The 230,686-nt window shown below is 38.3% G+C and carries 232 protein-coding genes, 2 tRNA genes, 1 other RNA gene, 2 pseudogenes, 1 riboswitch and 6 other annotated features; of the genes and pseudogenes, 208 read left to right on the top strand and 29 right to left on the bottom strand.

Annotated features, from left to right (window positions below; genetic code table 11):
- Positions 1–56 precede the first annotated feature (56 nt).
- From trxA to BKO01S_RS05970, 3 genes are all read left to right on the top strand, one after another.
- Positions 57–371, top strand: coding sequence for a thioredoxin (gene trxA, locus BKO01S_RS05980; protein ID WP_066050262.1), 315 nt, complete (start codon positions 57–59; stop codon positions 369–371).
- Positions 372–493: 122 nt separating this feature from the next.
- The gene (gene uvrC, locus BKO01S_RS05975; protein ID WP_066050259.1) at positions 494–2,266 is read left to right on the top strand and encodes an excinuclease ABC subunit UvrC; all 1,773 of its coding nucleotides are present in this window, start codon (positions 494–496) and stop codon (positions 2,264–2,266) included.
- Between the two features lie 64 nt (positions 2,267–2,330).
- Positions 2,331–2,512: riboswitch (Lysine riboswitch) on the top strand.
- Positions 2,513–2,627: 115 nt separating this feature from the next.
- Positions 2,628–3,857: an aspartate kinase gene (locus BKO01S_RS05970; RefSeq protein ID WP_066050253.1), complete on the top strand. Its 1,230-nt coding sequence runs from the start codon at positions 2,628–2,630 to the stop codon at positions 3,855–3,857.
- An 84-nt stretch (positions 3,858–3,941) separates the two neighbouring features.
- Here the strand turns inward: BKO01S_RS05970 and BKO01S_RS05965 are convergent, their stop codons facing one another.
- Positions 3,942–4,391 (bottom strand): YslB family protein, encoded by a 450-nt coding sequence (locus BKO01S_RS05965; RefSeq protein ID WP_066050250.1) that lies wholly within the window; start codon positions 4,389–4,391, stop codon positions 3,942–3,944.
- A gap of 326 nt (positions 4,392–4,717) precedes the next feature.
- Here BKO01S_RS05965 and BKO01S_RS05960 point away from each other — a divergent pair, with 326 nt between their 5' ends.
- From BKO01S_RS05960 to yihA, 31 genes are all read left to right on the top strand, one after another.
- Complete coding sequence (locus BKO01S_RS05960; RefSeq protein WP_066050245.1) at positions 4,718–5,326, top strand: succinate dehydrogenase cytochrome b558 subunit; 609 nt, start codon at positions 4,718–4,720, stop codon at positions 5,324–5,326.
- Positions 5,327–5,390: 64 nt separating this feature from the next.
- A complete protein-coding gene (sdhA, locus tag BKO01S_RS05955; RefSeq protein WP_066050242.1) occupies positions 5,391–7,151 on the top strand; it encodes a succinate dehydrogenase flavoprotein subunit in 1,761 nt (586 codons plus the stop codon).
- Positions 7,152–7,153: 2 nt separating this feature from the next.
- A complete protein-coding gene (gene sdhB / locus BKO01S_RS05950) occupies positions 7,154–7,915 on the top strand; it encodes a succinate dehydrogenase iron-sulfur subunit (protein WP_066050241.1) in 762 nt (253 codons plus the stop codon).
- A 120-nt stretch (positions 7,916–8,035) separates the two neighbouring features.
- On the top strand, positions 8,036–8,500 hold the full coding sequence (locus BKO01S_RS05945) for an acyl-CoA thioesterase (protein WP_066050238.1): 465 nt from the start codon (positions 8,036–8,038) through the stop codon (positions 8,498–8,500).
- Positions 8,501–8,635: 135 nt separating this feature from the next.
- On the top strand, positions 8,636–8,860 hold the full coding sequence (gene gerE, locus BKO01S_RS05940; protein ID WP_009796032.1) for a spore germination transcription factor GerE: 225 nt from the start codon (positions 8,636–8,638) through the stop codon (positions 8,858–8,860).
- A 178-nt stretch (positions 8,861–9,038) separates the two neighbouring features.
- Complete coding sequence (locus BKO01S_RS05935; RefSeq protein ID WP_066050235.1) at positions 9,039–9,488, top strand: MarR family winged helix-turn-helix transcriptional regulator; 450 nt, start codon at positions 9,039–9,041, stop codon at positions 9,486–9,488.
- 10 nt (positions 9,489–9,498) lie between these two features.
- Positions 9,499–10,296 (top strand): glutamate racemase, encoded by a 798-nt coding sequence (gene racE, locus BKO01S_RS05930; RefSeq protein WP_066050230.1) that lies wholly within the window; start codon positions 9,499–9,501, stop codon positions 10,294–10,296.
- 107 nt (positions 10,297–10,403) lie between these two features.
- Positions 10,404–11,474 (top strand): GerMN domain-containing protein, encoded by a 1,071-nt coding sequence (locus BKO01S_RS05925; RefSeq protein ID WP_066050228.1) that lies wholly within the window; start codon positions 10,404–10,406, stop codon positions 11,472–11,474.
- Positions 11,475–11,588: 114 nt separating this feature from the next.
- Positions 11,589–12,356, top strand: a complete 768-nt coding sequence (rph, locus tag BKO01S_RS05920; protein WP_066050224.1) for a ribonuclease PH — start codon at positions 11,589–11,591, stop codon at positions 12,354–12,356.
- Entirely contained in the window at positions 12,356–12,958 is a 603-nt protein-coding gene (locus tag BKO01S_RS05915) for an XTP/dITP diphosphatase (RefSeq protein WP_066050221.1), read from the top strand. Before rph ends, BKO01S_RS05915 begins: the two co-directional genes overlap by 1 nt.
- A gap of 6 nt (positions 12,959–12,964) precedes the next feature.
- Positions 12,965–13,480, top strand: coding sequence for a metallophosphoesterase (locus BKO01S_RS05910; RefSeq protein WP_066050218.1), 516 nt, complete (start codon positions 12,965–12,967; stop codon positions 13,478–13,480).
- Between the two features lie 125 nt (positions 13,481–13,605).
- Positions 13,606–13,682, top strand: a tRNA-Arg gene (locus BKO01S_RS05905).
- Positions 13,683–14,001: 319 nt separating this feature from the next.
- The gene (locus tag BKO01S_RS05900) at positions 14,002–14,979 is read left to right on the top strand and encodes an ABC transporter ATP-binding protein (protein WP_066050215.1); all 978 of its coding nucleotides are present in this window, start codon (positions 14,002–14,004) and stop codon (positions 14,977–14,979) included.
- Positions 14,980–14,992: 13 nt separating this feature from the next.
- Positions 14,993–16,003, top strand: coding sequence for an ABC transporter ATP-binding protein (locus BKO01S_RS05895; RefSeq protein ID WP_269748497.1), 1,011 nt, complete (start codon positions 14,993–14,995; stop codon positions 16,001–16,003).
- Between the two features lie 94 nt (positions 16,004–16,097).
- Positions 16,098–17,858 carry a peptide-binding protein gene (locus BKO01S_RS05890; protein ID WP_066050210.1) on the top strand — a complete coding sequence of 587 codons (1,761 nt, stop codon included), beginning with the start codon at positions 16,098–16,100 and terminating at the stop codon, positions 17,856–17,858.
- 79 nt (positions 17,859–17,937) lie between these two features.
- Positions 17,938–18,903 carry an ABC transporter permease gene (locus BKO01S_RS05885; RefSeq protein WP_066050207.1) on the top strand — a complete coding sequence of 322 codons (966 nt, stop codon included), beginning with the start codon at positions 17,938–17,940 and terminating at the stop codon, positions 18,901–18,903.
- A 10-nt stretch (positions 18,904–18,913) separates the two neighbouring features.
- On the top strand, positions 18,914–19,831 hold the full coding sequence (gene opp4C, locus BKO01S_RS05880; RefSeq protein WP_066050204.1) for an oligopeptide ABC transporter permease: 918 nt from the start codon (positions 18,914–18,916) through the stop codon (positions 19,829–19,831).
- A gap of 345 nt (positions 19,832–20,176) precedes the next feature.
- Positions 20,177–21,082 (top strand): branched-chain-amino-acid transaminase, encoded by a 906-nt coding sequence (gene ilvE, locus BKO01S_RS05875; protein ID WP_066050201.1) that lies wholly within the window; start codon positions 20,177–20,179, stop codon positions 21,080–21,082.
- Between the two features lie 8 nt (positions 21,083–21,090).
- Positions 21,091–21,336, top strand: a binding site (T-box leader).
- A gap of 98 nt (positions 21,337–21,434) precedes the next feature.
- Complete coding sequence (gene ilvB / locus BKO01S_RS05870) at positions 21,435–23,150, top strand: acetolactate synthase large subunit (RefSeq protein ID WP_066050198.1); 1,716 nt, start codon at positions 21,435–21,437, stop codon at positions 23,148–23,150.
- Complete coding sequence (gene ilvN, locus BKO01S_RS05865) at positions 23,147–23,665, top strand: acetolactate synthase small subunit (RefSeq protein WP_066050195.1); 519 nt, start codon at positions 23,147–23,149, stop codon at positions 23,663–23,665. Before ilvB ends, ilvN begins: the two co-directional genes overlap by 4 nt.
- Before the next feature lie 37 nt (positions 23,666–23,702).
- Complete coding sequence (ilvC, locus tag BKO01S_RS05860) at positions 23,703–24,725, top strand: ketol-acid reductoisomerase (RefSeq protein ID WP_066050194.1); 1,023 nt, start codon at positions 23,703–23,705, stop codon at positions 24,723–24,725.
- The gene (locus BKO01S_RS05855; protein WP_066050193.1) at positions 24,712–26,235 is read left to right on the top strand and encodes a 2-isopropylmalate synthase; all 1,524 of its coding nucleotides are present in this window, start codon (positions 24,712–24,714) and stop codon (positions 26,233–26,235) included. Before ilvC ends, BKO01S_RS05855 begins: the two co-directional genes overlap by 14 nt.
- A 31-nt stretch (positions 26,236–26,266) precedes the next feature.
- Positions 26,267–27,379, top strand: coding sequence for a 3-isopropylmalate dehydrogenase (leuB, locus tag BKO01S_RS05850; RefSeq protein ID WP_066050191.1), 1,113 nt, complete (start codon positions 26,267–26,269; stop codon positions 27,377–27,379).
- Between the two features lie 74 nt (positions 27,380–27,453).
- On the top strand, positions 27,454–28,866 hold the full coding sequence (gene leuC, locus BKO01S_RS05845; RefSeq protein ID WP_066050188.1) for a 3-isopropylmalate dehydratase large subunit: 1,413 nt from the start codon (positions 27,454–27,456) through the stop codon (positions 28,864–28,866).
- Between the two features lie 15 nt (positions 28,867–28,881).
- Positions 28,882–29,472 carry a 3-isopropylmalate dehydratase small subunit gene (gene leuD, locus BKO01S_RS05840; RefSeq protein ID WP_066050185.1) on the top strand — a complete coding sequence of 197 codons (591 nt, stop codon included), beginning with the start codon at positions 28,882–28,884 and terminating at the stop codon, positions 29,470–29,472.
- 94 nt (positions 29,473–29,566) lie between these two features.
- On the top strand, positions 29,567–30,604 hold the full coding sequence (locus tag BKO01S_RS05835; protein WP_066050183.1) for a tetratricopeptide repeat protein: 1,038 nt from the start codon (positions 29,567–29,569) through the stop codon (positions 30,602–30,604).
- A gap of 135 nt (positions 30,605–30,739) precedes the next feature.
- Positions 30,740–32,023, top strand: a complete 1,284-nt coding sequence (gene tig, locus BKO01S_RS05830; RefSeq protein ID WP_066050182.1) for a trigger factor — start codon at positions 30,740–30,742, stop codon at positions 32,021–32,023.
- A gap of 375 nt (positions 32,024–32,398) precedes the next feature.
- Positions 32,399–33,664, top strand: a complete 1,266-nt coding sequence (gene clpX / locus BKO01S_RS05825; protein ID WP_066050179.1) for an ATP-dependent protease ATP-binding subunit ClpX — start codon at positions 32,399–32,401, stop codon at positions 33,662–33,664.
- Positions 33,665–33,798: 134 nt separating this feature from the next.
- A complete protein-coding gene (gene lonB, locus BKO01S_RS05820) occupies positions 33,799–35,466 on the top strand; it encodes an ATP-dependent protease LonB (RefSeq protein WP_066050176.1) in 1,668 nt (555 codons plus the stop codon).
- Positions 35,467–35,649: 183 nt separating this feature from the next.
- Positions 35,650–37,977: an endopeptidase La gene (gene lon, locus BKO01S_RS05815; protein ID WP_066050173.1), complete on the top strand. Its 2,328-nt coding sequence runs from the start codon at positions 35,650–35,652 to the stop codon at positions 37,975–37,977.
- Positions 37,974–38,555, top strand: coding sequence for a ribosome biogenesis GTP-binding protein YihA/YsxC (yihA, locus tag BKO01S_RS05810; protein WP_066050167.1), 582 nt, complete (start codon positions 37,974–37,976; stop codon positions 38,553–38,555). The genes lon and yihA overlap by 4 nt, the downstream gene beginning before the upstream one ends.
- A gap of 48 nt (positions 38,556–38,603) precedes the next feature.
- Here yihA and BKO01S_RS05805 read toward each other — a convergent pair whose 3' ends face one another.
- On the bottom strand, positions 38,604–39,089 hold the full coding sequence (locus tag BKO01S_RS05805; protein WP_066050164.1) for a LiaI-LiaF-like domain-containing protein: 486 nt from the start codon (positions 39,087–39,089) through the stop codon (positions 38,604–38,606).
- Positions 39,090–39,338: 249 nt separating this feature from the next.
- Between BKO01S_RS05805 and hemA the strand changes: the two genes are divergently transcribed.
- The 8 genes from hemA to ysxE all read left to right on the top strand — a co-directional run bounded on the left by hemA (position 39,339) and on the right by ysxE (position 47,990).
- A complete protein-coding gene (gene hemA, locus BKO01S_RS05800) occupies positions 39,339–40,685 on the top strand; it encodes a glutamyl-tRNA reductase (protein ID WP_066050160.1) in 1,347 nt (448 codons plus the stop codon).
- Positions 40,686–40,700: 15 nt separating this feature from the next.
- On the top strand, positions 40,701–41,534 hold the full coding sequence (locus BKO01S_RS05795; protein ID WP_066050157.1) for a cytochrome C assembly family protein: 834 nt from the start codon (positions 40,701–40,703) through the stop codon (positions 41,532–41,534).
- 23 nt (positions 41,535–41,557) lie between these two features.
- Positions 41,558–42,493 carry a hydroxymethylbilane synthase gene (gene hemC / locus BKO01S_RS05790; RefSeq protein WP_066050154.1) on the top strand — a complete coding sequence of 312 codons (936 nt, stop codon included), beginning with the start codon at positions 41,558–41,560 and terminating at the stop codon, positions 42,491–42,493.
- Positions 42,490–43,275: a uroporphyrinogen-III synthase gene (locus tag BKO01S_RS05785; RefSeq protein ID WP_066050151.1), complete on the top strand. Its 786-nt coding sequence runs from the start codon at positions 42,490–42,492 to the stop codon at positions 43,273–43,275. Before hemC ends, BKO01S_RS05785 begins: the two co-directional genes overlap by 4 nt.
- The gene (hemB, locus tag BKO01S_RS05780; RefSeq protein WP_066050148.1) at positions 43,272–44,249 is read left to right on the top strand and encodes a porphobilinogen synthase; all 978 of its coding nucleotides are present in this window, start codon (positions 43,272–43,274) and stop codon (positions 44,247–44,249) included. The genes BKO01S_RS05785 and hemB overlap by 4 nt, the downstream gene beginning before the upstream one ends.
- A gap of 24 nt (positions 44,250–44,273) precedes the next feature.
- Positions 44,274–45,560 carry a glutamate-1-semialdehyde 2,1-aminomutase gene (gene hemL, locus BKO01S_RS05775; protein WP_066050145.1) on the top strand — a complete coding sequence of 429 codons (1,287 nt, stop codon included), beginning with the start codon at positions 44,274–44,276 and terminating at the stop codon, positions 45,558–45,560.
- A 144-nt stretch (positions 45,561–45,704) separates the two neighbouring features.
- On the top strand, positions 45,705–46,868 hold the full coding sequence (spoVID, locus tag BKO01S_RS05770; RefSeq protein WP_066050142.1) for a stage VI sporulation protein D: 1,164 nt from the start codon (positions 45,705–45,707) through the stop codon (positions 46,866–46,868).
- Between the two features lie 66 nt (positions 46,869–46,934).
- Entirely contained in the window at positions 46,935–47,990 is a 1,056-nt protein-coding gene (gene ysxE / locus BKO01S_RS05765) for a spore coat protein YsxE (RefSeq protein WP_157077306.1), read from the top strand.
- Positions 47,991–47,998: 8 nt separating this feature from the next.
- On the opposite strand, the gene BKO01S_RS23835 is transcribed toward ysxE, so the two are convergent.
- Positions 47,999–48,190, bottom strand: coding sequence for a YszA family small membrane protein (locus BKO01S_RS23835; protein WP_501193736.1), 192 nt, complete (start codon positions 48,188–48,190; stop codon positions 47,999–48,001).
- A gap of 189 nt (positions 48,191–48,379) precedes the next feature.
- Positions 48,380–48,614: a binding site (T-box leader), on the top strand.
- Positions 48,615–48,655: 41 nt separating this feature from the next.
- On the opposite strand from BKO01S_RS23835, the gene BKO01S_RS05760 reads away from it, so the two are divergent.
- From BKO01S_RS05760 to pheA, 23 genes and pseudogenes are all read left to right on the top strand, one after another.
- The gene (locus BKO01S_RS05760; protein WP_066050139.1) at positions 48,656–51,301 is read left to right on the top strand and encodes a valine--tRNA ligase; all 2,646 of its coding nucleotides are present in this window, start codon (positions 48,656–48,658) and stop codon (positions 51,299–51,301) included.
- A 60-nt stretch (positions 51,302–51,361) separates the two neighbouring features.
- Positions 51,362–52,672 carry a bifunctional folylpolyglutamate synthase/dihydrofolate synthase gene (locus BKO01S_RS05755; protein ID WP_066050136.1) on the top strand — a complete coding sequence of 437 codons (1,311 nt, stop codon included), beginning with the start codon at positions 51,362–51,364 and terminating at the stop codon, positions 52,670–52,672.
- Positions 52,673–52,758: 86 nt separating this feature from the next.
- Positions 52,759–54,474: a sensor domain-containing diguanylate cyclase gene (locus tag BKO01S_RS05750; RefSeq protein ID WP_084361977.1), complete on the top strand. Its 1,716-nt coding sequence runs from the start codon at positions 52,759–52,761 to the stop codon at positions 54,472–54,474.
- Positions 54,475–54,604: 130 nt separating this feature from the next.
- Positions 54,605–55,693, top strand: coding sequence for a hypothetical protein (locus tag BKO01S_RS05745; RefSeq protein ID WP_066050133.1), 1,089 nt, complete (start codon positions 54,605–54,607; stop codon positions 55,691–55,693).
- A gap of 193 nt (positions 55,694–55,886) precedes the next feature.
- Positions 55,887–56,444, top strand: coding sequence for a Maf family protein (locus BKO01S_RS05740; RefSeq protein ID WP_066050131.1), 558 nt, complete (start codon positions 55,887–55,889; stop codon positions 56,442–56,444).
- 42 nt (positions 56,445–56,486) lie between these two features.
- Positions 56,487–57,035 (top strand): annotated as a pseudogene (gene radC, locus BKO01S_RS05735) (RadC family protein); the annotation flags it as partial.
- A 780-nt stretch (positions 57,036–57,815) separates the two neighbouring features.
- Positions 57,816–58,790, top strand: a complete 975-nt coding sequence (locus BKO01S_RS05730; RefSeq protein ID WP_198158771.1) for a group II intron reverse transcriptase/maturase — start codon at positions 57,816–57,818, stop codon at positions 58,788–58,790.
- Positions 58,791–58,894: 104 nt separating this feature from the next.
- A pseudogene (locus tag BKO01S_RS23830) lies at positions 58,895–59,035 on the top strand (JAB domain-containing protein); the annotation flags it as partial.
- Between the two features lie 178 nt (positions 59,036–59,213).
- Positions 59,214–60,236, top strand: a complete 1,023-nt coding sequence (locus tag BKO01S_RS05725; protein WP_066050125.1) for a rod shape-determining protein — start codon at positions 59,214–59,216, stop codon at positions 60,234–60,236.
- 80 nt (positions 60,237–60,316) lie between these two features.
- On the top strand, positions 60,317–61,198 hold the full coding sequence (gene mreC / locus BKO01S_RS05720; RefSeq protein WP_066050122.1) for a rod shape-determining protein MreC: 882 nt from the start codon (positions 60,317–60,319) through the stop codon (positions 61,196–61,198).
- The gene (gene mreD, locus BKO01S_RS05715; RefSeq protein ID WP_066050121.1) at positions 61,195–61,713 is read left to right on the top strand and encodes a rod shape-determining protein MreD; all 519 of its coding nucleotides are present in this window, start codon (positions 61,195–61,197) and stop codon (positions 61,711–61,713) included. The genes mreC and mreD overlap by 4 nt, the downstream gene beginning before the upstream one ends.
- Before the next feature lie 143 nt (positions 61,714–61,856).
- Complete coding sequence (minC, locus tag BKO01S_RS05710) at positions 61,857–62,537, top strand: septum site-determining protein MinC (RefSeq protein WP_066050119.1); 681 nt, start codon at positions 61,857–61,859, stop codon at positions 62,535–62,537.
- A gap of 1 nt (position 62,538) precedes the next feature.
- Complete coding sequence (minD, locus tag BKO01S_RS05705; RefSeq protein WP_066050116.1) at positions 62,539–63,342, top strand: septum site-determining protein MinD; 804 nt, start codon at positions 62,539–62,541, stop codon at positions 63,340–63,342.
- Positions 63,343–63,463: 121 nt separating this feature from the next.
- Positions 63,464–64,240 carry a M23 family metallopeptidase gene (locus tag BKO01S_RS05700; RefSeq protein WP_066050113.1) on the top strand — a complete coding sequence of 259 codons (777 nt, stop codon included), beginning with the start codon at positions 63,464–63,466 and terminating at the stop codon, positions 64,238–64,240.
- Complete coding sequence (locus tag BKO01S_RS05695; RefSeq protein WP_066050110.1) at positions 64,233–65,099, top strand: M50 family metallopeptidase; 867 nt, start codon at positions 64,233–64,235, stop codon at positions 65,097–65,099. The genes BKO01S_RS05700 and BKO01S_RS05695 overlap by 8 nt, the downstream gene beginning before the upstream one ends.
- Positions 65,100–65,144: 45 nt before the next feature.
- Positions 65,145–66,590 (top strand): Rne/Rng family ribonuclease, encoded by a 1,446-nt coding sequence (locus BKO01S_RS05690; RefSeq protein ID WP_198158770.1) that lies wholly within the window; start codon positions 65,145–65,147, stop codon positions 66,588–66,590.
- A 69-nt stretch (positions 66,591–66,659) separates the two neighbouring features.
- Positions 66,660–66,736: a sequence feature (ribosomal protein L21 leader region), on the top strand.
- A gap of 13 nt (positions 66,737–66,749) precedes the next feature.
- Positions 66,750–67,058 (top strand): 50S ribosomal protein L21, encoded by a 309-nt coding sequence (gene rplU, locus BKO01S_RS05685; protein WP_066050104.1) that lies wholly within the window; start codon positions 66,750–66,752, stop codon positions 67,056–67,058.
- 11 nt (positions 67,059–67,069) lie between these two features.
- On the top strand, positions 67,070–67,402 hold the full coding sequence (locus tag BKO01S_RS05680; protein ID WP_066050097.1) for a ribosomal-processing cysteine protease Prp: 333 nt from the start codon (positions 67,070–67,072) through the stop codon (positions 67,400–67,402).
- A 13-nt stretch (positions 67,403–67,415) separates the two neighbouring features.
- Complete coding sequence (rpmA, locus tag BKO01S_RS05675; RefSeq protein WP_066050094.1) at positions 67,416–67,706, top strand: 50S ribosomal protein L27; 291 nt, start codon at positions 67,416–67,418, stop codon at positions 67,704–67,706.
- A gap of 150 nt (positions 67,707–67,856) precedes the next feature.
- On the top strand, positions 67,857–68,402 hold the full coding sequence (locus tag BKO01S_RS05670) for a Spo0B C-terminal domain-containing protein (protein WP_066050091.1): 546 nt from the start codon (positions 67,857–67,859) through the stop codon (positions 68,400–68,402).
- Between the two features lie 92 nt (positions 68,403–68,494).
- Positions 68,495–69,787: a GTPase ObgE gene (obgE, locus tag BKO01S_RS05665; RefSeq protein WP_066050088.1), complete on the top strand. Its 1,293-nt coding sequence runs from the start codon at positions 68,495–68,497 to the stop codon at positions 69,785–69,787.
- Positions 69,788–69,820: 33 nt separating this feature from the next.
- The gene (gene thrR / locus BKO01S_RS05660; RefSeq protein WP_066050085.1) at positions 69,821–70,279 is read left to right on the top strand and encodes a transcriptional regulator ThrR; all 459 of its coding nucleotides are present in this window, start codon (positions 69,821–69,823) and stop codon (positions 70,277–70,279) included.
- Between the two features lie 98 nt (positions 70,280–70,377).
- Positions 70,378–71,232 carry a prephenate dehydratase gene (gene pheA, locus BKO01S_RS05655; protein WP_066050082.1) on the top strand — a complete coding sequence of 285 codons (855 nt, stop codon included), beginning with the start codon at positions 70,378–70,380 and terminating at the stop codon, positions 71,230–71,232.
- 36 nt (positions 71,233–71,268) lie between these two features.
- Here the strand turns inward: pheA and BKO01S_RS05650 are convergent, their stop codons facing one another.
- The gene (locus tag BKO01S_RS05650) at positions 71,269–71,808 is read right to left on the bottom strand and encodes a transcription repressor NadR (protein WP_066050079.1); all 540 of its coding nucleotides are present in this window, start codon (positions 71,806–71,808) and stop codon (positions 71,269–71,271) included.
- 32 nt (positions 71,809–71,840) lie between these two features.
- Complete coding sequence (locus tag BKO01S_RS05645) at positions 71,841–72,998, bottom strand: IscS subfamily cysteine desulfurase (protein WP_066050075.1); 1,158 nt, start codon at positions 72,996–72,998, stop codon at positions 71,841–71,843.
- Positions 72,999–73,104: 106 nt separating this feature from the next.
- On the opposite strand from BKO01S_RS05645, the gene nadB reads away from it, so the two are divergent.
- The 13 genes from nadB to yajC all read left to right on the top strand — a co-directional run bounded on the left by nadB (position 73,105) and on the right by yajC (position 85,337).
- Positions 73,105–74,679, top strand: a complete 1,575-nt coding sequence (gene nadB / locus BKO01S_RS05640) for an L-aspartate oxidase (protein WP_066050072.1) — start codon at positions 73,105–73,107, stop codon at positions 74,677–74,679.
- The gene (gene nadC, locus BKO01S_RS05635) at positions 74,648–75,484 is read left to right on the top strand and encodes a carboxylating nicotinate-nucleotide diphosphorylase (protein ID WP_066050066.1); all 837 of its coding nucleotides are present in this window, start codon (positions 74,648–74,650) and stop codon (positions 75,482–75,484) included. Before nadB ends, nadC begins: the two co-directional genes overlap by 32 nt.
- A 14-nt stretch (positions 75,485–75,498) precedes the next feature.
- The gene (nadA, locus tag BKO01S_RS05630) at positions 75,499–76,602 is read left to right on the top strand and encodes a quinolinate synthase NadA (RefSeq protein WP_066050063.1); all 1,104 of its coding nucleotides are present in this window, start codon (positions 75,499–75,501) and stop codon (positions 76,600–76,602) included.
- 157 nt (positions 76,603–76,759) lie between these two features.
- Entirely contained in the window at positions 76,760–78,367 is a 1,608-nt protein-coding gene (gene safA, locus BKO01S_RS05625) for a SafA/ExsA family spore coat assembly protein (RefSeq protein WP_066050058.1), read from the top strand.
- Positions 78,360–79,337, top strand: coding sequence for a phosphotransferase (locus tag BKO01S_RS05620; RefSeq protein ID WP_066050580.1), 978 nt, complete (start codon positions 78,360–78,362; stop codon positions 79,335–79,337). The genes safA and BKO01S_RS05620 overlap by 8 nt, the downstream gene beginning before the upstream one ends.
- A gap of 93 nt (positions 79,338–79,430) precedes the next feature.
- Entirely contained in the window at positions 79,431–80,183 is a 753-nt protein-coding gene (locus BKO01S_RS05615; protein WP_066050057.1) for a YhcN/YlaJ family sporulation lipoprotein, read from the top strand.
- A 133-nt stretch (positions 80,184–80,316) separates the two neighbouring features.
- Positions 80,317–80,838: an intercompartmental signaling factor BofC gene (locus BKO01S_RS05610; RefSeq protein WP_066050053.1), complete on the top strand. Its 522-nt coding sequence runs from the start codon at positions 80,317–80,319 to the stop codon at positions 80,836–80,838.
- Between the two features lie 121 nt (positions 80,839–80,959).
- The gene (gene ruvA, locus BKO01S_RS05605; protein ID WP_066050050.1) at positions 80,960–81,571 is read left to right on the top strand and encodes a Holliday junction branch migration protein RuvA; all 612 of its coding nucleotides are present in this window, start codon (positions 80,960–80,962) and stop codon (positions 81,569–81,571) included.
- 25 nt (positions 81,572–81,596) lie between these two features.
- On the top strand, positions 81,597–82,598 hold the full coding sequence (gene ruvB, locus BKO01S_RS05600; protein WP_066050047.1) for a Holliday junction branch migration DNA helicase RuvB: 1,002 nt from the start codon (positions 81,597–81,599) through the stop codon (positions 82,596–82,598).
- Positions 82,595–82,801, top strand: a complete 207-nt coding sequence (locus BKO01S_RS05595) for a DUF2905 domain-containing protein (protein WP_066050044.1) — start codon at positions 82,595–82,597, stop codon at positions 82,799–82,801. Before ruvB ends, BKO01S_RS05595 begins: the two co-directional genes overlap by 4 nt.
- Positions 82,802–82,832: 31 nt before the next feature.
- On the top strand, positions 82,833–83,861 hold the full coding sequence (queA, locus tag BKO01S_RS05590; protein ID WP_066050041.1) for a tRNA preQ1(34) S-adenosylmethionine ribosyltransferase-isomerase QueA: 1,029 nt from the start codon (positions 82,833–82,835) through the stop codon (positions 83,859–83,861).
- 23 nt (positions 83,862–83,884) lie between these two features.
- On the top strand, positions 83,885–85,024 hold the full coding sequence (tgt, locus tag BKO01S_RS05585; protein ID WP_066050039.1) for a tRNA guanosine(34) transglycosylase Tgt: 1,140 nt from the start codon (positions 83,885–83,887) through the stop codon (positions 85,022–85,024).
- Between the two features lie 31 nt (positions 85,025–85,055).
- Complete coding sequence (yajC, locus tag BKO01S_RS05580) at positions 85,056–85,337, top strand: preprotein translocase subunit YajC (protein WP_066050035.1); 282 nt, start codon at positions 85,056–85,058, stop codon at positions 85,335–85,337.
- Positions 85,338–85,389: 52 nt separating this feature from the next.
- Here yajC and BKO01S_RS05575 read toward each other — a convergent pair whose 3' ends face one another.
- On the bottom strand, positions 85,390–85,860 hold the full coding sequence (locus BKO01S_RS05575) for a TIGR04086 family membrane protein (protein WP_369690986.1): 471 nt from the start codon (positions 85,858–85,860) through the stop codon (positions 85,390–85,392).
- 67 nt (positions 85,861–85,927) lie between these two features.
- Here BKO01S_RS05575 and BKO01S_RS05570 point away from each other — a divergent pair, with 67 nt between their 5' ends.
- Entirely contained in the window at positions 85,928–86,578 is a 651-nt protein-coding gene (locus tag BKO01S_RS05570) for a DUF421 domain-containing protein (RefSeq protein WP_066050032.1), read from the top strand.
- Between the two features lie 22 nt (positions 86,579–86,600).
- Here the strand turns inward: BKO01S_RS05570 and spoVB are convergent, their stop codons facing one another.
- Positions 86,601–88,163, bottom strand: coding sequence for a stage V sporulation protein B (gene spoVB, locus BKO01S_RS05565; RefSeq protein ID WP_066050029.1), 1,563 nt, complete (start codon positions 88,161–88,163; stop codon positions 86,601–86,603).
- Between the two features lie 130 nt (positions 88,164–88,293).
- Between spoVB and BKO01S_RS05560 the strand changes: the two genes are divergently transcribed.
- The 8 genes from BKO01S_RS05560 (at position 88,294) to dtd (ending at position 98,154) form a co-directional block, all read left to right on the top strand.
- On the top strand, positions 88,294–88,590 hold the full coding sequence (locus BKO01S_RS05560) for a post-transcriptional regulator (RefSeq protein WP_066050025.1): 297 nt from the start codon (positions 88,294–88,296) through the stop codon (positions 88,588–88,590).
- Positions 88,591–88,712: 122 nt separating this feature from the next.
- A complete protein-coding gene (gene secDF / locus BKO01S_RS05555; protein ID WP_066050024.1) occupies positions 88,713–90,977 on the top strand; it encodes a protein translocase subunit SecDF in 2,265 nt (754 codons plus the stop codon).
- A 98-nt stretch (positions 90,978–91,075) separates the two neighbouring features.
- Positions 91,076–91,990: a cation diffusion facilitator family transporter gene (locus BKO01S_RS05550; RefSeq protein WP_066050022.1), complete on the top strand. Its 915-nt coding sequence runs from the start codon at positions 91,076–91,078 to the stop codon at positions 91,988–91,990.
- A 24-nt stretch (positions 91,991–92,014) separates the two neighbouring features.
- A complete protein-coding gene (locus BKO01S_RS05545) occupies positions 92,015–92,305 on the top strand; it encodes a LapA family protein (RefSeq protein WP_066050571.1) in 291 nt (96 codons plus the stop codon).
- A gap of 104 nt (positions 92,306–92,409) precedes the next feature.
- Positions 92,410–94,773 carry a single-stranded-DNA-specific exonuclease RecJ gene (recJ, locus tag BKO01S_RS05540; protein WP_066050019.1) on the top strand — a complete coding sequence of 788 codons (2,364 nt, stop codon included), beginning with the start codon at positions 92,410–92,412 and terminating at the stop codon, positions 94,771–94,773.
- A complete protein-coding gene (locus BKO01S_RS05535; RefSeq protein ID WP_066050016.1) occupies positions 94,764–95,276 on the top strand; it encodes an adenine phosphoribosyltransferase in 513 nt (170 codons plus the stop codon). Before recJ ends, BKO01S_RS05535 begins: the two co-directional genes overlap by 10 nt.
- A gap of 221 nt (positions 95,277–95,497) precedes the next feature.
- Positions 95,498–97,693, top strand: a complete 2,196-nt coding sequence (locus tag BKO01S_RS05530; protein ID WP_066050013.1) for a RelA/SpoT family protein — start codon at positions 95,498–95,500, stop codon at positions 97,691–97,693.
- Positions 97,694–97,713: 20 nt separating this feature from the next.
- On the top strand, positions 97,714–98,154 hold the full coding sequence (gene dtd, locus BKO01S_RS05525; RefSeq protein WP_066050010.1) for a D-aminoacyl-tRNA deacylase: 441 nt from the start codon (positions 97,714–97,716) through the stop codon (positions 98,152–98,154).
- A gap of 26 nt (positions 98,155–98,180) precedes the next feature.
- Here the strand turns inward: dtd and BKO01S_RS05520 are convergent, their stop codons facing one another.
- The gene (locus BKO01S_RS05520) at positions 98,181–99,935 is read right to left on the bottom strand and encodes an N-acetylmuramoyl-L-alanine amidase family protein (protein ID WP_066050007.1); all 1,755 of its coding nucleotides are present in this window, start codon (positions 99,933–99,935) and stop codon (positions 98,181–98,183) included.
- Between the two features lie 207 nt (positions 99,936–100,142).
- Between BKO01S_RS05520 and BKO01S_RS24585 the strand changes: the two genes are divergently transcribed.
- From BKO01S_RS24585 to BKO01S_RS05500, 5 genes are all read left to right on the top strand, one after another.
- Entirely contained in the window at positions 100,143–100,319 is a 177-nt protein-coding gene (locus BKO01S_RS24585; protein ID WP_162927792.1) for a hypothetical protein, read from the top strand.
- A gap of 64 nt (positions 100,320–100,383) precedes the next feature.
- Positions 100,384–100,625, top strand: a binding site (T-box leader).
- Positions 100,626–100,709: 84 nt separating this feature from the next.
- Positions 100,710–101,990 (top strand): histidine--tRNA ligase, encoded by a 1,281-nt coding sequence (hisS, locus tag BKO01S_RS05515; protein ID WP_066050004.1) that lies wholly within the window; start codon positions 100,710–100,712, stop codon positions 101,988–101,990.
- Positions 101,991–101,994: 4 nt separating this feature from the next.
- Positions 101,995–103,773, top strand: coding sequence for an aspartate--tRNA ligase (gene aspS / locus BKO01S_RS05510; protein WP_066050003.1), 1,779 nt, complete (start codon positions 101,995–101,997; stop codon positions 103,771–103,773).
- Positions 103,774–103,822: 49 nt separating this feature from the next.
- A non-coding RNA gene (gene ssrS, locus BKO01S_RS05505) (6S RNA) lies at positions 103,823–104,005 on the top strand.
- Between the two features lie 171 nt (positions 104,006–104,176).
- Positions 104,177–104,941, top strand: a complete 765-nt coding sequence (locus BKO01S_RS05500) for a tRNA threonylcarbamoyladenosine dehydratase (protein WP_066050000.1) — start codon at positions 104,177–104,179, stop codon at positions 104,939–104,941.
- Positions 104,942–104,979: 38 nt separating this feature from the next.
- Here the strand turns inward: BKO01S_RS05500 and BKO01S_RS05495 are convergent, their stop codons facing one another.
- On the bottom strand, positions 104,980–106,248 hold the full coding sequence (locus BKO01S_RS05495) for a replication-associated recombination protein A (RefSeq protein WP_066049995.1): 1,269 nt from the start codon (positions 106,246–106,248) through the stop codon (positions 104,980–104,982).
- Positions 106,249–106,399: 151 nt separating this feature from the next.
- Between BKO01S_RS05495 and BKO01S_RS05490 the strand changes: the two genes are divergently transcribed.
- The 28 genes from BKO01S_RS05490 (at position 106,400) to BKO01S_RS05365 (ending at position 132,509) form a co-directional block, all read left to right on the top strand.
- Positions 106,400–107,092: a YczE/YyaS/YitT family protein gene (locus BKO01S_RS05490; RefSeq protein WP_066050570.1), complete on the top strand. Its 693-nt coding sequence runs from the start codon at positions 106,400–106,402 to the stop codon at positions 107,090–107,092.
- Complete coding sequence (gene cymR, locus BKO01S_RS05485; protein WP_066049991.1) at positions 107,089–107,508, top strand: cysteine metabolism transcriptional regulator CymR; 420 nt, start codon at positions 107,089–107,091, stop codon at positions 107,506–107,508. The genes BKO01S_RS05490 and cymR overlap by 4 nt, the downstream gene beginning before the upstream one ends.
- 114 nt (positions 107,509–107,622) lie before the next feature.
- Positions 107,623–108,702, top strand: a complete 1,080-nt coding sequence (locus tag BKO01S_RS05480) for a cysteine desulfurase family protein (protein WP_439951032.1) — start codon at positions 107,623–107,625, stop codon at positions 108,700–108,702.
- A gap of 24 nt (positions 108,703–108,726) precedes the next feature.
- The gene (mnmA, locus tag BKO01S_RS05475; protein ID WP_066049980.1) at positions 108,727–109,842 is read left to right on the top strand and encodes a tRNA 2-thiouridine(34) synthase MnmA; all 1,116 of its coding nucleotides are present in this window, start codon (positions 108,727–108,729) and stop codon (positions 109,840–109,842) included.
- A gap of 108 nt (positions 109,843–109,950) precedes the next feature.
- Complete coding sequence (locus tag BKO01S_RS05470; protein ID WP_066049977.1) at positions 109,951–110,601, top strand: tetratricopeptide repeat protein; 651 nt, start codon at positions 109,951–109,953, stop codon at positions 110,599–110,601.
- A gap of 41 nt (positions 110,602–110,642) precedes the next feature.
- The gene (gene recD2, locus BKO01S_RS05465; RefSeq protein ID WP_066049974.1) at positions 110,643–113,054 is read left to right on the top strand and encodes an SF1B family DNA helicase RecD2; all 2,412 of its coding nucleotides are present in this window, start codon (positions 110,643–110,645) and stop codon (positions 113,052–113,054) included.
- A gap of 99 nt (positions 113,055–113,153) precedes the next feature.
- The gene (locus BKO01S_RS05460; protein WP_066049971.1) at positions 113,154–113,633 is read left to right on the top strand and encodes a PRC-barrel domain-containing protein; all 480 of its coding nucleotides are present in this window, start codon (positions 113,154–113,156) and stop codon (positions 113,631–113,633) included.
- Between the two features lie 44 nt (positions 113,634–113,677).
- Positions 113,678–113,869: a YrzR-like zinc ribbon domain gene (locus BKO01S_RS05455; protein WP_066049968.1), complete on the top strand. Its 192-nt coding sequence runs from the start codon at positions 113,678–113,680 to the stop codon at positions 113,867–113,869.
- Between the two features lie 21 nt (positions 113,870–113,890).
- Positions 113,891–114,022 carry a YrzQ family protein gene (locus tag BKO01S_RS23825; protein WP_084361975.1) on the top strand — a complete coding sequence of 44 codons (132 nt, stop codon included), beginning with the start codon at positions 113,891–113,893 and terminating at the stop codon, positions 114,020–114,022.
- Positions 114,023–114,113: 91 nt separating this feature from the next.
- Entirely contained in the window at positions 114,114–115,193 is a 1,080-nt protein-coding gene (locus tag BKO01S_RS05450) for an AI-2E family transporter (protein WP_066049967.1), read from the top strand.
- Positions 115,194–115,252: 59 nt separating this feature from the next.
- Positions 115,253–115,465, top strand: a binding site (T-box leader).
- A 48-nt stretch (positions 115,466–115,513) separates the two neighbouring features.
- Positions 115,514–118,147, top strand: coding sequence for an alanine--tRNA ligase (gene alaS, locus BKO01S_RS05445; protein WP_066049964.1), 2,634 nt, complete (start codon positions 115,514–115,516; stop codon positions 118,145–118,147).
- Positions 118,148–118,288: 141 nt separating this feature from the next.
- Positions 118,289–118,558, top strand: coding sequence for an IreB family regulatory phosphoprotein (locus tag BKO01S_RS05440; RefSeq protein ID WP_066049961.1), 270 nt, complete (start codon positions 118,289–118,291; stop codon positions 118,556–118,558).
- Positions 118,559–118,562: 4 nt separating this feature from the next.
- On the top strand, positions 118,563–118,979 hold the full coding sequence (gene ruvX / locus BKO01S_RS05435; RefSeq protein ID WP_066049959.1) for a Holliday junction resolvase RuvX: 417 nt from the start codon (positions 118,563–118,565) through the stop codon (positions 118,977–118,979).
- Between the two features lie 14 nt (positions 118,980–118,993).
- Positions 118,994–119,281 (top strand): DUF1292 domain-containing protein, encoded by a 288-nt coding sequence (locus BKO01S_RS05430; protein WP_066049956.1) that lies wholly within the window; start codon positions 118,994–118,996, stop codon positions 119,279–119,281.
- Between the two features lie 216 nt (positions 119,282–119,497).
- The gene (gene mltG / locus BKO01S_RS05425; protein WP_066050567.1) at positions 119,498–120,577 is read left to right on the top strand and encodes an endolytic transglycosylase MltG; all 1,080 of its coding nucleotides are present in this window, start codon (positions 119,498–119,500) and stop codon (positions 120,575–120,577) included.
- A gap of 163 nt (positions 120,578–120,740) precedes the next feature.
- Complete coding sequence (locus tag BKO01S_RS05420; RefSeq protein WP_066049953.1) at positions 120,741–121,379, top strand: O-methyltransferase; 639 nt, start codon at positions 120,741–120,743, stop codon at positions 121,377–121,379.
- A gap of 7 nt (positions 121,380–121,386) precedes the next feature.
- Positions 121,387–122,316, top strand: coding sequence for a peptidase U32 family protein (locus BKO01S_RS05415; RefSeq protein ID WP_066049950.1), 930 nt, complete (start codon positions 121,387–121,389; stop codon positions 122,314–122,316).
- Positions 122,317–122,342: 26 nt separating this feature from the next.
- Entirely contained in the window at positions 122,343–123,614 is a 1,272-nt protein-coding gene (locus BKO01S_RS05410) for a peptidase U32 family protein (protein WP_066049947.1), read from the top strand.
- Between the two features lie 6 nt (positions 123,615–123,620).
- Positions 123,621–124,256 (top strand): uridine kinase, encoded by a 636-nt coding sequence (gene udk, locus BKO01S_RS05405; RefSeq protein WP_066049944.1) that lies wholly within the window; start codon positions 123,621–123,623, stop codon positions 124,254–124,256.
- Between the two features lie 169 nt (positions 124,257–124,425).
- Complete coding sequence (greA, locus tag BKO01S_RS05400) at positions 124,426–124,902, top strand: transcription elongation factor GreA (RefSeq protein WP_066049941.1); 477 nt, start codon at positions 124,426–124,428, stop codon at positions 124,900–124,902.
- 51 nt (positions 124,903–124,953) lie between these two features.
- Positions 124,954–126,732 carry a peptidoglycan D,D-transpeptidase FtsI family protein gene (locus BKO01S_RS05395; RefSeq protein ID WP_066049938.1) on the top strand — a complete coding sequence of 593 codons (1,779 nt, stop codon included), beginning with the start codon at positions 124,954–124,956 and terminating at the stop codon, positions 126,730–126,732.
- Between the two features lie 103 nt (positions 126,733–126,835).
- Entirely contained in the window at positions 126,836–127,498 is a 663-nt protein-coding gene (locus BKO01S_RS05390) for a YrrS family protein (RefSeq protein ID WP_232311177.1), read from the top strand.
- 24 nt (positions 127,499–127,522) lie between these two features.
- Entirely contained in the window at positions 127,523–128,221 is a 699-nt protein-coding gene (gene mtnN, locus BKO01S_RS05385; protein WP_066049931.1) for a 5'-methylthioadenosine/S-adenosylhomocysteine nucleosidase, read from the top strand.
- 103 nt (positions 128,222–128,324) lie between these two features.
- Positions 128,325–128,567, top strand: coding sequence for a YrhC family protein (locus BKO01S_RS05380; RefSeq protein ID WP_232311176.1), 243 nt, complete (start codon positions 128,325–128,327; stop codon positions 128,565–128,567).
- Between the two features lie 337 nt (positions 128,568–128,904).
- Positions 128,905–129,045: a YrzI family small protein gene (locus tag BKO01S_RS23820; protein ID WP_084361974.1), complete on the top strand. Its 141-nt coding sequence runs from the start codon at positions 128,905–128,907 to the stop codon at positions 129,043–129,045.
- A 563-nt stretch (positions 129,046–129,608) separates the two neighbouring features.
- Positions 129,609–130,334 (top strand): RNA polymerase sporulation sigma factor SigK, encoded by a 726-nt coding sequence (gene sigK / locus BKO01S_RS05370; protein ID WP_066049924.1) that lies wholly within the window; start codon positions 129,609–129,611, stop codon positions 130,332–130,334.
- Positions 130,335–130,459: 125 nt separating this feature from the next.
- Positions 130,460–130,603 (top strand): hypothetical protein, encoded by a 144-nt coding sequence (locus tag BKO01S_RS24580; RefSeq protein WP_198158769.1) that lies wholly within the window; start codon positions 130,460–130,462, stop codon positions 130,601–130,603.
- Between the two features lie 109 nt (positions 130,604–130,712).
- Positions 130,713–132,509, top strand: coding sequence for a M3 family oligoendopeptidase (locus BKO01S_RS05365; protein ID WP_066049919.1), 1,797 nt, complete (start codon positions 130,713–130,715; stop codon positions 132,507–132,509).
- 32 nt (positions 132,510–132,541) lie between these two features.
- Here BKO01S_RS05365 and pssA read toward each other — a convergent pair whose 3' ends face one another.
- On the bottom strand, positions 132,542–133,081 hold the full coding sequence (pssA, locus tag BKO01S_RS05360) for a CDP-diacylglycerol--serine O-phosphatidyltransferase (RefSeq protein ID WP_066049915.1): 540 nt from the start codon (positions 133,079–133,081) through the stop codon (positions 132,542–132,544).
- 115 nt (positions 133,082–133,196) lie between these two features.
- Here pssA and BKO01S_RS05355 point away from each other — a divergent pair, with 115 nt between their 5' ends.
- Positions 133,197–133,982 (top strand): phosphatidylserine decarboxylase, encoded by a 786-nt coding sequence (locus tag BKO01S_RS05355; RefSeq protein ID WP_066049913.1) that lies wholly within the window; start codon positions 133,197–133,199, stop codon positions 133,980–133,982.
- A 44-nt stretch (positions 133,983–134,026) separates the two neighbouring features.
- On the opposite strand, the gene BKO01S_RS23815 is transcribed toward BKO01S_RS05355, so the two are convergent.
- Positions 134,027–134,161 carry a sporulation histidine kinase inhibitor Sda gene (locus BKO01S_RS23815; protein ID WP_084361973.1) on the bottom strand — a complete coding sequence of 45 codons (135 nt, stop codon included), beginning with the start codon at positions 134,159–134,161 and terminating at the stop codon, positions 134,027–134,029.
- Between the two features lie 280 nt (positions 134,162–134,441).
- Between BKO01S_RS23815 and BKO01S_RS05350 the strand changes: the two genes are divergently transcribed.
- The 8 genes from BKO01S_RS05350 to BKO01S_RS05315 all read left to right on the top strand — a co-directional run bounded on the left by BKO01S_RS05350 (position 134,442) and on the right by BKO01S_RS05315 (position 139,520).
- Complete coding sequence (locus BKO01S_RS05350) at positions 134,442–134,957, top strand: YqeG family HAD IIIA-type phosphatase (protein ID WP_066049910.1); 516 nt, start codon at positions 134,442–134,444, stop codon at positions 134,955–134,957.
- 3 nt (positions 134,958–134,960) lie between these two features.
- A complete protein-coding gene (yqeH, locus tag BKO01S_RS05345) occupies positions 134,961–136,064 on the top strand; it encodes a ribosome biogenesis GTPase YqeH (RefSeq protein ID WP_066049907.1) in 1,104 nt (367 codons plus the stop codon).
- Positions 136,065–136,138: 74 nt separating this feature from the next.
- Positions 136,139–136,978, top strand: coding sequence for a shikimate dehydrogenase (gene aroE, locus BKO01S_RS05340; protein WP_066049900.1), 840 nt, complete (start codon positions 136,139–136,141; stop codon positions 136,976–136,978).
- Positions 136,972–137,262 carry a ribosome assembly RNA-binding protein YhbY gene (gene yhbY / locus BKO01S_RS05335; protein WP_066049898.1) on the top strand — a complete coding sequence of 97 codons (291 nt, stop codon included), beginning with the start codon at positions 136,972–136,974 and terminating at the stop codon, positions 137,260–137,262. Before aroE ends, yhbY begins: the two co-directional genes overlap by 7 nt.
- Positions 137,263–137,275: 13 nt before the next feature.
- Positions 137,276–137,863: a nicotinate-nucleotide adenylyltransferase gene (locus BKO01S_RS05330; protein ID WP_066049895.1), complete on the top strand. Its 588-nt coding sequence runs from the start codon at positions 137,276–137,278 to the stop codon at positions 137,861–137,863.
- A complete protein-coding gene (yqeK, locus tag BKO01S_RS05325) occupies positions 137,832–138,398 on the top strand; it encodes a bis(5'-nucleosyl)-tetraphosphatase (symmetrical) YqeK (RefSeq protein WP_066049890.1) in 567 nt (188 codons plus the stop codon). Before BKO01S_RS05330 ends, yqeK begins: the two co-directional genes overlap by 32 nt.
- A 4-nt stretch (positions 138,399–138,402) precedes the next feature.
- Positions 138,403–138,759: a ribosome silencing factor gene (rsfS, locus tag BKO01S_RS05320; RefSeq protein WP_066049887.1), complete on the top strand. Its 357-nt coding sequence runs from the start codon at positions 138,403–138,405 to the stop codon at positions 138,757–138,759.
- Complete coding sequence (locus tag BKO01S_RS05315; RefSeq protein ID WP_066049882.1) at positions 138,756–139,520, top strand: class I SAM-dependent DNA methyltransferase; 765 nt, start codon at positions 138,756–138,758, stop codon at positions 139,518–139,520. Before rsfS ends, BKO01S_RS05315 begins: the two co-directional genes overlap by 4 nt.
- 39 nt (positions 139,521–139,559) lie before the next feature.
- Here the strand turns inward: BKO01S_RS05315 and comER are convergent, their stop codons facing one another.
- Positions 139,560–140,399 carry a late competence protein ComER gene (gene comER / locus BKO01S_RS05310; RefSeq protein WP_066049880.1) on the bottom strand — a complete coding sequence of 280 codons (840 nt, stop codon included), beginning with the start codon at positions 140,397–140,399 and terminating at the stop codon, positions 139,560–139,562.
- Positions 140,400–140,484: 85 nt separating this feature from the next.
- Here comER and BKO01S_RS05305 point away from each other — a divergent pair, with 85 nt between their 5' ends.
- The 3 genes from BKO01S_RS05305 (at position 140,485) to BKO01S_RS05295 (ending at position 144,038) form a co-directional block, all read left to right on the top strand.
- A complete protein-coding gene (locus BKO01S_RS05305; protein WP_066049876.1) occupies positions 140,485–141,111 on the top strand; it encodes a helix-hairpin-helix domain-containing protein in 627 nt (208 codons plus the stop codon).
- A gap of 65 nt (positions 141,112–141,176) precedes the next feature.
- Positions 141,177–141,674, top strand: a complete 498-nt coding sequence (locus tag BKO01S_RS05300; RefSeq protein WP_066049873.1) for a ComE operon protein 2 — start codon at positions 141,177–141,179, stop codon at positions 141,672–141,674.
- A 36-nt stretch (positions 141,675–141,710) separates the two neighbouring features.
- The gene (locus tag BKO01S_RS05295) at positions 141,711–144,038 is read left to right on the top strand and encodes a DNA internalization-related competence protein ComEC/Rec2 (protein ID WP_066049870.1); all 2,328 of its coding nucleotides are present in this window, start codon (positions 141,711–141,713) and stop codon (positions 144,036–144,038) included.
- 53 nt (positions 144,039–144,091) lie between these two features.
- Here BKO01S_RS05295 and BKO01S_RS23810 read toward each other — a convergent pair whose 3' ends face one another.
- The gene (locus BKO01S_RS23810) at positions 144,092–144,226 is read right to left on the bottom strand and encodes a YqzM family protein (RefSeq protein ID WP_084361972.1); all 135 of its coding nucleotides are present in this window, start codon (positions 144,224–144,226) and stop codon (positions 144,092–144,094) included.
- 297 nt (positions 144,227–144,523) lie between these two features.
- On the opposite strand from BKO01S_RS23810, the gene holA reads away from it, so the two are divergent.
- Complete coding sequence (holA, locus tag BKO01S_RS05290; RefSeq protein WP_066049867.1) at positions 144,524–145,546, top strand: DNA polymerase III subunit delta; 1,023 nt, start codon at positions 144,524–144,526, stop codon at positions 145,544–145,546.
- Positions 145,547–145,608: 62 nt separating this feature from the next.
- Here holA and rpsT read toward each other — a convergent pair whose 3' ends face one another.
- Positions 145,609–145,875: a 30S ribosomal protein S20 gene (rpsT, locus tag BKO01S_RS05285; RefSeq protein ID WP_066049862.1), complete on the bottom strand. Its 267-nt coding sequence runs from the start codon at positions 145,873–145,875 to the stop codon at positions 145,609–145,611.
- 225 nt (positions 145,876–146,100) lie between these two features.
- On the opposite strand from rpsT, the gene gpr reads away from it, so the two are divergent.
- From gpr to deoC, 13 genes are all read left to right on the top strand, one after another.
- Positions 146,101–147,225, top strand: coding sequence for a GPR endopeptidase (gene gpr / locus BKO01S_RS05280; RefSeq protein WP_066049857.1), 1,125 nt, complete (start codon positions 146,101–146,103; stop codon positions 147,223–147,225).
- Positions 147,226–147,301: 76 nt separating this feature from the next.
- Positions 147,302–148,501, top strand: coding sequence for a stage II sporulation protein P (gene spoIIP, locus BKO01S_RS05275; protein ID WP_066049854.1), 1,200 nt, complete (start codon positions 147,302–147,304; stop codon positions 148,499–148,501).
- A 19-nt stretch (positions 148,502–148,520) separates the two neighbouring features.
- Positions 148,521–148,850 carry a YqxA family protein gene (locus BKO01S_RS05270; RefSeq protein WP_066049848.1) on the top strand — a complete coding sequence of 110 codons (330 nt, stop codon included), beginning with the start codon at positions 148,521–148,523 and terminating at the stop codon, positions 148,848–148,850.
- Positions 148,851–148,979: 129 nt separating this feature from the next.
- Positions 148,980–150,815, top strand: coding sequence for a translation elongation factor 4 (gene lepA, locus BKO01S_RS05265; protein ID WP_066049846.1), 1,836 nt, complete (start codon positions 148,980–148,982; stop codon positions 150,813–150,815).
- Positions 150,816–150,913: 98 nt separating this feature from the next.
- On the top strand, positions 150,914–152,053 hold the full coding sequence (gene hemW, locus BKO01S_RS05260) for a radical SAM family heme chaperone HemW (protein ID WP_066049843.1): 1,140 nt from the start codon (positions 150,914–150,916) through the stop codon (positions 152,051–152,053).
- An 85-nt stretch (positions 152,054–152,138) separates the two neighbouring features.
- Complete coding sequence (gene hrcA / locus BKO01S_RS05255) at positions 152,139–153,170, top strand: heat-inducible transcriptional repressor HrcA (protein ID WP_066049840.1); 1,032 nt, start codon at positions 152,139–152,141, stop codon at positions 153,168–153,170.
- A gap of 93 nt (positions 153,171–153,263) precedes the next feature.
- Positions 153,264–153,848 carry a nucleotide exchange factor GrpE gene (gene grpE / locus BKO01S_RS05250; protein ID WP_066049837.1) on the top strand — a complete coding sequence of 195 codons (585 nt, stop codon included), beginning with the start codon at positions 153,264–153,266 and terminating at the stop codon, positions 153,846–153,848.
- A gap of 35 nt (positions 153,849–153,883) precedes the next feature.
- Positions 153,884–155,710 carry a molecular chaperone DnaK gene (dnaK, locus tag BKO01S_RS05245; RefSeq protein ID WP_066049835.1) on the top strand — a complete coding sequence of 609 codons (1,827 nt, stop codon included), beginning with the start codon at positions 153,884–153,886 and terminating at the stop codon, positions 155,708–155,710.
- A 132-nt stretch (positions 155,711–155,842) separates the two neighbouring features.
- Positions 155,843–156,964, top strand: coding sequence for a molecular chaperone DnaJ (gene dnaJ / locus BKO01S_RS05240; protein WP_066049832.1), 1,122 nt, complete (start codon positions 155,843–155,845; stop codon positions 156,962–156,964).
- A 20-nt stretch (positions 156,965–156,984) separates the two neighbouring features.
- Complete coding sequence (gene prmA / locus BKO01S_RS05235) at positions 156,985–157,923, top strand: 50S ribosomal protein L11 methyltransferase (RefSeq protein ID WP_066049831.1); 939 nt, start codon at positions 156,985–156,987, stop codon at positions 157,921–157,923.
- Between the two features lie 48 nt (positions 157,924–157,971).
- The gene (locus tag BKO01S_RS05230) at positions 157,972–158,718 is read left to right on the top strand and encodes a 16S rRNA (uracil(1498)-N(3))-methyltransferase (RefSeq protein ID WP_066049828.1); all 747 of its coding nucleotides are present in this window, start codon (positions 157,972–157,974) and stop codon (positions 158,716–158,718) included.
- 5 nt (positions 158,719–158,723) lie between these two features.
- Positions 158,724–160,073 carry a tRNA (N(6)-L-threonylcarbamoyladenosine(37)-C(2))-methylthiotransferase MtaB gene (mtaB, locus tag BKO01S_RS05225; protein WP_066049825.1) on the top strand — a complete coding sequence of 450 codons (1,350 nt, stop codon included), beginning with the start codon at positions 158,724–158,726 and terminating at the stop codon, positions 160,071–160,073.
- A gap of 19 nt (positions 160,074–160,092) precedes the next feature.
- The gene (gene deoC, locus BKO01S_RS05220) at positions 160,093–160,764 is read left to right on the top strand and encodes a deoxyribose-phosphate aldolase (protein ID WP_066049818.1); all 672 of its coding nucleotides are present in this window, start codon (positions 160,093–160,095) and stop codon (positions 160,762–160,764) included.
- Between the two features lie 26 nt (positions 160,765–160,790).
- Here the strand turns inward: deoC and BKO01S_RS05215 are convergent, their stop codons facing one another.
- Positions 160,791–161,714: a Na/Pi symporter gene (locus tag BKO01S_RS05215; protein WP_066049814.1), complete on the bottom strand. Its 924-nt coding sequence runs from the start codon at positions 161,712–161,714 to the stop codon at positions 160,791–160,793.
- Between the two features lie 211 nt (positions 161,715–161,925).
- Here BKO01S_RS05215 and rpsU point away from each other — a divergent pair, with 211 nt between their 5' ends.
- The 27 genes from rpsU to BKO01S_RS05085 all read left to right on the top strand — a co-directional run bounded on the left by rpsU (position 161,926) and on the right by BKO01S_RS05085 (position 186,820).
- On the top strand, positions 161,926–162,099 hold the full coding sequence (gene rpsU / locus BKO01S_RS05210) for a 30S ribosomal protein S21 (RefSeq protein ID WP_019154564.1): 174 nt from the start codon (positions 161,926–161,928) through the stop codon (positions 162,097–162,099).
- 14 nt (positions 162,100–162,113) lie between these two features.
- Positions 162,114–162,557, top strand: a complete 444-nt coding sequence (locus BKO01S_RS05205) for a GatB/YqeY domain-containing protein (RefSeq protein ID WP_066049810.1) — start codon at positions 162,114–162,116, stop codon at positions 162,555–162,557.
- A 160-nt stretch (positions 162,558–162,717) separates the two neighbouring features.
- Entirely contained in the window at positions 162,718–164,037 is a 1,320-nt protein-coding gene (locus BKO01S_RS05200) for an NfeD family protein (protein WP_066050561.1), read from the top strand.
- Entirely contained in the window at positions 164,034–165,023 is a 990-nt protein-coding gene (floA, locus tag BKO01S_RS05195) for a flotillin-like protein FloA (RefSeq protein WP_198158768.1), read from the top strand. The genes BKO01S_RS05200 and floA overlap by 4 nt, the downstream gene beginning before the upstream one ends.
- Before the next feature lie 36 nt (positions 165,024–165,059).
- The gene (locus tag BKO01S_RS05190) at positions 165,060–165,545 is read left to right on the top strand and encodes a YqfB family membrane protein (RefSeq protein WP_066049807.1); all 486 of its coding nucleotides are present in this window, start codon (positions 165,060–165,062) and stop codon (positions 165,543–165,545) included.
- Between the two features lie 80 nt (positions 165,546–165,625).
- Positions 165,626–165,910, top strand: a complete 285-nt coding sequence (gene yqfC, locus BKO01S_RS05185) for a sporulation protein YqfC (protein ID WP_066049803.1) — start codon at positions 165,626–165,628, stop codon at positions 165,908–165,910.
- A 43-nt stretch (positions 165,911–165,953) separates the two neighbouring features.
- On the top strand, positions 165,954–167,147 hold the full coding sequence (gene yqfD / locus BKO01S_RS05180; RefSeq protein WP_066049800.1) for a sporulation protein YqfD: 1,194 nt from the start codon (positions 165,954–165,956) through the stop codon (positions 167,145–167,147).
- Entirely contained in the window at positions 167,144–168,109 is a 966-nt protein-coding gene (locus tag BKO01S_RS05175; protein ID WP_066049797.1) for a PhoH family protein, read from the top strand. The genes yqfD and BKO01S_RS05175 overlap by 4 nt, the downstream gene beginning before the upstream one ends.
- Before the next feature lie 164 nt (positions 168,110–168,273).
- The gene (locus tag BKO01S_RS05170) at positions 168,274–170,460 is read left to right on the top strand and encodes an HD family phosphohydrolase (protein ID WP_066049794.1); all 2,187 of its coding nucleotides are present in this window, start codon (positions 168,274–168,276) and stop codon (positions 170,458–170,460) included.
- On the top strand, positions 170,457–170,927 hold the full coding sequence (gene ybeY, locus BKO01S_RS05165; RefSeq protein WP_066049791.1) for an rRNA maturation RNase YbeY: 471 nt from the start codon (positions 170,457–170,459) through the stop codon (positions 170,925–170,927). Before BKO01S_RS05170 ends, ybeY begins: the two co-directional genes overlap by 4 nt.
- Entirely contained in the window at positions 170,905–171,288 is a 384-nt protein-coding gene (locus tag BKO01S_RS05160) for a diacylglycerol kinase family protein (protein ID WP_066049788.1), read from the top strand. The genes ybeY and BKO01S_RS05160 overlap by 23 nt, the downstream gene beginning before the upstream one ends.
- Positions 171,289–171,486: 198 nt before the next feature.
- Complete coding sequence (locus tag BKO01S_RS05155; RefSeq protein WP_066050556.1) at positions 171,487–171,888, top strand: cytidine deaminase; 402 nt, start codon at positions 171,487–171,489, stop codon at positions 171,886–171,888.
- A complete protein-coding gene (gene era / locus BKO01S_RS05150) occupies positions 171,881–172,798 on the top strand; it encodes a GTPase Era (protein ID WP_066049784.1) in 918 nt (305 codons plus the stop codon). Before BKO01S_RS05155 ends, era begins: the two co-directional genes overlap by 8 nt.
- A 152-nt stretch (positions 172,799–172,950) precedes the next feature.
- A complete protein-coding gene (locus BKO01S_RS23805) occupies positions 172,951–173,094 on the top strand; it encodes a YqzL family protein (protein WP_084361971.1) in 144 nt (47 codons plus the stop codon).
- Positions 173,095–173,124: 30 nt separating this feature from the next.
- Entirely contained in the window at positions 173,125–173,886 is a 762-nt protein-coding gene (gene recO / locus BKO01S_RS05145) for a DNA repair protein RecO (protein WP_066049781.1), read from the top strand.
- Positions 173,887–173,925: 39 nt separating this feature from the next.
- Positions 173,926–174,103: a binding site (T-box leader), on the top strand.
- 83 nt (positions 174,104–174,186) lie between these two features.
- Entirely contained in the window at positions 174,187–175,077 is an 891-nt protein-coding gene (gene glyQ, locus BKO01S_RS05140) for a glycine--tRNA ligase subunit alpha (protein WP_066049780.1), read from the top strand.
- Positions 175,070–177,145: a glycine--tRNA ligase subunit beta gene (glyS, locus tag BKO01S_RS05135; RefSeq protein ID WP_066049778.1), complete on the top strand. Its 2,076-nt coding sequence runs from the start codon at positions 175,070–175,072 to the stop codon at positions 177,143–177,145. Before glyQ ends, glyS begins: the two co-directional genes overlap by 8 nt.
- A gap of 125 nt (positions 177,146–177,270) precedes the next feature.
- Entirely contained in the window at positions 177,271–177,906 is a 636-nt protein-coding gene (gene ccpN / locus BKO01S_RS05130) for a transcriptional regulator CcpN (RefSeq protein ID WP_066049775.1), read from the top strand.
- Between the two features lie 73 nt (positions 177,907–177,979).
- The gene (locus BKO01S_RS05125; RefSeq protein WP_066049769.1) at positions 177,980–178,789 is read left to right on the top strand and encodes a pyruvate, water dikinase regulatory protein; all 810 of its coding nucleotides are present in this window, start codon (positions 177,980–177,982) and stop codon (positions 178,787–178,789) included.
- Positions 178,790–179,078: 289 nt separating this feature from the next.
- Positions 179,079–179,522: a YaiI/YqxD family protein gene (locus tag BKO01S_RS05120; protein ID WP_232311173.1), complete on the top strand. Its 444-nt coding sequence runs from the start codon at positions 179,079–179,081 to the stop codon at positions 179,520–179,522.
- Between the two features lie 40 nt (positions 179,523–179,562).
- Positions 179,563–181,377, top strand: coding sequence for a DNA primase (gene dnaG / locus BKO01S_RS05115; protein ID WP_066049765.1), 1,815 nt, complete (start codon positions 179,563–179,565; stop codon positions 181,375–181,377).
- A 33-nt stretch (positions 181,378–181,410) separates the two neighbouring features.
- The gene (gene rpoD, locus BKO01S_RS05110) at positions 181,411–182,535 is read left to right on the top strand and encodes an RNA polymerase sigma factor RpoD (RefSeq protein ID WP_066049762.1); all 1,125 of its coding nucleotides are present in this window, start codon (positions 181,411–181,413) and stop codon (positions 182,533–182,535) included.
- A 78-nt stretch (positions 182,536–182,613) separates the two neighbouring features.
- Positions 182,614–183,141 carry a hypothetical protein gene (locus tag BKO01S_RS05105; protein ID WP_066049759.1) on the top strand — a complete coding sequence of 176 codons (528 nt, stop codon included), beginning with the start codon at positions 182,614–182,616 and terminating at the stop codon, positions 183,139–183,141.
- A 100-nt stretch (positions 183,142–183,241) separates the two neighbouring features.
- Complete coding sequence (locus BKO01S_RS05100) at positions 183,242–184,381, top strand: acyl-CoA dehydrogenase family protein (protein WP_066049756.1); 1,140 nt, start codon at positions 183,242–183,244, stop codon at positions 184,379–184,381.
- Positions 184,382–184,554: 173 nt separating this feature from the next.
- Complete coding sequence (gene cccA / locus BKO01S_RS05095; RefSeq protein WP_066049753.1) at positions 184,555–184,917, top strand: cytochrome c550; 363 nt, start codon at positions 184,555–184,557, stop codon at positions 184,915–184,917.
- Positions 184,918–184,997: 80 nt separating this feature from the next.
- Positions 184,998–185,708 carry a tRNA (adenine(22)-N(1))-methyltransferase gene (locus BKO01S_RS05090; protein WP_066049750.1) on the top strand — a complete coding sequence of 237 codons (711 nt, stop codon included), beginning with the start codon at positions 184,998–185,000 and terminating at the stop codon, positions 185,706–185,708.
- The gene (locus tag BKO01S_RS05085) at positions 185,705–186,820 is read left to right on the top strand and encodes a Nif3-like dinuclear metal center hexameric protein (protein WP_066049747.1); all 1,116 of its coding nucleotides are present in this window, start codon (positions 185,705–185,707) and stop codon (positions 186,818–186,820) included. Before BKO01S_RS05090 ends, BKO01S_RS05085 begins: the two co-directional genes overlap by 4 nt.
- A gap of 42 nt (positions 186,821–186,862) precedes the next feature.
- On the opposite strand, the gene BKO01S_RS05080 is transcribed toward BKO01S_RS05085, so the two are convergent.
- Positions 186,863–187,801: a 4-hydroxy-3-methylbut-2-enyl diphosphate reductase gene (locus BKO01S_RS05080; RefSeq protein ID WP_066049744.1), complete on the bottom strand. Its 939-nt coding sequence runs from the start codon at positions 187,799–187,801 to the stop codon at positions 186,863–186,865.
- A gap of 102 nt (positions 187,802–187,903) precedes the next feature.
- Positions 187,904–188,572, bottom strand: a complete 669-nt coding sequence (gene vrrA / locus BKO01S_RS05075) for a VrrA/YqfQ family protein (protein WP_066049740.1) — start codon at positions 188,570–188,572, stop codon at positions 187,904–187,906.
- A 223-nt stretch (positions 188,573–188,795) separates the two neighbouring features.
- Between vrrA and BKO01S_RS05070 the strand changes: the two genes are divergently transcribed.
- Positions 188,796–190,106 carry a DEAD/DEAH box helicase gene (locus BKO01S_RS05070; RefSeq protein WP_066050554.1) on the top strand — a complete coding sequence of 437 codons (1,311 nt, stop codon included), beginning with the start codon at positions 188,796–188,798 and terminating at the stop codon, positions 190,104–190,106.
- A 21-nt stretch (positions 190,107–190,127) separates the two neighbouring features.
- Positions 190,128–191,024: a deoxyribonuclease IV gene (locus BKO01S_RS05065; RefSeq protein WP_066049735.1), complete on the top strand. Its 897-nt coding sequence runs from the start codon at positions 190,128–190,130 to the stop codon at positions 191,022–191,024.
- Between the two features lie 41 nt (positions 191,025–191,065).
- On the opposite strand, the gene BKO01S_RS05060 is transcribed toward BKO01S_RS05065, so the two are convergent.
- Positions 191,066–191,320 carry a DUF2624 domain-containing protein gene (locus BKO01S_RS05060; RefSeq protein WP_066049732.1) on the bottom strand — a complete coding sequence of 85 codons (255 nt, stop codon included), beginning with the start codon at positions 191,318–191,320 and terminating at the stop codon, positions 191,066–191,068.
- 148 nt (positions 191,321–191,468) lie between these two features.
- On the opposite strand from BKO01S_RS05060, the gene BKO01S_RS05055 reads away from it, so the two are divergent.
- The 3 genes from BKO01S_RS05055 to zur are packed head-to-tail and all read left to right on the top strand — an operon-like array spanning position 191,469 to position 193,518.
- Complete coding sequence (locus BKO01S_RS05055; protein ID WP_198158766.1) at positions 191,469–192,257, top strand: metal ABC transporter ATP-binding protein; 789 nt, start codon at positions 191,469–191,471, stop codon at positions 192,255–192,257.
- The gene (locus BKO01S_RS05050) at positions 192,254–193,105 is read left to right on the top strand and encodes a metal ABC transporter permease (RefSeq protein ID WP_066049730.1); all 852 of its coding nucleotides are present in this window, start codon (positions 192,254–192,256) and stop codon (positions 193,103–193,105) included. The genes BKO01S_RS05055 and BKO01S_RS05050 overlap by 4 nt, the downstream gene beginning before the upstream one ends.
- On the top strand, positions 193,102–193,518 hold the full coding sequence (zur, locus tag BKO01S_RS05045) for a zinc uptake transcriptional repressor Zur (protein ID WP_066049728.1): 417 nt from the start codon (positions 193,102–193,104) through the stop codon (positions 193,516–193,518). Before BKO01S_RS05050 ends, zur begins: the two co-directional genes overlap by 4 nt.
- A gap of 9 nt (positions 193,519–193,527) precedes the next feature.
- On the opposite strand, the gene BKO01S_RS05040 is transcribed toward zur, so the two are convergent.
- Positions 193,528–194,097, bottom strand: a complete 570-nt coding sequence (locus BKO01S_RS05040) for a hypothetical protein (RefSeq protein WP_066049725.1) — start codon at positions 194,095–194,097, stop codon at positions 193,528–193,530.
- Between the two features lie 117 nt (positions 194,098–194,214).
- Here BKO01S_RS05040 and BKO01S_RS05035 point away from each other — a divergent pair, with 117 nt between their 5' ends.
- Positions 194,215–194,589 (top strand): DUF4190 domain-containing protein, encoded by a 375-nt coding sequence (locus tag BKO01S_RS05035; protein WP_066049720.1) that lies wholly within the window; start codon positions 194,215–194,217, stop codon positions 194,587–194,589.
- Positions 194,590–194,644: 55 nt separating this feature from the next.
- Here the strand turns inward: BKO01S_RS05035 and ispG are convergent, their stop codons facing one another.
- The 3 genes from ispG to BKO01S_RS05020 all read right to left on the bottom strand — a co-directional run bounded on the left by ispG (position 194,645) and on the right by BKO01S_RS05020 (position 197,084).
- Positions 194,645–195,742: a flavodoxin-dependent (E)-4-hydroxy-3-methylbut-2-enyl-diphosphate synthase gene (gene ispG / locus BKO01S_RS05030; protein WP_232311179.1), complete on the bottom strand. Its 1,098-nt coding sequence runs from the start codon at positions 195,740–195,742 to the stop codon at positions 194,645–194,647.
- A 124-nt stretch (positions 195,743–195,866) separates the two neighbouring features.
- Positions 195,867–196,217 (bottom strand): protein YqfZ, encoded by a 351-nt coding sequence (yqfZ, locus tag BKO01S_RS05025; RefSeq protein WP_066049714.1) that lies wholly within the window; start codon positions 196,215–196,217, stop codon positions 195,867–195,869.
- A 96-nt stretch (positions 196,218–196,313) separates the two neighbouring features.
- On the bottom strand, positions 196,314–197,084 hold the full coding sequence (locus BKO01S_RS05020) for a DUF1189 domain-containing protein (protein WP_066049711.1): 771 nt from the start codon (positions 197,082–197,084) through the stop codon (positions 196,314–196,316).
- 270 nt (positions 197,085–197,354) lie between these two features.
- Between BKO01S_RS05020 and BKO01S_RS05015 the strand changes: the two genes are divergently transcribed.
- A complete protein-coding gene (locus BKO01S_RS05015) occupies positions 197,355–198,968 on the top strand; it encodes a Na/Pi cotransporter family protein (RefSeq protein ID WP_066050548.1) in 1,614 nt (537 codons plus the stop codon).
- 44 nt (positions 198,969–199,012) lie between these two features.
- Positions 199,013–199,495, top strand: a complete 483-nt coding sequence (locus tag BKO01S_RS05010) for a DUF456 domain-containing protein (RefSeq protein ID WP_066049708.1) — start codon at positions 199,013–199,015, stop codon at positions 199,493–199,495.
- 27 nt (positions 199,496–199,522) lie between these two features.
- Here BKO01S_RS05010 and BKO01S_RS05005 read toward each other — a convergent pair whose 3' ends face one another.
- A complete protein-coding gene (locus tag BKO01S_RS05005) occupies positions 199,523–200,218 on the bottom strand; it encodes a Crp/Fnr family transcriptional regulator (protein WP_066049706.1) in 696 nt (231 codons plus the stop codon).
- Between the two features lie 374 nt (positions 200,219–200,592).
- Between BKO01S_RS05005 and BKO01S_RS05000 the strand changes: the two genes are divergently transcribed.
- The 8 genes from BKO01S_RS05000 (at position 200,593) to phoU (ending at position 209,357) form a co-directional block, all read left to right on the top strand.
- Entirely contained in the window at positions 200,593–201,201 is a 609-nt protein-coding gene (locus BKO01S_RS05000; protein ID WP_066049703.1) for a superoxide dismutase, read from the top strand.
- A 114-nt stretch (positions 201,202–201,315) separates the two neighbouring features.
- On the top strand, positions 201,316–202,527 hold the full coding sequence (locus BKO01S_RS04995) for an MFS transporter (RefSeq protein ID WP_066049701.1): 1,212 nt from the start codon (positions 201,316–201,318) through the stop codon (positions 202,525–202,527).
- Between the two features lie 58 nt (positions 202,528–202,585).
- Complete coding sequence (locus BKO01S_RS04990) at positions 202,586–204,670, top strand: peptidoglycan D,D-transpeptidase FtsI family protein (RefSeq protein ID WP_066049698.1); 2,085 nt, start codon at positions 202,586–202,588, stop codon at positions 204,668–204,670.
- Between the two features lie 151 nt (positions 204,671–204,821).
- Positions 204,822–205,799, top strand: coding sequence for a PstS family phosphate ABC transporter substrate-binding protein (locus tag BKO01S_RS04985; RefSeq protein WP_066049693.1), 978 nt, complete (start codon positions 204,822–204,824; stop codon positions 205,797–205,799).
- A gap of 193 nt (positions 205,800–205,992) precedes the next feature.
- Entirely contained in the window at positions 205,993–206,898 is a 906-nt protein-coding gene (gene pstC / locus BKO01S_RS04980) for a phosphate ABC transporter permease subunit PstC (RefSeq protein ID WP_439951031.1), read from the top strand.
- Between the two features lies 1 nt (position 206,899).
- Entirely contained in the window at positions 206,900–207,784 is an 885-nt protein-coding gene (pstA, locus tag BKO01S_RS04975; RefSeq protein WP_066049687.1) for a phosphate ABC transporter permease PstA, read from the top strand.
- 74 nt (positions 207,785–207,858) lie between these two features.
- Positions 207,859–208,638 carry a phosphate ABC transporter ATP-binding protein PstB gene (pstB, locus tag BKO01S_RS04970; protein ID WP_232311178.1) on the top strand — a complete coding sequence of 260 codons (780 nt, stop codon included), beginning with the start codon at positions 207,859–207,861 and terminating at the stop codon, positions 208,636–208,638.
- 59 nt (positions 208,639–208,697) lie between these two features.
- Positions 208,698–209,357, top strand: a complete 660-nt coding sequence (gene phoU / locus BKO01S_RS04965; RefSeq protein WP_066049680.1) for a phosphate signaling complex protein PhoU — start codon at positions 208,698–208,700, stop codon at positions 209,355–209,357.
- A 22-nt stretch (positions 209,358–209,379) separates the two neighbouring features.
- Here phoU and BKO01S_RS04960 read toward each other — a convergent pair whose 3' ends face one another.
- Together BKO01S_RS04960 and BKO01S_RS04955 are read right to left on the bottom strand one after the other, a co-directional pair.
- Positions 209,380–209,889 (bottom strand): MltG/YceG/YrrL family protein, encoded by a 510-nt coding sequence (locus tag BKO01S_RS04960; protein ID WP_066049677.1) that lies wholly within the window; start codon positions 209,887–209,889, stop codon positions 209,380–209,382.
- The gene (locus BKO01S_RS04955; protein WP_066049672.1) at positions 209,882–210,250 is read right to left on the bottom strand and encodes a hypothetical protein; all 369 of its coding nucleotides are present in this window, start codon (positions 210,248–210,250) and stop codon (positions 209,882–209,884) included. The genes BKO01S_RS04960 and BKO01S_RS04955 overlap by 8 nt, the downstream gene beginning before the upstream one ends.
- 312 nt (positions 210,251–210,562) lie before the next feature.
- Here BKO01S_RS04955 and BKO01S_RS04950 point away from each other — a divergent pair, with 312 nt between their 5' ends.
- The 16 genes from BKO01S_RS04950 to BKO01S_RS04875 all read left to right on the top strand — a co-directional run bounded on the left by BKO01S_RS04950 (position 210,563) and on the right by BKO01S_RS04875 (position 226,427).
- Complete coding sequence (locus BKO01S_RS04950; protein WP_066049669.1) at positions 210,563–211,051, top strand: DUF4912 domain-containing protein; 489 nt, start codon at positions 210,563–210,565, stop codon at positions 211,049–211,051.
- Positions 211,041–212,222, top strand: coding sequence for a glycosyltransferase family 4 protein (locus BKO01S_RS04945; protein WP_232311172.1), 1,182 nt, complete (start codon positions 211,041–211,043; stop codon positions 212,220–212,222). The genes BKO01S_RS04950 and BKO01S_RS04945 overlap by 11 nt, the downstream gene beginning before the upstream one ends.
- 37 nt (positions 212,223–212,259) lie before the next feature.
- Complete coding sequence (locus BKO01S_RS04940; RefSeq protein ID WP_066049663.1) at positions 212,260–213,702, top strand: nucleotidyltransferase family protein; 1,443 nt, start codon at positions 212,260–212,262, stop codon at positions 213,700–213,702.
- A 1-nt stretch (position 213,703) separates the two neighbouring features.
- Positions 213,704–214,333, top strand: a complete 630-nt coding sequence (locus tag BKO01S_RS04935; protein ID WP_066049661.1) for a hypothetical protein — start codon at positions 213,704–213,706, stop codon at positions 214,331–214,333.
- Positions 214,334–214,408: 75 nt separating this feature from the next.
- Positions 214,409–214,558, top strand: a complete 150-nt coding sequence (rpmG, locus tag BKO01S_RS04930; RefSeq protein WP_066049658.1) for a 50S ribosomal protein L33 — start codon at positions 214,409–214,411, stop codon at positions 214,556–214,558.
- A 74-nt stretch (positions 214,559–214,632) separates the two neighbouring features.
- The gene (locus BKO01S_RS04925) at positions 214,633–215,199 is read left to right on the top strand and encodes a 5-formyltetrahydrofolate cyclo-ligase (RefSeq protein WP_066049657.1); all 567 of its coding nucleotides are present in this window, start codon (positions 214,633–214,635) and stop codon (positions 215,197–215,199) included.
- Positions 215,192–215,968, top strand: a complete 777-nt coding sequence (locus BKO01S_RS04920; protein WP_066049655.1) for a DUF92 domain-containing protein — start codon at positions 215,192–215,194, stop codon at positions 215,966–215,968. The genes BKO01S_RS04925 and BKO01S_RS04920 overlap by 8 nt, the downstream gene beginning before the upstream one ends.
- 55 nt (positions 215,969–216,023) lie before the next feature.
- Entirely contained in the window at positions 216,024–216,980 is a 957-nt protein-coding gene (locus BKO01S_RS04915; RefSeq protein WP_066049651.1) for an L-lactate dehydrogenase, read from the top strand.
- A gap of 62 nt (positions 216,981–217,042) precedes the next feature.
- A complete protein-coding gene (yqgO, locus tag BKO01S_RS04910) occupies positions 217,043–217,234 on the top strand; it encodes a protein YqgO (protein ID WP_066049646.1) in 192 nt (63 codons plus the stop codon).
- A gap of 89 nt (positions 217,235–217,323) precedes the next feature.
- Positions 217,324–218,844, top strand: coding sequence for a rhomboid family intramembrane serine protease (locus BKO01S_RS04905; RefSeq protein ID WP_066049644.1), 1,521 nt, complete (start codon positions 217,324–217,326; stop codon positions 218,842–218,844).
- A 147-nt stretch (positions 218,845–218,991) separates the two neighbouring features.
- Entirely contained in the window at positions 218,992–220,449 is a 1,458-nt protein-coding gene (locus tag BKO01S_RS04900) for a spore germination protein (RefSeq protein WP_066049641.1), read from the top strand.
- Positions 220,450–220,573: 124 nt separating this feature from the next.
- Complete coding sequence (locus BKO01S_RS04895) at positions 220,574–220,777, top strand: YqgQ family protein (protein ID WP_066049638.1); 204 nt, start codon at positions 220,574–220,576, stop codon at positions 220,775–220,777.
- Between the two features lie 8 nt (positions 220,778–220,785).
- Positions 220,786–221,763: an ROK family glucokinase gene (locus BKO01S_RS04890; RefSeq protein WP_066050545.1), complete on the top strand. Its 978-nt coding sequence runs from the start codon at positions 220,786–220,788 to the stop codon at positions 221,761–221,763.
- 261 nt (positions 221,764–222,024) lie between these two features.
- Positions 222,025–223,905, top strand: coding sequence for an LTA synthase family protein (locus tag BKO01S_RS04885; protein ID WP_066049633.1), 1,881 nt, complete (start codon positions 222,025–222,027; stop codon positions 223,903–223,905).
- A 115-nt stretch (positions 223,906–224,020) separates the two neighbouring features.
- Positions 224,021–225,208, top strand: a complete 1,188-nt coding sequence (locus BKO01S_RS04880) for a M14 family metallopeptidase (protein WP_066049630.1) — start codon at positions 224,021–224,023, stop codon at positions 225,206–225,208.
- A gap of 73 nt (positions 225,209–225,281) precedes the next feature.
- Positions 225,282–226,427 carry a YqgU-like beta propeller domain-containing protein gene (locus BKO01S_RS04875; RefSeq protein WP_066049627.1) on the top strand — a complete coding sequence of 382 codons (1,146 nt, stop codon included), beginning with the start codon at positions 225,282–225,284 and terminating at the stop codon, positions 226,425–226,427.
- 53 nt (positions 226,428–226,480) lie between these two features.
- On the opposite strand, the gene BKO01S_RS23800 is transcribed toward BKO01S_RS04875, so the two are convergent.
- Entirely contained in the window at positions 226,481–226,654 is a 174-nt protein-coding gene (locus BKO01S_RS23800) for a DUF2759 domain-containing protein (RefSeq protein WP_084361969.1), read from the bottom strand.
- 237 nt (positions 226,655–226,891) lie between these two features.
- On the opposite strand from BKO01S_RS23800, the gene BKO01S_RS04870 reads away from it, so the two are divergent.
- Both BKO01S_RS04870 and BKO01S_RS04865 read left to right on the top strand, forming a co-directional pair.
- Positions 226,892–227,524 carry an MBL fold metallo-hydrolase gene (locus BKO01S_RS04870; RefSeq protein ID WP_066049624.1) on the top strand — a complete coding sequence of 211 codons (633 nt, stop codon included), beginning with the start codon at positions 226,892–226,894 and terminating at the stop codon, positions 227,522–227,524.
- Positions 227,525–227,660: 136 nt separating this feature from the next.
- A complete protein-coding gene (locus BKO01S_RS04865; protein ID WP_066049623.1) occupies positions 227,661–228,737 on the top strand; it encodes a class I SAM-dependent methyltransferase in 1,077 nt (358 codons plus the stop codon).
- A gap of 64 nt (positions 228,738–228,801) precedes the next feature.
- On the opposite strand, the gene BKO01S_RS04860 is transcribed toward BKO01S_RS04865, so the two are convergent.
- Together BKO01S_RS04860 and BKO01S_RS04855 are read right to left on the bottom strand one after the other, a co-directional pair.
- Positions 228,802–229,047: a DUF2626 domain-containing protein gene (locus BKO01S_RS04860; RefSeq protein ID WP_066049620.1), complete on the bottom strand. Its 246-nt coding sequence runs from the start codon at positions 229,045–229,047 to the stop codon at positions 228,802–228,804.
- An 86-nt stretch (positions 229,048–229,133) separates the two neighbouring features.
- Entirely contained in the window at positions 229,134–229,832 is a 699-nt protein-coding gene (locus BKO01S_RS04855; protein WP_066049617.1) for a helix-turn-helix transcriptional regulator, read from the bottom strand.
- Between the two features lie 202 nt (positions 229,833–230,034).
- On the opposite strand from BKO01S_RS04855, the gene mgsR reads away from it, so the two are divergent.
- On the top strand, positions 230,035–230,412 hold the full coding sequence (mgsR, locus tag BKO01S_RS04850; protein ID WP_066049614.1) for a transcriptional regulator MgsR: 378 nt from the start codon (positions 230,035–230,037) through the stop codon (positions 230,410–230,412).
- 202 nt (positions 230,413–230,614) lie between these two features.
- Here mgsR and BKO01S_RS04845 read toward each other — a convergent pair.
- Positions 230,615–230,686: transfer RNA gene (locus BKO01S_RS04845), tRNA-Gln, on the bottom strand.

Below are 230,686 nucleotides of genomic sequence, written 5' to 3'. Positions count from 1 at the left end.
ACTACTAAAAGCAATCGAGACATATTTCTCGAAGCAATACTTAAGGAGGCATGAAAATGGCTATTTCAAACGCTACAGATCAAAACTTTTCAACTGAAACTGGTACTGGCCTAGTGCTTGCAGATTTTTGGGCTCCATGGTGTGGTCCTTGTAAGATGATTGCTCCAGTTCTTCAAGAGCTTGATTCAGAAATGGGAGACAAAGTCAAAATCGTTAAAATCGATGTTGACGAAAACCAAGAAACTGCAGCGAAGTTTGGTGTGATGAGCATCCCAACACTTCTTATCATGAAAGATGGAGAAGTAATCGATAAAGTTGTCGGCTTCCAACCGAAAGAAGCTTTGGAAGAGCGTTTAAACTCTCATCTATAAAATGAATGAAGACCACTCGTCCTGAGTGGTTTTTTCTTTTCCAATTGGCTCCTACTATTTATCCCCTCAAAAAAACTTTATAATACAATCAGAGTGTTTTTTGCAGATTGGAGGTGTCCCTTTTGAATGAGATGATAAAAAATAAACTTGCCCTATTGCCAGATCAACCTGGCTGTTATTTAATGAAGGATCGGCAAGGTACAATTATATATGTTGGTAAAGCAAAAGTATTAAAGAATCGTGTTCGGTCTTACTTTACTGGGTCTCATGATGGAAAAACGCAAAGGCTTGTTTCAGAGATAGAGGACTTCGAATATATTGTTACATCTTCCAATATTGAAGCACTTATTCTAGAGTTGAATTTAATAAAGAAATATGATCCTAAGTACAATGTGATGTTAAAGGACGATAAAACATATCCTTTTATAAAATTAACTGCGGAAAGACATCCCCGCCTTATTACAACCCGAAAGGTAAAAAAGGACAAGGGGAAATATTTTGGTCCATACCCAAATGTGTCTGCTGCTAATGAAACAAAAAAACTTTTGGACAGGATTTATCCTTTAAGAAAATGCTCCACATTGCCTGATAGAGTATGTTTATATTACCATCTTGGGCAATGCTTAGCCCCGTGTGTAAAGGAAGTAAAGGAAGCAACCTACAAAGAACTTGTAGAGGAAATCACAAAGTTCTTAAATGGCGGTTACAAGGATATTAAGAAGGATCTCACACTGAAAATGCAAGCTGCTGCAGAAGAGCTTGACTTCGAAAGAGCAAAGGATTTTCGAGATAAAATAGCGCATATTGAAGCAACCATGGAAAAACAAAAAATGACAACAACTGATTTTACTGACCGTGATGTGTTTGGGTATTCGGTTGATAAGGGTTGGATGTGTGTTCAAGTATTTTTCGTCCGCCAAGGGAAGCTTATTGAAAGAGACATTTCCATGTTCCCTATTTATGGAGAAGCGGAAGAGGAGTTTTTAACGTTCTTAGGTCAATTTTATGATCAATCGAATCACTTTAAGCCAAAGGAGATTTTGTTACGTGATGAAGTTGACCTAGAATTGGCAGAACAACTCCTACAAACAAAGGTATTGCAGCCTAAACGTGGTCAGAAAAAGGACCTAGTGGAGTTAGCGATAAAAAATGCGAGCATTGCACTAAAAGAAAAATTTTCACTCGTTGAGCGGGATGAAGAAAGAACCATAAAAGCTGTGGAACAACTAGGTGAACAGCTAGGCATTTATACCCCTCATCGAATTGAAGCATTTGATAACTCCAATATCCAAGGAACAGATCCAGTTTCTGCAATGGTAGTTTTTATTGATGGCAAGCCATCAAAAAGAGAGTACCGAAAATACAAAATCAAATCTGTTGTTGGGCCTGATGATTATGAATCAATGAGAGAGGTCACGAGAAGGCGTTATTCTCGTGTGCTTAAAGAAGATCTTCCTCTACCTGATCTGATCATGATCGATGGTGGAAAAGGTCATGTGGAAGCGGTAAGAGATATTTTAGAAAACGAACTTGGTCTTAATATTCCGATTACTGGTCTGGTAAAAGACGATAAACATAGAACCTCGCAGCTATTATACGGGAAGCCACTAGAGGTTGTACCACTCGAAAGAAATAGTCAGGAATTTTATTTACTCCAGAGAATTCAAGATGAAGTACATCGTTTTGCGATTACATTTCATAGGCAGCTTCGAGGGAAATCGGTATTTCAGTCGATTTTGGATGACGTCCCTGGAATCGGTGAGAAAAGGAAGAAACAATTATTAAAAGCCTTTGGGTCAGTTAAAAAAATGAAGGAAGCAAGCAAAGAGGACTTTTTATCGATTGGACTTCCCCAAAATACAATTGAACTGCTTATGAAAAAATTACAAGAATAGCATTGTCGCCACTAAAAGGCTGTGCTATAATTAGGAAAATTTTATATAATCACTTAAATCGTTAAGTGAAGGTAGAGGTGCGAACACCAAAAGTACCAGCTTTGAGAATGCTGAGATTCAATGAGAAGCTGTGAAAGGGGATGTTCGCCGAAGTGGATAGGTCTCTGAATTACCATATCTGCTGGTCCTGTATTGAATAAATACTGGATTGTCAAGACAACTATGTCTTGGAGAGCTATCTCACTGTGTATAAGTCCGTATTTATTTACGTTCGTTCACGCAGCCATGAGATATCTCTCATGGCTTTTTTGTATTCACAAAATAGCCCATGATAGAGATGAAAAGAAAGTAGGGGAATAAAATGGGATTGGTTGTACAAAAGTTTGGTGGTACTTCGGTAGGAAATGTAGATCGTATTAAACACGTGGCCGAACGAGTAATTGAAGAAAAAATGCGAGGGAATGACGTGGTCGTCGTTGTGTCTGCAATGGGGAAAACAACAGACGAATTAGTGCGACTAGCAAATCAAATCTCAAGCCGTCCAAGTAAGCGTGAAATGGATGTGCTGCTTACGACTGGAGAGCAAGTTACAATAGCTTTATTGTCGATGGTGTTAATAGAAAAAGGATACGAAGCGATTTCCTTTACGGGGTGGCAAGCCGGAATTGAAACCGAGGCAGTTCATGGAAATGCAAGGATTTTACACATTAATACTAGTAAAATACAAACCGAGCTACATAAAGGGAAAATAGTAGTTGTTGCGGGCTTCCAAGGAATTGCCATAGATGGAGCTGTGTCAACTCTTGGTAGAGGTGGATCCGACACAACGGCAGTGGCATTAGCAGCTGCATTAAAAGCAGACAAATGCGATATTTATACCGATGTAACAGGGGTGTTTACAACTGATCCACGTTACGTAAGGGATGCAAGAAAACTGAAATCTGTTTCTTACGATGAAATGTTAGAGTTAGCGAACTTAGGTGCTGGAGTATTACATCCAAGGGCCGTTGAATATGCGAAAAATTACGCAGTGCCACTTGAAGTACGATCAAGTATGGAGCGAGAAAATGGAACGATAATTGAGGAGGAAGTATCAATGGAGCAAAGCTTAGTTGTGCGTGGTGTTGCCTTTGAAGATGAAATTACGAGAGTGAGTGTTTTAGGACTTCCAAATGGATTGACGAATCTGTCAACTATTTTTACTATTTTGGCTAAAAATCACTTGAATGTTGACATAATTATTCAGAGTATGACGAACGAATCAACGACGAATCTTTCTTTTTCTATAAAGAGTTCTGATCTTGACGAAACGATGGCTGTTCTAAAGGCTAATAAAGAATCCCTGAAGTTTGAAGGCATTGAGGCGGAGCCAAAACTTGCAAAAGTATCGATTGTAGGCTCTGGAATGATTTCTAATCCTGGAGTTGCGGCAGAAATGTTTGAAGTCCTTGCCGCCGAGGGCATTCAGGTAAAGATGGTGAGTACTTCTGAAATTAAGGTTTCAACAGTAATAGAGGAATCACAGATGCTTCGGGCAGTTGAAGCACTTCATGAGGCTTTTGAATTGGCCGGAAAATCTGTAAAAGCATAGACAAAACGTAAGTCGATGAAATGTGAGATAAAAAATAAAAAGCTTTCATAAAAATATGAAAGCTTTTTATTGTATACATACTACTTAGATAGAATCTTTTTTGTCCCAGCGTACAGTGAAGGAAACAATAGCGAGCTTTTTTTTCGGGTGTTCATATGTTTCTGTAATCACTTCTTTTTGGTTCTCGATTTGTTGAGCTAAGAATCCCGCTTCCAGTTGGAATTGACAGTCTGGATGCTCTTTAAAACGAGTTTTAATCAGGTCACTCGATAATTCAAATTCGAGTTCGTGCTTTTTTTCTGATTTAAGTTGTAGAGTGCCCCAACCTGCCTGTTGGAAAAAAGTAATCATATCTTCGACCGACTGCAATGGATATTTTCTGGCTAATACCTTACCTGCCCAATATAAAATAGATGCAGATTCTCTTCCAAGTAAATCTGGAAGAAGCACTTCTCTCAATAATTCATACCCAAAGGCTGGTACAAGTGCAGGATCGGTGGCCGAAATAGTTTTTTCTAATTTCAATTCACTCAAAAGATGTCCCCCACTTTCTATTATTCTATTATATACATTTTCCGGGGAAATACGCATGAAAACAAAAAAAAGAGATTTAAATAATATTTACAATAATTGTTATATCAATATAAAGGTATACGAAGTAAAATGGTTCTATATTAGGGTTTAGAGTAATATCAATATATTAAAAATATTTTGTATATATAGAGCATTTTATGTATCCGTTTTCTTGACGCTCTTTCATGTTGGGAGTAAAATGAACATGTCACATAATTGTAAAAATTATTGTATAAAAACGGAGATTCTTATGTTTGTCCGTTTAATTTTTAAGGGGGGTAAAGTTCATGGCAGGAAACCGAGAGTTTTTTTATCGAAGATTACACTCGCTGCTTGGAGTCATTCCAGTTGGTCTATTTCTTGTGCAGCATCTTGTAGTCAATCATTTTGCAACTGGGGGGGAAGAATCATTTAACAAGGCATCTCATTTTATGGAAAGTTTGCCGTTTCGTTATGTTTTAGAAACGTTTGTGATTTTTTTACCTTTATTATTCCACGCAATTTATGGTCTTTATATTGCATTCACAGCTAAAAATAATACGAGTAATTATGGGTTTTTCCGTAATTGGATGTTCATGCTTCAACGTATATCCGGAGTAGTCACACTGGTATTCGTAACATGGCATGTTTGGGAAACTAGAATTGCAGCAGCATTTGGTGCAGAGGTTAACTTCGATATGATGGAAAGCATTCTTTCCAATCCATTTATGCTATGGTTTTATATCATCGGTGTAATTTCAACCACTTTCCACTTTGCTAATGGACTATGGTCGTTCTTTGTAAGTTGGGGAATTACTGTTACACCACGGTCTCAACTTATTTCAACTTATGTTACATTAGGGGTTTTTATCGCCCTTTCAATTGTTGGTGTGCGCGCAATTATTGCATTTATTTAATAGGTTGTAATTTTCATAGAAATGAACGGGATATACTTTGATATTAGTTAGGGAGTGACTCACGATGGGAAAAGGAAAGGTGATCGTAGTCGGCGGCGGTCTAGCTGGCTTAATGGCAACAATTAAAGTTGCGGAAGCAGGGAGTCCGGTCGAATTATTTTCATTAGTTCCAGTAAAACGTTCGCACTCTGTTTGTGCCCAAGGCGGAATTAACGGAGCGGTAAATACAAAAGGTGAAGGTGACTCTCCATGGGAGCACTTTGATGATACAGTATACGGCGGTGACTTTTTAGCGAACCAACCACCGGTTAAAGCGATGACAGAAGCAGCCCCAGGAATTATCCACTTGCTTGACCGTATGGGCGTTATGTTCAACCGTACACCAGAAGGTCTTTTGGACTTCCGACGTTTTGGTGGAACACAGCATCACCGTACGGCTTTTGCTGGAGCAACAACAGGACAACAACTTTTATATGCTCTAGATGAGCAAGTACGCCGTCATGAAGTTGCTGGGTTAGTAACGAAATATGAAGGTTGGGAATTCCTAGGTTCTGTTATTGATGATGAGGGGATTTGCCGAGGGGTTGTTGCTCAGAATCTCACATCAATGGAAATAAAGTCATTTGCAGCAGACGCTGTTATTTTGGCTACTGGCGGTCCTGGAATTATCTTTGGTAAGTCAACAAATTCGGTGATTAACACAGGGTCAGCAGCGTCAATTGCATACCAACAGGGTGTGTATTATGCAAATGGTGAGTTTATTCAAATTCATCCAACCGCTATTCCTGGTGACGATAAATTGAGACTTATGAGTGAGTCTGCACGTGGGGAAGGTGGACGAGTCTGGACGTATAAGGATGGGAAGCCTTGGTATTTCTTAGAGGAGAAGTATCCTGCTTACGGAAATCTTGTACCACGTGATATCGCCACTCGTGAAATTTTTCACGTCTGTGTTGACTTGAAGCTTGGAATTAACGGAGAAAACATGGTTTATTTAGATCTTTCTCACAAGGATCCAAAGGAACTAGACATTAAGCTCGGTGGTATTATCGAAATCTATGAAAAATTCATGGGTGACGATCCTAGAAAAGTTCCTATGAAGATTTTCCCTGCTGTCCACTACTCAATGGGAGGTCTTTGGGTAGATTATGATCAAATGACAAATATTCCTGGATTATTTGCTGCTGGTGAGTGTGATTATTCTCAGCACGGAGCCAATCGCCTTGGTGCGAACTCCTTACTATCAGCTATCTATGGAGGAATGGTTGCTGGTCCGAAGGCGCTTGAATATATTAGTGGCTTAAGCAAAAATGTTGATTCTATTTCTTCTTCTGTATTTGATCGTTCTGTAAAAGAAGAAGAGCAAAAGTGGAATAAGATCATGTCACTAGATGGTAATGAAAATGCTTATGTTCTTCATAAAGAGCTTGGTGAGTGGATGACAGATAATGTAACCGTTGTTCGCCACAACGATAAACTATTAAAAACAGACGAGAAAATCGTAGAGTTATTGGAGCGCTATGAAAAAATTAATATTAACGATACGGCGAAGTGGAGCAATCAAGGCGCCATCTTCACACGTCAGCTTCAAAATATGCTTCAGCTAGCAAGAGTAATTACTATTGGTGCTTATAACCGAAATGAGAGCCGAGGCGCACATTATAAACCAGAATTCCCAGAGCGTAATGATGAGGAGTTCTTAAAGACTACAATGGCTCGATTTGTGGATGCAAAATCAGCACCACACTTCCATTATGAAGAGGTTGACACAGGCTTAATTGCTCCAAGAAAGAGAGACTATTCTAAGAAGAAAGGGGATAATTAAATATGTCTGAAAATAGAACAGTAGTTTTTAAGATTATGAGACAGGATAGTCCTGACACGGCCCCTTACGAAGAAGAATTCGAGTTAGACTATCGTCCGAATATGAATGTCATTTCCGCTTTAATGGAAATTCGTAGAAACCCTGTAAATAAGCAAGGAAAACAAACTACTCCAATCACTTGGGATATGAACTGCCTAGAGGAAGTTTGTGGTGCTTGTTCAATGGTGATAAATGGAAAACCTAGACAATCTTGTACAGCACTAATCGATCAGCTAGAACAACCGATACGTTTAGAGCCAATGAGAACCTTCCCTGTTGTTCGTGATCTACAGGTTGACCGCAGTCGTATGTTTGACTCTTTAAAGAAAGTAAAAGCTTGGATTCCAATTGACGGCACATATGATCTTGGACCTGGTCCACGTATGCCGGAAAGAAAACGTCAATGGGCATATGAGCTATCCAAATGTATGACATGTGGTGTTTGCTTAGAGGCTTGCCCGAATGTAAACAGCAAATCAAATTTTATCGGTCCTGCACCTCTTTCACAAGTTCGTTTATTCAATGCGCATCCAACGGGTGAGATGAATAAAGCAGAACGTTTAGATGCCATTATGGGTGATGGTGGACTGGCTAATTGTGGTAATTCACAAAACTGTGTCCAATCTTGTCCAAAGGGCATCCCTTTAACAACATCTATTGCTGCTTTAAATAGAGACACAACGTTCCAAGCATTTAAAAACTTCTTCGGAAGCGATCAAGTATAAGTAAATACCTCCAGAAACCCCTTTGTAAATCAAAGGGGTTTTCTAGTTTGTCAAAAGAGGGACCCACTTGTATAATTAAAGAATGAATATTCATTCATTTTTATATAAAGGGGGATTTTTATGAAAAAGGTCAGCTATATCCAAGATTTTGCAACTTGGGAACAAGGTTTCACTTATGCTAACAAAATAAAAGTTCGCTTTTCTGAAACTGATATGTTTGGACATATGAACAATACTGTTCCATTTGCATATTTTGAAGAATCCAGGATTGAATTTTTTAAGCATATTGGACTAATGCAAGATTGGGTGCGAAAAGAAAGTACAACAATTCCAATTGTTGCTGATCTACAGTGCGATTTTTTAAGTCAGGTATTTTTTGACGATATTCTTGATATCTTTGTAAAAATTGAATCGGTTGGAAAAACATCTATTGACCTTCATTACCTAGGAAAGAAGCAAAACGGGGCTGTCTGTTTTGTGGGTAGAGGAACGATGGTGCAAATGTGTAAACATACTGGAAAGGGAGTTCTTTGGACTGAAGAAACAAGGAGTAAGTTTACACAATCGATCAAAATATTATCATAAAAAGTTTATGAAAATAAAAATGCTTTCTTTCAAGAATATAGTCACTACAATCACCTGTAGCACATAAGATATGGTGACTAAATATATACCCATCCCGCTGTTCATAGCTGGCGAAGGCAAGGAGGGTTACAATACTTGAAAGAGAATGAATATACTCACAAGCCGTTACTCACCAAACGTGAAAGAGAAGTGTTCGAACTGTTGGTACAAGACAAAACAACAAAAGAGATCGCAGGAGAACTTTTCATAAGTGAAAAAACGGTTCGTAACCACATTTCGAATGCCATGCAAAAGCTTGGTGTTAAGGGGCGATCACAAGCTGTTGTAGAGCTCCTTCGAATGGGAGAGCTAGAACTATAATTCTAGACCGGCTTTCATCATGGAAGCCGGTTTACAATTTTTCCAAAATAAATTCATCAAATACATTTCTATACTTCCTTCTTGAATTTTAGCGAGAAAAAGGTGAAAATAGTTTAAAAGGTTAGATATGATTAAATAAAAGTCATAATCTGAACTCTCAAATAGGGGTTGTGTATTTATGAAAGTGGAAGAAACAAAAGAGATAGAGATTTTTGCAGATATTGAAAAAGACTTGCGTTATATTGCTGGTATTATCAAGCAAAAGGGTAGAGAAATTTTAAGTAATTATACAATTACTCCACCACAGTTTGTCGCTCTTCAATGGTTATTTGAAGAGGGAGATATGACGATTGGTGAGCTTTCAAATAAAATGTTTCTCGCATGTAGCACGACAACGGACCTTGTTGACAGAATGGAAAAAAACGAGCTTGTTATGCGTGTGAAGGACCCAAATGATCGCCGTGTGGTTCGTATTCACTTGCTAGAAGAAGGGGAGCGAATTATTGACGAAGTGATTAAAAAAAGACAGGTATACTTACAGGAAGTTCTAGTTAACTTTTCTAGCGAGGAAGTAATTCTCCTGAAAAACAACTTAATGAAATTACATCATGAAATGAAAGAAGAATGAGGCGAGAGGCTTGAATCAACCGATAGGAGTTATTGACTCTGGAGTTGGCGGATTAACTGTTGCGAAGGAAATTATGCGCCAACTGCCAAATGAGCAAATCCTCTATGTAGGAGACACCGCAAGATGCCCATATGGCCCGAGAAGCGGTGAAGAGGTAAAGAAATTCACATGGCAAATGACGAATTTCTTAGTAAATAAAGGGATAAAGATGTTAGTGATCGCATGTAACACTGCGACAGCCGTTGCCTTGGAGGAAATTCAAAATGAACTTTCAATCCCCGTTGTTGGTGTGATTTATCCAGGAGCTAGAACAGCAATTAAGGTAACAAAAAACCACCAAATTGGGGTCATAGGGACTGTCGGAACGATTAAGAGCAATGCATACGAGATGGCCTTGAAAACCATTAATAAGAAATGTAAGGTTACTAGTCTTGCTTGTCCCAAGTTTGTTCCACTCGTTGAAAGTGGAGAAGTTGATGGACCTCTTGTGAAAAAAGTGGTAGCGGAGACGCTAGCACCGATTAAAAATAAGGGTCTTGATACACTGATTTTAGGTTGTACACATTATCCATTGCTTGAAAAAATCATAAAGAAAACGATGGGAACTACTGTGTCTGTTATTAGCTCCGGTGAAGAAACGGCCCGTGAGGTAAGTACGATTCTTTTTTATAATGGTTGGCTTACGACAAATAGGGACGAGCCCAAGCATCAGTTTTATACGACTGGATCAAAGCCTATTTTTAAACGAATCGCTACTAGCTGGTTACACACAGGTGAACTGTCTGTAGAAACGATTAAACTATCTTAAGGAAAGTCTCCATATTGGGAGGCTTTTTTTATTTTTTTCTACTAATCGGTCTATTTTTTAAAAAGGCTCGTATACATGTAGTACAAACTGTCTTGGAGGGATTATGGATGTCAAAGCATAAAAGTACGACAATTGTATCAGCAGTCATTGTATCGTCCGTTTTATTATCAGGATGTGGTTTACTAGGAGGAGAGAAGAAGGAACAAATCGATCCTCCAAAAACAGTCACCTATACAGAAGATAATGGAACGGCAAAAGTAGTTGAAACGTCAGCTACAGAAAAGAATAGTGAAGAAGTGGCAGAAACTGGTGTCATGACCGAACTATATTTAGTAGATAAAAATGGCTATGTTGTACCACAAACAATCGATCTTCCGAAAACGGAGTCTGTGGCCAAGCAGGCGGTAGAGTATCTTGTACAGAATGGACCAGTAACAGAATTATTACCTAATGGTTTTGCTGCGGTAATCCCTGCCGATACCACATTATCTGTAGATATAAAGGATAAAGTGGCAACGGTAAACTTCTCAAAAGAATTTAAAAATTATAAGCCAGAAGACGAAATGAAAATCGTTCAATCAGTTACTTGGACGTTAACTCAATTTGACTCTATTGATAAAGTTAAATTAAAAATGAATGGTCATGAACTAACAGAGATGCCTGTGAATGGCCTAGCGCTATCTAAGAGTGGTTTGACAAGGGATAGTGGGATCAATATGGATACTTCAGAAGTTGTTGATATTACTAATACAAGAGCATTAACGGTGTATTATCTAGGTGGAGAAGAGGGCTCCTACTACTATGTACCAGTTACAAAGCGGATTAGTAATAAAGAAAGCGATAATATTAGTGCGGTAGTAGAAGAGCTTGCCAAAGGACCTACTTATTCATCTAATTTGTTAAGTGAGTTTGTTTCCGATGTGGCGCTCTTGGATAAGCCAGTTGTGGAAGATGGAAAAGTAACCTTAAACTTTAATGAATCAATTTTTAATAAAGCGGAAGATAAAATTGTTTCTGAACATATTTTAAACTCCCTCGTTCTATCTTTAACTGAACAAAAAGGCATTGAAAGCGTAGCTGTTACCGTAAATGGAAAGGCTGAGCTTGTAAATGATAAGGGAGAAAAGCTTTCCGAACCTGTGACTCGCCCAGAAAATGTGAATACAGGTAGTTTTTAATAAATTGTTTTTTGATATACTATATAATGACCAAGTTGAGGAGGCCGGTTATCCGCCTCTTCTTTATTTGGATTTCTACCAATATAAAGTGAGTCTTTTAAAGGAGGAAATATAGTGAGGACTGATGGTCGTCAGGCATCTGAGATACGCCCTATACATATTGATACTGAATATCTTATCCACCCAGAAGGCTCCGTACTAATTACTGTTGGTGATACAAAGGTAATATGTACGGCCAGTATAGAGGAGCGCGTCCCTCCCTTTATGAGAGGAGAAGGGAAAGGATGGATTACGGCTGAGTATTCCATGCTTCCAAGGGCTACACAAACTAGAAACATTCGTGAGTCATCAAAAGGTAAGGTATCAGGAAGAACAATGGAAATTCAGAGGTTGATTGGAAGAGCATTAAGATCAGTCGTTGACCTAGAAGCAATTGGCGAAAGAACGGTATGGATCGACTGTGATGTCATTCAAGCAGATGGTGGAACTAGGACTGCTTCCATAACAGGAGCGTTTGTTGCTATGGCCCATGCTCTGAATAAATTGCATAAAGATAGAAAGCTTTCAAGATATCCAGTCGTTGATTTCCTAGCGGCGACGAGTGTAGGAATACTTGAGAACAAGGAAGTTGTACTGGATCTCAACTATATCGAAGATTCTGCAGCACAAGTAGATATGAATGTTGTGATGACAGGTAATGGTGAATTTGTTGAACTCCAAGGAACCGGTGAAGAGTCTACATTCTCTTACAATGAACTTCAGGACCTGTTAAAAATAGCGCAAAGTGGAATAACTGAGCTATTCGAAGAGCAAAAGAGTGTATTAGGTGAAGCGGTTGTTCAGAAAATTGAAGAAGCAAGGGATAAAAAAGGTGTGAAATAATGAAAGAAGTCATAATAGCAACAAAGAATAGTGGCAAGGCGAAGGAATTCGTTAGGATGTTTGAGCCTCTCGGGTTTCAAGTAAAAACGCTCCTTGATTACGAGGAAATTGAGGATATAGAAGAGAGCGGTACGACCTTTGAAGAGAATGCGATCATAAAGGCAGAAACCGTTTCTAAGCAATTGAATCGTGCAGTTATAGCTGATGATTCGGGTCTAGTTATTGATGCGTTGGGCGGCAAACCAGGTGTGTACTCTGCACGTTATGCAGGGGAACAAAAAAGTGATGAAGACAATATGGAAAAAGTGTTGCGTGAGCTAAAAGGAATCGATCCTTCTAAACGAACGGCTCGTTTTTATTGTGCGTTAGCACTTGCTGTCCCTGGTCAGAAAACAATCACTGTAAATGGTACTTGTGAGGGTGTGATTCTTGATGAGAAGAGGGGAACGCATGGCTTTGGGTATGACCCTATCTTCTTTGTAAAGGAAAGAAATAAAGCGATGGCAGAGCTTTTACCTGAGGAAAAAAGCAAGATCAGCCATCGTGCTGTAGCCTTGAGTAATTTAGCAAAGCTACTACCAGAAGTGTTAAAGGGAGAGTAAAAGCATATGTCAAAGGTGCTTATTGTAAGTGATAGTCACGGGTTTACAGACGAATTGATTGAATTAAAAAATCGACATACAGATGTCGAAACATTTATTCATTGTGGGGATTCTGAGCTTTCAAGAAATGATGAGGCGATTGACCAATTCGTAGTTGTAAGGGGAAACTGTGATTTCGAGTCGCACTTCCATTATGATGAGATCATTGATGTTGGGGGAACGAAATTCTTAGTGACTCATGGCCATCTATATAATGTGAAATCAACTTTGATGAACTTAAAATTTAAAGCAGAAGAAATGAATGCTAATATCGTTTGCTTTGGTCATTCTCATCTTTTAGGAATTGAAAAGATTAATAATCGTTTGTTTATTAATCCTGGGAGTTTAAGACTTCCTAGAGGACGTAAGGAGCGGACATATGTTGTTCTAAACTTTAAAGAACAGGAAGTCTATTTTCATGTATATGATTTTGACGGAGGAGAATTAGAACAACTTAGACAAAGCTTTAGTCTTCACAAATAAACATTTTCATCATATACTATTCAAAGGAGAGCGCTCTCCTTTGAATAGAAAATAATAAATATTTATTTAAAGTGTTGACTTTTTGTTGTAAGCCTAATATAATAAAAAATGTCCTAAAAAAACATGTCCCAGTAGCTCAGCCGGATAGAGCATACGCCTTCTAAGCGTACGGTCGGGAGTTCGAATCTCTCCTGGGACGCCATATACACACCAATTATACATATTACGCTATAGAAGATGACCGTGTCATAACTATAGCGTTTTTTCTATTTCAATATAATTTCTGTTAACAAAGTATTTGATAAAAAAGACAGTTCCTGTGTAAGGAATTGTCTTTTTTTATGTAAAGCATTGGTGTGTTGAAGTGAATCTTTTGTCAGAAAATATCACAATATTTCTAACAATTGTAACTAATTTTAACATTCTATATATTGAAAAAATTTATACATAATAGTATACTTTCTTTCAAGAAGGACGGATACTCAGTCTATTTTTTTCTAAGGCGATCGGGGGGTGTGTTGATGTCAGGTATGAAGTTGTTAGAAGTTAGTGGATTAAAAACCTATTTTTACTTAGATAATAAAGCAGTTGCAAAAGCCGTTGATGGAGTAGATTTTTATATCAGGCCTGGGGAAACAGTTGCTCTCGTTGGGGAATCAGGGAGTGGAAAGAGTATCACATCCCTTTCTATAATGAAGCTAATTAATAAGCCAGGGAAAATTCAAGATGGTCAAATTTATTTTGGTGGCAAGGACCTCGTTGAGCTTACCGATAAACAAATGACGAACGTCCGTGGTAAGGATATCGGAATGATCTTTCAAGAGCCGATGACCGCGTTAAACCCAGTTTTTACAATTGGTAATCAAATTATAGAGACCCTCATTCGCCACAAAAAAATGACCAAAAATGAGGCTAAATTACGAGCAATTGAACTCCTGAAAGTAGTTGGTTTTCCACGTGCAGAGGAAACGATGAAGGAATACCCGCATCAACTTTCGGGTGGGATGCGTCAGCGTGCTATGATTGCGATTGCGATTTCCTGTGATCCGAAACTTTTGATTGCTGATGAACCGACAACAGCTCTTGACGTGACCATACAAGCCCAAATTTTAGATCTAATGGATGAAATGAAAAAGAAATTTAACATGGCTGTTTTGTTAATCACACATGATTTAGGTGTAGTGGCTGAATATGCAGACCGAATCATGGTTATGTATGGCGGACAAATTGTTGAAGAAACAACCATTGAAAAGCTATTTCTCACGCCAAAACATCCGTATACAATCGGTCTCCTTGAAAGTTTGCCGAGTTTAGAAAAGGAAGTTGATCGACTTGGTGCGATTAAAGGCACTGTTCCTCCTGCACATCGTTTTCCTGTTGGTTGCCGGTTCTCAGATCGCTGTCCAAAGGTGATGAGTAAATGCCGGGATGCTAATCCGTCTATAATTGAAACAGACCCAGAAGAAAGTCATCGCGTCCGATGTTACCTGTATGAATAGGGGGAGTGTGAAATTGTCAGTTATTGAAAAGGAAACGAGGATACATACAGACCAAGATTACATACTACAAGCAAATAATATTAAGAAGTACTTTCCAATAAAGGGTGGAATCCTAAAGCATACAATTGGACATGTCAAAGCGGTTGATGATGTTAGTCTAAGTGTGTTGAGGGGAGAAACACTAGGTATCGTTGGTGAGTCTGGCTCTGGGAAGTCCACACTTGGGAGGGTTTTGCTGCGTTTAATGGACCCTACTGCAGGACAAATCGTTTTTGAGGATCAAGATATAACAAAAATGAAATACCGGAAGCTTCGGCCCATTCGAAGAGATATGCAAATTGTTTTCCAAGACCCGTTTGCTTCACTAAATCCCAAAATGAGCGTGTCTGAATTGATTGAAGAACCATTAATTGTTCAAACAAGCTTAACAAAGGCAGAACGAAAAGAAAAGACAGTTAGTCTTTTAGAAAAGGTTGGTCTTCGGTCAGAAGATCGATTTAAGTATCCACACGAATTTTCTGGTGGACAAAGACAGCGTATTAGTATTGCAAGAGCATTAACGTTAAATCCAAAATTTGTTATTTGTGACGAACCAGTCTCTGCCTTGGATGTTTCCATTCAAGCACAGGTATTAAACCTGATGGCCGATTTACAGGACGAATTTAACTTAACTTATTTATTTATCGCTCATGACTTAAGCGTAGTAAAACACATAAGCGACAGGGTTGCAGTCATGTACTTAGGTCGCATTGCAGAAATTGCGCCAAAGAAGAACCTCTACGATACTCCATTACATCCATACACACAAGCACTTCTATCAGCAGTCCCATCCACAGACATACTACACAAAAAAGAAAAAATCATTTTAAAAGGAGATCTACCAAGTCCTTCAGATCCACCGTCAGGTTGTGCTTTTCGAACTCGTTGTCCCATGGTTCATGACAAGTGCTCTGAGGTACGTCCAGAGCTAACTGAGGTGGGGAGTGGCCATCTTGTAGCCTGCCACCTTTATACAAACAAATAAGTGTATTTTGTTTATGCACTTAAGGAGGTGGTGCGCGGATAAATATTGGTTATTTTATACAGAGATGGTAAAAATTATAAGAGGGGTGAATGAAATGAAGTCAAAGAAAAGTTGGTTGATCATGCTATTGCTTATGTTTGTTTTTGGTGTACTGGCAGCTTGTTCAGGAAACAAGGAACCTGCATCATCAAATGAAGAAGGATCAAGTGACAAGGAGCCGGTTAGTGGGGGAACGGTAGTAGGGGCAATGGATACGGCACCAACAGGTTTATTTAACCCTATTTTTTACACGGAAGCATATGAATCTAATATATTATCATTTACGCATGAAGGGCTACTTACGCAAGACAAGAACCTTGACTTTATTCCAAATCTAGCGAAAGAGTGGTCATTCAATGATGATCAAACAGAAGTAACCTTTACATTAGATGAAAATGCAAAGTGGCATGATGGGGAACCGTTCACTGCTAATGACGTTGTATTTACTTATAAAACCATTGCTAGCCCTGGCTATGTAGAAGCGGGTGGAGTTCGTACGCAATACGTTGAAAGATTGCTAGGTTATGAGGACTTTTCGACAGGAAAAACTACTGATTTCCAAGGGGTTGTTGCTGTTGACGATCATACTGTTACGTTTAAGTTTGCTCAACCAAACGTATTAGCGCTATCCGATGCTAGCTTTATGATTATTCCAGAACATATTTTCAAAGACATTCCTATTGCTGAAATCCCGGAGGCTGGTGCTTCACGTAATCCTGGTGAAGTAATTGGTACTGGACCATTCCAATTTAGTGAAATGGTACAAGGTGAGCAATACGTACTTAAGAAATTTGCTGATTATTGGCAGGGTGAGCCTAAGCTTGATAGTGTCATTTGGAAGGTTGTTGACCAAGCCGTTATTTTAGGATTGCTTGAAAACGGTGAAATTGATTTCGTTGCCGATCCAAACGGTTTCCAAGCTGCTGACTATGAGACTGTTGATGCGCTTGAAAATGTTGAAATTATTGAGCAACCTGACTTTGGATACCAGACGATGGGTATGATGCATAATCATCGTTCTAAGGAAGACTCAGAAGCAGGGACAATTAATCCAGAAAATTGGACAGTTAACGAAAAGCTTAAAGACCAAAAAGTGCGTCAAGCAATTGCTTATGCTATTAACCGTCAAGGTTTGGTAGATGGTCTATTGTATGGACGTGGGATTGTTCAAAACTCCCCAATTGCAACACAATTCTGGGCGTATGACGATACCACACCAAATCAATATGAGTTTGATCCTGAAAAGGCGAAATCTTTACTGGATGAAGCTGGTTACAAGGATGTAAACGGAGATGGTTTCCGTGAAGATCCAAATGGTAAGGAATGGGTTCTTAATTTGAACTATCCACTAGGTAACCAGATTCGTGAGCGATCAGCTCCAATTATTGAAGAGTTCTTAGAAGAGGTAGGAATTAGCATTGACCTTCGTCAACCTAAGGAAGCTGCAGCTTATTTCGAGGATTTAGAGAAGAACAGCCAAGACTGGGATTTATATTTAATCGGCTGGAGCTTGGATAGTACAGATCCAGACCCAAGTGGATTATGGTCATCTATGGCAGGTTACAACTACTCTCGCTGGAATAATCCAGAAGCAGATCAGTTGCTAAAGGATGCATTCTCTCCTCCAGATGCATTTGAACAGGATTTCCGTAAACAAAAGTACAGTGAGTGGCAAGTGGAGTTCGGTGAAGATCTACCAAGCTTAATTCTTTATGCTGCGAATAGCTTATGGGCTCATAACAAGCGTCTTCAAGGAATCGACGTACTTCCATATTCGTTCTTAAATGATACTCATCTTTGGTACGTTACGGAATAACAAAAGTTGAATAAGAGAGAAGAGTGATCGGTGAATCTGCCGCGCTCTTTTCTTATTCTGTAAGAATGGGGGGGGAACGATGTATAAATACTTAATAAGAAGAGTACTCATATTCATTCCGATGCTTTTAGCTTTAACGATCATTGTTTTTGCTTTAATTCAAGCTGCACCAGGGGATCCGATCTCGGGAAAGATTTTTGACCCAAATATTGATCCAGAAGTATTTGAAAAGCAGAAGGAGGCTCTAGGCCTAAATGATCCTATTCATGTTCAGTACTGGAATTGGTTGAAAGATGTCATGCAGGGAGATTTCGGAAAGTCATTTATTTTTAAGGGGAGAGACGTATCTGACCTTATTGCCGAGAGAATAGGGAACACCTTCTATTTAGGAATCTTTACGCTATTTATTACTATCATTGTTTCAATCCCAATCGGGATATATTCAGCAAGAAAGCCATATTCCATTCTTGATTATGGTGCAACAACGTTCGGTTTTTTTGGATTAGCTGTTCCAAATTTCTTTTTCGGCTTAGTAGCTATCTATGTATTTTCTATTCAGCTAGGCTGGTTGCCTTCTCAAGGATCTGTTTCGAGCCCAGGGTTAACAGGGATTGAGCTATTCTTTAATAAGCTTCAACATTTAATTTTGCCGGGATTAACTCTTGGATTAGCTGGTACAGCCTCCTACATGAGATTCATGCGTTCAGAAGTATTAGACGTTCTTGGAAGCGACTATATTCGTACGGCGCGCGCAAAAGGGATGACGGATCGTAGTGTGTTATACAAACATACCTTGCGAAATGCACTAATTCCAATTATTACTCTATTAGGCTTTGAAATTGGGGCTTTGTTGAGTGGAGCGGTCATAACTGAGGGTGTATTTCAGTATCCAGGGATTGGAACATTGTTTTTAAGTTCTATTGGAAATCGTGATTATCCTGTCATTATGGCAATTAACTTAATGTTAGGATTTTTCATTCTCCTCGGGAATTTATTAGCTGATATTTTCTACAGTATTGTTGACCCACGAATCCGCTACGATTGAGGTGAGGAAGATGGAATTAAAACCACAGGAAGCGATGGAAACAAATATAGAGGTACCTATTAAACCGGAAAAAGGAAATAGCCCGTTTCAAATTGCATTAAAAAGATTCTTAAAAAATAAACTAGCTGTCATAGGTGTGTTTGTTTTACTAGCAATTATTTTAGCTGTAACTTTTGCACCGCTGTTAACAGAACACAGTCCAACGAAGTCGAATCTTCTATTAATCGAAAGACCACCTAGCGAAGAACACCCATTAGGGAACGATAGTTCAGGCCGTGATAATCTCTCAAGACTTCTATACGGAGGAAGAATTTCTCTTATTGTTGGTTTTAGTGCTATGATTTTTACCCTCATTATCGGGGTGACACTCGGTTCTATTGCTGGATATTATGGTGGAAAGATTGATGCAATTATCATGCGTGCAGCAGATATGATGCTCGTTTTACCCTTCCTTGTTCTTTGTTTAACGATTGTAGCCATATTGGAGAGAGTGAATGTTGGAATATTTGTAGCTATCATTGCGATCACTTCATGGCCAAACCTAACAAGAATTATTAGAGGTACATATTTATCGCTTCGAGAACAGGAGTTTGTTTTAGGAGCGAAAGCAATTGGTGCAAGTGATTTTAGAATAATTTTTAAGCATTTTATTCCCAATGCAATCGGTCCTATTGTTGTAAATGCAACATTAATGATGGCAACATATATTATTATCGAATCTGGACTTAGCTTTATCGGATTTGGAATTCCTCAGCCAACACCAACATGGGGAAATATGATTTCTGAGGCTCAAAGTTTACGTATACTACGAAATAGTCCGGAAGCTTGGATACCTCCAGGGCTAGCAATCTTAACGACTGTTCTATGTATTAATTTTATAGGAGATGGTTTACGAGACGCATTCGATCCTAAAAGTAATAGAAGATGAAACAAAGAGCCTCCTGAATCATTCAGAAGGCTTCTTTTATTTTTTTGCTAGAGAAGGAAAGAAAGATAATGTATTTTTTTAAAAAATTTTTAAAATTAGAAATTGTTATTATATCAACATTGTAAGCGTATACAACTAGATTGACTAATCTAAATTATCAAACAATTCGAAATAATGGGGTTGACGAGGTAATAAAATCGGCGTAAGATAGTCCTCAAATATACAAATCATTTGTAATATTCAAAAGAAATACAAAGGCTAAAAAGAGTCATTCTTTGAAAAAATTTTTTGCAATTATTTTATTCGTTTAAAGCATTTTAACTTTAATGCAAAGAGGTGTATTTCGTGTCTGAACAATGGATTTTTTTAAATGGCGAATATGTAACGAAAGAGAACGCCAAGATTTCAGTATACGATCATGGATTTTTATACGGGGACGGTATTTTTGAAGGTATTCGAGTATATAGCGGTAACGTATTCCGAATGAAAGAACATATGGACCGACTGTATCGTTCAGCGAAGTCAATTATGCTGAATATGCCATACTCCCAAGATGAATTCACAGATATTATCGTCGCTACTGTTGAGAAAAATAAAATCGAAGATGCATATATTCGCGTCGTAGTTTCTAGAGGTGTTGGTGACCTCGGACTCGATCCATATAAATGTCCAAAAGCAAATGTGGTTATTATTGTGGAGCCACTCTCGATCTTCCCGAAAGAATTATATGAAACAGGATTAGAGATTGTGACTGTTGCGACTAGAAGAAATAGACCGGATGTACTGAGTCCAAAAGTAAAATCTTTAAACTATCTAAATAATGTACTAGTTAGAATTGAAGCACATCTTGCTGGCGTTAGTGAGGCTTTAATGCTAAATGACCAAGGGTATGTGGCTGAAGGTTCTGCAGATAATGTGTTTATTATCCGTGATGGCTGCTTCTATACACCTCCTGGCTATATTGGAGCACTAGAAGGGATCACAAGAAATGCAGTTATCGATATTGTAAAAGAATTAGGCTATGAACTTAAAGAAGAACCATTTACTAGACATGATGTTTACACTGCAGATGAAGTGTTTCTAACAGGTACAGCTGCTGAAGTTATTGCAGTAATTAAGGTAGATGGCAGAGTTATTGGTGATGGAACTCCTGGAGCAATTACGAAGGAGTTGTTAGTGAAATTTAGAGAGCGTGTTGTTACTGAAGGTGTGAAAGTATACTCAAAGGAAGCAACACCACATGTAAGCTAAGTAAATAGGGAAAAGCGTTGATAAGGATAAGTAGTTTCATGAAACATTCCTACAGAGAGCCGGGGTAGCTGGAAGCCGGTGGAAATGACATGAAGTGAACTCACCTTTGAGCACTGTCTTGAAAAATTACAGTAAAGGCAGTCGAGTGGTAGACACTCGTTATCAAAACGATCCAATAGTGATCATGAGCGCACGCATATGCGTGAACAAGGGTGGTACCGTGGATAGGTTTCTCAAGCCTTTCCATCCCTTTAGCCTAGGGTGTAGTAGGCAAAGTAGGGGATGGGGAGGCTTTTTATAATGTTAATTTGTTAGAAAATCTAACAAGATTTGAAATAGGGAGGGTCAACAAATGTTGCAAGAAACTGCCTTTACGAAAATGAAGGCTGAAAACGAACCGATTAGTGGTGCAGAATTAATGCTTGAAGCGCTAAAGAAGGAGCAGGTAGAGGTAATATTTGGATATCCTGGTGGAGCAGTTCTACCAATATACGATAAGCTCTATGATTCTAAGATTCTACACATACTCCCTCGCCATGAACAAGGTGGAATTCATGCAGCAGAAGGTTATTCTCGAGTAACAGGAAAACCGGGTGTTGTAATAGCGACATCAGGTCCAGGTGCAACAAACATTATAACTGGATTAGCTGATGCGATGATGGACTCCTTACCATTAATAGTCTTTACAGGTCAGGTGGCAACAGGGGTCATCGGTACAGATGCTTTCCAAGAGGCAGATATACTGGGAATTACGACTCCCATAACCAAATATAATTATCAGGTTCGTAGTATTGAAGATATTCCTAGAATTGTTAAAGAAGCATTCTACGTTGCGACAAGCGGACGCCCAGGGCCAGTATTAATCGATATACCTAAAGATATTGCAGCTGGTACGGCAAAAGTTCCTGAGGAGCAAGAAATTGTTCTTCCAGGCTACCAACCAACCGTTCAGCCAAATTATCTACAGATTAGAAAGCTAACAGAAGCGGTAAGTAGAGCAAAGAAGCCAGTCATCTTAGCAGGTGCAGGGATTCTTTTTGCAGAAGCTTACGAAGAGTTGAAGCAATATGCGGAGCAACAAAATCTTCCAGTTGTACACACGCTGCTAGGACTTGGAGGGTTCCCTGCTGAACATCCTTTATTTGTAGGACTCGCAGGTATGCATGGATGCTACACAGCCAATATGGCACTGTATGAAGCTGATTTACTTATCAATATTGGAGCAAGATTTGATGACCGCTTAACAGGAAACCTACAGCATTTTGCTCCAAATGCAACCGTTGCTCATATTGATATTGATCCAGCAGAAATTGGGAAAAATGTTCAAACTCATATCCCGGTTGTAGCAGATGCAAAAGAAGCATTAAAACAGCTTATCGCTCAAGAAGGCAAGCCTCCGGTTCATCAGGAATGGATGGACACGCTTAATGCTTGGAAGGCAGAATATCCATTCTTCTATAAAGAAGATGGTCGCTTAAAGCCTCAAAAAGTGATGGAAATGCTTTATGAAAAAACAAAAGGTGAAGCTGTAGTAGTAACAGATGTTGGCCAGCATCAGATGTGGGCAGCACAATATTATAAGTTTTCTAAGGCGAATCGTTGGGTAACTTCAGGTGGACTCGGCACAATGGGCTTTGGATTACCTGCAAGTATTGGCGCACAATTAGCCTCACCGGATTCAATTGTTTTGTCCATCTCTGGTGATGGAGGATTCCAAATGTGTACGCAGGAATTGGCTGTTATTAGAGAACAAAATCTTCCTATTAAGATTATTATTCTTAACAACTCGTCTTTAGGAATGGTAAGACAGTGGCAAGAAATATTCTATGAATCTCGTTTCTCCCACAGTAAATTCTCTAGTCAGCCTGATTTTGTAAAATTAGCGGATGCCTATGGAATTAAAGGATATGTAATTGAAGATGAGGCACAGGCTGAATCCATATTTAATGAAGTATTAACAAATAATGAGCCAGTGTTACTAGACATTCGCATTGATCCAGACGAAAATGTTTATCCAATGATTGCTCCTGGTAAAGGACATCACGAGATGGTAGGTGTGAAACCATGAAAAGAATAATTACTTTAACAGTTATGAACCGCCCAGGGGTACTAAATCGTATTACTAATCTCTTTTCAAAGAGGAATTATAACATCGAAAGCATTTCAGTAGGATATTCCGAGCAGGAAGGAATGTCACGCATCACTTGTGTTGTACACGTTGAGAATATCGGTGTACTAGAACAAATTACGAAGCAATTAAACAAGCAAATCGATGTTATAAAGGTAATGGATATCACTGAGCAATCCATCGTCGCAAGAGAACTAGCACTAATAAAAGTGGTATCAAACTCCTCGACAAGAAATGAGATTTATTCCTTAATTCAGCCGTTTCGAGCATCGGTCATAGATGTAAGTAAAGACAGCCTAGTGATTCAACTAACTGGCGAGTCAGATAAAATCGAAGCGTTTATCGAATTAATCAAACCATATGGCATCAAAGAATTAGCAAGAACAGGGACAACCGCTTTCCTAAGAGGGACTCAAAAGCCTTCTCAAGCGATAAAACCATATTCAATCGTCTAAAAACTAAAAAACTTACTAATGAGAGGAAGAAATAAAAATGGCAAAAATGTACTATAACGGAGACGCAAATCAATCATATCTAAACGGGAAAAAGGTAGCAGTTATCGGATACGGTTCACAAGGTCATGCTCATGCACAAAATATGAGAGAGAGCGGTGTGGATGTTGTTATTGGATTAAGACAAGGGAAGTCATGGGAAAAGGCTGAAAAAGATGGTTTCAATGTATATCCAGTAGGAGAAGCAACAGCACAAGCAGATGTAGTTATGATTCTTTTACCAGATGAAATGCAACCAAAAGTATATAAAGAAGAAATCGAACCAAATTTAACAAACCAAGCATTAATGTTTGCTCACGGTTTCAATGTTCACTTTAGCCAAATCGTGCCACCAGCTACAAACGATGTACTATTAGTAGCTCCTAAAGGTCCGGGACACCTAGTAAGAAGAACATACGAGCAAGAAGCTGGAGTTCCTGCATTATTTGCTATCTATCAAGATGTAACAGGTAAAGCGAAAGAGCTTGCTTTAGCATATGCATGGGCAATCGGATCACTAAGAGCTGGAGCTTTAGAAACAACATTCAAAGAAGAAACTGAAACAGATCTATTCGGAGAACAAGCGGTTCTTTGTGGAGGTTTAACTTCATTAGTTAAGGCTGGTTTTGAAACATTAGTTGAAGCAGGTTACCAACCTGAACTAGCATACTTTGAGTGCTTACATGAATTGAAGCTAATCGTTGACTTAATGTATGAAGGTGGAATGGAGAACATGCGTTATTCCATCTCAGATACAGCTCAATGGGGTGACTTCGTAAGTGGACCAAGAGTAGTTGACGCTCGCGTTAAAGAATCAATGAAGGAAGTTCTAAAAGACATTCAAGAAGGTAGATTTGCTAAAGGCTGGATCCTTGAAAACCAAGCAAATCGTCCAGAATTCAACGCAATCGTTCAAAAAGAAAATAGTCATTTAATCGAACAAGTTGGTCGCGAGTTACGTGCTATGATGCCTTTTGTCAATAAGGACAAAAAGAAAGAAGTGGTCGCTAGTGCGACGAATTAAAATATTTGATACAACATTAAGGGATGGGGAGCAATCTGCCGGAGTTAATTTAAACCAAACAGAAAAGCTCGAAATTGCAAGACAGCTGGAAAAACTTCAAGTCGATATTATCGAAGCAGGTTTTCCAGCTGCTTCTAAAGGTGATTTTACTTCAGTACAACAAATTGCAAATACGATTAAAGACTGTTCTGTGACGGGGTTAGCAAGAGCAGTTACTTCAGATATTGATGCAGCATGGGAGGCATTGAAGAATGGTGTAGAGCCAAGACTACACGTCTTCATTGCTACATCTCCTATTCATAGACAATATAAATTAAAGTTAAGTCAAGATGAAGTCGTTGAGAGAGCTGTTCAAATGGTGAAATATGCTGCACAGAGATTTCCTGTTATTCAGTGGTCAGCAGAGGACGCTTGTCGAACAGAATTACCTTTTTTAGCTCGTATAATTGAAGAGGTTATCCAAGCTGGTGCAAATGTTATTAACATTCCTGATACGGTTGGATATATAACTCCTAAAGAGTACGGAGAGATTTTTCAATATTTACACAACAATGTTCCATCTATCCATAAAGTTTCGTTATCGGCTCACTGCCATGATGATTTAGGAATGGCAATTGCTAATTCATTGGCAGCTGTAGAAAATGGAGCAACCCAGGTTGAGGGAACAATCAATGGAATTGGTGAAAGAGCAGGAAATGCAGCATTAGAAGAATTATCAGTAGCTCTTCATATCCGTAAAGATTATTATGATGCGGAGACTAGATTACAATTAAAAGAGATCAGCCGTACGAGTAGTTTAATTAGCAAGCTCACTGGTATGGTGGTCCCTGCTAATAAAGCGGTTGTTGGTAGAAATGCCTACGCTCATGAATCAGGAATACACCAAGATGGCGTTCTAAAGGAAAAGTCAACGTATGAGATTATTTCTCCAGAGCTTGTTGGCTTCCAATCTAACACATTAGTACTTGGTAAGCATTCTGGAAGACATGCTTTTAGAAATCGTTTGGATGAACTTGGATTAACGGTTGCGGATGAAGATGTTACACAATTATTTACCGTCTTTAAAGAGTTAGCTGATAGGAAAAAGGAAATGACCGATGAAGACCTTGCAGCTATTGTATTAGAGCAAAAGTTATCTAAGGATGAACGTTTTTACGAACTTTTAGCTATCCAAGTACAATATGGTACAAATCAAATTCCTACAGCTACTGTTACGTTATCTGGTAATCAAAATGAGATCATTCAAGAGGCGTGTACAGGAAGTGGAAGTATTGAAGCGTTGTATAACACATTGGAAACATGTGTGAATGGCAGTGTTCATTTACTAGACTACCGAATTCAGTCTGTTGGAGCTGGAAGAGATGCATTGGCGCAAGTATTTGTGAAACTTAAGTTTAATGGAGAAGAAACGAGCGGTCGAGGCTTAGCTCAGGATGTTCTAGAAGCATCTGCAAAAGCATACTTAAATGCGGTGAATCGTGTAATATACATGTCTGCTGTAACCGTTTAATAAATGGAAATTTTAATGGAGGGGAAACAAGATGAAGAAGCAGATTGCAGTGCTACCCGGAGACGGAATTGGCAAAGAAGTTACTAAAGGTGCGGTGGATGTACTGCAGGCTATTGGTGATAGATTTGGTCATCAGTTTGAATTTACGTATGGACATATTGGTGGAGTAGCGTATGAAGTAACAGGGAGCCCGCTTCCTGATGAGACCGTTGCACTTTGTAAGCAAAGTGATGCAGTACTTTTGGGTGCCGTCGGGGGACCTAAGTATGATGTATTACCGGTACATCTCCGTCCAGAGAGAGGATTACTTAAAATTCGTAAAGAACTTGACCTTTATGCGAACTTGCGCCCGACTACTTTTTATGCGAGTCTAGCTGATTCATCACCCCTTCGTAAAGAAATTATTCAAGATGTGGATATGTTAATGGTTCGTGAATTAACGGGTGGATTGTATTTCGGTAAGCCGAGTGAGCGTCGCACAGTTGATGAAAAAGAGGCAGTGGTAGATACTCTTTTTTATAAACGTGAAGAAATGGTTAGGGTAATTGAATTAGCCTTCCAACTTGCTGACAAACGAGGAAAAAAAGTTACTTCTGTTGATAAAGCAAATGTATTAGAATCAAGCAGAATGTGGAGAGAAGTCGCAGAGGAAGTGTCAAAACGCTATCCAGAGGTCAATCTTGACCACATGCTTGTAGATAATGCAGCCATGCAGTTAATTAAAAATCCAAAAAGTTTTGATGTTGTTGTTACTGAGAATTTATTTGGGGATATTTTGAGCGATGAGGCTTCTGTATTAACGGGATCTTTAGGAATGCTTCCATCAGCTAGTTTATCTGAAAATGGTCCTTACTTATACGAACCAATTCACGGGTCTGCACCTGATATTGAAGGCAAAAACATTGCGAATCCTTTAGCGGCTATTTTATCAGCAGCAATGATGCTTCGAGTATCGTTTGGGTTAGAAGCAGAAGCAGCGGCTGTTGAAAAAGCGGTGGATGAAGTATTGAATGCTGGATTGCGTACAAAAGATATTTTATCAGAAGGAAAAAGAGCAGTGTCTACGTCTGAAATGGTTGCTGAAGTTAAGGCATGTATTTTAGGCCATGAAACGATCTCTAGCATTATGGGTGCCTACGCATAAATTCTGGCTAACAATGAATATCTAAACGACACGGCCTCTAGTGCCGTGTCTCTTTTAAAAAGGAGGGTAAAATGATGGGAAAATCAATTATTGAAAAAATTTGGGATTACCATGTTGTACAGAAAGAAGAAGGGAAACCAGATTTACTCTACATTGATTTACATTTAGTTCATGAAGTCACTTCTCCGCAAGCATTTTCAGGACTAAGAATGAAAGATAGAAAGGTTCGCAGACCGGATCGAACTTTTGCTACGATGGATCACAATGTTCCAACCATAAATAGAAAACAAATTAATGATGCGGTGGCAAAGAATCAAATGACGACACTTGAAAAAAATTGTCATGAATTTGGTGTTCCTTTAGCTGACTTAGATAGCCCTGACCAAGGGATCGTCCATGTTATCGGTCCAGAGCTAGGGTTAACTCAGCCTGGGATGACAATTGTTTGTGGAGATAGTCATACTTCCACACATGGTGCGTTTGGTGCATTAGCATTTGGAATTGGTACAAGCGAAGTGGAGCATGTTCTTGCTACACAAACTCTTTGGCAATCAAAGCCGAAAACTTTAAGGCTAGAAATTAACGGAAAACTTTCAAGCGGAGTTACAGCGAAGGATGTTATTCTTTATGTCCTTTCAAAATATGGAGTTCAGTTTGGAACAGGATACGTTATTGAGTATTGTGGAGAAGTAATTGAAAGTCTCTCAATGGAAGAAAGAATGACCATTTGTAATATGTCAATTGAAGGTGGAGCGAGAGCAGGGTTAGTAGCTCCGGATGAAACGACATTCTCTTATCTAAAAGGTAGAAAATTCGCTCCGTCAAAAGAAGAGTTTGATAGATACGTAGAGCATTGGAGTGCTTTTACATCTGATCACGATGCAAAATATGATCGAGAAATCGTAATAGATGGTTCTGATATTTCACCGATGGTTAGCTGGGGTACAAATCCAGCAATGACAGCTAAAATAGAAGATTCTATTCCAACAGTAGAGGATTACCAAACGGAAATTGAGAAGAGCTCACTTGAAAGAGCATTACAGTATATGGGACTAAATCAAGGGCAAAAAATCGAAGATATTAAAATTCAGCATGTCTTTATTGGATCTTGTACAAATTCAAGAATTGAAGATATTCGTAAGGCGGCAGAGGTTGTTAAAGGACAGAAGGTACACCCGAGTGTACGTGCACTAGTCGTTCCAGGATCTCAAGGAGTCAAGCAAAGAGCTGAAGAGGAAGGTTTACATCAAATCTTTATTGATGCAGGGTTTGAGTGGAGAGAATCTGGATGTAGTATGTGCTTAAGCATGAACGATGACGTTGTTCCTTCTGGAGAGCACTGCGCATCTACTTCTAATCGTAACTTTGAAGGTAGACAAGGGGCAGGAGCTCGAACTCACCTAGTTAGTCCAGCAATGGCTGCAGCAGCTGCGTTACACGGTCATTTTGTTGATATTAGAAAAGTAACTCCTGTAGAAGTACGATAAGGGGGAGGGAAAATAATGTTTACTATTTTTGAAGGCGAAGCGGTAGCACTAGATCGTGCACATGTAGATACGGATCAAATTATCCCAAAGCAATTTTTAAAAAGAATTGAAAAAACTGGATTTGGAAAATACTTATTTTTCGACTGGAGATATAACAGCGATGGCTCAGAAAATCCTGAGTTTGAATTAAACCATCCTGCAAAGAAGGGTGCCTCCATTCTAATTGCAAATGAAAACTTTGGATGTGGGTCATCAAGGGAGCATGCTCCTTGGGCTCTTTCAGATTATGGTTTTAAAGTAGTTATCGCTCCATCCTTTGCTGATATCTTTCATCAAAACTGTTTGAAAAACGGTATGCTTCCCATTGCATTAGAAGAAGAGAAAGTAAAGGTGTTATTAGAAAAAGGGAAAAAGCCAAACTATAAATTAAAGATTGATTTAGAAAACCAGACATTAAGTGATGAAGAGGGTCTATCAGAGACTTTCACTATTTCTTCTTACTGGAAGAAAATGTTAATAAATGGTTGGGATGAGATTGAAATCACCCTTCAATTAGATGAGCAAATCGGTACCTATGAAAAGAATAGAGCACTGTTAACAAGGTAACAAATGGCCACAGCATTCGCTGTGGCTGTTTTATTTTGTTTTTATATGAGATTCTGCTAAACTTACCTCAGGTTAAGAATAAGGGGTATGGTAGATGAAAAAAAGGGAACGGATGCGCAAGGACGGAAACGTAGTTTTTTTTCCCAACATAGAAAAAAGGCTTTTTGAAAAAGGGTTGGACTTTATTGAAAAAAAGCAATTTAGGGAAGCGATACCTTATTTTGAAGAAGCAAAAGAACTCGATTCAGAAAACAGTGATATTTGGTTTGCTTTAGTGTTGGCTTATTATGAATCGGGAGCATTAGAAAAAGCAAAGGAATATACAGAAGAAATGTTAAGAATAGGAATTGGTGAGTATTTTCAAACGGTTGATATGCTCATTATGGTTCTAGTTCAGCTACAAGAGTATAATCGTGTCGTACATACAATAGAAGTTCTATTAGAGGAACCTGAAGTTCCAGTGGAGAAATACGAACATTTCAGAAGATTGCTGGATTTTAGTAGAAGGATGGTTGATGCAGTAGAAGAACAGTTAAACGAAACTGAATATGAAAAGGAAAGCAAGCAGATGGCTCCACAATCACTAAATCTTTTCCATCCAAAGGACGAAAAGGAGCTGCTGTTACAAGTCGGAAACCTTGCTTATCAAAATATTCAACCTGTATTGGAGGAAATATTCAGTTATCTTCAGTCTAATCAAGGCCAACCTTTTATTAAAACCATGCTCTTACATGTACTTAAAGAACATCAATATCATGAACAAGTAACAGTAACGAAGCTAAACTCTTCTATGGCTGTAATCCCTAAAGATCTCTATGATTTAAGAGATCATCAACAAAAGCTTGAGATCTCAAAGATTTTAGCCGATCAACTAGAACAAGAGAATCCCACACTATTGGAGCAAGCGATCAGTTTAATAGACCGCCATCTGTTTATTTTGTATCCGTTTCATTACCCTACGGATGATACGAGAGCACTTGCTGCTGCCTATCATATATTGGTTCTGATGTTTTTTGCTCAGGACTATTCAATCGATCAAATGAGTAAGGTTTATCATACATCTGAACTAGATATTGAGACTTTATTACGGTATATTCAAGAAATTGAAGAATTTTCTTATCCTATTATTTAGTCTAGGATGTTGAAACGATTGCAACCTATGTTATAATGTAGTGGTTGTAATAACTGTATATTAAAAACAAGCTTACATATTCATCTAAATTAGTAACGAATGAAAATGTAAATAGATTTTGGAGGGAAAGTTTGTATGTCTGTGAAGTTTGAAAAACTAGAAGGGAACCAAGGGGTTCTTACAGTTGAAGTAGATGCAGCAAAGGTTAATGAAGGATTAGACGCTGCATTCAAAAAAGTAGTAACAAAGGTAAATGTACCTGGTTTCCGTAAAGGAAAAATGCCTCGTGCAATGTTTGAAAAACGCTTTGGAATTGAATCTTTATATCAAGATGCAATCGATATTCTTCTTCCTGAAGCATATGCAAACGCAATTGAAGAATCAGGTATTGATCCAGTTGATCGCCCTGAAATCGATGTAGAGCAAATCGAAAAAGGCAAGAGCTTTATCTTTAAGGCAACTGTTACAGTTAAGCCTGAAGTGAAGCTTGGCGAGTACAAGGGACTTGAAGTAGAAAAGGTTGAAACAGAAGTAACTGATGAAGATGTTGCTAACGAGTTAAAAACTCTTCAAGAGCGTCAAGCTGAGCTTGTTGTAAAAGAAGAAGGCAAAGCTGAAAATGGAGATACAGTTGTAATGGACTTCGAAGGTTTCGTTGATGGTGAAGCTTTTGAAGGTGGAAAAGCTGAAAATTACTCACTTGAGTTAGGTTCAGGTCAATTTATTCCTGGTTTTGAAGATCAATTAGTTGGTCTAGCTACTGGAGAAGAAAAAGAAGTTGAAGTTAATTTCCCAGAAGAGTACCATGCAACTGAATTAGCTGGAAAGCCTGCAGTATTCAAAGTGAAAATTCATGAAGTAAAAGGGAAAGAACTTCCTACACTTGATGACGAGTTCGCAAAAGATGTTGATGAAGAAGTTGAAACACTTGATGCGTTAAAAGAAAAGATTAAGAATCGTTTAGTAGATTCTAAAAAGCATGAAGCGGAGCATCACGTACGTGATTCAGTAGTTGATAAGGCAGCTGCAAATGCTGAGATTGATCTTCCTGCTGTAATGATCGATACAGAAGTTGATCGTATGATGCAAGAATTCGAACAACGTTTACAAATGCAAGGTATGAACCTTGAATTATACTTCCAGTTCTCTGGACAAGATGAGAATGCTTTACGTGAGCAAATGAAAGAAGAAGGCGAAAAGCGTGTACGTGTAAGCCTTACTCTTGAAGCGATTGCTGCTGCTGAAAATCTTGAAGTTTCTGAAGAAGATGTTGATGCAGAATTAAATAAAATGGCTGAAACGTATAATATGACTATTGATAACATTAAAGCTGCTTTAGGTAACCTTGATGGAATTAAGGGAGATCTTAAAGTAAGAAAAGCTGTTGAATTCTTAGTTGAAAACAGCAAAACGGTTTAAATCATAACATTTAAAATGAACAAGGCGCGAGTAAATCGTGCCTTGTTTTATACAATTTACATACTTATAAATTTAATTAGCATGACATATACATAACTAATACAGAAAAAGAGTTTTTATAGAATTAGTAAAAACTTCCGATTTAACTTTAGAAAATATGGTTAAGATTAACTAGTACATATTTATTTACTTTTGTAGATATGAAAATGTTTTCTTTTTCAAGAGTTATCATTTCCTGTCCACCTGGTAAATGTGATACAATGCAATACATAACTATTGATAACAATTGAATAAAGAGCCGTGTACGTAAAGATAAAAAACATTTATATCTGCAGCAATTAATGTGTTTTAGACGCTTTTCAAGGGGTGAAGAAATTGTTTAAATTTAATGATGAAAAAGGACAATTAAAGTGTTCCTTCTGTGGTAAAACACAAGACCAAGTTCGAAAACTGGTTGCTGGTCCAGGTGTGTATATATGTGACGAGTGTATCGAGTTATGTACTGAAATAGTAGAAGAAGAGCTTGGTACTGAAGAGGAAGTTGAATTTAAGGATGTTCCGAAGCCAAAGGAAATCCGCGATATTTTAGATGAGTATGTAATCGGTCAGGACCAAGCAAAGAAGAACTTATCGGTTGCTGTTTACAACCATTACAAGCGTATCAATTCGAACAGCAAAATTGATGAAGTCGAGCTTTCAAAAAGTAATATAGCAATGATTGGACCTACAGGTAGCGGGAAAACGCTTCTTGCACAAACATTAGCTAGAATTTTAAATGTTCCATTCGCTATCGCTGATGCAACATCACTTACTGAAGCTGGTTATGTAGGTGAAGATGTTGAAAATATCCTTTTAAAGCTAATTCAAGCTGCTGACTATGATGTTGAGAAGGCTGAAAAGGGAATTATTTATATCGACGAAATTGATAAAATTGCTCGTAAATCAGAAAATCCTTCCATCACTAGAGATGTATCTGGTGAAGGAGTTCAGCAAGCTCTATTAAAAATCCTTGAAGGAACCGTTGCGAGTGTACCTCCTCAAGGTGGTAGAAAGCATCCGCACCAAGAGTTCATTCAAATTGACACTACTAACATTTTATTTATCTGTGGTGGAGCATTTGATGGGATTGAACCAATTATTAAAAGACGTTTAGGTCAAAAGGTGATTGGATTCGGTTCAGATGTGAAGAAGAAAGAAGTTGAAGATAAAGATCTTCTTTCTAAGGTATTACCAGAGGATCTTTTACGCTTCGGATTAATTCCTGAATTTATTGGTCGTCTTCCAGTTATTGCAAGTCTAGCGCCATTAGATGAAGATGCATTAATCGAGATTTTAACAAAGCCGAAAAATGCTCTCGTGAAACAATATCAAAAAATGCTTGAACTAGACGATGTAGAGCTAGATTTTGAAGAAGATGCTCTTAAGGAAATCGCGAAAAAAGCAATTGAACGTAAAACGGGTGCTCGTGGACTTCGTTCCATCATTGAGGGAATTATGCTTGACGTAATGTTTGACCTTCCTTCTAGAGAAGATATTACGAAGTGCGTCATAACAAAAGAAACCGTTGTTGATAACGGTGTACCAAAATTAATGCTGAAAGATGGCAGTATTCTTGAAGAAGAACGCAAAACATCTGCATAAAATATAAAAGAGCCGTAGCTAAATGCTACGGTTCTTTTTGGCTATCATAGTAAAATACGTCAAACTTTGTTTATTCCCTATCAGTCACGGAGATACTAGCTATAACTACTACGAAAAGTGCAGGAGGGAATGCAATGAGTTGGACGGGTATTGCCTTGTTTATTCAGTTGTTTTTTGGCATCGTTATCGGACTCTATTTTTGGAACTTGTTAAGAAGTCAACGGACACAAAAAGTGTCTATTGATAGGGAATCTAAAAAAGAAATGGATCAATTAAGAAAGATGAGATCTATCTCATTAACTGAGCCACTTTCAGAACGAGTGAGACCGAGTACATTTGACGATATTGTTGGTCAAGAAGATGGGATTAAATCATTAAAAGCTGCATTATGTGGTCCAAATCCACAACATGTCATTATTTATGGACCACCAGGAGTAGGAAAAACTGCAGCGGCTCGCCTCGTTTTAGAGGAAGCAAAGAAAAATGCTAAATCTCCTTTCCAATCCTCTTCTGTGTTTATTGAGCTGGATGCAACGACAGCTAGGTTCGATGAGAGAGGGATTGCGGATCCACTTATTGGATCTGTACATGACCCTATTTATCAAGGTGCTGGTGCAATGGGGCAAGCAGGGATTCCACAGCCGAAACAAGGCGCCGTAACAAATGCGCACGGTGGGGTATTATTTATTGATGAAATCGGAGAACTTCATTCGATCCAAATGAACAAGCTTTTAAAAGTTCTAGAGGATCGTAAGGTGTTTTTAGAGAGTGCTTATTATAGTGAAGAGAATACACAGATACCTACACATATTCATGATATATTTAAGAATGGATTACCGGCAGATTTTCGTCTAATCGGAGCTACAACGAGAACACCAAGTGAGATTCCTCCAGCGATTCGCTCCAGATGTATGGAAGTATTCTTCAGGGAATTAACTAGAGAAGAAATCTCTTCTATTGCTGAAAAAGCAGCGGATAAGGTGAAACTGAAAATTGGTGAAAAAGGTATAGAAACGTTAGCATCATATGCTAGAAACGGTCGTGAAGCGGTTAATATGATTCAAATATCTGCGGGTCTTGCAATCACAGAAGATAGAGATTTTATCAAGGACGAAGACATTGAATGGGTTATTCAATCAAGTCAATTAACTCCAAGAATGGAACAAAAAATTATGTCTGCTTCTACAATTGGACTAGTAAATGGTTTAGCTGTTTATGGACCAAATTCTGGAGCATTGCTAGAAATTGAAGTAACAGTTATCCCGACAAAGGAAAAGGGATCCATAAACATTACGGGAATTGTTGAAGAAGAAAGCATTGGTGGTCAGGGAAAATCAATCAGAAGAAAAAGTATGGCAAAGGGTTCAATTGAGAATGTTATAACTGTACTTCGTTCGATGGGAGTCCCAGCTGATGAATTTGATATTCACGTGAACTTTCCGGGGGGCGTTCCGATTGATGGACCGTCAGCGGGGATTGCAATGGCAACAGGTATTTACTCAGCTATTTACAAGCACCCAATTGACCACACAGTTGCTATGACAGGTGAAATAAGCATTCATGGAAATGTAAAGCCAATAGGCGGTGTCTATCCAAAGGTAAAGGCAGCAAAAAAGGCTGGAGCTAGTAAAGTGATCATTCCTAAAGAGAATATCCAATCCATGCTCTATGAGATAAAGGATATAGAGATTATCCCAGTCAGTCACTTGTCAGAGGTTTTTGAACATGCATTATTGAAGGAATATGCAAATGAAGAAGCTATCACGGCATCAATAAAGATGTCTAAAAAAGAAAGTATTTAATTCAGAAAAAGAAAATAGAACTTCGGTTTGCAATATAGAGGAGCCGAAGTTTTTTTTGATTAAAATGCTGTTCTCCATTCAGATGGGTTGCTTGTAATTAGACACTTACTAACAAATACGATAGAATTGTACAAAGAATTCCTTTCCAAAGTGAAAGAAAGATGCATTTGGAGGTGCAAGGTAATGGCGAAAAAGACAGAAATCATTGTCCCCCTCCTGCCACTTCGAGGATTACTTGTCTATCCGACAATGGTTTTACACTTAGATGTCGGAAGAGAAAAATCAGTTCAAGCTCTCGAGAAGGCAATGGTAGATGACAGTTTAATCTTTTTAACAACACAGAAGGAGGTTTCAATTGATGAACCTCTTGAAGATGACTTGTATAAGATGGGTACACTTACGAAGGTTAAACAGATGCTCAAGCTTCCAAACGGTACCATCCGAGTACTAGTTGAAGGCTTAAAGCGTGCGGAAATTGTTACGTTTTTTGATGAAGACGATCACTATTCTGTTGAAATAAGAACATATGAGGACTCAGAAGAAAAGGATGCAGAATCAGAAGCATTAATGAGAACGATGCTTGATTATTTTGAGCAATACATAAAGATGTCCAAAAAAATCTCGGCAGAAACATACTCTACCGTAACTGATATTGAAGAACCAGGTAGAATGGCCGATATTATTTCCTCGCATCTTCCTTTAAAGCTAAAGGAAAAACAGGTCATCCTAGAGACAATCGATATAAAGGAAAGAATCCAGAAGATTGTTGACATCATTCATAATGAAAAAGAAGTATTAAATCTTGAGAAGAAAATTGGCCAGAGAGTTAAAAAGTCAATGGAGCGTACACAAAAAGAATATTATTTACGCGAACAAATGAAGGCCATTCAAAAAGAGCTTGGTGATAAAGAAGGTAAGACTGGAGAAGTAAGCGAACTTACTGAAAAAATCGAACAAGCTGGTATGCCAGATCATGTGAAAGCAACTGCTATGAAGGAGCTTGAAAGGTATGAAAAAGTCCCTACAAGCTCAGCAGAAAGTGCTGTTATACGTAACTACATTGAATGGCTTTTAGCGATTCCTTGGTCTAAGGCAACTGAGGATGACCTTGATATTCACAAGGCGGAGAAAGTATTAAACAATGACCACTATGGACTCGAGAAAGTAAAGGAAAGAGTTTTAGAGTACTTAGCTGTTCAGCAAATGACCAACTCATTAAAAGGTCCTATTCTTTGTTTGGCTGGACCTCCAGGGGTTGGGAAGACAAGCTTAGCACGTTCGATTGCTACTTCATTAAATAGAAATTTTGTAAGGATTTCTCTTGGTGGGGTAAGAGATGAATCTGAAATTAGAGGCCATAGACGTACGTATGTAGGAGCTATGCCTGGTAGAATCATTCAAGGGATGAAAAAAGCAGGAACAATTAACCCTGTGTTTCTTCTTGATGAAATAGATAAGATGTCAAGCGACTTCCGTGGCGATCCTTCAGCAGCTATGCTCGAGGTACTTGATCCGGAACAAAATCATAACTTTAGTGATCACTATATAGAGGAAACATATGATTTATCTAAGGTAATGTTTATTGCTACGGCAAATAATTTGGCGACGATACCGGGTCCGCTTAGAGACCGGATGGAAATAATTACGATCGCTGGTTATACTGAGCTTGAAAAGATTCATATCGCAAAGGATCACTTGCTCCCAAAACAAACCAAGGAGCATGGTCTAGGTAAAACGCAATTACAAATTAGAGATGATGGGATTCAAAAAATCGTCCGTTATTATACAAGAGAAGCCGGTGTACGAAGTCTAGAGCGTCAGTTAGCAACTATTTGCAGAAAGACTGCTAAAATCATCGTTTCTGGTGAAAAGAAAAAAATCATTGTATCTGACAAAAATGTAGATGAATTCTTAGGAAAACCAACTTACCGTTATGGTCAAGCAGAGCTGGAGGACCAAGTAGGCGTAGCAACCGGTCTTGCCTATACAACAGTTGGTGGAGACACGCTCCAAATCGAAGTGTCATTGTCCCCTGGAAAAGGAAAGCTCATTCTGACAGGGAAGCTTGGCGATGTTATGAAGGAATCTGCTCAAGCAGCATTTAGTTATATTCGTTCAAAAGCAGAGGAGCTTGGAATCGATTCAGACTTTCATGAGAAAAATGATATTCATATCCATGTACCTGAAGGTGCGGTACCGAAGGATGGGCCTTCTGCAGGAATCACGATGGCAACTGCATTAGTGTCAGCTCTCACCGGGCGTGCCATTCGTAAGGAAGTTGGAATGACTGGTGAAATCACCCTACGCGGTCGGGTGTTACCAATCGGGGGGTTAAAGGAAAAATCCTTAAGTGCTCATCGTGCAGGTTTAACCAAAATTATTTGTCCAAAGGATAATGAAAGAGATATTGATGATATACCAGAAAGTGTTCGTGAAGATTTACAGTTTGTTCTCGTGTCACATCTTGACCAAGTGTTAGAGCATGCTTTGACAGGCGGTGCCAATAGATGAAAGTAACAAGCTCTGAAATCGTCATTAGTGCAGTAAAGCCAGATCAATACCCGGTCGAACCGATGCCTGAATTTGCCCTGGCTGGTCGCTCAAACGTTGGGAAATCGTCATTTATTAACAAAATGCTGAATCGAAAAGGACTAGCAAGAATTTCTTCCAAACCTGGTAAAACACAAACTCTTAACTTTTATATCGTAAATGAAGTCCTTCATTTTGTTGATGTACCAGGATACGGCTATGCAAAGGTTTCAAAAAAGGAACGGGAAGCATGGGGGAAAATGCTTGAAACGTATTTAACGACGAGAGAGCAGCTAAAAGCAGTATTATTAATCGTAGATTTACGTCATCCTCCAACGGCAGATGATGTCATGATGTATGATTTCTTAAAGCATTATGAAATACCATGCATCGTCATTGCTACGAAGGCAGATAAAATTTCCAAAATGAAAAGAGCACAACATTTGAGAATTACAAAAGAAACACTCGATTTACACCCACATGATACGATTATTCAGTTTTCTTCCGAAACAGGTGAAGGAAAAGATAAGGCGTGGGAAACAATTCAAAGTTATATGTAGAAAAAACCGTCAGCACAAAGTAAAGTGTCTGACGGTTTTTTATAAGGATTATTTTTTTCGAATAAAGAGTAAGTAAAACCCAATTAGTACTAATACTACTGGCCAAGATTTCCAAGCAATTGAAACGGTGCTTTCAAGAAGACCTAGCCATGCGGTGACTCGATCGTAAAAAAGCAGCAATAATGCCAATACAAGAAATAATATTCCTTGAAAGAGCCCCGACCTCACCTTTTGGTAACGTAGTAAGAAACCAAGTGCTATGATCAGGATAAATGTTCCAATCTGATTTGGCCATAATTGAAAATGGTTAATAATATGGAAATGAAGACCAAATCCTGTAAGGATCACACCTGGTAAAATAGCTTCGTAATCTTTTGCTCCGTACCCTTGTGACAAAAAGGAAATTCCAACAATGACAAGTAATGTTGGCCATGTGTAAAACTCTTGAAAAAGTGTAATGTTTGATTGCTGTAAAAAGAAATAGGCTCCAAAGCCAATAAGGATGATTCCAGGAAAGATTCGTTGATTTTTCATAAGCACCACTTCCAGAAAGGATTACTTGATAATCATTCTAATTTTTGTTACTGTACATATGGAGGCTTGTCGCATTATGACGAGCAAGCAAGGTTTACCAATAAAATATAATAGCATATTTGCATCACAGATGATTAGTTTTTGTTCACATTTTTTTCAAATATGTTCATATTTCATTTTAATCTACAAAAATGAAACATGTTATAATTACTAGCAAACATGCAAATATTCTGGGGGGTGTATTTCTGTATGCATATATTAGTGATCGGTCTTAATTATAAAACTGCCCCTGTTGAAATTCGTGAGCGTTTGACGTTTAACCCTTCGCAGTTAGGCGCGGCAATGAGCGCTCTTAAAGAAAAAAAGAGTGTGTTAGAGAATGTAATTGTCTCTACTTGTAACCGTACAGAAATCTATGCGGTTGTCGATCAACTTCACACAGGCAGATATTATATAAAAGAATTTCTTTCAGAATGGTTTTCTATTGAACAAAATGAATTTTCTCCATATTTATTTATATATGAACATGATGGCGCAATGGAGCATTTATTTAGTGTGACATGTGGTTTGAATTCAATGGTCTTGGGTGAGACACAAATCCTTGGTCAAGTTCGTACAAGCTTTTTATTAGCTCAGGAAAATGCCGCTGTTGGTACGGTATTTAACCAGCTTTTCAAACAAGCAATCACTTTAGCTAAAAAAGCACATTCAGAGACAGATATTGGTGCGAATGCGGTGTCCGTAAGTTATGCAGCGGTAGAACTTGCGAAAAAAATCTTTGGTTCTTTAAATAAAAAGCATGTGTTAATTTTGGGTGCAGGTAAGATGGGGGAACTTGCCATACAGCATCTACATGCAAATGGAGCTAGTAAAGTAACCGTTATTAATCGCACGTATGAGAAGGCTCAGAATTTAGCTGAGCGCTTTGAAGGGCAGGCAAAGACACTTGAAGAGCTTCAGTGTTCTTTAATTGATGCGGATATTCTAATAAGCTCGACCGGTGCGAAAGAATTTGTTATCACTAAGGATATGATGGCTCAAGTTGAAAAGATGCGTAAAGGAAAGCCTTTATTCATGGTCGATATTGCGGTTCCTCGTGACTTGGACCCAGCATTAGCTGAGCTTGAGAGTATCTTCTTATATGATATAGATGATTTGGAAGGTATCGTTGAGGCGAATCTTCAAGAACGAAAGCGTGCAGCGGCACAGATCATGATGATGATAGAGGAAGAAATCGTTGACTTTAAGCAATGGTTAAATTTACTCGGTGTTGTCCCTATCATTTCTGCTTTACGTCAAAAAGCCCTTACCATTCAATCTGGAACAATGGAGAGCTTAGAACGAAAGCTTCCTCATTTATCTGAACGTGATTTCAAAGTTTTAAATAAACATACAAAAAGTATTATTAACCAAATGCTAAAGGATCCAATTCTTCAAGCAAAGGAAATAGCCGCTCGAAAAGATTCAGAACAGGCGTTAGATTTATTCGTGAAAATCTTTAATATTGATGAACTTGTAAAAGAGCAACAAGTTCTGAGAGAAGCGGAGCCTGAACGAGTGGTTATAACAAATCAACAGCCTTCCTTTCAATCATAAAAAGAGGAGAAGCGAATGTTTGACTACTATATGACGAGGCTACATGAGCTGACTGTTGTCCTTTATGCTTTAAGCGTGCTCTTATATTTCATTGATTTCTTACACCATAACCGGAAGGCAAATCGTGTTGCCTTCTGGTTACTTGCATTTGTATGGTTACTACAGACAATGTTTTTATTTTTGTATATGTTAAAAACTGGACGTTTCCCGGTCCTTACCATATTTGAAGGACTCTACTTTTATGCATGGGTGTTAATTACCTTATCATTAGGCATCAATCGGTTACTACGTGTTGATTTCATTGTGTTTTTTACAAATGTATTAGGCTTTATTATTCTAGCTATTCATACGTTTGCACCAGTACAATTTCAATCTCACGTAATGGCCGAACAACTCATTTCAGAGCTTTTGTTGATTCATATAACCCTAGCCATTCTATCTTATGGAGCTTTCTCTCTTTCTTTTGTTTTTTCTTTCCTTTATTTGATTCAGTACAATTTACTTAAGAAGAAGAAGTGGGGAGCCAGACTAGTTAGAATTACAGACCTATCTAGACTTGAGCATATGTCCTATGTTTTAAATGTAATTGGGGTGCCCATGCTTATGCTAGCAGTCATATTGGGAATACAATGGGCATATATAAAAATTCCTGAGATGTTTTGGTTAGACGCAAAGGTGATCGGTTCTTTCGGTGTGCTTATTGCATACAGTATTTATTTGTACTTACGAGTTAGTAAGGAGTTATACGGAAGGTCATTGGCGCTGTGGAATATCGCCTCATTTTTAATTGTTTTAATCAATTTCTTTTTAATTGGAAACTTATCATCCTTCCACATCTGGTATAAATAAGGATACATATATAGGAGGTTTACATGCGGAAAATTATAGTTGGATCCAGACGAAGTAAGCTTGCACTTACACAAACAAACTGGGTCATAGATCAGTTAAAGAAAATAGACCCTTCGTTTGAATTTGAGGTCAAAGAGATTGTAACTAAGGGTGATAAAATCCTTGATGTCACCTTATCCAAGGTTGGCGGGAAAGGGCTGTTTGTTAAGGAAATTGAACAGGCAATGCTTGATGAGGAAATTGACATGGCGGTACATAGTATGAAAGACATGCCAGCTGTCCTGCCAGAAGGTCTTGTGATTGGATGTATTCCATTCCGTGAGGATCATCGAGATGCGTTAATCTCTAAAGATCATACCCCGATTAACGATCTAAAGCCTGGTTCTGTTGTTGGAACGAGTAGTCTGCGTCGAAGTGCCCAACTGCTTGCCATTAGACCTGACCTTGAAATCAAATGGATACGAGGCAATATTGATACACGATTAGCTAAATTAGAAACGGAAGAGTACGACGCAATTATTTTAGCAGCTGCTGGCCTTTCAAGAATGGGCTGGGCAAGCGAGGTAGTATCAGAGTTTATTGATGATGAAGTATGCATCCCTGCTGTTGGCCAAGGTGCATTATCAATAGAATGTCGAGAAAGTGACGAACAACTTCTTGAATTGCTGTCCCGTTTTACTTGTTTAAAGACAAAACAAGCAGTCACGGCAGAGCGAGCGTTTCTTCAGAAAATGGAAGGTGGCTGTCAGGTTCCGATAGCGGGCTATGCAAGGGTGGAAGATAGCGGCGAAATCTCCCTTACAGGCCTTGTGGCTACTCCAGATGGAAAGACTATCTTAAAGGAATCAGCGAGTGGACCAGACCCTGAAAAGCTGGGAGTGCAGGTAGCAGATGCGCTAATTGCTAATGGAGGAAAGACATTAATTGACGCGGTGAAAGTGGAGCTTGATCATGAATGAGTGGTGACTACTCTCTCAACGGAATGAAGGTTCTTGTTCCTAGAGGAAAAAAACATGCTAAGCCATTTTCAGATTTAGTCAAGAAATATGGGGGGATTCCAGTGGAAATCCCTCTTATTTCCTTTCGACCTGTTCCTCCTACCACCATGACCATGGAGTTAGGGAATAAGCTACATACATATGATTGGATTATTTTTACTAGCAATGTGACTGTAGAAACATTTTTTGCTTTTGATATCCTTCCGACCGTCCTCGCTAATATAAAGATTGCTGTCATTGGTGAAAAAACAGAGGAAGCCCTGATGAGAAAGGGAATCACAGTTGATTTTAAACCCAAAACATACGTGGCTGAAGCGTTTGTTGAAGAGTTTTCGCCACATATTAGTGAAGGAGTGAATGTGTTAATTCCTAAGGGCAATTTGGCTAGAGAATTTATATCGACTTCACTTGAGGAAAAGGGAGCGAAAGTAGACGAATTAGTCATATATGAAACATTTTTTCCTGACAGTAGTCGGGACGCATTAGTGAAGGCGCTAACAGAAAAACAGTTAGATATAATTAGCTTTACTAGTCCCTCAACAGTGGATCATTTTATGGCTGTTGTAAAAGAAATGAATTTGTTATCGACAATTGATCATTGCCTAATCATGTGTATTGGACCTGTTACTTTCCAACGTGCTAATGCCCTAGGTTTGCGTGTTGATGCAATGCCAAATATATATACAATTGATCATATGTTACAAAGTGTTATGAAAAAAATAGAAAAGAGGGAGAACAAATGAATCAATCATTTTCTCGTCACCGCCGTTTACGATCAACAGCAACCTTACGTACTATGGTTCGTGAAAACCATTTACATCTTGAGGATTTAGTATATCCAATCTTTGTAGCTGAAGGTGAAAATGTAAAAAAAGCTATTCAATCTATGCCAGGAGTTTTTCAATTATCGTTGGACCAATTAAGGATTGAAATGGACGAAGTGGTATCACTTGGGATTAAGTCTGTCCTTTTATTTGGTATTCCGGAGGAAAAAGATGAATGTGGTACTGGGGCTTTTCATGATCATGGAATTGTTCAAAAAGCTACTCGTGTAATTAAAGAGCAGTATTCTGATATTGTTGTGATTGCAGATACATGTTTATGTGAATATACAAGCCATGGTCACTGTGGAGTGATTGAAGATGGACAAGTATTAAATGATCCATCATTGAAATTATTAGCTGACACAGCAGTCAGCCAAGCAAAAGCAGGTGCTGATATTATTGCTCCTTCAAATATGATGGACGGATTTGTAGCAGCCATTAGAGCAGGCTTAGATGAGGCTGGCTTTGAGAATATTCCGATTATGTCTTACGCTGTTAAATATGCTTCTGCCTTCTACGGACCATTTCGTGAAGCAGCTGAAAGTACACCACAATTTGGCGATCGTAAAACGTATCAAATGGACCCAGCCAATCGAATTGAAGGGCTACGAGAAGCTGATTCAGATGTTCAGGAAGGAGCAGACTTCCTAATTGTGAAGCCTGGAATGCCATACTTGGATATCGTACGTGATATTAAGAACCATTTCCATCTTCCAGTTGTTGTCTATAATGTTAGTGGGGAGTACTCCATGGTTAAAGCTGCCGCTCAAAACGGATGGATTGATGAAAGAAATATTGTGATGGAAATGCTAACAGGTATGAAAAGAGCAGGTGCAGACCTTATTATTACTTACCATGCCAAGGATGCAGCAAAATGGTTAAAACAAAACTAATACTTGATGAAACGGGGGATACATATGCGCTCTTACTCTAAATCAATTGAAGCTTTTGCAGAGGCGAAAACACTTATGCCTGGTGGAGTGAACAGTCCTGTTCGTGCCTTTAAATCGGTAAAAATGGATCCAATTTTTATGGAGCGAGGAAAAGGCTCAAAAATTTACGACATTGATGGAAATGAATACATTGATTATGTGTTGTCATGGGGACCGCTAATCCTTGGTCATGCAAATGATCGTGTGGTTGAAGCGATTAAAAAGGTAGCAGAACTAGGGACAAGCTTCGGTGCTCCAAGTCTTATTGAAACGAAGCTTGCCAAGCTTGTTCAGGAAAGAGTTCCGTCAATAGAAATCGTTCGTATGGTTTCTTCAGGAACGGAAGCTACCATGAGTGCCTTACGTCTAGCTCGTGGATATACAGGGAGAAATAAGATTCTTAAGTTTGAAGGCTGTTACCATGGTCACGGAGATTCACTTTTAATTAAAGCAGGCTCTGGAGTGGCAACACTAGGTCTTCCGGATAGCCCAGGTGTTCCAGAAGGGGTCGCAAAGAACACAATTACCGTACCATATAATGATTTAGAAAGTGTTCGCTATGCATTTGAGCAATTTGGTGAGGATATAGCAGGTATCATAGTAGAACCAGTAGCAGGAAACATGGGTGTCGTTCTACCTCAACCGGGGTTCTTGGAAGGCCTACGAGACATTACTACGCAATATGGGTCACTTTTAATTTTTGATGAAGTAATGACCGGATTTAGAGTTGGCTATAACTGTGCACAGGGATATTTTGGGATTACTCCAGATATAACTTGTCTTGGAAAAGTTATTGGTGGTGGACTCCCTGTTGGAGCCTATGGAGGAAGAGCGGAAATCATGGAGCAAATTGCGCCAAGTGGACCAATTTATCAGGCTGGAACACTTTCTGGTAATCCTCTTGCGATGACTGCAGGGATGGAAACACTTAGCCAGCTAACACCAGAACATTATGAGGAGTTTGCACGCATGGCAGCATTACTTGAAGAAGGAATAAGAAGAGCAGCACAAAAATACGATATTCCTCATACAATCAATCGTGTAGGCTCAATGGTCGGATTTTTCTTTACAAACGAAGAGGTAACAAACTACGAACAAGCTAAAACCTCTAATCTTGACTATTTTGCTACTTATTACCAAGAAATGGCGAATCAGGGTGTTTTCTTACCACCATCTCAGTTTGAGGGAATGTTCCTATCAACTGCTCATAGTAATGAAGATATTGAAAACACAATCCTGGCAATTGACGTTGCCTTTTCAAAGCTAAAATAATTCGTAGCAAAGAGACTCGTATGGGTCTCTTTTTTTATGTAAACCAGCTATTAGATAGTACTTTTAATCATAAAAATATTCACTAGTTCATAGAGTGATAATGACATAGTGATAAACGTATAGGAAATGAAGGGAGGAGTCGCTTTGTCTCAAGGTAACGAGTCGTGCTTGCGATTTTCATTAGAAGAATCGGTGTGGTTTCAAAAGGGACAGGAAGTAGAGGAGTTAGTTTCTATTTCGCTTGATCCGAATATTACCATTCATGAAAACGAACAATATGTCACCATTCAAGGTGCATTAGAATTAACAGGGGAATATCAACGTTACAATGATGGTTCTAACGAGGAGGAGGATTTGTTTACTGCTCCGAAGTTTGTTCATCATGTGGAGGAAAGGGAAGAGGGACTCTGTGAGTTTTCACACCGTTTTCCGGTAGATATCACCATTCCTAATAACCGTATCCAAAGCATCGATGACATCCATGTAGAAGTGGAAAGCTTTGATTATCTATTTCAAGAAAGAAGCTGTATGAAGCTTACTGCCGATTTAACGATCACTGGTCTTTATGGAGATCAGCAGCATAAGCCGGTATATGAGGAAGTTGAAGTGGAAGATGCGGAAGAAGTTCAACTGGAGGTTGCTTATCGCGAGGCCACAACTGACGAGGAAATAGAAGAGAATGTTGAAGTGTCTAACGAGCTTGAAACAAGAGAACAAGAAGATGTAACGGTTTCCGAGCAGGAATATGAACCATTCGCAGTGGAGGCGAGAAAATCCGCTGATGATGAAGAGGAAAAAGTGGTTCCTATAAACAAATCGGTCGAACTCTTTGACGCACCACAGCTTCCTGTAAACGAACCGAAGGAGCCTGAAATTACTTTTTCAGCAGCTCGAAGTGAAATAGCCCAAGAGGTACCAAAAGAAGAGGTAGTTGAGGAGACTCAGGAGGCCCCGCTTCAACCTATACTAGAAGTAGAACACCAAGAACTTCCGGAACTCCAGCCACAAGCAGAAATCCAAACGGAAGCAGAGGTTGAATCTTCCTCTTCACCTCAGCCAAAGTTTAAGAAAAAGAAATCCTCGAAAAAGGGGATGTCGTTAACTGAGTTTTTTGCACGAAAAGAGGAAACAGAAGATTTAACTAAGCTCCGTGTAGCCATTGTTCAAAGCGGAGAAACGGTGGAACAATTAGCTGCCCGTTATGAAGTACCCGTACAACAATTACTTAAGGTAAACCATCTTGAGTTAAATCAAGATATATACGAAGGGCAAGTTCTTTATATACCTATTCCTATTGCCCATAAATAGAAAAAACAACCGTTGGGCAGGTGAGAAATCCTGCCCTTGTTGTTTTTAATGGAAGGGTTGAGATCCTTGTCGAATGTGAATTTCTTACAACAGATGGAGCCAATTTTAAAATATTACGAGGTTAAGCCTCATTTTATTGAGAGATTCGGGAAAATCTACCGTGTTTATAGTGATAAAGGAGTATTTGCTTTAAAGAAGATCTCTCCTAAACATGGAACGGATTTTATCCGACATATTCAATATCTATATCAAAAAGGCTACAACCGTATTGTACCGGTTTATCCAACGGTTGATGGGCGCTATGCTGTTCTGCATAACCAGGCATTATATTACTTAATGCCATGGTTACCTAATGAGGAAAAAGAAAATCGCAATGAAAGAAATCAACAGCTTTTTCGTGAGCTAGCAAGACTCCATACCTTATCACTTCATGAAGTCAGTATTGATCCTAAAGAAAAAGAAGATCATTATAATAATCTTTCATCACTTTGGGAGAAAGAGATTGAATTTATTGAAGGATATATTGAGGCGTGTGAAGGGAAACAATATATGTCCCCTACGGAACTTCTGTTTTGCCTGTATTATAATGACATTCGTCAAGCATTAACGTATTCCCAAAACAAGCTTAAAGAATGGTTTGAACAAACAAAGGAAGAAACGAAGGCAAGAGCCGTCGTGGTTCACGGAAAAATCTCCTCCGAGCATTTTCTCTATGATGATAGAGGATACGGGTATTTTATTAATCTTGAAGGCAGTAAGGAAGGTGCAGCCATTCATGATATTTTGCCTTTTTTATCAAGACTGTTACACACTTTCCCGAAGCGTTGTGATGACTGTATAGATTGGTTATATGTATACCTGAAATACTTTCCATTAAAGGATGACGAAATGCTCTTATTATTAAGTTATTTTGCCCATCCCGGCCCCGTGTTAAGGGTAGTGGAGGAGTATTATAAATCAAAAGATAGAAATGAAATTAAGTTTGTTCAAAAGCTACAGAAGCAATATTGGTTATTAAAAAACTCGGAGTACATGGTTATGCGAATTGAGGAAATAGAAAGACAAAAAAAACAAGCCGCTGCCCAAGCAGCAGCTCAAAGTAACGAGGGAGCCCAAAGTTAATGGGCTCCCTAAATAAATTCAAAGTGAAAGGCAATAGCAAGACTAATGAGGATGGCAAGAAAAAGTACATCAAATGTTGTTGGAAGAAAGATGGTTCGAATTCCTTGAAAGATACAAAAAGGGATAACGAATTGTCTGCATACTCCTCTAACGGTCCTTAACCATGGTGGCAATGTATAAGGATTATACCTTCTTTTCACACCGATCCCTCCAAAATTCATAATGAAATATGCCATAGACGTAAAGTGAAAAAATCCTTCTTCCATTACTCTATGTATGGTTATAAAAAAATATGGGTATCCTTATTGACGTTGATGTACTTTTTTATGTAGTATATGGAGTATAAATTGAAGGTTTATATCTTTTAATCTTTACATAATTACATACAGCCATTTGCTATGAAAGGGAAGAGTAGGTTGGTTACTCGCTTTTAGAGAGGAAAACTCGTGTCTGAAAAGTTTTCTAAGCGTTCCAATTGAAGGTCGCCCTTGAGCATCTTTTACGAACAGTTTTTCTTAGTAGTGAAAGACGGGAAATCCGTTATCTAGTATAAGAGCCAATTAAGCGTTATTTGTTGATTGGAAAAAAGGTGGTACCGCGAAGCAAACTCCATTCGTCCTTTTAGACGAGTGGGGTTTTTTGTATTTACTTTAGGAGGGAACAGTATGGAAACAAATGAATTAACAATGCCAACCAAATACGATCCAAACACGATTGAACGAGGTCGTTATGAATGGTGGCTTAAGGGAAAATATTTTCAAGCACCTAATGACCAAGAGAAAGAGCCATATACAATCGTCATTCCACCACCAAATGTAACAGGAAAGCTACACTTAGGTCATGCTTGGGACACAACCTTACAGGATATTCTAACGAGAATGAAACGTATGCAGGGGTATGATGTGTTATGGTTACCAGGAATGGACCATGCGGGTATTGCCACGCAAGCAAAGGTGGAAGAAAAGCTTCGTGCGGAAGGAAAGAGCCGCTATGACCTAGGTCGTGAGGCATTTGTTGAAGAAACTTGGAAGTGGAAGGAAGAGTATGCAAGCCATATTCGTGAGCAGTGGTCTAAGTTAGGACTAGGTCTTGATTATACGAGAGAACGCTTTACGCTGGATGAAGGATTATCGAAAGCAGTGAGAGAGGTTTTTGTATCTTTATATAACAAGGGCCTTATCTATCGAGGGGAGTATATAATCAACTGGGATCCGGCAACAAAAACTGCTCTTTCCGATATTGAAGTTATTTATAAAGATGTACAAGGTGCTTTTTACCATATGAAGTATCCTTTAAGTGATGGTTCAGGGTTTATTGAAATCGCAACTACAAGACCAGAAACGATGTTAGGGGACACGGCAGTTGCTGTTCATCCTGAGGATGACAGATATAAGGACTTGATTGGGAAAACAGTGATCCTACCAATCGTTGGTCGTGAAATCCCAATCGTTGGTGACGATTACGTTGATATGGAATTTGGATCAGGTGCAGTGAAAATTACTCCGGCACATGACCCGAATGACTTTGAGATTGGAAATAGACATAATCTTGAACGTGTACTTGTAATGAACGAAGATGGTACGATGAATTCGAACGCTGGTAAGTACCAAGGAATGGATCGATTCGAATGTCGTAAGCAAATTGTTAAGGACCTTCAAGAAGACGGAGTATTGTTTAAAATTGAAGACCATATGCATTCGGTTGGCCATTCAGAAAGAAGTGGGGCGGTTGTTGAACCATATTTATCTACTCAGTGGTTTGTTAAAATGCAACCCTTAGCTGATGAGGCAATTGCTTTACAAAACAAAGAAGAAAAAGTTAATTTTGTACCTGAACGATTTGAGAACACATACCTGCGCTGGATGGAAAACATTCGTGACTGGTGTATTTCTCGCCAGCTTTGGTGGGGGCACCGCATTCCAGCTTGGTATCACAAGGAGACAGGGGAAGTATACGTCAATCAGGAACCTCCGACAGATATTGAAAACTGGGAACAGGACAAGGACGTCTTAGACACATGGTTTAGCTCTGCTCTTTGGCCATTTTCTACAATGGGTTGGCCAGATATTGAATCCGATGATTATAAACGCTACTATCCTACCGCTTGTCTTGTGACTGGTTATGATATTATCTTTTTCTGGGTATCGAGAATGATTTTCCAAGGCTTGGAGTTCACAGGAGAACGTCCATTTGAGGATGTCCTAATCCATGGACTTGTTCGAGATGCGGAAGGACGTAAAATGAGTAAGTCACTTGGAAACGGTGTTGATCCGATGGAAGTAATTGATAAGTATGGTGCAGATTCATTGCGTTATTTCCTATCAACCGGAAGCTCTCCAGGGCAGGATTTGCGTTATAGTACGGAAAAAGTAGAAGCTACTTGGAATTTTGCAAATAAGATCTGGAATGCCTCTCGTTTTGCCTTAATGAATATGGATGGATTAACGTATGATCAAATTGACTTAAGTGGTGAAAAGTCCGTAGCCGATCAATGGATTCTGACAAGACTAAATGAAACCATTGAAACGGTAACAAGACTTTCAGATCGATATGAATTTGGTGAAGTAGGACGTGTTTTATACAATTTCATTTGGGATGATTTCTGTGATTGGTATATTGAAATGGCAAAGCTTCCCCTGTACGGTGACAATGAAGCGGCTAAATTGACTACAAGATCGGTTTTAGCTTATGTCCTAGATCAAACGATGAGACTGCTTCATCCATTTATGCCGTTTATAACAGAGGAGATTTGGCAGAACCTTCCTCACAATGGAGAGTCAATTACAGTAGCTACTTGGCCTGTAGTGAATGAGGACTTAACCAATCATCAGGCTGCTTCTGATATGAAGCTATTGGTGGAAATCATTCGTTCTGTTAGAAATATCCGTGCAGAGGTAAATACTCCACTAAGCAAAAAGATTAACATGATCGTAAAAGGGAAAGACGAACAAATATCCGCTGTGTTAGAAAAGAATCGTGCCTATATTGAACGTTTCTGTAATCCTGAGGAATTAATAATCGGGACAGTAGTGAATGAGCCGGAAAAAGCGATGACGGCTGTTGTAACGGGTGCTGAAATTATCCTCCCACTAGCTGGATTACTTAACATAGAGGAAGAAATCGCTCGATTAGGAAAGGAACATGCAAAGCTTACACAAGAAGTTGAACGTGTTCAAAAGAAACTGAGCAATGAGGGCTTTGTGAAGAAGGCACCTGAAAAAGTAATTAATGAAGAGCGTGCAAAAGAAAAGGACTACGTGGAAAAACGAGCACTAGTAGAAGCACGTTTAAATGAATTAAAAGGACTATAATGAAATGAGGGACGAATCTACAATAGATTCGTCCTCACTATATTATGGAAGGTGAACATCATGTTTTTGACTTATGAAGAAGCAGTGGCGTGGATTCATGCTAGGTTAAGACTCGGTATAAAGCCGGGGCTTACAAGAATGGAATGGATGATGGACAGGCTGGGACATCCTGAAGAAAATATTCACTCCGTACATATTGGTGGGACAAATGGAAAAGGCTCGACCGTTACCTTTTTGAGATCCATCTTAGAAGAGCAAGGGTATTCGGTAGGCACCTTTACTTCACCATATTTCGAGCAGTTTAATGAACGAATTAGTGTAAATGGAAAACCGATATCTAATGACGATATCGTTCATTTAGTCAATGTTATCAAACCTTTAAGTGATGAACTTGAGCAAACAGAACTAGGCGGCCCAACTGAGTTTGAGGTCATAACCGCTATGTCCCTCTATTATTTTGGTCGGTGTAACCCTGTTGATGTTGTTTTATATGAGGTGGGCTTAGGTGGTAGGTTTGACTCCACAAATATTATATCTCCCCTTCTGTCAATTATTACTAGCATCGGCCTTGATCATACGGCCATTTTAGGCGATACCCATGAAAAAATCGCCTTTGAAAAAGCTGGAATTATTAAAAGAGATGTACCGATTGTTACAGCTGTTCACCAACCGGGTGCGTTACAAGTCATTAAAAAGAAAGCATGTGAAGAAAATGCAAGTTGTTTTGTATTAGGGGAACAGTTTCATGTAATGAATCATCAATCCTTAGCAAATGGTGAAAAGTTTGATTGGAAGATGGATGATAAGGAGTGGATATCTTTACAAACGACGATGATAGGTAAACATCAAATCGAAAATGCGTCCTTAGCGATTATGGCGTCTCTGCTTTTAAATGATACGATTCAATTTGTAATTGATCCTTCGTCTATTCAAAGGGGTGTAAAAAAAGCTTATTGGCCAGGGAGATTTGAAGTGATATCCAACGCTCCGACTGTTATTATTGACGGAGCTCATAACGAAGAGGGAGTTCACACCTTGGTCCGTGAGGCGAAAAAACGCTACCATGATAAAGAAATCCATATCGTTTTTGCGGCCTTGAGAGATAAAAAACTTGATGGGATGATTCAAGAGCTGGATGAAATCGCCTCCCAAATCACCTTTGTATCCTTTAACTTTCCACGTGCGGCAACGAGTAAGGAGCTTTACTCTATAAGCATGTCAAATAATAAGAAGGAAAACATGGATTGGGAGGAAAGTGTTCAAGATAAACTATTCCATTTAAGAGAAAATCAAGTGCTTATAATTACGGGTTCACTCTATTTCCTTGCAGAGGTAAAACCAAAATTACTAACGTTACTAGGAGCAATGTAAAAATAAAACTATGACAAATATCTGAATCTTTGATAAACTTATCGTGAGTAAGTCTTTTCGCCCATTAATAAAGGAGGAGAAAGGAAATGGATCCAATAGCAAAAAAATTCATTTGGATAACTTGGCTCTTATTTGTCCCAATCGGATTTTATTTAATCTATTTCTTTTTTCCGCCATTGATTAGTGGCGTAGATTTTGATGTTTTTGCATTTATTTTGTTAATTTCTTTTGTTGCATCTGTCCCAATGGTTGTAAACAATACGCCTATTTTTCTTATTCAATGGGTATCGTTGGCAGTGTTTTTAACATTTGGTTTGTTTATAGAAATGATTCTTGTGCAAATAGGAGTCATTGTGTTACTACTTAAGCTTCGTGTCACAAAACAGCAATTATATCGCTTTCCCCTAAATTCTCTCATGTTTTTTGTTTGTTCACTTCTCAGTGGTATGATTTATTATTCATTAGGTGGCGTTCATGGCTTAACTTTGGTAGAAAATCCGAAGTTGCTGCTGATTGCGATTACTTATGCAGTAGTAAATTATATTCTCAATCAATTGATTCTATCTGGAATTAGATATGCTTTGTTTAAACAAAAACAACAGTACTTTGGGAAGGATTTTATCTGGGAGACGATTACAGCGATCCTTACTTTGCCAATTGGGCTTGTTTTATACACGTTATATATAGAAGTAGGAGTGGTTGCTCTCCTGTTTGTTGGAATACCGTTTGCAAGTCTATCCATTATATTAAACCTCTATTACTCTACTGAAAAGGTAAATAATTATCTTCAGAAAGCAGCAGAAATTGGTCATGAGCTTGCTGAAAAGCTTGATGTGGACAGAGTAATGGGTCTATTTTTACAAAAAATAAAAACCTTGCTTCCAGTGGAGGAAGCGTTTGTTTTGAACAAAGAGAATAGCCAATTACACATGATTCGGATGGAGAGCAATAATAGAGAATTTCATTCCTTCGAGACAGTAAAACCTTTAAAAAAAGGAGAAGGAATTAGTGGTAAGGTTTGGGCGGATAAGAATGCCTTCATTTTCTCAAGTAGGAGAGAATGGAAAAGTATAACTAAAGAGCCGCTTTCCCCTCATATGGAGAGTGTGCTATGTGTTCCGATTGTAAAAAGCAATGAAGTGATTGGAATATTATTGCTAGCGTCTTCTGAAAAAAGGGCATACGAAAAATCACAGCTGATGATTCTTGAAATTTTATGTTCCTATTTAGCTGTCGCTGTAGAGAATGCGAGACATTATGAGAAGGCAAAAGATATAAGTGAGCGATGCGCACTTACAAATCTGTACAACTATCGTTATTTAGACAATGAACTACAACTAGAATACGAGAAATTAGTTGCTTCCGAACGGAATAAAATCTCTCTCATTCTGTTGGATATTGATCATTTTAAAACAGTAAACGACACATATGGACACCAAAGCGGAAATGAAATTCTAAGAGAAGTAGCTGGTCGATTAGTAAATTTAGTCGGAAATAAAGGGACTGTTGCGAGATATGGCGGAGAGGAATTTACGATTCTATTACCTGATGTCGATAAGCAAGAGGCTATCAAACTAGCTGAGCTTGTTCGATTAACAATTGCTAATTGGCCATTTACACTTGAACAACATATTTCGGAGAAAAATAAAAAGTTGTTAGTAAACATTACAGCATCCATAGGGGTAGCAACATCACCTGATGATGCAGAAGACCCTCAATCATTAATAAGGCATGCAGACAGAGCTTTATATGTGGGGGCCAAGCGTGCGGGAAGAAATAGAGTTGCTCAATACGTAAAATAAATAGAAATTACAAAAATAACCAAGAAATTTGGCGAAATCATTCCATGACAAGACGACAAAAGTCTTGTTATTTTTTTTGTTCTCTATGATAGGATGAAACAAGCACTCATCTTCGAAGGAGGCAAATGTAGTGGAAAACCAGAAAAAAAATACTATCACGATAAAAATTGATGGTAAATCAAGAACGTATCAAGAGAATAAGCAAAAATTAAAATCAGAAAAAGTGACTTCTAGTAAAACTTTTGTCGAAGATGACGGTCGAAAACTAGAATTCGATAAACGGCCAGTAGTAAAGCCAAACATAAAGGAACCGAATTATGAAGAAGTTGCAGCGGCTTCTGCTGAAAAAAATGAGGAAGACTTTGATTGGATTCTCCCTGAAGCTAGTGAGGAGCCGGAACTAGAAGAGTACAAGATTGCAAGCTATACAAGCAAACCAAATAAGGGAAAGAGCGTTATTTCAGCTCTTAAAAAAAGTAAAACCAATCTATCTCCTTCTATTTTCCTAGCCTTCTTTTTTGCTGTAATCATCGGTCTGAGCTTCGGATTTATTCTATTAAGACTTGTCATAAGTGACCAGACAATTGGGACACAAGAAGTCGTTACGACAATTACACCTACCGAACAACAACAAAGTGATCAGGAAAATGTAACAAGTTATACCTTACCGGTTGTATCTACTTTTGTGGTTCAGGAAAGTGCCTATACAACGATTGAAGCAGCAAATGATGGCAAAAAAGTACTTGATCAAAAAGGAATCCCCTCTGCAGTCGTCACAACTGATAAGTATTTACTACTTGTTGGCATTGGTGTAACAAAGGAAAATGGAAAAGCAATCGGAGCGCGCTTAGTTGAGAAAGGCATTGATGATATATATGCAAAAGAATTACAAGTGGGTGGAATTCAATTAAACGAAATCACCAGTACCGAACAAAAACTATTGGAGCTGGCCTCACAATTATATGCACCGCTCGTAACGATTAGTACAAGTCTCACACTCGGACAAACCATTCCTGAAGAAGCATCAAAGAATGTTACACAAATGAAAGCTGAATGGGATAAAATCAATAGTAAAGAAATTAAAACTGAGAGTCTAATACAGCTCAAAGAAGAAATGGACAAAGCAATTATTGTTGCTATGAATCCGACAAAAGAGAAGAGTACAGAGTTACAACAGCATTTATTAAGCTTTTTGTCCTTATACCAAACGAAAAAATAAAATTATCGACATTTTCGGATATTTTCCGGGAAATAGCGAGAAAATAGCAGAGTCTTGTCAATCAAATGACAAGCTCTGTTTTTTTATCATTTTATTAGTAAAAATGGCCATTTAAAAATGACTGATATGTTATTTTTTGTTACGATAAAATGGTATCTCCCCTATGATCCAAATAAAAAGGTAAGGTGATCTTATGCAAAACCTCATTTTAGCCTCGTCCTCTCCTCGGCGCAAGGAACTGCTATCCATTCTTCAAATCCCGTTTGAGGTAAAAGCAAGTGATGTGGATGAAAGCTTTCATTCTGAACTTGCTCCACATGAAGTAGTTATTGATTTAGCAGACAGGAAGGCGAAGCATGTGTCAAAAAGTTTTTCTTCCTCTATTGTCATTGGTGCCGATACGATTGTAGTTGCGGGTGGTGAAATATTAGGGAAACCGAATAACCCTATGGAAGCTTTTGAGACGTTGAGGAAATTATCTGGTACCACACATTCTGTTTACACAGGAGTAGCAATTGTCTCGACTGCTCGTACAACGACTTTTTATGAAAAAACGGACGTAACATTCTGGGAGTTAACTGACGAAGATATTCACTCCTATATAAGTACAGGTGAACCATACGATAAGGCGGGAAGCTACGGAATACAGGGGTTCGGTAGTACACTTGTGAAACAAATTAATGGTGATTATTTTACGGTCGTTGGATTACCAATAGCACGCCTTGTTCGCGAATTAAAACCTTTTAGGTGATGAAGATTCAACGTCGACCTCCCATAAATTAGGAGGTTCAATATGCGGACGGAAGCATTAATGATTAAGGATTATCCTCATGAAGAACGCCCCCGTGAGCGCTTTGTTCAAAGCGGTCCAGAAAGCCTTTCAAACCATGAACTACTTGCTCTTCTTTTGAGAACGGGAACAAAGGAAGAGTCTGTTCTTCAATTAGCTAACCGATTATTAAACCATTTTGAAGGACTTAGACTTTTAAAGGAAGCGACCTTAGATGAAATGACCCAGATTAAGGGGATTGGTATGGCAAAAGCAGTTCAAGTGCTAGCTGCCGTGGAAATAGGGAGGAGAATAACGAACTTGAATTACGATGATCGGTACGTCATTCGTTCACCTGAAGACGGTGCTAAGTATGTGATGCAGGATATGAGATTCCTCAGTCAAGAACATTTCGTTTGTCTTTACCTTAATACGAAAAATCAAGTCCTCCATAAGAAAACAGTCTTTATTGGGAGCTTAAATGCTTCTATCGTTCATCCTCGTGAAGTGTACAAGGAAGCTTTAAAACGTTCAGCAGCTTCTATTATTTGTGCACATAATCACCCATCAGGAGTGCGCCTGGAGGGTGCAGCATAATAGTATTCTAAAAGAATTGGAACTCCTTACATGGTTCTATGGTCAGCATCTTACCTGAAAGGGAAACCTATGCAGGGAAATTAGCATGATGTGCAAAGGGAAAGAGACGATTAGCTATCATATCGAGTCAGTTTCTCAGACCAAGTGATGTACGGTAAAGGCTAGACTGCTTGAATCCTAGACGAAGGAGCGACGGGTGCGCCGTTACTTATGATAGCTAGCAGGTAACGAGGACAATATCGGAAAAGCTCTCCTGACTTTTTCCGATTGTAAGGATTGTCCTTCTATACTCGAAATTAAGAGTAAACCGTCAAAAGGGGTACCTAACCATCACGTTCTATTATGTTGCATAATTCAGGGATTACCTAAGTACAAACAAGCGGTTTGTATATGGTAACGGAGTCACCATAGTACTCGACGTTTGCCTGTAATGGGTTTAGCAGGGGGAAGGGTGACAGGCTACTACTCGTCCAATTGAAAGGTGTCATGAACATGGCAATTCATCCATTTCAACAGTTAGACGTTTTGAAAAAGGCTTCTCAAAAAGGGAAACAAATTACTGACTGCTATCGTCTTATGTTTAGGAAAGAGTTATGGATAAGGGCACATACAAAATTATTTTATCCGAAAACTCCAAATGAATCTCAACTATTAGAAATAGATGAGCTGATTTTCCAATTGAAAAAGGGAAGGTTTCGATTTGAAAACCATCGAGAAACACTAGAACATACCACTTCTCCCTCTTATAGGGAGTTAATGGTCCTAGAAGTTATAAAAATGATTCTCAATGTAATCTCCAAAGATAATTACCTCAAAAAGGGGTACTTAACCCAGTCTCTCAAAGAGGTAAAATGGCATTCGAATAATCATAATTGGTGGGTTCTAGGAGAGATAAAATGTAATAAATCCTCTGCATGGCCCCAACAACTCCTGAAGAGTATGGAGAAAAAGATAAGGGATCGTCGATTTTTTCTTCTCATCCATCATGCGTTTTTCTCAGGAATAATTAATAGAGAGGATTGCAACAAAGGGGCTAGTCTTCTATCCCTCCTTTACGCTATTTATTTTCAAGAAATGAATGTAAGTATGAAACAGAAAATGAATAGGGAAAAAAGAGATAATAATAGCTTTGGAGAGATTAGATTTTTTCCGAATTATAACCATTTTTTAATTGGTATTAATGGTTCAAAAGATGAAGCAGTCGCTGTTTTAAATGAGTTTCAACTATATTTCAACTCATACCTTTTATATGTAAACAAAGATTATTTCTTGTGTCTATCCAATCTTAATAAGTCTGCTGGTTTGTGTGGTTATCAGCTAAAAAGGTGTAGACGTACGAACACGGTTCTTTTCAAAATACCTAAAGATACACTACAAAGACTATCGAAAAAATACGGAGACCTGAAATGTTTCAAACCGATTCCTCGGCCTCAATTAATTAACCTCTCAGATAGACAAATCATGAGGGTGTATCATTGTGAATTAAGAAAGGTAGTCTTTGATTATAGAGGAGCAAGCAATTGGGATGATCTTTCTAAACTTTTTTCCCTAGCTAGAGGAAGTTTTATCAAAACAATTGCAATGAAAAGAAAGTGTTCGGTTAGGAAAGTGAGTCTTGAAATGAAATCATATAAACAAGGAGAACTTTGCATAAAAGTAAGAGATAAAGGAGAAGTTGAAAGTTTATATTCGTTTACAAAATTAGCCCAGTTTTCCTTTTTGAGATACTAAGCCTACTAGCTGGCGAGCCGTATACGCTAAAAGGTGTACGTACGGTTCTGAGGGAGGGGAGAGGAAACCACTTATTATAGGATGGCGCTTCTCTCCTACCCTACGATCCTACCCCTAGTAAGGAGGATATTGAGGTTACGAAAAGACTAGCTGAATGTGGAAAAATACTAGGTATTGAAATTCTTGACCATTTGATTATTGGGGAAAATAAATTTGTCAGTTTAAAGGAAAAAGGCTATTTATGACACTATGAATTTAATTAACGATGCGATATAATAAGCTTTATGATTTTTTTACAAAATAAACACTAAGATGAATTCATAATAAATGGCTTTGACTAGAAAGAGTAAAATTTTTATGTGGGACAAACCATTAGACAGATGACTTTATTAGTACGATTTGGATTAGAAAGGGAGATACTTCATGTTTGGAATAGGAACAAGAGATCTTGGAATTGATTTAGGGACGGCAAATACGCTTGTGTATGTGAAAGGAAAAGGGATTGTTGTAAGAGAGCCTTCCGTTGTTGCGCTACAAACAGATACAAAACATATCGTAGCAGTAGGTAACGATGCAAAAAACATGATCGGTCGTACACCTGGTAATGTGGTCGCTCTTCGACCAATGAAAGATGGTGTCATTGCTGATTATGAGACGACTGCAACCATGATGAAATATTACATAAATCAGGCAAACAAAAGTAAAGGTTTCTTTTCAGGCAAACCGTATGTAATGGTTTGCGTACCATCAGGAATAACGGCTGTAGAACAAAGAGCTGTAATTGATGCAACTCGTCAAGCAGGTGCTAGGGATGCATACCCGATAGAAGAACCGTTTGCCGCTGCAATAGGTGCGAATCTTCCTGTTTGGGAGCCTACCGGAAGTATGGTTGTTGATATCGGAGGCGGGACAACGGAAGTTGCTATCATCTCATTAGGTGGGATTGTGACAAGTCAATCGATTCGCATTGCCGGTGATGAAATGGATGATGCGATTATTAATTATATTCGCAAAACATACAATCTTCTGATCGGTGATCGTACAGCAGAAACGATTAAGGTGGAAATAGGAAGTGCCGGAGATCCTGAAGGTATTGAAAATATGGAAATTCGTGGACGTGATTTGTTAACTGGACTTCCGAAAACGATTGAAATAAGAGCAGAAGAAATCTCGAAAGCTTTACATGATACAGTATATGCAATCGTTGATGCTGTTAAAGTTACATTGGAAAAAACACCGCCAGAACTAGCTGCAGATATTATGGATCGTGGTATCGTTCTTACGGGCGGCGGAGCGCTCCTTCGCAATTTAGACCGAGTAATTAGTGAAGAAACCAATATGCCAGTTCTAATTGCCGAAAATCCACTTGATTGTGTGGCAATTGGAACAGGAAAGGCTCTTGACCATATTCACCTTTTTAAAAATAAAGCTTCTGAAACAAGATAAGCAAACTTTGTTTCCCTCTCTCCATTAGGAGTGAGGGAATACCCCTGTGTGGGAAAATATTTTCACTTGAGGTGTAAGAAATGCCACAATTTTTATCAAATAAACGCCTTATCATTTTATTAGTTAGCATCATTATTCTCGTGGCATTAATCGGTTTTTCAATAAGAGAGCGAGAGAAGTTAACATGGCCAGAGCAATTTATTAAAGACACCACAGGATGGGTCCAATCTGCCTTATCTCGTCCTGCCAATTATGTAGCAGGTTTTTTTGAGAATGTAAAAGACTTGCAAAATACATATGAAGAGAACAAGGAACTGAAGGCTCGATTGGATGAGTTAGTTCAGCTTGAGGTGGATGTTCAAACATTAGCCAAAGAAAATAAAGAACTACGAGAAATCCTTGATAACAAGGAAGATTTAAGCGCATTTGATCCGGTTCAGGCAATTGTTGTTGGTAGGAATCCTGAACGATGGCATGAATTACTTGTTATTAATAAAGGAAAACAAGACGGTATCCAACAAAATATGGCCGTTATCACAGCGAATGGTCTAATAGGAAAGGTAAAAAGTATAAGCCAATTTACCTCGACCATACAGCTATTAAGTGCAAATGACCCAACGAATCGAATTTCAGCAAAAATTATTGGCGAAACCGAAACTTACGGGACCATTGAGGGATATGATGAGGAAAGGAAACTTCTTAAGCTAAAGAGGCTTCCATATGATGCGAAAATAGAGAAAGATCAAATTGTTACTACTTCAGGACTTGGTGGGGTTTTTCCAAAGGATTTACCTGTTGGAAAAGTGGTTGAAGTCGTTCCAGACGAGTTTGGATTAAATCAAACAGCTTATATAGAGCCAGGTGCTGATTTTTATGATATTCGCCACGTTATGGTCGTGACTGTTAAGACAAATACACCCGATTTAAGTGATATTTCTAGTGAAGAGGAGGAGGAATTGTGAAAAAACTCCTTCTTCCTGTTTTTATTTTGTTTTTTTTCATACTAGAAAGCTTGTTTGTCGAGCTTTTTTCTCCACAGCTTTTTAATAGTGACCGCATCATCGTTCCTCATTTTCTTTTAGTAGTTCTCTTGTTTTTAACGGTTTATGGAGGAAAGAAACAGGGGATCATTCATGCGGCTATTTTTGGACTGCTCTTTGATATCGTTTATACAGAAGTGATTGGAATCTATTTCTTTTTGTATCCACTCATTGCTTATTTTGTTTCGAAGACGATGCAGCTGATACATAATCATCTTGTCGTAGTTGCTTTGACTTCTATGGTTGGCATCATTTTGCTAGAGCTTGGTGTATATGAGTTAAACTTCTTATTGAAGGTAACAGAAATGGAGTTTCAAACTTTTTTACAGGAGAGGCTGTATCCAACGTTACTTTTAAATCTAGCATTTACTATTCTGGTTTCTTTTCCTTTAAAGCGTCAGTTTGAAAAATATGCAGAAGAACTGAGGAATGAATAAAAAATTCGTTCCTTTTTAAAAAGGATTTCTGGGGCTTTAGGTCGAATTAATATACAGATATACTACAGCTTATTTCGTAATGAGCTTTTCTTATTTTTGCTTATCATCGAGGGATGCATTTCTATTGAGGTGACCAACTTAACATGAAAAAGACACAAAACGTGCTAATAAAAGGAACAAAGGATGGTCTAACGCTACACTTAGACGATCTATGCTCCTATGAAGAATTAAAGAAGGAATTAGATTCCAAATTAACCGAAAATTCGTTAGCTAATAAAGATCGACCTTTAATATCAGTTAGAGTTCAAGTGGGGAACCGCTACTTAACAGAAGAACAGCAAGAAGAAATTAAAAATTTAATTCGCCAAAAAAAGAATTTAGTCGTGGAATTAATTCAATCAAATGTCATGACAAAGGAAGAAGCTGAGCTGGCAATATCAGCAAACGAGATTGTCCCAGTAGCTAGAGTCATCCGTTCGGGTCAGGTATTAGAAACCCCAGGTGATTTGCTCTTAGTGGGAGATGTGAATCCTGGCGGTACAGTTCGAGCGGGTGGTAATATCTTTATCATGGGAGCATTAAAGGGAATTGCTCACGCAGGATGTTATGGAAACTCAGAAGCAGTGGTTGTGGCTTCAGTAATGAATCCTTCACAAATTAGAATAAGTCATTGCATTAACCGTGCTCCAGATTATACAACTGACAAGGAGAAGCGGGAAATGGAATGTGCCTATATCGATGAAACCGATCATATTATTATTGATAGATTGCAAGTATTATCACAGCTAAGACCAAACTTAACCAAGCTGGAAGGGGGACGCTAAAATGGGACAAGCCATTGTTGTAACTTCAGGAAAAGGTGGAGTAGGCAAAACGACTACTTCTGCAAATATTGGAACAGCTCTAGCCTTACAAGGGAAGCGTGTCTGCCTTGTTGATACAGATATCGGACTGAGAAACTTAGACGTGGTGATGGGGCTAGAAAACCGTATCATTTACGATTTAGTGGACGTCGTGGAAGGACGCTGTAAGATTCATCAAGCGTTAGTGAAGGATAAGAGATTTGACGACCTACTGTACTTGCTTCCAGCGGCACAAACGAGTGATAAAACGGCTGTTCAACCTGAACAAATGAAAACGTTAATTAATAATTTAAAACAGGACTATGATTATATCATAATTGACTGTCCAGCAGGTATTGAGCAAGGTTACAAAAATGCAGTTGCGGGTGCGGATAAAGCTATTGTTGTGACTACACCTGAAGTATCGGCTGTAAGGGATGCTGACAGGATTATTGGTCTTCTAGAAAAGGAAGAAAATGTGGAAGCACCAAAGCTAGTTATTAATCGAATCCGCAGTCATATGATGAAAAATGGAGATATGCTTGATGTAGACGAAATCACAGCACATCTATCTATTGATCTAATTGGAATTGTGGCAGATGATGATGAAGTCATCAAGGCTTCTAATCATGGAGAGCCAATTGCTCTTAATCCTAATTCAAAAGCGTCGATTGCCTACCGAAATATCGCACGCCGAATATTGGGAGAATCCATACCACTTCAACAGCTTGATGATGGAGATAAAGGTGTATTTACAAAAATTAAAAAGTTTTTTGGAGTTAAGTAGAACCGAGATTATTCTCGGTTTTTTTATTTGGTTCATGGCTTGGATAAAAATTGTCTTGTCATAGGTTTGTCCTTTTGTACATAAACTTGTACAAAACGTTAAAAGGATTGGTGGGGAAACCATGAGGTCAAGACCGGATGATATTCGTAAACGTATTGCAAAGCGAAAAAGGGAGAGGGACAGGCTTACACAGACCGTTGCCCATTCGAGGCTATTGCTGCCGGAAACGGAAGAAATGCACGGATATGATCGGATTCCCACATATGAAAGTGGGAAAGAAGAAGAACTGCATCCTCTTTTTCGAAAGGAAGTATTCATTTTTAAAATATTAGCATCCACTATTCTAGTTTTCTTAGTAGCAATTATTTTTAGAAACAATGATGCTAGATTTGAAAGTGTTAGAGAATTTGTGTCAATAAACATGGAAAAGGATTTTCAGTTTACAACAGTAGCAAATTGGTATGAAGAACAGTTTGGGAAACCGATAGCACTATTGCCGTTCACTAATCAAGAAACGGATGAAGCTACAGAGGAGTCGCAGCCTTATGCCCTTCCTGCATCAGGGAAAATTTTAGAGGAGTTTGGTGAAGACGGGCAAAAAGTAACTATTGAAACACCTAAAGGCGCGGCCGTTACTGCGATGAGTGGTGGTATGGTTGAATTTGCGGGTATAAAAGAGGGATTTGGAAAAACGATTATTGTCCAGCATAGTGATAAAAGTGAAACCTGGTATGGAAATCTCGATAATATTTCAGTGAATTTATATGAGTATATCGAAAAAGGAAAGGAAATTGGAACGGCGATGAATAGTGATGATGGCACAAAAGGTTCCTTTTATTTTGCCTTAAAAGAAGGAAATGAATTTATTGATCCTTTTCAGGTGATTCAGGTTGAATAAAGTGATTGCGCTTTTGTCAAAAATTCATATTCATCCCCTTTTGTGGGTTGTTGTGGCTTTGTCTGTAGTGACAGGTCACTTTTATGAACTGCTTCTCCTCTTAATCATTATCTTTACACACGAACTAGGCCATGGGGCAGCCGCTTCCTATTTTTCATGGAGAATAAAGAAAATCACCTTACTCCCTTTTGGTGGGGTTGCGGAGATGGATGAACACGGGAACAGGCCATTAAGAGAAGAAGCAATCGTCGTACTTTCTGGACCTATTCAACATATATGGCTTGTTGGTGTTGCCTATTTACTTCATCAATTCGGACTAATGGATGACCATTTATTTTCCCTGTTTCTACAGTACAATGTAATGATATTTTTATTTAATTTGCTTCCTATTTGGCCATTAGATGGTGGGAAGTTCATTTTTTTATGGCTTTCTATTAAAAAGCCTTTTCCACTAGCGTTTAGGCAGATGCTTATTCTATCATTCTTTGCTTTATTATTATTTAGTGGCATTATTTTGGTGACAGAGCCATTAAATCTAAATGTCTGGATCATTATCTTGTTTCTTTTATTTTCATTGTATTATGAATGGAAGCAAAGAAGATATGTATTTGTTCGTTTTTTATTGGAGCGTTATTACGGGAAAAAGGATACGTTCGGAACCCTTATTCCATTAAAGGTTGAAGAAGATGAGCTAATCATTCATGTGCTCGAAAGATTTCAAAGAGGCTGTAAGCACCCTATTATTATCGAGAATGATGGACAGGAGAAGAGATTACTTGATGAAAATGAAGTGCTACATGCTTACTTTGCTGATAAACTTTTGATGGCAAGAATGAAGGATTTGCTTTATCAATATTGAACAATGATAATATAGGTGACGTATTGATAAAGTGAGGAATAGATGTTGGAAAAGATTATTGTGAATTATTTAGGTAGAGAAAAACGATATGCAATACTTAAGGAACAGAAAGTTGAGAAGCTGTATATTGAACAACCAAAGCAGCAGTCGCTCGTTGGTAATATATATATAGGAACGGTAACAAAGGTAATGCCAGGGTTACATGCTGCTTTCGTTGACATTGGAGAAGAAAAACAAGGGTTTTTACATAGAGATAAGCTTGTGTCGTTTTTATCATCAAAAGATGAGAAGAACGTAAAAGAAAGAAAAGGGATAGGGGCATTTGTGCATCAAGGAGAAAGATTATTTGTTCAGGTGGAAAAAGATGCAACCGGTGACAAAGGACCACGTCTGACAGGAATTATTGAGCTTAATGGAAAGAATATTGTTTACTTACCAAATGGTTATTATGTTGCTGTCTCGAGAAAAATTGAGGATGCCCAGCAAAGAGAAAGCTGGCGTCAAATGGGGCACGAGCTGAAGGAAGACCACGAAGGGCTCATCTTTCGTACATCATGTACCGATGCAAACAGAGAAGAAATTAGAGCAGAGCTTCACCAGTTACGAATTCAATATCATGAACTCACAAAATCTTTGAAGATGGTAAAGAAACCGATGATTGTTCACGAAAGTGAGCATTTTATTAAGGAGCTTAAAGAAGAACTAAAAAAGATGGACTCCGCCACCATTGTGATTGATGATTCCAGCCTGAAGGAAAAAATACTTGCAGGTTCAAACGGTCAAGCGTGTAACATTATTTATCATCATGATAAACAAAATATATTCTCTGCATACGGGATTGAAGAATCAGTTGAAAAAGCATTAAGACGAGTCGTTTGGCTGTCAAACGGTGCGTATGTAGTCATTGATGAAACGGAAGCACTTACGATCATAGATGTGAATACGGGGAAGTATTCAGGGAAAAATCATCTTCAAGATACGGTCGTGAAAACAAATGAGCTAGCAGCTGAAGAGATAGCACGTCAATTAAGAATAAGGGACATTGGTGGAATTATTCTTATTGATTTTATTGATATGAAGGATCCAAGTGATCAAGAAATGGTCCAAAAGAGGCTGGAAAGAGCATTGCAAAAGGATCATAAACGTACAAATATTGTTGGGTTTACTCAACTAGGCATCATGCAGCTCACCAGGAAAAAAACAAAAATAGCTTTATCGGAAGGTTTAACTGAAAAATGTAAAGTATGTGATGGGACAGGAAGCGTGTTAAGTGCAGAAACGGTTGCCTTTAAGCTTGAACGAGAGCTTTGGGAGCTAAGAGGAACCGATTACGTGGCTGTTACTATTGAAACAACGGATGAAGTGAAAAGTGTTTTTTGCGGTATGGAAGGAAAACATCTTCAAAGAATGGAAGAGTTAATCCATGTAACCCTTCAGTTTGTTATAAAAACTAATGACAAACCTTTCTATAAAATAACTAAGCTCATCTAGCGGTGAGCTTTTTTGTATTGACAATTACAAAGAAAATATGATAATATCGTTTATGTTATGTTTGTAGCACCCGTGCTACAACCGCGCAGATCAGGTTGTAAGTCTTTCATAGAAAAGCGCCTGTGATGGCGAGTCTTAGTTTATAAGGAGGTGCAGTTCATGTACGCAATTATTGAAACAGGCGGAAAGCAAGTGAAGGTAGAAGAAGGACAAACTATCTACATCGAAAAGCTAAACGCTGAAGCAGGCGAAACTGTTACATTTGACAAGGTTTTATTCGTTGGTGGAGAAAGCGTAAAGGTAGGAAGCCCAGTTGTTGAGGGTGTTACTGTTACAGCTAAAGTTGAAAAGCAAGGTCGCGCTAAGAAGATCATTGTTTTCAAGTACAAGGCGAAGAAAAACCAACGCAAAAAGCAAGGTCATCGTCAACCATACACAAAAGTTGTCATTGAAAAAATCAACGCTTAAGGCGGTCTAAGATGATTCAAACGACGATTTATCGTACTGAATCTGGGCACATAAAGTCGTTTACATTGAGCGGTCATGCTCTCTTTGCAAATCGAGGGGACGACATCGTATGCGCCGGTGTCTCTGCTGTTTCATTTGGTGCAATTAACGCAGTTATTGCGTTAACAGGTGTTGAACCTGAGATTGAGCAAGGAGAAGGTGGTTTTCTCCGCTGTGTGATTCCTACCAATCTCTCTACGGACATACAGGAGAAAGTACAGCTTTTGTTTGAAGGCATGGTTGTGTCATTGCAAACGATCGAGAGAGATTACGGGAAATTTGTCAAGATTACCTTCAAAAAGTAGGAGGTGGAACATAATGTTAAGATTAGATCTTCAGTTTTTTGCTTCTAAAAAGGGAGTAGGTTCTACAAAGAACGGTCGTGACTCACAAGCTAAGCGCCTTGGTGCTAAGCGTGCAGACGGTCAATTCGTATCTGGTGGTTCAATCCTTTACCGTCAACGTGGTACTAAGATTTACCCAGGTGTTAACGTTGGTAAGGGTGGAGACGACACTCTATTCGCGAAAGTGGACGGAGTTGTTAAATTCGAACGCCTAGGACGTGACCGTAAGCAAGTGAGCGTATACCCTGCAGCTCAAGAAGCTTAATTCTTTTAGAAAAAACTCTAACCCTTTGGTTAGAGTTTTTTTAATCGAAAGATATATTTTGAAGAAACCTATTACCAAGGTTTTCTTTTTTGCTATACTAAAAACAAGCAGTTTTCTGACTGATAATGAATTGGTACAGGAGTGCATGACATGAAAAAGGATTGGACGACGGTAGAGCTGCTTAGTCACTCCCGTCACGATTGGTTAAATAAAGTACAGCTTATAAAGGGCAATTTGTCTTTACATAAATACGATAGGGTAAATGAGATTATTCAGGACATTGTTATAGAAGCACAAAATGAGGCACGACTCTCTCAATTACATACACCACAGTTTGCTGCCCTCCTTCTTACCTGCAACTGGAACAACTTCTCTTTTCAGGTAGACTATGAAGTTCTCGAGGCGTCTACCGACAATCAATTTACGATCAATGACATGATTGCTTCAAACTGGACAAGTTCATTTTTCGAGTGTTTGCAGCAGACAGTACAGGAATTTGCAGATAATCATTTATCCATTACAATTGAAAGACAACAAAGTTCAACCTGTTTCTTTTTTGATTTTAGAGGAATAATAAAAAATAGGATTGAGCTTGAAACATTTTTCGCAAGCAAAGAAACATTAATAGAAGTAATCGTTCATGAAATTTCGGAAAAGGAATTTTCATTACAGGTACTCGTACCATATGAGAAATAATTGGATTCAATCAATTCTCGTCATGTGATGACAACTTCTATCAGGCTCTTTTGTGTAAGAGCAACTACATAGGACAGACGGGAGGAAAAAAGATGTTTGTAGATCAGGTTAAGATTTATGTAAAAGGCGGAGACGGTGGAAACGGAATGGTAGCTTTCCGCCGGGAAAAGTATGTACCAAAGGGTGGACCAGCTGGTGGTGACGGCGGTAAAGGCGCAGATGTAGTTTTTCAAGTAGAAGAAGGATTACGTACGTTAATGGATTTTAGATACCAGCGACATTTTAAAGCTCCTCGTGGAGAGCATGGGATGTCTAAAAATCAGCATGGAAAAAACTCAAAAGACATGGTAGTTAAAGTTCCACCGGGAACCGTTGTGACAGATGCAGAAACAAATGAAATCATTGCAGATTTGGTTGAGCATGGGCAACGTGCGGTTATCGCTCGAGGAGGCCGAGGAGGCCGAGGAAACTCACGATTTGCTACACCTGCAAATCCGGCACCTGAATTATCTGAGCATGGTGAACCAGGACAGGAAAAGGATGTTATTCTCGAACTTAAACTCCTAGCTGACGTTGGTTTAGTTGGATTCCCTAGTGTCGGTAAATCAACCTTGTTATCTGTCGTTTCATCCGCAAAGCCAAAGATTGCTGAGTATCATTTTACAACGATTGTTCCGAATCTGGGAATGGTAGAGACAGATGATGGAAGAAGCTTTGTCATGGCAGATCTGCCAGGATTAATTGAAGGAGCTCACTCGGGTGTAGGACTTGGTCATCAGTTTTTGCGTCATATTGAAAGAACAAGGGTCATTGTTCATGTGATTGATATGGCTGCAACAGAGGGAAGAGACCCTTATGATGATTACGTAACAATCAATAATGAGTTACAGGAATATAATTTACGATTAACTGAACGACCACAAATTATCGTTGCTAATAAGATGGATATGCCAGAGGCCGAGGATAACTTAAAATCCTTTAAAGAGAAATTAACAGATGAGTATCCAGTTTTTCCTATATCAGCGATTACACGCCAAGGGCTTAGAGATTTACTTTTCGCGGTTGCGGATAAAATCGAACAAACACCTGAATTTCCACTTCATGAAGAAGAACTTGAGAGTACAGGAGTTCACCGCGTACTTTACAAGCATGAAGCAGAGCAGACAGAGTTCCTTATTACGAGAGAACCTGATGGTACTTTTGTTGTTTCAGGACATGCAGTGGAACGATTGTTTAAGATGACAGACTTTTCTAGAGATGAGTCAATCAAACGATTTGCTCGTCAGCTTCGTGGCATGGGTGTCGATGAAGCGTTAAGGGAAAGAGGAGCAAAAAATGGTGATACAGTAAGACTTATGGATTACGAATTCGAGTTTTTAGATTAGTAAATCGTAGCGCTTTACCTGGGGGTGGGGAAAATGAAAGAAGAAGAAATATTAGATAAGAAATTTTACTTAGTGCGTGAAGATGTACTACCGGAGGCCATGAAAAAAACACTGGATGCGAAGGAAATGCTTGAACGTGGAAAGGTTGAGTCTGTGTGGGATGCGGTTCAAAAGGTTGACTTAAGCCGTAGTGCCTTTTACAAATATAGAGATACAGTCTTTCCTTTCCACACGATTGTCAAGGAACGTTTAATTACGTTGTTTTTTCATCTCGAAGATCGTTCGGGAACTCTTTCCCAGCTGCTTGGTGTAGTAGCATCCTCTGGTTGTAACGTATTAACTATCCATCAAACAATCCCACTTCAAGGTAGGGCCAACGTAACACTATCTTTAAATACAACCGATATGGCTATTGAAATCGAAGAACTGCTTGCACGTTTACGTAGAATGGAATTTGTAGAGAAGGTAGAAGTATTAGGGTCAGGGGCATAATGGCCCCGCCCTGTTTTTCATTTGTATACATATTTTGTTTAAAGTGATAAAGTGATAAAAAGAGAGAGATGGATTGTGGTAACAAAGGAGAGAGAATATTGAAAGTAGCATTTTTAGGACCAAGAGCCACGTTTACTGATTTAGTTACAAGAGAAATGTTTCCTTATGAGGAACGAATTCCTTATGCCACAATTCCGGATTGCTTAGATGCAGTAATGGAGGAAGAGGTCGACGTTACGGTTGTTCCGCTTGAAAATACGTTAGAAGGATCGGTAAATATTACGTTGGATTATCTAATCCATGAAATTAATTTACCAATTATCGGTGAGGTGACAACTCCTGTAAAGCAGCATTTACTTGTACATCCGTCTGTTAAAGAGAAATGGGAGAAGGTTACTAAAGTATTAAGCCATCCTCATGCAATTGCTCAATGTCATAAGTTCCTTCATGGTTCATTAAAAGGTGTGCCTTGTGAAAATGCAACAAGCACAGCTGCTGCAGCGAAGTACATTATTGAACATCCGGATGAAAACGTTGCGGCTATTGCTAATCAACTTGCTGCAAAAGAATATGGTCTAGCAATTGCAAGAGATAATATTCACGATTATGACTTTAATCATACAAGATTTATTGTGTTATCAAAAAAAGCCATCCAACTTCAACCACAAACCATTGATATTAAAGGATATAAAACGACAGTAATGGTCACATTACCTACGGATCGATCAGGTGCGTTACATCAAGTGTTATCTGCTTTTGCATGGAGAAAATTAAATTTATCTAAAATTGAGTCACGTCCTATGAAGACGGGACTTGGAAATTACTTTTTTATCATTGATATTGAAGAAAAGATGGACGAGGTACTTATTCCAGGTGCGATTGCCGAACTTGAAGCCCTTGGCTGTAGTGTAACGGTACTTGGAAGCTATCCTTATTACCATGAAATAAGTTAAAAGTAAAAAACTAGTTGCGCACTGGCAACTAGTTTTTTATTTTCTATCAATGAGAAATCCAGCTTTGTCTAGCACTTCTTCGACTTGATCTAAGATTTGCTCAGATGGTGCAGATATGGTGTGAATATGAATTCCTCCGGTAAGCTCTGATAGGTAGGAAGAATTGGTTGCTTGCATCTTTTCTAAAAATTGCTTTACCTCTCTACGATTGGACACCATGATTGAAGCTGTCAAATCACCGTAAATGGGATGCTCAATTCTTACATCCTTGACAGTGACTCCATGATCAACGAGCAAATTTAATTCTTCCTCTGTCTGCTCAGGCGGATGTGAACAGGCAATGGTTCGGTAAATAGGAGCATCGTTCACTTGATTGGATAGATATAAATAGCCCTGGCTCGTTGCCATAATTGGCTCACCCTTCGCTTTTAAAAGCGTAATATCCCCCACGATTACTTGTCTACTAACATTTGTTCTTATTGAAAGTTCTCCTCCAGTAATCGGTGCAGTACTTGATTTTAGCCAGTCAAGAATGAGCTCGCGCCTGTTTTCGCCTAATATCTTTTTGTCACTCATTTTAAACGTCTCCCTTACTGTCAACACTACGATTATTTTATCATACTTGTTGTTTGAATATCACGCTGTGGTGCTTCTTGGATAATCGCAACAACTGCTTGGGCCAATCCTTTCACATCGGCATCAGATGTGTGAATCCCAAATGAAATACGGATGAACTCCTTTGCTGACTTCCCATCTATTCCTAGTGCTAGCATCGTTTTAGAAGGAGTAGTCTGGCCTACCTGGCACGCACTTCCAGTTGAGATTGCATAGCCCTTACGGTTAGCCTCTAGCATCACCCATTGGCCTTCAAGTCCCTTTATTTGAAGACCTATAATGGATGGGAGCTGTGCATGATCGTTCCCATGTATAACGATCTCATTCTTAACTTCCATTAATTCAGAGAGAAACTGTTCCCGTAAAGATTTCATGTGTTCATAATTTCTAGTTAAATTACTTACCTGCTTATTGGCAGCTGTTGCCATGCTTACAATCGCAGGGATATTTACTGTTCCTGGCCGCATTCCACGCTCATGTGATGTATTGGGATAATAAGGATCAAATGTGATGGTTGGTGAAACATACATGGCTCCAATCCCTTTAGGACCATATATTTTATGACCGGAAATGGCCAGGCTATCTACGAATGGTGATATTGCTTTTATATCCAGCTTGCCAAAGGATTGTACACAATCACTATGAAGGAGAATTCCCTTTTCCCTACAAAGCATACCAATTTCATGTAGTGGCTGTATCGTTCCAATCTCAGAATTTACATGTTGCATACAAACAAGTACTGTATCATCACGTAGGGCGGACCTAAAATGCTGAACATCAATTATGCCATCTTTCCTTAAGGGCAATTTGGTTATTTCATACCCTTTTAACATCTGTAAGGACGTATGGATGGAAGAATGTTCAGAGATATTCGTGATGATATGCTTTCCTTTTTTTATTGATTTAGATAAAAGGGATTGAATGGCTAAGAAATTACTTTCTGAACCCCCGCTAGTAAAATAAACTCCTTCACTCTTTACACCTAGTAATCTTGCAATTTCCTCCCTACAGCCTTCTAGTAAGGTGGATGCACGTGTACCTATATCATGTAGACTTTGAGAGTTTCCATAATACTCTGTTGAAGCTTTAACAAATGCTGATGCCGCTTCTGGATCGAGTGGACAAGTAGCAGCATAATCAAAATATTTCATTGTCTTCCTCCCAACTACATGATTTCCTTAACAAAACACTTGTCATAATTTTAATTGTATGTAAATATAAGTGTCAAGACACCTGTAAAATACGGATGGTGATAAAATGATACACTCCGATGTGTTAATTATAGGAAGTGGAGTGGCTGCTTTGCAATTAGCAAAGAAGCTTAGCTGTGATATTAATGTGATTATTCTCACAAAGTCATGTGTGGCAGAGGGGAATTCTAATCTTGCTCAGGGGGGAATTGCTGCGGCATTAGCTTTAGAAGATCATCCAGACAAACATTATCTTGATACGTTGGAGGCAGGAAGGTACACCAATGATCGTAAGCTTGTAAAAGAAATGACAACAATGGCTCCTAGCCTGATTCATGAAATGGCTCATGAAGGCTGTATGTTTGACCGTTCGCAGGATGGTGGCTTACTTCTAGGGTTAGAAGGTGCACATAGTCATAATCGAATCGTCCATAGCGGTGGAGACGCAACTGGAAAAAACGTAATGAATTATTTAATAGAAGAGACCAAGGACTCACGAATAATCGAAGAAATGAGTGTTTTTGAGTTATTGGTTATAGATGGGAAATGTATAGGAGCCAAAGCAAAAAACAACCATGGAGAGACTCAAGTTTTTCTTGCAAACCATGTTGTCCTAGCTACCGGAGGACTTGGTCAACTATATAGTTTAACTTCAAATGGAGAAACCGTAGCCGGAGATGGAATTGCCTTAGCATACCGTGCAGGCGCAGAGGTTGCAGATTTGGAATTTATCCAGTTTCATCCAACTCTTTTGTTCATTAAAGGAACCTGTCATGGCCTAGTTTCCGAGGCGGTTCGTGGAGAAGGAGCTGTTCTTACATTAATGGATGGAACTAGAATTATGGAAACTGTACATCCAATGAAAGACCTTGCACCCCGACATGTGGTTTCACAGACGATTTTTGATTATTTACAAGCAGGAAAGCAAGTATATTTAGATATTAGGAAAATACAAGATTTCACTAAAAAATTTCCGACCATCACAAAAATGTGTGAGGAAAATCAAGTTGACCTCTTAAAAGGGCTTATACCAGTTGTTCCGGGCTGCCATTTTTTGATGGGTGGTGTAAAAACAGATCATTATGCACGTACAAGTGTACAGAATCTTTATGCCATTGGAGAGGTTGCCTATACAGGAATACACGGTGCCAATCGACTAGCTAGTAACTCTTTATTAGAAGGCCTTTTTTTTGGCAAAAGACTTGCCGATCTGATTAACCATACAGCAAAGAAGGATTTATCTGTATATCCACTAATCGAAACAAGTTCAAATAAAACGAGGAAATTATCTCTTCCCGAAAAGTCCGTCATACAAGCTAATATGATGAAATATGCCGGGATTGTTAGAAACAAGAAGGACCTTGAAGAGCATTTAACTTGGCTAGAGAGCTTCCAAATACAGGAGTTGGCTAGTTATTCACTAGACGGAGAATCAAAGGAAGAAATTCAAGTGATTTTTATGTTAATCACCGCTTGGTTAGTTACGAAATCAGCACTTCTTCGAGAGGAGAGCCGAGGTGGGCATTTCCGTGAGGATTTTCCATTTGAAGAATTCGGCTGGCTAGAAAAGAAAGTCATTCTAAAACATGGACAGGAGCAGGGAGATTCCTATGAACAAATTAAAGCTGCGTTTGCAACTTGAGCAATTTTTCCTTGAGGATATTGGAGAAAGAGATACAACAAGTGACGTGATTTTTAGCGATGAGGAGCAAGGAGAACTTGTATTTATCGCAAAAGAAGATGGTATTTTCTGCGGGGAAGAGGTTATACGGACAGGATTTTCCCTCCTTGACGATGGAGTGGTAATCGATCTGAATGTAAGAGATGGGGAACGGTTTGAAAAAGGACAGAGATTAGTAACGATAACTGGTCAAGTAATAACTTTATTAAAGGGAGAAAGAGTGGTACTTAACCTCATTCAACGAATGAGTGGAATTTCGACTCGAACCAACGAAGCAGTGATGATGCTAGATTCAACTTTTACTAGAATTGTAGATACACGAAAAACGACACCAGGTCTACGGATGCTTGAAAAGTATGCGGTTCGATGCGGTGGAGGTTATAACCACCGCTTTGGTCTATACGATGGGGTAATGATTAAAGATAATCATATTTCCTTTGCTGGCTCAATTACAAAAGCGGTGGAAAAAGTAAAAGCAAGTATAGGGCATATGGTGAAAATTGAAGTCGAAATTGAATCAAAGGAACAGCTACTAGAGGCAATTAATGCTGGTGCAGATGTGATCATGTTTGATAACCGCACACCTGATGAAATCAAGGAGTGGATGAAGCTTGTCCCAGATGGAATCGTGACAGAAGCTTCTGGTGGGATTACGTTAGAAAACCTATATCAGTACAAGCATACGGGAGTTCATGTTATTTCATTAGGATTTTTAACACATACGATCCAATCGATAGATATTAGTGCGAAAGTTCATGTGAAGTAGGGAGGACGAATGGAATGAATCTATTTGAAGTGGTTGAAAAAAATAAGCTTCTGCCGGATCAATACAAAGAGTTGACTAAAGAGGAAATGGAAAACAGGGTTCGAGCAATTAAAGAAAAATTAGGGAACAAGTTATACATCCCTGGACATCATTATCAAAAAGATGAAGTAATTCAATTTGCAGATGATACAGGAGATTCACTTAAGTTGGCCCAGCTTTCTGCAGAGAATCAAGAAGCGGAGTATATTGTTTTTTGTGGTGTTCACTTTATGGCAGAAACGGCAGATATTTTAACAAATGAATCACAAAAAGTGATATTGCCCGATATGAGAGCAGGGTGCTCAATGGCAGATATGGCAGATATTTACCAAACGGAAAGAGCATGGGCTGAGCTACAGGTTTTATTTGGGGATACAATTCTACCATTAACGTATGTAAATTCAACTGCTGCCATAAAGTCTTTTGTTGGGAAACATGGTGGAGCGACAGTTACTTCATCCAATGCCGAACATATGGTTACATGGGCATTTACTCAAAAGGATCGGATTTTATTCTTGCCTGATCAGCATTTAGGGAGAAATACAGCTTTTAACCTTGGAGTACCGTTAGAAAAAATGGCTGTTTGGGATCCTATCTCTAATACTTTACAATATGAAGGAAGCATAGAGGAAGTAAAAGTAATTTTATGGAAGGGACATTGCTCTGTCCATGAGAACTTTACTGTTCAGAATATAGCTGAAATACGTGCAAATTATCCTGAGATGAAAATTATCGTTCACCCAGAGTGTAAACGTGAGGTGGTGGAGCTATCCGATTTAGCAGGATCAACGAATTATATTATTCAGCAGATAGAGGCATCACCTTCTGGATCAAGTTGGGCAATAGGAACGGAAATGAATTTGGTTAATCGTATTATTCACGAACATCCCGATAAACATATTGTTTCTCTAAATCCACATATGTGTCCGTGCCTCACCATGAATCGTATTGATTTACCCCACTTATTATGGGCCTTGGAAGATATAGAACAAGGTGAGCTTCATAACGTAATTAAGGTCGACACTGAAATTGCAGGCTATGCAAAGCTTGCTCTTACAAGGATGCTTGAGCAGTCCTAAAAGGCGTAACCCTCCATTAAATGGAGGGTTTTTTTAAAAGAAAAAAGTGGACAATTCATATTCTTTTTGAAAACTTCATAAGTTTTTATGTGGATTGTTAGCAATTTGCCCACTCCGACATACAATATATGGACTTACGCATAGGAGGGAAATCAGAGTGAAAATCCATATCGTACAGAAAGGGGATACTCTTTGGAAAATCGCCAAGAAGTACGGCGTGAATTTTGAAGAGCTGAAAAAAATGAATACGCAGCTCAGTAACCCTGATATGATCATGCCCGGTATGAAAATCAAAGTACCAACCGGTGGAGGAATGGTAAAGAAAGAAGCACCTATCACTGGAAAACCGGAAGCGAAAATAAATATGGGTACAAAAAAAGAGATGCCAAAGGAACAGCCAATTGCTCTAGCACCAAAAGAAGCGCCTAAAAAAGAAATGCCGATTGAACAACCGCCAAAGATGGAGGAGCAAATCCAACCAATTGCTGAGGCTCCAAAGAAGCCGTTCACGCCTAAAATGCCACAGCCAATTCCTGAAATTGATATTAACAACTACTATATGATGAATATGGCGAATTTATCTGTGCAACCTCAACAACCAGCAAAGCCAGTGCCAAAACCACCGAAGCCGGTTAAAGAAGAGGTTAAGCCAAAACAAATGGCACCTACCGAGCTACAATCTAAAGCTTCACCGCAATTTCCAATGCAACCGAAACAACTTCCAGCGGAAATGAAGCCTTTACCAAAGGTAGAACCATTACAAGAAACGAAGCCAATTAAAGGTGTGAAACCACTGCCAGAGGACCATACTGACGTACCAAACTTTACTCAAGGAGGGGGTTATGAACCCATGAATCCAATGTACCCACAAAACTTTTATCCGTATCCACAAGCTACTCAAGGATTTGGTCAGCAGCCGGGATTTGGTCAGCAGCCAGGATTTGGTCAACAACCAGGATTTGGTCAACAGCCAGGTTTTTCTCCACAAGCACCATATCCACAGGTTCAAGGGGCAATGACAGGTGCACCTGCTATGCCAACTATGCCTTATGGTATGATGCCAGGAGTTCCAGGGATGGGAATGCAACCGTTTGATGATGAATCATCATCGTTTATGCCGCAAATGCCAATGATGCCAAATCAAGTAATGGGTGCACAAGATGCACAAATGCCAATGATGCCAAGTCAGGTGATGGGCGCACAAGATGCACAAATGCCAATGATGCCAAGCCAAGTAATGGGTGCACAGAATGCACAAATGCCGTTAATGCCAACAGAAGTAGCTGGAGTCCAAGATACTCCAATGTATCAGGCTCCAATGTATCCTTATCCACCATATCCTGCACCATTATATCCAGCAGGACCTGTAATGCCAGGACCAGGATATTGCCCACCAGGATATCCACCGATGGGGATGCCACAACAAATGCCATATAGCCCAATGCCACAGGTGCAGGGGGTAATGGATCAAATGGAATCACCTAATATGGGAAATTACCAAATGCCTTTAGCACCAAATCAGCCATTAGCAGCCAACTATCCAGCTCCTGCCGTCCAAGGAGTACAGGATGATTGTGGATGTGGTCCTACGATGCCACCTTATGGAGCGGGAACAGGGTTTGCTCCTGGTATGCCACCAGTGTATTCCCCTTCATACGGGCAACCTATGGCGCAGCAGCCTTATATGAATCCTTATGGTTATGGACCTTCAGCGTATGGGATGCCAAGAGGCCAAAATACAAACGAAGATGGTAATGATGAATAAAGTTAGTGGAGACGATTTATTTTTAAATCGTCTCTTCTCCTATCTACAGGAAGAGCTCGTCATACCTATTGAATCTATTCAACCGATAAGGAAAAACGTATATTTGCTACAAACTAGTAATCAACCCGTTGTAATAAAAGGATTTAATGAGTTAGGGAAACTACAGATTCAAAAGGCTTTTACTTCATCTTTAAGGCAAGAAGGATTTACGCAATCATACACTTTTCAGAACCTCGAAATGGAACCACCACTTTACTTAGACGGAACGTTTTACGGGTGTCTTGAGTACATTCCACAATCCTCCCGCAATCCATTTTCTTATGGGACAGAAGAAGAAAGAAAAGATGGGCTGAGTCTCCTTGGAGAATTTCATCAGACAACACGTAAGCTCTCAAGAAGATATCAAACGGTTTTAAAGGAATACAATCTTATGGTGAAATGGAGAGAACGTGCAGCTCGTTTTATTAATAATGTATCCATTATTAAATTTTTTGTGCAACAAGAAATTTTAAATGAAATTATGGAATGGGCCGATTTCTCCTTAAAGGGGCTCGAATTAGAAAATGCTTTCCTTAAAGCTAATGAACAAGCGATTCTTCATGGAGACCTAGCACACCATAATATGATACGTGGTCTTAATAATCAGCTATATATGATTGACTTCGACTTAATTTCAATCGGTAATCCAGTCTGTGATTACTTACAATATTGTAATCGAATATTACCGAACCTCGATTGGTCCTTAGATGAACTTTTTAAATACGAGCAGATAAGACCATATTTAGATAATCGTGGTTTTTTGTATGCTTTACTATTTCCGACAGATATCTTCCGAGAATGGAATCGCCTAATTAAGGATCGACAATATACTAGTACCTTTCAAGTAAGACAGGTTCTTGATTTAACTGTAAGGCAATTCTTTAGTCGTCAAAGCTTCGTTGAGCAAGTAAAGCTTTTGCTTAAAGGATAATTGGTCGTAACTGTCAGGATTAAAAAGCCGGAACCCTCACACCCTATAAATGAGCATAAACATGCTCTCAAATAAGCGGAGGGGGTTATTCGCTTGAGTAAAAAGCTTGTTTTACTTCCGATTACTGCTGCCTTAACCTTTGGTTTAACTGGGTGTAACCAGGATGAAGCAACCAATGATGATCAACCAAACATGAGCCAGCCATTTGGATACTACTCGAATGAAAATCATAACAGTGGTGGAAATGCGAGAATTTACAACGAAAATGATGGTCCGTTGGTAGAAATTATGGATCACTCTATGGGTGAGGAAGGAAAAAGAAGCAGAGAAAATCGAAGACAGCTTTTGATGCAAAAAGATGAAGCAGGAAATCCTGCGAATCCGACAGTCCCTCGTGCTAAACAAGATAAAAACTTTTTTGAGAAAGACAATCGTTTTAGTCATGCAGATGCCAATTATCATGGGCATTTAGATGATCAAACCCGTAAAGCAAGAAGCTCCTATTACACAGCGTATGAAGGAGATCTGGCAGAAAAAATAGGGGATGTTACGGCAAAAGTTCCAAATGTGGAAGATGTACGTTCCGTGGTATATGGAAGCAATGTATTAATTGCTGTTGATTTAACGAACTACGATCGTGATGTGGAAACAAAGACAGATATAGCTAAAGCAGTTCAACCTTATCTTCGAGGAAGATCCGTGCAGGTAGTAACGGATGAGGGAACATTTAGCAGGATAAGAAATTTAGATAATGATTTACGTGACGGAGGTCCACGTGAATCCATTGATGCAGATATAAAAGGGATGTTTAGAACATTAAAGTCTCGTATACAAGGGAAAGAATAAGATCCGAAAGAGTTGATCATTTTGATCAACTCTTTCGTGCGGTAGTAGGCATAAATTTGAAAAAAATGGTCATTATATGAATGGAATCATTAAATTGGCTCTTTATTGTAACTTTCAGGATGAGGTGATCATTATGAGAACCAACTGGCTCTTGTATGTAGGGATCGTGTTTCTCGTATTCGTATTTCATACCAATCATGTCCTAGCTGAGGATTTAAAATCCACCCCAAGATTAGATCCAATCGAGGTACAGGTGATTCTTGAGCGAGTGTATTTAGATGGTGAAATTAGTGAGGAACAAATGGAGGAAAAGATATGGTCAATGGAGCAATTTTGGTCAAAATATGACCAATGGCAGGTTGTGGACATGGATGAAAAATCTGTCGTGTTCCGTAAGCATGTGGACGACATTTCTCCACTCTTAAAAGCAAATGGATACTTCGGTATTACAGATGATGGCGTGCTAACCATCTATTATGGAAAACCACAAAAATATAATATTATTCAATCCTTCTTTCAATTAGATATAGGGAAATTAGAAAGTAGGAGACATGAAGAACTTAAGGAAGGAATACCTATAAAAAATAAAGATAGATATGTTGAAGTGCTTGAAACTTTTAAAAATTATACGATTCAGGAAAAACAAGCAAATTAAAGGAGCCGAATACGGTTCCTTTTTTGTATTTTCATCACTATTTTCATATGACAATTAGGGGCATGTACGAACATATTGTGATACAATGAGGTACAGCAAAATTAGAGGAGTTTTTAGCTACATGTATGATTATATTAAAGGAACAATTGAATTTATCGGACCTGAATATATTGTTGTAGAGGCAGGGGGGATTGGCTATCAAGTTTCAACTCCAAACCCTTTCAGTTTCTCAAAGCATATGCACGAAGCAAGGCAAATATTTACTTATCATTATGTAAGAGAAGACTTGATTGCATTATACGGTTTTTCTTCTCGAGAGGAAAAAATTCTTTTTACAAAGCTATTGAATGTTTCCGGAATTGGACCAAAAGGAGCGTTAGCCATATTAGCTTCAGGAGTACCAGAACAGGTGGTTCAAGCAATAGAAGAAGAGGATGAAGCTTTCTTAGTAAAATTCCCTGGTGTAGGAAAGAAGACAGCTAGACAAATGATCTTGGACCTAAAAGGGAAACTCCAACAAGCGCTTCCAGATTATTTTCCTAACTTATTTAATGAGGAAATACAGGTGGAACAATCGAAGAATCAAAATCCAGCGCTAGAGGAAGCTATGTTAGCATTGGTCTCTCTTGGATATTCTGAAAAAGAAATAAAGAAAATTACCCCGAAGCTTGAAGTGGAAACACTACAAACAGAGCAATATATTAAAAAGGCTCTACAGCTTCTTTTAAAATAGAGTGTAGAAAAAGGGTGAGCGAGTATTGGACGATCGAATTATTTCGGGTGAGGCGGATGTTCAAGATTTATCTTTCGAACAAAGCTTACGCCCGCTAACATTAAAACAATATATCGGTCAAACGAAAGTAAAAGAAAATCTGGAAATATTTATAGAGGCTGCCAAAATACGTCAAGAAACACTTGATCATGTTCTATTATATGGACCTCCGGGTTTAGGAAAAACGACACTGGCAACTATTATTGCTAATGAAATGGGAGTTAATATTCGTACAACTGCTGGTCCGGCAATTGAAAGACCAGGAGATTTAGCCGCCATTTTAACAGCACTTGAACCGGGTGATATATTATTTATTGATGAAATTCACAGACTTCCAAGAGCAATAGAAGAAGTTTTATACCCAGCTATGGAGGACTTCTGCCTAGATATCGTGATCGGAAAAGGGGCAACTGCTAGATCCGTACGACTTGATTTACCACCATTTACACTAGTTGGAGCAACAACTAGAGCAGGTTCACTTTCCGCACCACTTCGGGATCGATTTGGAGTTTTAAGCAGATTAGAATATTATAAAGAAGATCAGCTAATGGAAATCGTACTACGAACAGCCGATGTGTTCCAGGTAGAGATTACAAGAGATGCAGCACTAGAAATTGCAAAGCGTTCCAGAGGGACACCTCGTATTGCCAATCGACTGCTTAGACGAGTAAGAGACTTTGCTCAAGTAAGGGGGAATGGAACCATTGACCTTCCGTTAGCCAATCATGCCTTACAACTGCTACAGGTAGATCCATTAGGTTTGGATCACATCGATCATAAACTCCTTATAGGAATCATAGAGAAGTTTAGAGGTGGACCTGTCGGTTTAGATACGATTGCGGCAACGATTGGAGAAGAGGCACATACGATTGAAGATGTATATGAACCGTATTTACTTCAAATAGGATTTCTTCAAAGAACCCCTCGAGGTAGAATTGTTACCAATTTGGTCTATAAGCATTTTCAAATGGAGGTACCAAGAGAATGACTGGTGTTTCAAAGATTCTTATGACATTAGGTGCGATTATCTTTGTTGTTGGATTTCTTATGCAGTTTATACATATCGGTAGACTTCCAGGTGATATTATCTTTAAAAAGGGAAACACTACTGTTTATTTCCCTATTGTTACCTCAATTCTGGTTAGCATTATTTTATCTGCGATTTTTTACTTTTTAGGGAAATTTCGATAATATTTATAGTTGTTAAGAAGGGTGAAACAGCATGAAAGTAGACTTATTTGATTTTCATTTACCAGAGGAGTTGATTGCTCAAACTCCATTAGAGGAGAGAACAAGCAGTAAACTCATGGTACTAGACAAGGAAAATGGAAAAATAGAGCATACTATATTTAAAAATATAGTAGAGTTTATTAGGCCAGGAGATTGCCTGGTTTTAAATGACACGAGAGTGTTGCCGGCAAGGTTGTTCGGTGAAAAAACAGAAACCGGGGCCAAAATTGAAGTGTTACTTCTAAAACAGTTGGATGGAAATCAGTGGGAAACATTAGTGAAACCAGCTAAAAGGGTAAAAGAAGGGACCATCATTTCTTTTGGAAATGGACTCTTGACCGCTGTGTGTGTTGGGGAAACTGAGCATGGCGGAAGAACTCTTGAATTTAGCTATGAGGGGATCTTTTATGAGGTGTTAGAGCAGCTAGGTGAAATGCCACTGCCTCCTTATATAATGGAGCAATTAGAAGATCGCGAACGTTATCAAACGGTTTTTGCTAAAGAACGTGGCTCGGCTGCAGCTCCAACAGCAGGACTTCATTTCACAGAAGGACTTTTAGAAGAACTTCGCTCTCGTGGTGTTCATATCGCCTTTATTACACTACATGTTGGATTAGGAACGTTTCGACCTGTTAGTGTGGACGATATTTTAGAACATGATATGCATGCAGAGTTCTACCAAATGTCAGAAGGAACCGCTCGTTTACTAAACGAAGTGAAGCAACAAGGTGGAAGGATTATTTCTGTTGGAACAACCTCTACGAGAACATTAGAGACGATAGCGTCGAAACATAATGGAGAGTTTGTATCAGAAAGTGGCTGGACAGATATTTTTATTTTTCCGGGCTATAAATTTCAAGGGATTAATGGAATGATTACAAATTTCCATCTTCCAAAATCTACATTAATCATGCTTGTGAGTGCACTTGCAGGTAGAGAAAATGTCATACATGCGTATGAAACAGCAGTAACCGAGAAGTATCGCTTCTTTAGCTTCGGCGATGCGATGCTAATTATTTAATTAATACTAGGAGATGACTATTTTTGACCGCTATTCGTTACGAATTAATAAAGACATGTAAACAGACAGGGGCAAGGCTCGGACGAGTACATACACCACATGGATCGTTCGACACACCTGTCTTTATGCCGGTAGGGACGCTTGCAACGGTGAAAACTATGTCTCCAGAAGAGCTTGTTCAGATGGGGGCAGGAATTATTTTAAGTAATACATACCATCTTTGGCTTCGACCGGGCCATGAGATCATCAAAGAGGCTGGTGGGCTTCACAAGTTTATGAACTGGGACCGAGCTATTTTAACAGACTCTGGTGGATTTCAGGTTTTTTCACTAAGTAAGTTTCGCCAAATAGAGGAAGAGGGAGTTCACTTCAGAAATCATTTGAATGGGGATAAGCTCTTTTTATCACCCGAAAAAGCGATGGAAATTCAAAATGCATTAGGCTCGGATATTATGATGGCCTTTGATGAGTGTCCACCGTATCCAGCAACGTTCGAATACATGCAAAAATCTGTAGAACGTACCTCTCGCTGGGCGGAAAGATGTTTACGTTCCCATCAACGTCCGGAGGATCAAGGATTATTCGGAATTGTACAAGGAGGAGAATACGAGGAACTTCGGAAACAAAGTGCTCGTGATCTTGTTTCTCTCGACTTTCCTGGGTATGCAGTTGGAGGACTATCCGTTGGTGAACCAAAGGATGTTATGAACCGAGCTTTAGAGTTTACAACACCTCTATTACCAACGAATAAGCCTAGATATTTAATGGGAGTCGGTTCTCCGGATTCCTTAATTGATGGGGCGATTCGAGGGATTGATATGTTTGATTGTGTTCTTCCAACTAGAATAGCTCGAAACGGAACATTAATGACAAGTGAAGGCAGATTGGTTGTGAAAAATGCAAAGTATGCAAAAGACTTTGGGCCACTGGATCCAAATTGTGATTGCTATACATGTAAAAACTACTCTCGTGCCTACATTCGCCACTTAATTCGTTGTGATGAGACATTCGGAATAAGACTTACAACTTACCATAACTTATATTTTCTGTTAAAATTAATGGAGAATGTCAGACAAGCTATCAGAGAAGATCGCTTAGGGGACTTCAGAGAAGAATTTTTTGAACAATATGGCTTTAATCAGCCAAATGCAAAAAACTTCTAAATTTATAAAGATATTGAAAGGAGGTTAGACAATGGAAGGACTATTAGGTACATTAGGACCATTAATCCTTATGTTTGCATTATTTTACTTCTTGTTAATTCGTCCACAGCAAAAGCGCCAAAAGGCGGTTTCAAAAATGCAAAGCGACCTGAGTAAAGGGGATAAAATCGTGACGATTGGTGGCTTACACGGCACAGTCGATGCATTAGACGAAGGCAAGGTAGTTATTAAATGTGGTGATGGAAGTCGTCTTACATACGACCGCGCTGCGATCAGAGAAGTAATTGAATCAAGCTCTGTAGCAAATGCATAAAAACATAAAAAGAGGCTAACCTTAGGGTTTGCCTCTTTTTATATACTTTTTCTTACGCGGCTCTTTTAGAGGTGGTACTTATATTTACACCTAATATTCCACCCATCATGGCAGTTAAAATATAACAAACATGATAGACAATTTCCTCAAACGAAAACAAGCTATCCATACCCAAAAATTGAAATAAGAAAATGATTGTTGTATAAACAATACCGGTGAGGCCTCCAACTAACCAGCCTTTTTGTTTTCCTTTTCCCCCAGATACGAAGCCACCTAAAAATAATGTGATAAATGAAACTCCTGTAATAATAAATTGTAGTGAAGATTCGCCAGTTGGCGTAAAGCGGAGAATTAAGGAAAATATAACCGAACTTACAATTGCAAACAAAAATACAGCTATGACCCCGTATAGAACGGCGGTGCCAAAATTTTTCGATTCTTCGATTGGAATCCTCTCCCTTCCTACTGTTCTCAGTAATTGCTTAGTACAAGCATATTCATAAACTTTTCTAAATAGAATCACATTTTGTTCATGAATTCTGCAGAAAAAGCAAACACTAAGATGAATTTATATAAAGGGAGAGTTATTTTTGGAAGAATATTTATTAATTGCTTTTCGAACCATCATTTTGTACGGAGTAATATCTATCATCTTTCGATTAATGGGAAAACGTGAACTGGGCGAACTAAATGTGTTAGATTTGGTTGTTTATATTATGATTGCGGAAATAGCAGTAGTAGCGATTGAAAATCCTAAAGAAAGAATCATGAATAACATTCTTCCTATGGGGGTATTAATGGTTATTCAAATATTCTTATCTTACTTTTCTTTGAAAAATAAAAAGGTTAGGGACCTGCTAGATGGTAAGCCTTCGATTATTATCAACAATGGAAAAATAGATGAGCATGAAATGAGAAAGCAACGATACAATTTCGACGATTTACTTCTACAGCTAAGAGATAAAAATATTCGTAACATTTCTGATGTGGAATTTGCCATACTCGAAACATCCGGAAAGCTTTCTGTTTATGAAAAAAGTCCGAACCAAGGGGGAATTACCATCCCGTTAATATTAGATGGGGAGGTACAAGAGAGCAATTTAAAGCGAGTAGATAAAAATAAATTTTGGCTTCTACAGGAACTGAAGAAACTTGGATACACTCAAGTGAAAGAAATTTCGTTTTGTAGCTATCAAGATGGGAAGTTTTTTGTAGATATTATAGATACAAAAAAGAGGTGAACCCAGTCGGTCACCTCTTTTTTTATCTTAGAATTAGCTTCGATAATACATTTCCAATGATCGGGACACGAATCATTTCTTCTTTTTTAACTTGTCCAGCAATGATAATGAGTAGACAGTAGCTTAATGAAATGGCCAAACAGCTAATAATCACGTTAAAGGATAAAGGTAAGGCTCCTTTAAAATAATTATAGGTCGATAATCCAGTCCATCCGGCAACCCCCATACTGGCAAAGGTTAACAAATAATCCCAAATATAAAAAGTGAACGAAATCTTTTTTAGTACCGTTGCAAAATGGAGAAGTGTTACCACTAAAAAGCCGAATACGATCCCTAATGCTGCTCCTTTAATTCCAAAGCTTGGCTGACTTGCTAATAAGAAGATGACAGCTGTTTTCACAACGGAACCGAAGAGTGAGTTAATCATAGCGGCTCTTGCTAAATCAAGTGCTTGAAGGGTAGCTTGTAACGGCCCTTGGTAGTAATAAAAAAGGAAGAATGGTGCCATGATCTGAATGAAGTACGCTCCACTTGAAGATCCATACATAACCTCCATCAACGGTTCAGCTAATACATAGAGTATAACAACCGATAATCCACCTGTTAAAAAAGCAAAGCGTAATGCTTGTTGTAGTCGGTATTCAATCAGCTTTTTATTGTTCTGTGAATTTGCTTCACTGATTGCAGGGACAAGCGATGTGGAAAGTGATAGAGTAATAAACGATGGCAAAAGTAAAAGCGGCATAGCGAAGCCTGTTAGTGCTCCATATTGCTTCGTTGCAGTGATTGCTGCCACTCCAGCAATAGCTAGACTATGTGAGACAACAATAGGTTCAAAAAACCAAGCAATAGAACCGATCATACGACTACCTAACGTTGGTAAAGCAACGCCCATGAGCTCTTGAAATGTTGACTTACCTTCTTGGACATTCTTGAAAAACTTCTTTCTAATACGAAATTGCTTCTTCAGTTTAAATGAGGTAATTAAATAAATTAAGGAGATTAGCTCTCCAATAACGGATGCAAACATCGCTCCAGCAGCAGCGTATTCTACACCGTATGGCATAAACATGCTTGTAAGTACGGCAATTAATGTGATTCTTGCCGTTTGTTCAATCACCTGTGAAATAGCAGACGGTTTCATATTTTGTCTGCCTTGAAAATATCCTCTTAACACTGAAGAAAGTGCAACAATTGGAACAATTGGAGCAATCGCGAGCAGTGGTAAATGTGTGCGCGGATCTGTAAAAAGAGTTTGTGATAAATACGGTGCAAGTACAAATAGAGCAGGAGTAAAAATAAGGGATAAAGTAAACGTTGTTGCTAGAGAAACAACAAGTATTTGCTTTATTTTTTTTGTATCTCCTTTCGCCTCTGCCTCTGCAATATTTTTAGATATAGCCACCGGAAGACCTAGTTGTGTGACAGTGACAACTAGAATAAGGGTGGGAAAGGCCATCATATATAATCCAACGCCTTCTTCCCCAATAAACCTTGCAATCACAATCCTATTAATAAAACCAAGAACTCTTGTTACAAAGCCGGCAACTAACAAAATAATTGTTCCCTTTAAAAACTTTGACATCTCGCTACCTGCCTTCTCAAAAAAGGTATTATCATATACAATTAACTATATGCACCCATGTGGACAAAGCATGACAAGGTATTATAAATTTCTCTATATTTTAAACTCTAGTAGTAGGAGGCGGCTCGATATGGAAATGTACAATAGTTACGATCGTTTTCGTAAAGAGGTACACCCAGCATTAATTAGTAAGATGGAAGAGTTTTCCCTCCTTGGGTATGGGACAATCAGTGAAGATAGTCTTTGGGAGTTTTTAAGGAAGAAGAAGTGGAGAAAACCGAAGGAGGACATGAAGGTGTATGAGGTGGTCTCAGATATTCTATCAATAAATGTGGGGGAATATATGAATTATGCGACGGTCGAAGCATTCAAGTCTGAAGAGTTTTCGTTTGCGAATGATGAAGAGAGAAGGGAATTATTAAAGTAGGTAAAATAATGTCCATAAATTGACACTATTTACTAACTGTTTCATAATTATTAGTATAGAAATACACGCAGGTAACAGCTGTTACCTTGCTTGGGTTACTTATTAAGGAGGATTTATACATAATGGTCAAACGCAGTAGAATTGTGGCTTTTTTGTTATTGCTGCTTCTTTTTGCAAGTACAATTGGGACAACTACGAATAGTATTTTACAAAATATCAAATTAGGTTTAGACCTTCAAGGTGGATTTGAAGTCCTCTACGAGGTTGAGCCTGCTAAAAAAGGCCAAGAAATTGACCAAGAAGTATTAAATAGTACGGTACAGGCGTTAGATAATCGAATTAACGTACTAGGGGTAAGTGAACCGGTTATTCAAATTGAAGGTGATAACCGAATTCGTGTTCAACTCGCGGGAGTTTCTGACCAGAATAAAGCTCGTGAAATTCTCTCCACTGAAGCGAATTTAACGTTCCGAAATGCTAACGATGAAGTCATGATGGATGGTACGGATTTGGTTGAAGGCGGCGCAAAGCAAACCTTTGACGAAAACAACAAACCGAGCATTTCTTTACAGTTAAAGAGTGCTGATAAATTTCGAGAAGTGACACAGGAAATTGTTGGGATGGCCCCACAAAATCAGTTGATTATTTGGCTTGATTTTGAAGAAGGGAAAGATTCCTACCAAGCGGAGCTTGCGAAGGAAGAACCAAAATTTCTATCGAATCCAAATGTAAATCAAGTATTTAACCAAGATACAGTTTCCATAGTAGGGAATTTTGAATTAGAAGAAGCTAAGACTTTAGCTTCCCTTTTAAATGCAGGTGCGCTTCCGGTCAAGCTTACTGAAGTGTATTCAACTTCTGTTGGTGCTCAATTCGGGGAAGAAGCACTAAATGAAACGGTGTTCGCTGGTATTGTAGGAATTAGTATCATCTTCTTATTCATGCTTGCCTTTTACCGGTTCCCTGGATTTATTGCCGTTATTACACTTTCTCTTTATATTTATCTGATTCTCCTTATCTTCGATTGGATGAACGGTGTGTTAACCTTACCAGGAATTGCAGCTCTCATTCTTGGGGTGGGAATGGCAGTAGATGCCAACATCATTACCTATGAGAGAATTAAAGAAGAATTAAAGGTTGGTAGAACGGTGAAGTCCGCATTTGAAGTTGGAAGTAAAGGCGCATTTTGGACTATTTTCGACTCTAATATCACGACGATTATTGCAGCTGGTGTATTATTTTTCTATGGGACAAGCTCGGTAAAAGGGTTTGCGACGATGTTGATTATCTCTATTTTAGGTAGCTTCATTACAGCTGTTTTTGCCTCACGTCTATTACTTGGTCTGTGGGTAAAAAGTGGGTTCTTAGATAAACGTCCTACTTGGCTGGGTGTAAGAAAGAAAGATATGAAGGATATTTCTGAGGGGTATGATGCAATCGACTTACCTACTAGGTTTGATCGATTAGATTTTGTGAAAAACCATAAACTTATCTTCACTATTTCAGGAATTTTATTCTCGGTCGGAATTGTCGTTCTTATCATCTTTAAGCTAAACCTTGGAATTGACTTTGCAAGTGGTACGAGGGTGGAAGTTCCGTCCGATAAGCCAATTGAAACAGAGCAATTAAAGGAAGAGTTTGCAAAATTTGATCTCGATGCCGAAAATATTGTTATGTCTGGGGATAATAATGACGTAGCTGTTGTACGCTTTTTAGGAGTGTTACCAAAAGAAGAAATTGCTGAGCTTAAAGCACACTTTAAAGAGGTATATGGTTCAGAACCAAATATCAGCACAGTTTCCCCAATGGTTGGAAAAGAGTTAGCTAAAAATGCAATGATTGCTGTAGCAATTGCATCTATTGGTATTATTCTTTATGTAACGATTCGCTTTGAGTGGAGAATGGCGCTTGCTGCAATTGTTGCCCTAATACATGATGTGTTCTTCATCATTGTTTTGTTTAGTTTTACAAGATTAGAAGTAGATTTAACGTTTATTGCAGCCGTCTTAACGATTGTTGGTTATTCAATCAATGATACCATTGTAACATTTGACCGAATGAGAGAAAATTTGGCTAAGAAAAAGAGAATTAAAGCTTATGAAGAACTAGCTGATGTTGTTAATAGTAGCTTACGCCAAACATTAGGAAGATCAATTAATACGGTCTTAACTGTGGTGATTGCAGTTGTTGCCTTACTGATATTCGGAAGTCCATCGATTCTTAATTTCTCCTTAGCATTGCTAATTGGATTAGCTGTGGGTGCCTACTCTTCTATTTTTGTAGCTGCACAATTATGGCTTGTATGGAAGGCGAAGGAGCTTAAGCAAAAGGGAGTTCTCATTACGGAAAAAGTAAAAAGAGAGAGAACAGACGAACCACAGGTTTAAATCATGAGCCACAGGGAATAATTCTCTGTGGTTTCATTTTTTGAAAAGCATTTTTTGGTTACACTATTCGTAGTGAATGGTTTGAAGGAGAGTTTGTATTGGAAAATCAAGAGCGATTTAAAAAAGCAGAATTTGTAGCAATAATAGGGATTATCGGAAATTTAATTTTGGCAATCCTGAAGTGGGTAATTGGTGTGTATGCAAACAGTCGTGCATTAGTTGCTGACGCAGTTAATTCGGCCTCTGATGTGGCGGGGTCTTTAGCCGTTTTTATTGGACTCCGGGCGGCTAAGCAACCACCAGATGAAGATCATCCATATGGACATGGAAAGGCAGAGTCTATTGCTGCCATTATTGTAGCCGTTTTGTTGGTTTTAGTTGGATTCGAGATTGGAAAGTCTTCATTTCAAGCGTTTTTTCAACCGATTGAAGCTCCTAAACTAATTGCTCTTGTGGCCGTAATTGTATCTATCGTAATAAAAGAAACGATGTTTCGATATACTTTCTCGATGGGCAAAAAATTAAACAGTGATGCATTAATTGTAACTGCTTATGATCACCGTTCAGATGTTTATTCATCCTTAGCTGCGTTGGTGGGAATCGGTTGTGCGATTTTAGGGGAGAGACTTGGTATTGGCTGGCTGGTGTATGCAGACCCTGTAGCAGGGATATTCGTATCGATTCTTATTTTAAAATTAGCCTGGAAACTCGGAAGTGAATCCATTCACAATGCGCTTGACCATGTTTTACATGAAGAAGATACCCTAGAACTTCGAAAGATTGTTGAAAGCATACCAGAGGTTAAAAAGATTGATGAATTACATGCAAGGGAACACGGTCACTATGTAATTATTGATTTGAAAATCTCTGTAGATCCTTATATGACCGTCGAAGAAGGTCACCGGGTAGGGAAGAAAGTAAAGCAAAAACTTATGGAAGAAAGACATGTGGAAAATGTGTTTGTACATATCAATCCTTACAATCCAGATAATAGTGAGATTTCATATGAATAACAGAGACTTGGGGGGGGGATGTTTGTGAAGTTTCAATGGACCATGTTATTGGGGATTCTTTTTGCGCTTCTAGTAGCTATTTTTGCTGTCATTAATGTTGAACCTGTTTCTGTAAACTATGTTTTTGGTTCTAGTGAATGGCCTTTAGTTCTAGTTATCCTTGTATCGGTCCTAATGGGTGGCATTATTATAGGTTCCGTTGGATTAGTAAAAATTTATAGCCTGCAACGAAAAGTCAAACAACTAACAAAAGAAAAGGAAAAGCTGAACCAAATAAACGGGACAGAAATAGAAAAAGAAAGTGATTTGCCATAAAAGCCTGCTATCCAAGCAGGTTTTTTTAGTGTTTTCTAAAAAGTTCCCTTCCATTGAAACAGTAGACAGCCTCAAGTATAATAGAAAAGCTAAGGGGTGAAGGAATGTTAAAGCCAAAATCACGCTGGAATGTTCAGCAGCATAAAAGTGAAGACGATGTAAAAGAGCTTTGTAGCGAATTAAAGATATCTCCTCTTGTTGCTTCTTTGCTTGTACGAAGAGGATTAAATACAGCATCTCTAGCTAAGAATTTTTTGTATGAACATGAGAACCAATGCCATGACCCTTATCTACTTACGGGGATGGACATTGCCGTTAATAGAATTCAACAAGCCATCGAAGCCCAAGAACCGATTTTAATTTTCGGAGATTACGATGCTGATGGCGTAACGAGTACATCTGTCATGATGCTTACATTAAAGGAACTAGGTGCAATAGTCGATTTTTATATTCCGAATCGTTTTACAGAAGGGTACGGTCCAAATGAGCCGGCTTTTCGTCATGCTTATGAAAGTGGAGTGAAACTAATAATCACCGTTGATACCGGTATCTCTGCTGTACATGAGGCAAGTGTTTTAAAATATCTTGGTGTGGATTTGATTATTACAGACCATCATGAACCAGGCCCAATTCTTCCTGAAGCATTAGCAATCATTCATCCGAAGCTTCCGGATAGCTCATATCCTTTTAAGGAGTTAGCTGGAGTAGGGGTAGCGTTTAAGCTTTCTCAAGCTTTACTTGGAAAACTTCCTGAGCATTTGCTAGAGTTTGTTGCGATTGGAACGATTGCTGACCTTGTCCCGTTGGTTGATGAGAATCGTTATCTAGTAAAACGAGGGTTGAAAAAAATAAGAAGCAGTAGTAGACCAGGAATTAAGGGACTTTGTAAACAGGCTGGTATCGAACAACAGACAATCGATGAGGAAACGATTGGTTTTACGATCGGCCCTCGACTTAACGCTGTGGGTCGGTTAGACTCAGCGGACCCTGCTGTACATTTGCTTTTATCTGAGGACTTGGGTGAAGCGGAAATGCTTGCTGAAGAAATAGACTCGTACAATAAGGAACGACAGCGCATTGTAGCGAGCATAGCAGATGAAGCGATTCAACAAGTAAAAGACTTCTACCCTATTGAGGACAATTCTGTCATTGTTGTTGGTCAAGAGGGCTGGAATGCAGGGGTTGTTGGAATTGTTGCATCTAGATTAGTAGAAGCATTTTATCGTCCAACGATTGTTTTAAGCTTTGATCGAGAGAAAGGTATTGCTAAAGGGTCGGCTAGAAGCATAGAAGGATTTGATTTATTTAAGAATCTTTCCACCTGCAGAGAGATTTTGCCTCATTTCGGTGGACACCCTATGGCTGCAGGTATGACGCTAAAGCTTGAGGACGTAGATGAGTTAAGGGCGAGACTAAATGAACTCGCAGCAAGTCAGTTGTCCGAAGAAGATTTCGTTCCTATCACTTCGGTAGATCTAGAAATGTCGATTAAAGAGGTACAACTTAATGCCTTAGAAGAGCTGCAACTTCTTGCACCTTTTGGGACTAGCAATAAAAAACCTAAGATCTTGTTGAAGGATACAACTATATCCCAAATTAAGAAAATTGGTGCCAATCAAAGTCATTTAAAACTAACACTAGAACATGACGGGGCACTCTTAGATGGGATCGGTTTCCATCTAGGGGAAAAGGTAGATCATATTTCTCCACATTCGAAGCTATCCGTAGTAGGAGAATTGTCTATTAATGAATGGAATAATATAAGGAAGCCCCAAATCTTTCTACATGATTTGGCCATTAATGAATGGCAATTATTTGATTACCGTGGAATCAAGCAGGTTGGTAAGCTTAAGGAAATGATTCCTACAAGTAAATGGGTGAGCTTTAATAAGCAGACTTCAGAGAAAATAAAACTTACATTTTCGGATCAGTTACATCTAATTGAGAGCGTTGAGCAAGCTAGGAGTATTGAGGTTGATGACCAATATTTAGTTTTATATGACTTGCCACCGTCAAAGGAACTGTTGACGACATTACTAAATGGAAAAAAACCCGCTAGAATTTATGCGCATTTTTACAAAGAGGCAAGTGATTTCTTTAGTACCATCCCAACAAGGGATCATTTTAAATGGTATTACGCATTTTTATCAAAAAAAGCACCTTTTGATTTAAAAAAATACGGTGATGAGTTAGCTAAACACCGTGGCTGGTCAAGAGAAACGATAGATTTTATGTCACAGGTGTTTTTTGAACTAGATTTTGTTAAAATAAACAATGGATTTATAACACTTAACACTAGCAGTCATAAACGAGATCTAACGAGCTCTAAAACATATCAGAAAAAACAAGAAGATTTAGCGCTTGAACAAGAATTATTATATTCCTCCTATCAGGTACTTCACTCCTGGTTGGATGAATGTATTCGAGGCTCGGTGGAAATTGAGGAGGAAGTAGAAAGATGGATTTAAAGAAGTTTGTAACGATTGTAGAAGATTGGCCAAAGCCAGGGATTAAATTTAAAGATATTACAACATTAATGGATAACGGTGAAGCGTATCGTTACGCAACAGACCGTATTGTTGATTACGCAAAAGAAAGAAGCATAGATATTGTTGTTGGTCCAGAAGCACGTGGTTTTATTATCGGGTGCCCAGTGGCATATTCGCTAGGAGTTGGATTTGCTCCGGTTAGAAAAGAAGGGAAACTCCCGAGAGAAACAGTAAAAGTAAACTACGGTCTTGAGTATGGTAGTGATGTTTTAACCATCCATAAAGATGCGATTAAACCAGGTCAACGTATACTAATCACTGATGATCTGTTGGCAACAGGTGGAACAATCGATGCAACGATTAAACTTGTTGAGCAATTAGGTGGAGTGGTTGCAGGAATTGCCTTCTTAATTGAGTTAACATACTTAGATGGAAGAAGCAAATTAGATGGATACGATATTTTAACTTTAATGGAATACTAAAAAAGACAAAAAAGCGCAGCAATCGAGTTGCGTTTTTTTTCATATATTCGGACTGAAATGACATGATTCGACATTATTTTTAATTTTCCCAGAAAAATAACAGGCTTTCCCTTTACATATGGAGTTTTTTTTTCGATAATAGTAACAATATTAGTTTTATTTTTGAAAAAAAATATAATCCTCGTATTCAAGGGGTAACATAGAAAGTTAAAGGTGATTATATGGCGAATGATCAAGTGTTGACCGCCGAACAAGTCATCGACAGAACGAAGAAATATTTAAATGATGAAAATGCTGCATATGTACAAAAAGCATATGAATTCGCAAAGCATGCCCATCGTGAACAATATCGTAAATCTGGTGAACCGTACATTATTCATCCTATTCAAGTAGCAGGGATATTGGCTGACTTGGAAATGGACCCAGCTACGGTTGCTTCAGGTTTTCTTCATGACGTCGTTGAGGATACAGATGTAACGATTGAAGACATGGCAAAGGAATTTGGCGAAGAAGTTGCCATGCTAGTCGACGGTGTTACAAAGCTTGGGAAGATTAAGTATAAGTCTCATGAAGAGCAGCAGGCAGAAAATCATCGAAAAATGTTTGTTGCTATGGCTCAGGACATTCGGGTTATCTTAATTAAATTAGCTGATCGACTGCATAATATGCGAACGTTAAAGCATCTGCCCGTTGAAAAGCAAAGACGGATTTCAAATGAAACATTAGAAATCTTTGCTCCATTAGCTCACCGTCTAGGGATTTCAAAAATAAAATGGGAGCTTGAGGATACGGCTCTACGTTATTTAAATCCACAGCAGTATTACCGCATTGTTAACTTGATGAAGAAAAAACGTGCAGAACGTGAGCAGTACTTGGACGATGTTATTAAGGAAATGCGAGTTAGTCTAGATGAAGTTTCGATCAAAGCAGAAATATCAGGGCGCCCCAAGCATATTTATAGCATTTATCGAAAAATGGCGATTCAAAACAAGCAGTTTAACGAAATTTATGACCTGCTGGCGATAAGAATCGTTGTAAATTCGATAAAAGATTGTTATGCCGTATTAGGAATCATTCATACTTGCTGGAAGCCAATGCCTGGGCGATTCAAAGATTATATCGCCATGCCGAAGCCAAATATGTATCAATCTCTTCATACGACCGTTATTGGGCCGAAGGGTGATCCTTTAGAGGTTCAGATACGAACGTTTGATATGCATGAGATAGCCGAATTTGGGATTGCTGCACACTGGGCTTATAAAGAAGGGAAATCAGCAAATGAAGGCTCCTCACTTGAAGAGAAGTTAACATGGTTTAGAGAGATATTAGAATTTCAAGATGATACAGCAAATGCTGAAGAGTTTATGGAATCATTAAAAATCGATCTATTTTCTGATATGGTGTTTGTGTTTACACCAAAAGGTGACGTGTTTGAGCTACCATCTGGGTCTGTTCCAATTGATTTTGCTTACAGGATCCACTCTGAAATCGGTAATAAGACCATTGGTGCAAAGGTGAACGGTAAAATGGTTACCCTTGATTATAAATTAAAAACAGGGGATATCATCGAAATTTTAACCTCAAAGCATTCATATGGTCCTAGTCAAGATTGGTTAAAGTTGGCCCAAACGTCACAAGCCAAAAACAAGATTCGCCAGTTCTTTAAGAAGCAACGTAAGGATGAAAATGTTGAAAAGGGTCGAGAGCAGGTTGAGAAAGAAATCCGAAGCATGGATTTTGATGTGAAAGAAATCTTAACCCCTGAAAACGTAAAACGAGTAAGTGAAAAATTTAACTTTTTCCATGATGATGACTTGTATGCGGCCGTTGGATACAATGGGATCACTGCTCTTCAGGTAGCCAATCGCTTGACTGAGAAATGGAGAAAGAAGAGAGACCTTGAGCAAGTAAGCACCATTTCAAATGCTGTGTCAGAACTAAAGTCATTCCCATCGACTAAAAAGAGGGAATCAGGTGTGAGGGTTACAGGTATAGATAATCTTCTCATACGACTTTCTAGATGTTGCAGTCCTGTTCCTGGAGATGAGATTGTCGGCTTCATAACGAAAGGTCGTGGAGTCTCTGTCCATCGTGCGGATTGTTCAAACATTGATACGGAGGATGCAAAGGCTAGACTGATACCAGTTGAATGGGAAACAGGTTTAAATAACAAAAAGGAATACAACGTGGACATAGAAATCAGTGGATACGATCGCCGCGGTTTATTAAATGAAGTCCTTCAAGCTGTGAATGAAACGAAAACGAATATATCAGCGGTTTCTGGAAAATCAGATCGAAACAAAATGGCAACCATCAATATGTCTATTGCCATTAACAATGTGAGTCATTTACAAAAGGTAGTGGAACGAATTAAGCAAATTCCTGATATATATTCTGTTCGCAGAGTGATGAATTAGAGAACGAGGAGTTTAAGCTTATGAGAGTAGTTGTTCAAAGAAGCAAACAAGCCAGTGTTACAGTAGATGGTGAAATCATTGGCGAAATTACAAAGGGATTTGTTCTTCTAGTAGGTATTACTCACGGTGATACAGCGGAGGATGCAAAGTACGTTGCTGAGAAAATCGTCAATCTTCGTGTGTTTGAGGATCATGAAGGAAAAATGAATTTATCATTATCGCAAATAGAAGGAGAAATGCTATCTATTTCTCAGTTTACGTTATATGGTGATTGTCGCAAAGGGAGAAGGCCTAACTTCATGGAGGCAGCCCATCCAGATCATGCGAGTGTGATATACGACCAGTTTAATCAATTTTTACGTGATCAAGGTGTGAAGGTTGAAACAGGTCAATTCGGAGCGATGATGGACGTAGCCCTAATAAATGACGGTCCTGTAACACTGATCGTTGAGAGTAAGTAAAAAAGCGAGTTCAATTGAACTCGCTTTTATTTTTTAAAGTATTTGGCCAAACCTTGGTAAATACCGGTGGCTGCATTTGCTTGATAGCTCCCCGAGTTGACTAATGTCTCTTCTGCGGAATTACTTAAATAGCCTAATTCTAAAAGTACCGAAGCACGTTTATTTTCCCTTAAAACGTGATAATCTCCGTAACGAACCCCACGATCTTTCAGCTTTGTAAAACTAGCAATTTCTTTTCCCACAGTCGTTGCCAAGGTTTGCTGGTATTTATGATAGTAATAGGAGGTCATCCCTCGAACGGAGGAGTCCAGTATGCTATCAAAATGGATGGAAATGAACGCATCAGCTGCATGTGTATGTGACATTCCAACACGAGAGCTTAACGATAAGTACGAATCCGTATTTCGAGTCATAATTACGTTTGCACCAGCAGCTTTCAATTTATCATATAATAATTGAGCGGTTTTTAACGTCAAGGTTTTTTCGTAGGAGCCTTTAATACCAGTAGCTCCTGTATCTCGACCACCATGACCAGGGTCAATAACAATTACTTTATTTTTTAAATATTGTTCTGCACCAGGTCGCTCAATTTGTTGAGAAGTTCCACTAACTGATACAATCCATCCTGCTACAAATCCCTTTGAACCATTTGAGAGCTGAATTTCATACCAGTCATTTTGTACAGATAGTACGGTAAAAGTTGCGCCGGCATTTGCTCTGCTAATGACGGAACTGTTTGTTGTGGCAGATTTTCTGATGTTCGTTCCATTATAGAGGATCGTTACGGAACTGTTCTCTTGCACATCAACCTTTGTTGAAGTTGTTGACTCTTCCTTTGAAAGATACCAGCTGGCCACCCATCCTTGCTGACCATTTTTTAACTTAATTTTTGCCCAATTATTTTCTTCAGCTAAGATTTCAAAAGCTTGTCCCTTTGAAACGGTTCCTACGATTTTTCCATTTAAGGAACCAGTGCTTCGAACATTTAGAGTGGTAGCCGTAATGGTCCCAATTAACCCACTAGTAGATTCTGTATTAGTATTATTTGGAACGGAAGGTTTAGAAGAGGTAGACTTGATTTCTACAAACTCTTTGCTAATCCAGGCGGTTTGTCCCCCATATTGAATTTTTACCCAATTACCTTCAACACTTAGGATTGAAACTGTACTACCCTTTTGTAGTTTTCCAAGGATTTGACCCGATGTGGAAGCGGTAGATCTTACATTTAGATTGTTGGCAGTTATCGTACCATCCTGCTGACCACTGCTTGATCCTCCTGTGTCAGATTTTATATCTTGGATAAACTCGGCTGAAACCCAGCCTGTTATGTTTGAGGATTTAATCTGATGCCAGTTCGATTCTGTTTTTAGGATGGTAACAGTAGCCCCTTGAGACAAACTGGTTACTACCCCATAAGATGTACTAGGGCCTGACCGAACTCGTAGCTGATTCGCAGTTACAATCCCATTCTTCGTCGACGAAGTGGCCTCATTTGCTGAATGTTTTTTGACCAGCCAAGCAGCTACCCATCCTTTTTTTCCTGAGGAATTCAGGGATACTTGAATCCAATCACCTTTTTCCTCTACTACAGAAAAACGATCCCCTTTTTTTGCAACAGAAATTACTTTATAACTAAGACCAGATCCTTCTCTAATATTTAACGTGTCAGTTGTAATTTCAATGGTTGGTCCTTCAGCTTGGACTGAGTCCGGTCTGATAGGGAATGGACTACATAAGAGAAGAAACGCCAAGAAAAACAATATGTATTTATTTTTGTACAAGTGTGAATCTCCCTCCTGATAAGTGGTTAGTAAGGGTGCTGATGTATAGTTTTAAGTACCAACCTCTATAATAAAGGAAGAATTTACATATGTTAATACGAAGTGAGTAATTTTTCACTATAAATTATTGAACAATGATAATTAGTTGAAACTTTTATTGAAAAAAGGGACAAACTAAAAGGGATACAATAGACGGGGTGATAACATATGAGATATAGTGATAAGGCTTTTTCCACACATGATGGAGACAATCAGATTTTTGGTGTGGATTTCCATGATTTTATCCAAAAAGAAAAGAATTCAAATATGGTAGAATTAGCAAGTGAGTTCGGACTTTCGATACGAGATGTGAAAAAGCTGAAAAAAAGATTAGAGAGATCGTAAGTTTTGTAATATATCTTGACATTATGAATACACGACCGTAATATATAAACTAATATTAAAAGACGAATAACCGTTTGATGGAGCAAAGTAGTTAAACTCCACGTGAAAAGAGAGGAAATGTCGATAGGCTGAAAGCATTTCCGCATTGTGGCTTAATGAAAGAACACTCCGTAGGCTTCGCTTCGAACAATCATTAGATTTAGTAGGAGAGGAACGTTGACAGGCGTTAACTGTAAAAGTGGAAGTAGGCTTCTTAGGGCTGCTTCAATTAGGGTGGCACCACGGGATATAACTCTCGTCCCTTGTATGTAATAGTACAAGGGACGGGAGTTTTTTTGCATTCTTACGATTCTATTTACATAAAAAAATGATAGCAAGGAGGGGTTCCAAATGGCATTAAAGTTACCAAGAGGAACGCAAGACATTCTTCCAGGAGAAGTGGAAAAGTGGCAATTTATTGAAACGGTTGCAAGAGATTTGTGTGAAAAATTTCAATACAAAGAGATTCGTACACCGATCTTTGAACATACAGAAGTATTTACAAAGGGTGTAGGAGATACGACCGATATTGTTCAGAAGGAAATGTATACGTTTGAGGACCGTGGTGGAAGAAGCTTAACACTAAGACCAGAAGGTACAGCATCTGCGGTACGATCATTTGTCGAACATAAAATGTTTGGTTATCCTAACCAGCCTGTAAAGCTTTTTTACATGGGACCGATGTTCCGTTATGAAAGACCACAGGCAGGGAGATACCGTCAGTTTGTCCAGTTTGGTGTGGAAGCATTAGGCTCTAAAGATCCAGCGATTGACGCTGAGGTAATCGCTCTTGCTATGAGTATTTATCAATCCTTAGGTTTGAAAAAGCTAAAGCTAATTATCAATAGTCTAGGTGATAAGGATAGTAGAAACGCTCACAGAGAGGCGTTAATTAATCATTTTTCACCAAGAATAGAAGAGTTTTGTGGAGATTGTCAATCTAGACTAGAGAAAAATCCTCTTCGTATTCTTGATTGCAAGAAGGATCGTGATCATGAGCTTATGGCTACAGCACCTTCCATCCTACAATACTTAAATGAAGATTCTAAAAAATATTTTGATAAAGTCCAACAATATTTAACCAACCTAGGAATTGATTTTGAGGTGGATCCAAACCTTGTAAGGGGATTAGACTACTATAATCAAACAGCCTTTGAAATAATGAGTGATGCTGAAGGGTTTGGAGCCATTACAACTCTTTGTGGTGGGGGACGCTATAATGGGCTTGTAGAAGAAAGTGGCGGACCAGAAACACCAGGAATTGGTTTTGCACTTAGTATAGAGCGCTGCTTAGCAGCACTAAATGCAGAAGGAATTGAACTTCCTGTAACGCAAGGAATAGATTGTTTTCTAGCATCTTTAGGTGAAGCAGCCAAGGACTATACTGTAAAGCTTTTACACGAGCTTCGAAAGGGAGGCTTTTCGGCTGAAAGAGATTATCTTGATCGAAAAATCAAAGCTCAATTGAAGACAGCCGATCGCTTGCAAGCTAAATATGTAGCAGTCCTTGGAGACGATGAGCTTCAAGAAAATAAAATTAACTTGAAGGACATGGAAAGTGGAAATCAAATTGAGGTACCGCTAGATACATTTTTGGAAGAATTTTCAGCAATTTATAAAAAAGGGAGATAGGTAAATGTACGGTAGAACGTATTTTTGTGGAGAGGTAACAGAACAACAGATTGGAGAAAGTATTACGTTAAAAGGATGGGTACAAAGACGACGTGATTTAGGTGGTTTGATTTTTATCGACTTACGCGACCGCTCAGGTATTATCCAAGTGGTGTTTAATCCAGAGGTTTCACCAGAAGCACTAGCTATTGCAGAAAAGATTCGAAATGAATATGTTCTAGACGTAGTTGGGACTGTTATTGCTAGAGAGGCTGGTACCGTAAACGAAAACCTTCAAACAGGTCGAATTGAAATTCAAGCAAAGCAGGTTACCATTATTAATGAGGCCAAAACACCTCCATTCACAATTGCTGACCAGACAGATGTTTCTGAGGATGTTCGCTTGAAATATCGATATTTGGATTTAAGAAGACCTGCGATGTTTGAAACATTTAAAATGCGTCACCAAGTGACTCAAATTATTCGTAACTTCCTTGATCGTGAAGGGTTCTTGGATATAGAAACCCCAATGTTAACAAAAAGTACACCTGAGGGGGCACGTGATTACTTAGTACCTAGTCGTGTCCATCCAGGTGAGTTTTACGCCTTGCCTCAATCACCACAAATTTTTAAACAGCTTCTTATGGTGGGTGGTTTTGAAAGATATTATCAAATCGCAAGATGCTTCCGTGATGAAGACCTTCGTGCAGACAGACAGCCTGAATTTACGCAAATCGATATTGAAACGAGTTTTATGAGCCAAGATGATATTATTTCTCTTATGGAAGATATGATGAGTGAAATGATGTCTAAGGTAAAGGGATTGCAAGTTGAAATCCCATTTGCCCGTATGCCTTATCAAGAAGCGATGGCACGTTTCGGATCCGATAAGCCGGACACTCGTTTTAGTATGGAGCTTGTTGATCTGTCAGAAATCGTGAAGAATTCAAGCTTCAAGGTGTTTGCCGGTGCGGTCACTTCAGGAGGGCAAGTAAAGGCAATTAATGTGAAGCAGGCTGCCGCTAAATATTCTCGTAAAGATATCGATGCATTAACAGAATTTGCTGCTGTCTACGGGGCAAAAGGTCTCGCTTGGTTAAAAGCGGAAGAAGACGGACTTAAAGGCCCAATTTCTAAATTTATTACAGAAGAAGAACAGACGGCACTTTACTCTGCGTTGTCAATTGAAGCAGGAGACCTTCTTCTTTTTGTAGCTGATAAAAAGAACGTAGTGGCTGATGCACTCGGTGCACTCCGATTAAAACTTGGGAAAGAGCTTGAATTGATTGATCAAAGCAAGTTTAACTTCCTATGGATTACTGATTGGCCACTCCTTGAATATGATGAGGCAGATGGACGTTACTATGCGGCTCACCATCCATTTACAATGCCAGTGAGAGAAGACCTTCACCTATTAGAAGAGAACCCAGCACTTGTTCGTGCACAGGCGTATGATCTTGTACTGAATGGTTATGAACTTGGTGGTGGATCACTACGTATATTTGAAAGAGATGTTCAGGAAAAAATGTTCAGTATCTTAGGGTTTAGCCCGGAAGAAGCGAAAGCTCAGTTCGGGTTCTTGCTTGAAGCATTTGAGTATGGAACACCTCCACATGGTGGTATCGCGCTAGGACTTGACCGATTAATCATGCTTTTAGCTGGAAGAACAAATTTAAGAGATACAATTGCATTTCCAAAAACAGCAAGTGCAAGCTGTTTATTAACGGATGCTCCTGGTGAAGTTAGTGAGGCTCAACTTTCTGACCTTCATCTGTCATTAAAACGTAATAATTCTGTAGAATAAGGTCATCTTGAAACTTATAAAAAGGTGTGTTATAGTTTAATCAAACATAAGAATCCTGATGTGTTCGTGGTATTACCTAAAGTTTTGACCAACAGCTTTACTACGGGAGTTTGAGTTTTCGAGTGGCGTAAATGCCTTTGGCTTAGGACTTACAAAAGCTTGAAACAGAACACCCACCTGCTTATGCGGGATCAAAACGAAGGCATCGAGCGACGGCACGATTGGGATTCTTACCTTTTTTATATGCACTTACAAACCTATGCTATTTAGTATAGGTTTTTTGTTTTTCGTGGGCAAAATACGTCCTATACTTGTATTTGTTTGTGAGTATGTTATAGTCTTATCGAGAAAAATAAAGTTTACGAATTCCCTATTACATAATATAGATGCTGGAGTGATGAAGATGTTAAACCAATTTTCCCGCAATGAACTTGCGATAGGAAAGGAAGGAATCGATACATTAAAAGGAAGTACGGTCGCTGTATTAGGAATCGGTGGAGTGGGCTCATTTTCTGCTGAGGCGTTAGCACGATCCGGAGTAGGTCGACTCATTCTAATAGATAAGGATGACGTCGATATTACAAATGTAAATCGTCAAATCATTGCCTTACTCTCTACAGTGGGAAGGCCCAAAGCTGACCTAATGAAAGAGCGCATTATGGATATCAATCCTGAATGTGAAGTCATCTCATTAAAGATGTTTTACACAGAAGAGACGTATGAAGAAATCTTTCAATACGGACTTGATTTTGTAGTAGATGCGTCAGATACTATTTCGTATAAAATTCATCTAATGAAAGAGTGTTTAAATAGAAATATACCGATGATTTCTAGTATGGGAGCAGCGAATAAGATGGACCCAACACGTTTTCAAATTGCGGATATTTCAAAAACACATACGGATCCAATTGCAAAGGTCATTCGTACACGTCTACGTAAAGAAGGAATTAGAAAAGGAATACCAGTAGTTTTTTCAGATGAAAGTCCCATCGTCATTCGTGAGGATGTTCGAAAAGTAGTTGGGAAAGAGGATGCGGAGATAAGGAAGGCAAAAATGCCACCTTCATCAAATGCCTTCGTCCCATCGGTCGCGGGGCTTATTATGGCAAGCTATGTTATTCGTGAGCTATTAAAAGACATAAAAATATCGACAGTTAAAGATAGTTAATAGGTGATTAAAAACGGACAAAGCAAACGCCTTGTCCGTTAATTTTTCATGAGCTTTTCATAGATCAAGGCAAGTGCCTGCTCAAACTTTCCAGTCTTTTTCGGCTTATAATAAACCTTCTTTTTTATTTTATCTGGCAAATACTGCTGTTTTACCCATCCGTTTTCGTAGTCATGCGGATACAAATAATCAATGCCTCGTCCAAGAGAAGCGGCTCCTTTATAATGAGCATCCCTTAAGTGAAGGGGGACTTCACCGCTTAGCCCTGCCTCGATATCAGCGATTGCTAGATCCAATGCTTTATAAGCTGTATTTGACTTCGGCGATAGGCATAACTCAATGACTGCGTTAGCTAGCGGAATCCGTGCTTCTGGAAATCCTAGACGTTCAGCTGTTTCGACGGCAGCTAGGGTTCTAGCACCTGCTTGAGGATTGGCAAGGCCAATGTCTTCGTAGGCAATTACAATCAGTCTTCTACTTATACTAACCAAATCACCTGCCACTACGAGTCTCCCTAAGTAATGAAGCGCTGCATTTACATCACTGCCTCGTATTGATTTTTGAAAAGCAGAAAGAACATCGTAATGTGCATCCCCATTGCGGTCATGTGAAAAGCTCTTTTTTTGTAAACATTCCTCAGCTATTTCAAGATCAATCAAAATGCTGCCATTCTTATCAGGTTCTGTAGAAATAATGGCTAGTTCAAGTGCATTGAGGGAACTCCTAACATCACCATTTGAAGCACTGGCAAAGTGTTCTGTTGCTTCGTCTGATATGTGAACGTCGTAGGTTCCTAACCCCCGGTCCTTATCCTGCAGTGCAGAAATAAGTGCTCTTTTTATTTCATTTGATGTTAATGGCTTTAGCTCAAAGATTTGACAGCGACTACGGATCGCCGGGTTAATGGCATGATACGGATTGCTGGTTGTGGCCCCTATTAGAACAATGGCTCCATTTTCTAAATGAGGAAGGAGAAAATCCTGCTTCGCTTTATCCAGACGGTGAACCTCATCAAGTAAGAGAATAACCTTACCGGACATTTTTGCTTCTGCGGCTACTACTTCAAGATCCTTTTTGTTATTAGTCACTGCGTTTAAGGTCCGAAAGGCATACTTTGTACTGCCTGCAATCGCGCTAGCAATAGATGTTTTTCCAACGCCAGGTGGCCCATAAAGAATCATCGATGAAAGCTGTTTTGCTTTAACCATACGCTGAATAATCTTTCCTTCACCGACGAGGTGCTGTTGACCAATTATCTCATCGATCGTCCTAGGACGCATTCGGAAGGCAAGTGGCTTCCCGTTCATATTTATCGCTCCGTTTATCGTTTTACCTAAAGGTAACATACGTTCGTGTTATTTGCATACTATTATGCTATAATGTCAAATGTCTATTAAATAAGTCAGGATTTTGTTAAGATTTACAAGAAACCATTTTGTTTAGAGGATTTGATTGGTAATGGGTATTAAGAAGACGGGGCAAGTAGGTCCAAGATTTTTTATTTATTTTTTAGGTTTATTACTTATGTCCCTTGGAATTGTATTTTTAATAAAGGCAGATATCGGTGCTACTCCATGGGATGTTCTTCATGTTGGTCTTCATTACCAATTTGGGTTAACGATTGGTACTTGGTCGATTCTCGTCGGGGTAGCCATTTTAACATTAGCTTCCATTATATCTAAGGAATTTCCGCAAATCGGTGCGTTTTTAAATATGCTTTTAGTTGGTGTTTTTATTGATATGTATTTTTTGCTACCAATTATTCAAACACCAGGTGACTGGATTGGAAAATCTTTGATGTTTGTCGCTGGATTGTTATTAAATGGATATGGAATGGGTCTATATATATCAGCTTCCTTTGGTGCTGGACCAAGAGACAGTCTAATGATTGCTTTAACAGCTAGTACAGGATGGAAGCTTACATATGTCCGTGCTTGTATAGAAATAATCGTACTAATCATTGGGTGGCAGCTTGGTGGCCCTGTATTTATAGGAACTGTCGTGTTTAGCTTTGTAATAGGGCCAATCGTGGGTATTGCCTTACCTCAGTGCAAAATATTAACTGATTATTTCCTAAAAAAGTTACACTCCACAGATAGAATGGCTGAACATACAAAAGAAGATATTAGTAATCGAGGTGCTAGTTTATGAAAATATCAACAAAGGGTCGGTATGGTCTGACGATCATGATTGAGCTTGCCAAAAAACATGGTGAAGGACCAACATCGCTTAAAACGATCGCTCAAGCAAATGATTTATCTGAACATTATTTAGAGCAATTAATTGCTCCGCTTAGAAACGCTGGATTTGTTAAGAGTATTCGAGGTGCGTATGGCGGTTATGTATTAGCAAAGGGACCAAAGGAAATTAGTGCAGGCGATATAATCCGAGTGTTAGAAGGTCCAATCAGTCCAGTTGAGGGGATAGAGGATGAAGAGCCTGCGAAGCGTGCATTATGGATGAGAATCCGTGATGCGGTAAAAGGTGTTTTGGATAATACAACCTTAGAAGATTTAGCAAATCATACGGATGACGGAGAGACAGATTCCTATATGTTTTACATATAGGGGAAAAGGCAAAGCTAGTTTCAAGTGGATATTTTTAAGTAGGTGAAAAGATTGAATCATATATATTTGGATCATGCAGCAACGGCTCCTGTTCATACAGATGTCATTGAGGCGATGACTACTGTGATGAAAGAGCAATTTGGAAACCCGTCTAGTATACATTCCTATGGGAGAGCGGCTAGACATATTGTAGATGAATCTCGTACCATAATTGCGAAAAGCATAGGAGCAAAACCAGAAGAAATTGTTTTTACAAGTGGTGGCACAGAAAGTGATAATCTTGCTATCGTAGGAATTGCAAAATCTTATCATCACAAAGGCAACCATATTATTACGACCATGATTGAGCATCATGCGGTTTTGCATGCATGTAAGAGTCTTGAGAAGGAAGGCTTTGAAGTTACTTATTTACCTGTTGATGAAACGGGACAAATCTCGATGGAAGATTTTAAGAAAGCGCTCCGGGATGAAACCATTCTCGTAACAATTATGTACGGAAATAACGAAGTGGGTGCTATTCAGCCGATTAACGAAATTGCCAAGATATTAGAAAATCATCAAGCAAAACTTCACACGGATGCTGTACAGGCCTTTGGTCTAATGGATTTGGACGTAACGTTGCTTGGGGTCGACTTGTTATCAGTCTCCGCACATAAAATCAATGGACCAAAAGGGATTGGTTTTTTATATGTAAAGCAAAATATTGCTTTAACTCCACTTTCCTTCGGAGGAGAACAGGAACGAAAAAGACGTGCTGGGACAGAAAATGTGGCGTCTATTGCTGGCTTTGCTAAGGCGGTTGAAATTGCATCGATGGAGAGAACAAAGAAGGTCAACCAATTTATCGAGTTTAAAAAGCTAATACTTGAGGTCCTTCAATCAAAAAATATTACTTTCTCTGTAAACGGATTGCTTGAAAATTCACTCCCACATGTACTAAACTTAAGCTTTCCAGGCACAGATGTAGAATCGATGCTTGTGAATCTTGATATGGAAGGAGTGGCTGTATCAAGTGGTTCTGCTTGTACGGCAGGTTCCATTGATCCTTCCCATGTTTTAGTAGCAATGTTTGGTCAAAAATCAGAGCGAGTGAGAAATTCGATACGATTTAGCTTTGGCCTTTATAATACAAAAGAGCAGGTCGAAAATTCAGCTGAGATTACGGCAAAAATAGTAAGTAGGCTGACAAGATAAAGCCCTGCGAATGAGGTGAATGAAGTGAAAAAGGACAACAAGGATATACGTGTTGTCGTTGGTATGTCTGGGGGAGTAGATTCATCGGTAGCAGCGTTACTCTTAAAAGAACAAGGGTATGATGTCATCGGAATTTTTATGAAAAACTGGGACGATACCGACGAATTCGGTGTATGTACAGCTACCGAGGACTATGAGGATGTTATTCGGGTTTGCAATCAGATTGGTATCCCTTATTATGCAGTAAACTTTGAAAAGCAATATTGGGATAAGGTCTTTACGTACTTTCTTGAGGAATATAAAGCAGGTAGAACACCAAATCCAGATGTGATGTGTAACAAAGAAATAAAGTTTAAAGCTTTTTTAGAGCATGCAATGAAGCTAGGTGCGGACTACTTAGCAACGGGGCACTACGCTAGAGTTGAATACCGTGATGGTGAATATAAAATGCTGCGTGGAGTAGATGAAAACAAGGATCAAACGTATTTCTTAAACCAGCTTACTCAAAATCAGCTAGAAAAAGTCATGTTTCCAATTGGCAATATTGAAAAATCAAAGGTAAGAGAGATTGCTAAGGAAGCCAATTTAGCAACCGCAACAAAAAAGGACAGCACGGGAATATGCTTTATTGGCGAACGTAATTTCAAGGAGTTTTTAAGTAATTATTTACCTGCACAGCCTGGGAATATGGAAACACTTGAGGGAGAAGTTGTTGGTAAGCATGACGGGTTAATGTACTATACAATCGGTCAGAGACATGGATTAGGAATCGGTGGTGCTGGAGACCCTTGGTTTGTCATCGGGAAAGACCTTGCGAGGAATGTACTTTTTGTTGGACAAGCATTTCATAATGATAAACTTTACTCTGATTCCATTGTTGCAGTGGATGTTAGTTGGGTTACGGGCAAAGAAGTGGTGCAGACTTTTGAATGTACGGCGAAATTCCGTTACCGTCAGCCTGATAACAAAGTGACTGTTTACAGGTTAGAGGATGGCACAGTCAAGGTGATATTTGCTGAGCCAATCCGAGCAATTACTCCTGGTCAATCTGTTGTGTTTTATCATGATGATGAATGTCTAGGCGGAGGAACAATCGACAAAGTATTCCGTGATGGAAACCAGTTAACTTACGTAGGGTAAGATGAAAACCTCGATTAAATGGTCGAGGTTTTCGTATGTATGAAAAGAGACAAACTTAGATGAAAAGAAGTTATAATAATAAAAAACAATTAAAATGGAGCGTGTACTATGGATAATAATGAAAAAGGGATTCAATTGATGAAGGAGGGAAAGTGGGAAGAAGCAGCTGGACTGTTTATGAAGGCCATTGAGGAGAATCCTAGTGATGCGGTATCGTACATAAACTTTGGAAATGTATTATCGGCTGTTGGAGAAAATGAAAAGGCATTAAAATTCTTTCAAAAGGCAATTGAAATCGATGAAAATGCTGCCACAGCCTATTACAATGTAGGAAATCTATATTTTGAAAATGAGCAATTAGAAGAAGCAAAAAATATGTTTGAACTGGCGATGAGAAAAGGACTGCATTCGAGTGATAATTATTTTATGCTAGGATTTACGCTTATTCAGTTAGAACAGCCCAAGTTAGCCTTACCATATTTACAGAGAAGTGTGGAGCTAAATGGGGACGATGCAGAAGCTCGTTTTCAGTTTGGATTATGTCTAGCGAATCAAGAGTTGCTCGATCAGGCGATGGAGCAATTTACAGCCTGCATAGAGCTAGATCCTTCCCATGCAGATGCTTATTATAACCTAGGTGTTGCTTATGGTTTTAAGGAAGATGGAGAAAAAGCACTTGAAATGTTTGAAAAAGCGTTAGAATTACAACCTGATCACTTGTTGGCAGGCTATGGGAAGAAATTAATCGAAAAAGAGTAAGCTTCATTCGTAGCGAATTTTTATGTGAGGAGGAGAGTTCTTTGGAGGGACAAGAAACGCTCGATTTATTTAAGGATCAAGGCAGGTTTATAAAAGGTAAGCATCTTGTCACAATCTTTCATAATGAACAAAATTTGTACACCGTTCTAAGAATTCGCGTAGAAGAAACGAATGAGAATTATGAAGATAAAGAAGCTGTCATTACTGGTTATTTTCCAAAAGTCCATGAACAGGAAACGTACATATTTTATGGACAATTAAAGGACCATCCGAAATTTGGTCAACAATTTCAAGCTACACATTTTCGCAAGGATATGCCCCAAACGAAGCAAGGCGTAGTGAGCTATTTATCAAGTGAGCTATTTAAAGGTGTCGGGAAGAAAACAGCTGAAAAAATAGTTGAAGTATTAGGGGAAAATGCCATTTCGAAGATTATGCAACAGCCTTCTTTGCTTGATGAAATACCGAAGCTGCCCCCGGATAAGGCAAAGGAAATATACGATACCCTTATTGAACATCAAGGTCTAGAGCAGGCGATGGTTGCATTAAACCAATATGGCTTTGGTCCGCAAATCTCCATGCGAATTTACCAGGCATATAAAGATCAAACGGTAGAAATCATTCAATCCAATCCATATAAGCTTGTAGAGGATATTCAAGGGATTGGATTTACTAGAGCGGATGACCTTGGGTTTCAACTTGGAATATCCGGAAATCATCCTGACCGTATCAAGGCAGCATGCTTATATACACTTGAGGTTGAATGTATGCAAAATGGTCATGTGTATATGAAATCAGAGCTATTACTTGATAGGGTAAAGACGTTGTTAGAAGAAAGCAAACGTGATGAAATTGATTTTTCTCATATTGGTTCTGAAGTAATTCAGCTTGAAGAGGAAGGGAAAATTATCGTTGAAGAAATGAGGGTGTACCTTCCATCTTTATTTTTCTCTGAAAAGGGACTCGTTACAAGCATAAAAAAAATTGTCTCTCAAACACAATATGAAGATCAGTTCCCGGATTCTGAATTTTTACTGGCCCTTGGAAGTCTTGAGGACCGGTTAGGCGTGCAGTATGCGCCGACACAAAAGGATGCGATTCAAACCGCTTTAATGACACCGATGCTAATCTTAACAGGTGGCCCAGGTACTGGGAAAACGACAGTTATTAAAGGGATAGTTGAACTATATGCTGAGTTACATGGCTGCTCATTAGATCCGAATGATTATAAAGGAGATGAACCCTTTCCGTTTATTTTAGCGGCTCCAACTGGCCGTGCCGCCAAGCGAATGACGGAATCAACTGGGCTTCCGGCTGTTACGATTCATAGGCTCTTAGGATGGAATGGAGTAGAAGGATTTAGCAGGGATGAAGACAACCCGTTAGAGGGGAAAATTTTAATCGTAGATGAAACGTCTATGCTAGATATTTGGCTTGCTAATCAGCTGTTTAAAGCACTACCCGAGACGATACAGGTCATTTTGGTGGGAGATGAAGATCAACTACCTTCTGTGGGTCCGGGACAGGTATTAAAGGATCTTCTAGACTGTGGTGTTCTTTCTGTTGTTAGGCTAACAGATATTTACCGGCAAGCAGAAGGGTCGTCTATTATTGAGCTCGCTCATGAAATAAAATCGGGACGGCTGCCTGCAAATATTAATATGCAGCAAAAGGACCGCTCCTTTTTTAAATGTAATGCCACACAAATAGCGGATGTAGTAGAGAAGGTCGTGCGGAATGCGAAAAGTAAAGGATATACAGCAAAAGATATTCAAGTTCTTGCACCAATGTATAAAGGTCCTGCCGGTATCGATCGCTTAAACACTTTAATGCAAACAATCTTTAATCCTAACCCTGATGGATCAAGGAAGGAAATCAAGTTTGGTGATGTAACCTATCGTGTTGGGGACAAAGTGTTACAGCTCGTCAATCAGCCGGAAAATAATGTGTTTAATGGCGATATTGGTGAAATAGTATCCATTTTCTATGCAAAAGAAAATACGGAGAAAGAGGACATGCTTGTTGTTTCCTTTGAGGGTGCGGAAGCTACTTATACAAGAGGTGACCTACAACAAATTACTCATTCCTATTGCTGCTCGGTTCATAAATCTCAAGGGAGCGAATTTCCAATTGTTATCCTCCCTGTCGTGAAGAGCTATTATCGAATGCTTCGAAGAAATCTTTTATATACAGCTATCACAAGAAGTAAAAAGTTTTTAATACTTTGTGGAGAAGAAGAGGCGTTAAAGGTAGGTATTGCACGGGCAGATGAAAACGAAAGATTAACCACCTTACGGATGAAGTTGGAACAGGTGATTGGTGGCGCAGAAGAAACTCGCGAAAAAGAGAGTAATGGCATAGACACATCGCAAAATATAGAAGAGCACTTGTTATCCGTTGATCCAATGATAGGCATGGAAGGAATTACTCCATATAGCTTTATGGGAACTTGAGTTTAGTAAGTACCGAGGGATCATCTATTTGGAAATCCTTTCACGTAATGATTTTTTGCTTTATCGTGAACAATAGTAATGTTCGAAAGAGGTGATATCTTGCGGACATTTACTTTGCTAAAGGGAGTTTGTGTGTACGAGAAGAAAAGCGGATCAAAGGTTGGAGAAGTAAATGATCTAATTATTTCTGCGACAAGTGATTCGGTCCAATCTTTACTAGTGAAGCAAGGAATGCTAGTCAAAAGGACCGCTCTGCTTGATATTCAAGACGTCACTTCCTTTGGCTCGGATGGAGTAATGATTGAGGACCGAACTTTGCTTAGGCCAATTAAAAGGGGCACTAATTCTTCCGTTGCATTTGGTCGAGGTCTATCCGGACATATGCTTTTATCTAGCGAAGGAGAGCAACTCGGGTTGATTGAAGATGTATACTTTAAGGAAGAATTGGGCACAATCGTAGGGTATCAATGTTCGGATGGCTTTTTTTCAGACATCATAGAAGGAAAGCGTGTCATCAAAACCGATGAACCCCTCCAGTATGGAAAAGACGCCATCATCGTGAACGTAAAAAAATCTTAGGAGCGCAGGCCTTAAGATATACCCATACGTGAGGTGTCTTTAAAATGTTAAAATGCCCTAATTGCCAAAGCAAAGATATCGGGAAAATCGGAATTAACCAGTACTATTGCTGGAACTGCTTCATTGAACTAACTTTAGCAAAAGGAATCATTAATACTCACCAAGTTGAGGAAGACGGTACATTAAGCTCATTAGACGATCTTTTTGGAGAAGATGAACGCCGATATAGCTCATAAATCTACTAAGAGGTGAGATAAATGAATCGAATGGTTACTTCTGCAATTGCAATTGGAGCAGGTGTTGTTGCATATAATTACGCACGCAGAAACAATGTGATGTCAGGGCGTGGAATGAAAAAGATGCAGCGTAGAATCTCGAAAATGTTTTAGTAGTTAGAAAAGTCCCGATTGAATTTGGGGCTTTTCTTTTTTGTATATTTCTTACTGTTCCACTTTAAACTATAGACAAGGAGTGGATACAATGGACATTCGTTTAAAATGGTATTACCGGCTTGGTTTTATGCTGTTGTTATTCATTGTATTGTTTGTTTTTCTGAAACTGCAGCCAATCTGGTTACCTATTTTGAAAATCACTATTATCGTCGTACTCCCATTTATCATTGCAGCATTTATTTCCTACTTACTCCATCCTGTTGTGGAAACACTTCATGAGAATTACTTGCCAAGATGGTTGGCGGTTTTAATTATCTATACGTTGTTCTTTGGTAGTATAGGTGTCGCACTGTATAACGGAATTCCTGCTGTTATTCATCAGCTAAGGGATTTGACTGAAAATGCCCCTAGCTTTGCCAATCAGTATAGAGAGTGGATTAATGAAATCCAAGATAAAACCTCAACCTGGCCAGTAGCTTTCCAGGAAAGAGTAGATAGTAGCATTGTTGCCGTTGAAAACATGCTTGATCATGCTTTAACAAGAGCCGTTAATTTAGGGATGGGAATTATCAATTCGGCTATACTTTTTGCTATCATCCCTTTTATTGCTTTCTATATGTTAAAGGATTATGAAAAAATAAAGAAGGCCGTTTGGTATATTACACCGAAAAAATGGCGAGGAGAAGGTATACTCTTTATAAGAGATGTGGACAAATCACTGGGGAGTTATATTAGAGGACAGCTTTTAGTATGTGTGATTATTGGAACAATCTCAGCATTATCCTTTTGGTTTATTGGCTTACGGTACCCACTATTACTCGGATTAATTGTAGGAATTACAAATATTATCCCGTATTTTGGGCCTATAATCGGTGCTGTTCCAGCTGTGATCATTGGAGCTACGATGAGTGTGAAAATGATTTTATTCGTAGTCATTATCATTGCTGTACTTCAATTTTTAGAGGGGAATATTTTATCTCCCTTTATTGTTGGTAAGAGTTTACATATGCATCCTTTAGTGATTATGTTTGCTCTGTTAACAGGTGGAGAAATTGGCGGAATATTAGGATTGATTTTAGCTGTACCGATCCTGTCGATTCTAAAGGTGAGCCTCCTTCATGCAAAGCAGCACTTTTCAAAAAATGTTTCCGATAATCATTTGATGTGACAACGTTGACAAATACAAAAGCATATAAGTATAATTCGTACTATAAAGTTCAAATACAAGAAAACATGTTGAAGGAACGAGTATGTGATAGACCGTCTATAGAGAGGAATTTCCCTGGCTGAAAGAAATTCTAGACGAAGGATGACAGAAAGCTAGTCCGGAGTGCAGTTAATTCCTGCCGTTAACCTGCGTTAAAGGTCTTTGAGAGATGAGTGCTTATACTTAGCATTCATAATCAGGGTGGTACCGCGAGCAAGCTCCTCGTCCCTGTTTTGGGATGAAGGGCTTTTTTTGTTGAAAAAATGTTGGAGGGAAAATAAATGAAGAAGCTTACAGGCTCAGAAATTCGCAAAATGTATTTAGATTTTTTTAAAGAAAAAGGACATGCAGTGGAACCAAGTGCTCCTCTAGTTCCACATGATGACCCATCGTTGCTTTGGATTAACAGTGGAGTAGCGACATTAAAGAAATACTTTGATGGGCGAGTGATTCCTGATAATCCAAGAATCACAAATGCTCAAAAATCGATTCGTACGAACGATATTGAAAACGTTGGAAAAACAGCGCGACACCATACGTTTTTTGAGATGCTTGGGAACTTCTCTATTGGAGAATACTTTAAAGTAGAAGCCATTCATTGGGCATGGGAATTTCTAACGGATGAAAAATGGGTAGGATTTGATAAGGAGAAATTATCAGTTACGATTCATCCAGAAGATGACGAAGCATTTGAAATTTGGAGTAAAGAAATTGGTGTTCCAGAAGAGCGTATCATTCGTCTAGAAGGGAATTTCTGGGACATCGGAGAAGGTCCAAGTGGACCAAATACTGAAATTTTCTATGATCGTGGACCGGAATATGGCAGTGATGAAAGTGATCCGGAATTGTACCCTGGTGGAGAAAATGACAGATATTTAGAGGTTTGGAACTTAGTTTTTTCAGAATTCAACCATAATCCGGATGGAACTTATACTCCACTACCGAAGAAAAATATCGATACAGGAATGGGCCTTGAAAGAATGGCTTCTGTTGTTCAAGATGTTCCTACTAACTTTGATACGGATTTATTTATGCCAATCATCCGGGCAACAGAAGAAATCTCTGGGGCGCAATATGGAAAGAGCAAAGAGACTGATGTGGCATTTAAAGTAATTGCTGACCATATTCGTACCGTGGCATTTGCCATTGGGGATGGGGCACTTCCTTCAAATGAGGGAAGAGGGTACGTATTAAGAAGATTGCTTCGTAGAGCTGTTCGTTACGCTAAGCAAATCAATATCAACCGTCCGTTCATGTTTGAACTTGTACCTGTAGTAGGAGAAATCATGGTTGATTTTTACCCAGAAGTAAAGAATAAAACCGACTTTATTCAAAAGGTAATAAAGAACGAAGAAGAAAGATTTCATGAGACTCTTAACGAAGGACTTCAAATTCTCGCTGCTGTTATTAAAAAGGAAAAGGAATCTAGCAGTAATACGATTCAAGGAGCAGACGTTTTCCGTTTGTATGATACGTACGGATTTCCTGTTGAGTTAACAGAGGAGTATGGTGAGGAAGAAGGAATGAAGGTTGACCATGCTGGTTTTGAAAGCGAAATGGAGCTTCAGCGTGAGCGTGCACGTAAAGCACGACAAGATGTCGATTCGATGCAGGTTCAAGGTGGGGAACTTGGTGAGATAAAAGTCGAAAGTAAGTTTGTTGGGTACGATGAGTTACAGGTTGAATCCAAGGTAGTTGCGATCGTACAAAATGGAGTGAAAATTGACAAGGCAAGTGAGGGAGAAGAAGTTCATGTAATACTGAATGTTACTCCTTTCTACGCTGAGAGTGGTGGGCAAATTGCTGATTTGGGTACACTAACTAGCGATGGAGTTAAGGCATCGGTAAAGGATGTACAAAAGGCTCCAAATGGACAAAATCTTCACCGTGTACAAATTGAATCTGGTGAACTACACATAGATGACCAGGTGGTTGCACTTGTAGATGAGAACAATAGAGGGAAAATTATCAAAAACCATACGGCTACTCACATATTGCATCAAGCGTTAAAAGATGTTCTTGGAACACATGTTAACCAAGCTGGTTCACTAGTAGAACAAGATAGACTCCGCTTTGACTTCTCTCACTTTGGACAAGTAAAACCGGAGGAGTTAGAAGAGATTGAGAAGATTGTTAACGAAAAAATTTGGCAATCACTATCTGTTCAAACGGACTTTAAGGCAATTGATGAAGCAAAAGCCATGGGTGCAATGGCGCTATTTGGTGAAAAATATGGTGACATTGTTCGTGTTGTACAAGTCGGAGATTATAGCTTAGAGCTATGTGGTGGTTGTCATGTTCCGAATACTTCTGTTATTGGTCTCTTTAAAATTGTTTCAGAAAGTGGAATTGGAGCAGGAACTCGTCGTATTGAAGCGGTGACGGGGGAAGGTGCATTTAAGCAAATGCATAGCCAAATCCAGATTTTAAAAGATGCGGCGGGCAAGTTAAAAACCAATCTAAAAGATGTTCCTTCTAGAATCGATGCACTTTTAGCAGAACAAAAACAGCTTCAAAAGGAAAATGAGTCTCTAACAGCTAAGTTAGGGAATATTGAAGCAGGGAATTTAGTTAATCAAGTAAAAGAAGTGAATGGTGTTAAAGTACTTGCTGTTCGAATCCAAGGCGCTGATATGAATGGATTACGCAACATGGTTGATGATTTGAAGCAAAAGCTTGGTTCCGCGGTGATTGTACTAGGAAGTGGAAATGAAGAAAAGGTAAACTTAATTGCTGGTGTAACAAAAGATTTAATAGAAAAGGGCTATCATGCAGGTAAGGTGATTAAGGAAGTAGCTACCATTTGTGGAGGTAGCGGTGGTGGACGTCCAGATATGGCTCAAGCAGGAGGAAAAGATGCTGGAAAGCTTGACTCAGCACTAAGTTTTGTTGAAGAATGGGTCAAATCCGTTTGATATTCAAGAAAAGTAGTGTAAAATGAAGAGGATTAGTCTACTAAATATTTCTTCCATTGGATAGATTTGAATGAATAGATACTCTATTAAGATCGGAAGGTATAAGCTAGCGATTACTAGAGAAAAGCGAGGTGCAAGAGAATGAGTACATTTGATAAAACAATGAGGTTTAATTTTCCAGAAGAGCCAATCGAACATGACGTGAAGGAAGTCCTTTTTCAAGTACATGAAGCTCTTCAAGAAAAAGGATATCATCCGATTAATCAAATTGTAGGTTACCTGCTTTCTGGAGATCCTGCTTATATTCCTCGTCATCGAGATGCTCGTAATATTATTCGAAAGCTTGAACGAGATGAAATTATTGAGGAGCTTGTCAAAAGCTATTTAAAACAACAACGAGAGGGCTCTTAAACGTATGCGAATTCTCGGTCTTGATGTCGGCAGTAAAACCGTCGGCGTTGCGCTAAGCGATGAATTTGGCTGGACAGCGCAAGGATTAGAAACAATAAAAATTAATGAAGATGAAAGAATGTTTGGTTTTGACCAGATTGGTCAAATAATAGAAAAGTATGAAGTAGGGAAAATTGTAGTTGGACTGCCAAAAAACATGAATGGAACCATTGGACCTAGAGGAGAAGCATGTCAATTTTATGCTGATGAGCTTGAAAAGAGATTTTCCTTGCCTGTATTCCTTTGGGACGAGCGTTTAACAACGGTTGCCGCAGAACGTGTCCTGCTAGAAGCGGATGTTAGTAGGAAAAAACGTAAAAAAGTAATCGATAAAATGGCAGCAGCTATGATCTTACAAGGCTTTCTAGATAGTCAAAAATAACCCGAGGTGATATTATGCAACATGGAGAAAACAATATTACAGTAATTGATGAGAATGGAAACGAGCAACTTTGTGAGGTGCTTTTCACATTCGATTCTGATGAATTTGGTAAGTCTTATGTCCTTTATTATCCAATTGGTGCAGATGAAAATGATGATGAGGAAATTGAAATTCATGCGTCAGCATTCGTTCCAACCGAAGATAATAATGACGGCGAGTTAATGCCAATTGAGACAGATGAAGAGTGGGACCTAATCGAAGAAATGTTAAACACATTCCTTGAAGAGCAAGACGAAGAGTAGAAAGATAAAAGGTGGATAGCATAGGCTATCTGCCTTTTTTTTGCAGATTTCTACTTCTATTGTCGAAAAATATAGTATAATGATTCGAGAATAGTTATAAGGGAATAGTAATAATAAGCCCTGTGAATTGGAGGGGAAACTTTGTCAACGGTAGATAAGCAAAAGAAAGAAAATGCAGGCAACAAGCCTGATAAAAAAGCCATCATCCGTGAAAAAATGATTGAGCGAGAAGGGGAGGCACGAGTCGTAAGGAAAATTGTCTTTACCATCTCAATCATTTTATTCCTATTGGTAGGGATTACGGCAGGTGGAGGATATTTTTATATTAAATCAGCACTTAAGCCAGTAGACCCAGAGAATAAAAAAGAAATGACGGTTGAAATTCCGATTGGTTCTTCAGTTACTGGTATTGCTAACATATTAGAGGAACATGGGATTATAAAAGATGCACGAGTATTTAAATACTTTGTGAAGTTCAAGAATGAGTCAGGCTTTATGGCAGGTAACTATGAACTTTCGCCTTCTATGACCTTACCAAGTATTATTGAAAGCTTGAAGACGGGGAAGATTGAGCAAGAAGCCGTGTTTCAGATTACGATTCCTGAAGGGAAACAACTAAAAGAGATTGCAAAAATCATCGCCGAAAAAACAAACCATAAGGAAGAGGATGTATTTGCAAAATTAAATGACCGTGAATTCATTCAGGCACTTATGAATAAATACCCTGATATATTAACGGAGGAAATACTTGCGGAAAACATAAAATATCCACTAGAAGGTTATTTGTTCCCAGCAACGTATCCTTTCTATAAAGAAGACACAAAAATTGAAGAAATTATAATGTCCATGTTAGATCAGACGGAAAAGGTTATAAGTGAGTATGAGGGAGATATGTCTGAGAGACAGTATACTGCTCATCAACTATTAACGTTTGCTTCTTTGGTTGAAGAAGAAGCAACTGAGAAGCTTGAACGTAACCAAATTGCTAGTGTCTTCTACAACCGTCTAGATACGGGGATGCCACTACAAACAGATCCAACGGTTTTATATGCTCAAGGAGAGCACAAGGACAAGGTATTGTACAAAGATTTGGAAATTGATGATCCATACAATACTTATAAAAACCAAGGTTTAACTCCAGGACCAATAGCAAACGCAGGTACTGTATCAATTGAAGCTGTTCTGCATCCTGCTGAAACAGACTTCCTTTACTTTTTAGCGACGGCATCTGGGGATGTATTATTCTCAAAAACTCTTGAAGAGCATAATGCAAAAAAGGCCGAGCATATTAAATAATGCTTTAAGGAGAAATGTTCGCATTTCTCCTTCTATTATGATAGAATAGTTCAAGTGTTTTTAAATAGCGTCAACCACAGAAGCCCATATTTAGCTGTGCTGAATCCCTGTGAATTGCTGTGAACGCTATTTTTTCATGTCTAAACAAAAGAGGTGACGCAGCTTGGAAACGGAAAAGCTGCATTCTTATATAGAAGAGCTTATTCAAAATAGATCGGATCTCTTTGAAGAAATGGAGCAATATGCGAGAACTCATCAGGTTCCGATTATGGAACTGTCTGGAATTGAAACGATTCTTCAAATACTTAGAATTGCCCAGCCGAAGAAAATTCTAGAGGTGGGCACCGCTATTGGATACTCTGCCTTACGAATGGCTACGGCACTTCCCGATACAACCATCGTTACAATTGAACGGGACAGTGAGCGCTATACAGTTGCAGAGGAATATATTAAAAGAGCAAACAAAGATCATCAGATTTCCATCATCAAAGGTGATGCGCTAGAGATAGAGCCACTTGTAGAAACTTTTGGCTTATTTGATGCGATTTTTATAGATGCAGCAAAAGGGCAATATAAAAAGTTTTTTGAAATGTATTCAAAGTATTTAGGAGAGCAAGGATTAATTATAACCGACAATGTCTTGTTTAAAGGCCTTGTTTGTGAGGATACAATTGAAAGTAAAAGATTAAGAAGCCTGGTTTCAAAAATCAAGGACTTTAACAAATGGCTAATGGAGCATCCTGAATACGATTCAGTAATCATTCCTGTTGGCGATGGCGTAGCAATTAGTAAAAAGAGGTGAAGAGAAAATGAAAAAGCCAGAACTATTAGTCACACCAAAATCGATTGAAGATATAGAAGCATTAAGTAAAGTTGGAGCTGATGCCTTTGTCATTGGAGAGGAACGCTTTGGCCTTCGTTTGGCTGGTGAATTCTCAAGAGAAGAGGTAACGAAAGCAGTAGAAATCGCACATTCTTTTCAAAAAAAGGTGTATGTAGCGATGAACGCTATCTTTCATAACGAAAACATTGATGCTTTATATGATTATGTTAGGTTTGTAAAGGAAGCGAACGTGGATGCAATCATTTTCGGGGATCCAGCTGTTTTAATGGTGGCGAAAGAGGCAGCGCCTGATATGCCGCTTCACTGGAATACAGAAACAACGGCAACCAACTGGTACACATGCAATTATTGGGGAAGAAAAGGGTCAAAGCGTGCGGTCCTTGCCAGAGAAATCAACATGGATGCGATTATTGAAATGAAAGAACACGCTGAAGTAGAGATTGAGGTACAGGTTCATGGGATGACAGCCATGTTCCAATCCAAACGATCACTTTTAGGCAACTATTATGAGTACCAAGGAAAAGCACTAGTGGTTGAAAACCGAGCACAAAATGCAAATATGTTCCTTCATGATAAAGAGAGAGAAAACAAATATCCGATCTTTGAGGATGCGAACGGAACACATATTATGAGTCCAAACGATATGTGTATGATTGATGAACTAACAGAGCTAATTGAAGCGGAAGTTGACTCTTTAAAGATTGATGGTGTGTTACAAACGTCAGAATACATCATAAAGGTCACAGAGCTTTATCGAAAAGCAATTGATCTATGTGTGGAAGACCCGGATCAGTACGAAGATGTAAAGGACGGCTTATTACAAGAAGTTGAAAACATTCAACCTAAGAATCGTCCATTAGATACAGGATTCTTCTTTAAAGAAACCGTTTATTAAAAAACATGTGTTAAGGAGGGAAAAAGATGTCTATCGCAATAAACGATAAAATCTCACAGATTGTGAATGGTAAGCGAGTAATTGTGAAAAAACCAGAATTGCTTGCACCAGCTGGAAATCTAGAGAAGTTAAAAATTGCTGTCCAGTATGGGGCAGATGCTGTATTTATCGGTGGACAAGAATACGGACTTCGCTCCAACGCAGGGAACTTTACTTTTGATGAAATGAAAGAGGGAGTAGAGTTTGCTAAGAAATATGGTGCGAGGATTTATGTAACTACAAATATATTTGCTCATAATGAAAATATAGATGGACTAGAAGATTATATTCTTGGTCTAAAAGGTGCTGGAGTGGCAGGTATTATTGTTGCTGATCCTCTTATTATTGAAACCTGTCGTCGATTAGCGCCTGAAATCGAAGTGCATTTAAGTACACAACAGTCTTTATCCAATTGGAAAGCCGTTCAATTTTGGAAAGAAGAAGGATTAGAGCGTGTGGTACTTGCACGTGAAACCAGTGCGGAAGAAATTAAAGAAATGAAAGAAAAAGTTGATATCGAAATCGAAACATTTATCCATGGTGCAATGTGTATCGCATACTCCGGTCGCTGTACATTAAGTAACCATATGACCGCTCGTGACTCCAACCGTGGTGGCTGCTGTCAATCTTGCCGATGGGATTATGACTTGTATAAGCTTGATCAGCAGGATGAGGTAGCTCAATTTAATGAAGGCGATTCACCTTTTGCAATGAGCCCTAAGGATCTTAAATTAATTGAATCGATTCCACAAATGATTGAGCTTGGTATTGATAGTTTGAAAATTGAAGGTCGAATGAAATCTATACACTATGTAGCAACAGTTGTTAGTGTGTACCGTAAAGTGATTGATGCTTATTGTGCGGACCCTGAGAACTTTGTTATTCAAAAAGAATGGTTAGAAGAACTTGATAAATGTGCAAACCGAGATACAGCTCCAGCTTTCTTTGAAGGAGTTCCTGGGTATAAAGAGCAGATGTTTGGAAATCATAGCAAAAAGACAACTTTTGACTTTGCTGGTTTGGTGTTAGATTATGATGCAGAAAATCAAATCGTTACACTTCAGCAACGCAACTACTTTAAACCTGGTCAAGAAGTAGAGTTTTTTGGACCTGAAATTGAAAACTTTACAACAGTCGTTGAAAAAATTTGGGATGAGGATGGCAATGAGCTAGATGCTGCAAGACATCCTATGCAAATCGTAAAGTTCAAGCTAGACAAGCCGGTTTACCCGAACAACATGATGCGGAAGGAGATTTAAACTAGCATGAAGCGCAAACCCGTTGTTATTGGTGTAGCCGGCGGCTCCGGCTCCGGAAAAACGAGCGTAACCAAATCCATTTACGAGTCGTTTAAAGGGCATTCGATCTTAATGCTCGAACAAGATTTTTATTATAAGGATCAATCGCATTTACCATTTGAGGAGCGTCTAAAAACCAACTATGATCACCCCTTAGCTTTTGACAATGATTTACTAATTGATCATATCAAAAGGCTCCTCCGCTACGAACCAATTGAAAAGCCCGTATATGACTACGGAGTTCATACAAGATCAAGTGATGTGATTCATGTCGAACCAAAGGATGTAATTATCCTTGAAGGGATCCTCGTATTAGAAGATGAGAGACTTCGTGACTTAATGGATATTAAGTTATATGTGGATACAGATGCAGACCTTCGTATCATAAGACGATTAATAAGAGATATAAAGGAACGTGAACGCTCAATGGATTCGGTCATTGATCAGTATGTAAATGTAGTAAGGCCAATGCATAATCAGTTTATTGAGCCAACTAAGCGTTATGCCGATATTATTATCCCAGAAGGTGGACATAATTTTGTGGCAATTGATTTGATGGTCACAAAAATTCAAACAATTCTTGAACAAAAATCATTTTTATGAAACAATAAAAAGCAGTAATGCAAATGTTTCCCAAAATAAGTCCAATTGGACGTTTCATGCGCGCCCTTTTCATAAGGACGCGCTCCTATGCATTTACCGTAAGAAATAACTACATAAGAAGATTACACAATCTATTTGGGGGTTGTGAAACTAGAAGGAGTGAAGGGTTTTGGCTACAGAAAAGGTTTTCCCGATGACTTTAGCTGGTAAAGAAAAGTTAGAGCAAGAATTAGAACAATTAAAATCAGTAAAGCGTAAAGAAGTCGTAGAGCGTATTAAAATTGCTCGTAGCTTCGGAGACTTATCTGAGAACTCAGAGTACGATTCTGCTAAAGAGGAACAAGCGTTTGTTGAAGGTCGTATAACAACGCTTGAGAATATGATTAGAAATGCAAAGATAATTAAAGAGGATGAGATAGCTACTGATGCAGTTGTTTTAGGTCGTTCTGTTACGTTTATCGAGCTTCCAGGAGGGGACGAGGAAACGTATTCAATCGTCGGAAGTGCGGAAGCAGATCCATTTGAAGGCAAAATCTCAAACGATTCTCCTATCGCTAAAAGCTTATTGGGGAAAAAGGTTGGAGACGAAGTAACTGTTCAAACTCCTGGTGGAGAAATGAATGTCCGTATTACAAATATTAAGTAAATTGGTTTGAAATTAGAAAACCTCGTCAACACTTTTGACGAGGTGTTTTTTATGTGGAGAAAACGGGCAGTTATATGGTTAATGATTTGTATCACAGCAATTAGTCTTTTAATCGGAAGGCTCGTTCAGGTGCAGCTCGTTTCAACAGAAAGCTTTACAAAGCATAACATTAATTTACTTGAGGCAAGTGTGGTCCAACGCTCTCAGCAAATGGTAATTGATAATGGGAGAGGCGGGTTTCTTGACCGCAATGGAGAGTCACTTGTCCATCGTAAGGTTCCTGTTCTGATCCTCTTTCCTTTTTTAAAAAATATGGAATGGGATAGTGAGAAGGTTGCAGAAATTATTAATGTTCCTGTCGAATCTATAGAATATCGGGTAAAACAAGCAGAGGATCCTTTTGCCTATGGGGATCCGAATCCTCTCAAACTGACAGAGACACAGCTAGAGCAAATTAACGCTCTGAAAATACCAGGAGTGTTTGCGGTGGAAAGAAAGTACTCGTTAACCGAGTATCCAGCTGAGCAACTTATTGGAATTACGGGAGAAAATTCAACGGAATTACAAAAGCGATATCCTGATAAGGATTTGGTAGAAAAGACAGTGATTGGGCTAACAGGGTTAGAAAAAAGCTTTGATGAGTTTTTGTTGCCAGATGGAAATTCAAAGCTTATCTACCATGTTGATGCGAAGGGTGGTCCGCTCTTTGGTATCGATGTTAAATATGTTGAGCCAGCAAACCCTTTCTATCCAGTAAATATTAAAACAACGATAGAGAAAGACATTCAGGAAATGGCTGAAAATCTAGTTGATCAATATCAAATAAATAAAGGGGGACTAGTCCTTCTAGACTTAGAAACGAACTCTGTGCTTGCCATGGTATCTAGACCCTATATTAACAAGGAAAAACCATTTGAGGATGGTTCAAACGGGTTGAAAAATATGATGATTTCTGAGCAAATAGTGGGGTCTGTTTTTAAAACGGTAGTGGCTGGAGCGGCCATTGATTATGAACTAGACGATCCAACTAAGTTGTATGATTGTAGCAAAAAAATAAATGGTGAGCCTGATTCGGTGTATGATCATGGAATGTTAAACTTTACTGATAGCTTTGCAAGAAGCTGTAACAATACTTTTGGCACACTCGCAAAAGAATTAAAGGAGATTGATCCAAATATTCTAGAGGAATATGCAAGTAAGCTATCCTTGGTAGGCACGGTTGGATGGAATGGTGACATTTATCATTTTTCTAATTTTAAGCAGCTCCAAGAAGAGCAAAATGGTCGGGTGTTTCTGTCTGAGGATGCAAAAAAGGATAAAAACTTTGTTGCCTTAACAGGAATTGGTCAGCATGAAGTACGAGCAACACCACTTGCTGTTGCGAATATGATGGGAACCATTGCAAAAGGGGGAGTAAGAGAGAGTGTGAGAGTGGTTTCAGAAGTGGAATACAAAAACGGAAGCTCACTCCTGCCATTTGAAAAGCAATCTCTACCTGGTGAGTCTATTTCGCCTTATACAGCCATGAAGCTTCAAAAATTGCTGCGTGAGGTCGTAGTGAACGAAAATGGTACGGGCAGATGGTTTCAAGATCTTCCATATGCGGTTGCTGGGAAATCAGGAACAGCGGAAACGGGAATCTTTAAAGATGAAAAACAACTGCATAATAAATGGTTTGCCGGATACTTCCCTTATGATAACCCTAAATATGCTTTAGTAACTGTAAATTTAGGGGTTTATGGGGATGAAGGGGGAGTCAACGGATTATTTGCTGATATGGTAAAAAATTTATATAACTACGATCATAATGAGCTTCTGTCGAAACGTTAATGTATTTGTAACGTGATTGTCCTTTTCGATTCCCTTGTTAAATGGTAGAATGTATAGCGAGTTCGCTCTTAAAGGATGTTCAAAAGAGGTCTAGGAGGTTCGTATGATGCAAGATGATTATCAGCAATCAAGATTCAATCAAAGGTCGAAGCGTCGAAAAACAAATCTGATTTTAAATGGTCTCATTGGAATAGTATTGGTTTTAATTATTGTTGTTTCTGGAATTATTTTTTTGGGGAATGACGATAAAGCTACGACCGAAAAAGAGCAGGAGCAAGGCGTAGAGGCTTCAAGTGAAGTGAATGAAGGAGAAGAGTCAACGAGTAAAGAGACTAAAGAATCTAGCTCGGATGCTGACGAGGAAGACTCTTCCACAGACTCTTCGGCCTCTAGTGATGAATCAAGCGAAGAAACTAGCTCCACTGATAACGAAGAAGCCATTGTGACAGAAGGTGGGGCGGATTCTAACGTGGTCCGAACCATTGTCAATCCGAATTGGAAGCCAATCGGAACGGTTCAAACAGGTGAACATACAAATGTGTATGAAGGTGTGGACTGGGATGAAATGGTTGCTGCAATAGGATATGCTACTGGTTTATCAAAGGATAATATGACAATTAAGTTTCTTGGAAATGATGGTCATAATAAATCAAAAGGAACAGTCTTTTCAAAGGACAAAACCCAAATTTATCGCGTATCAATTGAGTGGGTTGATGGAGAAGGTTGGAAGCCAACTTTAGTGGAAGAGCTAGCGTCGATAGAATAAAATAATAGGAAGAGGTCTTTTTACGTGAAAATCGCAATAATTGGTGCAATGGAAGAGGAAGTAGCTTTACTAAGAGAAAAAATTAGCAATCAGAAACAGGAAACAATTGCGGGTTGTGAGTATACAACAGGTACTATGGATGGTGCTGAGGTAATCCTATTGCGCTCAGGGATAGGGAAGGTAAACGCAGCAATGTCCACAACGATACTACTAGATAGATTTAAGCCTGATTATGTCATTAACACAGGTTCTGCAGGAGGCTTTCATCCTGACTTAAATGTCGGAGATATTGTCATCTCTTCTGAGGTTCGCCATCATGATGTAGACGTAACAGCATTTGGATATGAGTATGGGCAAGTACCACAGCTCCCAGCAGCGTTTGAGGCTGATTCTAGGCTAGTGGGGATTGCGGAATCAGCTGCAAAAGAAATTGGATCTGTTCAAGTGGTCAAGGGACTTATTGCAACAGGTGATTCATTTATGAATGATCCCAAACGTGTAGAGGCCATCCGTGGTAAATTCATTGATCTGCAGGCAGTCGAGATGGAAGCAGCAGCAATTGCACAAGTTGCATATCAGTTTAGAACACCATTTGTTATTATCCGTTCATTATCTGATATTGCTGGAAAAGAATCAGATGTCTCTTTCGAGCAATATTTAGAAAAAGCAGCACTTCATTCAGCTTCTTTGGTTATTAAAATCGTCGACAAAGTCAAAGGCTGATTACTTAGAAACCGGAAAAATTGCTATTAATTACATCCTCACTTCCACCGCATTCTATGATAAAGTAGATTCATAGAACGAGAAAGGGTTGTAGGTGAGAGAATTGAAAGATAACAACACGGGGAAAATTCTTCTAGAGAAAATGAATGATTTTAAAAGGTTTGCGGTTGTTTTACTTGCCGTTGGAAGTTTCTTATACCTCGGGGTGATTATCCCATCAGGTGAAAAGATGCTAACCGATCTATATATTATGATGTGCTCATCTATGCTGTTTTTAGCAGGTTCTATTTACTTTTTTTCTTTATCGAACCAAATAAAATCTAAGCTTGATGACATAAATGAATAGCAAAAGTAGCTCTCAGTTCTCTGAGGGCTACTTTTTTTATAGAAAAATAAAAATAGGGTTTACAGAAATGGAATTAGTGGATATAATTACCACTGTAAGCAAGAATTTCTAAAAAGGAGGTCGAGTGAAATGATCAAATTACCTGTAGCAATGAAATCGATGACAATTAAATGTATGACACATTCGACCACTAGGAATGAACTGCTTAAGTAATTGCAACTTTAACTTATGCCATTTCAAGCCGCATGGAGAATGTACTCTTGCGGTTTTTATATGCTAAAAACCGCAGGGGGATCCTTGCGGCTTTTTTGTGTGCAAAAAATAGGAGGTGATAGATATGACCCTGAATATTTTATTCTTAACAGTAACGATTAAGAAGCGTAATGTATCAGCAGCTGAATTTGATCGAGCAGAAAAGGCGAAAAAGCAATATGAGGCTACTCGAGATCGTATGCTTTCCATTCAACGATTGTTATAAAAACGCTAGTAACAAAATTAAGAATAAGGAAAGGTGGGAATTAAGATGATTTATTTTATGCAAGATCGTCAGGCAGTTTTATGGGTGGAGAAGGATACCACCTAACGATATATGGGTGAGGAGGGGAAATTAAATGTTCCTCCGTGTATTACTACTATCTCTAGAAGTATATCACTTAAGAAATCTAAGGAAGAGTTCTTCCCCCGGAGAATCGACTAAGATTTAAGTGACAAAGCGCATAACAAAGGCTTCCTAGTAACAAAATGTTCACATCCTTCCTCCTTTTTTCTACGCATTATATGGTACATTCGAAGTAACAAAAGGGAGAAAAGGGGTGGTAACATGTTCGCAATCGTTATGGGATTAATTATTTGTGGATCTGTAGGTTGTATAATTGCTGCCGAAGTTTCCGTGGAATAAAAGCTACAAACACCGACATCAAAGTCGGTGTTTTTTTCATCATAAATTTCTATATAAATATAATTGTGTGGGACAGACAAATACGGCCACCTCACTTCATAGGTATTAACATAGGGGAAAGTCCTGAAAGTGGGGTGGTTTAAATGTCAGGTATATTAACTGCACTTAGCTACTTAGTTAAGGAAATTGTATTTTTAGTTTCCTATGTTAAAAATAATGCATTTCCACAACCATTGTCATCGGCTGATGAAAAGAAATATTTACGATTAATGGCAGATGGAGATGCTCATGCACGAAATATGCTCATTGAACATAATCTACGTCTCGTTGCTCATATCGTAAAAAAATTTGAGAATACGGGAGAAGATTCGGAGGATTTGATATCGATTGGAACAATTGGATTGATTAAAGCCATTGAAAGCTATTCAGAAGGGAAAGGAACAAAGCTTGCTACGTATGCGGCTCGTTGTATTGAAAACGAAATTCTGATGCATTTAAGGGCCTTAAAAAAGACAAAAAAGGATGTTTCCCTTCATGATCCAATCGGCCAAGATAAGGAAGGAAACGAGATTTCTTTAATAGATGTCTTGAAGTCAGAGTCTGAGGATGTCATTGAAACCATACAACTAAATATGGAACTTGAGAAGGTAAAAGAATTTATAGACGTGTTAGATGACAGGGAAAAAGAAGTAATTGTTGGACGATTTGGTCTCGATTTAAAAAAAGAAAAAACACAAAGGGAGATAGCGAAAGAATTAGGTATTTCAAGAAGCTATGTTTCCAGAATTGAAAAAAGGGCATTGATGAAGATGTTCCATGAATTTTATCGAGCTGAGAAGGAAAAAAGAAAACGTGATTCTCAAAGTTAGAAGCAGTAGGCATAGAGGAATCTATGCCTATTTGTATATGGGAAAGTCCGCAGCTGCCTACACCATTATGGACAATTGACATACATTAATTAGTAGTAGGATATAAGTGTAAAGGAGGGTGAAAAATGCCATACGGTTATCCTTATCCATATGCTTATCAAGCACCATATTATGGTGGTGGTGGAATTGCTTTAGCACTGCTTATCGTCTTGTTTGTATTGCTACTCATATTCGGTGGTTGGTGGTATTTTACTGGTTATCGATATTAACTTTTGGACCCATCAGACTGATGGGTCTTTCGGTAATCGAAATTTTTTATTAGAGTTTTCGGAAAAATAAATTTATAATGAAAAAGAATAATGAGTAGGAGGGGTTTGGATGACGAAAGGAAGTACTTTTTATGATGTATGGGATCTTGACGTGTTTTTTCCGGGGGGGAGTTCATCACAAGCATTTTTGAATCACCTACATAACTCAAAGGAAATTGTTGAAGAATTTCAATGCAAGGTAATATCCTGGGAACCATCAAATAAGGTCACCGATCAAGATCATATTGCTAATCTCATTGAAGCGTTTCAGGGAGTAGCAAAAAAGATTCGTCAAGCAGGAGCGTTTGTTAGCTGCTTACATGCTCAAAATACAAACGATAAAAAAGTAGGTGCTCTTCGTGGTCAAGTAACTGAGCTTAGTGCGAGCCTTCAGAATGCTTTAACTGTTTTTGACCAAAAGTTAACTACTTACGATGAACAAATTTGGAAAGAGATTCTTAAAGAAGAAGTGTTAGATGAATTGCAATTTGTGTTAGATGAAAGGCGTTTAAACGCATTAGAAAAGCTTTCACAGGAGGAAGAAACCATCATCAATGCATTGAGCATTGATGGCTATCACGGATGGGGACAATTATATGATACCATCGTTGGTACCATTAAAGTTCCGTTCAAAGATGGAAGTGAAATGAAGGAGTTATCGGTAGGTCAGGCATCCAATAAGTTCTCAAATCCTGATCGTTTAGTAAGAAAAGCTGTATTTCAGGGCTGGGAGGAATCTTGGTCTGAAAAAGCAGAATATTTGTCAAAAACACTAAATCACCTGGCAGGATTTAGATTAAACATGTATAAGCTTCGTGGATGGGAAGATGTTTTAAAGGAACCGTTACAAATAAACCGGATGCAAAAGCAAACATTAGATACGATGTGGCAGGTTATTTCCGATGCTAAAGCACCTTTTGTTACATTTTTAGAAAGAAAAGCAAAGTTGTTAGGAGTAGATAAATTAAGCTGGTATGATTTAGACGCACCTATCGGTCAAGTTGAATCAAAGGTAACTTACGATGAAGGTGCTGATTTTATTATTGAGCATTTTTCACGCTTTGGGAAAGAAATGACCCGTTTTGCCAGAAAGGCATTTGAACAGAAATGGATTGAAGCTGAGGATCGTCCTGGAAAAGCACCAGGTGGTTTCCATACCTTTTTCCCTGAGAGCAGCCAGTCAAGAATTTTTATGACGTTCTCTGGGACACCGTCCAATGTCTCAACACTTGCTCATGAACTGGGACATGGTTTTCATACATATGCCATGCGAGATCAGCATTATTTAAATAGAAATTACGCAATGAATGTAGCTGAAACGGCTTCGACCTTTGCAGAGATGATTGTAGCAGATGCATCTGTTAAACAAGCGAAGAACCCTGTTGAAAAAGTAGCCTTATTAGAGGATAAAATCCAGCGTTCAGTAGCGTTATTAATGAACATTCATTCTCGCTTTCTATTTGAAACACGCTTTTATGAGGAAAGGAAGAATGGAGTCGTAGGAACGGATCGTTTAAATGAGTTAATGAAAGAAGCACAGCAAGAGGCATACGGAGGGGCGTTAGCCGAATACCATCCTTTGTTCTGGGCATCTAAGCTACATTTCTTTATTACAGGTGTTCCTTTTTACAATTTCCCTTACACATTTGGGTATTTATTTTCTTTAGGTATTTATGCAAAAGCCCAAGAAGAGGGAGAAGGGTACGAGGAGAAGTACATCGCCCTATTAAAGGATACAGCATCTATGACAGTAGAGGAATTAGCAAGTAAGCATTTAAATGTTGATTTAACACAGCCTGATTTTTGGCAAAAAGCAGTACAACAATGCATTGCAGATGTTGAAGAGTTTTTATCCTTAACGGAATGAAGTGACATAGACACAGCTACAAAGGGCTGTGTCTATATTTTTTTTACTTTAAAGGGACTAACCATGGAAAAAGAAAGAATAATAATGAAAAAGAGGAACAGCTCAGGAGAGAAAATTGGGAGCATTAGGTAGCTAAAGGTCAATAAACATCCAGCAGCTGTAATTGGTAAACCTGTAAAGTAGCTTTGATTATCACTAATATTAAAGCGTGCAAGTCGAAACGCACCACATGCGATATAAAAAATCACAAAAAATGTTCCAGGAATGTTGAACTCAAATAATATTCCTTGATAAATCAATAGTGCAGGAGCGACACCAAATGATATAATATCACTCATGGAATCTAATTGTTTGCCAAGTTCTGATTCAATCTGAAGTTTTCGGGCAACGATTCCGTCAAACCGATCGACGAAAGCGGCAACAAAAATTAATAAAAGGCTCAAATTTAAATTCCCTTTAATGCTCTCAATCACTGCGAACCCACCAAGAAAGAGATTGATGATAGTTAAAAGATTGGCAGTTTGAATCTTTAATTTTTTCATCGTTTGATCGAGCACAGTCAATAAAAACAAATATGGCTCACCCCTTTACCAAAATGGATAAAAACATCCTAATTATAAGTAATGATTGGTTCACTTGTTTTATTCGTTTATCGAGAGAGAATTTTCCAATACGGAGGTCAATCCATTGTTTCAAACAATTTATCGTTTTATGATTGAATTAACAAATGGCAAATGGTCATCAAATCTTTTAAAGAGGTTTGCTACGTCACATATGAGTCGTTTGGTTGTTCCCCACTTTTCAAGGACTTATAATATTAATACCGAGGAAATGGAAGGCGAAATTAAGGAATTCCCTACACTTCATGATTTCTTTATACGAAAGCTAAAGAGTGGAATGAGACCCATTGATCAGGACGCGCAAGCTGTAACAAGTCCAGTAGATGCCGTACTGGAGGAGGTTGGACGTATCTCAGAAGAGAAAATGATTCAGGTGAAGGGCAAAACATACTCGATGCTTGAGATGCTAGGTAATGATGCTGTCCTTAAGAAATACATAAATGGTACCTTTATGGTTTTGTACTTAAGCCCGAGTCATTACCATCGTATACATAGTCCGATTGCTGGAAGTGTCACAGCGAGGTGGACACTTGGAGAAAAATCATATCCAGTCAATCGACTTGGCTTAAAGTATGGGAAAAGTACTCTTTCCAAAAATTATCGGACAATTACCGAAATTCAACACAAAATGGGTCATATAGCAGTTGTGAAGGTGGGAGCCATGTTTGTAAACTCCATTGAAGTTATTCATGAGCATGAGCATGTAGAAAAAGGGCAGGAACTGGCGTATTTTACATTTGGATCTACGGTAGTCTTATTGTTTGAGAAAGACTCCATTCAATCAACATTAGGAAAATCGCTTCCATTCCCTATCAAAGTAGGGGAAAGAATTGCGTTATTAAAAGAGAAATGATATTGTTTTGTGAGCGTAAAAGAAAAAAGCCCCAATAAGGGCTATTACAAAATGATTTTGTGAGTTAATGAACGACGGTGAATTTCTGTCTCGATTAAATAAATAAAATCTTTGCTTAGTTGTAGTTCTCTCGCTTTATAATACGATTCAACAAGTAAGTCATCTGATAATTTACGCAATGGAAATCACACCTTTCTTTTCTAGTTAACTGGTTCTACTTTATAGTGATTCATCATAAAATGTAGGCTATGTTTCTGTACTTCTACTCTATCAAAATTAACATAACAGAACAACCGTTCTGTTATCCACAAGTTATGGTGGATAACTTGTGATTAATTTGTTTATAAAAGAGTAATTCCTTTTTATTACAGTGTGAGTTTTGTGTATAAAGTTATCCACAGTGTTGAAGGAACGTGAAATTTGTCGAAAAATTTTCATTAATTTAATGAGGTGTAAGAAATGCTTAAAAAGTTTTTGCCAGATCAGCATGTCAAAAGTATTTTTGATATTACTCCTGAAAGTCTAAAAGCTATGGGAGTAAAGGCGATTATAACAGATTTAGACAACACTCTTGTCGAATGGGATCGGCCAAATGCTACACCGAACCTGGTTAAATGGTTTGAGGAAATGAAAAAACATAATATTATCGTGACAATTGTGTCTAATAATAATGAAGGAAGAGTAAAGGCTTTTTCTGATCCACTGAATATCCCTTTTATTTTCCAAGCTCGTAAGCCACTAGCAAGGGCATTTAAAAAGGCTTTGAAGCAAATGGGAACGTCAAAGGATGAAACGGTGGTTATTGGAGACCAGTTACTAACGGATGTTCTGGGAGGAAATCGCAGTGGGCTGCATACTATTCTTGTTGTACCTGTTGCCTCAACAGATGGCTTTGTGACAAAGTTTAATCGTTTAGTTGAGCGGAGAATACTGAACTGGTTTCGTAAAAAAGGAATGATTGTATGGGAGGATTAAGTTTTGAGTGAACAGTTTTCGTGTATAGGCTGTGGGGTAAATATACAAACAGAGGATAGAGAGGCATTAGGCTATGCGCCTCCATCTGCACTGGAAAAAGAAGTAATTATTTGCCAACGGTGTTTTCGTTTAAAACACTATAATGAGATTCAAGACGTAAGTTTAACAGATGATGACTTTTTAAAGATACTAAATGGATTATCTCAAACCGATGCACTGATTGTAAAGATTGTCGATATTTTTGACTTTAACGGCAGCTGGCTACCAGGATTACATCGATTTGTTGGAAAGAACAAAATCCTACTCGTTGGGAATAAGGTGGACCTTCTTCCTCACTCGGTAAAGCCAAATAAAGTGATCCAATGGATGAAGCGAGAAGCTAAAAAACTTGGTTTACATCCAGAAGATGTGTTTTTGGTCAGCGCACATAAAGGTCATTTTGTTAGGGAAGTAGCAGAAGCAATTGACGAGTATCGAGTGGGTAAAGATGTCTATGTAGTTGGTTGTACAAATGTTGGGAAATCAACGTTTATTAATCAAATCCTTAAGGAAGTATCGGGAGAAGGGGATGTGATTACAACTTCTCATTTTCCAGGGACGACTCTTGATATTATTGAAATTCCCCTTTCTGATGGGAAGCACCTAATTGATACACCAGGAATTATTAATCATCACCAAATGGCTCACTTTGTGAGTAAACAAGACTTGAAAATTATTACTCCAAAAAAGGAAATAAAGCCAAAAGTTTTTCAATTAAACGAAGGACAAACATTATTTTTTGGAGGGCTTGCGAGATTTGATTTCATTAGTGGGGGGAGACAGTCGTTTATTTGTCATTTCTCTAATGAGATTCATATTCATCGTACGAAACTTGATCATGCAGATGATTTATACAAAAAACATGCTGGTGAAATGCTATCACCACCTAGAGTAGACGAGTTGGAGGATTTCCCACCCCTCGTTCGTCACGAATTTATGATTAAAGAAGAAAAAACAGATATCGTCTTTTCTGGCTTAGGCTGGATCACCATAAACGAAGCAGGAGTGAAGATTGCAGCGTATGTCCCTAAGGGCGTTCATGCAATGATTAGAAAATCACTAATATAAAATAGCTTTTTGAGTAAATCAGCTTGACCTACCTCATGAAGTGCTCTCAAGCTACAACAAGGGAGAGGGATATTTTGAAAAAGTTGTATGCAGTAATAGGGGATCCGATAGCTCATTCTATGTCACCTGCTATGCATAATGATTTGTTTGGCATTTATGGCATAGAAGCTCATTATCAGGCACTTCATGTGAGAAAAGGAGACTTACAGAAAGCGGTCATAGGGTTAAAAGCGATTCAGGTCAGTGGCTTTAATGTCACTGTTCCGCACAAGGTCGACATTCTTCCTATGCTTGATCGCTTAGATCCTTTAGCAAAAGCAATTGGTGCAGTCAATACTGTTGTAAATGAGAATGGCGAATTTGTTGGTTACAATACAGATGGGGAAGGATCAGTGAGAGGAATTATGAATATTATTCCTGATCTTTCCAAGTGCAAAATTCTCATTGTTGGAGCTGGTGGGGCTGCAAGAGCCATTTATTTTACATTAGCTTCAATGGGAATTAAAAATATTGATGTTACCAATCGTACACGTGAAAAAGCAGTGGAACTTATTGCTCAATGTCCATATACAGTTACCTCCAACGTAGTACTACGGGAAGAAGCTGAGAAACAATTGGGCGATTATGATATTATTATTCAAACAACATCGATAGGTATGGCACCGAATGTAGAATGCCAACCGCTCTCTTTACATAACTTAAAAGAAAATAGTTTTGTAAGTGATATTATCTATAACCCACTTGAAACGTTGTTTTTACGTTCCGCAAAGGAAAAAGGAGCACGTATACAAAACGGGATTGATATGTTCGTTCTCCAAGGAGCATTAGCTTTTCAAAAATGGACCGGAATTCTTCCGGATCAGTTGAGAATGGAGAAATTGGTGTTAAAACAATTAGGAGGAACAGAATGTTAACTGGTAAACAAAAAAGATTTTTACGTTCAAAAGCACATCACCTAACCCCTATTTTTCAAGTAGGTAAAGGTGGAGTGAACGATAACATGATTAAACAAATTAATGAGGCATTAGAGGTTAGGGAGTTGCTTAAGGTAAGTGTGTTGCAGAACTGTGATGAGGATAAGGATGAAGTAGCAGCGAAGTTATCATCAGGTTGTAAGGCAGAGCTTGTTCAAGTAATTGGCTCAACCATTGTTTTATATAAAGAGTCAGAGGAAAATAAACAATTACAGCTTCCTTAATAAGGAGGTCCATATGAGGAAAATAGGAATTTTAGGGGGAACCTTTGATCCACCCCACAATGGCCATCTGCTCATTGCAAATGAAGTGTTATATTCCTTAGGTCTCGATGAAATATGGTTTTTACCTAATGCAAAGCCACCACATAAATCAACTAGTGGAACTAGTACAATTGACAGAGTGGCCATGCTTGAGAAGGCTATAAGTAATCATGGCCATTTTAAAGTGGAGAAAATAGAGCTTCAACGGAGTGGTCCTTCCTATACGTATGACACGATGAAGCTTCTGCAAGAAAAAAATGATGATACAGAGTTTTATTTTATCATCGGGGCAGATATGGTTGAATATTTACCAAATTGGTATAAAATTGACGATTTAATCAAACTTGTTACTTTTGTCGGAGTGCAAAGACCAGACCACCTATTGCAGACAAGTTATCCGGTTATCTTCCTAGATATTCCGGAATTTGCCGTCTCTTCTAGCTTAATTAGAGAAAGAGTAAAGAATGGGAATACTATTCATTATCTTACCCCTGACTCCGTCATACAATATATAAAGGAGCATCAGTTATATGGAGCGAGCGAAAGCGTTAGAGATTGTTAAAGAGCAATTAACCGACCATCGTTACCAACATACACTAGGGGTAGTAGAAACAGCGTTAAAGCTGGCAAAGAAATATGGGGCAAATGAGAAACAAGCTGAGTTGGCTGCAATCTTTCATGACTATGCTAAGTTTCGTCCAAAGGAAGAAATGAAGCAAATCATTATACAAGAAAGAATGCCAGAGGAACTGCTATTCTATAACAGCGAACTATGGCATGCGCCAGTTGGTGCTTATCTAGTGGAGAATGAAGTTGGCATCAATGATCATGAAGTGCTAGAGGCCATTCGTTACCACACCTCGGGTAGGCCGCAAATGTCTTTGCTTGAAAAAATCATTTATGTAGCTGATTATATTGAACCAGGAAGACAGTTTCCTGGTGTTGATGAGGTCAGACAAGTAGCGAATAAGAATTTGAATGAAGCTTTGCTACTATCCATTCAAAATTCAATTATTTTCTTAGTAAAAAAGAAACGTGCAGTTTTTCCGTTAACGCTTGAAACGTATAACTATTTTATTCATATAAAGGAGGACTGATTGGATGACCAATCGTCAATTATTAGAAACATCAGTAAAGGCTGCTGATGATAAGCACGCAGAGGATATTGTTGTATTAAATATGCAGGGCATTTCGTTAATCTCTGATTACTTTATTATTTGCCACGGTAACTCTGACAAACAGGTTCAAGCGATTGCTAGAGAAATGAAGGAAAAGGCAATGGAACATGGATACAACGTAAAAAGAATGGAAGGGTTTGATGAAGCAAGATGGATCCTTCTTGATTTAGGGGACGTTGTTGCCCATATATTCCATAGGGACGAAAGAAGCTACTATAACCTCGAACGCTTATGGGGTGACGCACCAATAGAAAATATGGAAAGTGTTCTCACTCAATGACGTATGGGAAATTTGCCTACCTTTATGATGAATTAATGAAGGATGTACCGTACGATGAATGGGTGTCTATCGTAACGGAAAAATCGAGCAAATATCGATGTAAGGGAAAAAAACTCCTTGATTTAGCTTGTGGCACAGGTGAGTTATCTGTACGCTTTGCAAAAGCTGGATTTGATGTAACAGGTGTCGATTTATCAGAGGACATGCTCACGGTCGCCCACATGAAAGCTGAGAGCTATGGGTTAAAGCTTCCTTTTTATCAACAAAATATGGTTGAACTTGATTTATATGAGAGTTTCGACATTGTCGGGATATTTTGTGACTCCTTAAATTACCTCCAGACGGAAGAAGAAGTTATTGAAACGTTTGGGAAAATCTCTAATTTGCTTGATGAAGATGGGTTTCTTTTATTCGATGTTCATTCCGTTCATAAAATCATGAATATTTTTATGAATCAAACCTTTACCCATGACGATGAGGATATTTGTTATATTTGGAATTGCTTCCAGGGAGAGTATCCACTTAGTATTGAACATGAGCTTACATTCTTTGTTCATGATGACGAGAGCGGGAAATATGATCGATATGATGAATTTCATAGTCAGAGAACATTTCCGGTAGAGGTTTATAAAAATTGGTTAGAAGCAAGTGGATTTTATGTAGTAGAGACTTTCGCTGATTTTACGGACGGCCACATATCTTCTGAGGCAGAAAGAATTTTCTTTCTAGCTAAAAAGCAGGCAGAAAAAACGGCTGATTAAAAAAATCAGCCGTTTTTTTCTATTCATTTGCAGGAATCATTATTTCTTTAGAGAATTATTTATTGGAAACTGTTTTTGTGATTCATAAACATCTTCTTCGAATTTTGTATGAGTTGCTTGAAATAGGTGCTCAAACACATCTCCAAGCTCTGCATCCATCACTTTGATTCCTTCCCATGTCACTCCACCCTTTACACAAACTTTTTGTTGTAGGGTAGGAAGGGTGTAAAATCCTTTACGTAGTAATTCCCCAAGTCCTATTAACATTTCACTAGCGAGAGTCGTTGCAGTTGCTTCATCAATTTTTGTTTCTGCTACTGCAGCATTAATAAATCTTTGCGTTAAGTAGCTGAAAAATGCAGGTCCACAACTAACGATATCTGATCCTACTCTCGTAATATCTTCACTTATGGACACCGGTGTGGAAATTGCCTCAAATAGTTGGAGAAGCCTATCCTTCCATTCCTCTGTACAGTTATCTCCGAACGTCAGTAAAGACACTCCTGCTAATGCTCGGTTGGTGATGCTTGGTATAGCTCTCGCCACTGAGCAGTCAACCACTGATTCAATTTGATCAACACTTATAGGACTAGTGATTGAAACAACACATTTTTCTGATAGTAAAAACGGTTTAATATCCATTAATACCTTATGAATGTCCTTTGGTTTTACGCATAAGAATAGGACATCTGATACTCTTGCTACGCTTCTAGCATCAGAAAGTACGGCGATGTCATTATACACTTCTTTTATATTCATTGCTTTACTAAGCGTTCGATTTGTTACATTCATAAAGGAAGGGGAAATGGCTTTTCCGTCAAGAAGTGCCTCGATTAATATTCTCCCCATATTCCCTGTACCAATCACTCCGATTTTCATTGTACTTCCCTCCTTCACAAAGCAAGCATTCTCATATAAAAGTATGTAACTACATTTGTAAATATTCCATGAAAGGAGCAACAAGATGATTGACTCTGTAAAAAAGTATAAATGGTTTATTTTGGGTTCATGTGTCCTAGCCATTGGTCTCCTTATTTTTATTTCCAGCCCTATAACCGATAAAAAAGAGGAAGATGGCTGGACGATTCCTAGTGAGGAACAACAAGAAACCGAGGGAACAGAAGAAAAGATTGTTCAGGAACCTGATGCAAAAATATTGGTGGATGTAAAAGGAGCAGTAAAAAATCCAGGTGTATACGAAGTGATGATGGACGAAAGAGTAATCAATTTAATTGAGAAAGCAGGTGGATTAAAGGAAGGAGCTGATAAGGGGAAAATTAACTTTGCCGAGCGCCTAATAGATGAAATGGTAGTGTACATCCCTTTGATCGGAGAGGAAGGGGAGAACGCGATTATATCCTCAAGTGTAACACAATCGTCTAATAGTAAAGATGAAGGCAAAATTAATATTAATGTGGCTAGTTTGGATGAATTGCAAAATCTCCCAGGAATTGGACCATCCAAGGCAGAAGCCATCATAGCTTATCGTGAAGATAGCGGTTTATTTCAAACAATAGAAGATTTAAAGCTTGTTACGGGTATTGGTGATAAGACATTTGAGAAGCTACAGGAACGTATCATTGTCAAATAACAGCATTGACTAAATTCGACAATTTCCCTTAGACTAGTAGAAAATGAGAAATCGGGAGTGGGGACATGAGGAAGGACCGTTTAACTTGGGATCAATACTTTATGCTAAACGCACATCTTATAAGTATGAGAAGTACATGTAATCGTTTGAATGTAGGGTCAGTTTTGGTTAAAAATAATCGAATTATTTCGACCGGCTATAATGGTGGCATTAGTGGAGATGATCACTGCCTTGATGCGGGCTGCTACGTGGTAGATAATCACTGTTTGAGATGCTTGCATGCAGAGGAAAATGCGATTCTTCAATGCGCACTTGAAGGAGTTTCCACAAAAGGAAGTCAAATTTATGTCACTCATTTTCCTTGCATACACTGCATGAAAAAGATTCTGCAAGCTGGTATTACAAAAATTTATTACACACACGATTATAAAAACCATGAATATTGCTATCATCTTCTCCGAATTAGTCATGTAGAAGCAATAAAACTAGAAATGGATATTGAAAATGAGCTTCACAATGCGAACGATCATTCGGGGCGTTTAAGTTGGAATATTCAAGGATAAGTAACCTTAATTCAAATATGTCTGGGGGTGATAATTGTGCGAGGAAGATGGGTCTATTTTGCAATGGCTTCTTTTCTAGCTCTGGTTATTGCCTTTCAGACAAATATTATGATTAGTGTCTCGCTTTTTCTGTTGTTGATTCTTTGTTTGTATTATAAGCGTTTTACGAAACAAGAGGTTATTTTCATTTTAGTAATTGTCCTTATATTTTATACGAAGGCAAGGATTGATATAATTGGAAACCATTCTGTAATTAAACAAAATAAGACGCGGTTTTCTGTCTCATTTCAAGATGAAGTGACGCTAAATGGGAGTCTTCTTTCCGGTTATGCTAAGGATATTACGGGAGAAAAATTATTAGTTAAATACCGAATGAAGACTGAGAAGGAAAAAGCTAGGTTTGATGATGAAAGACTGCTTGGATATACATGTCGTGTGACAGGTAGCTTAAATAGGGTCAATGAGCAAAGAAATCCTAATGCTTTTGACTACCAATCTTACTTAAACCATCATCAGATTCATTGGCAACTAGTTGTTGATCAATGGGGGGAATGTAACGAACGGAATGGACCACTTCTTTTGATAAAAAAGCAAAGACAAAGAGCTATTGCGGTACTGGAATTTTATTTTCCTAATACTGTAGCATCCTTAGCAAGTGCATTACTATTTGGAGAAAGACAGATACTCGATCCAGCTTTAGAAAAATCGTATCAAAAACTCGGAATCATCCATTTATTAGCTATATCTGGAGCCAATGTAGCTCTTTACGTGAGCATGATCCATTATGTTGGTGTTCGTGCAGGAGTGACAAGGGAACGAATGATTGTCATTCTACTTCTGTACCTGCCAATCTTTATTTATCTGTCAGGAGCCTCTCCTTCTGTATTTCGAGCAGCGATGATGATGTTTGTATTTTTGTTTTTACGGCTACTGTCACATTCAAGATTGGCTAGTCTTGATATTTGCAGTATCACATTTATGGTTTACGTATTTGTTTCTCCTTATATCTTATTTGACATAGGATTTCAACTCTCCTTCAGCGTTACCTTCGCACTTCTCCTATCCACAAAAGGTTTATTAAAGCCTTCTAGAGGCCCGTTCTCCCTCTTAATAAAGGCATCATTTATTTCTCAGTTAAGTTCACTTCCCATTGTCCTATATAACTTTTATGAATTTTCCCTATTGTCCTTATTGGCAAATCTTGTTTATATTCCAGTTTTCTCTATTATAATTAACCCCCTCTTTATCGTCCTGTTTTTCCTCTTTCTTATTTTTGGAGAACATGTCTCTTTTATGATAGACCCAGTACACTATACGCTTTCTTTGTTAAACCAATTAACAGTTGGGCTAGCCTCAGTTCCTTTCCAAACAGTAACGATTGGTCGTCCCTCGATGTGGATAATCGTTATCCTCATATGTTGTATCGCCTTTTTACTCTACAAATGGGAAACAGGTAAGACCTGGAAAGTGCAACTGCTTTCCGCCATCCCATTGTTATCCACCCTCATTCTCTCCTATGGCCTATCTCATTTTTCTTTCACTGGGCAGATCACGTTTGTTGACGTTGGTCAAGGTGACAGTATAGTCATTCAAGACGGATTTCATAAAAAAACATATGTAATTGATACAGGGGGAATAGTTTCGTTTCAAGATGAGGAATGGGAAAAGCAGAAGTATCCTTTTGAAGTCGGAAATGATATTCTAATTCCCTTTTTAAAAGGGAAAGGGGTAAGTGCCATCGATAAGCTTATTTTAACGCATGGTGATATGGATCATATTGGTGGAGCAAAATCTGTATTACAAACAATAAAGGTAAAGGAGTTAATCCTTCCGTATGTTTCAAATCGTTCCAAGTTGGAAGATGAATTAATTCAGGTTGCAAGAGAAATGAAAACCACTGTCATTTTTGTGAAGAATGGAATGAGTTGGGCAGAAAATGGATCTATCTATAAAATCGTTAATCCTATTTTGGAACTAGAGGATAGAAACGATAATTCAATTGTTATTCATGTGAAAATCGGAGGGCTATACTGGTTGTTTACTGGAGATTTAGGGGAAGCGGGAGAAGAAAAGCTATTAAAGGAATATCCAACATTGCCTGTGGATGTATTAAAAATAGGACATCATGGTAGCAAAAGCTCCACATCAGCGCATCTTCTAGAGGCATACAAGCCGAAGGTGGCAATAATATCTGTTGGGAAGACCAACAGGTTTGGACATCCACATCAAGAAGTGCTGGATCGGTTAAAGGCGAGAAACATAAAAGTCTTCCGAACAGATACAGATGGTGCCATTAGTTATACTTTCGAGCAAGAGGCAGGAACCTTTTCAAAACATATATCATATGGTATACCAATCAAATAAAAAAGAGACTGCTATAGCAGTCTCCTTATGTTTTATGTAGCAGAACAGCACCATTATGCCCCTACGAGTTTAATGACAGTTGCAATGATAAATAAAGTTGCAAAAAATCCGAAGGAAACGATGAATCCTACACCAGAATCAACAGCATCATTACGTTTACTTTGCACATTTTTCTCAAATTCGTTCACAACTACCCCTCCTAATCAATCTTAGTATAAGCGATTTCATAAAAAAAATCTACCGCTCTTGTTTCTTTTCCTGCCTTGTCAGTCATTGTCACAAATACTTTCTTCTTGTAGGGTAACAATAAAAGATACAACGGGGGTTATCGCTGGAAAAAAGAGTATCCTAGGCCTCTTTTTTTAGCGTTTCTATAGATGGGAATTGGTCAAGAGATTGATCAATTCCCTTTAAAATGCTTGTCAAATCCTTAATCCTTCATTAGGATAAATAAGTAACCTATAATCCTGAACGGAGCGAGGAAAGTGATTTTTGATTTATGGAAGCAAATTAAAAGGAAAGAATTTTCTCCTATTTACGTTTTATATGGAACAGAGTCGTTTCTTATTAATGAAACAAAGCAGCTTTTAATCCAAAATGTTTTGGGAGTAGATGAAAGTGATTTTAATCTTTCCACTTATGATTTAGAGGAAATACCTATTGAAGTGGCATTAGAGGATGCCGAAACTATCCCATTCTTAGGGGATAAAAGGCTGATTTTTTTAAATAATCCTGGTTTTTTAACCGCTGAAAAAACGAAAGATAAGATCGATCATCAGCTAGGAAGACTAGAGCAATACATGAAGGAGCCTTCACCGTATTCAATTGTTGTTATCGTAGCCCCATACGAAAAACTTGATGAACGTAAGAAGCTAACAAAGGAATTAAAAAGAACAGCTGTAGTGGGAGAGGCAAAAAAATTAGGGGAACATGAACTAAAGAATTGGATTACTCAGAGAGCAAAGTTAAATGGAACAACCATAAATGATGATGCTGTAGAACTGATGCTAGCGTTAGCTGGGACAAATCTTTTTTTATTAACTTCAGAGGTGGACAAGCTTAGTTTATATTGCAATGAGACAAAGCAAATTGATGCTGAGACAGTAGAAAAGCTTGTTTCACGTTCGCTTGAACAGAATATCTTTACACTTGTTGATAAAGTCGTGCATCGAAAAGTAGACGAGGCATTACGTATTTATTACGATTTGTTAAGACAAAATGAAGAACCCCTAAAAATACTAGCGATTATCGCAGGGCAGTTCCGTTTGATTTATCAAGTAAAGGAATTGGCAAGGCGTGGTTATGGTCAACAGCAAATGGGAGGGTACTTAAAAGTCCATCCATTCCGTATAAAACTTGCTGCAGGTCAGGCCATGCAGTTTAGTGATGAAGAGCTGACGAAAATTATGAAAATGTTAGCGGATGCCGATTTTCAGGCAAAGACAGGTGGAATGAATAAGGAGCTTCTTATTGAAATGTTTTTATTTCATTTACATTCAGGTTCATAAAGCAATAAAAAAGCTAGATCCTATAAAAGGATCTAGCTTTTTATCTATGATATAGCAAAAAATTAAGAGTTTAATGAATTTAATTTCTTCATTAAACGAGACTTTTTGCGAGCAGCAGCATTCTTATGGATAAGACCTTTCGCTGCAGCTTTGTCAAGTTTACTTGCAGCAAGAGCAAAGCTCTCTTGTGCAGTAGTAGCGTCACCGTTAACGATAGCTGCTTCTACTTTCTTAACAGCCGTACGTGTTGCAGATTTCACCATCGTGTTACGTGCATTACGCTCTTCGCTTGTTTTCACGCGCTTGATTGCAGATTTAATATTTGGCATTCGATTCACCTCCTACAAAGCATCGAGATTCTATACTCGACTATCACCATTCATTAATTACGTAAATTAAGAACAAAACACATTTTATCATTCGGTGACTACTATTGCAATACTTTTCAATGGAAATATATCCGATAATACCCCATGGTTTGAATGGTTTCTTTTAGATAAGGAAATAATAGATGCTAGTTTATGTACTAAATTGATAAAAGAGAGGGGCTTATTATGAAGGAATCAATAGATTTAAGTAAATATTCCATTCGTACAGATTTGGCAGTTGAAGCAAGGGAAATGGTTATTGCAAGCAGGGGGAAGAATGTAACGGATGAAAAGGATCTTTCAAACATAAATGGAGTAGTCATTAAAGAAAAGGAAGAGAACGGAATCAAGCTATCGTTAGTTGAAGTGTCAAAAGAAGGGGAGAAAGAATTAAATAAAAAAGCAGGAAAGTATTTAACGATTGAGGTACAGGGGATCAGACAACAGGATACGGATTTACAAAAAAAGGTGGAAGAAACATTTGCAAGGGAATTCTCCCATTTTTTAAGTGGAATAGGAATAAATAAAGATGCTTCTTGTCTAGTAGTTGGACTGGGGAATTGGAATGTTACTCCTGATGCACTTGGGCCACAGGTATGTGAGAATCTATTAGTTACCAGACATTTGTATGAATTAAGTCCACAAAGTGTGGATGAAGGATATCGTCCAGTAAGTGCGTTGTCTCCAGGTGTTATGGGTTTAACGGGTATAGAAACTAGCGACATTATTATGGGAGTAGTTGAGAAAACAAAGCCGGATTTTGTTATTGCTATTGATGCGCTAGCTTCCCGTTCGATTGAAAGGGTAAATTCAACAGTACAAATATCGAATACAGGAATACATCCAGGTTCCGGGGTAGGAAATAAGCGTAAAGAGCTTAGTGAAGAGACATTAGGAATACCGGTGATTGCAGTAGGTGTACCAACAGTAGTTGATGCGGTCTCTATTACGAGTGACACAATTGACTTCATATTAAAGCATTTTGGCCGTGAATTAAGAGAAGGAAATCGACCTTCTAGAGCGTTAGCCCCTGCAGGAATGACATTTGGTGAGAAGAAGAAATTGACTGATGAGGATATGCCTGAAGAACATCACCGAAATACATTCCTTGGAATGATTGGTAATCTAGAAGAAGAAGAAAAAAGAAGATTGATTCACGAGGTATTATCACCGCTTGGACATAATTTAATGGTAACCCCAAAGGAAGTAGATGTATTTATTGAAGATATGTCCAACTTAATTGCGAACGGAATAAACGCTGCATTGCATGATGCAGTAAATCAAGATAATGCAGGCTTCTATACGAGATAGGGACCGTCCAAATTTATTGTTCTACCTTCTCTAGTAAGTACATATCATTTACTAGACTAGGCTAAGAGGTGGAATAATGAAACTACAAAAAACGCCCTATGTTGTAACCATTCAAGGGACAAGTATTTTAAAACTTATTTTATCGTGTATGTTGTTGATCTTCCTACTCTTTTCAGTGAGCGGACTATTAACTTCTTTAAACCCACAATATCAGCTTAGATCATCTAGTGTGAATAAAGCGACCATGAACTTGAGTGGAAATATACTCTTTCAGTTGATGGGAAGAGAAAATCATTATTTTATGAGCGGATTAGTAGAAAGAGATGCAGTTCCGAGTATGTCGAGTGTATTGTTTAAAGCCTCTACAAATGTGAATCTTAATGATCCACGGAGCTTATTGGGGAGAGAACTTCCGGGGTTTTCGTTATTTGATGGGAAAATACTTGTTGCTGGAGAAGGAACGAATTATACAAATATGCCTATTGAATCAGCTCCACCTGAAGAAGCACTGAACAAAGAAAATGAGGCAAGCTTGCAAAATACGGAAGACATAAAAGACGAAGATTCAAAACCGAGCGCTCCGCCGCCTTTAACGACGGGGGATAAAAAAGTGGCTTATATTTATTTCTCTCATACAAGAGAATCATATCTCCCGTACTTAGAGGGGGTAACCAATGCCAATAGTGCGCAGCACTCAGAAATCAATGTGACAAAGATTGGCGATCGCCTTCAGGAAAAACTAGAAGGTTATGGGGTTGGTACGATTTTAGATAAGTCTGATGTCACCGATCGATTACATGCAAATGGCTGGACGTATGGTCGTTCATACGATGCTTCGAGACAGATGGTGCAAGAGGCGATGGCTAATAACTCAAATCTTTCGTATCTAATAGATATTCACCGTGATTCTAAAAGAAAAGAAGATACAACAAAAGTAATAAACGGAAAGTCCTATGCCAAGCTAGCTTTTGTTGTTGGGGCTGAACACCCAAATTATGAGAAGAACCTCAAGTTGGCAACAGAAATTCATTATAAGCTCGAGGAGAAGTACCCTGGTCTAAGCAGAGGTATTATCCAAAAGAGTGGGGCTAGTACAAATGGCCGCTTTAATCAGGACCTTTCCGGTAATGCTTTACTAGTAGAGTTTGGTGGAGTGGATAACAACTTCGATGAGCTTAATCTTTCCGCAGATGCATTTGCAGATGTATTTAGTGAAATCTTCTGGGAAGCAGAAAAGGTCAATTACCCAGTAACCGTTCCTACTGAGGAACAATAATGTTGATTAGGTGATAGGTATGAAAATGTTTATGTTTAAAAGCATATTACTTATGTCTCTCATGTTTGTATCCGTATTATTCGGAATGCAAATTGCAAATAATGGGATCGTAAACATGAGAGGATTTGATGATCCAAACTTTAAAGGTGCATTTACCATTAACGAACAGGAAGAAAATGTCCAAGTCTCAGTTTTAGGAAATAATGTAGACAGTCATGATATAAATAAAAAAAGAGAACAATTAGAAGAAATGGAAGCCTATAACTTCTTCTCAGACTTAGGAAAAACTCTAGCAGACACAGTGTCAGGAATAGCGGAGATCGGAATTGACCTAATCACAGATCGATAGAAAATCGGCAATCGTAGGATTGCTGTTTTTCTTTTCAAGCCCTTGATATAGTTTTCGTTGAATCTTGGATACCCTACTGCTATAATCAAAAATAGTGTATACGTGCGAAGTATAGTAGGAGTGAACTGAATGAACAGACAAGATAGACTAAATAGACAAGGAAAAATAAGGAATTTTTCTATTATTGCACATATTGATCATGGGAAATCGACGTTAGCTGACCGTATTTTAGAGAAAACAAATGCGCTGACAGCTAGAGAAATGAAGGACCAATTGCTAGATTCGATGGACCTCGAGAGAGAACGTGGCATCACGATCAAATTAAACTCTGTGCAATTAAAATATCAAGCAAAGGATGGAGAAGTTTATACTTTCCATTTAATCGATACACCCGGGCATGTAGACTTCACCTATGAGGTATCCCGAAGCCTAGCTGCTTGTGAAGGAGCAGTCCTAGTAGTTGATGCGGCACAGGGAATTGAAGCTCAAACGTTAGCGAATGTTTACTTAGCGTTAGACAATGACCTTGAAATTGTACCAGTTATAAACAAAATTGATTTGCCAAGCGCAGATCCAGAACGCGTGCGTAACGAGATTGAAGAAGTAATTGGGTTAGATGCATCCGAGGCAGTTTTAGCAAGTGCGAAGGCAGGAATCGGTATTGAAGACATTCTAGAGCAGGTAGTAGAAAAGGTTCCTGCTCCTACTGGGGATCCAGACGCACCTTTAAAAGCGCTGATTTTCGACTCCCTTTATGATGCTTATCGCGGAGTGGTAGCCTATATCCGTGTTGTAGATGGTACGGTAAAGGTTGGAGACAAAATTCGCATGATGGCAACTGGAAAAGAATTTGAAGTTACCGAAGTAGGGGTATTCACACCAAAATCAACTCCAGTTCCGGAACTAACTGTTGGTGATGTTGGATTTTTAACGGCAGCCATTAAAAATGTGGGAGACACACGAGTGGGTGATACGATTACTAGTGTGAAAAATGGAGCAACGGAAGCTCTTCCAGGCTACCGTCGCTTAAACCCAATGGTATATTGCGGATTGTATCCAATTGATAGTGCAAAGTTTAATGATTTAAGAGAAGCGTTAGAAAAGCTAGAACTAAACGATTCGGCACTACAATTTGAGCCAGAAACTTCTCAAGCGCTTGGCTTTGGTTTCCGTTGTGGATTCCTAGGATTGCTCCATATGGAGATTATTCAAGAGCGTATTGAAAGAGAGTTTAAAATTGACTTAATTACAACAGCACCAAGTGTAATCTACCATGTCGTTTTGACAGATGACTCTGAAATAAAAGTTGATAATCCTTCAAATATGCCAGATCCACAAAAAATTGCACGCGTTGAAGAACCGTATGTAAAAGCTACAATGATGGCTCCTAATGATTATGTGGGGGCAATAATGGAACTTTGTCAGGAAAAACGAGGAATCTTTATCGATATGCAATACATGGATGAGACTCGTGTAAACATTGTGTACGAGATTCCTCTTTCAGAAATCGTTTATGACTTTTTTGATCAATTAAAATCAAGCACAAAGGGTTATGCTTCGTTTGATTACGAGTTAATTGGATACAAGGAGTCAAAACTTGTGAAGATGGATATTCTTCTTAATGCTGAAAAGGTGGATGCGTTAAGCTTTATTGTTCATAAAGACTTTGCATACGAACGTGGAAAAGTCATAGTTGAAAAGCTGAAGGAATTGATACCGAGACAACAGTTCGAGGTTCCGATTCAAGCAGCGGTTGGACAGAAAATTGTGGCACGTTCCACCATTAAAGCAATGCGTAAAAACGTATTAGCCAAATGTTATGGTGGAGATATCTCACGTAAGCGTAAGCTACTCGAAAAGCAAAAAGAAGGTAAGAAGCGTATGAAGCAGGTTGGTTCAGTAGAAGTACCTCAAGAGGCATTCATGGCTGTTTTGAAAATGGACGATACAAATTCAAAGAAGTAGATGATTTGATTTTAAAAGAAAGGTTAGATAAGCTTGATAAATCAAGTAATCTAACCTTTTTTGAATGTGAAAAAAGTGAAACTTAAGGTTGTGTAAAAATGGTAAGAGCAGCATATATTCATATTCCGTTTTGTGAGCATATTTGTCATTATTGTGATTTTAATAAGGTTTTCTTAAAAGGTCAGCCTGTCGATGAGTACTTAGATGCGCTTGAAGAAGAGATTCGATTAACGTTAGAAAAACATCCAGCTGAGCCACTTCATTCCATATTTGTTGGCGGTGGAACACCCACTTCATTAAGTGAGAAGCAGTTAAATCGATTGTTGTCTTCCATTAATAAATATCTTCCATTAGAACAAAATGCAGAGATTACATTTGAAGCCAATCCAGGAGATTTGTCTGATGAAAAGTTTCGAGTGCTTTTTGAGGGGGGAGTCAACCGGTTAAGCTTTGGCGTACAAACTTTTGATAATGAGCTTCTAAAGGCAATCGGAAGAACGCATTGTAAGGAAGATGTGTTCACCTCTATTGAAAAAGCAAAGAAAGTTGGGTTCGAAAATATAAGTGTAGATTTGATCTATAGCTTGCCGGAGCAAACGTTAAATAGCTTCAAAGAGACCCTACAAACGGCGCTTTCCCTTGATATTCAACATTACTCTGGTTATTCCCTTATTATTGAACCCAAAACGGTGTTCTATAATTTAATGAGAAAAGGAAAATTGCCTGTTCCGGGAGAAGACACGGAAGCGGAAATGTATGAGTTGCTTATGGAGCAAATGCAGTTAGCTGGTTTCCAGCAATATGAAATTTCGAACTTTGCTCTACCAGGATACGAAAGCAAGCATAATTTAACATACTGGAATAATGAGGAATATTATGGGTTTGGTGCTGGATCTCATAGTTATGTTTCGGGAGAAAGGATTGCGAACCATGGTCCTCTAAAAAAATATATGGATTCCATTTCAAATGGCATTCTTCCCTCTCATAATATTCATAAAGTAGAGAACAATGAAATGTGGGAGGAAGAAATGTTCCTTGGCTTAAGGAAAATAGAGGGAGTAAACGTGGAACACTTCATTCAAAAGTTTGGAGTTGATCCGCTCTCTTTATTTAAGGAAGAAATCAATTCCTTACAAAATCGCGAGTTAATTACTTGTCAAGATGGCAGAATTGCTTTAACGCATAAAGGTCGTTTTCTCGGAAATGAAGTTTTTCAATCATTTATCGGTGTTATCTAAATGTTGACATATAGCCCCAACATTTGATAATTTAATATTAGATTTAGCACTCGTTATAAGAGAGTGCTAACAGAGGTGATGAAACATGTTAACAGATCGTCAATTGTTAATTTTTCAGGTGATTGTTGATGATTTCATTCGTTCTGCTCAACCGATTGGGTCAAGAAGCTTGTCGAAGAAAGAGGATATTAGTTTTAGCTCTGCTACGATTCGTAATGATATGGCTGATTTAGAGGAGTTAGGCTTTCTTGAGAAGACGCATACTTCTTCTGGAAGAATTCCTTCCGAAAAAGGCTATCGTTTTTATGTAGATCATCTCCTTGCACCACAGAAGCTTGATCAGCATGATATGCAATCCGTAAAATCGATCTTCGCTGAAAGGCTTTATGAACTTGAAAAAATCGTACAAAAGTCTGCAAAAATCTTATCTGAGCTGACAAATTATACTTCTATCGTTCTTGGGCCTGCTGTAAGGGAGAATAAGCTTAAGAAAATTCAAATTGTTCCCCTTAACAAGGAAACAGCTATTGCGATTATTGTGACTGATAAAGGACATGTAGACAATCGAATGTTTCATCTACCAGAGGGGTTAGATGCAAGTGATATTGAGAAAATGGTTAATATTCTTAATGAGCGTTTAACAGGAGTGCCCCTTGAGGATCTAAACGACAAAATCTACAAAGAGGTTGCGACTTTACTCAGACAACATATTCGAAATTATGATTCGATGCTCCATGCATTCGCTGATACGTTAAAGATTCCATCGAATGAAAAAGTATTCTTTGGTGGACGAACGAATATTCTTAGTCAACCGGAATTCCATGATATTGAAAAGGTTAAAAGCCTTTTAAACATGATTGAACATGAAAAAAGCATGTACGATCTCATTCGGAAAAATCCGACTGGGATTCATGTGAAAATCGGTAAAGAAAACAAAAATTCAGCCATGGAGAATTGTAGCTTGATTTCGGCGACCTATTCTGTTGGAGAGGAACAACTTGGGACAATTGCTATTTTAGGACCTACTAGAATGGAATACTCTCGAGTTATCAGCTTATTACAAATGATTAGCCAAGATTTAACTTCTGTATTGACAAAGTTGTATCAAAATAAATAGTGGTGGAGATAGATGTTAGGAGGAGTATTTCCTTACCATCTACCTCTGCTTATATATGGGGTATTTTGAGCACATTTAAGGGAGGTGAGTAATTTGGCAGAAGAAAAGAGTACATTAAATGAAGAATTACACTCTTCTACTGAAACAGACGCAAGCTCAGAAGGTATCGAAGAGGTTTTTGCGGAAACAGAAGTAGTGACTGAGGATCATGTTGAAACCAATCCTGGGGACATTCGTATACAAGAGTTAGAAGCAAAACTTCAAGAGGCTGAAAATCGTTACTTGCGCTTGCAAGCTGACTTCGATAATTCTCGTCGCAGGGCTAGAATTGACCTTGAAGCGGCGCAAAAATATAGAGCTCAAAGCTTAATTACAAATTTATTACCAGCTCTAGATAACTTTGAAAGAGCTCTTCAGATTGAACCTGATAATGAACAAACGAAGGGCTTGCTACAAGGGATGGACATGGTTTACCGTAACCTGTCTGAAGCGTTAAAAAGTGAAGGCCTTGAAACAATAGAAGCTGTTGGAAACCCATTTGATCCGCATATGCATCAAGCGGTTATGCAAGTGGAAGATCCAAGTTTTGAATCTAATGTGGTTGTAGAGGAGTTCCAAAAGGGGTACAAGTTAAAGGATAAAGTCATCCGACCAGCTATGGTTAAGGTGAACCAGTAATCCCTACATAATAGAAATTTTGGGAGGTTATTTTTATGAGTAAAATCATTGGTATTGACTTAGGGACAACAAATTCATGTGTGTCCGTACTTGAAGGTGGAGAGCCTAAGGTCATTCCTAATGCAGAAGGAAACCGTACAACACCATCTGTTGTTGCTTTCAAAAATGGTGAGCGTCAAGTTGGTGAAGTAGCCAAGCGTCAAGCAATCACAAATCCAAATACAATCATGTCCATCAAGCGTCATATGGGTACTAGCCATAAAGAAACGATTGAAGGAAAAGAATATACACCACAAGAAGTATCTGCGATCATTCTTCAGCACCTTAAAGCGTACGCAGAAGACTATCTTGGAGAGTCGGTTTCAAAGGCTGTTATTACCGTTCCAGCTTATTTTAACGATGCAGAGCGTCAAGCAACAAAAGATGCTGGGAAAATTGCAGGTTTAGAAGTAGAACGTATTATCAATGAGCCAACTGCAGCGGCACTTGCTTATGGTTTAGACAAAATGGATGATGATCAAACGATCCTTGTTTACGACCTTGGAGGCGGAACATTTGACGTATCTATTTTAGAGTTAGGCGATGGCGTGTTTGAAGTAAAATCAACTGCTGGGGATAATCGTCTTGGTGGAGATGACTTTGACCAAGTGATTATCGATTATTTGGTAGAGCAATTCAAAAAGGAAAATGGAATTGATCTTTCAAAAGATAAAATGGCACTTCAACGCTTAAAGGATGCAGCAGAAAAGGCAAAGAAGGACCTTTCAGGTGTTACGACAACTCAAATTTCTCTTCCGTTTATCACGGCTGGAGAAGCTGGTCCACTTCACTTAGAGGTGACATTATCTAGAGCGAAATTTGAGGAGTTATCTTCAAGTCTTGTTGAAAGAACAATGGGACCAACTCGCCAAGCATTAAGAGATGCAGGATTAACGCCTGCTGAAATTGATAAAGTTATTCTAGTTGGGGGATCTACTCGTATTCCAGCTGTTCAAGAAGCGATTAAGCGTGAAACAGGAAAAGAGCCACATAAAGGTGTGAACCCTGATGAAGTAGTAGCAATGGGTGCAGCTATCCAAGGTGGAGTCATTTCAGGTGATGTAAAGGACGTTGTTCTTCTTGATGTAACTCCATTATCCCTAGGTATTGAAACAATGGGTGGCGTATTTACTAAGCTAATTGACCGCAATACAACGATTCCTACTTCAAAATCACAAGTATTCTCAACTGCTGCAGATAGTCAAACAGCAGTAGATATCCATGTTCTTCAAGGTGAACGTCCAATGGCTGCTGATAACAAAACACTTGGTCGTTTCCAATTAACGGATATTCCGCCAGCACCACGTGGGATTCCACAAATTGAAGTATCATTTGATATTGATAAGAATGGTATCGTGAACGTTCGTGCGAAGGATTTAGGAACAAACAAAGAACAAACAATTACGATTAAGTCTTCAACGGGTCTATCGGATGAAGAAATTCAAAAGATGGTTAGAGAAGCAGAAGAAAATGCAGAAGCTGATAAAAAGCGAAAAGAAGAAGTAGAACTTCGTAATGAAGCAGATCAGCTTGTATTTACAACTGAAAAGACTCTAAAGGACCTTGAAGGAAAAGTAGACGCGTCTGAAGTTGCTTCTGCAAATGAAGCAAAGGATGCACTAAAAGCTGCGATTGAGAGTAATGATTTAGAAGAAATTCGTGTGAAAAAGGATGCTCTTCAAGAAATCGTTCAAAACTTAACAATGAAGCTATACGAAGAGGCTGCTAAGCAAGCTCAAGCAGCTGAAGGGCAAGCGGGCGATAGTGGCAAGGATGACAATGTCGTTGATGCAGAATTTGAAGAAGTAAAAGACGATAAATAAGTTTAGGCAAACTAGCTTAGAAAAAGTCAAAGTCAAAGTCAAATCCATGCGACTTTGGCTTTTTCATTGCTTTGGGTGGAATGGTAATGTTAAAATAACCTTTATGTGAAATGATTCGGGGAGTGGGCAATCATGAGTAAAAGGGACTATTATGAGGTACTGGGATTAAGCAAAAGTGCTTCCAAAGATGAGATAAAAAAGGCGTACCGAAAGCTATCAAAAAAGTACCATCCGGATATTAACAAAGAGCCAGATGCGGATGAAAAGTTTAAAGAGGTAAAAGAAGCTTATGAGGTATTAAGTGATGACCAAAAGAAGGCGCACTACGATCAATTTGGACATACCGACCCTAACCAAGGGTTTGGTGGAGGAGATTTCGGTGGCTTTGGCGGCTTTGAGGACATTTTTAGCACGTTCTTTGGTGGAGGAGGGTCTAGAAGAAGAGATCCAAATGCACCTAGACAAGGGGCTGACCTTCAATATACGATGACACTTAGCTTCGAGGAAGCGGTTTTCGGTAAGGAAACCGATTTAGAAATACCTAGAGAAGAAAATTGTGAAACATGTCACGGTTCTGGAGCGAAACCAGGTACGAAGCCGGATACTTGTAGTCATTGTCATGGGGCAGGTCAATTGAATGTGGAGCAAAATACACCATTTGGTCGTATTGTTAACCGTCGAGTCTGTCATTACTGTAGTGGAACCGGCAAACAGATCAAAGATAAGTGTTCAACATGTAGCGGAACAGGAAAAGTGACCAAGCGTCGTAAGATCCATGTGAAAATTCCAGCAGGTATTGATGATGGACAACAACTTCGTGTAGCAGGACAAGGAGAGCCTGGAGTGAATGGTGGGCCGGCAGGAGATCTATATGTGGTGTTCCATGTTCGTTCACATGAGTTTTTTGAACGTGACGGAGACGATATCTATTGTGAAATGCCAATTACCTTTGTTCAAGCCGCTTTAGGTGATGAAGTGGAAGTGCCAACATTACATGGGAAAGTAAAACTGAAAGTACCAGCTGGCACACAAACAGGAACGAAATTCCGATTAAAAGGAAAAGGTGTTCCAAACGTAAGAGGCTATGGTACGGGTGATCAGCATATTATCATTCGAATCTTAACACCAACGAAGTTAACGGAAAAGCAAAAGCAATTGCTTCATGAGTTTGCAGAGGTAAGTGGAAATGTTCCTCAAGGTGAGCATGAAGAAGGTTTTTTTTCAAAAGTAAAAAGAGCATTTAAAGGCGAATAAAAGGAATAGGAGTTGGTAGTATGAAATGGTCAGAACTTTGCATTCATACAACAAATGAAGCGATAGAACCGATTTCAAATATATTGCATGAGGCAGGCGCAAGTGGAGTAGTTATTGAGGATCCATTGGAGCTTGTAAAAGAAAGGGAAGACCAATTCGGTGAAATCTACCAACTCAATCCAAAAGATTACCCAGATGAAGGGGTTATTGTTAAAGCTTATTTACCGGTAACTAGCTTCTTAGGAGAAACAGTTGATGCGATAAAAGAATCCATTAACAACCTGGTTATTCATAATATTGATATCGGAAGAAATACCGTAACGGTCAGTGAAGTGAATGAAGAAGAATGGGCGACTGCCTGGAAGAAGTATTATCATCCTGTAAAAATTTCTGAACGATTTACTATTGTACCCACATGGGAAGAGTATACTCCTGTTTCAAGTGATGAGTTAATTATCGAATTGGATCCAGGAATGGCATTTGGGACTGGGACACATCCGACCACGGTCATGTGTATACAGGCACTGGAGAGAACGGTCGTTGACGGAGATCATGTGGTCGACGTTGGAACGGGAACAGGTGTATTAAGTATCGCATCAGCCATGCTAGGTGCAAACTCTGTCCTCGCTCTAGATTTAGACGAAGTAGCTGTTAAATCTGCAAAGATCAATAGCAAGCTAAATAAAACGAATGAAGTAGTAACAGTAGCTCAAAACAATTTGCTAGACGGGGTTGACCAAGTAGCAGACGTGGTAGTAGCTAATATTTTAGCTGAAGTAATCATTCGATTTACAGATGATGTGGCAAGAGTCGTAAAAAAAGACGGTTATTTTATTTCTTCAGGTATTATTCTTCAGAAAAAAGACGAAGTTAGAACAGCGATAGAGCGTTCGGGGTTTGAAATCATAGAGACAATCCAAATGGAAGACTGGATTGCAATGATTGCCAAAAGGCAATGATGTAAAGGGGGATATCCCCCTTTTATCTTGATAAAGAAGGTGTAGCGTGTGCAACGATATTTTGTTGATCAAACAACTGAAGGACGATTTGTCATTACGGGTGATGATTTCAGGCACATTGTTAAAGTGATGAGATTAAAGATAAGCGATCAAATCATTTGTACCACTTCTAGAGGCGAAGGAGCTATTTGCCAAATTGCAGAAATTACCGATGAACAAGTCGTTGCAGACGTTGTACAATGGGAAGAAAGGTCTTCTGAACTTCCAGTTCGCGTGACGATTGCGAGTGGTCTTCCTAAAGCAGACAAGCTCGAGTGGATTATACAAAAGGGCACTGAATTAGGTGCCTATTCTTTTGTTCCTGTGGCAACTGCGAGATCGGTAGTAAAATGGGATGAAAAGAAGGCTGAAAAAAAGGTGGATCGCTGGCAAAAAATCGCAAAAGAGGCAGCAGAACAGTCACACCGACGCATCGTTCCATCTGTTGCAACTCCCGTTAATTTATCAGGCCTTATTAGTCTTTCAAAAGACTATACGTATAAATTAGTTGCTTACGAGGAAGAAGCAAAGCAAGGGGAGCGTTCGACTCTTGCTCGCACTCTTCAAGGGATGAAGAATGAAGACAGTGTTTTAATCGTATTTGGACCTGAAGGTGGTTTGACGGAATCAGAAGTTGAGTTGCTTTCTAAAGAGGGGTTCGAGTCATGTGGGCTTGGTCCTAGAATCTTACGAACAGAGACAGCACCCTTATACGTGCTGTCAGTTATTTCTTATCAATTTGAATTATTGAGGTGAACATTATGCCATCAGTTGCATTTCATACATTAGGTTGTAAGGTGAATCATTACGAAACGGAAGCTATATGGCAGCTTTTTCAAGAACAGGGGTATGAGAGAGTAGACTATGAATCAACATCAGATGTTTATGTAATCAATACTTGTACGGTAACAAACACAGGTGACAAAAAGAGTCGCCAGGTGATTAGACGGGCGATTCGAAAAAATCCAGAAGCGGTTATTTGTGTAACAGGCTGTTATGCGCAAACATCTCCTGCTGAAATTATGGCTATTCCTGGAGTGGATATAGTCGTTGGAACCCAGGATCGTGTAAAGATGATTGAATACATCGAACGATTTAAGGAAGAAAGACAACCAATTAATGCCGTTGGTAACATCATGAAAAATCGTGTTTACGAGGAATTAGATGTTCCAGCCTTCACGGACCGTACACGTGCTTCTCTAAAGATTCAGGAAGGCTGCAATAATTTCTGTACGTTTTGTATTATTCCTTGGGCTCGAGGATTAATGAGGTCACGTGATCCAAAGGAAGTCATTCGACAAGCACAGCAGCTAGTAGACGCTGGTTATAAGGAAATAGTCCTGACTGGTATTCACACGGGTGGTTACGGTGAAGATATGAAGGATTATAATCTTGCGATGCTATTGAAAGATTTGGAAAAAGAAGTAATTGGACTTGAAAGACTTAGAATCTCTTCCATTGAAGCGAGTCAAATTACGGACGAAGTGATTCAAGTGATGAATGACTCAAATGTAATCGTTAGACATCTTCATGTTCCATTACAATCAGGATCAAACTCCGTGTTAAAGAGAATGCGTCGTAAATATACGATGGAGTTCTTTGGCGAGAGGTTGGATCGTTTGAAAGAAGCTTTACCAGGTCTCGCGGTCACCTCAGATGTAATCGTTGGTTTTCCTGGAGAAACAGAAGAAGAGTTTATGGAAACCTATAATTTTATCAAGGACCATAAATTTTCCGAACTTCATGTATTCCCATACTCTAAACGTACGGGTACTCCTGCTGCTAGAATGGATGATCAAGTTGATGAAGAAGTTAAAAATGAGCGTGTACACAGATTAATTGCTTTATCTGATCAATTAGCTAAAGAGTATGCTTCACAATTTGAAGGTGAAGTTCTAGAAGTGATTCCTGAAGAACGTTCAAAAAGCGGTGAAGGAATGTATGAGGGATATACAGATAATTATTTAAAGGTTATATTTAAAGGGACAGAAGAAATGATTGGTCAAATTGTAAAGGTGAAGATTACAAAGGCTGGTTATCCATACAATGAAGGTCAATTTGTCCGAGTGCTTGATGAGTATGTTAGATCCGCAGAACAAGCAGCGATATAATATTGAATTGGAGTTGTAAATGATGAAAGAAATCGCAAAAATGATTGACCACACTTTGTTAAAAGCAGAAGCAACTAAAGAGCAGGTTGAACAATTATGTGCTGAAGCAAAAGAATATCGATTTGCTTCCGTTTGTGTGAACCCAACGTGGGTATCTTATGTAAGTGAGCTACTACAGGGTACAGGTGTGGACGTTTGTACAGTGATCGGTTTTCCGTTAGGAGCTACTACTCCTGAAACAAAAGCATTTGAAACAACGAATGCAATTGAAAATGGTGCAACCGAAGTAGATATGGTGATTAATATAGGTGCCTTAAAGGACAAAAATGACACATTAGTAGAAAGAGACATTCAAGCAGTTGTTAACGCTGCAAAGGGCAAAGCATTAACTAAGGTAATAATTGAAACATCTCTTTTAACTGAAGAAGAAAAAGTTCGTGCATGTAAACTAGCTGTAAGTGCAGGTACTGATTTTGTAAAAACATCTACAGGTTTTTCAACTGGTGGAGCAACGATTGCTGATATTGCACTTATGCGCAAGACAGTTGGTCCTACCATTGGTGTAAAGGCTTCAGGTGGAGTAAGAAGCGCGGAAGACGCAAAAAATATGATTGATGCTGGTGCAACTCGTATTGGGGCTAGCTCAGGAATTGCTATTGTAAAAGGCTTAGTGTCAGATAGTGACTATTAAAATAAAAACATGCCCCCGGCATGTTTTTATTTTTTGCCATGAAATTTCATAACTAAAGCAGCAAAATGGTTCGCGAATGGAAGAACCAGAAGCGAAGAAATTACGTTAAACAGTACGCTTATATGAGCGAGTTGTACATCAGGTTCCTGAGCTAGGCTGCCTGCAATGCTACCAAGATAAGCAATGAAGGGGAAAAATGCCAGTACCCCGATTAAATTTAACCATATATGAGCATAAGCACATAAACGAGCCTCTCTTCCGCCTCCGATACTGGCCACATAGCCTGTAACACATGTCCCAACATTTGCACCAAGCATAACTGCAATACCTGCCCCAATCGTCAGTAATTGACTTGATAAAAACCCCATAATAATACCTGTTGTTGCAGAGCTTGAGTGAATGAGAGCTGTGATGACTGCTCCTACTCCGACGCTTAGTAAGTGGCTTTCATTCATATCAATGATCAGTTGTTGGATGATGGGTAAACTTGATAAAGGTTTTGCTAGATATTTAAAGCCACTCATCGCTGAAAAAACTGTTGCCATTCCTAAAAGAATTAATCCAAAGGCATTAGCATTTTTATTTTTCATAAAGATTAGTAAGGCACCTATAATGGCCATTGGTACAAGAAAGGAATCAATTTGGAATGTGATAAATTCAGTGGTAAAGGTTGTCCCAATATTCGTTCCTAGTATAATTCCAATCGATTGCCTGAACGTTAATAATCCAGCAGAAATCAACCCTATCGTCATAACCATGACAGCTGAGCTGCTTTGGAGAGCTCCTGTAATGATAATAGAAGCTAAAAGTCCCTTCCATGTACGATCAGTTAATCTTACAAGCCATCTTTTAAGTGAATCTGCGGATAAGTTAAATAAACCGGTCCGTAAAATAGTCATGCCAAAAATAAATAATGCGATAAAGATACAAAATAAAAGAACACTTACCATGATTTTCCCTCCTTTTACATCTTTATTGCAAAGGTGTCTGGGACATGCTAAGTAATAAATAAAAAATAAATTTAAAGATTTATTCATAAATGGACGATAGCTAGTCGAATTACAGTTGACCTTGTTTAACTGTTATATTATAATTGCAAAGTACATGGAATTTCCATGTTGTTTGTTGTAAGTGTGTTGTGTTCGGAGGGAGGGAAAGAGAATGTCTAAAACCGTTGTTCGTAAAAACGAATCGCTTGAAGATGCTCTTCGTCGCTTCAAACGTACTGTATCTAAGTCAGGTACTATACAAGAAGCTAGAAAGCGCGAATTCTACGAAAAGCCTAGCGTAAAGCGTAAGAAAAAGTCTGAAGCTGCTAGAAAACGTAAGTGGTAAGAGAGGGTGTGTAAATGAGTCTTCTCGAGCGTTTAAATAATGATATGAAGCAAGCGATGAAAAACAAAGAAAAAGATAAACTTTCCGTTATTCGGATGGTCAAGGCTTCGTTGCAAAATGAAGCTATTAAAACTGGCCAGGATTTATCTGAAAACGAAGAGTTAACTGTCCTTTCTCGCGAAGTTAAGCAACGCAAAGATTCCCTCCATGAATTTGAAAAAGCAGGTCGTGATGACCTAGTTGAGAAACTACGTACTGAATTATCGTATATAGTCGAATATATGCCAACACAGCTAACGGAAGAGGAACTTTCCGATATAGTGAAAGCGGCAATATTAGAAACAGGTGCTTCTACAAAGGCTGAGATGGGAAAAGTGATGGCAGTACTTATGCCTAAAGTAAAAGGTAAGGCTGACGGATCACTTGTTAATAAACTTGTACAACAACACCTTTCATAATAAACATGCTTTAAAGACTGCAGGCTATACTGCAGTCTTTTTACATATACTTTATACAGGGAAACTGCTTTTGATTTGAAACCTTTTCGCAAGTCATCCGTATACAAACTATGCATCAGTCAAGGAAGGAGGGAAATGGGTGAAGCTTTGTCGATGGGTCATGGTCATTTCGTTTTTTATCGTGGGTATATTGTCGATCTTTCCGCTTAAAGGAGGCGCACAGAGCGAAGTTGTCTATATAGTACCTGTAGAAGAAACAGTGGAGAAAGGTCTATACGCCTTCTTATCGCGTGCGGTAAAAGAGGCGGAGGATGCAAATGCAAATGCAATCATTTTTACAATCAATACGCCAGGTGGTGCCGTTGATGCTGCAGGAAAGATCGGCCAATTATTATCGGCGACCAAAGTAAAAACAATTGCCTTTGTAGATAATCAAGCATTATCAGCGGGAGCATATATTTCACTTAATATGGATGAAATATATATGGTTCCTAGTGCAACCATTGGGTCTGCTGCTGTTATAGACCAAGCAGGAAATGCAGCTGATGAAAAAGCACAATCCTACTGGTTGAGTGCCATGAAAGCCGCTGCAGAACAAAGCGGTCGTGATCCTATATATGCATTAGCGATGGCTGATCGTGAAATAGACTTACCTGAGTATGGTGCCCCAACAGGAAAGTTGCTTACATTAACTGCAGATCAGGCAGAGGAAGTAGGATATTCTGAAGGGACGGTTTCTAGCCTAAAGGATTTACTTACAACACTTGGCCTTTCAGATGCCAAACTATTAGATGTAGAAGAGAGTTTCGCTGAAAAAATTGCACGTTTTATTACACATCCCGTCGTTGTTCCAATTTTGCTATCGATTGGTAGTCTTGGATTAATTTTAGAGCTATATTCGCCAGGTTTTGGTATACCAGGGTTTATGGGACTTTCATCGTTGCTTTTATTCTTCTACGGACACTTAGTGGCTGGTTTAGCTGGTTTTGAAACACTAATCCTATTTGTTATCGGAATCGGATTACTGCTATTAGAGTTGTTTCTTCCGGGAGGAATTGCAGGTATTTTTGGACTAGCGGCCATATTAGGAAGTCTGTTTCTAGCGACGGATAATGTGGTTCATATGGGAATTTCGATTCTTATTGCATTAAGTATTTCAGTGTTGGCATCTATCTTAATGGTAAAGGTGTTTGGTAAAAAGATGAAATTCTTTAAAAGGATTATTCTAACGGATTCCACCAAAAGCGAAGCCGGTTATGTTTCAAATAAAAATCGACCGGAGATCGTAGGGAAAGAGGGGATCACTCTTACGGCATTACGTCCAGCTGGTACCATTGTTTTAGATGATGAGCGAATGGATGTTGTTAGTGAGGGGAACTTTATTGCAAAGGATAAAAGGGTAAAGGTTGTAAAAACTGAAGGGGCTAGAATTGTTGTTAGAGAGATAACTGAATCAATGTCTAAGGAGGAAAAAGAATGATTTTAGGATCAGGAACGATATTTGTTGTCGTATTAGTTGTGTTGGGAATAATTTTATTATCGGTACTGCTAACTTTTGTACCAGTCATGCTCTGGATTTCAGCACTTGCAGCGGGTGTAAAGGTAAGCATTTTTACGCTGATAGGGATGAGATTACGCCGAGTTATTCCAAGTAGGGTAATCAACCCTTTAATTAAGGCACATAAAGCTGGTTTAGACGTTACAACCAATCAACTAGAAAGCCATTACTTAGCAGGTGGTAATGTAGATAGAGTTGTCAATGCATTAATTGCTGCTCATCGTGCCAATATCGAATTGTCTTTCGAACGTGCGGCAGCGATTGATTTAGCTGGTCGTGATGTGTTAGAGGCTGTACAGATGAGTGTAAATCCAAAGGTGATTGAAACTCCATTTATTGCTGGGGTAGCTATGGACGGGATTGAGGTAAAAGCCAAAGCAAGAATTACCGTTCGTGCAAATATCGACCGATTAGTCGGTGGTGCCGGGGAGGAAACGATTGTTGCTCGTGTTGGCGAAGGGATTGTTTCAACAATTGGTTCCTCTGATAATCATAAAAAAGTGTTAGAAAATCCAGATAGGATCTCGCAAACCGTTTTATCAAAAGGCTTAGATGCGGGTACAGCATTTGAAATTCTGTCGATTGATATTGCGGATGTTGATATCGGAAAGAATATCGGTGCAGAATTACAAACGGAACAAGCAGAAGCGGATAAAAAGATTGCTCAAGCAAAAGCGGAAGAACGAAGAGCAATGGCAGTAGCACAAGAGCAGGAAATGAAAGCACGCGTTGAAGAAATGAGAGCAAAAGTAGTGGAAGCAGAAGCGAAGGTACCGCTTGCTATGTCAGAGGCATTAACTTCTGGGAAGATTGGTGTCATGGATTATTTAAATATCCAAAATATTTCGGCTGACACAAGCATGAGAGATTCAATTGGGAAACCAGACGGAAATAAAGATACAAAATAATACGACTGCTGACGTAAAGCAAGGAGGTGTCCATCTTTGCAATTTCTATTGGAAAATCCCTTTATTTTAGTCGTATTAATCGGGATTATTTCTTCCTTCTATAAACAGATGAAGGGAACGGGAGAAGAGGACCGTCAAAAGCGGAAACAACCAAAACCTTTCCTCCCTGGACCAACCACTGAGAAATCAAAACCTATCATTGATTTTGATTTTGGAGAAATTAAACAAAAGCTTGAACGTCCACAAATGGAGAAAAAAGAGCCTATACAGCAACAAAAGGTGAGCACCAGTCGGGTGCAAAAAAGAACAGTTCAAAATGAACAGTCTGTTAGTAACACAAGGGTGGAACGTCAAACAACAGGAAGATTAAATCAGCCAAGAATGGAATCTGGAGTAAAAGTCACAAATGATCTCAAAGTTTCTAGTCAGACCCTAAGGGATGCGGTTATTTGGTCAGAAATTCTTGGCCCACCTAAAGCAAAACAGGTTTATCATCGAAAAAGAACGAATTCACGCTACTAAAACACAGTTGGATACTTAAAAAGTAGTGCTAGAACCCCCATTCATTTCATAAATATGAGATGAAAGGGGGTTCTTTTTTTATGGCTAAAAGGTGGGGGCAACGTGTAAGAAGCTGGATGACCCAAACAATGGATCTTCCACAAGATGTCATGATGGATTTACCCCGCATTACAATGATTGGTCAAATCCATATCTATATTGAGAACCACCGCGGATTACTCACTTTCTCAGAGAAAGAGCTTAGACTGCTTTTAAAGCAAGGGCAGTTGTTAATAAAGGGCAAGGCATTTGTCATAAAGACGATACTTCCAGAGGAGATTCTACTAGAAGGGAAAATTGAACAGGTTATTTATCTTGAAGAATAAGAATTTATTGATTTATTTCGTCTGAAAGGTAAGGAGGCAGAATATGAAGAACCAATGGATTTACTACTATTCAGGAATGGTATCAGTAAAGGTGACAGGAAAAGGCCTTGAAAGGTTTATTAACACGCTAACAAGAGAGCAGGTTTCAATCTGGAAAGTAAAGCGTCATGGCGTTCACGCCATGAGCTTTGAGATAAAAGTGGAGGATGCCCATAAAATTAGAAAGGTTGTTAGGAACTCAGGTTGTAAAATTGAGTTCCAACGCCGGACAGGCCTTCCTTTTCTAATAAAAAGAGCAATCAAAAATATGGGTTTTTTTATCGGTGCTTTTCTATTCTTAGTAGTCATTACCTTGCTTTCAAACATGGTATGGGGTATAGAAATTAAAGGGGCTGATCCAGCTACAGAGTACAAGATACGTAAAACACTCGATGAAATAGGAGTCAAAAAGGGGAAATTTCAGTGGTCCTTAGGCACTCCGGAAGCCATACAAAAATCGATTACAGAAAGTATGGATGAACTAACGTGGATTGGAGTGGAGTTACAGGGGACAACCTACCATTTACAAGTAGTCGAAAAAAACGAACCTGAAAAGCAGGAGGAGTTTGGTCCACAAAACTTAGTTGCAAAAAAGAAAGCAACAATCGTTGATTATTTTGTTGAAGAAGGTAAGCCTTTGGTTTCTCTTCATGAAGTTGTTTCTCCAGGGGAAGTATTAGTATCAGGTGCTATAGGAAGGGAAGGAGAGGAACAGTTGGTTCCAGCGAGGGGAGAGGTGTTAGGGGAAACTTGGTATTGGACTGAAGTGGACCTTCCTTTGTCAACGAATTTCCAAGTGTACACAGGTAATGAGACAAGAAAACATGCCATTACTATAGGGAACATTAAAATTCCTGTTTGGGGATTTGGGAAAGTCGAGTATAAAGAATCGGTTACAGAGGAAAATAATAAGCCAATTAAATTTTTAAAATGGAATTTGCCCGTTTCTTACCAACAGTCTACTATTCGAGAAAGTGAAAATGAGACAAGGGTATATACGGAAAAACAAGCATATACTGTCGCAAGAGAAATGGCTAGAAAAGATATAAAAAGTCTCTTACCTGAAGATGCTAAAATAAAAGGGGAAAAAGTTTTGCGCCAATTGGTCAAGAATGGTAAAGTTAACTTAATTGTTCATTTTCAAGTAATTGAAAATATTGCAGAACCTCAACCAATTACTCAAGGAGACTCGGAATGACAGAAGAACTAAAAACAATTAGTGTAAATCTCGAAAATCCAAATGAAGCAATCGCTCTATTAGGTAATTCTGACGCACATATTAAAATGATTGAGCAGGAACTCGGTGTATCGATTGTAACTAGAGGGGAAACAGTTAGTGTATCTGGTTCACCTGAAAATGTTGAATTGGTGACGAGTATTATTAGCAATCTACTCTACGTTATTCGAAAAGGCATTAATATTAGCGGGCGAGATGTCATGTATGCCATTCTAATGTCTAAAAAAGGTACATTGGAATACTTTAAAGACATCTATGAAGAGGAAATTACGAAAAATGCCAAAGGCAAGTCCATTCGTGTGAAAACTCTTGGTCAGCAGCAGTATTTATTGGCAATGAAGAAACATGATCTCGTCTTTGGCATTGGCCCTGCAGGTACGGGAAAAACATATTTAGCGGTAGTCATGGCTGTAAATGCATTGAAAAATGGAAATGTCAAACGAATCATTTTAACGAGACCAGCTGTTGAAGCGGGAGAAAGTCTTGGATTTTTACCAGGGGACTTAAAGGAAAAGGTTGATCCGTATCTACGTCCATTATATGATGCGCTCCATGATATCTTAGGTACGGAGCATACCCAGCGGTTAATTGAACGCGGGACTATTGAAATTGCTCCTCTAGCGTATATGAGGGGAAGAACATTAGATGACGCTTTTGTCATTTTAGATGAAGCTCAAAACACAACTCAGGCACAGATGAAAATGTTCTTAACGCGACTTGGATTTGGTTCGAAAATGGTCATTACAGGTGATCAAACACAAATCGACTTACCAAAAGGTGTAAAATCAGGTTTGATCACAGCGGAGTCTATTCTCTCTACAGTAAAGGGTATTTCCATTATCCATTTAGAACAGAGCGATGTGGTTAGACATCCTCTAGTAGGCCGAATCATTCAAGCGTACGATGTACAATCCAAAGAATAAACCGTTCGCGAAACTCGAACGGTTTTTTCTTGTCATTAAGCAAGTGTTCTCTGATGCCGTATCTGCCATTCCTATAAAAAGATGCATCCTGATTAAAAAACTGTTATCATTTTACATATGTGGATTTAATTCTGTTAAAAGAAAAGAATTGGAGGAGAGTCAGAGTGGAAAAGATTCAACAACAGTTGATGAAAATTAGAGGCTTACTCGATATACGAATTTTTCGGGTCTTGTTATTCCTCGTACTTGGCTTAGTCCTTTATGCCTCCATGTTTACCAATGTTAAGCCAGAAAAGATGGATTTGCGCTTGTTTTCCATTGCGAATCAAACCGTACGATCTCCAGTAACCATTTCTGATAAGGAAAGTACTGAAAAGAAGAGAGAAGAAGCTGGAGACGGTGTTCAAGATGTCTATTATATGAAAAAGGAAACCAATGAAAATAGGGTTGATTTAATCACCTCGATTTTCGATGCAGCAACGGAAGTGAAAAAAGAGCTTCAGGATCAAGCAAATGCTTCAGAGGGAGCCTCTCAGGAACAAGGGAGTGGGAGTTCTGGAGGAACTCTAGCACCTTCGAATAATGAAGTGGTCGATAAGATGAAGGGCAAGTTAACAGAGGAGGTAACAAGAAGTATTTCTGATTCTGTATTGCTAGCACTAGTCTCCTCGACTAAGGAAGAGTTATCCGTTGCTAAGGATGTTACCGTAACAGCCATAAATACGGTTATGAATCGAAGAATACCAGCAGATGAAGTAGAGAACAGTAAAAGACTAGTCGAAGAAGAACTCAAACTAACCACCATGAGCAGTCAATTAAAAGCAGCTGTGATTGAATTAGGTCGATATGCTATTGTTCAAAATGAATTTTTTGATTTAGAGGCTACTCAGGAGCTAAGGGAACAGGCAAAGGAAAGCGTTGAACCGGTGAAAATACTTCAAGGGCAAATTATTGTTGAGGAGAATCAGCTAATTAGCAGAGAAGTCTTCCGTCAACTGGAGCTCGTTGGTCTTACGGACAATCAGCAATCTATCCTTCCTTTTATCGGATTAGCACTTCTTGTAATGGTAATGGTGTTTGCTTTGTATTATTACTTCCATGAACTAAAAGTGAGTGGGGATATGAAGCAAAATTACTTGCTATTGTTTAGCATTATATTTATTCTGTCAATTGTGATGTTAAAAGGAATCAGTCTCCTACAACAATTTGAGTTTTCAGATTTAGGTTATCTGTTTCCCGCTGCAATGGCATCGATGTTAATTAAAATTCTGGTGGATGACAGATTAGCCATTTTAACAACGATTATTCTCGCTCTTTGTGGAACGATATTATTTAGTGAAAATATAACAAGCTCACTCAATGTGAATATTGGGATATACATTATTTGCAGTGGTTTAGCTAGCATTATGTTTTTAAGTAAACAAAATCAGAGAATGAAAATTCTACAAGCAGGAATGTTTGTTTCTTTAGTTAATATCGTTATCATTTTTGCCTTGTTATTTATTAATAATGGTCATTATAATGCGAAAGAATATACGTTTTATTTTGGTGGTGCGTTTACATCAGGGATCATTGCAGCTATTCTAACCATTGGGTTACTTCCATTTTTTGAGGCGGGGTTTGGAATCCTTTCAACTATGAGGTTAATTGAGCTATCAAATCCTAACCATCCCCTTCTGAGGAAAATATTAACAGAGGCGCCTGGAACATACCATCATTCCATTATGGTTGCGAATCTTGCTGAGTCAGCATGTGAGGCAATCGGTGCAAACGGCTTATTAGCAAGGGTAGGATGTTATTATCACGATATTGGTAAGACAAAGAGACCACAATTTTTTATTGAAAATCAAATGAATATAGAAAATCCTCATGATCGCTTACCGCCACAAACGAGCAAGAATATAATTGTGGCGCATGCTACCGATGGTGCTGAACTACTAAGACAATATAAAATGCCTAAAGAGATTGTCGATATAGCAGAACAACACCATGGCACTACGTTGCTTAAGTTCTTTTACCACAAGGCAAAACAAAATGGAAATGAGGTACGCGAAGAGGAGTACCGTTACCCAGGACCAAAAGCACAAAATAAAGAAATTGCCATAATCGGAATCGCAGATAGTGTGGAGGCTGCAGTACGGTCTATGCAACATCCGAATCCAGAGCAAATAGAAAGCTTGGTTAAAAGTATTATCGCAGATCGTTTGCAGGACGGACAGCTGAATGAATGTGACTTAACACTAAAGGAAATGGAAATTATTTCGAATACCTTATGTGAAACATTAAAGGGAATCTTCCATTCCCGTATTGAATATCCAGAAATTACGAAACAGAAGGTGAAACAAGCATGAATTTAGACATCGATTTTTTAGATGAAACACAAGAAATGACGGATGAATCCATTGGGCAAATGGAAGAGTTATTAAACTTTGCACAACAAAAACTTCAAATGACAGAGCCGTGTGAGCTATCTGTGACTTTTGTCAATAACGACCGTATTCAAGAAATTAATCGGGAATACAGAGGAAAGGATAAACCAACAGATGTGATTTCTTTCGCTCTAGAGGAACTCGGAGAGGGTGAAATTCAAATAACCGGTGGAAACATGCCAAGAGTTCTCGGGGATATTATTATTTCCACCGATAAAGCTCGTGAGCAGGCTGTTGATTACGGGCACTCTGTTGATCGGGAGTTAGGATTTCTAGCAGTGCATGGATTTCTGCATTTGTTAGGGTACGATCACGAGACAGAAGCAGAGGAAAAGGAAATGTTTGATCTTCAACGGAGAATATTGGATGAGTATGGGCTCGGGAGATAACAGGAAGTTTAAGACAATAAACGTCCTATATTCTTTTCGGCATGCTGTTTCTGGGTTTAGCAAGGCACTAAAAGAGGAGAGGAATATGAAAATTCATCTTTTCTTTACAGTTGCAGTAGTCTTCCTTGGGTTCGTGCTAGAGGTTACAAAAATAGAGTGGATTCTTCTCCTCTTATTAATAGGTGGAGTGATCTCGTTAGAACTAATCAATTCAAGTATTGAAAACCTTGTTGATTTAGTGACAGAAGAATTCCATCCACTTGCCAAAAAAGCAAAGGATATGGCAGCGGCAGCTGTATTTTTCCTATCTATTGTGAGCGTCATCATTGGTTTGATTATTTTTATACCAAAGGTATGGTAGAGGGAACCGAATTTTTTCGGTTCCATATTTATTTGAAATCGCATTCAAGAAAGAGTAAAATAGGGAAACAAAATGAAGAGATTGATTAATATTTAGAAAATTCAATCTTCTCCATTACAATTTTGCTACAATCAATGAAATGTAGAACAAAATGAGGTAAAATAGGAGTATGCAGTCTCCTTGAAAGGAAGTATTAATTTGAGCAAGCAAGAGACTTTAATTAAAGAAGCAAAAATAGCGAGAGAAAAAGCATATGTTCCATATTCTAAGTTCCAGGTGGGAGCTGCCCTTTTAACGGCTGATGGAAAAGTATATCATGGGTGTAATGTAGAAAATGCTGCCTATAGCATGACTAATTGTGCGGAGAGAACTGCATTTTTCAGTGCCTATGCTGAGGGAGATCGTCAATTTGAGATGCTGGCTGTGGTGGCTGATACGGAAGGACCAGTCTCACCGTGCGGAGCATGTCGTCAAGTCATTTCAGAGCTATGTCCCAAAGACATGAAAGTCATTTTAACCAATTTAAAAGGTGATATACAAGAATTAACAGTGGCAGAACTACTACCAGGAGCATTTTCAGCGGAGGATTTAAATGAGTAATAATCAAAAACAAGAACACAAATCAGGATTTATCTCTATTATTGGGCGTCCAAACGTAGGGAAATCAACATTTCTAAACCGAGTAATTGGACAAAAAATTGCCATTATGAGTGATAAACCACAAACTACTAGAAACAAAGTACAAGGTGTATTAACAACAAATGATGCACAATTAGTATTTATTGATACACCTGGGATTCATAAGCCAAAGCATAGGCTTGGGGACTTTATGATGAAGGTTGCTCAAAACACATTAAAAGAAGTAGACATTGTTCTATTTATGGTGAATGCAGAGGAGGGCTTTGGTCGTGGAGAAGAATTTATCCTAGATAAATTCCAATCAATCAAAACACCTGTATTCCTCGTCATCAACAAAATTGACCTTGTTCATCCCGACCAGCTTATGGAAATTATCGTGTCTTACAAAGAAAGATATCCTTTTGCTGAAATCATTCCTATTTCTGCTCTAGAAGGAAATAACCTAGAAGTATTACTTGATGTAGTTAAGAAGTACATTCCGGAAGGACCACAGTATTATCCTGCAGACCAAGTGACAGATCACCCAGAAAGATTTATTGTGTCAGAGTTAATACGTGAGAAGGCACTTCATTTAACAAGGGAAGAAATCCCTCATTCATTAGCGGTAGTCATTGAGAAAATGGAGCGTCTGGAAGAGAAAGATGTAGTGCACGTTATGGCGACAATTATTGTTGAACGTGATTCGCAGAAAGGGATCATCATTGGGAAACAAGGAAGCATGTTAAAGGAAATTGGCCAACGTGCAAGACAGGATATCGAAAACCTGTTAGGAACAAAAGTATTTTTAGAATTATGGGTTAAGGTTCAGAAGGATTGGCGTAACAAAATGTCCCAACTGAGAGATTTTGGGTTCCGTGAGGACGAATATTGATTTACCATTTTTAGATTATTATTCATCTTTCTAGTTTATGCACCTTTTTTATTAACAATATTTTCGACTCATTATTTTTGGTAGACAAGGCTATGATAATGGTAACAAATTAGATTTATTGCTAGTCGACTAATTGAAAGGTGGGGTTTTTGATGTTGGATTTTACCTGGAAGGTTTTTAAGGAAACAGGTAATATTGACACTTATCTACTCTTTAAGGAGTTAGAGAAGGAGAATCAAGAAATACCCGGGAATCAGGATGATGAGCTAGCAGAGGTTGAATTTCCATTTCTCTAGGTTTGTCTCGTAATAGGATGGTGTTCTAGATTGTTTCAGAAATGTGAAGGCATCGTCATTCGAACAAATCATTATGGTGAAACGAATAAAATAGTTACTCTATTCACGCGTGAATGGGGTAAAATTGGGGTGATGGCACGCGGAGCAAAAAAGCCTAATAGCCGCTTAGCTGCCATCACTCAGCTTTTTACATATGGTCAATTCCTTGTGCAAACAAGCAGTGGTCTAGGAAGCTTGCAGCAGGGTGAAATGATATCATCGATGCGCTCCCTAAAGGAGGATATCTTCCTAACCGCTTATGCAAGTTATATTATTGATTTAACGGATAAAAGTACAGATGAAAAAAAAGCAAATCCTTTTTTATTTGAGTTGCTTTATCAAACGTTAAACTATATTAACGAAGGTTATGACCCAGAAATCATAGTACATATTTTTGAAGTGAAAATGTTGAATACCTTGGGGTTACATCCCGTTCTCAGTCAATGTGCCTTTTGTGGGAGTACAGACGGTCAATTTTCGTTTTCAATCAGAGAAGGTGGATTTATCTGTCATCGATGTTTGGAAAAGGATCCGTATCACTACAAAATCTCACAATCAACAGTAAAACTACTTCGATTGTTTTATTTTATCGATATGAAGAGATTAGGGAATATTTCTGTAAAGCAAGAAACGAAGGATGAGTTGAAAAAAATTATTAATGCTTATTATGAAGAATACTCTGGTCTACACTTAAAAACCAAAAAATTTTTAAATCAGATCAGCCAATTAGGGAGTATGGATAATAAGAGTTGACAACTAGTCTTGTTTCAGCTAAGATTCAAATTAAATTTAATATTTGCGTTGAAGGAAAGGAGTACTTAACTTCCTCTACTTAGAAGCGATCCTAGGACGGTGAAAGCTAGGAATAGAGTGTTAAGGAAGGGCGTTCCCGAGCAATTTCGGATTAAGGTGGCTGACGAATATATGGTCGGCAAATAGGGTGGAACCGCGGGTAACTCTCGTCCCTATGCTATATAGGCATAGGAGACGGGAGTTTTTTTGTTGCCCAAAAAAATGATAATCTTCTTATGCGATAATTTTTGGAGGTGTACCATGAATATTCAAAACATGATTTTAACTTTGCAAAAGCATTGGTCAGATCAAGGATGTATTTTAATGCAGGCATATGATGTGGAAAAGGGAGCAGGTACGATGAGCCCTTATACGTTTTTACGTGCGATTGGCCCTGAACCTTGGAGTGTGGCGTATGTGGAGCCATCAAGAAGACCAGCAGACGGTAGATACGGAGAAAACCCTAACCGTTTGTATCAACACCACCAATTCCAAGCCATTATGAAGCCTTCTCCTGATAATATTCAGGAAATTTATCTCGATTCTTTGAAGGCGCTAGGAATTGATCCTCTTCAGCACGACATTCGATTTGTAGAAGATAACTGGGAAAATCCATCACTAGGATGCGCCGGGCTTGGTTGGGAAGTATGGCTCGATGGCATGGAGATTACGCAATTTACGTATTTCCAACAGGTTGGGGGACTCGAATGTAAACCAGTATCAGTAGAAATAACTTATGGAATTGAGCGTCTTGCTTCGTATATTCAAGAAAAGGAAAACGTGTTTGATCTTGAGTGGACAAATGGCTTTACGGTTCGTGATATTTTCTTACAGCCTGAATACGAGCACTCAAAATATACTTTTGAGACTTCAGATCCGGAGATGCTTTTTAATTTGTTTAACATTTATGAAAAAGAAGCACATCGCCAAATGAATGAAGGCCTTGTTCACCCTGCTTATGATTACGTCTTGAAATGCTCTCATGTATTTAATCTTTTGGATGCTAGAGGGGCTATTTCAGTTACGGAACGAACTGGATTCATCGGTCGATGCAGAAACTTAGCTAGAAAGGTAGCTAAAACGTTCTATGAAGAGAGAGAAAAGTTAGGATTCCCAATTCTACAGCAAATGGGGGAAAATACACATGAATAAGCAAGACTTATTATTAGAAATCGGTCTTGAGGAGATGCCTGCTCGTTTTGTTACGGGTTCAATTGAGCAATTAACCTCTAAAATAGAAAACTGGTTAAATGAGAAAAAGATTGCGTTTGATTCGATTTCCCATTTTTCTACTCCTAGACGTCTAGCTGTGATTGCTTACGGTGTAAGCTCTAGTCAAGAAGATGTTGAGGAAGAGGCAAAAGGACCGGCAAAAAAAATTGCCGTTGACCACGAAGGAAATTGGTCAAAAGCCGCTATAGGATTTACTAGAGGTCAGGGAATGTCTGTAGACGACATTTATTTTAAAGAGATTAATGATGTCGAGTATGCTCATGTACGTAAGTTTACAAAGGGGCAACCGACAAAAGAAATTCTACCTGAGTTAGAACATATTATTACGGGACTAACATTCCCTAAAAATATGCGTTGGGCAAATGAAACACTAAAGTATATACGTCCAATCAAGTGGTTGCTTGCTATTTATGGAACAGAGGTTATCCCTTTCGCCATTACGAATGTATCAACCAGCAATCGTACAAACGGACATCGATTCTTAGGAAAAGAAGTGGAAATTGGTTCACCAGAAGAATATGTAACTAAGCTCTTAGGTGAATTTGTTATTGCGAATGCAAAGGAAAGAAAAGAGGCTATTCTCTCTCAAATTTCAAAGTTAGAAGAAGAGGAAGGTTGGACGATTCCTGTAGATGAGGACTTATTAGAGGAAGTAACGAATTTAGTTGAATACCCAACCGCTCTATTTGGAAAGTTTGAAGAAGAATTTCTTGAACTCCCAGAAGAAGTTCTTATCACATCAATGAAGGAGCATCAAAGGTACTTTCCTGTTAAGAAAAAGGATGGAACACTCTTGCCGTTCTTTGTTACAGTAAGAAATGGTGATCATAATCATCTTGAGACGGTAGCAAAGGGTAATGAGAAGGTCCTTAGGGCGAGACTATCTGATGCAGCATTTTTCTATAGAGAAGATCAAAAGACAAGTATTTCTGATTCTTTAGCTAAGCTAGGTTCCATTGTCTATCATGAGGAAATTGGTACGCTCTCTGAAAAAGTCGACCGCGTTCGTTCTTTAACAAATCAGGTAGCGGAATTATTAGCTTTTAATGAAGAAGATCAAAAGACAGCGGACCGTGCTGCTGAAATCAGTAAATTTGATTTAGTTACTCATATGGTTTATGAATTCCCCGAGCTTCAGGGGTTCATGGGTGAGAAGTATGCTAGACAAAAAGGGGAATCAGAGTCGGTTGCAGTTGCAATTAATGAACACTACATGCCAAGAAATGCAGATGACTCTACTCCTAAATCAAATAGTGGGGCAGTGCTAGCATTAGCAGAAAAATTAGATACCATTGTCTCGTTTTTTGCAATCGGTAATATTCCAAGCGGCTCGCAGGATCCGTATGCTTTAAGAAGACAAGCTTCAGGAATTGTTCAAATCTTAATCAATAAAGAGTGGAATGTATCTTTAACGGACCTTCTCCGTCTTTCTATTGGTGCCATAAAGGAAAAGGGAATTGGAGAAAGAGGAGAGGAAGAGTTACAACTTGAGCTTGTATCTTTCTTCAAGTTACGTTTAAAGCATTATTTACAAGAACAAAACATCCGTTATGACATCATAGATGCCGTTTTAGAAAAAGACATTACAGCCTTACCTACACTTGTTAAAAAGGCAGTTGTTTTACAAACGAAGAAGGATGCGAACGGCTTTAAAGAGACGGTTGAAGCTCTTAGCCGTGTGCTAACGATCTCGAATAAAGCAGTGGAAAATGTAAAAATCAATGAATCTCTATTTGAGAACGAGTACGAGACTGCACTTTATAAGCAATATCTTGATGTGAAATTATCATTAGAAACAAATGGAGCTAGTGAAGAAGAGTTTTTTGATAAACTTGCATCATTACAAGGAGCGATAAACGACTTCTTTGACCATACAATGGTAATGGCAGAGGATCTTGCATTAAAAAACAATCGTTTAGCACTAATGTCGCAGTTAGCAGAGTTAATTATGAGCTTCGCTAATGTAAAGGAAATTGTAACAAAATAATACTTTTTAAAAGGGCCTTCTAACGGTGAAGGCTCTTTTTATCCTAATGTCTTTTCATTTATGAGAGATAGTATATAATAATTTTATATAAGTATGACATACATATAAGCCTAAACGGCAATTAGGTGGTGAGTACAATCGAGCTTAATAAACGGCAAGAGCATATTTTGCAAATTGTAAAGGAAAATGGACCGATAACGGGAGAACATATTGCAGAACGACTTAACTTAACGAGAGCAACACTTCGACCAGACTTAGCTATTTTAACTATGGCTGGTTATTTGGATGCAAGGCCTCGGGTTGGTTATTTTTACACAGGAAAATCAGGAACTCAGCTGCTGACTGAGAGTTTAAAGAAGCTATATGTAAAGGATTATCAATCCATACCTGTAGTGGTAAGTGAAAACGTTTCTGTTTACGATGCGATCTGTACCATGTTTCTCGAAGATGTAGGAACATTATTTGTTGTCGATCAATCTTCTTTGCTCACGGGCGTATTGTCGAGAAAAGATCTACTAAGAGCAAGTATTGGAAAGCAGGAGCTGACGACTTTACCAGTGCATATTATCATGACAAGAATGCCTAATGTAACCATGTGCGGAAAAGACGATCTTCTCATTGATGTGGCACATAAATTGATCGATAAGCAGATTGATGCACTGCCTGTAGTTAGGGAATCGGAAAGAGGATTCGAAGTACTTGGAAGAATCACTAAAACGAACTTAACGAAGGCGTTTGTAGCATTAGCCGAAGGAAATTAACACAGTCGCATTACAGTATTACTCGATTCGCACACATAAGATTTATTACAATTGAAGTAGGAGATGAGGAAGTATGGGGAAAATGCCAATCGTCTACGTGGTATCTGATTCTGTAGGAGAAACTGCAGAGCTCGTGACAAAAGCAGCGATAAGCCAATTTGATGGACAAGAGGTCACAATCAAAAGGTTTCCATATGTAGAGGATAAATCCAATATTGACGAAGTGATTTCACTTGTGAAATTAGACGGTGGGATGGTTGCCTATACACTTGTCAAGCCAGATATGCGGGATTATATGAGGGATACGGCGAAGGCAGAAGGAATTTATGCCTGTGATATAATTGGACCTCTAATTGACCAAATACAAGATATTTGTGGTAAGCAGCCATTATTTGAACCTGGTTTAGTTAGGAAGCTGGATGAGGATTATTTTAAAAAGGTTGAAGCAATTGAATTTGCAGTTAAGTATGATGATGGTCGGGATCCGCGGGGAATCTTAAAAGCAGATATCGTTTTAGTAGGAGTTTCGAGAACATCGAAAACTCCATTGTCACAGTATTTGGCTCATAAACGGATTAAAGTGGCGAATGTTCCACTTGTTCCAGAGGTTGACCCTCCTGAGGAATTATTCAAAGTACCTGCAGAGAAATGTTTCGGGTTAAAAATAAGTCCAGAAAAACTAAATAACATAAGGCGAGAACGACTTCTTTCATTGGGGTTAAACGACCGAGCAAGCTATGCAAATATTGAACGAATTAAGGAAGAGATAGAGTATTTTGATAAAATTGTTTCAAGAATCGGATGTCATGTGATCGATGTAACAAATAAAGCTGTTGAGGAAACGGCTAATGTTATTTTAAACCGTTATTTAAAAAGAGGATAAATAACTGAAATAGCGCATAAACTTATGTGCTATTTCTTTTTTATATTTTGGAGCAATCTAAAAAAAGTAATGGAAAAATAGACTTTTATATACTATAATAAAAAATTGTGATAAAAATGTATCAGATTAGGTTTAGACTTCACTATGAACGAATAAACTATTTATTGTCAGAAGTCAAGAAACTCGTCTTAAAAAAATTCGACAAAGGCTTTTCCGTTAAGTTATTCCTCCAAATAAGAAGGAATATGTGGAGTGATGTAGAATTAATAGTACATTAGGTTTACCGAAGGTGTTTGTAGATGCAGATTCCTGTCCAGTGAAGCAGGAAATTGTCGAAATCGCGTCGAATTTTTCATTGGAAGTAATTTTTGTTGCATCTTATAATCACATAAGCACCACAGAAACTGCAGGAACATGGAAATATGTCGATACGGGTAAGGAGGAAGTTGACTTATATATCATGAACCATGTGGGTAAAGGAGATTTTGCGGTAACCCAAGACATCGGGTTAGCTTCGACTCTCCTGCATAAAGGTGTTTATGTTCTTTCTCCAAGGGGGAATGTATACGAAGAGAAAGATATTAATCTTGCTCTTGATATGAGGTATCTTGCCGCGAAAGCTAGACGACAAGGGGTACACTCAAAAGGACCCAAACGTTTTGGTCAAAATGACCGAGATGATTTTGCGAAAAATTTTTATAGAATTTTGTCGAAATTTGCAGGAAATCTATAATTTATCGCGAATTACTCACTAATACCTGGAGTTGTTTTTCATGGCAGAACGTATCCCAGAGGATAAAATTAATGAAATTCGCCAGGCGGTTGATATAGTGGACGTGGTTAGCGACTATGTTCAGCTGAAAAAACAAGGTCGTAATTATTTTGGACTTTGTCCCTTTCATGGAGAAAATTCTCCATCCTTCTCCGTTTCGCCGGATAAGCAAATTTATCATTGTTTCGGATGTGGAGCAGGTGGAAATGCATTTTCTTTCTTAATGGAACAAGAAGGTGTCTCGTTTATAGAAGCGGCAATTAAGCTAGCTGAAAAAGGAAATGTTGAGCTACATATCGAATCGTCTTCTCAAACCCATTCTAGGACGATCCCGAATGATTTTCAGCAAATGATTGATGCTCACGATTTATTACGTAAATTCTATCATCATTTGCTTGTAAATACAAAAGACGGTCAACATGCCCTTGAGTACCTATTATCGAGAGGCTTTACAAACGAAGCAATTGCTAAATTTCAGATAGGTTATTCATTAAATTCATGGGATTTTGTTTACAAATTCTTATCGAAACGTAACTATCCCCCTGATGTAATGGAAAGGGCTGGGTTGGTAATTAAGCGTGAACGTGATGGAACCTATTTTGATCGCTTCAGAGACCGCATTATGTTTCCTATATTAGACCACAAAGGCAATACAATTGCGTTTTCAGGTAGATCACTAGGGGCAGATGAGCCTAAATATTTAAATAGTCCTGAAACAGCAATTTTTAACAAAAGTAAAATTTTATATAATTTTCACCAAGCAAGGGCTAGCATAAAAAAAACAAATCAAATTGTATTATTTGAAGGGTTTGCTGATGTAATTGCTGCAGATCGATCAGGTGTTCACAATGGGGTTGCTACGATGGGAACATCGTTGACTGACGATCACATCGTTTCGATTAGGCGACGTGCTGAAGCAGTTACGGTTTGTTACGATGGAGATAATGCTGGTATTGAGGCTGCTCACCGTGCTGGTCAACTTCTTCACTCAGCAGGAATTCAGGTACGGGTGGCGATTTTGCCCGAAGGAATGGACCCTGATGATTTCATTCGCCAAAATGGTGAAGAAAAATTTCAAAACGAGATACTATCTGCTAGTGTCACATTAATGAATTTTAAACTTCGATATTTAAGAAGAGGAAAGGATTTAAATAATGAAGGAATTCGCCTCCAGTATATCGAAGAAGTATTAAAGGAAATAAGCCTACTTGAAAAGGTAGTGGAACGAGATCACTATTTAAGACAGCTAGCAAGTGAATTTTCCCTTTCGCTTGATGCTTTAAAGCAACAACAAAAACAATTTTTCTTTGCGAACAAAAAGGGAAATCGTGAGCAATATGTTCAGAAAAGAAATCAAGATGTGATTATCAAACAAACTTCCACACTAAAACCTGCTTTTGAAACTGCCGAAAGACGTTTAATTGCTTATATGTTGAAGGATTCCGACATAGCATATAAAGTGCAGGATTTGTTAAATGGTACTCCCTTTAATATTGATGAGCATCAAGCAATCATTACGTATTTGTATGGGTATTATGAAAAGGGGTTCCAACCGAATCCGAGTGACTTCTTAACATATATAAAAGATGAAAAGCTTAGACGAATAGTTGCAGATATTGGAATGATGGCAATTGCTGAAGAAATAAGCGATCAAGAGCTTTCCGATTATATTAAGCAGGTGTTGAATTATCAAAAGATGTTAAAAATAAAAGAAAAAGAAGCAGAAGAGAAAGAAGCAGAGAGACAAAAGGATTATGGAAGGGCTGCAGCAATTGCGATGGAGATTATCCAATTGCGCAAGACATTAAAAGCTTAAGATGGTTGTTTGACTTTGGAAGGAGGGGTACATATGGCTGAAAAATCGGCCCGTTCAAAAGAGGTTGATTCAGATTTGACCCTAGAACAAGTAAAAGATCAGTTAACAGAGGTTGGGAAGAAAACAGGGGTTCTAGCCTATGACGATATTGCAGAAAAATTAGCTAATTTTGATGTAGACTCTGATCAAATGGATGAGTTTTATGAATTTTTAGGTGAACAAGGTGTAGAATTAGTGGGTGAATCTGAAGATGGTGACCCCAATATACAGGAGCTTGCTAAAGGTGAAGAAGAGTTCGATTTAAATGATTTAAGTGTACCACCAGGTGTTAAGATTAATGACCCAGTCCGAATGTATTTAAAGGAAATCGGTCGTGTGGACTTATTGTCTGCAGAAGAGGAAATCTCACTTGCTAATCGTATCGAACAAGGCGACGAAGAAGCAAAGCGCCGACTTGCAGAAGCAAACCTGCGTCTTGTAGTTAGTATCGCAAAACGCTATGTTGGTCGTGGAATGTTATTCCTTGATTTAATTCAAGAAGGTAATATGGGATTAATAAAAGCGGTTGAGAAGTTTGATTACCGCAAAGGATTTAAATTTAGTACGTATGCTACTTGGTGGATACGACAAGCAATTACTCGTGCAATTGCAGACCAAGCAAGAACAATCCGTATTCCCGTTCATATGGTTGAAACAATCAATAAATTAATTCGAGTACAGCGTCAGCTACTTCAGGATTTAGGACGTGAACCAACTCCGGAAGAAATCGGTGAAGATATGGATCTTACTCCAGATAAGGTTCGTGAAATCCTAAAAATTGCTCAAGAACCAGTTTCATTGGAAACTCCTATTGGGGAAGAGGATGACTCACATTTAGGTGATTTCATTGAAGATCAGGATGCTACATCACCTTCTGAGCATGCTGCTTATGAGCTATTAAAAGAACAGCTTGAAGATGTGCTTGATACTTTAACCGACCGTGAAGAAAATGTATTACGACTACGTTTTGGACTGGATGATGGCCGTACGAGAACTTTAGAAGAAGTTGGAAAAGTGTTTGGTGTTACGAGAGAACGTATAAGACAAATTGAAGCGAAAGCGTTAAGGAAGCTTAGACACCCTAGCCGTAGCAAGCGCTTGAAGGACTTCTTAGAATAAAATGATTGTCTAAAAATAGTTTACTTCTTACAATAGAGGTAAACTATTTTTTATGTTCAGCCAGAGAAAGGAAAAGGTATGAGTAATAATCGGAAAGAAATCATTATAAAAGAAATTCATTATTGGAAGGAATCGAAGCTTCTTCCTGAACAATATTGTAATTTTCTATTAGCCTTATATACAGAAGGAAAACAAATGAACGGAAAAAAAGTAAGGAAAAATAGCATTGATTGGAGGGGATTATTCTCATATACTCCATTGCTGCTGATTCCGATTGGTATATTTATATATTTTACTGAATTATCTTTCTTTTTGCAAACGACTCTTTACTCTTTATTGATATTATTTGGATTTGGAATAAGTTTTTACTTTCTTAGAAAAGCGACAGGCTTGATCGTTCCGATGATCTCTACTGCCCTAATCGTTTTGTTATGCTCTGTAGATCTAGTTACGTATTTTTTTCCAGATAATCAAGTGAGCCTTTATATAACCATTATTTTAAACTGTCTGGTTTGGTTTGTCATTGGCAGTAAAGCAAATTTAATGTACTTTACAATTTCTTCTCTGTTAGGTTTGTTATTGTTAGTAGCATCTATATTTATATAACAATTATTTATTAAAAAATTTAAAATGTTGAGAAACTTATTAAACTCCTTATATAATAGGTTTGAAAGCGATTTCACCTTACGTTAAGGAGGAGAAAAACATGAATTTTGATTTAACATCAGAACAAAGCATGATCCTTCGAACAATTAGAGAGTTTGCTAATGAAGAAGTTGCACCAGGTGCTCTAGAAAGAGACCTTAATAAGAAGTTTCCGAGTGATGTGTTTATGAAATTATCAGACTTAGGGTTAATGGGGCTTCCGTTTCCTGAAGAGTATGGAGGTGGAGGAGCGGATACAATAAGCTTTGCGATCGTGACAGAGGAGCTAAGTAGAGCATGTGCCTCTACTGGAATTACGTATTCAGCTCATATTTCATTGGGGGGAGCGCCCCTTCACTTATTTGGTACAGAAGAACAAAAGAAGAAATACTTAATCCCCATTTGTACAGGTGAATCGTTTGGAGCTTTTGGATTAACTGAGCCAAATGCTGGTTCAGATGCAGGGGGAACAAGAACGAGTGCTGTTGAGGAAAATGGTCAGTTTGTTATCAATGGTAATAAATGTTATATTACAAATGCGAGTTATGCCAAGCATTTAGCAATTACAGCGGTAACTGGTGAACAAAATGGAAATAAAGAAATTAGTGCTATTATTGTACCTACTGATTCAACCGGTTTTCAAGTCATTAACAATTATGAAAAGATGGGACTTCATGCATCCAATACGACCGAATTAGTACTAGAAGATGTTCATGTACCCACTGAGAACCTACTAGGAAGGCGTGGAGAGGGCTTTAAGCAGTTTTTAATTACTCTTGATGGTGGAAGGATTGGAATTGGTGCAATGGCAGTGGGTATTGCTCAAGCAGCCTATGAGAAGGCATTAAATTATGCAAAGCAGAGGCAACAGTTTGGGAGAGCATTGTCACATTTCCAAGCGATTCAGTTTAAGCTTGCAGACATGGCAATGAAGATTGAACTGGCTAGAAATATGGTATTTAAAGCAGCATGGTTAAAAGACCAAGGACGCTCTTTTACAAAGGAAGCCTCCATGTGTAAGCTATACGCTTCTGAAATTTGTATGGAGGTCACTGACCAGGCTGTACAGATACACGGAGGGTACGGGTATATGAAGGACTATCATGTAGAACGTTACATGCGTGATGGAAAACTTACCGAAATTGGTGAAGGTACCTCGGAGATTCAACGTATGGTGATTGCACGAGCAATTGGTTGCTAGCAACTTTATGACAGACCTCACAAAAAGAAGTGAGGTTTTGTCTAATTTAAGAACTTAATGTGACAAAGTTTACTTTAGTACTTTTCCTTCTGGCCGTTTTCAAGTAAAATAGATATTGTTTGTATTCTATATTTACATAGTTTTTGATGTACTTACATAAGGGAGGGAAAAGCATGAATCGCAATCCGATTATTCCATTTGTCTTAATCATGGTTCTTGGTATTGCTGCAATGTTCCTTTTTTCATTTAAAGGCTTAGGTGACAGTAAGGAACTAGCTGCAGAACAAAAAAATGGTGGAGAAAAGACAGAAGAGGTTTCAAACAATCCCGAAGATATTTATAAGACTGCGGGCTGTATTGGTTGTCACGGGGATGCATACCAAGGGGGCGTTGGTCCTGCTTTAACAGGTGTTGGTGACAAACTTTCAAAAGAGGAAATCCAAGAGATCCTAGTGAATGGTAAAGGTTCGATGCCAGGAGGTCTAGCGGCAGGTAACGAAGAAGCAATGGCTGATTGGTTATTGGAACTTAAATAAGTAAGCGTTTTAGTCCTTTGCATATGTGAAGGACTTTTTTTATACTGTATGTAATCAAATAAAGAGTTGGTGTTTCTATAATGAATGTTGAAAGATTATCAAAGAGGCTAAACGCAGTTGCTGATTTTATTCCTGAGGGTGCGATCCTAGCTGATATTGGCTCTGATCATGCCTATCTTCCTTGTCATGTAGTGAAGGCGGGAAAAGTAACCTATGCAATAGCAGGTGAGGTCGTTGAAGGCCCTTTTCAATCCGCAAAAAAACAAGTAGAAATTGAAGGATTATCGAAAAAAGTTGATGTGCGAAAGGGAAATGGTCTTCAGGTAATTGAAGCAGGTGAAGTAGAATGTATTACAATTGCTGGGATGGGTGGCGCGCTTATTGCTACTATTCTTGAAGAAGGAAAGGAAAAACTTGAGGGCGTAAAAAGGCTTGTCCTTCAACCAAATATTAGTGCTATATCCATTCGGTTATGGCTTTTTGAAAATGGATGGAGCCTCACGAATGAAGCCATTTTGGAAGAGGACGGGAAAATTTACGAAATCTTGGTTGCTGAAAAAGGGGATCCCAAGTTAGCTTATACGGAGAACATGGAATGTGAATTACTTTTTGGTCCTTTTCTAAGTAGACAAAAAAATGAGGCTTTTATTCAGAAGTGGACGGCTGAACAGAAAAACTGGGAACGGATTCTAGAGCAACTGAGCCAGTCAAGGCAAACGCAAGAAAAACGAGAAAAAGAAATGGAATTACAAAAGAAGATTTCAATGACAAAGGAGGTTTTAGATAGATGAAAACCGTAAATGGACATGAAATCATAAGCCTTTTTGAACAATTTGCCCCTAAGAATCTCGCACTAGAAGGGGATAAAGTTGGTTTGCAAATTGGGAAGTTAAACACGAAAATATCCAATGTAATGATTACGTTGGATGTACTTGAAGAAGTCGTGGATGAAGCCATACATAATAATGTTCAATTGATCATTGCTCATCACCCACTTATTTATCGTCCTCTTCAAAAGCTTGTGACGGATACAACAACAGGTCGAATAATTGAGAAATTAATCAAGCATGATATCGCTGTATATGCTGCACATACGAATCTTGATGTTGCAGAAGGTGGGGTAAATGATTTACTAGCAGATGCCCTACAACTAACTAACACAGAAGTTCTTGTACCCACTTATGACTCAGAATTACTTAAACTTGTTGTCTATGTTCCCAAGGGATATGAAGAGGATATAAAAAAAGCGTTAGGTGATGCTGGAGCAGGTTCAATAGGGCAGTACTCTCACTGTTCCTTTACATCTGAAGGAAAGGGAGAGTTTGTTCCATTAGAGGGGACAAATCCTTTCACTGGGCTAATAGGGAAAGTTGAGCGAGTAGAAGAAGCTAGGATAGAAACCGTACTTCCAGCGCAACTAGAAAAGAAGGTCCTTTCGGCTATGATTAAAGCACATCCATACGAGGAAGTAGCTTATGATGTGTACCCACTAAAAAATAAGTCAAAGCCGCTTGGTTTGGGTAAGATCGGGAAAATTAACGAAACAACACTCGGAGAATTTGCGAACTTTGTAAAAGAAGCGTTAGATGTACCTGCGGTTCGAGTCGTTGGGGATTTAGACGCTAAGGTAAAAACGGTTGCCGTGCTTGGGGGAGACGGAAATAAGTATATTCAATCGGCTAGCTTCAAAGGTGCTGATGTATATATAACGGGTGATATGTATTACCATGTTGCACATGATGCCATGATGCTAGGATTAAATATCATTGATCCAGGACACAATGTAGAAAAGGTCATGAAGCAAGGAGTGGCAAAAAAGCTTACCGAGATGTGTAAGCAAAAAGGATATAACGTGAATATTTTTGCTTCAACCATTCATACAGATCCGTTTCAATTTGTGTAAGAAAAAGGAAAGCCACGAGAAATTTCGTGGCTTTCTTTGATATTATCTTTTTACTTTAGGTAATATTTTTTGAAGGGGTACCTTTTTCTCACGAGTCCATGTAGATTCATCAAAAGGATTAAATTGCTCGATAAAGGCAATGACTTCTTTCGTAATAGGGGTTGGTGTTGATGCACCCGAGGTTACGCCCACTGTTTGTGCATCTTTAATCCAAGTGATATCTAATTCAGATATATCACTAATTCGGTATGCGACGGTACCTGCAATTTCTTGAGAAACTTGTGCGAGTCGATTTGAGTTATTGCTTTTTGGATCTCCTACAACGATAACGACATCAGCCTCACCAGCTTGTTCGGCAACCGCTTCCTGTCGAACTTGAGTAGCCATACAAATTTCCTTATGGAATTCTGCATGTGGATATTTTTCTTCAATTTTCTTCATAATATGGCCAACATCCCACTGACTCATTGTTGTCTGATTCGTGACAAGTATTTTGTCAGCTTGAATAGCTAATGATTCCACATCTCCTACTGTTTCAACAAGGTGTACGATGTCAGGAGCAACACCTAAAGCTCCCTCAGGTTCGGGATGTCCTTTTTTACCGATATAAATCACCTGGTAACCCTCATTTTTCTTAGCTTCAATTAGCTGATGTGTAGTTGTTACATCGGGACAGGTAGCATCAATGGTAACAAGTCCTTTTTGTTTCGCTAACTCTCTGACTTCAGGAGATATTCCATGGGCAGTAAAAATAACAGTCCCTTTATCTACTTGTTCTAGTATTTTTTTTCGATTTGGTCCATCTAGCGTAATAATCCCTTCTTCAGCAAAAGCATCTGTTACGTGCTTGTTGTGTACAATCATCCCTAATATATATATAGGCCGTGGCAATGTTTTATCCAGTGCTGCATTTCTTGCGATAACCATCGCATCAACAACACCGTAGCAATAGCCACGGGGCGATATTTTTATAACTTTCATTATAGTTGGCTCTCCCCTTTTAGCATGCTTATTCTATCATTATATATAATCTATAATGATTATACAAAGAGGAGAAAAGGAATATGCTCTGAGCATATTCCTTTATACATATATTTTAGGCACCGATTTTCCTTTTAATCTTTTAGAAACGTTCTCGTCAATTTCTATAGAATGTATTTCTTGTTCATCATCTGTCTCCACTGGCTTTGTGCGTTTTTGGTTGGTTTTTGCCTTTGATTCTGTCTTTTGCTCTGTGTTGGTAGAATTTGTGTCTGAATCATCCGTAGTTTCGTCATCTGTGCTTGCTGCATTTAAACCACGGTATAATTTCCACATCGCTGGTAAGTTTTTTACAATTGGACCGTATTGTTGTACCATCGGTCCGATTTGCTGAGCAGTATTTAACACCCTTTGTGTATTGTTTAGGAATCCTGTAATTGCTGTAGGGTCTGTTAATGATTTTAACAGCCCACCACTACTTGTAGCTGGTGCTGCAGAGCGAGAAGCATTTCCAAACATTTGCATGCCTGCTTGGGCACCTTGAGTACCTTGAGAGTTACCTTTGCCGAGGATCTTTGCAAGTAAACCTCCGCCGCTTTTTCTAGTCGCCCCCCTCATCCCTCTTGAAGCATTCACTCCCATAGGGCCTCTGGGCATTCCCATATTTCCCATTCTCGCAGGGTTCATCATCGGTCTCATTTGGTTTCGTCCAAATCCAGGCAAATGTTGAGGCATCCCTCCACGAACAGGAAATGGTTGTCTTGGTGGCATACGAACACCCTCCTTTCATAATTTTCCCTCTTATACCCTATGCAACAAATAAAGATTTGGTCTAGGTGAATAAGGATTAGTTATGAGTTTGTTTGAAAATCCTGTAATTCGTAAAACATAATAATGTGGGATAAGTGAACTGTAGGTGGCACTTTAGGAAGAACTTTATTATAATTACATGATGGGTATGGACATCCTTACCAAAACTGAAGGAGCTTTAAAAATGACGAAGACAAAATTCTCAGCGTATCAATTAAAACCATTTATAAACAAGGCAATTGAAGCCATTGGATTTTATGAACCAACTGAAATTCAAGAAAGATTGATTCCAACCGTACTAAAAGGTGAAAGTGCGATTGGACAATCTCAAACAGGAACAGGGAAAACACATTCTTATGTGTTACCAGTGCTCCATAAAATTAATCATACTAAGCAAGAGGTACAAGCTGTTATCACTGCACCAACAAGAGAGCTTGCCACACAAATCTATCAAGAAGTTCTCAAGGTAACCGAACATGCGGAAGAGGGAGAAGAGATCACTAGTCGTCTTTTCATTGGTGGAACAGACAAGGTTCGTACCATCGAAAAGCTCAAAACTCAACCTCATATCGTTGTTGGGACACCAGGACGTATTAATGATTTAGTAAAGGAACAAGCCCTTTTTGTACATACGGCAAATATGTTTGTAGTCGATGAAGCGGATTTAATGCTCGATATGGGCTTTTTAGAAGATGTTGACCAAATTGGAGCCAGAATGCCAGAAAAGCTACAAATGCTTGTATTTTCAGCAACGATTCCAGAAAAGCTAAAACCTTTCCTGAAGAAATATATGGAAAATCCAAAATTCATTCATATTGAACCGAAACAGTTAACTGCAGCGAAAATTGAACATATACTTCTCCCGTCAAGGCATCGTGAGAAGTCAACCCTTGTGTATGAGGCACTTAAGCTATATAACCCTTATTTAGCAATCGTGTTTACAAATACGAAGAAAAAGGCCGAGGAAGTTGCAACAGCATTGACTCATAGAGGGCTGAAGGTTGGTAGAATTCATGGAGATTTGAGTCCTCGTGAACGTAAGCGGATGATGAAGCAAATCACGGATTTAGAATTTCAATATATTGTGGCTACTGATTTGGCTGCAAGAGGAATTGATATTCCAGGAATTAGTCATGTGATTAACTATGAACTTCCAACTGATCTAGATTTTTATGTGCATCGTGTCGGTAGAACAGCAAGAGCGGGGAATTCGGGAATAGCTCTCACGGTTTATGAGCCATCGGATGAGGATGCATTAAATAGGCTTGAAAAACTGGGGATAACTTTTAAGCATATTGATATTAAAAAGGGTGAACTATCAGAGCTTGAGGACCGTAACAGACGTAAAAAGAGAACGAAGCAGTCTGATGAGGCAGAAAAAGTTGCGAAGTCTTTTGTTAAAAAACCATCAAAGGTTAAGCCGGGCTATAAGAAGAAGATGCAGTTTGAAATGGATAAAATTAAGAGAAGGCAGAACCGTTTGAAAAAGAAATAGAAGGGCAGGAGAGTGGAGAAAATGCTAAAACTAGGATCACATGTTTCAATGAGTGGGAAAAGTATGTTGCTTGCATCGAGTGCAGAAGCGGTCTCTTATGGTGCGAATACTTTCATGATCTACACAGGCGCTCCTCAAAATACAAGAAGAAAGAAAATAGAAGACTTAAACATCGAAGCTGGTCAAAAACATATGGAATTAAACGGGATTAATTTAGAAGACATTGTTGTTCATGCTCCATATATTATTAATATTGGAAATACAACAAACCCAGACACATTTGACCTTGGTGTTCGATTTTTAAAATCAGAAATAGAACGTACAGAGGCAATAGGTGCCAGACAAATTGTCCTACACCCTGGAGCTCATGTCGGAGCTGGGGAAGAAGCGGGGATTAAAAAGATTATTGAAGGTCTCAATGAAGTTCTAACAGGAAATGAAAAGCTTCAAATTGCTTTAGAAACCATGGCTGGTAAAGGATCTGAATGTGGGAAAAGCTTTGAGGAATTAGCAATGATTATCGATGGGGTCCAACATAATGAGAAGTTATCTATTTGCTTCGATACTTGTCATATTCATGATGCTGGTTATAACATTGTTGAGGATTTTGATGGGGTTCTTAGTGAGTTTGATAAGATCATTGGAATTGATCGACTAAAAGTACTCCATATTAATGATAGTAAAAATGACCGTGGTTCAAGAAAAGACAGACATGAAAATATTGGATTTGGGAAGATTGGCTTTGACGCACTATCCTATATCGTTCATCATCCACAGCTTATGAGTATTCCGAAGATCCTTGAAACTCCGTTTGTTGGTGAGGATAAGAATAATAAGAAGGCACCATACAAACAAGAAATTGAAATGTTGACTTCTAAGACATTTAACGAAAACCTAATGGAACATATTATGGCATAGAATAGAGAAGGGCTCACCTGAAAAATGAGCCCTTTGCTTATTTACTTTGTAAATTGGGTAACCACCTGACTGACTGCTTTTGCGGTTTGAGGGCTCGTTAATTTTTCAATTTCCTTTAATAGTCTTCCTCTTTCAGATATATTGAAAATATCTACATTTCGCCCACGAAGATAAGCTGCAATCTGTTTCGCCTCCTTTTCACTTATGGAAACTCCAAATTGTTTGCCATACCTCATTAATTCTTCTGTCGTAATTGTGTTAATTTTGTGATTTACGATCGATTGAAATATACTCACGCATTCACCACTCCCTGATGTTAATCTATGTGGTTATCTCAAGAAAGGTGTGAAGAAAAGGCAAGAGTACTTCCTTTACATCACTACATTTCTCATGTATACTACATTTTGTAAATCGGAATGATTCTGATAATAATAGGTGATAAAAATGGAAGAAATTATAAAAGTTAACAAATTGACTTATAAATATGAAAAGGAAAACGTACTTGAAGAAATTGATTTTTCTGTTCCTCGAGGAGCATTTTTAGGGCTTGTTGGACCAAATGGATCAGGAAAGTCCACTTTACTAAAAATTATTCTGGGGTTATTAAAGCTCCAGAAGGGGGAAGTAAAATTATTTGGGACAGCGATTGAGCAGTTTAAGGAGTGGCATCGTATAGGGTTTGTCTCTCAAAAAGCAAATTCCTTTAATTCGGGATTTCCTGCAACAGTATACGAAGTTGTATCAAGTGGGTTAACCAAAAAAGTTGGGTTATTTAAAAAGCATAAAGAAGAGGATAAACAGAAGATACTTGAAGCGATTGATTCAGTCGGGCTCTCTGAAAAAAAAGGAAGCAACATCGGGGAGTTGTCGGGAGGACAACAACAAAGGGTATTTATTGCACGTGCACTAGTTAGTGATCCCGACTTGCTTATTTTAGATGAGCCAACAGTCGGTGTCGATGCAAAGAATGTTCAATCCTTCTACGAGATGCTAACAGACCTCAATCGAAATAGAGGGATTACACTGATCCTAGTGACTCATGATATCGGTACGATTACGGATAAAGTTTCACATGTTGCTTGTCTAAATAAGCATATGCATTTTCATGGTGACACGGAGGAGTTTGAAAAACAAAATATGTCTGAGCTGTACGGCCATGATGTTCAAGTTCTTTTACATCAGCATGATCATCATCACCATCATGTTCATCATCACGGAGGGGAAAACCGGTGATTGAAGCAATATTTAAATATGAATTTTTACAGAATGCATTTCTTACAGGTGCAATTATCGGATTAATAGCACCCTTACTTGGTGTGTATATTGTTGTAAGAAGACTGTCACTTATTGCAGATGCTTTAAGTCACGTTACTTTAGCTGGAATTGCGGCAAGCTTGCTTCTTGAAAAGAGGTTCCTTTTTACTACAGGGTTAAATCCCCTTTATTTAGGAATGACCTTCTCTGTAGTAGGGGCATTGTTTATAGAAAAACTTAGAACCGTTTATAAACATTATCAGGAGCTCGCAATCCCTATTATTTTGTCGAGTGGAATTGGTTTAGGGGTTATTTTTATTTCATTAGCAGATGGATTTAATACAGATTTATATAGTTATTTATTTGGCAGTGTTAGTGCCGTAAGCCGAACGGATTTAATCATCATCATCATCATTAGTATAGTAGTAATAGCTTTTATTTCTCTTTTATATAAGGAATTATTTCTTTTATCATTTGACGAAGAGCACGCGAAAGCATCAGGTATTGCTGTGAAATCTCTCCATTTCTTTTTCATTATATTAGTTGCATTAGTAATTGCAGCTTCCATGAGAATTGTTGGGATTTTACTTGTATCATCACTCATGACACTTCCTGTAGCAGCAAGTATTCGGATTGCAAAAGGGTTCAAGCAAACACTTTTTTTATCAACCCTTTTCGGGGAAGTTTCTGTACTCGGTGGACTTACCATTTCGTATTACCTTAATTTGGCCCCTGGGGGAACAATTGTAGTAATTGCTGTATTGATTCTAATAATTGTTATATTATTAAAGAAAATGGTCCAGTGGAAACATGAGGTGAGAGTATGAACGTAACCGAAGCACTTGAGTTATTAAAAAATAAAGGCTACAAGCACACAGGAAAAAGAGAAGAAATGCTTGGTCTTTTTGCTAACAGCAATAAGTATTTGACTGCAAAGGACGTGCTTGATCGACTGAAGGATCATTATCCTGGATTAAGCTTTGATACAATTTACCGTAATCTTTCTTTATTTGTTGAACTAGGTATTTTTGAAATGACAGAATTATCAGGTGAGAAACATTTTCGTTATTCATGTGAAAGCAAACACCATCATCATCATTTTATTTGTTTAGACTGTGGAAAAACGAAGGAAATCGATACTTGCCCTATGAACAATCTACAGGAAAGCCTCAAGAACTATGATATATCAGGGCATAAATTTGAAATTTATGGTCGCTGCCCAGAATGTAATATTCATTAAACCTGAATTTTAACAATTGAGCCATTCTTCAACCCAATTTTTAGCTTCCTTCCAACTAAAAACTCTTTTTACTCCGTTTGGAAGGGAGCCTTGGTTATATGGAGTATCAAATAAAAGGACAGGTATCTGGCATTTTTCCTGAATTTCAATTGCATTCTCATACTTATCCTCAAAGAATATTTCTACACCGTAGTTTTTCACTGATTCAACCTTTTCATGTGATCCGATAAGTTCTATATGGTCATAGCGAATTCCGTGCCTTATAAACCACTCTTTTGTTACATCCAACACATTTTCTCCACGCGCACTGATAAATATTAATTCATGGTCAGTTCCCCATTTTAATAATGCTTCCTTTGCTCCTTCAGCAAGTGGAGAAAAAGTGAAGATTTCTGCCTCTTTTTTTTCATACCAATCGGTAAAGTCCTTTTCTGGAACATCCACTACCTTCAGTAGATCGTAGTCAGTTAAGTTTTCAAGTGTTAATTGTAAATGAAAAGCTTCATTTATAAATGGAACGATAGCTGCTGGACAAGTAACCGTTCCATCAATATCAAATCCTAATTTCCTATGCTTCATGTTATACTTCCCCATTTCTTTATATACCTAATGCTAACTAGAAATGATTAACAACATAATTGTTGTCTAAAAGCAAATAATAATACTGCTCCTATCAAAGGAAAGCGAGGGATCGATGTGGCAGATCAAGAACGCAACAACGAAGGTTCGTATGATTACCTTCGTACAAGCGACAATGTTGGTGAAACAACCAAATACCAACCTGCAGATTATTTAGAAGAAACCTCAGCTGAAATTGCTGCACCAACTACTTTTAACCAAGGTAGAACAAATAATGGTGGAGAGATGATGAAAAGCGGTACAGGGATAGGGTTTGCTGCTTTAATCATTTCTATCCTGTCTTTGTTTGTTGCTCCTATCTTGTTTGGAGCAGTTGGGATTGTATTAGGGTTTATTGCCCGACGACGAGGAGCAACTGGACTTGGTAGCTGGGCTATCGGGATTGGAGCAATCTCCATTATTGTCGGTATGTTTATACTACCATTTTTTTAACCACTACAGATAAACAAAGAGGCTCCGGCAAACGCCAGAGCCTCTTTCTTTAATGTTAAGATTGTAGGGCTTCCTGATCACGCTTTGCTTGAAACTCCGCAGCAATTTGATCGATTTCCTTTTTCAGCTCTTCAACCATTGTTGCTTCTGGCACCTTACGGACAATTTCGCCTTTACGGAATAAAAGACCTTCACCACGAGCTCCAGCTATACCTATGTCTGCTTCTCTTGCTTCACCCGGACCATTTACGGCACAGCCCAAAACAGCAACCTTAATGGGAACTTTAATTTGCTGAATATACTCTTCAACTTCGTTTGCAATAGAAATTAAATCAATTTCAATTCTTCCACATGTTGGACATGAAATTAGTGTAGCTGCATTTGAAGATAAGCCAAATGATTTTAACAATTCACGTGCAACCTTCACTTCTTCCACAGGGTCCGCACTAAGGGAAATTCGAACCGTGTTCCCAATTCCTTTACTTAGGATTGCTCCTAACCCTGCAGCACTTTTTACAGTACCAGCAAACAATGTTCCTGATTCTGTAATTCCGAGATGGAGAGGATAATCAAACGCTCTTGCCGCTTTATCATAAGCTTCTATAGCTAAGTTCACATCTGATGCCTTCATACTGACGATGATATCGTGAAAGTCCAGATCTTCTAGAATTTTGATATGGTGTAGGGCACTTTCTACCATCCCATCAGCTGTTGGGTAACCATATTTCTCTAATATTCTTTTCTCCAGTGACCCAGCATTTACACCTATTCGAATTGGTATGCCCTTCTCTTTTGCTGCTTTTACCACTGCCTCCACCTTTTCGCGGCGGCCAATATTACCGGGATTGATACGGATTTTATCCGCTCCTCCCTCAATTGCTTTTAGAGCTAGTTTGTAATCAAAGTGAATGTCTACTACTAAAGGAATATTAATTCTCTTTTTAATTTCAGAAATAGCGTTAGCTGCTCTTTCATCAGGACAAGCGACACGCACGACTTGACAACCAGCTTCCTCTAACCTTTTAATTTCAGCAACCGTGGCCTCGACGTCATGTGTTTTTGTTGTAGTCATACTTTGAATAACTACTTCATTATTGCCGCCAATTGTTAAAGGGCCAACTTTTATGGGACGAGTTTTTGTACGATGTATAATTTCACTCAACAGTGATTCTCTCCTTTTGAAAAAAAGATCTCATAATCTTAGTACTTTCCTATTGAACATTGTAACAATGAACGATAAAGGTGACAAGAATCTTGATGCAGGGAAAAAGTCTCCATTATTGTGAGTTGTTATCGGACTTGCTGTAATCAGGAAAAAGGTATGACTTTCCAGCTTGTATTTCCTCCGGTTTTTTGCCTTTATTCAATAAAATAAAATCATTAACTATTTTTTCAATGGGAACTGGTACTGCTCCCTCTAATTCTGTTTCAATGATTGAAAGAACGGTGTCTCCCTGCTCAACGGTCCTACTAAACGATGGGATCACAGTCTCTTCTACTTGAATTGTTTTGGAATCTACCTCAATTGATTCTACCGTTTGATTATTTGGTATTGTACCAATGCTTAAATCAACATATATTATATATAAAATAAGAGTAACTAGTAAGAATAGGAAGAGACGTTTCATATCGATCTCCTTATTAGTAGAGTTACTCTATTTATATTCAGTAGATAGATTGATAGAACAGAGTTAAAAAAAAAAACGCGATACATCGCGTTTTTTTTATTGCTTAGCTTTTTGTGGGATTTCTCGTATTGTTAAATACAACATAATAATAGAAACAAACCAATTAATTAAGAATCCATTAGGAACATTCGTTTGAAAAGCTTCCATTATGGTAAAGAAAATGGTAGGGAGAGTCACACTATAGGCTGAAAGTCTCCATAATTGTCGATATGGTAGATTACGATTGGTCACATTCTTAATAAATAGGCCGAATAATGCAAGAATGGTAATTTCAATAAACTTTATGGCACTTGAAAAGATATAAATAGTTAATGCTAGGACGGGGATAATAACAGCTAATAAACCATCAACTGAATGAATCACATCCAGAACACTGTCTTTTGTAAGGTCTAGGTCAGACAAAGTTGAATAATCGTAAGTGTCAAGTGTTCCTCCTGCAATGAGAACAAACTCGTTTTTAAGAAGAGCAAATGCATTCTCATAGCCCTCTAAATCAGTCTCACTTACTTCGCCAGTAGAATCAAATATGATCGTAAAATCTGGATCCTCAATATAGATGGGTTCCTTTTGGTCTGCCGAGAGCTCACCATTTTCTATTGAAAAATCAGGAAGCTCATTATCTACTGTATGGGCTGCTGTCTCAATTCCATTATTTATAGCTGAACTTACATAGCTAATAGTTGGTATAACCGAAACTAACGTTAACAGAAAGACGTAAAGAATGGTTTTTCCAATACCTTGGAATCTTGTTTTAGCAATGTCCTTAGGAGAATAGAGACTTTTAAATAATTGCTGAAATATGTTCATGAGCGCATGACACACACCTTTCTATGTAATCCCTCATTATTTTATCCTGATATGTGTTTATTGTCCAAGTTAACACAAATAATTATTATCATTAATATATGATTTGTAACACAATTGTAATATTACTATCCTTTTGTTAAGGCATTGTAAATTTAAAGATAATTATATTTACTTTTTTCTTTACGTTACCCATAATGAATAAGGGGTTTTTAAGAAATATGTCGAAAAATAGTGTAGGGGTTGAAATACTTGGAAATAAACATCCAGCAAATGATTTTTGAATTTTTAGGTGGCCTTGGAATATTTTTATTCGGTATTAAATTTATGGGAGATGGCTTGCAAAAATCGGCAGGAGACAAATTAAGAGACATTCTTGACCGTTTTACAACCAATCCTTTTATGGGTGTGTTAGCAGGTATTATTGTTACAGTGCTAATCCAAAGTAGTTCTGGTACGACGGTTATTACCGTTGGTTTAGTTAGTGCTGGTTTTATGACATTAAGACAAGCTATTGGAGTCATTATGGGGGCAAATATCGGTACAACCGTTACCGCATTTATCATCGGTATAGATATTGGTGAATACGCTCTTCCAATTATAGCCCTTGGTTCTATCTTAATATTTTTCTTTAAGAGTAATAAAACGACTAGCATTGGGCAAATTGTTTTTGGCTTTGGTGCATTGTTTTACGGATTAGAGTTAATGAGTGGTGGTATGAAACCCCTTAGAAGCTTAGAGGCTTTCCACGAGTTAACTGTTAATATGAGTTCAAACCCAATTTTGGGTGTTGTGATTGGAACAGTATTTACGGTTATTGTCCAAAGCTCTAGTGCAACAATTGGGATCTTACAAGGACTATATGCCGAAAATCTAATAAATATAGATGCGGCACTTCCAGTGTTGTTTGGTGACAATATTGGTACAACGATTACAGCTGTTTTAGCATCAATTGGTGCATCGGTTGCGGCAAGAAGAGCAGCTGCCACACATGTACTATTTAATCTCATTGGAACAGCAATCTTTATGATTTTGCTTATTCCTTTTACGAAGCTTATTACATCCTTACAAGGGACTTTAAACTTAAATGAAGAAATGACCATTGCTTTTGCTCATGGAATCTTCAACACAACAAATACAATTATTCAATTTCCGTTTATTGGATTACTTGCACTTATTGTAATCAAACTCATTCCGGGTGATGATTCTCTTATTGATTACAAATCGAAGCACTTAGATCCTAACTTTATTAAGCAGTCTCCTTCTATAGCTTTAGGACAAGCTAAGGAAGAAGTGTTGAGAATGGGGCAATTTGCGCTTAAAGGTTTAGAGGAAACGAGTAATTTTGTTAATACAAAGCAAAACAAGCATGCAGAATCGGCGTATCAGTTAGAAAGTGCAATAAATAATCTTGACCGTAAAATTACGGATTATCTAGTGCAACTAGCTACAAGCCCACTCTCAAACAATGATTCGGAAGAGCATACAACATTAATGGATACGGTTCGTGATATTGAGAGAATAGGGGACCACTTCGAGAACATTGTTGAGCTTGTTGAATATCAAAATTCGAATAAAGTGAAGATTACAGAGAGTGCAATGAAAGACTTAGAAGAGATGTTTGCTTTAACAATTTCAACAGTTCAAGAGGCTCTTCAATCTCTAGATCATAAGGATTTGGATGCAGCACGACATGTAGTTGAAAAAGAAAATCAAATTGATAAAATGGAAAGAACTCTTCGAAAGCAGCATATACTACGTTTGAATGAAGGAAAGTGTACTGGTTCGGCAGGGATTGTGTTTGTTGATATTATTAGTAATCTAGAGCGTATTGGTGATCATGCTGTAAATATTGCAGAAGCAGTTCTAGGAGTAAGACATTCTTAAAAAACAAGGGATATTCCCTTGTTTTTTTGTACTGAGGTGACAAGGTGGAACTAGTGTATTGGCTTATCATTGTATTGTTTTTTCTAGTTTCTTTTGTAGGTTTAGTTTATCCGATAATTCCAGGTGTGTTATTTTTGGTTGGTGGCTTTATTGTTTACGGATTATTGTTCTCTTTTGAACCTTTTAATTGGCTATTTTGGAGTATTCAAGGCCTATTAGTGCTTTTGTTATTTGGCGCTGATTATCTAGCAAATCTGTTTGGTGTTAAAAAATTTGGTGGCTCAAAAGCTGGGATATGGGGGAGTACGATCGGATTATTAGTAGGTCCGTTTATCATCCCGATACTAGGTATTATTTTAGGCCCTTTTATAGGTGCAGTATTGGCAGAGCTTCTTATCAATAAAAAAGGATTGAGTGAATCCTTGAAGGTCGGGGTTGGTTCAGTAGTAGGTTTTATTAGTAGTGTGATTACAAAAGGGCTTATTCAAGTATTTATGATTATATATTTTGTCTTAGTTGTCCTATAACTAGAAAAGAGCTCTAAGAGCTCTTTTCTAGTTTAAACCACAGATTTCATGTGGACAGTTCTGACAATCTACTTCTTGCTTTAGATATGCTAGGTTTTTCACGGTGAATTTTTGCTGTTCATACGAAATGACATCTAGTTCCCTAAGATCCTTCAGCATGCGCTGTATTACTTCTCTTGTTCCATACGTAAGACTTGCTAGTTCTTGGTGGGTCAGAGGGAGGTCAATCAAAATTCCTTTTTCAGTCATTACACCATAGCTATTACAAAGGCGAATTAATATACTATACAGCCCACCTCTTTTTCCATTCATAATCAAATCCTGGCACTTCATTTGAGCTTTTAAATATCTTGTGCTTAGCCAGGAGGTTAAAGCGCTCACGACTCTAGGCGAACTCATCGAAAACTTTTCGAACTCTTCCCGTTTGATCATAAGAAATTCACAATCCTTAATCGTTTTTGCATAAAAGTGATAAATAGGATTTGATTTAAATAATTGATATTCAATAATTAGCTCTTCTCCATTTAGGATTTTAATAATAAATTCCTTGCCTCTCATATGGACTCGCCCGAGAGACATGCTTCCCTGTAATAGAATATAAATATGGCTTACAGCATCTCTTTCATTGAATATCGTTGTACCCGCTTTAATTTTCTGTATATTTTCCTTGTCGATAAATTCTTGTATAAGTAAGCTATATAATGAAACATTTATTTCGTTCATAGTACCCGCCCTTTCCTCTCCTCTCTTTGATTTAATAAAAATACATAATAAGTGTCAATAACAAGACGTCCTTTATAATGAACAATACCGATTAGCTATGACTTAAATCATTGACATGGCGCTAATATTTACATTTTTGACAAATTATCGAAACATCAGAAATGGTATCATAATAAGAGGGAATAGTATCTAGAATGGCGAATACATCTTACTAATTAGGGAAATCGTATATCTGTTAGCTTAAGCTAATTATTTGAACAATGTTGCCAAGTTTGGTAATCTTAAGTTAATTACTTTAGGAACATCCCAATGTTACATATACAAGGGATTTTCTAAGGAAAAAATCATTATACATAATTAGGAGGAGTTTTTTCATGGCATTTGAACTACCGCAATTACCTTATGCTTACGACGCTCTAGAACCACATATTGACAAGGAAACGATGAACATTCATCACTCAAAACATCACAACGCATATGTAACGAACTTGAATAACGCATTAGCTGGCAATGAAGAATTGCTATCAAAATCAGTTGAAGAAGTGATCGCTAATCTTGATGCGGTACCTGAAGCAGCTCGCACAGCAGTACGTAACAATGGTGGCGGTCACGCAAACCACACATTATTCTGGCAAATCTTGTCTCCAAATGGTGGTGGAGAACCTACAGGTGACCTTCAAGCTGCAATCAATGCCAAGTTTGGAAGTCTTGATAGCTTTAAAGAAGAATTTGCAAAAGCTGCTACAACTCGTTTTGGTTCTGGTTGGGCTTGGCTAGCTGTAAATAATGGGGAGCTAGAAGTTACTAGCACACCAAATCAAGATTCACCATTAATGGAAGGAAAAGCTCCTATCCTAGGACTTGATGTTTGGGAGCATGCATACTACTTAAAATTCCAAAACCGTCGTCCAGACTATATCAATACTTTCTGGAACGTTGTTAACTGGGATGAAGTTGCAAAGAGATATGCTGAAGCTAAGTAAATAACAAAACAAGTAACGACGTGGATTATTCCACGTCGTTTTTTGTTTATTTTGTACATAATTAAGGTGTTACTGATGAAAACTACCCTTAGATACGAAGGGGAGTTTCTATTCATGAGTAAAGTGAAAAAAATATTTGGAGACATCGAACTGTCAAAAGATTTGTTACTTCTTTTAATAATCGGTGGTTTATATTCTCTAAGCGTTGCGTTATCCAATACTTTTGTAAATATTTATTTATGGAAACAATCAGGTGAATTTAAAGATCTAGCACTTTATAACCTCGCAGTTGTTGTTCTTCAGCCTCTAACTTTTATCCTAGCTGGTAGATGGGCAAAAAAAATTGACCGTGTAATTGTCTTACGGATAGGTGTTATTTTTTTAGCCATTTTTTATTTGACCGTTTTAACCATCGGAACAAATGCTTCACAATTCTTACTTCTATTAGGTGGGTTACTAGGTGTAGGATATGGTTTTTATTGGTTAGCATTTAATGTTTTAACTTTTGAAATTACAGAGCCTGAAACAAGAGACTTCTTCAATGGTTTTTTAGGTATATTATCTTCAGTTGGCGGGATGATTGGTCCTATTGTGGCTGGTACTGTGATTTCAAAACTTGAGAAGTTCACAGGTTATTCTATTATATTTGCAACATCATTAGGTCTTTTTTCGGTTGCTGTTTTACTAAGTTTCTTCTTGAAAAGAAGACCTGCTAATGGTCAATACATGTTCTTAAGAATCCTTCAGGAAAGAAAAAACAATTTTAATTGGAAGCAAATTACAAATGCACACTTTGTACAAGGGGTAAGAGAAGGTACGTTTGTCTTTGTCATATCCGTCTTTGTTTTTATAACAACAGGAAGTGAAATGGCTTTAGGAACATTTGGATTAGTCAATTCAGGTATCGCCTTTATAGGGTACTTCTTTGCATCACGGTGGATAAAAAAGCGTCATCGAAAAAAGGCAATTTTAGCTGGTGGTCTTCTACTGTATGCAGCTATTCTTTTACTAATTTTTAACCTAACCTATACAAAAATGTTAATTTACGCAGCAGTTATTGCTGTAGCATACCCGACCCTGTTAGTTCCTTATGTATCAATGACTTATGATGTAATAGGCAGAGGCTGGAATGCTGCAGAGATGAGAATTGAATATATCGTTGTAAGAGAAATCTTTCTTAATACTGGACGAATTATATCCATACTAGCTTTTTTGGTAGCTATTTCATTTTTTGACCCAAAGGAAAGTATTCCGGTCCTATTGTTGTTAATCGGTTCTGGACATAGCCTTATTTATTTCTTTGTTAGAAAGATCGAATTAGATTAGCTCCTACGCCTCTCCTAAAATGAATAGGAGGGGCAGTCACGAGTGGAGGTAGATATCCATGAATCAAGAAAAAAAGGGGAAGAAGAAGCGGAAACAGCTACCTGTAAGGTTAAATATGCTGTTTTTTTTCGTGTTTTTGCTCTTTTCCATTCTTGTACTACGCCTAGGCTTCATCCAAATTGTGTATGGAGAGGATTATCGAAGAGAGATTGAAAGAACAGAGGATATTACCATTAATCATCCTGTTCCAAGGGGGCGTATGTACGACAGGAATTTTAGAATGATCGTTGATAATGCCCCACAAAAGGCAATTGCCTATATCAACCAAGGTCATGGAGCAAAAGACATGTTACAGGTTGCTGAGAAGCTAGCGTCCATTATTACGATGGATGCAAGTAGGGTATCCGATCGAGACAAAAAAGAGTATTGGATGTTACGTTTTCCGGATGAGGCACAAAACAAGGTAAAGGAGAAAGAAAGGAAGGCTCTAAAAAAAGGACAAACCACCCAAAATTGGAATAAGAAGATTTATCAACTAACAATGGATCGAATAACACAAGAGGAGATCGAACAATTTTCAGAGGATGATTTAGAGGTCATATCCATATGGAAGGAATTAAGGAATAGCACGGAATTTACCCCGCAAGTAATTAAGAACAAAGATGTTTCAGATAAAGAGTTTGCAGAAGTTAGTGAAAGCTTGCAATCTTTACCTGGTGTAGAAACGATTACCGATTGGGAAAGAGTATATAAATTTAAAAATACATTAAAAACTGTCCTTGGAAAAGTAACTGATACAAGAGAAGGGATTCCGAGAGATCATTTGGATTATTACGTAGCTAGGGAATACAACCGCAATGATAGGGTTGGTAAAAGTTATATTGAATGGCAGTATGAAGATGTCCTAAGTGGTCAAAAATCCAAAATAAAAAAGGTAACTAACAAATCTGGGGAAATTATTGAGTCAGAAACGATATCTGAAGGGGAACAGGGAAATGACCTTATTTTAAGCATTGATATGGAAATGCAGCTAGCAGTTGAAAAAATTATTGAGGAAGTACTACTCAAAACGAAAACAAACAAGGATACTAAGTTTTTAGATCGAGCATTTGTTGTCTTAATGGATCCGCGTACTGGTGAAGTATTAACAATGGCGGGGAAATTATTGGTGAAGAATGATGAGGGGAACTATGAAGCTGAAGACTTTTCATTAGGGAATATTACCACTTCATACAATGTAGGATCAACTGTAAAGGGCGCAACTATCTTAACAGGATATCAGAAAGGGGTAATTAAGCCTAAGACGGTACTAGTGGATGCACCTATGAAAATAAAAGGTACACCAGTAAAGAAATCATGGAAGAATTTTGGCCCGATTGATGATGTATACGCGCTAAGAAGGTCGTCCAATGTGTATATGTTTCATACAGCCATTAAAATAGGAAAAGGCCAGTATGCCTACGATAAACCATTAATTCTTAATCCAAATACATTTACTATTGTGCGGGATTCCTTTGGTCAATTTGGACTTGGAACTAGAACCGGTATTGATCTTCCCAATGAAACCATAGGTTATAAAGGGTCAAGCACAAAGCCTGGATTTCTATTGGATTTAGTCATTGGACAATATGATACATACACCCCGATGCAGCTTGCCCAATATGTAAGTACAATTGCTAACGGTGGAAATCGTATCCAACCGAGAATGGTAAAGGAAATACGTCAAACGAATCTACAGAATATCAGTGAACCTGGTACACTGGTACGAGAAATTAAGCCAAAGATCCTAAATCGAATCGATGTTAACGAGAGCTATATGAAGAGGGTTCAAGAGGGTTTTCGTCAAGTCATGCAGCACCCGTTAGGTACAGCATACAAGGAATTTAAGGATGCTACCTATTCACCAGCAGGAAAAACAGGAACGGCGGAGGCCTTTTATGATGGGCCATCAAGGCATTTGTACAAGGAACCGCCGCCGGTAATGAATCTTAGTTTAGTAGCGTACGCCCCTTCAAAAAATCCGGAGGTCTCTATGGCTGTCGTTGTACCATGGGTGTATACAGGAGAAAAAGGTCCCTCTCCTAATTTAGAAATAGGGAGAAAAGTACTGGATAGTTACTTTCGATTGAAAAGAACAAAGTAAAACTATGCCCAAATCTCGACAGGTTTACACAGATTTCTACTTTATTTACAAAACCTTTACAATCGGTTAAAACCCCTTTAACAGTTTAGCATTATTGTATTACTTGTAGGACACAATAAAACAACCTTTATTTCTTAGGAGGAATTACCGAATGAAAAAACTCAAAAAACTCAGCCTACTTCTAATGCTAGCAGCTGTTATGTCCATTATCGCTGCTTGTGGTGGCGGAGACGACAAAACAGCTACTGAAGGTTCTGAAGGAACTGGTGAGGCAGCTGAATTAGAAGGATCTGTAGTGATTGATGGGTCAGGAACAGTTTATCCGTTCATGGTTGAAATGGCCGAACAATATATGATGAACGAACAAGAAAATGTTTCTGTTGAAGTAGGACGTGCTGGTACTTCTGCTGGATTTAAGAAGTTCTTAGTTGAAGATGGCACAGATTTCAACGATGCTTCTCGTCAAATTAAAGAAGAAGAAGCGGCAACTGCTGAAGATCTAGGAATTGAAGTTCAAGAAATGAAAGTTGCTTTAGACGGTTTAACATTTGTTATCAATTCGGACAATGATTGGGCTGAAGAGCTTACTCAAGACGAAGTAAAACAAATTTTCTTAGGTGAAAAGAAAAACTGGTCTGATATTCGTCCAGAATTCCCTAATGAGCCGATTGTAACAATGGGTCCTAACGAAAACCACGGAACATATGAGTTCTTCTGGGAAAAGATTCTAGAAGAGCAAGACTTGGTAGAAGGTGTTAATCTTCAGCAAGACTACTCAACACTTGTAGATTTAGTTTCGAAAGAAAAGAATTCCATTGCTTTCTTCGGATACGGTTACTATGAAAATAACAAAGATAAACTTAAAGCTGTTAAGGTGGACTTTGGTAACGGTGCGATTGAGCCTACTTTAGAGACAATCGGTGAAGGTGAAGAATTTGCTTATTCTCCATTCACTCGTCCAGTATTTACTTACTTAAACGTAAACATGGCCAAAGAAAAGCCACAAGTTTTAGATTATGCAATCTACACTATGAATAACGCTCAAGAAGTTGCTAAAAACACTGGTTTCGCTCCTTTAACAGACGAAGAAGTGGAAGCAACAATCAGCACCCTTGAAGGATTAAAATAAAAAAGTAATTCAGATAACATGTCTGGAATACGAAGAAGATGAGATGGGGTCATTCTCATCTTCTTAGCTGTTTCATATTAGAATAAAAAGATTTCATTCTTAACATGATAAGGATGACAGGGTTTGGATGAAAGGGGTTTTATCCTTGGGAAAAGATGTATCAAGGGAATCAAACACGTTAAGTGTTCGACAAATGATTGAACAAAACAAGCGATCGGTTAGTACTGCGAGTATTTTAGAAGGGTTAATGCCTAAAATACTACTTACAATTGCTATTATATCTATTTTAACGACTATAGGTATTGTACTAACTCTTTTAACAGAAACAGTCGCCTTCTTTAGAGAAGTATCCTTCGTAGAGTTTTTTACTAGCACCATTTTAAAACCTCTAGGGGAACATGCGCAGTTTGGAGTTTTGCCACTTCTGACAGCAACGATTATTTCCTCTGCTATAGCCATGGCAGTTGCAATCCCTATTGGATTAATGACCGCTGTGTACTTAAGTGAGTATGCGTCAGAAAGAGTTAGAAAATTACTAAAACCAATGTTAGAAATACTTGCGGGTATTCCAACAATTGTATATGGTTTCTTTGCATTTACATTTGTTACCCCTCTCCTAACAAAGATAATACCTACACTTCAGCCTACTAATATCCTCAGTCCAGGTATAGTAATGGGGATTATGATTATACCTATGGTTGCTTCACTTTCAGAAGATGCCATGAGTTCTGTACCTAATGCGATGAGAGAAGGCGCTTTAGGTTTAGGGTCGACAAAGTTTGAAGTAACCTGGAAGGTTGTCGTTCCCGCTGCTATATCTGGAATTGTTGCTTCATTTGTTCTCGGAATTTCCCGTGCAATTGGTGAAACGATGATTGTAACAATAGCAAGTGGAAGTAACAAAGTCTTCACGTTTGATGTTACCCAATCGATGCAAACGATGACTGCATATATAGTAGAGGTAACAGGAGGAGATGCTCCTGCTGGCTCCACTCTCTATTACAGTCTTTACGCAGTGGCAATGACTTTATTTGTTTTTACATTAGTTATGAATTTAATTGCCCAATATATCTCTCGTAAATTTAGGGAGGAATATTAATATGAAATACGTTGATACAACACAAGTTCAAAAAAAGATGTCGTCCCGTTTATTAACTAACCGTATAGCTAAGACCTTGTTCCTTTTAGCTACCTTATTTGGACTACTGGTTTTGGTTGTACTGATATATAGGGTATTTTCACAAAGCCTTGGTTGGATTGATTTTGATTTCCTAAATAATAGATTATCTACAAACCCTGAGAGAGCCGGAATTAAAGGTGCGATTATGGGCACCATGTGGTTAATGCTAGTAGTTGCACCCGTTACGTTAATCTTAGGTGTAGGTACGGCGATTTATTTAGAAGAATATGCAAAGAAGGGGCGTTTACAGGCCTTTATCCAAATGAATATATCTAACTTAGCTGGAGTACCTTCAATTGTATTTGGAATTTTAGGATTAACGATCTTCGTAAGGGGGTTGAATTTAGGGGCTGTCGTTTTAGCTGGAGGTTTTACAATGGCTCTCCTAGTCCTTCCTGTAGTGGTTGTCGCAAGTCAAGAAGCCATCCGTGCAGTTCCACAGTTTTTAAGGGAAGCTTCTTATGGAATGGGAGCTACAAAATGGCAAACGATAAAAAACGTCGTCTTACCTGCAGCGATACCAGGTATTTTAACAGGTGTTATTTTAGCATTATCTCGTGCAATTGGTGAAACAGCGCCGCTAGTAGTAATTGGAATACCTGCATTTATCATTCCACTTCCAGATGGACTGTTAGACAAATTCACCGTAATGCCGCTGCAAATTTATTACTGGACGATTGATTCAGCATTAGTGGACGAATATGCAAACCTAGCTGCTGCAACCATTGTTGTTCTATTATTAGTATTATTCATTATGAACTCGATAGCAGTTTTAATTAGAAATAAATTTCAAAGAAGATTTTAATTGGGTGGAGGGGTTTTACAATGGTCGTTTCAACATACAGTGAAAATAAAACAGCAGGCAATTCTAGTAATAACATGGGTGTTAACAAGGAATTGAAGAAGAAAAGTGTTTATCATACCAAAGATTTAAACCTTTGGTATGGTACAGACCATGCATTAAAAAACATTAACCTTGAGATTAATGAGAGAGAAGTAACAGCTATCATTGGTCCTTCGGGCTGTGGAAAGTCAACTTTTATTAAAACATTAAACCGAATGGTTGAACTAATTCCCGTTGTAAAAATTTCTGGGGATATCTTATACCGAGAAAGAAGTATCTTAGATAAATCGTATAAAGTCGAAGATCTTCGAACAAATGTAGGAATGGTCTTCCAAAAACCAAATCCGTTTCCGAAATCTATTTATGAGAATATTGCGTATGGTCCTAAAATTCATGGAATCCGTAATAAAAAAGTGCTAGATGAAATTGTGGAAAAGAGCTTGCGTGGTGCTGCAATATGGGATGAGGTAAAGGATCGTTTGAATGAAAATGCATATGGTCTTTCAGGGGGGCAGCAACAGAGACTTTGTATCGCACGCTGTTTAGCGATTGAACCAGATGTTATCTTAATGGATGAACCAACATCTGCCCTTGACCCTATTTCAACTCTTAAAGTGGAGCAATTGGTTCAGGAGCTAAAAAAGGATTACAGTATTATTATCGTTACTCATAATATGCAACAGGCAGCACGTATTTCGGATAAAACAGCATTTTTCTTAAATGGAGAAGTAATTGAATTTGATGACACAAACAAAATATTCTCAACTCCTTCTGATCAACGTACAGAAGACTATATTACTGGGCGATTCGGGTAATATACAAATAAACTACTTGATGTTCAAGGACACCATTCGGGAATGAAAGGAAGACAAATATGGTAGTACGTGAAAAATTTCATTTTGATCTTAAGGAACTTCAAAATAAACTAATCGAACTTGGTGAGTTCGCCGACCATGCATTAAAGGAAGCTATTACGGCATTGGAAACGAAAAATGTTGAGCTGGCTCTAGAAATCATGGAGAATGATACAAGAGCAGACGTTATGTATGAAGAAATTAATGACTTTGCTATTCTTTTAATTGCAAAACAACAACCGGTTGCTATCGATTTACGCCGCATTATTGTTGCGATTAAAATTGCGACAGATATCGAGAGAATTGCTGATTTTGCTGTAAACGTAGCTAAATCTGCCATTCGAATTGGCAGTGAGGAACATGTAAAGCCGATTGTACGTATTAGAGACATGTATGAGGTAACTTCTAAAATGTTAAAGCTTTCGTTAGAATCATTCATTGAAGAAGATGTACAGAAAGCAAAGCAGGTTGCAGATATGGACGATGAGGTAGATTCATTGTATGGTCAAACGATTCAGGAGTTACTTAGGATTAATCAAGAAAAGCCTGAGTTTTTGGCGCAAATTACACAACTATCGTTCACTTGCCGTTATCTAGAAAGAGCGGCGGATCATGTGACCAACATTGCTGAACATACGTTTTATCTGGTAAAGGGTAGACACTACGATTTAAATGAATAAAAAAAAAGCTGAAGATTTATCTTCAGCTTTTTGTTATGATTTTTGCCAGTTGTTCGTATGTCATATCACTTTTTACAACAAACTCACCTAGTTGAACTTTCGTATGATAGCCAGTGCTTATTAAATACTGCTCGAAATCAAAGGCATCCGTGATGATTCCTGCATCCTTTAAAAGTTGGGCAATTTCACTCGATTGCATACCGCTAATAATGGTAAGCTTGTACTCCTTCACAGCTTCTGCAGGTGGTTCCTCTTCTTTAGCTGTTTCTTCTTTCGCTGTATCCGTTTGTTCTGTCTTTTTTGTCTCTTCTTCAGCTGGTGTAGCTTCAGCCTCTTTCGACTTAGCTACTAACTCCTCATACGCTTTTCCATCAACAACTTTATATCCCTTATCTTCCACTTGAGCAATTAACTCTGCATTACTTAATTTTTCTGCAGCCCCATTGTCTCCAGAAAAGTAATAATAGGTCCCGAGTATACAAGTTGATAAGAGGAGACCAAAAGCAAAAGCTCTTAGATGAATCTTATTCATATGTTTCTCCCCTCATAGAAAATTCATTTAAAATAATCTCTACATCCTCAATAGGAAGAGAAGATTGCTTTGCAATTTGTTCTATGGAAAGACCCTGCTGGGAAAGTGACCAAACTTGATTCTTTAATATTGCATGAACCTCTCTTTTTTGAGAAGCAGTACCTGAGAACTCTGAATCTGGCACTAAAAGTTCCTCTTCGAGAATCTTTATTTTTCTCTTCATTTGATATAGCTCTTGAATTTGGTTTAAGGATAACTGATCAATTTCATTCTTAAGCTCTGTCACAGGATCCTTAACAAAAAAGGATAGGATGAAGAGTAGTAAAGATACAACCAATAAACTTAGAAACACATATTCCATTCTTTTCACCTCTTAAAATCAATAAAAACATTGTATCACTATACATGACAATTTTCGAATGAAAGTGAGAAAATAAGAGGGTTTTGTCGAGGGAAATAAGAAAAAAAGGTCGAAATAACTAGTTTTTCTTACAAGTCTTGTAAATAAAAAAAATAATTCTACCTATAAGGAAGGTGGGACAGGGATAAGCAGATTACGACAAAATGTGTTTATTGTGAGAGAAACCTATCAATGCTACGATAAAATTAACAAATAGACATACTTACCATACAAAAACATATACTGTTAATTTCTAAACTTTTGAGGTGCATGATGACGATTGTTTCAGATACATTGGCTAAAACAAAAGAAAAGGATGGCATACACACTAGGGTTTTTGCTGAAGACAAGCTTTTCGTGTACTGGCATACTTCACCGCTTAAAACGAATATGCTAAACCGATTTTTTAAACAATCTGTAAGTGGTCAGATTATGAGAGTGTATGATGTGACCAAACAAGAAGTAACCAATAACGAATCTTATCCTTACTTAGAGATAAGAGTACCAGATCAACAAAATTACTGGAGGCTAAAAGGGTTGAAGGAACATAAGGTATATATCCTTGAACTAGGGCTCTTAATTGAAGGTCACTATTTTCCTGTCCATAGATCCGAGTTTATTCATTTAAAAAAAGCTGATTTCATTCAAGAACAAAAATCACCTCATATGGTTGCAACAAATTCGCGTGGCTGGACGGGGAATGTGAGCACATACAGCTTCTACGAAGATGTGGAGGGAAGTGAGTTGGATCGTGAACAATAAGAAAAAGATATTGATTCTTACATGGGAATACCCCCCTAATGTCGTTGGAGGCCTGTCAAGGCATGTTGAAGGGCTAGCTAAAGCCCTAACCTCAATCGGGTATCATATTCATATCATAACAACCTGGATTGAAGAGCTCCCTTTGTACGAACGTGTAGGGGATATAGAGATTTTTAGAGTAGTTCCTTTAAACGAAGGAGATTCAAGTTTTGTCCGTTGGGTCGGTGGCCTAAATTTATCGATCATTCATCAAGCAATGAAGCTCATAAAAGAAAATGAATACGATTTAATTCATGCTCATGATTGGCTCGTAGGAGCTGCCGCTGTAACATTAAAAGAAGAATATCACTTACCGTTAATTACGACGATTCATGCTACCGAGCATGGAAGGAACGAAGGGATATTTACTGAAATGCAAAAAAAGATTGATGAACAAGAGAAAGAGCTTGTTCGTCATTCAGATAAAGTCATCATTTGCAGTACATCTATGAAGGAAGAAGTCCTTCAGATCTTTGAAGTAGAGTCTCAAAAAATTGTCATGATTCCTAATGGAATAGATACAAGCATTGCAAACATTACTTATAAAAGGGAAGTATTAGAAAAATTCCCAATCGATCTAGAGAAAAAAATGGTGTTTTCCATTGGAAGAATGGTAAAGGAAAAAGGCTTCCATACCCTTATTGAGGCAGCGAGAGAGATGGAAGGCAGTCGGCCTGATGTTTACTTTATGATTGCGGGAAAAGGTCCAATGCTCCAAGAGTTTAGACATCGTGTCGAAAGGCTCGGGCTGAAAAATATCCATTTTATTGGATTTGTTACAGATACCGAGAGAGAAGCTCTATTTAGACAATGCCATCTAGCAGTATTTCCTAGTTTATATGAGCCGTTTGGAATCGTTGCGTTAGAAGCGATGGCTTATTCGAAACCAACGATTGTTTCAAGTGTTGGGGGATTAAAGGGCATAATCCATCATTTAAATACTGGCTTATTAATGAGCAGCAATAGCGCAAATAGTTTTATTGAGCAAGCATCGGTTTTATTAGATAATGAAGAACTTGCAACTAGGTTAGGGAATGATGGGAAAAGAATGGTAGAAGCCATGTATAGTTGGAAAAGAATTGCCGAGGATACACACCGTGTTTATGAAGAAACCGTGTTAGGTTATAACTAATTTTGGTTCACACAAAGGATATAGAGGAGAGATAAGGATGAAGGGCGTGATATTAGCTGGTGGGAAAGGATCCCGGATGTCGCCACTTACATTGTTAACTCCAAAACCTCTCGTGCCCATTATGAATATTCCTGTAATTGATCTCTGTATCACATGGTTAAAATCACAGGGAGTAACTGAAATAGCCATAACAATCCATCATCTAGCGACGAAAATACAAAAACATTGTGGTGACGGGAGCAAATATGGAGTAAGGCTTGTTTATTTTTTTGAAAAAACCCCAATGGGTACTGCAGGTGGTCTTCAAGCATTAAGGGAATTTATTGATGGAACATTTATTGTAATTTCCTCCGATGTGGTCAATCGATTTGATCTTCATCATGCTGTTACTTTCCACCAAGAATCAGGAAGTGATTTAACCATAATAACAACCCCATTAGCTGACCCAGAACATTATGGTATTGTCATTAAAGATAAAAAAGGGAGAATTCGATATTTTTTAGAAAAGCCACCTAAGCATTTAATCTTTAGTGATCAAATTAATACAGGAATATATATTGTTGAACCATCCATATTAAACTATATCCCGAGTGACCGACAATTTGATTTTAGCCATGATTTATTTCCTCTATTGCTACAGGAAAATGCTGCGCTTCATAGCTTCACCCTGGAGGGTTACTGGATTGATATTGGCCAATTTCATACATACCACCAAGTTCACCGTGATTACTTATCACCCTTTTTGAATTGGATAGGAACTAGAGGATACAAGGAGTTTAAGAAGGGAGTGTGGGTAGGTCCAAATTGTGTAATCGACCCACTTTGTAGATTTGAAGGTCCAGTACTTATTGGTGAAGGTTGTCATCTTGGTTCAAATACGTTCATCGGTCCAAATACTGTGATTGGAAATAATTGTTTGATTGATAGTGACTGTTTCATAGAGGATTCGATTCTATGGGATGGTGTTCGAATGAATAAGGATTCTCAAATTGTAAACTGTGTCATTGCTGCCTTTGTTGTCGTTGAAGAGGGTTCGAGCATGATCAATAATAGGAAGGTTTTTGAAGAAAAAGTGTCACAGTGTAAAATAGAATGTGAAGACTCTACCAATCCCGTTCATTTTTTTGAAAATGAAGCCATGAACGTGGCCGAGGATAAGTTAAGTAGTGAATACAGCATGGAAAAACTTGAAACTAAAATACCATTTGATGCAATAGTGACTATTACGAAAGTTCATTGCCCGCCTAAACTAAAAAGTCGAATGGTTAGAATACTCATTGAAAGTATGCTTGATAAGACTGTGAATATTAACATAAAAGAAGGAATGCAGCTCTACTTCAGTCATAATCGTTGGGTATATATTTTTCCATACGAGACGGAAGAGTGTATTACCATCTATACACATGCGGAGAGTATTGAAGTTGCGCGAGCAATGGCTTATGAATGTCGTAACCAAATAATGATATACCAAGGGGTGTAGTATGATAACGAATACGTACGTAACGATGGAAAAGGAAACAACTGAGCACACTCCTTATTTGAGGAAGCAGTTTTCCACTATACCAGGTATTTGGATAGGGGGGAAAATACACTGGATCTCGAATGGACATGAAAAATTAATCTCCTCTGAGTCCCTTTCCATCCATGTAAAGGAAGAAAGTATCCATTCCAAAGTTCGTTTATTTCAAGTATATGTTAGAAACCATAGTGAGGAAGAAAAGAATCTAAAGCTTTTATTTATGAGCCGTCACCACGAAGTAGCGACCGAGCATCTTTCATTTGTGTCCCCCCTCGAGAAGGTAATTTTTCATCATTCAGGTGAAAAGATGTTCTTAGTGAACGGTCATTCGGAGGAAGGGACGATTCAGCAGACCATTCAACCACTTTGGAATATCCCGACTGAGCAAATATGGGCGGATCAAACAAAGGGAATCCTTAGATACCAACCGATGGGCAAGGGAGCATCGGCAAGTATTTTTTCACTCGATGTAAAAGTCCCTGCTCAATCTTCGAAAAAAGGGACCGCATGGGTGATCCAAGCGACTGAAAAGAATTTACTACTTCATCTTAATGAAACAATTTTAAAAAAACACACTAGCATTTCAAAATAAAAAGTGGTATTATAGAAAAGTCGTATGAACAAATAAACGAACAAGTCTGAACAGATAGAGTTTGGAGGGATAAATATGCGTGTGAACATTACATTAGCTTGCACTGAAACTGGTGATCGTAACTATATCACTACAAAAAATAAGCGCAATAACCCAGATCGTATCGAGCTGAAAAAATATTGCCCAAGATTAAAGCGAGTTACTTTACACCGTGAAACAAAATAAGCAGTAGGGTCATCCCCACTGCTTTTTTTTGTGTTTACATAAACTCTTATTCTGAAATACTAGGGGGAATACCGTTGACTAGTAAAAGGTTCCTTCGTTCAATCCTTCAACAAGACCTTCAGCAAAAGCCACAACAACAATACGAAAACCAATCTATTCAAATTGCTACTCATTTATTCGGTACAGAGGAGTGGAAGTACGCGAACACGATTGCAATTACGATTTCAAGATCCCCTGAAGTGGATACATACCCCATCATTCGTGAAGCCTGGAGAACAGGAAAAACAATTGTTGTTCCAAAATGTCATACTAGTACTCATACAATGACTTTTCATATAATCCATTCTTTTGAAGAATTAGAATCTGTCTTTTTCGGATTACTAGAACCAATTGTCAGTAAAACAGTCGAAATAAATAAGGGGGATATAGATTTAGTCATTGTCCCTGGCTTAGGTTTTACAACAAAAGGCTACCGTTTAGGTTTCGGTGGTGGTTATTATGATCGATTCTTAATTGATTATAAAGGTAAGACTCTTTCTTTGGCTTTTCCAGAACAAATCGTTTCTACCCTTCCTATAGAATTACATGATATTCCCGTAAAAAAGCTTATTACCCCTGGGGAGGTAATAAGTATTGATTGAATCTATCCTACTACCGTCGTTCATTATTTTTGCCGCTATCCTGGGCTATGTATTGCACTTTTTGACAAAGTCAGGAAGTGTTACAGCTATAGGTATCGGGCTACTTATTTGCTATGGGATAGGGATGAAAGGATTGATTATACTTGGGATATTTTTTGCTTCTTCTAGTCTTTGGTCAGTATACAGGAGAAAAGACAAGATGGTTGCTGAGGAGAAGCATGAGAAGGGGTCTAGAAGGGATTATCAACAAGTATTGGCTAATGGTGGGATGGCAGCACTAATCAGTATTTTATATGGATTTTTCCAAACTGATAGTTTGCTTATTGCTTTTTGCGTGTTTATTGCAACTTCTAACTCAGATACGTGGGCATCAGAAATTGGCATACTAAGTAAGAAAAGGCCTTACTCAGTCCGTACTTTCTCAGTTGTTGAAAGAGGAACGTCGGGAGCAGTTAGCCTTCTAGGGACTATGGCAGCGGTAATGGGTGCTCTTGTCATTGCTATAACATCCTATGTTTTATTTCATTTAGAACTATCCGAGCTGTGGGTGATTTTTATCTTTGGATTTTTGGGGAATGTCATAGATACCTTCCTTGGAGCTTATGTACAAGCCGTATATATGTGTTCTAGCTGTGGAGTGGAAACAGAGAAAGTAAGTCATTGTCAAAGAAGAACATCTCTAATTAGAGGGAGAACATTTTTTAACAATGACGTTGTTAACTTTATTTCTGGCTTTGCACCTGCAATTGCTATATTGTTGATGCATTAGGTCATGAAAATACTTAATTGGGGAAACCATAAGTATGAACTAAGGAGGGAATGAAATGAAAAATCATGTTAATCGTGTAGCTCTTATTGGAACTGGTGCTGTAGGTTCCAGCTATGCATTTGCACTGTTAAACCAGGGGGTAACGGAAGAGTTAGTACTAATTGATTTAAATAAGGAAAAATCAGAAGGGGATGCCATGGATTTAAATCATGGGCTACCTTTTGCACCAAGTCCGACGAAAATATGGTTCGGTGATTACAGTGATTGTAAAGATGCTGATTTAGTTGTCATTTGTGCAGGAGCAAACCAAAAGCCGGGTGAAACAAGATTAGATTTAGTCGAAAAGAACACACGAATATTCAAAGGAATTGTTGAGCAAGTTATGGCAAACTCCTTCGACGGTATTTTTTTAGTTGCTACAAATCCTGTTGATATTTTAACATATGCAGTTTGGAAATTTTCTGGGCTACCTAAGGAGAGAGTAATTGGCTCGGGTACAATTCTTGATACAGCGAGATTCCGCTATCTTCTAGGAGATTATTTTCATGTGGACACGAGGAATGTTCATGCTTATATAATCGGTGAACATGGTGATACAGAACTTCCTGTGTGGAGTCGAGCTGATATTGCTGGCCTTCCTATTTCCCAATGGATCAAGAAAGATAGTGAGTATAAGCAGGAGGATTTAGAAGAGCTATTTCATAATGTTAGGGATGCAGCGTATCATATTATTGAGAGAAAAGGTGCGACTTTTTATGGAATTGCGATGGGCTTAGTTCGTGTAACAAAGGCAATCTTGCAAAATGAAAACTCAGTTCTTACTGTGTCAGCCTATCTCGATGGGGAATACGATCAAAAAGATGTTTACATAGGAGTACCTGCAATAGTAAACAGAAATGGGATTAGAGAAGTAATCCATTTAGACTTAGATGAAACAGAGAAGGTAAAGTTTGCTCACTCTGTGAAAGTACTGAAAAAAGCAATGGAACCTGTCATCAATATCGTAAAATGATTTTCAATTATCATGGATAAAAATGAAAATGGCGTTTCAAACTATAGGTAGGAGGGATGATGATGTCACGCTTATTTTCGATGGTAATAGTTGGTATTGGTGGTTATTACGCTTATAAAAATCGTTTTCGGTTGGTTAATATCGTACTTGGTAGTCCAATGATCAGGAGAATGGTTGTTCGTTCCTTAATGAATGTACCGTTTGTTCGAAATCTAATGACAAAAACGGTATTCTCCGGACGTCCTGCCTATTAATAAAAAAGACCAAAGTGCATGATGCTTTGGTCTTTTTTATGTCTCATATATAATGTGAGTATACGTTTGTAAAGGAATGAGGGGGAAGCTTGGATAAATTAGAAGATTATTTATTTTGGAAGCTTGCACATTTTCTTATCCATAAAAAAGAATATCGATTGTTAAGGTCCTCAACTTCACAGCAGGAATTGTGGTTTGAAAAAGTAGAGAATAAGCAGGTACCGATTATTCGGCTTCGACGGGTCGATTTGGACTGGAGCAATTGGCTTGCTCGGGATATAGAAAACACGGGGAACAACGGTGATGCAATCCGACGCCAGTTTATTCGTGGGGAGGCAAATGTATTAAATATATATGTATCAGCCTATCCACCAGTCGATGACTATGAGTTCTTACTTACAGAACAAAAGCTCCTGAAAACAAACCTAACAACAAAGGTTATTACTAGAGATTCATATAATAGAGTACTATCTGACTTAGAGCAGGTGTTCAATGAGGAAGTGCCTTTCGAAAGCAAGGAGGAGTATTCTCTTGATGAGATTGAGGTCCTAAAAAATGCTACTCTAGAAAAAGCGATTGAACGTATAAAAATAGAAAAATCGATGTTTGAGTATGGAAAACCCTTTTTTACATATGTATTCATTGTGTTCCAAATTGCTGCATTTCTTTTTCTTGAATTAAAAGGGGGAAGTACCAATACAGCCACCCTCATTAAGTACGGCGCGAAATTCAATCCGCTCATTCTAGAGGGAGAGTGGTGGAGATTTTTAACGCCTATTTTACTTCATATCGGTTTCATTCATTTGTTTATGAATACATTGGCTTTGTACTATCTTGGGACTACAATTGAAAGAATCTATGGACGGCTGAGATTTCTTTTTATATACTTAGTGGCTGGTTTTAGTGGGTCACTGGCCAGTTTTTTATTCAGTACAAGTCTTTCAGCGGGTGCAAGTGGTGCGATATTTGGCTGCTTTGGTGCTCTTTTATACTTCGGACTTAACTATCGTTCGCTATTTTTTCGGACGATGGGATTTAATGTCCTAGTGGTCATTGCTATTAACCTGTCACTCGGTTTTACGATTCCAGGAATTGATAACGCTGGTCATCTTGGTGGTTTAGTAGGAGGCTTTCTGGCAACAGCCATCGTTCATTTTCCAAAACAAAAAAAATGGTTTCGGCAGGCTTTGTTTTTATTACTAACCGTTGTAGGAATGGGCAGTTTGTTATGGTATGGATATACAAATCCAGAGGAAATTATCGATACACAGTCGGTGATGGTTTTGTCTCAGATCTATCTTCAGGATGAGAACTATGATAAAGCTTATGATTTATTAAATAACGCCGTTCAAACTCATCAACCGGATGCAGAATTATTTTTTCAGCTTTCTTATGTTGAAATCAAAAAAAACGACCTATCCTCAGCGGAAAAGCATCTACAGAGGGCAATTGAACTTGATAAGAATTTCCACGAAGCATTCTATAATCTTTCGCTTATTTATTATGAATTAGGAAATAGAGAGGATTCACTTAAATATGTCCAAAAAGCAGCAGAGCTTGCACCAAGTCGTGAGGAGTACCAAAGCCTTATAGACAAATTACAGGAGTAAATAATTAATAGTACTTTCCATGGTGATGTCATAATGACGTCACCTTTTTCAATTGTTAGAGTATGTTTTTTTTCCTGTATGTCAAAGATGTTGAAGTATGCATGGAAATGTTTGGAGTAAGCTCTTCAATTGAACGAGGTGGACACTATGGAAGCAGCAAAACAAAAGGTAAGTTCAGAACTACATAAAAATACAGGTTATTTAAAGGACGCCCTTGGTGTTGATAAAAGTTTTGATGTGATTCAATTAGATGTTAAGTACGCAGAGAGGGAAATGGCGTTTTATTTTGTTGATGGCTTTGTTAAAGACGATATTCTTCATTACTTAATGAAGCTATTAGCAGATCTAAAGAAGGAACAGCTCGAGCCTGATGCACTTAGTGCCTTGTTAAAAACGTATATTCCTTATGTAGAAGTAGAAACTACCGACGATTTAGATAAGGTTGCTGACACAGTATTAGCGGGCCCTACAGCTCTTCTTGTAGATGGAATACCAACAGCCATTTTGATTGATGCAAGAACATATCCAGTTCGTGGGCCTCAAGAGCCGGATATTGAAAGGGTAGTTAGAGGAGCAAGAGATGGATTTGTAGAGACACTCGTTTTTAATACAGCCCTTACCCGAAGAAGAGTTAGAGATCGAACGTTACGTATGGAATACTTGCAGGTTGGCAGAAGATCAAAAACGGATATTGTAATTAGTTATATTGAGGACATAGCCGATCCCCATATGGTTAAGCAGTTAAAAGATTCACTATCAAAAATAGATACCGATGGCTTACCGATGGCCGACAAAACGATTGAGGAATATTTGTCAGGTAGACATTGGAACCCATTTCCCGTCATTCGATATACAGAAAGGCCGGATACAGCCGCTGCACACTTATATGAGGGTCATGTCTGTATTATCGTTGATGGATCACCAAGTGTTATCATTACCCCGGTTACCTTTTGGCATCATCTGCAGCATGCAGAAGAGTACCGAAATAAGCCGATTGTTGGTGCATATCTTAGACTCGTTCGTTTTATCGCAGTTTGGTCATCCATCTTTTTATTACCATTATGGTATTTATTAGCGACGAATAAAGAATTGTTGCCAAAGGCTATTTCCTTTATCGGCCCAAACGAGATGGGACAAATACCGCTCTTTTTACAGTTTCTACTAATTGAAATTGGGCTAGACGTGCTGAGGATGGCTGCCATTCACACCCCTTCGGCTTTAGCGACTGCACTTGGTCTTGTAGCGGCCCTGATGATCGGACAGGTTGCTGTAGAAGTCGGATTATTGAGTAATGAGGTTATATTATATTTCTCTATTGCTGCACTAGGAACATTTGCAACACCAAGCTATGAGTTAAGCTTAGCGACAAGATTAGTAAGACTTTGTTTGTTAATTTTCACAGCTATATTCCATACCATTGGGTTTGTGGTAGGGACCATGTTACTTATTCTTTTACTCGCTAATATGAAGTCTTTTGGTGTTCCCTATCTATGGCCGTTTATCCCATTTGATGTGAAAGCACTAAAAGATGTTCTTATTCGCTCTCCAATCCCGTTAAAAAGTAAGAGACCTGAAGTTTTAAATCCCCAAGATCCTGATAGATAATGCATGCCTTTCTTTTTAGAAAGGCATATTTTTTTGTAGTATTGAGTAATGTGCGGTTTTCGATTATACTTTTTATGAAAGCGTTTGTACAGGCTTTCACAATTAAGTATCTTGAGGTAATTAGATGAAAAATACATATGATATTCAACAATTCTTAAAAAAGTTTGGGACCATTATTTATGTTGGTGACCGTCTGGCTGATTTAGAGTTGATGGAGGAAGAGTTGAAGGAATTATATCAATCACAGTTGATTGAAGAGCAGGACTTTCAAACGGCAGTATTTATTATCCGTCATGAAATTCAACTAATGAACAATAAAGAGGAGTAGGTGTGAGTATGTCAGATAAGTGGTTGGTTGGGGTAGATTTAGGAGGAACAACAACAAAGCTTGCTTTTATAAATCAATATGGTGAAATTTTAAAAAAATGGGAAATCCCTACTGATAACAGCAATAAAGGGAAAAATATTACGATTAATATTGCGAAAGCCATCGATCAAGCGCTTGAAGAGTTAGATCAGCCAAAAAGTAAGCTTGCTGGGATTGGGATGGGTGCGCCTGGTCCGGTGGATTATTCAACAGGAATTGTCTATAACGTAGTAAACTTAGGCTGGGATGATAACTATCCTTTAAAGGATTTATTAGAGGTGGAAACTTCTTTACCTGCTGTGATTGATAATGATGCAAACTGTGCTGCCCTAGGTGAAATGTGGAAGGGTGCAGGAAATGGTGGGAAGGATATTGTTGCTGTCACATTAGGTACAGGAGTTGGTGGAGGAGTCATCGCTAACGGACATATCGTCCAAGGGGTTAGTGGAGCTGCTGGTGAAATTGGTCACATCACTTCTATCCCTGTTGGAGGCGCGCCATGTAATTGTGGCAAAACAGGTTGCCTAGAAACCATCGCTTCAGCCACAGGAATTGTTCGAATAGGTAAAGAAAAGTTACATGCCCTGCAAGATTCCGGTGGAGAACTAGCCTCCATTTATCGTGAAGAGGGAACCATTACAGCCAAGAATATTTTTGATAGTGCAAGAAATGGAGATGTACTTGCAAAGGAAATTATTGAGGTAGTAAGTTTCCACCTTGGACTAGCATTAGCGAATATTGCAAACTCACTTAACCCAGAAAAGATTGTTTTAGGTGGAGGAGTTTCAAAAGCAGGAGATATTTTGTTAGACAGTGTTCGTCAAAACTTTGAGAAATACGCCTTTTCGAGAGTGAAGGAATCAACAAAAATCGCTGTTGCGACACTTGGTAATGACGCAGGTGTTATTGGAGCAGCTTGGTTAATAAGGGATTATGTAAGCAAATAATTAGGAAAGGGCCTCTACGATAAAAAGTAGAAGGCTCTTTTTTGGCTAGTGCTGAAATAAAAAAATGGACAAAGTTGAAACTATTTTAGGTTTCATTCGTCTATTATTAGGGTAATATGGAGTTCAGTTAATTTAACATTATAAATCACTAATTTAATGATGAGTTTGATTTTTCGTTAAAAAAGGGTTAAGATTATTTTTGGTTAACTATGATTCTACCAAAATATACCATTGACCGAAGATACAGGAGGTACCAGCTGCATGAACAAGTTGAAATGGTCAAAGTTTCCTTTGATTGCTATTGCAATCGTATTGCTCTGGATAAAAACGTATATAGTCTATAAAACTAGCTTTGATATTAAAATTGAAAACTGGAGACAAGAGTTTATTTTATTTATAAACCCGTTGAGTTTCCTAATGTTTGTCTTTGGTATTGGCTTGTTTTTAAAGGGAAAAAGCCAAAATCGATTCATTATTTTTACAAGTTTCCTTATGTCAGCCGTGTTGTTCGGTAACGTTGTATTTTATCGTTTCTTTAATGACTTCTTAACGATACCAGTATTGTTTCAAACTAGTAATATGGCAGACTTGGGAAGCAGTGTAAATGAGCTTTTAGAGTGGAAGGACCTGTTATATTTCACTGACTTTTTTCTGATTGTTGCATTTATCCTAAGAAAACCAGTATTAAATGAGCTGAGGGACCGTAATAAAGTAGTGATAAGTGCGTATTTTTTATTCACTACCGCCATTGCATTTTTTAATTTAGGTTTGGCTGAAGCTGAGCGACCACAACTTCTTACTCGTACATTTGACAGGGAAATGCTTGTTAAAAATATTGGAACATACAATTACCATATTTATGATGCCTTTTTACAGTCAAAATCGTCTGCACAAAGAGCACTAGCAGACGGTAGTGAATTGGTCGATATTGAAAACTATGTTCGGGCAAATTACAAGCGTCCGAGTGATGACATGTTTGGAATTGCCAAAGGGAAAAATGTGATTCTTATTTCTATGGAATCAACCCAAAGCTTTGTGATCAATGAGGAAGTGAATGGGCAAGAAATTACTCCATTCCTGAATCAATTTATTAAGGAAAGTTATTATTTTGATAACTTCTATCACCAAACTGCACAAGGGAAAACGTCAGATTCTGAGTTTATCGTTGAAAATTCTCTATACGGGTTAAGCCGCGGGGCAGTATTCTTTACCCATTCAGAAAATGAGTATCGAGCGACACCAGAAATCTTAAAGGAAAATGGTTACTATACAGCTTCTCTTCATGCAAATAACAAAAGCTTTTGGAATCGCGATTTAATGTATGATTCATTAGGCTATTCAAGATTCTATGCACTTGGTGATTACGAAGTTAATGAGGCAAATTCGATTGGATGGGGACTCAAGGACATTCCTTTTTTCGAACAATCTGTTGATCATTTAAAGAGTATGCCTAAACCGTTTTACTCAAAATTTATCACTCTAACTAATCACTTCCCATTTGAGCTTGGCGAGGAAGATTTGTTTATACAACCTTATGATTCTTCTAATAAAACAGTAAATAATTATTTTCCAACAGTCCGTTACCAAGATGAAGCTTTAAAACTTTTTATAGAGGATTTAAAGGAAAGTGGCTTGTACGAGGATTCAATTATTATCCTTTATGGTGATCATTATGGTATATCTGAAAATCATAATAAGACAATGGGTGAGTTTTTAGGCAAAGAAATAACACCTTTTGAGAGTACTCAGCTTCAAAGAGTTCCATTAATCATTCACATTCCTGGTCAAGAAGGAAAGGTGATTCATAATGTATCAGGGCAGGTTGATTTAAAACCTACGATTCTACATTTACTTGGAATTGATACGAAGCAAAATATTGATTTTGGTTCTGATCTGTTTTCTAAAGACTATACTGAGTTTACGGCACTTCGTGATGGAAGCTTTATCACAAAGGATTATGTTTACACAAAAGGCACATGTTACGACAAATCAACTGGGGAAGCAACAGATTCTGCCAATGCTTGCGAGCCATATATGGAAAAAGCAAAAAATGAGCTTGAATACTCTGATAAGATTGTTTACGGAGATTTGCTTCGTTTTTATGAAAAAACGGGAAATGTCAAAAAGGATACAAAGAAGTAATCAAAGAGAAGCCTACTTTGTAGGCTTTTTATTATAGCTTCATTTTCCCTACTCTTTCTAGGAATCTTTTTTCATCTTCTTCATATGAATCGATAAAGGAAGGAGATGATGGTCTTTGAAAGTTAAGGTACGGACTGGAGACTCATTGGACTATTATAGTCATTTGTTTATGTTACCAATGCAATTGATACTAGAGGCTAATCAACTTACAAATAATATGCCCCTTGAAAAAGGGCAAACAATACAAATCCCGGGTTTTGAGCTAGAAACACGTAGTATTGGTCAAAACGATGCTTTTTGGAGACTTGCTATCGACTATAATCTCTCCATCGATGCATTATTGTTAGTCAATCAGAAGCGAAATCCAAATACCCTTGAGCAAGGGGAAGTTGTTTATCTTCCAAAGCGAATCATCAAACCGGTCATACATGGACAGACATTTTATGATTCGGCTCAGCTTGAAACAGATATAAAAAAGCTTGTTGATAAGTATCCTTTTATTTCAATAAGCACAATTGGGCAAAGTGTTCGTGGAAAGCCAATCCATGAACTTCGATTGGGGAGGGGCGATTTAAAATTACATTTCAATGCTTCTTTTCATGCGAATGAATGGATTACTACCCCGATTCTTCTGCAGCTAGTTAATACCTTTCTACTAGCATTAACAAACCACAGAACAATTAGAGGACTTGATATTCAGGCCCTGTATAATCGTATAGAGTTATCAATCGTACCAATGGTTAATCCGGATGGTGTTGATTTGGTTCTACATGGACCGTTAGAAAGTGAGTTAGAGGATTTAATTAGGTTTAACGGTGGAAGCAGTGATTTCGTCGGGTGGAAAGCAAATATTCGAGGAGTGGATCTGAATAATCAGTTTCCAGCTAAATGGGAAATTGAAAAGGAGAGAAAAACACCTAAGTCTCCGGCAGCCAGAGATTTCCCTGGCAATGAGCCTCTAACAGAACCTGAGGCAATCGCAATGGCTAAACTGGCCAAAGAGAGAAAATTTCACCGGCTCTTGGCATTTCATACACAAGGAGAAGAGTTTTACTGGGGATATGAGGGGTTAGAACCAGGGGAGGCTCATTCAATAGCTAAAGAATTCGAACGTGTTAGTGGCTATCGTTCTGTGCAGTATATCGACAGCCATGCAGGGTACAAAGACTGGTTTATTCAAGAGTTCAAACAAGCTGGATTTACGATTGAACTTGGAAAAGGAATCAATCCTCTTCCGCTTTCACAATATAGAAAGATCTACCATGAGATGTTAGGGATTTTTTTAGCTGCTATGTATGTTTAGGAAAGTTTTTACTTGTTCACTGCATAAGAGAAGGGTAAAATAAATTTAATTGTCTTTAAGGAGGAAAAGAATAGTGTTTTCAGTAAAAACTAAACAGGCACTTTATCTCATTCTTTTCCTTCTTTGTATAGTTCTATTATTTGGGTGCAGTAAGGAAAGCAAACCAAACAGCTTACCTCAGTCGTTACATAATAATGAGTTAAAAAAGAAGGAAATTCCTCTATCATTTACTGGTGCAGAGATCATACTGCCAATCAAAGAAATAGAGGGAAGCTTTTATACTGCTAGTGGTTGGTTAGATAATCAAACGATATTGTATGTAACCGAAACTAGTGAGGGTTCAGCTTTATATTCCTACGATTTAGTCGAGGGTCAATCTACTTTGTTGTATTCAAGTGTTTATTCTATCGTGTCAGTAATGATAAGCCCTACGAAAAACAGCATACTGATCCATTCTTCACCTAATTCAAGTACAGGCTTGGTAACGGTTATCTCGTCTAATGGAAAAATGATATTATCCTCTGAGATTCCTTCAAATGAATTGGCCATTGAATGGAATGAGTATAACGAAAATTTGCTGCTAATAACGAGTTTTACAGAAGAATGGCAGTATCACACCTATACATTGGATATAAGCAATAATACACTTGCGCAAGTTAACATTCCTCAACCATTTGCGTATTGGAGTAATGTAAACGAACTGTTGTATTTAGATTGGCGCACAGACAGTCCATCGCTGTCAGCTCCGCTAAAAAAATACAATATTAATAGTAAGGTTAGTAATGATGTTATGAAGGATGTCTATCAAGTAGATGTTTTTCCAAAGCACACCCTTACAATAACGATTAACCAAAGCGAGGAATCAGCGGTAGGCAACTACACATTTTTTGACCAAGACTTTCAAATGAAATCTCAATTGTTATTGCCGCAGCTGTCCAATTATTCAGGATGGTTTGTCCCTTTTTATGATTACGAAAGGAATTCTGATGTTTTCCTTACATTTAAACCAGAATATAGTACAGAGTTAGACAACTATGAAGGGGAGTTCGACCTTATTAAGCATTCCGTTAATTCAGGTGAGGAGCTTGTAGTAATGGAAAACTTAGTAAATGAACCGATTAGTTGCTCGCCAAACGGAACGATGTGTTTGTATGGCTATAGCTTTGAAAACCTTCTTATCCTTGAAAAGGAACAGAAATTAGAATTGAAAGAGCAATAAAAAGGACTGTGAAAAAAATATTTCACAGTCCTTCCTATTGCCTCGCAATCATTTTAGTGCGCTGCTGGATATCCATGGTGAATAACAGTCATCACCGTAAAGAAACCGAAAATTGCTAAAGTTCCTACAGCAAAAAATAACCCGAGGAAATTTTTGTTTTTTAGTGAACTAAATGCTCCGTATGCTGCTAGCAATGTTACTAAAGCAAATATAATGACCAATCCCACTTTGACAGCCCCCTTTATCAAATGGTAAAGACAAATGCCTTTTATCATTTCATGCATATTCAGTATCCTATGTAACGTAAGTGTTTACATTCGTATTTTATTGTAGCGGTTTTTATCACATTTGTCGAGGTCTAAAAGTGACACTTTCTTGACTTCAAATCTTTGACCAATATTTCTCCTTTCCGTAAAACTAGTGTAAAATATTCTTAAGATTAAAATGGAGATGGAGGAATTGGTATGAAGTGGGAACAGGTTCCCCTTGGTCCGTTACAAACAAATAGTTATATCGTAACCGAAGGAAATCATTGCCTTGTTATTGACCCGGGTGATGAAGGGAAAAAACTAATTCAATTACTTGAAAAGAGAAAAGTAGTACCACAAGCGATTCTTTTGACACATGCTCATTTTGACCATATTGGAGCAGTGGACATAATTAGAGATCATTATCGTGTACCTGTATACATACATAAAAAGGAAGAAAATTGGTTAGGAGATCCGTCATTAAATGGTTCGAAATTCTTTATGATGCCAGTGTCTACATCTGTAAATCCAGCAATTGTTTTCTTTGATAAGGAAGAAACATTAACCATTGGTGACTTTACTCTATCCGTGTTTGAGACGCCTGGACACTCTCCAGGCAGCGTCTCTTTTTACTTTAAAGAAGCAGAGTTCGTCATTTCAGGTGATGCACTGTTTCAACAAAGCATTGGGAGAACTGACCTACCTGGCGGAAATCATGAGCAACTAATTAAGAGTATTCATAATAAATTACTTGTACTTCCTGAGCAAACACTAGTATTGCCAGGACATGGATTTACAACTACTATCGGTGACGAAATGGATGCCAATCCGTTTTTAAATGGTTTTTAACAAATGAAAAGACCCTACTCAACATGAGAAGGGTCTTTTATAGGGATTTTTCATTCCTTCTTTGGGAGGGATGATTACTTAAAGACCATATTACAAAATAAAAACTGTGTCAATAGAATAAAGTAGGGAGATGCGAGTGAAGAAAAAAATAGTAGAAATGATTACTTCATCCAAACATCAACAAATCTCCTATGCAGATTATATATCCACTGCCTTGTACGATACGGAGTGTGGTTATTATATGAAAGCTCGGGAGAAGGTCGGCCGGCAAGGTGATTTTATAACAACCAGTAATATAGGTAATATTTATGGACAGTTAGTTGCTAGATGGTACTATAATCAAGTATCCAATGGAGTTGCACCTGCCAATGTTTGTGAAATGGGGGCAGGTACGGGGAGATTTGCACATGCATTTTTGGAAGAATGGAAGCTGTTAACGAACGATCCTATAACGTATTATGTTTTAGAGACAAGCCCTTTTCATCAGGAACTTTTACAAAAAGGAATCGGTGATGAGGAAATAAAAATAATTGATAGCTTGAATAAGCTTAAAGGCTTTCGTGGAATGATGTTTTCAAATGAGCTATACGATGCCCTTCCAGTCCATGTGATCGAAAAGAAAAATAGTACTCTATATGAAGTGATGATTACGGTAGAAAATGATGACTTTAAAGAGGTGTTAGTACCACTAACGAATAACAGAGTTCGTTCCTACGTAACAGAATTTATGCGGGACCTCGGAGAACACAAGCGAGTAGAAGTACCAGTAGCAATGGTTGATTTCATTAGGGAGGTTTCTAGCGTAATCGATTCAGGAATCATTCTATCGGTTGACTACGGTTATACAGACTCTGAATGGGAAGAGCCCGCTCGATCACAAGGAAGCTTAAGGGGATATTTGAGGCATCAAATGATAACAAATCTTCTTGCTAATCCAGGCGAGATGGATATCACCTCTCATGTACAATGGGATCCTTTTATTAAAATCGGGGAAAAGTATGACCTCACATTAGAACAATTTATGAGACAAGATGAATTCTTTTTAGAAATCGGTATCTTAGATTTGTTGAAAGATCATTACGATCCAAACCCATTTTCGGAGCAAAGTAAGCGGAATCGAGCAATCCGCAGTTTAATTACTCCTGGTGGAATGAGTAGCCATTTTCAAGTAGTCATTCAATCCAAAAATGTATCAAATAAGTTTTCTATATAATAAAAAGCGATGGAAAGATTCCATCGCTTCTTCCTCTTTATCATTTCAAGAGGTTTCGTTCCTATTAATGTCCGCCAGCACCTGGTGTCATCATAAATGTTGTCCAGTATGTAAAGCCAACGAAGAATACTGTTAAATAGGCACCGAAAATATAAATATACATACGTTCAGAAAGCTTTAGGTAGCTTAACAGAATGAAAAACCCCGTTTGACCAAAGAATAGCAATGATGTTTGTGGCATATGCCCTAGGTAGAACATAACAGCAAAAATACCTGTCCAAAACCCCATTACTCTAAACATACGATCCATATGATCCCTCCTTTTCACCCTACAAGTCCCTTACCTTACAATATTATAATGTAAACGCTATGAAAAAGTAAACAGGAGTTTGCTTTTTAATTCGTGATTAATGCTTGATAAGCGCATGCATCGCAGCCATTAATTAGGTTTTGCTTCTCAACTAACTCAACATCCGTAAAGAGCGATTCGAACATTCCTTTTAGGAATTCGTGATGTGTTTCACAAACGGCATCTGGATGCTCGGCCGCGATTTCTTTAAATGGACAGTTGAAAATTTGAAAATATATACGTGTCTGGTCTTCACTCACTTCAAATTCAGGATAGAAGCCAGCCATTGTTGCAGCATTTTTTAATGTGTTTAACTTTTGTTCAAACGTTGGGAAATCCCCATGGTGCTGTCTGGCCATTTCTTGTTCAATCATTTCCTTGCCAAATCTTTTCCCAGTCAAGCGCAACACTTTGTGACCTTCTTCTCCGAGAGATAGCATAGACTCCATAGTGATTTTAGCAAGTAATTGATAGTCCCGGAACGGAAAGTTTAACTGGATGACATCATCTGACAAACGGTATAACCTACTAGGCCTACCACCTTTTCCTGTCTTCTTGGTTTCCGAGATCAGCATATTGACATCTTCAAGCTTAGATAGATGTAGTCTTGCTACGTTCGGATGAATATTAAAATTGTCTGCAATTTCTTGAACGGTAACTTCTTGATGTCTTTTCGTTACGTACTGATAAATGTAATAACGAGTTGGGTCCGATAATACATTGGTTATCTTTAATGTTTGTTCCATGTTTGCCACACCTCTCGGGATCTCCTTAAATTTATTCCATTATAATACAGGCGGCGGTAGTAAAAACTGTATTCACTATAAGTTTATAAAATGTTCACAACTTGTTGGCGAAATATTGAACATATATCTATACAAAAGTTATACAAAAGGTTAAAATATGTTTAACAGATTAATGAAATCACTTCCAAAGGCGGGGAAAAGGATGAATGATATTATATTTTTCACTTATCCAAGTTGTACATCTTGTCGAAAAACGAAAAAGTGGCTAACATCAAATGCAGTGGAATTTGAAGAAAGACATTTATTTAAAAGCACACCTACTAGTAAGGAGCTTGTAGAAATGCTCTCACTTACAACAGAGGGATTGGATGAATTACTTGCAACAAGAAGTCAAATATTTAAAAGTTTGAATCAGGACGTAAATGATCTGACACTTTCACAAGTAATTAATATGCTTATTGAGGAACCAAGATTGCTAAAACGACCGATCGTAACAGATGGAAAAAAGTTAGTGGTCGGTTACAATCCTGATGCTTTAAAGAGCATCGCCAATAAAAAAATGATTAAGAAGAGTAGCTAACAATGAAAAAGGGAGGACCTCTGTCCTCCCTTTTTTCTATGTCTAGATATTATGTTGCTAAACAGGCGCTTCTGCTTTTCTTTGTCTAGCTACGAAAGCTAGCCCCTCGTGGCCATAAGCCAAATCTCTCCAGAAGGCAGGCCTTCCTGCGAGATTCGTCTTATGCCTGTCGGGGCTGAGCAAGCTTTCTCCGCTTTTCTTACTGGGCTAGCTGGATTCGAACCAACGCATGACGGAGTCAAAGTCCGTTGCCTTACCGCTTGGCTATAGCCCA

This window comes from Robertmurraya korlensis NBRC 107688, assembly GCF_001591645.1.
Taxonomy (GTDB): Bacteria; Bacillota; Bacilli; order Bacillales; family Cytobacillaceae; genus Robertmurraya_A.
The sequence above is the reverse complement of the archived record's forward strand: the minus strand, read 5'-3'. Positions and strand labels throughout refer to the sequence as shown.

Excerpts from the sequence above, each read along its gene's own strand:
- BKO01S_RS23820 (WP_084361974.1), top strand. The coding sequence starts at position 128,905 with ATGACCCTGAATATTTTATTCTTAACAGTAACGATTAAGAAGCGTAAT.
- BKO01S_RS04960 (WP_066049677.1), bottom strand. The coding sequence starts at position 209,889 with ATGAATAAGATTCATCTAAGAGCTTTTGCTTTTGGTCTCCTCTTATCA.
- BKO01S_RS05440 (WP_066049961.1), top strand. The coding sequence starts at position 118,289 with ATGAGTACATTTGATAAAACAATGAGGTTTAATTTTCCAGAAGAGCCA.
- dtd (WP_066050010.1), top strand. The coding sequence starts at position 97,714 with ATGAGAGTAGTTGTTCAAAGAAGCAAACAAGCCAGTGTTACAGTAGAT.
- BKO01S_RS05645 (WP_066050075.1), bottom strand. The coding sequence starts at position 72,998 with ATGAAATATTTTGATTATGCTGCTACTTGTCCACTCGATCCAGAAGCG.
- dnaG (WP_066049765.1), top strand. The coding sequence starts at position 179,563 with ATGGCAGAACGTATCCCAGAGGATAAAATTAATGAAATTCGCCAGGCG.
- alaS (WP_066049964.1), top strand. The coding sequence starts at position 115,514 with ATGAAGAAGCTTACAGGCTCAGAAATTCGCAAAATGTATTTAGATTTT.
- BKO01S_RS05085 (WP_066049747.1), top strand. The coding sequence starts at position 185,705 with ATGAAAACCGTAAATGGACATGAAATCATAAGCCTTTTTGAACAATTT.
- BKO01S_RS05725 (WP_066050125.1), top strand. The coding sequence starts at position 59,214 with ATGTTTGGAATAGGAACAAGAGATCTTGGAATTGATTTAGGGACGGCA.
- BKO01S_RS04955 (WP_066049672.1), bottom strand. The coding sequence starts at position 210,250 with ATGGAATATGTGTTTCTAAGTTTATTGGTTGTATCTTTACTACTCTTC.
- yqfD (WP_066049800.1), top strand. The coding sequence starts at position 165,954 with ATGAAGAACCAATGGATTTACTACTATTCAGGAATGGTATCAGTAAAG.
- hemL (WP_066050145.1), top strand. The coding sequence starts at position 44,274 with ATGCGCTCTTACTCTAAATCAATTGAAGCTTTTGCAGAGGCGAAAACA.
- BKO01S_RS05760 (WP_066050139.1), top strand. The coding sequence starts at position 48,656 with ATGGAAACAAATGAATTAACAATGCCAACCAAATACGATCCAAACACG.
- BKO01S_RS05015 (WP_066050548.1), top strand. The coding sequence starts at position 197,355 with ATGATTTTTGAATTTTTAGGTGGCCTTGGAATATTTTTATTCGGTATT.
- BKO01S_RS05065 (WP_066049735.1), top strand. The coding sequence starts at position 190,128 with ATGCTAAAACTAGGATCACATGTTTCAATGAGTGGGAAAAGTATGTTG.
- pstA (WP_066049687.1), top strand. The coding sequence starts at position 206,900 with ATGAAATACGTTGATACAACACAAGTTCAAAAAAAGATGTCGTCCCGT.
- rpmA (WP_066050094.1), top strand. The coding sequence starts at position 67,416 with ATGTTAAGATTAGATCTTCAGTTTTTTGCTTCTAAAAAGGGAGTAGGT.
- sigK (WP_066049924.1), top strand. The coding sequence starts at position 129,609 with ATGTCAGGTATATTAACTGCACTTAGCTACTTAGTTAAGGAAATTGTA.
- yqfC (WP_066049803.1), top strand. The coding sequence starts at position 165,626 with ATGGCTAAAAGGTGGGGGCAACGTGTAAGAAGCTGGATGACCCAAACA.
- BKO01S_RS05040 (WP_066049725.1), bottom strand. The coding sequence starts at position 194,097 with ATGAAGCATAGGAAATTAGGATTTGATATTGATGGAACGGTTACTTGT.
- BKO01S_RS04915 (WP_066049651.1), top strand. The coding sequence starts at position 216,024 with ATGAAAAATCATGTTAATCGTGTAGCTCTTATTGGAACTGGTGCTGTA.
- BKO01S_RS05490 (WP_066050570.1), top strand. The coding sequence starts at position 106,400 with ATGGGTATTAAGAAGACGGGGCAAGTAGGTCCAAGATTTTTTATTTAT.
- BKO01S_RS05885 (WP_066050207.1), top strand. The coding sequence starts at position 17,938 with ATGTATAAATACTTAATAAGAAGAGTACTCATATTCATTCCGATGCTT.
- BKO01S_RS04885 (WP_066049633.1), top strand. The coding sequence starts at position 222,025 with ATGAACAAGTTGAAATGGTCAAAGTTTCCTTTGATTGCTATTGCAATC.
- era (WP_066049784.1), top strand. The coding sequence starts at position 171,881 with ATGAGTAATAATCAAAAACAAGAACACAAATCAGGATTTATCTCTATT.
- BKO01S_RS05935 (WP_066050235.1), top strand. The coding sequence starts at position 9,039 with ATGAAAGTGGAAGAAACAAAAGAGATAGAGATTTTTGCAGATATTGAA.
- hemC (WP_066050154.1), top strand. The coding sequence starts at position 41,558 with ATGCGGAAAATTATAGTTGGATCCAGACGAAGTAAGCTTGCACTTACA.
- BKO01S_RS05125 (WP_066049769.1), top strand. The coding sequence starts at position 177,980 with ATGGGGAAAATGCCAATCGTCTACGTGGTATCTGATTCTGTAGGAGAA.
- nadA (WP_066050063.1), top strand. The coding sequence starts at position 75,499 with ATGAATCTATTTGAAGTGGTTGAAAAAAATAAGCTTCTGCCGGATCAA.
- trxA (WP_066050262.1), top strand. The coding sequence starts at position 57 with ATGGCTATTTCAAACGCTACAGATCAAAACTTTTCAACTGAAACTGGT.
- BKO01S_RS05835 (WP_066050183.1), top strand. The coding sequence starts at position 29,567 with ATGAAAAAAAGGGAACGGATGCGCAAGGACGGAAACGTAGTTTTTTTT.
- lon (WP_066050173.1), top strand. The coding sequence starts at position 35,650 with ATGGCGAAAAAGACAGAAATCATTGTCCCCCTCCTGCCACTTCGAGGA.
- BKO01S_RS05430 (WP_066049956.1), top strand. The coding sequence starts at position 118,994 with ATGCAACATGGAGAAAACAATATTACAGTAATTGATGAGAATGGAAAC.
- BKO01S_RS05090 (WP_066049750.1), top strand. The coding sequence starts at position 184,998 with ATGAATGTTGAAAGATTATCAAAGAGGCTAAACGCAGTTGCTGATTTT.
- ilvB (WP_066050198.1), top strand. The coding sequence starts at position 21,435 with ATGTTGCAAGAAACTGCCTTTACGAAAATGAAGGCTGAAAACGAACCG.
- BKO01S_RS05215 (WP_066049814.1), bottom strand. The coding sequence starts at position 161,714 with ATGGTAAGTGTTCTTTTATTTTGTATCTTTATCGCATTATTTATTTTT.
- BKO01S_RS05750 (WP_084361977.1), top strand. The coding sequence starts at position 52,759 with ATGGATCCAATAGCAAAAAAATTCATTTGGATAACTTGGCTCTTATTT.
- BKO01S_RS05395 (WP_066049938.1), top strand. The coding sequence starts at position 124,954 with ATGTGGAGAAAACGGGCAGTTATATGGTTAATGATTTGTATCACAGCA.
- BKO01S_RS23805 (WP_084361971.1), top strand. The coding sequence starts at position 172,951 with ATGTTGGATTTTACCTGGAAGGTTTTTAAGGAAACAGGTAATATTGAC.
- gpr (WP_066049857.1), top strand. The coding sequence starts at position 146,101 with ATGAAGGAATCAATAGATTTAAGTAAATATTCCATTCGTACAGATTTG.
- ruvA (WP_066050050.1), top strand. The coding sequence starts at position 80,960 with ATGTATGATTATATTAAAGGAACAATTGAATTTATCGGACCTGAATAT.
- BKO01S_RS05680 (WP_066050097.1), top strand. The coding sequence starts at position 67,070 with ATGATTCAAACGACGATTTATCGTACTGAATCTGGGCACATAAAGTCG.
- rpoD (WP_066049762.1), top strand. The coding sequence starts at position 181,411 with ATGGCTGAAAAATCGGCCCGTTCAAAAGAGGTTGATTCAGATTTGACC.
- BKO01S_RS04990 (WP_066049698.1), top strand. The coding sequence starts at position 202,586 with ATGAATCAAGAAAAAAAGGGGAAGAAGAAGCGGAAACAGCTACCTGTA.
- BKO01S_RS05055 (WP_198158766.1), top strand. The coding sequence starts at position 191,469 with ATGGAAGAAATTATAAAAGTTAACAAATTGACTTATAAATATGAAAAG.
- leuB (WP_066050191.1), top strand. The coding sequence starts at position 26,267 with ATGAAGAAGCAGATTGCAGTGCTACCCGGAGACGGAATTGGCAAAGAA.
- BKO01S_RS05330 (WP_066049895.1), top strand. The coding sequence starts at position 137,276 with ATGAGGAAAATAGGAATTTTAGGGGGAACCTTTGATCCACCCCACAAT.
- BKO01S_RS05390 (WP_232311177.1), top strand. The coding sequence starts at position 126,836 with ATGATGCAAGATGATTATCAGCAATCAAGATTCAATCAAAGGTCGAAG.
- ybeY (WP_066049791.1), top strand. The coding sequence starts at position 170,457 with ATGAATTTAGACATCGATTTTTTAGATGAAACACAAGAAATGACGGAT.
- BKO01S_RS05500 (WP_066050000.1), top strand. The coding sequence starts at position 104,177 with ATGTTAAACCAATTTTCCCGCAATGAACTTGCGATAGGAAAGGAAGGA.
- udk (WP_066049944.1), top strand. The coding sequence starts at position 123,621 with ATGAAGCGCAAACCCGTTGTTATTGGTGTAGCCGGCGGCTCCGGCTCC.
- lepA (WP_066049846.1), top strand. The coding sequence starts at position 148,980 with ATGAACAGACAAGATAGACTAAATAGACAAGGAAAAATAAGGAATTTT.
- BKO01S_RS05080 (WP_066049744.1), bottom strand. The coding sequence starts at position 187,801 with ATGAAAGTTATAAAAATATCGCCCCGTGGCTATTGCTACGGTGTTGTT.
- nadB (WP_066050072.1), top strand. The coding sequence starts at position 73,105 with ATGATACACTCCGATGTGTTAATTATAGGAAGTGGAGTGGCTGCTTTG.
- BKO01S_RS05000 (WP_066049703.1), top strand. The coding sequence starts at position 200,593 with ATGGCATTTGAACTACCGCAATTACCTTATGCTTACGACGCTCTAGAA.
- tig (WP_066050182.1), top strand. The coding sequence starts at position 30,740 with ATGTCTGTGAAGTTTGAAAAACTAGAAGGGAACCAAGGGGTTCTTACA.
- mgsR (WP_066049614.1), top strand. The coding sequence starts at position 230,035 with ATGAATGATATTATATTTTTCACTTATCCAAGTTGTACATCTTGTCGA.
- BKO01S_RS05305 (WP_066049876.1), top strand. The coding sequence starts at position 140,485 with ATGATTGACTCTGTAAAAAAGTATAAATGGTTTATTTTGGGTTCATGT.
- dnaK (WP_066049835.1), top strand. The coding sequence starts at position 153,884 with ATGAGTAAAATCATTGGTATTGACTTAGGGACAACAAATTCATGTGTG.
- BKO01S_RS04895 (WP_066049638.1), top strand. The coding sequence starts at position 220,574 with ATGAAAAATACATATGATATTCAACAATTCTTAAAAAAGTTTGGGACC.
- BKO01S_RS05410 (WP_066049947.1), top strand. The coding sequence starts at position 122,343 with ATGTCTATCGCAATAAACGATAAAATCTCACAGATTGTGAATGGTAAG.
- queA (WP_066050041.1), top strand. The coding sequence starts at position 82,833 with ATGAAAGTAGACTTATTTGATTTTCATTTACCAGAGGAGTTGATTGCT.
- pstB (WP_232311178.1), top strand. The coding sequence starts at position 207,859 with ATGGGTGTTAACAAGGAATTGAAGAAGAAAAGTGTTTATCATACCAAA.
- BKO01S_RS05415 (WP_066049950.1), top strand. The coding sequence starts at position 121,387 with ATGAAAAAGCCAGAACTATTAGTCACACCAAAATCGATTGAAGATATA.
- BKO01S_RS05730 (WP_198158771.1), top strand. The coding sequence starts at position 57,816 with ATGGTCCTAGAAGTTATAAAAATGATTCTCAATGTAATCTCCAAAGAT.
- yqgO (WP_066049646.1), top strand. The coding sequence starts at position 217,043 with ATGTCACGCTTATTTTCGATGGTAATAGTTGGTATTGGTGGTTATTAC.
- hemW (WP_066049843.1), top strand. The coding sequence starts at position 150,914 with ATGGTAAGAGCAGCATATATTCATATTCCGTTTTGTGAGCATATTTGT.
- leuC (WP_066050188.1), top strand. The coding sequence starts at position 27,454 with ATGGGAAAATCAATTATTGAAAAAATTTGGGATTACCATGTTGTACAG.
- BKO01S_RS04900 (WP_066049641.1), top strand. The coding sequence starts at position 218,992 with ATGGAAGCAGCAAAACAAAAGGTAAGTTCAGAACTACATAAAAATACA.
- leuD (WP_066050185.1), top strand. The coding sequence starts at position 28,882 with ATGTTTACTATTTTTGAAGGCGAAGCGGTAGCACTAGATCGTGCACAT.
- BKO01S_RS05900 (WP_066050215.1), top strand. The coding sequence starts at position 14,002 with ATGTCAGGTATGAAGTTGTTAGAAGTTAGTGGATTAAAAACCTATTTT.
- hemB (WP_066050148.1), top strand. The coding sequence starts at position 43,272 with ATGAATCAATCATTTTCTCGTCACCGCCGTTTACGATCAACAGCAACC.
- yajC (WP_066050035.1), top strand. The coding sequence starts at position 85,056 with ATGGAAGGACTATTAGGTACATTAGGACCATTAATCCTTATGTTTGCA.
- BKO01S_RS05805 (WP_066050164.1), bottom strand. The coding sequence starts at position 39,089 with ATGAAAAATCAACGAATCTTTCCTGGAATCATCCTTATTGGCTTTGGA.
- BKO01S_RS05970 (WP_066050253.1), top strand. The coding sequence starts at position 2,628 with ATGGGATTGGTTGTACAAAAGTTTGGTGGTACTTCGGTAGGAAATGTA.
- BKO01S_RS04985 (WP_066049693.1), top strand. The coding sequence starts at position 204,822 with ATGAAAAAACTCAAAAAACTCAGCCTACTTCTAATGCTAGCAGCTGTT.
- ilvN (WP_066050195.1), top strand. The coding sequence starts at position 23,147 with ATGAAAAGAATAATTACTTTAACAGTTATGAACCGCCCAGGGGTACTA.
- BKO01S_RS05005 (WP_066049706.1), bottom strand. The coding sequence starts at position 200,218 with ATGAACGAAATAAATGTTTCATTATATAGCTTACTTATACAAGAATTT.
- BKO01S_RS05495 (WP_066049995.1), bottom strand. The coding sequence starts at position 106,248 with ATGAACGGGAAGCCACTTGCCTTCCGAATGCGTCCTAGGACGATCGAT.
- BKO01S_RS05450 (WP_066049967.1), top strand. The coding sequence starts at position 114,114 with ATGGACATTCGTTTAAAATGGTATTACCGGCTTGGTTTTATGCTGTTG.
- spoVB (WP_066050029.1), bottom strand. The coding sequence starts at position 88,163 with ATGTCAAAGTTTTTAAAGGGAACAATTATTTTGTTAGTTGCCGGCTTT.
- BKO01S_RS05785 (WP_066050151.1), top strand. The coding sequence starts at position 42,490 with ATGAGTGGTGACTACTCTCTCAACGGAATGAAGGTTCTTGTTCCTAGA.
- thrR (WP_066050085.1), top strand. The coding sequence starts at position 69,821 with ATGAAAGAAGAAGAAATATTAGATAAGAAATTTTACTTAGTGCGTGAA.
- BKO01S_RS05270 (WP_066049848.1), top strand. The coding sequence starts at position 148,521 with ATGAAAATGTTTATGTTTAAAAGCATATTACTTATGTCTCTCATGTTT.
- hisS (WP_066050004.1), top strand. The coding sequence starts at position 100,710 with ATGGCATTAAAGTTACCAAGAGGAACGCAAGACATTCTTCCAGGAGAA.
- yqfZ (WP_066049714.1), bottom strand. The coding sequence starts at position 196,217 with ATGAAACGTCTCTTCCTATTCTTACTAGTTACTCTTATTTTATATATA.
- BKO01S_RS05530 (WP_066050013.1), top strand. The coding sequence starts at position 95,498 with ATGGCGAATGATCAAGTGTTGACCGCCGAACAAGTCATCGACAGAACG.
- prmA (WP_066049831.1), top strand. The coding sequence starts at position 156,985 with ATGAAATGGTCAGAACTTTGCATTCATACAACAAATGAAGCGATAGAA.
- rpmG (WP_066049658.1), top strand. The coding sequence starts at position 214,409 with ATGCGTGTGAACATTACATTAGCTTGCACTGAAACTGGTGATCGTAAC.
- BKO01S_RS05960 (WP_066050245.1), top strand. The coding sequence starts at position 4,718 with ATGGCAGGAAACCGAGAGTTTTTTTATCGAAGATTACACTCGCTGCTT.
- dnaJ (WP_066049832.1), top strand. The coding sequence starts at position 155,843 with ATGAGTAAAAGGGACTATTATGAGGTACTGGGATTAAGCAAAAGTGCT.
- cymR (WP_066049991.1), top strand. The coding sequence starts at position 107,089 with ATGAAAATATCAACAAAGGGTCGGTATGGTCTGACGATCATGATTGAG.
- BKO01S_RS05455 (WP_066049968.1), top strand. The coding sequence starts at position 113,678 with ATGTTAAAATGCCCTAATTGCCAAAGCAAAGATATCGGGAAAATCGGA.
- BKO01S_RS05020 (WP_066049711.1), bottom strand. The coding sequence starts at position 197,084 with ATGAACATATTTCAGCAATTATTTAAAAGTCTCTATTCTCCTAAGGAC.
- pstC (WP_439951031.1), top strand. The coding sequence starts at position 205,993 with ATGATTGAACAAAACAAGCGATCGGTTAGTACTGCGAGTATTTTAGAA.
- BKO01S_RS23825 (WP_084361975.1), top strand. The coding sequence starts at position 113,891 with ATGAATCGAATGGTTACTTCTGCAATTGCAATTGGAGCAGGTGTTGTT.
- BKO01S_RS05740 (WP_066050131.1), top strand. The coding sequence starts at position 55,887 with ATGCAAAACCTCATTTTAGCCTCGTCCTCTCCTCGGCGCAAGGAACTG.
- BKO01S_RS05945 (WP_066050238.1), top strand. The coding sequence starts at position 8,036 with ATGAAAAAGGTCAGCTATATCCAAGATTTTGCAACTTGGGAACAAGGT.
- lonB (WP_066050176.1), top strand. The coding sequence starts at position 33,799 with ATGAGTTGGACGGGTATTGCCTTGTTTATTCAGTTGTTTTTTGGCATC.
- BKO01S_RS04950 (WP_066049669.1), top strand. The coding sequence starts at position 210,563 with ATGACGATTGTTTCAGATACATTGGCTAAAACAAAAGAAAAGGATGGC.
- BKO01S_RS05610 (WP_066050053.1), top strand. The coding sequence starts at position 80,317 with ATGAGAACCAACTGGCTCTTGTATGTAGGGATCGTGTTTCTCGTATTC.
- floA (WP_198158768.1), top strand. The coding sequence starts at position 164,034 with ATGATTTTAGGATCAGGAACGATATTTGTTGTCGTATTAGTTGTGTTG.
- spoIIP (WP_066049854.1), top strand. The coding sequence starts at position 147,302 with ATGAAACTACAAAAAACGCCCTATGTTGTAACCATTCAAGGGACAAGT.
- BKO01S_RS05755 (WP_066050136.1), top strand. The coding sequence starts at position 51,362 with ATGTTTTTGACTTATGAAGAAGCAGTGGCGTGGATTCATGCTAGGTTA.
- BKO01S_RS05480 (WP_439951032.1), top strand. The coding sequence starts at position 107,623 with ATGACTACTGTGATGAAAGAGCAATTTGGAAACCCGTCTAGTATACAT.
- aspS (WP_066050003.1), top strand. The coding sequence starts at position 101,995 with ATGTACGGTAGAACGTATTTTTGTGGAGAGGTAACAGAACAACAGATT.
- BKO01S_RS04890 (WP_066050545.1), top strand. The coding sequence starts at position 220,786 with ATGTCAGATAAGTGGTTGGTTGGGGTAGATTTAGGAGGAACAACAACA.
- BKO01S_RS05205 (WP_066049810.1), top strand. The coding sequence starts at position 162,114 with ATGAGTCTTCTCGAGCGTTTAAATAATGATATGAAGCAAGCGATGAAA.
- BKO01S_RS24580 (WP_198158769.1), top strand. The coding sequence starts at position 130,460 with ATGCCATACGGTTATCCTTATCCATATGCTTATCAAGCACCATATTAT.
- BKO01S_RS05915 (WP_066050221.1), top strand. The coding sequence starts at position 12,356 with ATGAAAGAAGTCATAATAGCAACAAAGAATAGTGGCAAGGCGAAGGAA.
- mreC (WP_066050122.1), top strand. The coding sequence starts at position 60,317 with ATGCCACAATTTTTATCAAATAAACGCCTTATCATTTTATTAGTTAGC.
- minC (WP_066050119.1), top strand. The coding sequence starts at position 61,857 with ATGAAAAAGACACAAAACGTGCTAATAAAAGGAACAAAGGATGGTCTA.
- yhbY (WP_066049898.1), top strand. The coding sequence starts at position 136,972 with ATGTTAACTGGTAAACAAAAAAGATTTTTACGTTCAAAAGCACATCAC.
- glyS (WP_066049778.1), top strand. The coding sequence starts at position 175,070 with ATGAATAAGCAAGACTTATTATTAGAAATCGGTCTTGAGGAGATGCCT.
- phoU (WP_066049680.1), top strand. The coding sequence starts at position 208,698 with ATGGTAGTACGTGAAAAATTTCATTTTGATCTTAAGGAACTTCAAAAT.
- ruvX (WP_066049959.1), top strand. The coding sequence starts at position 118,563 with ATGCGAATTCTCGGTCTTGATGTCGGCAGTAAAACCGTCGGCGTTGCG.
- BKO01S_RS05070 (WP_066050554.1), top strand. The coding sequence starts at position 188,796 with ATGACGAAGACAAAATTCTCAGCGTATCAATTAAAACCATTTATAAAC.
- BKO01S_RS05620 (WP_066050580.1), top strand. The coding sequence starts at position 78,360 with ATGAATAAAGTTAGTGGAGACGATTTATTTTTAAATCGTCTCTTCTCC.
- BKO01S_RS05300 (WP_066049873.1), top strand. The coding sequence starts at position 141,177 with ATGAGGAAGGACCGTTTAACTTGGGATCAATACTTTATGCTAAACGCA.
- BKO01S_RS04855 (WP_066049617.1), bottom strand. The coding sequence starts at position 229,832 with ATGGAACAAACATTAAAGATAACCAATGTATTATCGGACCCAACTCGT.
- yihA (WP_066050167.1), top strand. The coding sequence starts at position 37,974 with ATGAAAGTAACAAGCTCTGAAATCGTCATTAGTGCAGTAAAGCCAGAT.
- recJ (WP_066050019.1), top strand. The coding sequence starts at position 92,410 with ATGTTAAAGCCAAAATCACGCTGGAATGTTCAGCAGCATAAAAGTGAA.
- minD (WP_066050116.1), top strand. The coding sequence starts at position 62,539 with ATGGGACAAGCCATTGTTGTAACTTCAGGAAAAGGTGGAGTAGGCAAA.
- BKO01S_RS05535 (WP_066050016.1), top strand. The coding sequence starts at position 94,764 with ATGGATTTAAAGAAGTTTGTAACGATTGTAGAAGATTGGCCAAAGCCA.
- ilvC (WP_066050194.1), top strand. The coding sequence starts at position 23,703 with ATGGCAAAAATGTACTATAACGGAGACGCAAATCAATCATATCTAAAC.
- hemA (WP_066050160.1), top strand. The coding sequence starts at position 39,339 with ATGCATATATTAGTGATCGGTCTTAATTATAAAACTGCCCCTGTTGAA.
- mltG (WP_066050567.1), top strand. The coding sequence starts at position 119,498 with ATGATTGAGCGAGAAGGGGAGGCACGAGTCGTAAGGAAAATTGTCTTT.
- BKO01S_RS05890 (WP_066050210.1), top strand. The coding sequence starts at position 16,098 with ATGAAGTCAAAGAAAAGTTGGTTGATCATGCTATTGCTTATGTTTGTT.
- BKO01S_RS04935 (WP_066049661.1), top strand. The coding sequence starts at position 213,704 with ATGATAACGAATACGTACGTAACGATGGAAAAGGAAACAACTGAGCAC.
- hrcA (WP_066049840.1), top strand. The coding sequence starts at position 152,139 with ATGTTAACAGATCGTCAATTGTTAATTTTTCAGGTGATTGTTGATGAT.
- BKO01S_RS05910 (WP_066050218.1), top strand. The coding sequence starts at position 12,965 with ATGTCAAAGGTGCTTATTGTAAGTGATAGTCACGGGTTTACAGACGAA.
- BKO01S_RS04940 (WP_066049663.1), top strand. The coding sequence starts at position 212,260 with ATGAAGGGCGTGATATTAGCTGGTGGGAAAGGATCCCGGATGTCGCCA.
- BKO01S_RS05700 (WP_066050113.1), top strand. The coding sequence starts at position 63,464 with ATGAGGTCAAGACCGGATGATATTCGTAAACGTATTGCAAAGCGAAAA.
- deoC (WP_066049818.1), top strand. The coding sequence starts at position 160,093 with ATGATGAAAGAAATCGCAAAAATGATTGACCACACTTTGTTAAAAGCA.
- nadC (WP_066050066.1), top strand. The coding sequence starts at position 74,648 with ATGAACAAATTAAAGCTGCGTTTGCAACTTGAGCAATTTTTCCTTGAG.
- BKO01S_RS05650 (WP_066050079.1), bottom strand. The coding sequence starts at position 71,808 with ATGAGTGACAAAAAGATATTAGGCGAAAACAGGCGCGAGCTCATTCTT.
- BKO01S_RS05350 (WP_066049910.1), top strand. The coding sequence starts at position 134,442 with ATGCTTAAAAAGTTTTTGCCAGATCAGCATGTCAAAAGTATTTTTGAT.
- zur (WP_066049728.1), top strand. The coding sequence starts at position 193,102 with ATGAACGTAACCGAAGCACTTGAGTTATTAAAAAATAAAGGCTACAAG.
- comER (WP_066049880.1), bottom strand. The coding sequence starts at position 140,399 with ATGAAAATCGGAGTGATTGGTACAGGGAATATGGGGAGAATATTAATC.
- rpsT (WP_066049862.1), bottom strand. The coding sequence starts at position 145,875 with ATGCCAAATATTAAATCTGCAATCAAGCGCGTGAAAACAAGCGAAGAG.
- secDF (WP_066050024.1), top strand. The coding sequence starts at position 88,713 with ATGGTCAAACGCAGTAGAATTGTGGCTTTTTTGTTATTGCTGCTTCTT.
- yqeK (WP_066049890.1), top strand. The coding sequence starts at position 137,832 with ATGGAGCGAGCGAAAGCGTTAGAGATTGTTAAAGAGCAATTAACCGAC.
- rsfS (WP_066049887.1), top strand. The coding sequence starts at position 138,403 with ATGACCAATCGTCAATTATTAGAAACATCAGTAAAGGCTGCTGATGAT.
- BKO01S_RS05670 (WP_066050091.1), top strand. The coding sequence starts at position 67,857 with ATGAAAAAGGATTGGACGACGGTAGAGCTGCTTAGTCACTCCCGTCAC.
- BKO01S_RS05200 (WP_066050561.1), top strand. The coding sequence starts at position 162,718 with ATGGTCATTTCGTTTTTTATCGTGGGTATATTGTCGATCTTTCCGCTT.
- BKO01S_RS05105 (WP_066049759.1), top strand. The coding sequence starts at position 182,614 with ATGAGTAATAATCGGAAAGAAATCATTATAAAAGAAATTCATTATTGG.
- BKO01S_RS05160 (WP_066049788.1), top strand. The coding sequence starts at position 170,905 with ATGAGTATGGGCTCGGGAGATAACAGGAAGTTTAAGACAATAAACGTC.
- sdhA (WP_066050242.1), top strand. The coding sequence starts at position 5,391 with ATGGGAAAAGGAAAGGTGATCGTAGTCGGCGGCGGTCTAGCTGGCTTA.
- rpsU (WP_019154564.1), top strand. The coding sequence starts at position 161,926 with ATGTCTAAAACCGTTGTTCGTAAAAACGAATCGCTTGAAGATGCTCTT.
- rplU (WP_066050104.1), top strand. The coding sequence starts at position 66,750 with ATGTACGCAATTATTGAAACAGGCGGAAAGCAAGTGAAGGTAGAAGAA.
- sdhB (WP_066050241.1), top strand. The coding sequence starts at position 7,154 with ATGTCTGAAAATAGAACAGTAGTTTTTAAGATTATGAGACAGGATAGT.
- BKO01S_RS05315 (WP_066049882.1), top strand. The coding sequence starts at position 138,756 with ATGACGTATGGGAAATTTGCCTACCTTTATGATGAATTAATGAAGGAT.
- BKO01S_RS04870 (WP_066049624.1), top strand. The coding sequence starts at position 226,892 with ATGAAGTGGGAACAGGTTCCCCTTGGTCCGTTACAAACAAATAGTTAT.
- BKO01S_RS05175 (WP_066049797.1), top strand. The coding sequence starts at position 167,144 with ATGACAGAAGAACTAAAAACAATTAGTGTAAATCTCGAAAATCCAAAT.
- obgE (WP_066050088.1), top strand. The coding sequence starts at position 68,495 with ATGTTTGTAGATCAGGTTAAGATTTATGTAAAAGGCGGAGACGGTGGA.
- BKO01S_RS05365 (WP_066049919.1), top strand. The coding sequence starts at position 130,713 with ATGACGAAAGGAAGTACTTTTTATGATGTATGGGATCTTGACGTGTTT.
- BKO01S_RS05595 (WP_066050044.1), top strand. The coding sequence starts at position 82,595 with ATGACTGGTGTTTCAAAGATTCTTATGACATTAGGTGCGATTATCTTT.
- vrrA (WP_066049740.1), bottom strand. The coding sequence starts at position 188,572 with ATGCCACCAAGACAACCATTTCCTGTTCGTGGAGGGATGCCTCAACAT.
- BKO01S_RS05925 (WP_066050228.1), top strand. The coding sequence starts at position 10,404 with ATGTCAAAGCATAAAAGTACGACAATTGTATCAGCAGTCATTGTATCG.
- BKO01S_RS05560 (WP_066050025.1), top strand. The coding sequence starts at position 88,294 with ATGGAAATGTACAATAGTTACGATCGTTTTCGTAAAGAGGTACACCCA.
- BKO01S_RS04860 (WP_066049620.1), bottom strand. The coding sequence starts at position 229,047 with ATGGATCGTATGTTTAGAGTAATGGGGTTTTGGACAGGTATTTTTGCT.
- opp4C (WP_066050204.1), top strand. The coding sequence starts at position 18,914 with ATGGAATTAAAACCACAGGAAGCGATGGAAACAAATATAGAGGTACCT.
- cccA (WP_066049753.1), top strand. The coding sequence starts at position 184,555 with ATGAATCGCAATCCGATTATTCCATTTGTCTTAATCATGGTTCTTGGT.
- BKO01S_RS05470 (WP_066049977.1), top strand. The coding sequence starts at position 109,951 with ATGGATAATAATGAAAAAGGGATTCAATTGATGAAGGAGGGAAAGTGG.
- BKO01S_RS24585 (WP_162927792.1), top strand. The coding sequence starts at position 100,143 with ATGAGATATAGTGATAAGGCTTTTTCCACACATGATGGAGACAATCAG.
- glyQ (WP_066049780.1), top strand. The coding sequence starts at position 174,187 with ATGAATATTCAAAACATGATTTTAACTTTGCAAAAGCATTGGTCAGAT.
- BKO01S_RS04995 (WP_066049701.1), top strand. The coding sequence starts at position 201,316 with ATGAGTAAAGTGAAAAAAATATTTGGAGACATCGAACTGTCAAAAGAT.
- BKO01S_RS05795 (WP_066050157.1), top strand. The coding sequence starts at position 40,701 with ATGTTTGACTACTATATGACGAGGCTACATGAGCTGACTGTTGTCCTT.
- BKO01S_RS05100 (WP_066049756.1), top strand. The coding sequence starts at position 183,242 with ATGAATTTTGATTTAACATCAGAACAAAGCATGATCCTTCGAACAATT.
- mtaB (WP_066049825.1), top strand. The coding sequence starts at position 158,724 with ATGCCATCAGTTGCATTTCATACATTAGGTTGTAAGGTGAATCATTAC.